This window comes from Glycomyces tenuis DSM 44171 (assembly GCF_000427885.1).
GTDB classification, from domain to species: Bacteria; Actinomycetota; Actinomycetes; order Mycobacteriales; family Micromonosporaceae; genus Glycomyces; species Glycomyces tenuis.
The window spans coordinates 1-221,794 of record NZ_ATYW01000008.1; the positions used below are offsets into that span (position 1 = coordinate 1).

Annotated in this window: 229 protein-coding genes, 3 tRNA genes and 6 pseudogenes (1 of these 238 cut by a window edge); 95 read left to right on the forward strand and 143 right to left on the reverse strand. The window is 68.0% G+C overall.

Annotation, left to right across the window (positions count from 1 at the left end):
* Both YWW_RS29525 and YWW_RS36860 read right to left on the reverse strand, forming a co-directional pair.
* The coding region (locus tag YWW_RS29525) for a cellulose binding domain-containing protein (protein WP_211228508.1) at positions 1–428 on the reverse strand (428 nt) is incomplete at its 3' end.
* 822 nt (positions 429–1,250) lie between these two features.
* Positions 1,251–2,537, reverse strand: coding sequence for a hypothetical protein (locus tag YWW_RS36860; protein ID WP_211228509.1), 1,287 nt, complete (start codon positions 2,535–2,537; stop codon positions 1,251–1,253).
* A gap of 602 nt (positions 2,538–3,139) precedes the next feature.
* On the opposite strand from YWW_RS36860, the gene YWW_RS35840 reads away from it, so the two are divergent.
* Positions 3,140–3,289 carry a hypothetical protein gene (locus tag YWW_RS35840; protein ID WP_155830095.1) on the forward strand — a complete coding sequence of 50 codons (150 nt, stop codon included), beginning with the start codon at positions 3,140–3,142 and terminating at the stop codon, positions 3,287–3,289.
* Positions 3,290–3,417: 128 nt separating this feature from the next.
* On the opposite strand, the gene YWW_RS0110250 is transcribed toward YWW_RS35840, so the two are convergent.
* Positions 3,418–3,822 (reverse strand): hypothetical protein, encoded by a 405-nt coding sequence (locus tag YWW_RS0110250; protein ID WP_026930049.1) that lies wholly within the window; start codon positions 3,820–3,822, stop codon positions 3,418–3,420.
* A gap of 318 nt (positions 3,823–4,140) precedes the next feature.
* Here YWW_RS0110250 and YWW_RS0110255 point away from each other — a divergent pair, with 318 nt between their 5' ends.
* From YWW_RS0110255 to YWW_RS0110295, 9 genes are all read left to right on the forward strand, one after another.
* The gene (locus YWW_RS0110255; RefSeq protein ID WP_026930050.1) at positions 4,141–5,130 is read left to right on the forward strand and encodes a phosphoglycerate dehydrogenase; all 990 of its coding nucleotides are present in this window, start codon (positions 4,141–4,143) and stop codon (positions 5,128–5,130) included.
* 10 nt (positions 5,131–5,140) lie between these two features.
* The gene (locus YWW_RS0110260) at positions 5,141–5,929 is read left to right on the forward strand and encodes a hydroxypyruvate isomerase family protein (RefSeq protein ID WP_026930051.1); all 789 of its coding nucleotides are present in this window, start codon (positions 5,141–5,143) and stop codon (positions 5,927–5,929) included.
* Complete coding sequence (locus tag YWW_RS0110265) at positions 5,926–6,603, forward strand: aspartate/glutamate racemase family protein (RefSeq protein WP_026930052.1); 678 nt, start codon at positions 5,926–5,928, stop codon at positions 6,601–6,603. The genes YWW_RS0110260 and YWW_RS0110265 overlap by 4 nt, the downstream gene beginning before the upstream one ends.
* A complete protein-coding gene (gene otnK / locus YWW_RS0110270; RefSeq protein ID WP_026930053.1) occupies positions 6,600–7,853 on the forward strand; it encodes a 3-oxo-tetronate kinase in 1,254 nt (417 codons plus the stop codon). Before YWW_RS0110265 ends, otnK begins: the two co-directional genes overlap by 4 nt.
* Positions 7,850–8,479, forward strand: coding sequence for a 3-oxo-tetronate 4-phosphate decarboxylase (gene otnC / locus YWW_RS0110275; protein WP_026930054.1), 630 nt, complete (start codon positions 7,850–7,852; stop codon positions 8,477–8,479). Before otnK ends, otnC begins: the two co-directional genes overlap by 4 nt.
* A gap of 30 nt (positions 8,480–8,509) precedes the next feature.
* Entirely contained in the window at positions 8,510–9,199 is a 690-nt protein-coding gene (locus YWW_RS0110280) for a molybdate ABC transporter substrate-binding protein (RefSeq protein ID WP_026930055.1), read from the forward strand.
* A gap of 126 nt (positions 9,200–9,325) precedes the next feature.
* Positions 9,326–9,988, forward strand: a complete 663-nt coding sequence (locus YWW_RS0110285) for a GntR family transcriptional regulator (RefSeq protein WP_026930056.1) — start codon at positions 9,326–9,328, stop codon at positions 9,986–9,988.
* A gap of 542 nt (positions 9,989–10,530) precedes the next feature.
* A complete protein-coding gene (locus tag YWW_RS0110290) occupies positions 10,531–11,883 on the forward strand; it encodes a TRAP transporter large permease subunit (protein ID WP_026930057.1) in 1,353 nt (450 codons plus the stop codon).
* A 25-nt stretch (positions 11,884–11,908) separates the two neighbouring features.
* Complete coding sequence (locus tag YWW_RS0110295; RefSeq protein WP_026930058.1) at positions 11,909–12,163, forward strand: hypothetical protein; 255 nt, start codon at positions 11,909–11,911, stop codon at positions 12,161–12,163.
* Positions 12,164–12,267: 104 nt separating this feature from the next.
* On the opposite strand, the pseudogene YWW_RS37970 reads toward YWW_RS0110295, so the two are convergent.
* The 12 genes and pseudogenes from YWW_RS37970 to YWW_RS35845 form a co-directional block, all read right to left on the reverse strand.
* Positions 12,268–12,438 (reverse strand): annotated as a pseudogene (locus YWW_RS37970) (KR domain-containing protein); the annotation flags it as partial.
* Positions 12,439–12,497: 59 nt separating this feature from the next.
* Complete coding sequence (locus YWW_RS29535; RefSeq protein WP_051325631.1) at positions 12,498–14,030, reverse strand: GH32 C-terminal domain-containing protein; 1,533 nt, start codon at positions 14,028–14,030, stop codon at positions 12,498–12,500.
* 234 nt (positions 14,031–14,264) lie between these two features.
* Complete coding sequence (locus YWW_RS0110305; protein WP_026930059.1) at positions 14,265–15,182, reverse strand: carbohydrate kinase family protein; 918 nt, start codon at positions 15,180–15,182, stop codon at positions 14,265–14,267.
* Positions 15,179–16,126: a glycoside hydrolase family 68 protein gene (locus YWW_RS0110310; RefSeq protein ID WP_026930060.1), complete on the reverse strand. Its 948-nt coding sequence runs from the start codon at positions 16,124–16,126 to the stop codon at positions 15,179–15,181. Before YWW_RS0110310 ends, YWW_RS0110305 begins: the two co-directional genes overlap by 4 nt.
* 37 nt (positions 16,127–16,163) lie before the next feature.
* Positions 16,164–17,051, reverse strand: coding sequence for a carbohydrate ABC transporter permease (locus tag YWW_RS0110315; protein WP_035699177.1), 888 nt, complete (start codon positions 17,049–17,051; stop codon positions 16,164–16,166).
* Positions 17,052–17,062: 11 nt separating this feature from the next.
* Positions 17,063–18,049 (reverse strand): carbohydrate ABC transporter permease, encoded by a 987-nt coding sequence (locus YWW_RS0110320; protein WP_081687344.1) that lies wholly within the window; start codon positions 18,047–18,049, stop codon positions 17,063–17,065.
* Between the two features lie 13 nt (positions 18,050–18,062).
* Positions 18,063–19,337 carry an extracellular solute-binding protein gene (locus YWW_RS0110325; protein ID WP_026930063.1) on the reverse strand — a complete coding sequence of 425 codons (1,275 nt, stop codon included), beginning with the start codon at positions 19,335–19,337 and terminating at the stop codon, positions 18,063–18,065.
* Positions 19,338–19,367: 30 nt separating this feature from the next.
* The gene (locus YWW_RS0110330) at positions 19,368–20,384 is read right to left on the reverse strand and encodes a LacI family DNA-binding transcriptional regulator (RefSeq protein WP_026930064.1); all 1,017 of its coding nucleotides are present in this window, start codon (positions 20,382–20,384) and stop codon (positions 19,368–19,370) included.
* A gap of 542 nt (positions 20,385–20,926) precedes the next feature.
* Complete coding sequence (locus YWW_RS0110335; RefSeq protein ID WP_211228510.1) at positions 20,927–22,453, reverse strand: AAA family ATPase; 1,527 nt, start codon at positions 22,451–22,453, stop codon at positions 20,927–20,929.
* Positions 22,454–22,704: 251 nt separating this feature from the next.
* Positions 22,705–25,296: an RICIN domain-containing protein gene (locus YWW_RS0110340; RefSeq protein ID WP_081687345.1), complete on the reverse strand. Its 2,592-nt coding sequence runs from the start codon at positions 25,294–25,296 to the stop codon at positions 22,705–22,707.
* Positions 25,297–25,450: 154 nt separating this feature from the next.
* A complete protein-coding gene (locus YWW_RS0110345) occupies positions 25,451–26,917 on the reverse strand; it encodes a family 43 glycosylhydrolase (RefSeq protein WP_051325632.1) in 1,467 nt (488 codons plus the stop codon).
* Between the two features lie 126 nt (positions 26,918–27,043).
* Positions 27,044–27,184, reverse strand: a complete 141-nt coding sequence (locus YWW_RS35845) for a hypothetical protein (RefSeq protein WP_155830096.1) — start codon at positions 27,182–27,184, stop codon at positions 27,044–27,046.
* A 176-nt stretch (positions 27,185–27,360) separates the two neighbouring features.
* On the opposite strand from YWW_RS35845, the gene YWW_RS29540 reads away from it, so the two are divergent.
* Entirely contained in the window at positions 27,361–28,428 is a 1,068-nt protein-coding gene (locus YWW_RS29540; RefSeq protein ID WP_051325633.1) for a LacI family DNA-binding transcriptional regulator, read from the forward strand.
* A 53-nt stretch (positions 28,429–28,481) separates the two neighbouring features.
* Here the strand turns inward: YWW_RS29540 and YWW_RS29545 are convergent, their stop codons facing one another.
* The gene (locus YWW_RS29545; protein ID WP_425402691.1) at positions 28,482–30,626 is read right to left on the reverse strand and encodes an RICIN domain-containing protein; all 2,145 of its coding nucleotides are present in this window, start codon (positions 30,624–30,626) and stop codon (positions 28,482–28,484) included.
* A gap of 531 nt (positions 30,627–31,157) precedes the next feature.
* On the opposite strand from YWW_RS29545, the gene YWW_RS0110365 reads away from it, so the two are divergent.
* Positions 31,158–31,445, forward strand: coding sequence for a hypothetical protein (locus YWW_RS0110365; RefSeq protein ID WP_155830097.1), 288 nt, complete (start codon positions 31,158–31,160; stop codon positions 31,443–31,445).
* Complete coding sequence (locus YWW_RS0110370; RefSeq protein ID WP_026930070.1) at positions 31,445–32,155, forward strand: hypothetical protein; 711 nt, start codon at positions 31,445–31,447, stop codon at positions 32,153–32,155. Before YWW_RS0110365 ends, YWW_RS0110370 begins: the two co-directional genes overlap by 1 nt.
* Before the next feature lie 159 nt (positions 32,156–32,314).
* Here YWW_RS0110370 and YWW_RS0110375 read toward each other — a convergent pair whose 3' ends face one another.
* From YWW_RS0110375 to YWW_RS36430, 10 genes are all read right to left on the reverse strand, one after another.
* Positions 32,315–32,884, reverse strand: coding sequence for a dihydrofolate reductase family protein (locus tag YWW_RS0110375; protein WP_035699125.1), 570 nt, complete (start codon positions 32,882–32,884; stop codon positions 32,315–32,317).
* Positions 32,885–33,093: 209 nt separating this feature from the next.
* Positions 33,094–33,636 (reverse strand): dihydrofolate reductase family protein, encoded by a 543-nt coding sequence (locus YWW_RS0110380; protein ID WP_026930072.1) that lies wholly within the window; start codon positions 33,634–33,636, stop codon positions 33,094–33,096.
* A gap of 95 nt (positions 33,637–33,731) precedes the next feature.
* Positions 33,732–34,415, reverse strand: coding sequence for an AraC family transcriptional regulator (locus YWW_RS29550; protein WP_162145933.1), 684 nt, complete (start codon positions 34,413–34,415; stop codon positions 33,732–33,734).
* The gene (locus YWW_RS36865; RefSeq protein ID WP_026930073.1) at positions 34,412–34,894 is read right to left on the reverse strand and encodes a hypothetical protein; all 483 of its coding nucleotides are present in this window, start codon (positions 34,892–34,894) and stop codon (positions 34,412–34,414) included. The genes YWW_RS29550 and YWW_RS36865 overlap by 4 nt, the downstream gene beginning before the upstream one ends.
* A 75-nt stretch (positions 34,895–34,969) precedes the next feature.
* On the reverse strand, positions 34,970–35,092 hold the full coding sequence (locus YWW_RS37745) for a helix-turn-helix domain-containing protein (protein ID WP_162181700.1): 123 nt from the start codon (positions 35,090–35,092) through the stop codon (positions 34,970–34,972).
* A 678-nt stretch (positions 35,093–35,770) separates the two neighbouring features.
* Entirely contained in the window at positions 35,771–36,253 is a 483-nt protein-coding gene (locus YWW_RS0110400; RefSeq protein ID WP_026930074.1) for an SMI1/KNR4 family protein, read from the reverse strand.
* Between the two features lie 56 nt (positions 36,254–36,309).
* Complete coding sequence (locus YWW_RS35860) at positions 36,310–36,855, reverse strand: HNH endonuclease (RefSeq protein WP_026930075.1); 546 nt, start codon at positions 36,853–36,855, stop codon at positions 36,310–36,312.
* A gap of 12 nt (positions 36,856–36,867) precedes the next feature.
* Positions 36,868–37,578, reverse strand: coding sequence for a hypothetical protein (locus YWW_RS35865; RefSeq protein ID WP_026930076.1), 711 nt, complete (start codon positions 37,576–37,578; stop codon positions 36,868–36,870).
* Between the two features lie 18 nt (positions 37,579–37,596).
* Entirely contained in the window at positions 37,597–37,911 is a 315-nt protein-coding gene (locus YWW_RS0110415; RefSeq protein ID WP_026930077.1) for a type VII secretion target, read from the reverse strand.
* 1 nt (position 37,912) lies between these two features.
* A complete protein-coding gene (locus YWW_RS36430; RefSeq protein WP_026930078.1) occupies positions 37,913–38,311 on the reverse strand; it encodes a YbaB/EbfC family nucleoid-associated protein in 399 nt (132 codons plus the stop codon).
* Positions 38,312–38,704: 393 nt separating this feature from the next.
* Here YWW_RS36430 and YWW_RS35000 point away from each other — a divergent pair, with 393 nt between their 5' ends.
* The 3 genes from YWW_RS35000 (at position 38,705) to YWW_RS0110425 (ending at position 40,070) form a co-directional block, all read left to right on the forward strand.
* Positions 38,705–39,265, forward strand: a complete 561-nt coding sequence (locus YWW_RS35000) for a hypothetical protein (RefSeq protein WP_211228511.1) — start codon at positions 38,705–38,707, stop codon at positions 39,263–39,265.
* Between the two features lie 183 nt (positions 39,266–39,448).
* On the forward strand, positions 39,449–39,709 hold the full coding sequence (locus YWW_RS35870) for a hypothetical protein (RefSeq protein ID WP_155830099.1): 261 nt from the start codon (positions 39,449–39,451) through the stop codon (positions 39,707–39,709).
* A gap of 115 nt (positions 39,710–39,824) precedes the next feature.
* On the forward strand, positions 39,825–40,070 hold the full coding sequence (locus YWW_RS0110425) for a hypothetical protein (protein WP_026930079.1): 246 nt from the start codon (positions 39,825–39,827) through the stop codon (positions 40,068–40,070).
* 226 nt (positions 40,071–40,296) lie between these two features.
* Here the strand turns inward: YWW_RS0110425 and YWW_RS0110430 are convergent.
* The 5 genes from YWW_RS0110430 to YWW_RS0110450 form a co-directional block, all read right to left on the reverse strand.
* Positions 40,297–40,372 (reverse strand) — tRNA-Phe (locus tag YWW_RS0110430).
* A gap of 530 nt (positions 40,373–40,902) precedes the next feature.
* Positions 40,903–42,876 (reverse strand): heavy metal translocating P-type ATPase, encoded by a 1,974-nt coding sequence (locus tag YWW_RS0110435; RefSeq protein ID WP_026930080.1) that lies wholly within the window; start codon positions 42,874–42,876, stop codon positions 40,903–40,905.
* Complete coding sequence (locus YWW_RS0110440) at positions 42,873–43,250, reverse strand: ArsR/SmtB family transcription factor (RefSeq protein ID WP_245595398.1); 378 nt, start codon at positions 43,248–43,250, stop codon at positions 42,873–42,875. The genes YWW_RS0110435 and YWW_RS0110440 overlap by 4 nt, the downstream gene beginning before the upstream one ends.
* 103 nt (positions 43,251–43,353) lie before the next feature.
* A complete protein-coding gene (locus YWW_RS0110445; protein ID WP_026930082.1) occupies positions 43,354–44,643 on the reverse strand; it encodes a flavin monoamine oxidase family protein in 1,290 nt (429 codons plus the stop codon).
* Positions 44,640–45,017 carry a hypothetical protein gene (locus tag YWW_RS0110450; RefSeq protein WP_026930083.1) on the reverse strand — a complete coding sequence of 126 codons (378 nt, stop codon included), beginning with the start codon at positions 45,015–45,017 and terminating at the stop codon, positions 44,640–44,642. Before YWW_RS0110450 ends, YWW_RS0110445 begins: the two co-directional genes overlap by 4 nt.
* A gap of 225 nt (positions 45,018–45,242) precedes the next feature.
* On the opposite strand from YWW_RS0110450, the gene YWW_RS0110455 reads away from it, so the two are divergent.
* Both YWW_RS0110455 and YWW_RS35875 read left to right on the forward strand, forming a co-directional pair.
* Positions 45,243–45,980, forward strand: a complete 738-nt coding sequence (locus tag YWW_RS0110455) for a ZIP family metal transporter (RefSeq protein ID WP_026930084.1) — start codon at positions 45,243–45,245, stop codon at positions 45,978–45,980.
* A gap of 23 nt (positions 45,981–46,003) precedes the next feature.
* Positions 46,004–46,064, forward strand: a tRNA-Gly gene (locus YWW_RS35875).
* 476 nt (positions 46,065–46,540) lie between these two features.
* On the opposite strand, the gene YWW_RS0110460 is transcribed toward YWW_RS35875, so the two are convergent.
* The 19 genes and pseudogenes from YWW_RS0110460 to YWW_RS29585 all read right to left on the reverse strand — a co-directional run bounded on the left by YWW_RS0110460 (position 46,541) and on the right by YWW_RS29585 (position 67,950).
* Positions 46,541–47,938: an MBL fold metallo-hydrolase gene (locus YWW_RS0110460; RefSeq protein WP_026930085.1), complete on the reverse strand. Its 1,398-nt coding sequence runs from the start codon at positions 47,936–47,938 to the stop codon at positions 46,541–46,543.
* A 2-nt stretch (positions 47,939–47,940) separates the two neighbouring features.
* A pseudogene (locus YWW_RS29555) lies at positions 47,941–50,000 on the reverse strand (copper-translocating P-type ATPase); the annotation flags it as partial.
* Positions 49,975–50,178 (reverse strand): annotated as a pseudogene (locus YWW_RS37975) (cation transporter); the annotation flags it as partial. The pseudogenes YWW_RS29555 and YWW_RS37975, both read right to left, overlap by 26 nt.
* 86 nt (positions 50,179–50,264) lie before the next feature.
* Positions 50,265–51,659, reverse strand: coding sequence for an NADH-quinone oxidoreductase subunit N (locus YWW_RS0110470; RefSeq protein WP_026930086.1), 1,395 nt, complete (start codon positions 51,657–51,659; stop codon positions 50,265–50,267).
* On the reverse strand, positions 51,656–53,146 hold the full coding sequence (locus tag YWW_RS0110475; RefSeq protein ID WP_026930087.1) for a complex I subunit 4 family protein: 1,491 nt from the start codon (positions 53,144–53,146) through the stop codon (positions 51,656–51,658). Before YWW_RS0110475 ends, YWW_RS0110470 begins: the two co-directional genes overlap by 4 nt.
* A 2-nt stretch (positions 53,147–53,148) precedes the next feature.
* Positions 53,149–55,038 (reverse strand): NADH-quinone oxidoreductase subunit 5 family protein, encoded by a 1,890-nt coding sequence (locus YWW_RS0110480; RefSeq protein WP_026930088.1) that lies wholly within the window; start codon positions 55,036–55,038, stop codon positions 53,149–53,151.
* Positions 55,035–55,340 (reverse strand): NADH-quinone oxidoreductase subunit NuoK, encoded by a 306-nt coding sequence (gene nuoK / locus YWW_RS0110485; protein ID WP_026930089.1) that lies wholly within the window; start codon positions 55,338–55,340, stop codon positions 55,035–55,037. The genes YWW_RS0110480 and nuoK overlap by 4 nt, the downstream gene beginning before the upstream one ends.
* Positions 55,340–55,921: an NADH-quinone oxidoreductase subunit J family protein gene (locus YWW_RS29560; RefSeq protein WP_081687356.1), complete on the reverse strand. Its 582-nt coding sequence runs from the start codon at positions 55,919–55,921 to the stop codon at positions 55,340–55,342. Before YWW_RS29560 ends, nuoK begins: the two co-directional genes overlap by 1 nt.
* Positions 55,922–55,930: 9 nt before the next feature.
* Positions 55,931–56,863 carry a complex I subunit 1 family protein gene (locus tag YWW_RS0110495; RefSeq protein WP_051325635.1) on the reverse strand — a complete coding sequence of 311 codons (933 nt, stop codon included), beginning with the start codon at positions 56,861–56,863 and terminating at the stop codon, positions 55,931–55,933.
* Positions 56,856–57,848: a hypothetical protein gene (locus YWW_RS29565; protein ID WP_051325636.1), complete on the reverse strand. Its 993-nt coding sequence runs from the start codon at positions 57,846–57,848 to the stop codon at positions 56,856–56,858. The genes YWW_RS0110495 and YWW_RS29565 overlap by 8 nt, the downstream gene beginning before the upstream one ends.
* Positions 57,839–58,189 carry an NADH-quinone oxidoreductase subunit A gene (locus tag YWW_RS0110505; protein ID WP_026930091.1) on the reverse strand — a complete coding sequence of 117 codons (351 nt, stop codon included), beginning with the start codon at positions 58,187–58,189 and terminating at the stop codon, positions 57,839–57,841. Before YWW_RS0110505 ends, YWW_RS29565 begins: the two co-directional genes overlap by 10 nt.
* A 115-nt stretch (positions 58,190–58,304) precedes the next feature.
* On the reverse strand, positions 58,305–58,943 hold the full coding sequence (locus YWW_RS0110510) for a class I SAM-dependent methyltransferase (RefSeq protein WP_026930092.1): 639 nt from the start codon (positions 58,941–58,943) through the stop codon (positions 58,305–58,307).
* 303 nt (positions 58,944–59,246) lie between these two features.
* Positions 59,247–59,720 carry a DUF2752 domain-containing protein gene (locus tag YWW_RS0110515; protein WP_035699156.1) on the reverse strand — a complete coding sequence of 158 codons (474 nt, stop codon included), beginning with the start codon at positions 59,718–59,720 and terminating at the stop codon, positions 59,247–59,249.
* A gap of 98 nt (positions 59,721–59,818) precedes the next feature.
* Complete coding sequence (locus YWW_RS33975; protein WP_026930094.1) at positions 59,819–60,607, reverse strand: alpha/beta fold hydrolase; 789 nt, start codon at positions 60,605–60,607, stop codon at positions 59,819–59,821.
* A 31-nt stretch (positions 60,608–60,638) separates the two neighbouring features.
* Positions 60,639–61,601, reverse strand: a complete 963-nt coding sequence (gene ccsB / locus YWW_RS0110525; protein ID WP_026930095.1) for a c-type cytochrome biogenesis protein CcsB — start codon at positions 61,599–61,601, stop codon at positions 60,639–60,641.
* Positions 61,598–63,163 carry a cytochrome c biogenesis protein ResB gene (gene resB, locus YWW_RS29575; protein ID WP_155830100.1) on the reverse strand — a complete coding sequence of 522 codons (1,566 nt, stop codon included), beginning with the start codon at positions 63,161–63,163 and terminating at the stop codon, positions 61,598–61,600. The genes ccsB and resB overlap by 4 nt, the downstream gene beginning before the upstream one ends.
* Positions 63,164–63,289: 126 nt before the next feature.
* On the reverse strand, positions 63,290–64,156 hold the full coding sequence (locus YWW_RS36870) for a sensor histidine kinase (RefSeq protein WP_245595403.1): 867 nt from the start codon (positions 64,154–64,156) through the stop codon (positions 63,290–63,292).
* A gap of 525 nt (positions 64,157–64,681) precedes the next feature.
* Positions 64,682–65,380: a response regulator transcription factor gene (locus YWW_RS0110540; protein WP_026930096.1), complete on the reverse strand. Its 699-nt coding sequence runs from the start codon at positions 65,378–65,380 to the stop codon at positions 64,682–64,684.
* Between the two features lie 44 nt (positions 65,381–65,424).
* Complete coding sequence (locus tag YWW_RS29585; RefSeq protein ID WP_051325638.1) at positions 65,425–67,950, reverse strand: heavy metal translocating P-type ATPase; 2,526 nt, start codon at positions 67,948–67,950, stop codon at positions 65,425–65,427.
* Positions 67,951–68,241: 291 nt separating this feature from the next.
* Here YWW_RS29585 and YWW_RS0110550 point away from each other — a divergent pair, with 291 nt between their 5' ends.
* Both YWW_RS0110550 and YWW_RS29590 read left to right on the forward strand, forming a co-directional pair.
* Positions 68,242–68,514: a hypothetical protein gene (locus tag YWW_RS0110550; RefSeq protein ID WP_026930097.1), complete on the forward strand. Its 273-nt coding sequence runs from the start codon at positions 68,242–68,244 to the stop codon at positions 68,512–68,514.
* 97 nt (positions 68,515–68,611) lie between these two features.
* The gene (locus YWW_RS29590) at positions 68,612–68,983 is read left to right on the forward strand and encodes a DUF2933 domain-containing protein (RefSeq protein ID WP_035699109.1); all 372 of its coding nucleotides are present in this window, start codon (positions 68,612–68,614) and stop codon (positions 68,981–68,983) included.
* A 65-nt stretch (positions 68,984–69,048) separates the two neighbouring features.
* On the opposite strand, the gene lgt is transcribed toward YWW_RS29590, so the two are convergent.
* From lgt to YWW_RS0110570, 3 genes and pseudogenes are all read right to left on the reverse strand, one after another.
* Positions 69,049–70,035: a prolipoprotein diacylglyceryl transferase gene (gene lgt, locus YWW_RS37315; RefSeq protein WP_051325639.1), complete on the reverse strand. Its 987-nt coding sequence runs from the start codon at positions 70,033–70,035 to the stop codon at positions 69,049–69,051.
* 197 nt (positions 70,036–70,232) lie between these two features.
* A pseudogene (locus YWW_RS37320) lies at positions 70,233–72,095 on the reverse strand (bifunctional copper resistance protein CopD/cytochrome c oxidase assembly protein); the annotation flags it as partial.
* Positions 72,096–72,099: 4 nt separating this feature from the next.
* The gene (locus YWW_RS0110570; protein ID WP_026930098.1) at positions 72,100–72,702 is read right to left on the reverse strand and encodes a copper resistance CopC family protein; all 603 of its coding nucleotides are present in this window, start codon (positions 72,700–72,702) and stop codon (positions 72,100–72,102) included.
* 181 nt (positions 72,703–72,883) lie between these two features.
* On the opposite strand from YWW_RS0110570, the gene YWW_RS33980 reads away from it, so the two are divergent.
* A complete protein-coding gene (locus YWW_RS33980) occupies positions 72,884–73,435 on the forward strand; it encodes a TlpA family protein disulfide reductase (RefSeq protein ID WP_162145934.1) in 552 nt (183 codons plus the stop codon).
* 9 nt (positions 73,436–73,444) lie between these two features.
* Here the strand turns inward: YWW_RS33980 and YWW_RS33985 are convergent, their stop codons facing one another.
* Genes YWW_RS33985 through YWW_RS29615 form a run of 3 tightly spaced genes read right to left on the reverse strand, consistent with a single transcriptional unit; the run spans position 73,445 to position 75,356 of the window.
* Complete coding sequence (locus tag YWW_RS33985; protein WP_026930099.1) at positions 73,445–73,972, reverse strand: hypothetical protein; 528 nt, start codon at positions 73,970–73,972, stop codon at positions 73,445–73,447.
* 29 nt (positions 73,973–74,001) lie between these two features.
* Positions 74,002–74,742 carry a cytochrome c biogenesis CcdA family protein gene (locus YWW_RS0110585; RefSeq protein WP_035699106.1) on the reverse strand — a complete coding sequence of 247 codons (741 nt, stop codon included), beginning with the start codon at positions 74,740–74,742 and terminating at the stop codon, positions 74,002–74,004.
* 5 nt (positions 74,743–74,747) lie between these two features.
* Positions 74,748–75,356 carry a TlpA family protein disulfide reductase gene (locus tag YWW_RS29615; protein WP_051325641.1) on the reverse strand — a complete coding sequence of 203 codons (609 nt, stop codon included), beginning with the start codon at positions 75,354–75,356 and terminating at the stop codon, positions 74,748–74,750.
* A gap of 107 nt (positions 75,357–75,463) precedes the next feature.
* On the opposite strand from YWW_RS29615, the gene YWW_RS0110595 reads away from it, so the two are divergent.
* The 9 genes from YWW_RS0110595 to YWW_RS29625 all read left to right on the forward strand — a co-directional run bounded on the left by YWW_RS0110595 (position 75,464) and on the right by YWW_RS29625 (position 80,623).
* Positions 75,464–75,829, forward strand: a complete 366-nt coding sequence (locus YWW_RS0110595; protein ID WP_026930101.1) for a BlaI/MecI/CopY family transcriptional regulator — start codon at positions 75,464–75,466, stop codon at positions 75,827–75,829.
* A complete protein-coding gene (locus YWW_RS0110600; RefSeq protein WP_026930102.1) occupies positions 75,826–76,773 on the forward strand; it encodes a M56 family metallopeptidase in 948 nt (315 codons plus the stop codon). Before YWW_RS0110595 ends, YWW_RS0110600 begins: the two co-directional genes overlap by 4 nt.
* Before the next feature lie 89 nt (positions 76,774–76,862).
* A complete protein-coding gene (locus YWW_RS29620) occupies positions 76,863–77,792 on the forward strand; it encodes a cytochrome c biogenesis CcdA family protein (protein ID WP_051325686.1) in 930 nt (309 codons plus the stop codon).
* The gene (locus tag YWW_RS0110610; RefSeq protein WP_035699104.1) at positions 77,792–78,481 is read left to right on the forward strand and encodes a peroxiredoxin family protein; all 690 of its coding nucleotides are present in this window, start codon (positions 77,792–77,794) and stop codon (positions 78,479–78,481) included. The genes YWW_RS29620 and YWW_RS0110610 overlap by 1 nt, the downstream gene beginning before the upstream one ends.
* A complete protein-coding gene (locus YWW_RS0110615; RefSeq protein WP_026930104.1) occupies positions 78,478–78,741 on the forward strand; it encodes a glutaredoxin family protein in 264 nt (87 codons plus the stop codon). Before YWW_RS0110610 ends, YWW_RS0110615 begins: the two co-directional genes overlap by 4 nt.
* A 1-nt stretch (position 78,742) precedes the next feature.
* Entirely contained in the window at positions 78,743–78,955 is a 213-nt protein-coding gene (locus YWW_RS0110620; RefSeq protein WP_026930105.1) for a hypothetical protein, read from the forward strand.
* A gap of 370 nt (positions 78,956–79,325) precedes the next feature.
* Positions 79,326–79,574 carry an SHOCT domain-containing protein gene (locus tag YWW_RS0110625; RefSeq protein WP_026930106.1) on the forward strand — a complete coding sequence of 83 codons (249 nt, stop codon included), beginning with the start codon at positions 79,326–79,328 and terminating at the stop codon, positions 79,572–79,574.
* A gap of 78 nt (positions 79,575–79,652) precedes the next feature.
* Entirely contained in the window at positions 79,653–80,291 is a 639-nt protein-coding gene (locus YWW_RS0110630) for a class I SAM-dependent methyltransferase (protein WP_026930107.1), read from the forward strand.
* A 2-nt stretch (positions 80,292–80,293) separates the two neighbouring features.
* Positions 80,294–80,623, forward strand: coding sequence for a DUF1707 SHOCT-like domain-containing protein (locus tag YWW_RS29625; protein ID WP_051325642.1), 330 nt, complete (start codon positions 80,294–80,296; stop codon positions 80,621–80,623).
* A 7-nt stretch (positions 80,624–80,630) separates the two neighbouring features.
* On the opposite strand, the gene YWW_RS0110640 is transcribed toward YWW_RS29625, so the two are convergent.
* From YWW_RS0110640 to YWW_RS0110660, 5 genes are all read right to left on the reverse strand, one after another.
* Complete coding sequence (locus tag YWW_RS0110640) at positions 80,631–81,482, reverse strand: M56 family metallopeptidase (RefSeq protein ID WP_026930108.1); 852 nt, start codon at positions 81,480–81,482, stop codon at positions 80,631–80,633.
* Positions 81,479–81,847 (reverse strand): BlaI/MecI/CopY family transcriptional regulator, encoded by a 369-nt coding sequence (locus YWW_RS0110645; RefSeq protein ID WP_026930109.1) that lies wholly within the window; start codon positions 81,845–81,847, stop codon positions 81,479–81,481. Before YWW_RS0110645 ends, YWW_RS0110640 begins: the two co-directional genes overlap by 4 nt.
* Positions 81,848–81,927: 80 nt before the next feature.
* A complete protein-coding gene (locus YWW_RS0110650; protein ID WP_155830102.1) occupies positions 81,928–82,236 on the reverse strand; it encodes a hypothetical protein in 309 nt (102 codons plus the stop codon).
* Positions 82,212–82,475: a hypothetical protein gene (locus tag YWW_RS0110655; RefSeq protein ID WP_026930111.1), complete on the reverse strand. Its 264-nt coding sequence runs from the start codon at positions 82,473–82,475 to the stop codon at positions 82,212–82,214. Before YWW_RS0110655 ends, YWW_RS0110650 begins: the two co-directional genes overlap by 25 nt.
* A complete protein-coding gene (locus YWW_RS0110660; RefSeq protein ID WP_051325643.1) occupies positions 82,472–82,861 on the reverse strand; it encodes an ArsR/SmtB family transcription factor in 390 nt (129 codons plus the stop codon). The genes YWW_RS0110655 and YWW_RS0110660 overlap by 4 nt, the downstream gene beginning before the upstream one ends.
* A gap of 122 nt (positions 82,862–82,983) precedes the next feature.
* On the opposite strand from YWW_RS0110660, the gene merA reads away from it, so the two are divergent.
* From merA to YWW_RS0110690, 6 genes and pseudogenes are all read left to right on the forward strand, one after another.
* Positions 82,984–84,417: a mercury(II) reductase gene (gene merA / locus YWW_RS0110665; protein WP_026930113.1), complete on the forward strand. Its 1,434-nt coding sequence runs from the start codon at positions 82,984–82,986 to the stop codon at positions 84,415–84,417.
* Positions 84,418–84,534: 117 nt separating this feature from the next.
* Entirely contained in the window at positions 84,535–85,257 is a 723-nt protein-coding gene (locus YWW_RS36875) for a MerR family transcriptional regulator (protein ID WP_051325644.1), read from the forward strand.
* 500 nt (positions 85,258–85,757) lie between these two features.
* Positions 85,758–87,488 (forward strand): annotated as a pseudogene (locus YWW_RS29635) (heavy metal translocating P-type ATPase); the annotation flags it as partial.
* A gap of 324 nt (positions 87,489–87,812) precedes the next feature.
* Positions 87,813–88,832, forward strand: coding sequence for a coiled-coil domain-containing protein (locus tag YWW_RS0110680; RefSeq protein ID WP_026930114.1), 1,020 nt, complete (start codon positions 87,813–87,815; stop codon positions 88,830–88,832).
* Between the two features lie 292 nt (positions 88,833–89,124).
* Positions 89,125–89,406, forward strand: coding sequence for a hypothetical protein (locus YWW_RS0110685; protein ID WP_155830104.1), 282 nt, complete (start codon positions 89,125–89,127; stop codon positions 89,404–89,406).
* A 70-nt stretch (positions 89,407–89,476) separates the two neighbouring features.
* On the forward strand, positions 89,477–90,976 hold the full coding sequence (locus YWW_RS0110690) for a multicopper oxidase family protein (protein ID WP_026930116.1): 1,500 nt from the start codon (positions 89,477–89,479) through the stop codon (positions 90,974–90,976).
* A 151-nt stretch (positions 90,977–91,127) separates the two neighbouring features.
* Here the strand turns inward: YWW_RS0110690 and YWW_RS0110695 are convergent, their stop codons facing one another.
* Positions 91,128–91,538: a four-helix bundle copper-binding protein gene (locus tag YWW_RS0110695; RefSeq protein WP_026930117.1), complete on the reverse strand. Its 411-nt coding sequence runs from the start codon at positions 91,536–91,538 to the stop codon at positions 91,128–91,130.
* A gap of 444 nt (positions 91,539–91,982) precedes the next feature.
* Complete coding sequence (locus YWW_RS0110700) at positions 91,983–92,936, reverse strand: F510_1955 family glycosylhydrolase (protein ID WP_155830105.1); 954 nt, start codon at positions 92,934–92,936, stop codon at positions 91,983–91,985.
* Between the two features lie 231 nt (positions 92,937–93,167).
* Between YWW_RS0110700 and YWW_RS0110705 the strand changes: the two genes are divergently transcribed.
* Positions 93,168–93,800: a methyltransferase domain-containing protein gene (locus YWW_RS0110705; protein WP_026930119.1), complete on the forward strand. Its 633-nt coding sequence runs from the start codon at positions 93,168–93,170 to the stop codon at positions 93,798–93,800.
* Positions 93,801–94,150: 350 nt separating this feature from the next.
* Here YWW_RS0110705 and YWW_RS35885 read toward each other — a convergent pair whose 3' ends face one another.
* A complete protein-coding gene (locus YWW_RS35885; RefSeq protein ID WP_155830106.1) occupies positions 94,151–94,645 on the reverse strand; it encodes a M48 family metalloprotease in 495 nt (164 codons plus the stop codon).
* On the reverse strand, positions 94,642–95,010 hold the full coding sequence (locus YWW_RS0110720) for a BlaI/MecI/CopY family transcriptional regulator (RefSeq protein WP_026930121.1): 369 nt from the start codon (positions 95,008–95,010) through the stop codon (positions 94,642–94,644). Before YWW_RS0110720 ends, YWW_RS35885 begins: the two co-directional genes overlap by 4 nt.
* Positions 95,011–95,577: 567 nt before the next feature.
* Here YWW_RS0110720 and YWW_RS0110725 point away from each other — a divergent pair.
* From YWW_RS0110725 to asnB, 11 genes are all read left to right on the forward strand, one after another.
* Entirely contained in the window at positions 95,578–96,765 is a 1,188-nt protein-coding gene (locus YWW_RS0110725) for a L,D-transpeptidase (protein ID WP_081687359.1), read from the forward strand.
* Between the two features lie 106 nt (positions 96,766–96,871).
* Positions 96,872–97,234: a BlaI/MecI/CopY family transcriptional regulator gene (locus tag YWW_RS0110730; RefSeq protein WP_026930123.1), complete on the forward strand. Its 363-nt coding sequence runs from the start codon at positions 96,872–96,874 to the stop codon at positions 97,232–97,234.
* A complete protein-coding gene (locus tag YWW_RS0110735; protein ID WP_026930124.1) occupies positions 97,231–98,172 on the forward strand; it encodes a M56 family metallopeptidase in 942 nt (313 codons plus the stop codon). The genes YWW_RS0110730 and YWW_RS0110735 overlap by 4 nt, the downstream gene beginning before the upstream one ends.
* Positions 98,173–98,258: 86 nt before the next feature.
* Positions 98,259–98,744, forward strand: a complete 486-nt coding sequence (locus YWW_RS0110740) for a hypothetical protein (protein ID WP_026930125.1) — start codon at positions 98,259–98,261, stop codon at positions 98,742–98,744.
* Positions 98,741–99,016 (forward strand): hypothetical protein, encoded by a 276-nt coding sequence (locus YWW_RS0110745; protein ID WP_026930126.1) that lies wholly within the window; start codon positions 98,741–98,743, stop codon positions 99,014–99,016. Before YWW_RS0110740 ends, YWW_RS0110745 begins: the two co-directional genes overlap by 4 nt.
* Complete coding sequence (locus YWW_RS0110750; protein WP_026930127.1) at positions 99,013–99,276, forward strand: glutaredoxin family protein; 264 nt, start codon at positions 99,013–99,015, stop codon at positions 99,274–99,276. Before YWW_RS0110745 ends, YWW_RS0110750 begins: the two co-directional genes overlap by 4 nt.
* Before the next feature lies 1 nt (position 99,277).
* A complete protein-coding gene (locus tag YWW_RS35890) occupies positions 99,278–99,442 on the forward strand; it encodes a hypothetical protein (protein WP_155830107.1) in 165 nt (54 codons plus the stop codon).
* 53 nt (positions 99,443–99,495) lie between these two features.
* Positions 99,496–100,026 (forward strand): TlpA family protein disulfide reductase, encoded by a 531-nt coding sequence (locus YWW_RS0110760; protein WP_051325645.1) that lies wholly within the window; start codon positions 99,496–99,498, stop codon positions 100,024–100,026.
* Between the two features lies 1 nt (position 100,027).
* The gene (locus tag YWW_RS0110765; protein ID WP_026930129.1) at positions 100,028–100,819 is read left to right on the forward strand and encodes a cytochrome c biogenesis CcdA family protein; all 792 of its coding nucleotides are present in this window, start codon (positions 100,028–100,030) and stop codon (positions 100,817–100,819) included.
* An 18-nt stretch (positions 100,820–100,837) separates the two neighbouring features.
* Positions 100,838–101,173, forward strand: coding sequence for a hypothetical protein (locus YWW_RS35895; RefSeq protein ID WP_155830108.1), 336 nt, complete (start codon positions 100,838–100,840; stop codon positions 101,171–101,173).
* Positions 101,174–101,634: 461 nt separating this feature from the next.
* A complete protein-coding gene (gene asnB, locus YWW_RS29640) occupies positions 101,635–103,527 on the forward strand; it encodes an asparagine synthase (glutamine-hydrolyzing) (RefSeq protein ID WP_051325646.1) in 1,893 nt (630 codons plus the stop codon).
* Between the two features lie 97 nt (positions 103,528–103,624).
* On the opposite strand, the gene YWW_RS29645 is transcribed toward asnB, so the two are convergent.
* Positions 103,625–104,239: a hypothetical protein gene (locus YWW_RS29645; RefSeq protein ID WP_051325647.1), complete on the reverse strand. Its 615-nt coding sequence runs from the start codon at positions 104,237–104,239 to the stop codon at positions 103,625–103,627.
* Positions 104,240–104,247: 8 nt separating this feature from the next.
* Positions 104,248–104,826, reverse strand: coding sequence for a TetR/AcrR family transcriptional regulator (locus YWW_RS0110780; protein WP_211228514.1), 579 nt, complete (start codon positions 104,824–104,826; stop codon positions 104,248–104,250).
* A gap of 105 nt (positions 104,827–104,931) precedes the next feature.
* On the opposite strand from YWW_RS0110780, the gene YWW_RS0110785 reads away from it, so the two are divergent.
* Both YWW_RS0110785 and YWW_RS0110790 read left to right on the forward strand, forming a co-directional pair.
* A complete protein-coding gene (locus YWW_RS0110785; RefSeq protein WP_026930131.1) occupies positions 104,932–105,120 on the forward strand; it encodes a hypothetical protein in 189 nt (62 codons plus the stop codon).
* 5 nt (positions 105,121–105,125) lie between these two features.
* The gene (locus tag YWW_RS0110790) at positions 105,126–105,644 is read left to right on the forward strand and encodes a hypothetical protein (protein ID WP_026930132.1); all 519 of its coding nucleotides are present in this window, start codon (positions 105,126–105,128) and stop codon (positions 105,642–105,644) included.
* A 132-nt stretch (positions 105,645–105,776) separates the two neighbouring features.
* Here the strand turns inward: YWW_RS0110790 and YWW_RS0110795 are convergent, their stop codons facing one another.
* From YWW_RS0110795 to YWW_RS0110815, 5 genes are all read right to left on the reverse strand, one after another.
* Entirely contained in the window at positions 105,777–106,376 is a 600-nt protein-coding gene (locus YWW_RS0110795) for a DUF305 domain-containing protein (protein ID WP_026930133.1), read from the reverse strand.
* A gap of 71 nt (positions 106,377–106,447) precedes the next feature.
* Complete coding sequence (locus YWW_RS0110800; protein ID WP_155830109.1) at positions 106,448–106,861, reverse strand: hypothetical protein; 414 nt, start codon at positions 106,859–106,861, stop codon at positions 106,448–106,450.
* 252 nt (positions 106,862–107,113) lie between these two features.
* Complete coding sequence (locus YWW_RS0110805) at positions 107,114–107,713, reverse strand: TetR/AcrR family transcriptional regulator (RefSeq protein WP_026930135.1); 600 nt, start codon at positions 107,711–107,713, stop codon at positions 107,114–107,116.
* A gap of 13 nt (positions 107,714–107,726) precedes the next feature.
* Positions 107,727–109,166 carry an MFS transporter gene (locus tag YWW_RS0110810; RefSeq protein ID WP_211228515.1) on the reverse strand — a complete coding sequence of 480 codons (1,440 nt, stop codon included), beginning with the start codon at positions 109,164–109,166 and terminating at the stop codon, positions 107,727–107,729.
* Between the two features lie 199 nt (positions 109,167–109,365).
* The gene (locus YWW_RS0110815) at positions 109,366–110,847 is read right to left on the reverse strand and encodes an MFS transporter (RefSeq protein ID WP_026930137.1); all 1,482 of its coding nucleotides are present in this window, start codon (positions 110,845–110,847) and stop codon (positions 109,366–109,368) included.
* 158 nt (positions 110,848–111,005) lie between these two features.
* Between YWW_RS0110815 and YWW_RS0110820 the strand changes: the two genes are divergently transcribed.
* Positions 111,006–111,800, forward strand: coding sequence for an AraC family transcriptional regulator (locus tag YWW_RS0110820; RefSeq protein WP_026930138.1), 795 nt, complete (start codon positions 111,006–111,008; stop codon positions 111,798–111,800).
* Positions 111,801–112,047: 247 nt separating this feature from the next.
* Here YWW_RS0110820 and YWW_RS33995 read toward each other — a convergent pair whose 3' ends face one another.
* Positions 112,048–113,028 (reverse strand): helix-turn-helix transcriptional regulator, encoded by a 981-nt coding sequence (locus YWW_RS33995; protein WP_051325648.1) that lies wholly within the window; start codon positions 113,026–113,028, stop codon positions 112,048–112,050.
* 162 nt (positions 113,029–113,190) lie between these two features.
* Between YWW_RS33995 and YWW_RS36880 the strand changes: the two genes are divergently transcribed.
* The 4 genes from YWW_RS36880 to YWW_RS34000 all read left to right on the forward strand — a co-directional run bounded on the left by YWW_RS36880 (position 113,191) and on the right by YWW_RS34000 (position 117,444).
* Positions 113,191–113,451, forward strand: coding sequence for a heavy-metal-associated domain-containing protein (locus YWW_RS36880; RefSeq protein ID WP_035702179.1), 261 nt, complete (start codon positions 113,191–113,193; stop codon positions 113,449–113,451).
* A gap of 131 nt (positions 113,452–113,582) precedes the next feature.
* Entirely contained in the window at positions 113,583–115,004 is a 1,422-nt protein-coding gene (locus tag YWW_RS0110835) for an MFS transporter (RefSeq protein ID WP_026930139.1), read from the forward strand.
* Between the two features lie 408 nt (positions 115,005–115,412).
* On the forward strand, positions 115,413–115,919 hold the full coding sequence (locus tag YWW_RS0110840; protein ID WP_211228516.1) for a DUF305 domain-containing protein: 507 nt from the start codon (positions 115,413–115,415) through the stop codon (positions 115,917–115,919).
* A 607-nt stretch (positions 115,920–116,526) separates the two neighbouring features.
* Positions 116,527–117,444 carry a C40 family peptidase gene (locus tag YWW_RS34000; RefSeq protein ID WP_051325649.1) on the forward strand — a complete coding sequence of 306 codons (918 nt, stop codon included), beginning with the start codon at positions 116,527–116,529 and terminating at the stop codon, positions 117,442–117,444.
* 646 nt (positions 117,445–118,090) lie between these two features.
* On the opposite strand, the gene YWW_RS0110850 is transcribed toward YWW_RS34000, so the two are convergent.
* The 4 genes from YWW_RS0110850 to YWW_RS36435 form a co-directional block, all read right to left on the reverse strand.
* Positions 118,091–119,470, reverse strand: a complete 1,380-nt coding sequence (locus tag YWW_RS0110850; protein ID WP_026930141.1) for a tyrosine-type recombinase/integrase — start codon at positions 119,468–119,470, stop codon at positions 118,091–118,093.
* Complete coding sequence (locus tag YWW_RS35020) at positions 119,467–119,640, reverse strand: helix-turn-helix transcriptional regulator (protein ID WP_081687363.1); 174 nt, start codon at positions 119,638–119,640, stop codon at positions 119,467–119,469. Before YWW_RS35020 ends, YWW_RS0110850 begins: the two co-directional genes overlap by 4 nt.
* 230 nt (positions 119,641–119,870) lie before the next feature.
* The gene (locus YWW_RS29665) at positions 119,871–120,740 is read right to left on the reverse strand and encodes a TRM11 family SAM-dependent methyltransferase (RefSeq protein WP_051325650.1); all 870 of its coding nucleotides are present in this window, start codon (positions 120,738–120,740) and stop codon (positions 119,871–119,873) included.
* Entirely contained in the window at positions 120,737–121,378 is a 642-nt protein-coding gene (locus YWW_RS36435; RefSeq protein ID WP_026930142.1) for a hypothetical protein, read from the reverse strand. The genes YWW_RS29665 and YWW_RS36435 overlap by 4 nt, the downstream gene beginning before the upstream one ends.
* Positions 121,379–121,540: 162 nt before the next feature.
* On the opposite strand from YWW_RS36435, the gene YWW_RS34005 reads away from it, so the two are divergent.
* Positions 121,541–122,299: a prepilin peptidase gene (locus YWW_RS34005; protein ID WP_051325651.1), complete on the forward strand. Its 759-nt coding sequence runs from the start codon at positions 121,541–121,543 to the stop codon at positions 122,297–122,299.
* On the opposite strand, the gene YWW_RS0110875 is transcribed toward YWW_RS34005, so the two are convergent.
* From YWW_RS0110875 to YWW_RS0111020, 29 genes are all read right to left on the reverse strand, one after another.
* Positions 122,260–122,619, reverse strand: a complete 360-nt coding sequence (locus YWW_RS0110875; RefSeq protein ID WP_026930143.1) for a hypothetical protein — start codon at positions 122,617–122,619, stop codon at positions 122,260–122,262. The two genes, YWW_RS34005 and YWW_RS0110875, sit on opposite strands and share 40 nt — an antisense overlap.
* Before the next feature lie 89 nt (positions 122,620–122,708).
* Positions 122,709–123,110, reverse strand: a complete 402-nt coding sequence (locus YWW_RS0110880; RefSeq protein WP_155830110.1) for a hypothetical protein — start codon at positions 123,108–123,110, stop codon at positions 122,709–122,711.
* A 68-nt stretch (positions 123,111–123,178) separates the two neighbouring features.
* The gene (locus YWW_RS0110885; protein ID WP_155830111.1) at positions 123,179–123,967 is read right to left on the reverse strand and encodes a hypothetical protein; all 789 of its coding nucleotides are present in this window, start codon (positions 123,965–123,967) and stop codon (positions 123,179–123,181) included.
* 109 nt (positions 123,968–124,076) lie between these two features.
* Positions 124,077–124,928 (reverse strand): hypothetical protein, encoded by an 852-nt coding sequence (locus YWW_RS0110890; protein ID WP_155830112.1) that lies wholly within the window; start codon positions 124,926–124,928, stop codon positions 124,077–124,079.
* 86 nt (positions 124,929–125,014) lie between these two features.
* Complete coding sequence (locus YWW_RS0110895; RefSeq protein ID WP_026930147.1) at positions 125,015–125,836, reverse strand: hypothetical protein; 822 nt, start codon at positions 125,834–125,836, stop codon at positions 125,015–125,017.
* Between the two features lie 85 nt (positions 125,837–125,921).
* Complete coding sequence (locus tag YWW_RS35025; protein ID WP_081687365.1) at positions 125,922–126,197, reverse strand: WhiB family transcriptional regulator; 276 nt, start codon at positions 126,195–126,197, stop codon at positions 125,922–125,924.
* Between the two features lie 30 nt (positions 126,198–126,227).
* A complete protein-coding gene (locus tag YWW_RS0110905; RefSeq protein WP_026930148.1) occupies positions 126,228–127,157 on the reverse strand; it encodes a DNA-processing protein DprA in 930 nt (309 codons plus the stop codon).
* 176 nt (positions 127,158–127,333) lie between these two features.
* Entirely contained in the window at positions 127,334–127,972 is a 639-nt protein-coding gene (locus YWW_RS0110910) for a hypothetical protein (RefSeq protein ID WP_026930149.1), read from the reverse strand.
* Between the two features lie 101 nt (positions 127,973–128,073).
* Positions 128,074–128,730, reverse strand: a complete 657-nt coding sequence (locus YWW_RS0110915) for a hypothetical protein (protein ID WP_026930150.1) — start codon at positions 128,728–128,730, stop codon at positions 128,074–128,076.
* Positions 128,731–128,817: 87 nt separating this feature from the next.
* The gene (locus YWW_RS0110920) at positions 128,818–130,011 is read right to left on the reverse strand and encodes a hypothetical protein (protein WP_155830113.1); all 1,194 of its coding nucleotides are present in this window, start codon (positions 130,009–130,011) and stop codon (positions 128,818–128,820) included.
* Positions 130,008–130,979, reverse strand: coding sequence for a hypothetical protein (locus YWW_RS0110925; RefSeq protein ID WP_155830114.1), 972 nt, complete (start codon positions 130,977–130,979; stop codon positions 130,008–130,010). The genes YWW_RS0110920 and YWW_RS0110925 overlap by 4 nt, the downstream gene beginning before the upstream one ends.
* Positions 130,980–131,115: 136 nt before the next feature.
* Entirely contained in the window at positions 131,116–131,499 is a 384-nt protein-coding gene (locus YWW_RS0110930) for a hypothetical protein (RefSeq protein WP_026930153.1), read from the reverse strand.
* An 11-nt stretch (positions 131,500–131,510) separates the two neighbouring features.
* Positions 131,511–132,284, reverse strand: a complete 774-nt coding sequence (locus YWW_RS0110935; protein ID WP_026930154.1) for an RNA ligase family protein — start codon at positions 132,282–132,284, stop codon at positions 131,511–131,513.
* A gap of 89 nt (positions 132,285–132,373) precedes the next feature.
* Positions 132,374–132,931, reverse strand: coding sequence for an antirestriction protein ArdA (locus tag YWW_RS0110940; RefSeq protein ID WP_026930155.1), 558 nt, complete (start codon positions 132,929–132,931; stop codon positions 132,374–132,376).
* Complete coding sequence (locus tag YWW_RS0110945) at positions 132,924–133,286, reverse strand: hypothetical protein (RefSeq protein WP_026930156.1); 363 nt, start codon at positions 133,284–133,286, stop codon at positions 132,924–132,926. Before YWW_RS0110945 ends, YWW_RS0110940 begins: the two co-directional genes overlap by 8 nt.
* A gap of 1,948 nt (positions 133,287–135,234) precedes the next feature.
* Complete coding sequence (locus tag YWW_RS0110955; protein WP_026930158.1) at positions 135,235–136,245, reverse strand: hypothetical protein; 1,011 nt, start codon at positions 136,243–136,245, stop codon at positions 135,235–135,237.
* Positions 136,246–136,338: 93 nt separating this feature from the next.
* Positions 136,339–136,830 (reverse strand): hypothetical protein, encoded by a 492-nt coding sequence (locus tag YWW_RS0110960; RefSeq protein WP_155830115.1) that lies wholly within the window; start codon positions 136,828–136,830, stop codon positions 136,339–136,341.
* Positions 136,824–137,303 carry a hypothetical protein gene (locus tag YWW_RS0110965; RefSeq protein ID WP_026930160.1) on the reverse strand — a complete coding sequence of 160 codons (480 nt, stop codon included), beginning with the start codon at positions 137,301–137,303 and terminating at the stop codon, positions 136,824–136,826. The genes YWW_RS0110960 and YWW_RS0110965 overlap by 7 nt, the downstream gene beginning before the upstream one ends.
* Complete coding sequence (locus YWW_RS0110970) at positions 137,300–137,761, reverse strand: hypothetical protein (RefSeq protein ID WP_155830116.1); 462 nt, start codon at positions 137,759–137,761, stop codon at positions 137,300–137,302. Before YWW_RS0110970 ends, YWW_RS0110965 begins: the two co-directional genes overlap by 4 nt.
* A 97-nt stretch (positions 137,762–137,858) precedes the next feature.
* Entirely contained in the window at positions 137,859–138,452 is a 594-nt protein-coding gene (locus YWW_RS0110975) for a hypothetical protein (RefSeq protein ID WP_026930162.1), read from the reverse strand.
* Between the two features lie 128 nt (positions 138,453–138,580).
* Complete coding sequence (locus YWW_RS0110980; protein WP_035696673.1) at positions 138,581–138,961, reverse strand: hypothetical protein; 381 nt, start codon at positions 138,959–138,961, stop codon at positions 138,581–138,583.
* Between the two features lie 11 nt (positions 138,962–138,972).
* Positions 138,973–139,755 (reverse strand): hypothetical protein, encoded by a 783-nt coding sequence (locus YWW_RS0110985; protein WP_026930164.1) that lies wholly within the window; start codon positions 139,753–139,755, stop codon positions 138,973–138,975.
* A 130-nt stretch (positions 139,756–139,885) separates the two neighbouring features.
* Positions 139,886–140,815 (reverse strand): hypothetical protein, encoded by a 930-nt coding sequence (locus YWW_RS0110990; protein WP_026930165.1) that lies wholly within the window; start codon positions 140,813–140,815, stop codon positions 139,886–139,888.
* Between the two features lie 221 nt (positions 140,816–141,036).
* Positions 141,037–141,447, reverse strand: coding sequence for a hypothetical protein (locus YWW_RS0110995; RefSeq protein WP_026930166.1), 411 nt, complete (start codon positions 141,445–141,447; stop codon positions 141,037–141,039).
* Positions 141,448–142,387: 940 nt separating this feature from the next.
* Entirely contained in the window at positions 142,388–143,011 is a 624-nt protein-coding gene (locus YWW_RS0111000; protein ID WP_035696672.1) for a cation efflux transmembrane domain-containing protein, read from the reverse strand.
* 54 nt (positions 143,012–143,065) lie between these two features.
* Positions 143,066–144,604 (reverse strand): MFS transporter, encoded by a 1,539-nt coding sequence (locus tag YWW_RS0111005; RefSeq protein ID WP_026930168.1) that lies wholly within the window; start codon positions 144,602–144,604, stop codon positions 143,066–143,068.
* Positions 144,570–145,079: a signal peptidase II gene (gene lspA / locus YWW_RS0111010; RefSeq protein ID WP_026930169.1), complete on the reverse strand. Its 510-nt coding sequence runs from the start codon at positions 145,077–145,079 to the stop codon at positions 144,570–144,572. The genes YWW_RS0111005 and lspA overlap by 35 nt, the downstream gene beginning before the upstream one ends.
* Positions 145,076–147,043, reverse strand: a complete 1,968-nt coding sequence (locus tag YWW_RS0111015) for a heavy metal translocating P-type ATPase (RefSeq protein ID WP_026930170.1) — start codon at positions 147,041–147,043, stop codon at positions 145,076–145,078. The genes lspA and YWW_RS0111015 overlap by 4 nt, the downstream gene beginning before the upstream one ends.
* Positions 147,040–147,396 (reverse strand): ArsR/SmtB family transcription factor, encoded by a 357-nt coding sequence (locus tag YWW_RS0111020; protein WP_155830117.1) that lies wholly within the window; start codon positions 147,394–147,396, stop codon positions 147,040–147,042. Before YWW_RS0111020 ends, YWW_RS0111015 begins: the two co-directional genes overlap by 4 nt.
* A 59-nt stretch (positions 147,397–147,455) precedes the next feature.
* Here YWW_RS0111020 and YWW_RS0111025 point away from each other — a divergent pair, with 59 nt between their 5' ends.
* The gene (locus tag YWW_RS0111025; protein WP_051325653.1) at positions 147,456–148,190 is read left to right on the forward strand and encodes a helix-turn-helix transcriptional regulator; all 735 of its coding nucleotides are present in this window, start codon (positions 147,456–147,458) and stop codon (positions 148,188–148,190) included.
* 57 nt (positions 148,191–148,247) lie between these two features.
* On the forward strand, positions 148,248–149,165 hold the full coding sequence (locus YWW_RS29680; protein WP_035704345.1) for a sterol desaturase family protein: 918 nt from the start codon (positions 148,248–148,250) through the stop codon (positions 149,163–149,165).
* 145 nt (positions 149,166–149,310) lie between these two features.
* Here YWW_RS29680 and YWW_RS38230 read toward each other — a convergent pair whose 3' ends face one another.
* The 9 genes from YWW_RS38230 to YWW_RS0111075 form a co-directional block, all read right to left on the reverse strand.
* Positions 149,311–149,844 carry a DUF6262 family protein gene (locus tag YWW_RS38230; RefSeq protein WP_026930173.1) on the reverse strand — a complete coding sequence of 178 codons (534 nt, stop codon included), beginning with the start codon at positions 149,842–149,844 and terminating at the stop codon, positions 149,311–149,313.
* Positions 149,845–149,851: 7 nt separating this feature from the next.
* Positions 149,852–152,305, reverse strand: a complete 2,454-nt coding sequence (locus YWW_RS35030) for a tyrosine-type recombinase/integrase (RefSeq protein ID WP_155830119.1) — start codon at positions 152,303–152,305, stop codon at positions 149,852–149,854.
* On the reverse strand, positions 152,302–153,480 hold the full coding sequence (locus YWW_RS0111045) for a tyrosine-type recombinase/integrase (protein ID WP_081687367.1): 1,179 nt from the start codon (positions 153,478–153,480) through the stop codon (positions 152,302–152,304). The genes YWW_RS35030 and YWW_RS0111045 overlap by 4 nt, the downstream gene beginning before the upstream one ends.
* A gap of 314 nt (positions 153,481–153,794) precedes the next feature.
* On the reverse strand, positions 153,795–154,622 hold the full coding sequence (locus YWW_RS0111050) for an SDR family NAD(P)-dependent oxidoreductase (RefSeq protein ID WP_026930175.1): 828 nt from the start codon (positions 154,620–154,622) through the stop codon (positions 153,795–153,797).
* A 53-nt stretch (positions 154,623–154,675) separates the two neighbouring features.
* Positions 154,676–155,008, reverse strand: coding sequence for a YnfA family protein (locus tag YWW_RS0111055; RefSeq protein WP_026930176.1), 333 nt, complete (start codon positions 155,006–155,008; stop codon positions 154,676–154,678).
* Positions 155,009–155,021: 13 nt separating this feature from the next.
* A complete protein-coding gene (locus tag YWW_RS0111060; RefSeq protein WP_026930177.1) occupies positions 155,022–155,459 on the reverse strand; it encodes a MerR family transcriptional regulator in 438 nt (145 codons plus the stop codon).
* On the reverse strand, positions 155,456–156,151 hold the full coding sequence (locus YWW_RS36885) for a thioredoxin family protein (RefSeq protein ID WP_081687398.1): 696 nt from the start codon (positions 156,149–156,151) through the stop codon (positions 155,456–155,458). The genes YWW_RS0111060 and YWW_RS36885 overlap by 4 nt, the downstream gene beginning before the upstream one ends.
* A 213-nt stretch (positions 156,152–156,364) precedes the next feature.
* Positions 156,365–157,624 (reverse strand): MFS transporter, encoded by a 1,260-nt coding sequence (locus YWW_RS29695; RefSeq protein ID WP_035696663.1) that lies wholly within the window; start codon positions 157,622–157,624, stop codon positions 156,365–156,367.
* 7 nt (positions 157,625–157,631) lie between these two features.
* Complete coding sequence (locus tag YWW_RS0111075; RefSeq protein ID WP_035704347.1) at positions 157,632–158,708, reverse strand: flavin-containing monooxygenase; 1,077 nt, start codon at positions 158,706–158,708, stop codon at positions 157,632–157,634.
* A gap of 77 nt (positions 158,709–158,785) precedes the next feature.
* Between YWW_RS0111075 and YWW_RS0111080 the strand changes: the two genes are divergently transcribed.
* From YWW_RS0111080 to YWW_RS38235, 7 genes and pseudogenes are all read left to right on the forward strand, one after another.
* Positions 158,786–159,115: an ArsR/SmtB family transcription factor gene (locus tag YWW_RS0111080; RefSeq protein WP_026930179.1), complete on the forward strand. Its 330-nt coding sequence runs from the start codon at positions 158,786–158,788 to the stop codon at positions 159,113–159,115.
* Between the two features lie 142 nt (positions 159,116–159,257).
* On the forward strand, positions 159,258–159,914 hold the full coding sequence (locus YWW_RS0111085) for an arsenate reductase ArsC (RefSeq protein WP_026930180.1): 657 nt from the start codon (positions 159,258–159,260) through the stop codon (positions 159,912–159,914).
* Positions 159,915–160,086: 172 nt separating this feature from the next.
* A complete protein-coding gene (locus YWW_RS0111090; RefSeq protein ID WP_026930181.1) occupies positions 160,087–160,458 on the forward strand; it encodes an ArsR/SmtB family transcription factor in 372 nt (123 codons plus the stop codon).
* Positions 160,455–161,558: an ACR3 family arsenite efflux transporter gene (arsB, locus tag YWW_RS29700; RefSeq protein WP_035704350.1), complete on the forward strand. Its 1,104-nt coding sequence runs from the start codon at positions 160,455–160,457 to the stop codon at positions 161,556–161,558. The genes YWW_RS0111090 and arsB overlap by 4 nt, the downstream gene beginning before the upstream one ends.
* Before the next feature lie 76 nt (positions 161,559–161,634).
* Complete coding sequence (locus tag YWW_RS0111105) at positions 161,635–162,054, forward strand: arsenate reductase ArsC (protein WP_026930182.1); 420 nt, start codon at positions 161,635–161,637, stop codon at positions 162,052–162,054.
* Entirely contained in the window at positions 162,051–162,989 is a 939-nt protein-coding gene (gene trxB / locus YWW_RS0111110) for a thioredoxin-disulfide reductase (RefSeq protein ID WP_026930183.1), read from the forward strand. The genes YWW_RS0111105 and trxB overlap by 4 nt, the downstream gene beginning before the upstream one ends.
* Positions 162,990–163,056: 67 nt before the next feature.
* Positions 163,057–163,305 (forward strand): annotated as a pseudogene (locus YWW_RS38235) (thioredoxin family protein); the annotation flags it as partial.
* Between the two features lie 11 nt (positions 163,306–163,316).
* Here YWW_RS38235 and YWW_RS37330 read toward each other — a convergent pair.
* The 7 genes from YWW_RS37330 to YWW_RS0111150 all read right to left on the reverse strand — a co-directional run bounded on the left by YWW_RS37330 (position 163,317) and on the right by YWW_RS0111150 (position 172,561).
* Entirely contained in the window at positions 163,317–164,129 is an 813-nt protein-coding gene (locus tag YWW_RS37330; RefSeq protein ID WP_162145935.1) for a replication-relaxation family protein, read from the reverse strand.
* Positions 164,126–166,630 (reverse strand): type IV secretory system conjugative DNA transfer family protein, encoded by a 2,505-nt coding sequence (locus YWW_RS29715; protein ID WP_155830120.1) that lies wholly within the window; start codon positions 166,628–166,630, stop codon positions 164,126–164,128. The genes YWW_RS37330 and YWW_RS29715 overlap by 4 nt, the downstream gene beginning before the upstream one ends.
* Positions 166,627–167,685 carry a M23 family metallopeptidase gene (locus YWW_RS0111130; RefSeq protein ID WP_026930185.1) on the reverse strand — a complete coding sequence of 353 codons (1,059 nt, stop codon included), beginning with the start codon at positions 167,683–167,685 and terminating at the stop codon, positions 166,627–166,629. Before YWW_RS0111130 ends, YWW_RS29715 begins: the two co-directional genes overlap by 4 nt.
* Positions 167,682–169,433: a VirB4 family type IV secretion system protein gene (locus YWW_RS0111135; RefSeq protein WP_081687371.1), complete on the reverse strand. Its 1,752-nt coding sequence runs from the start codon at positions 169,431–169,433 to the stop codon at positions 167,682–167,684. The genes YWW_RS0111130 and YWW_RS0111135 overlap by 4 nt, the downstream gene beginning before the upstream one ends.
* Positions 169,430–170,317, reverse strand: coding sequence for a PrgI family mobile element protein (locus YWW_RS0111140; protein WP_155830121.1), 888 nt, complete (start codon positions 170,315–170,317; stop codon positions 169,430–169,432). Before YWW_RS0111140 ends, YWW_RS0111135 begins: the two co-directional genes overlap by 4 nt.
* A 5-nt stretch (positions 170,318–170,322) precedes the next feature.
* Entirely contained in the window at positions 170,323–172,065 is a 1,743-nt protein-coding gene (locus YWW_RS0111145; RefSeq protein ID WP_026930188.1) for a TrbL/VirB6 family protein, read from the reverse strand.
* A 139-nt stretch (positions 172,066–172,204) separates the two neighbouring features.
* On the reverse strand, positions 172,205–172,561 hold the full coding sequence (locus YWW_RS0111150; RefSeq protein ID WP_035696660.1) for a pilin: 357 nt from the start codon (positions 172,559–172,561) through the stop codon (positions 172,205–172,207).
* A 535-nt stretch (positions 172,562–173,096) separates the two neighbouring features.
* Here YWW_RS0111150 and YWW_RS35915 point away from each other — a divergent pair.
* Positions 173,097–173,852, forward strand: coding sequence for a hypothetical protein (locus YWW_RS35915; protein WP_155830122.1), 756 nt, complete (start codon positions 173,097–173,099; stop codon positions 173,850–173,852).
* 246 nt (positions 173,853–174,098) lie between these two features.
* Here YWW_RS35915 and YWW_RS29720 read toward each other — a convergent pair whose 3' ends face one another.
* The 9 genes from YWW_RS29720 to YWW_RS0111195 all read right to left on the reverse strand — a co-directional run bounded on the left by YWW_RS29720 (position 174,099) and on the right by YWW_RS0111195 (position 183,393).
* The gene (locus YWW_RS29720) at positions 174,099–175,202 is read right to left on the reverse strand and encodes a hypothetical protein (RefSeq protein ID WP_155830123.1); all 1,104 of its coding nucleotides are present in this window, start codon (positions 175,200–175,202) and stop codon (positions 174,099–174,101) included.
* On the reverse strand, positions 175,195–176,085 hold the full coding sequence (locus YWW_RS29725; RefSeq protein WP_081687373.1) for a thiopeptide-type bacteriocin biosynthesis protein: 891 nt from the start codon (positions 176,083–176,085) through the stop codon (positions 175,195–175,197). The genes YWW_RS29720 and YWW_RS29725 overlap by 8 nt, the downstream gene beginning before the upstream one ends.
* On the reverse strand, positions 176,085–177,317 hold the full coding sequence (locus YWW_RS0111170; RefSeq protein ID WP_035704393.1) for a lanthionine synthetase C family protein: 1,233 nt from the start codon (positions 177,315–177,317) through the stop codon (positions 176,085–176,087). The genes YWW_RS29725 and YWW_RS0111170 overlap by 1 nt, the downstream gene beginning before the upstream one ends.
* A 2-nt stretch (positions 177,318–177,319) precedes the next feature.
* Positions 177,320–180,406: a lantibiotic dehydratase gene (locus tag YWW_RS0111175; protein ID WP_081687374.1), complete on the reverse strand. Its 3,087-nt coding sequence runs from the start codon at positions 180,404–180,406 to the stop codon at positions 177,320–177,322.
* A 72-nt stretch (positions 180,407–180,478) separates the two neighbouring features.
* On the reverse strand, positions 180,479–180,640 hold the full coding sequence (locus YWW_RS35045; RefSeq protein WP_081687375.1) for an FxLD family lanthipeptide: 162 nt from the start codon (positions 180,638–180,640) through the stop codon (positions 180,479–180,481).
* 60 nt (positions 180,641–180,700) lie between these two features.
* On the reverse strand, positions 180,701–181,945 hold the full coding sequence (gene fxlM / locus YWW_RS0111185; protein WP_162145936.1) for a methyltransferase, FxLD system: 1,245 nt from the start codon (positions 181,943–181,945) through the stop codon (positions 180,701–180,703).
* On the reverse strand, positions 181,932–182,534 hold the full coding sequence (locus YWW_RS0111190; protein WP_155830126.1) for a hypothetical protein: 603 nt from the start codon (positions 182,532–182,534) through the stop codon (positions 181,932–181,934). Before YWW_RS0111190 ends, fxlM begins: the two co-directional genes overlap by 14 nt.
* Positions 182,531–182,992 carry a hypothetical protein gene (locus YWW_RS35920; RefSeq protein WP_155830127.1) on the reverse strand — a complete coding sequence of 154 codons (462 nt, stop codon included), beginning with the start codon at positions 182,990–182,992 and terminating at the stop codon, positions 182,531–182,533. Before YWW_RS35920 ends, YWW_RS0111190 begins: the two co-directional genes overlap by 4 nt.
* Positions 182,989–183,393 (reverse strand): hypothetical protein, encoded by a 405-nt coding sequence (locus tag YWW_RS0111195; protein ID WP_026930195.1) that lies wholly within the window; start codon positions 183,391–183,393, stop codon positions 182,989–182,991. Before YWW_RS0111195 ends, YWW_RS35920 begins: the two co-directional genes overlap by 4 nt.
* A gap of 168 nt (positions 183,394–183,561) precedes the next feature.
* Between YWW_RS0111195 and YWW_RS0111200 the strand changes: the two genes are divergently transcribed.
* Positions 183,562–184,101: a class IV adenylate cyclase gene (locus YWW_RS0111200; protein WP_211228517.1), complete on the forward strand. Its 540-nt coding sequence runs from the start codon at positions 183,562–183,564 to the stop codon at positions 184,099–184,101.
* Here the strand turns inward: YWW_RS0111200 and YWW_RS29730 are convergent.
* Genes YWW_RS29730 through YWW_RS29735 form a run of 3 tightly spaced genes read right to left on the reverse strand, consistent with a single transcriptional unit; the run spans position 184,098 to position 186,735 of the window.
* Positions 184,098–184,880 (reverse strand): endonuclease/exonuclease/phosphatase family protein, encoded by a 783-nt coding sequence (locus YWW_RS29730; protein WP_051325663.1) that lies wholly within the window; start codon positions 184,878–184,880, stop codon positions 184,098–184,100. The genes YWW_RS0111200 and YWW_RS29730 overlap by 4 nt on opposite strands.
* Positions 184,877–185,491, reverse strand: a complete 615-nt coding sequence (gene tmk, locus YWW_RS0111210; protein ID WP_026930197.1) for a dTMP kinase — start codon at positions 185,489–185,491, stop codon at positions 184,877–184,879. The genes YWW_RS29730 and tmk overlap by 4 nt, the downstream gene beginning before the upstream one ends.
* Positions 185,488–186,735, reverse strand: a complete 1,248-nt coding sequence (locus YWW_RS29735) for a radical SAM protein (RefSeq protein WP_211228518.1) — start codon at positions 186,733–186,735, stop codon at positions 185,488–185,490. The genes tmk and YWW_RS29735 overlap by 4 nt, the downstream gene beginning before the upstream one ends.
* A 109-nt stretch (positions 186,736–186,844) precedes the next feature.
* On the opposite strand from YWW_RS29735, the gene YWW_RS35050 reads away from it, so the two are divergent.
* Together YWW_RS35050 and YWW_RS35055 are read left to right on the forward strand one after the other, a co-directional pair.
* Positions 186,845–188,140: a helix-turn-helix domain-containing protein gene (locus YWW_RS35050; protein ID WP_155830128.1), complete on the forward strand. Its 1,296-nt coding sequence runs from the start codon at positions 186,845–186,847 to the stop codon at positions 188,138–188,140.
* Position 188,141: 1 nt separating this feature from the next.
* On the forward strand, positions 188,142–188,567 hold the full coding sequence (locus YWW_RS35055) for a riboflavin biosynthesis intermediates N-glycosidase (protein WP_081687378.1): 426 nt from the start codon (positions 188,142–188,144) through the stop codon (positions 188,565–188,567).
* Between the two features lie 359 nt (positions 188,568–188,926).
* Here the strand turns inward: YWW_RS35055 and YWW_RS0111225 are convergent, their stop codons facing one another.
* Together YWW_RS0111225 and YWW_RS0111230 are read right to left on the reverse strand one after the other, a co-directional pair.
* A complete protein-coding gene (locus YWW_RS0111225; protein WP_026930198.1) occupies positions 188,927–189,406 on the reverse strand; it encodes a SitI3 family protein in 480 nt (159 codons plus the stop codon).
* A complete protein-coding gene (locus YWW_RS0111230; RefSeq protein WP_026930199.1) occupies positions 189,396–189,878 on the reverse strand; it encodes a CdiA C-terminal domain-containing protein in 483 nt (160 codons plus the stop codon). Before YWW_RS0111230 ends, YWW_RS0111225 begins: the two co-directional genes overlap by 11 nt.
* Before the next feature lie 1,028 nt (positions 189,879–190,906).
* Here YWW_RS0111230 and YWW_RS36440 point away from each other — a divergent pair.
* From YWW_RS36440 to YWW_RS35925, 7 genes are all read left to right on the forward strand, one after another.
* A complete protein-coding gene (locus tag YWW_RS36440; protein WP_162145937.1) occupies positions 190,907–191,518 on the forward strand; it encodes a 2'-5' RNA ligase family protein in 612 nt (203 codons plus the stop codon).
* Positions 191,515–192,240 (forward strand): GPP34 family phosphoprotein, encoded by a 726-nt coding sequence (locus tag YWW_RS0111240; protein ID WP_155830129.1) that lies wholly within the window; start codon positions 191,515–191,517, stop codon positions 192,238–192,240. The genes YWW_RS36440 and YWW_RS0111240 overlap by 4 nt, the downstream gene beginning before the upstream one ends.
* 76 nt (positions 192,241–192,316) lie before the next feature.
* On the forward strand, positions 192,317–193,771 hold the full coding sequence (locus tag YWW_RS29740; protein ID WP_211228519.1) for an APC family permease: 1,455 nt from the start codon (positions 192,317–192,319) through the stop codon (positions 193,769–193,771).
* A complete protein-coding gene (locus YWW_RS29745; protein ID WP_081687381.1) occupies positions 193,768–194,448 on the forward strand; it encodes a GNAT family N-acetyltransferase in 681 nt (226 codons plus the stop codon). Before YWW_RS29740 ends, YWW_RS29745 begins: the two co-directional genes overlap by 4 nt.
* A 396-nt stretch (positions 194,449–194,844) precedes the next feature.
* Positions 194,845–195,609 carry a hypothetical protein gene (locus YWW_RS0111260; RefSeq protein WP_026930203.1) on the forward strand — a complete coding sequence of 255 codons (765 nt, stop codon included), beginning with the start codon at positions 194,845–194,847 and terminating at the stop codon, positions 195,607–195,609.
* A complete protein-coding gene (locus tag YWW_RS0111265) occupies positions 195,606–196,184 on the forward strand; it encodes a hypothetical protein (protein WP_026930204.1) in 579 nt (192 codons plus the stop codon). Before YWW_RS0111260 ends, YWW_RS0111265 begins: the two co-directional genes overlap by 4 nt.
* On the forward strand, positions 196,181–196,330 hold the full coding sequence (locus YWW_RS35925) for a hypothetical protein (RefSeq protein WP_155830130.1): 150 nt from the start codon (positions 196,181–196,183) through the stop codon (positions 196,328–196,330). Before YWW_RS0111265 ends, YWW_RS35925 begins: the two co-directional genes overlap by 4 nt.
* Positions 196,331–196,464: 134 nt before the next feature.
* On the opposite strand, the gene YWW_RS0111275 is transcribed toward YWW_RS35925, so the two are convergent.
* Positions 196,465–197,637: an IclR family transcriptional regulator domain-containing protein gene (locus YWW_RS0111275; protein WP_035696652.1), complete on the reverse strand. Its 1,173-nt coding sequence runs from the start codon at positions 197,635–197,637 to the stop codon at positions 196,465–196,467.
* Between the two features lie 132 nt (positions 197,638–197,769).
* On the opposite strand from YWW_RS0111275, the gene YWW_RS0111280 reads away from it, so the two are divergent.
* The 16 genes from YWW_RS0111280 (at position 197,770) to YWW_RS0111350 (ending at position 212,119) form a co-directional block, all read left to right on the forward strand.
* The gene (locus YWW_RS0111280; protein WP_155830131.1) at positions 197,770–198,411 is read left to right on the forward strand and encodes a hypothetical protein; all 642 of its coding nucleotides are present in this window, start codon (positions 197,770–197,772) and stop codon (positions 198,409–198,411) included.
* A 233-nt stretch (positions 198,412–198,644) separates the two neighbouring features.
* The gene (locus tag YWW_RS35930; RefSeq protein WP_156037316.1) at positions 198,645–199,274 is read left to right on the forward strand and encodes a hypothetical protein; all 630 of its coding nucleotides are present in this window, start codon (positions 198,645–198,647) and stop codon (positions 199,272–199,274) included.
* 10 nt (positions 199,275–199,284) lie between these two features.
* Entirely contained in the window at positions 199,285–199,953 is a 669-nt protein-coding gene (locus tag YWW_RS37755) for an SAF domain-containing protein (protein ID WP_162181570.1), read from the forward strand.
* The gene (locus tag YWW_RS36445; protein ID WP_162145938.1) at positions 199,946–200,710 is read left to right on the forward strand and encodes a hypothetical protein; all 765 of its coding nucleotides are present in this window, start codon (positions 199,946–199,948) and stop codon (positions 200,708–200,710) included. The genes YWW_RS37755 and YWW_RS36445 overlap by 8 nt, the downstream gene beginning before the upstream one ends.
* Entirely contained in the window at positions 200,707–202,002 is a 1,296-nt protein-coding gene (locus YWW_RS29760; protein ID WP_162145939.1) for a TadA family conjugal transfer-associated ATPase, read from the forward strand. Before YWW_RS36445 ends, YWW_RS29760 begins: the two co-directional genes overlap by 4 nt.
* A gap of 185 nt (positions 202,003–202,187) precedes the next feature.
* Positions 202,188–202,871: a type II secretion system F family protein gene (locus YWW_RS29765; protein ID WP_162145940.1), complete on the forward strand. Its 684-nt coding sequence runs from the start codon at positions 202,188–202,190 to the stop codon at positions 202,869–202,871.
* Positions 202,868–203,740, forward strand: a complete 873-nt coding sequence (locus tag YWW_RS34030; RefSeq protein ID WP_051325670.1) for a type II secretion system F family protein — start codon at positions 202,868–202,870, stop codon at positions 203,738–203,740. Before YWW_RS29765 ends, YWW_RS34030 begins: the two co-directional genes overlap by 4 nt.
* Positions 203,741–203,773: 33 nt before the next feature.
* Positions 203,774–203,980: a hypothetical protein gene (locus YWW_RS0111315; RefSeq protein WP_035696651.1), complete on the forward strand. Its 207-nt coding sequence runs from the start codon at positions 203,774–203,776 to the stop codon at positions 203,978–203,980.
* 7 nt (positions 203,981–203,987) lie between these two features.
* On the forward strand, positions 203,988–204,392 hold the full coding sequence (locus tag YWW_RS0111320; RefSeq protein ID WP_026930208.1) for a TadE/TadG family type IV pilus assembly protein: 405 nt from the start codon (positions 203,988–203,990) through the stop codon (positions 204,390–204,392).
* Between the two features lie 2 nt (positions 204,393–204,394).
* A complete protein-coding gene (locus YWW_RS0111325) occupies positions 204,395–204,817 on the forward strand; it encodes a TadE/TadG family type IV pilus assembly protein (protein WP_051325672.1) in 423 nt (140 codons plus the stop codon).
* Positions 204,814–205,260: a pilus assembly protein TadG-related protein gene (locus tag YWW_RS0111330; RefSeq protein WP_026930210.1), complete on the forward strand. Its 447-nt coding sequence runs from the start codon at positions 204,814–204,816 to the stop codon at positions 205,258–205,260. The genes YWW_RS0111325 and YWW_RS0111330 overlap by 4 nt, the downstream gene beginning before the upstream one ends.
* The gene (locus YWW_RS0111335) at positions 205,257–207,746 is read left to right on the forward strand and encodes an AfsR/SARP family transcriptional regulator (protein WP_026930211.1); all 2,490 of its coding nucleotides are present in this window, start codon (positions 205,257–205,259) and stop codon (positions 207,744–207,746) included. Before YWW_RS0111330 ends, YWW_RS0111335 begins: the two co-directional genes overlap by 4 nt.
* A gap of 39 nt (positions 207,747–207,785) precedes the next feature.
* Positions 207,786–208,424, forward strand: a complete 639-nt coding sequence (locus YWW_RS0111340; protein WP_026930212.1) for a hypothetical protein — start codon at positions 207,786–207,788, stop codon at positions 208,422–208,424.
* A 70-nt stretch (positions 208,425–208,494) separates the two neighbouring features.
* A complete protein-coding gene (locus tag YWW_RS35935; protein ID WP_155830134.1) occupies positions 208,495–209,874 on the forward strand; it encodes a YopA family protein in 1,380 nt (459 codons plus the stop codon).
* A 62-nt stretch (positions 209,875–209,936) separates the two neighbouring features.
* Positions 209,937–211,250: a hypothetical protein gene (locus YWW_RS35940; protein WP_155830135.1), complete on the forward strand. Its 1,314-nt coding sequence runs from the start codon at positions 209,937–209,939 to the stop codon at positions 211,248–211,250.
* A gap of 119 nt (positions 211,251–211,369) precedes the next feature.
* Positions 211,370–212,119: a phosphotransferase gene (locus YWW_RS0111350; protein ID WP_026930214.1), complete on the forward strand. Its 750-nt coding sequence runs from the start codon at positions 211,370–211,372 to the stop codon at positions 212,117–212,119.
* 175 nt (positions 212,120–212,294) lie between these two features.
* Here YWW_RS0111350 and YWW_RS35065 read toward each other — a convergent pair whose 3' ends face one another.
* The 3 genes from YWW_RS35065 to YWW_RS0111375 all read right to left on the reverse strand — a co-directional run bounded on the left by YWW_RS35065 (position 212,295) and on the right by YWW_RS0111375 (position 214,551).
* A complete protein-coding gene (locus YWW_RS35065; RefSeq protein ID WP_081687385.1) occupies positions 212,295–213,116 on the reverse strand; it encodes a DnaB-like helicase C-terminal domain-containing protein in 822 nt (273 codons plus the stop codon).
* Positions 213,117–213,212: 96 nt separating this feature from the next.
* Positions 213,213–213,983 (reverse strand): PDDEXK family nuclease, encoded by a 771-nt coding sequence (locus YWW_RS35945; RefSeq protein ID WP_155830136.1) that lies wholly within the window; start codon positions 213,981–213,983, stop codon positions 213,213–213,215.
* A gap of 491 nt (positions 213,984–214,474) precedes the next feature.
* A tRNA-Phe gene (locus YWW_RS0111375) sits at positions 214,475–214,551 on the reverse strand.
* Positions 214,552–214,733: 182 nt separating this feature from the next.
* Here YWW_RS0111375 and YWW_RS0111380 point away from each other — a divergent pair.
* Positions 214,734–215,981: a glycoside hydrolase family 27 protein gene (locus YWW_RS0111380; protein ID WP_026930216.1), complete on the forward strand. Its 1,248-nt coding sequence runs from the start codon at positions 214,734–214,736 to the stop codon at positions 215,979–215,981.
* A gap of 49 nt (positions 215,982–216,030) precedes the next feature.
* Here the strand turns inward: YWW_RS0111380 and YWW_RS0111385 are convergent, their stop codons facing one another.
* Positions 216,031–216,423, reverse strand: a complete 393-nt coding sequence (locus YWW_RS0111385; RefSeq protein ID WP_026930217.1) for a VOC family protein — start codon at positions 216,421–216,423, stop codon at positions 216,031–216,033.
* A gap of 84 nt (positions 216,424–216,507) precedes the next feature.
* On the opposite strand from YWW_RS0111385, the gene YWW_RS0111390 reads away from it, so the two are divergent.
* Positions 216,508–217,263, forward strand: a complete 756-nt coding sequence (locus YWW_RS0111390) for a TetR/AcrR family transcriptional regulator C-terminal domain-containing protein (protein ID WP_026930218.1) — start codon at positions 216,508–216,510, stop codon at positions 217,261–217,263.
* 62 nt (positions 217,264–217,325) lie between these two features.
* Here YWW_RS0111390 and YWW_RS34040 read toward each other — a convergent pair whose 3' ends face one another.
* Positions 217,326–219,110, reverse strand: coding sequence for a YhgE/Pip family protein (locus tag YWW_RS34040; protein WP_026930219.1), 1,785 nt, complete (start codon positions 219,108–219,110; stop codon positions 217,326–217,328).
* A complete protein-coding gene (locus YWW_RS34045; protein ID WP_162145941.1) occupies positions 219,107–219,880 on the reverse strand; it encodes an ATP-binding cassette domain-containing protein in 774 nt (257 codons plus the stop codon). The genes YWW_RS34040 and YWW_RS34045 overlap by 4 nt, the downstream gene beginning before the upstream one ends.
* A 147-nt stretch (positions 219,881–220,027) precedes the next feature.
* On the opposite strand from YWW_RS34045, the gene YWW_RS0111405 reads away from it, so the two are divergent.
* Positions 220,028–221,794, forward strand: partial view of a S9 family peptidase gene (locus YWW_RS0111405; protein WP_026930220.1) — the 5' portion only. 318 nt of this gene lie beyond the right edge of the window; the window shows 1,767 of its 2,085 coding nt (coding positions 1–1,767); it begins with the start codon at positions 220,028–220,030; its stop codon lies beyond the right edge, outside the window.

Genomic DNA, 221,794 nt, shown 5'->3' on the forward strand with positions numbered 1-221,794 from the left:
TCGGGGTCGTCCTGGTTGTTGCAGACGTCGCCGTTGATGGTGAACTGGCCGGGCGCGGTCGAGCTGCCCGAGCCGACGAAGCCGAAGACCTCGCGGCTCTGGCCGGAGGCGATGGAGCCGTTCCATCCGACGTCGGAGCCGGTGAAGGTCGAGCCGCTCTGGCTCCAGTCGACGTTCCAGGCGCTCTGGACGGAGGTGCCGGAGGGGAAGTCCCAGGCGATCTCCCAGCCGTTGATCGGCTCGTCGGCGGTGACGACGATGTTGGCCTGGAAACCCCCGCCCCAGCTGCTGATGACGTTGTAGTCGACCTCGCATCCCGCTTCGGCGGACGCCTGGTTCGCCGAGGCGATGGTCAAGGCGCCGGCACCGAGCGCGGCGACGGCCGCGGCGGTGACCGCGAATCTCCTATTTCTTCGATGTACTTGCATGTCTCGATTTCCTTCGCTCTTCGGACTCCGCCGCTCCAGCGGCGCCCGAAAGGGTTCGCCGGGTGTCTTGGCTCGCGTTGAATCGATGTGAGGGTCGCTTGAAGAGGAAAGCGCTCCCAAGCTATATATCGATGCTCACCTATATTTGGACGGTCTGTCAATATTTCCATGGAATTTTCAGAAACTTTCCATAGGCAAGCGCTTAATACAGCGAAATCACTGCCGGACGGGAAATCCGCCACATCGCCAGAAACAAGCCTGTAACGATAAAGAGCTGCGGTAACACTCCACATCTCGACCCGGAAAACGGCGAAAGGCCGTCCGAAAATTACTACTCGGACAGCCGATGCGAATGGTTCTAATGTGATACCAGTCGACTGCTTCGCCGCGGCTCCTGGAAACTTCCGAGAACCGGCCACCCGATCTTCCGGCCGGGATTCGGGGCGCCCGCACCTGAAACAAGGGGTTCGCGCGCCGGCTTCCCGCAGGCGGTGCGAGGTTCACGCCGCATCCGTCTCGATCGCGTGAGGCGGGATCAGCAGCCGTCCCGGCGCTGCGGCGTTCTTCGCCGGCTCGACCTTGACCGCATCCCGCCACCGGCGGCGCAGCGTGTCTCCGGCCCGATCCCGTTCCGCAGCGGGGCGCGGCCGTCCGAGCCGAGACACGGCCTCACCGTTCGGGTCCCACTCGGGGCGTTGCCGCGGGCGCCGACGAAGCGGCACGGCATCGGCGTGCAGGAACGGATCGGGCGGGAAGCTCGGGCGCCGCCACGAGTCGTGGCGGCGCCCGCACGGCACCGGCGCGTCCGCGGGCGGGCCGGGATCAGAGTCCGTATCGGGATTTGAGGTGGCGCCACCAGTCGCGCAGCATCCACCGGTCGAACTCGGTGATGGTCGAGGAGGACCCGGCCTTCATGATGAAGCAGCACTGCCCGGTCGGGGTCCAGTCGTAGAAGTCGTCGAGCCCGAAGGTGTGCCCCACCTCGTGCAGGTAGATCGTGACCTGGTCCGAGCCGAGCGCGTTCACGAAGTACTCCTGGCCCATGCGCTGGCCCCAGTCGCCGCCGGCGCCTCCGCCCATGCCCTGCGTCAGCCACAGCGACTGGTCGTAGTGGTGGTCGTAGCCGCCAGGGCAGTTCGGGTAGTTACCGTCCTGGTGGAAGAACCGGCCGCAGTCCTCGGCGCACTGCGGCGCGTCCTCCCGGATGTCCCCGATGTAGATGTCGACCGAGTCGTCGCTCCACTGGAGCAGGTCGCGGTCGTAGGCGGCCCAGCCGACCACGTTCACCTCGATCCGCTGGAACGGCCACTCGTTCCAGCCGACCATCTGGTCGAACCACAACTGGTACTGCTCTTGGAGTTTGGACTCGATGTCATCGCGCAGCGAGGCCGAGACCGGGTTCTGCGAATCCCAGCGGACGCAGTAGTTGATCGCGCCGCCGGTGGCCATGACCTGGTCCCAGCCGAAGTTGCGGAAGTCGAGGTTGTAGGTGTCCTCCACATGCGCCCAGACCTCGTTCAACGGCTGCACCAGGTTCGAGGGCGGGTTCCACTCCTCCTGCTGGCCGCCGCCCTCGCCGTAGACGTTCCATTCGAGGACGCCGACGCTGGCCTCGCCGCTGTGGAGGACGGCGCGGAGGGCGGTGGTGGTGACCTGGCCGAACTCGACCGAGTTGTACTGGTCGGGCGTGGTGCCGTAGGGGCCGTCGGCGATCACCGGCTGCCATGAGTCGCCGGAGCGGTATTCGATGTGCCATGAGGCGGGGACGCGGACGCCGCCGTTGTCGTCGAAGAAGTACATGTCGGACGAGGAGACGGTGACCGGTCCGCCCCAGGTGAGCTGGACCCATTGGGTGCCCTCTTCGGGCCAGGTGCCCCAGCGGGCGTTCTGGGCGTCGTTGGACTGGGGCGGGTCGACGCCGTCGTTGACCGCGTCGACCGTCTCCCATGGGGAGGTGTACGACGCCGACGGCGTGGCGGCGTTGGCCACATTGGCCGCTTGAGCCTGCGCGGCGGTGGCGGTGAGGGCCTGGAGCGTCCAGGCCGTCGCGGCGGCGAGCACTGCGGCGAGCAGCAGTCGCAGCTTCGGACGTTGTGCGTGTCTCAGCATGGTTTCTCCTTGTGCCGGTTGGAGTTCTCTTGCATTCGGCACCGGTGGCGCCGGTTCGGGGGTCGGAGTGGGGGCGCGCCGTTCGACGACGCCGGTCCCGCCGCTCCGCATGGCGGCCCGCCTGCGGGTGCGGGGAGCCGGGACGGCCGATGCCGTTGCGCCATGGCGTGCCTCCGAAGGGCGTGGGTCGGTGCGGGGCCGGGATCGAGACCGAAAGCAAACCGAAAAGGTTTTCTGAATCGTTGTAGGCGTTATGGTACGAGCCCATGCTCCAGAGTGTCAATGCATAGATCAAGATCAATGTTAGTTGCAGTCGCCTTTATCGATACACACCACCAGGGCGGGTGCAGCGAAGCTTCGGACTCCCGCCACGGCGGCGAGCCTTTCGGCCCCGCCCGGTCGGCACCTCCGGATTGCATCGGCCCCGGTCGGTGCATTGACGCGCGAAACGGGGCCCATACGAGAGCCCGTCCAGCGATTCGAAAACCTTTTCTGAGTTTTTCCGGACGCTGGCCCGGCCTGAGCCGCCGACACTTCCGGAGGCATGCGATGGCACAACGGCGACGACCGACCCCGCCCCGCCGCACCGGAGGCGGGCCGTCGTGAACGCCCCCTTCTCACGCGGAACCGCGCTCCGCCTGGGCGCCTTGGCCGGTGCCGCACCGGCCGTGGGCGCGCTCGGCTTCGCGAACGCCGCCCCAGGCGGCCTCGCCGGCCCCGCCGCCACCGCGGCCGAGTCGTCGAGCGCCTGACAGGCGCCCGCGAGCGGCAGCGCGACGGAAGCCGAGGCCGCGGCGGCGCACCGAGCACAGTGGGAGCCGGCCGCGAAAGCGGCCGGCTCCCACTGTGCTTCCCGGGGGCTGTCCGGTCAAGGCGCCCGTCAGGCGTGCAGCGCCTCGGTGATCTTGCGGGACATCTCGGCCATCGTGGGGCTGGGCTCGCCCTTGTGGGCGCGGTTGGCGGCCTCGACGGCGACGGTGATCGTCGTGCGGAAGTTCTCCGCCTCGGCCTCGTCCTGCTCCCCGAGCAGCTTCACCGACGCGGTCAGCGCGGGCAGGACCTGGTCGGCGATGGCGGCCGCGGACTTGCCCTTGATCTTCACGCCGCCGGCCTGCTCGGCCAGGACGTGGCCGACCGCGCCGGTGGCGGCGTTCAGGGCCAGGGAGGCCTCGGTGCCGACCTTGTGGGCCGAACCGGCGATGCCCGCGAAGGACAGCAGGGTGACGGTGCCCCAAGCGGCGGTGCGGATGGTGGTCTCGTCCTGGGCGGAAAGGTTGACGGTCATGGGAGTTGCTCCTTCGTTGCGGTTCTTCCGGGGCGTTTCGCCTTGGTGAGACAACTGTCGACGGACGCCCTGACACCGTGCTGACATCGCCCTGTCGCGGCCGGGCGGCCGCGTGTCAGCCTTCCCCGCCAGGGGCTCGTGCGGCGCGGAGCGCTCGCCGAAGCCCCCGACGGGCCTCGGGGGCGGCCGATACGCCGGTCCTGGCACGAAGCGAACTCGTCATGTACGATTTCATCTAGCGCTATAGTATTTTATTCATCGGCCCCCTCGGGAGCCCGCACCGGCGGCGGATCGGCCGCTCAGAGAGGAACACCGGAGATGACCAGGGGACGCGTGCTCGTCACCACCGCGTGGCTTCGCCCGGACGACGAGGTGCACCGGTACCTGCGCGACTCGGATCTGGAGGTGGCGCACAGCTCGTTCAAGGACCGCGCGCGGACCGGCGAGCGCCTGATCGACCTCGTCGGACCCTTCGACGCGGTCATCGCGGGCACCGACCCCTTCACCGCCGAGGTGCTCGACGCGGCCCCGAAGCTGCGGGTGATCGGCCGGACCGGCGTCGGCTACGACAACATCGACGTCGAGGCCGCGACCGCCCGCGGCATCGCCGTGTGCCCGACCCCCGGCGTCAACCGCCAGTCCGTCGCCGAGCACACCATCGGCCTGCTGCTGGCCGCCGCGCGGATGATCCCGCAGAACGTCGCGAGCGTGCGCGGCGGCGGCTGGGACCAGGTCTCCGGCCGCGAACTGGGCGGCGCGGTCCTGGGCGTGGTCGGGCTGGGCGCGATCGGCAAGCTCGTCGCGACCATGGCGCAGGGGCTGGGCATGACGGTGATCGCCCACGACCCCTTCCCCGACCACGAGTTCGCCCGGGAGCACGGCATCCGCGAAGCGGGCCTGGACGAGCTCCTCGGCGAGGCGGACTTCGTCAGCCTGCACCTGTTCCTCTCCCCCGAGACCCGCCACCTCATCGACGCCGCGGCGATCGCCAAGATGAAGGACGGCGCCTTCCTGGTCAACGCCGCCCGCGGCGGCGTCGTGCACGAGGACGCCCTCGCCGACGCCCTGGCCTCGGGCAAGCTCGCCGGCGCGGCCCTGGACACGGTCGAGGTCGAGCCGCTGCCCGCCGACAGCCGCCTCCGCGGACTCGACAACCTCGTCGTCACCGCCCACATCGGAGCCGCGACCGTCGAGTCGAGGGCGCGTTCGGGCATGACGGCCGCCCGCTCCGTCGTCGACGGGCTCGAAGGCCGCATCCCGCCGCAGACCGTCAACCCGCAGTGCGTCCGAGCGCGCGCCGCGAGCTGAGGAGGAGACCATGACGACCCTTCGCTTCGACGCCAACCTCAAATGGCTGTTCACCGAGCACGAGTTCGAAGCCCGCTTCGAGGCCGCCGCGAACGCCGGGTTCACCGCCGTCGAATACGCCTCGCCCTATGCGCACACCGCCGCCCGCCTGAAGCGGCTGCTCGACGACAACGGCCTCGCGCAGATCCTCGTCAACACGCCCATGGGCCCGGCCGGATCGCCCACCCGCCAAGGCCTCGCCTGCATCCCCGACGCGGTCGGCGAATACCGCGACGGCGTCCTGCGCGGCCTCGAGTACGCCACCGCGCTGGGGGCGCCGTTCCTGCACGTCGTCGGCGGCCTGGTCCCCGAAGGCGTCAGCCGCGACCGGGCCTTCGCCCGCTACGTCGCGAACCTCGCGTGGGCCGCCGAGCAGGCCCGCGGCACCGGCGTCCGCCTGCTGCTCGAAGCGCAGAACAAACGCGACGCGCCCGGCTTCGTCCTCGAGACGCAGGCGCAGGCCGCCGCCGTCGCGGAGGCGGTCGGTCCCGAACGGGTGGGGCTGCTCCTGGACTTCTACCACGCGCAGATCGACGAAGGCGACCTGATCCGCACCTACCTGCGCTTCCACGAGCTCGTCCTCCATCTCCAGGTCGCCGACCCGCCCTCGCGCCACGAGCCCGGCACCGGCGAGATCGGATGGTCAGGGCTGTTCGAGGCCGTCGCCCGCTCCGGCTACGACGGCTGGATCGGCTGCGAGTACCGGCCCAAGGCCGGGACCGTCGCCGGGCTGGGGTGGATGCGGGAGGCCACGGCATGAGCGCCGCGCCGAGGATCGCGCTGATCAGCGCCGTCACCGCCGCCATACCGCCCGCGCGCGACGCGCTGTCCGAGGCCTTTCCCGAAGCGCAGGTGTGGAACCTGCTCGACGACCGCCTCCTGTCCGATGCGGACGCCCGCGGCGGGCTCGACGGCGGCCTGCGGTCCCGCATGGCCCGCCTGATCGGGCACGCGCTCGCCGAGGGCGCCGACGGGGTGCTGCTGACCTGCTCGCTCTACGGTCCTGTCGCGCAGGGCTTCCGCTCGGACCGACCGGTGCTCGCCCCGGACGAGGCGGCGTTCGCCGACATCGCGCGCGCCGGCTACGGCCGGGTCCTCGTCGTCGCCTCCTTCGAGGCCGCGAGAGACGACTCGGTCGCGCGCCTGAGCGAGGCGCTCGACGCGAGCGGGGCCGAGGCCGACGTCAGGGGCCTCGCCGTGCCCGCCGCGATGGCGGCGACCCGGGCGCAGGACGCCGAAGGGCTGGTCACCGCGCTGATCGACGCCTGCCGTCCACTCGCGCCGGAGGTCGAGGCCGTCTTCCTCGCCCAGTACTCGCTGGCCCCGGCCGGGGAGCGGCTGCGAGCGGCGCTCGGCGTCCCGGTCGTCTCCGGACCGGCGAGCTCGGCCGCCGCCCTGCGCCGCCTCCTCGCGGACGGCGAGGAGGCGCCGTGATCGGCACCATCGCCGACGACATGACCGGCGGCACCGACGCCGCCGTCGCGTTCCACCGGCAGGGACTGCGCACCGGCGTCTACTTCGACACGCCGCCTCCCGGCGGCGTCGACGCCGCTTTGGACGCGGCCGTGATCGCGCTGAAGACCCGCACGATCCCCGCCGCCGACGCGGTGGCCCAGAGCCTCGCCGCGGCCGAGCGGCTGCGCGAGGCGGGCGCCTCCCGGCTCTACTTCAAATACTGCTCGACCTTCGACTCCACCGCCGAGGGCAACATCGGGCCGGTCTTCGACGCGCTCGCCGCGTTCACCGGCACCGACGCCGTCGTCACCACGCCGAGCTCGCCCGAGCACGGCCGCACCGCCTACCAGGGCCACCTGTTCGTGCACGACCGGCCGCTGGCCGAGTCGCCCATGCGCGACCACCCGCTCACGCCGATGCGGGACTCGTCCCTGGTGCGCCTCATGGACGCGCAGACCGCCGCGGGCGCCGCCGCCGTCCTCCCGCACCGGATCGTGCGGGACGGCGCCGAGGCCCTCGCCGCCCGGATCGCCGAGGCGCGCACCGGCCACCGGTACCTGTTCCCCGACGCCATCACCGACGACGACCTGCTCGTCATCGCCCGGGCGATCGCCGACGAACCGCTCAGCGGCGGCGGCGCCGGGCTCGCGGGGGCGCTCGCGCGCATCGTCGCCGAACGGGGCGGGCCGCGGACGGCCGCGCCGGAGCGGCCGCCCGGCGGCACCGCCGTGGTCCTCGCGGGCAGCTGCTCGCGGCGCACCCTCGAACAGGTCGACCTGATGCGCCGGGCCGGGCGTCCCGCCCACCGCCTCGACGCCGCCGCGACGCCGGACCCCCACGCCCTGGCCGAGCACGCCCTGGCCTGGTACGACGCGCTCGACCCGGGCCGGGCGCCGCTGATCTACTCCTCGCTGCCGCCGGCCGAGCTGGCCGCGGTCCAGCGGGCCCTGGGCACCGAGCGCTCGGCCGAGATCCTCGAGGCCGCGACCGCCCGGATCGCCAGAGGGCTGCGGCGGCGGGGCGTCACCAGGTTCGTGTGCGCGGGCGGCGAGACCTCGGGCGCGATCGTGGCCGCGCTCGCCGTCGGCGGCGGCGTCATCGGCGCCGAGGCCGCCCGCGGCGTGCCGTGGATCCGCACCGGACAGGGCCTGGACCTGCTGCTCAAATCCGGGAACTTCGGCGAACCGGACCTCCTGCTCACCGCATCCGCCGCAGAGGAGCGACCATGACCGTCGACACCGCGACCGCGGCCGAGCAGATCATCGCCGCCGCCCGCTCCCTGTTCGACCGGGGCCTGACCCACGGCAGCACCGGCAACCTCTCGGTGCGCACCGCGGCGGGCGTCCTCATCACCCCCACCGGCTCCAGCCTGGGCACCGTCACCGCCGAAGCGCTCTCCCTCATCGACGACCGCGGCGCGCACCTGGCGGGCCCGCGCCCGTCGAAGGAGGCCTTCCTGCACGCCGCGGTGCTGCGCGCCCGCCCCGGCGACGACGCCGTCGTCCACACCCACTCGACCCACGCCGCCGCGGTCTCGTGCCTGGCAGGGCTCGACCCCGACGACGCGCTCGCGCCCTTGACCGCCTACTACGCCATGCGCGTCGGCCGGCTCCCGCTGCTGCCCTACCACGCGCCCGGCGACACGCGCCTCGAAGCACTGGCCGAGCGGACCGCGCGCGAGGCGCACGCGATGCTGCTGAGCAACCACGGCCCCGTCGTCGCCGGAGCCACCCTCGCCGCCGCCCTCGACGCCGTCGAGGAACTCGAGGAGACCGCGAAACTGCACCTCCTGCTGCGCGGCGCGGCCACGCGCCCCCTCACCGCCGAGCAGGCCGCCGCGCTCCGCCCGTCCTGAGCAGACTCCGTCCGACAGAGAGGAACCGCCATGGCACGCGCCATCACCCTGTTCTCCACGCTCGCCGTCCGCAAAGCGCTCGACGACGTCGTCCTCGACGCCTTCACCGCCGACACCGGCCTCGCCGTCGAGCCGGTGTTCGACCCGACGGTGCAGCTCGTGCGCCGCATCGACGCCGGTGAGACCTTCGACGTGATGATCGGGGTCACCGGCTCATTCGACCCGCTCGCCGAACGCGGCGTCGTCGACCTCTCGACCCGCAGAGCCGTCGCCCGCACCGGCATCGGCATCGCCGTGCCGCCGGGCGCCGACGCGCCCGACATCGCCACCGAGGCCGCCTTCGTGCGGACCCTCCTCGACGCCCGCAGCGTCGCCTACTCCGTCACCGGCGCCAGCGGCATCTACTTCGCGCGGCTCATCGAGGACCTGGGCATCGCCGAGCGGATCAACGAGCGGGCGACGATCATCGAGAAGGGATTCATCGCCGAGGCCGTCGTCGACGGCCGCGCCGACATCGCCGTCCAGCAGATGAGCGAGCTCCTCTTCGTCCCCGAGGCGACGATCGCCGGGCCCTTCCCCGCCGAGGTCCAGCACTACACCGAGTTCTCCGCGGCGCTGAGCACCGGCGCGGCCGACGAGGCGCGGGCCTTCGCCGACTACCTCACCGGCCCGAGCGCGGCCGAGGCCTACCGGCGGACCAATTTGGAGGTCGCCGCCTGAGCCGCGGGGGCCGCCCGGCCTGGCGGGCGGCCCCCGCCCGGTGCTCGGGTATGGGCGCTTCCGGTATCGAATCGGTTCCGATCGTGTATGGCAGAATCGATCTGCACAGCAAAAGGGAGCGATGTGATGGTCAACAGGCGGTCGACGCGCGAGCCGGTGGCGGACCGGATGTACAACGTCCTCCTCCAGCAGTTCCTCGACGGCCGGCGCACCGCGGGGGAGCCGCTCAACATCGGCGCGCTGGCCCGCGAACTGGAAGTGAGCCAGACGCCCCTGCGCGAGGCCCTCGCGCGGCTCGAGCACACCGGGCTCGTGCGCCGCGAGGCGCTCAAGGGCTATCAGGTCGCCGACGCGCTGAGCGACCGCGAGGTCGCGAAGCTCATGGAGGCGCGCATGGTGATCGAGCCCGAACTGGCCCTCCAGGCGGGCCTGCGCACCACCCCCGAGTTCCTCGACGAACTGCGCGCCACGGTCGACGACCTCGACGCCACGGTGCCGCACGCCGATGACGACACCGACGGCTTCAGGCACTACTGGACCTCGGACGACGCCTTCCACCGGCTGATCGCCGCGCAGAGCGACAACCCCTTCCTCGAGCAGGCCCTGCACTCGCTCGACGGGCAGATGCAGCGGTTCCGGCTGTTCACCAAGCGGGGGCGCACCGGGGCCGGCAACGCCGCCCGCGAGCACCGCCTCATCCTCGACGCGCTCCAGGCGCGCGACGCCGAGGGCGCGGCCGCCCTCATGCGCGGCCACCTCGAAGGGGCGAAGGCCCGCGTCCTGGCGTGAGCCTCCCGCCTCCGCCGTCCCGCCGACGCCGGTTCCCCGGCTCGGCCTGTCGACCGACTGACCGCCCGGCCCTTCCGTCGGCCCCGGCCAGGGCCGCAGTGCGCGTCTGAAGGGCGCCGCCCAGACGAGGCCGGTCGTCTCACGACACGCCTTCGCGGCCTCCCAGGCGATACGTCCGGGACGCCGCGCGGGCAGCGCCACCGAGTCGGATCGGCCTCTGCTCATCCCGTGCCGCCACGGGACGCCGCGGGAAGCGCCACCGCCGCGGACGACCCGACCCGGCGCCGTCTCCGCTGCGCCCCTTCGGCATGCCGCGCATGCTTCACCCGCGGCCGCCGCTCGCTCCCGCCCCCGCCGCCCGCCGCGCGCACGCCGCGCCGCCGATCGCTGGAATCGACCACTCAATACTGTTTGATTATTATCAAAACTATAGTATTGTTTGACGGGCAGTAGTCCATCCGGTTTCAACGAGGAGGCCAGACAGTGCCCCACCCCCCTACCCCTCGCTCTGCTGTGAGCCCGTCAGCGACGGAGGACGGCTCGTGAGCGACTACATCGCGGTCATCGCCCTGGCCGCCTTCATCGGCACGATCGTCGTCTGGAACGTGCTGTTCAAACGCAACATCGGCGAGGCCATGTTCGCCGGCTTCATCGTCAGCGCCCTCTTCGCCGGCACCGACTTCCCCTCGGCGCTGTGGATCGGGCTGATGGACGGCCTGATGAACGAGGTGACCTACGCGGCCCTCGCCTTCGTGGTCGTCGGCGAGCTGCTGGTGCGCGTCGGCATCGTGCAGCGCATCGTCGACGTCCTCAGCTCGATGATCGGGCGCTTCCGCGGCGGCTCCCTCTACGCCGCCACCTTCGGCTCGGCCCTGTTCGGCGCGGTCGCCCACAACGGCGCCGCCACCGCCGCCACCATCGGCTCGATCACGATCCCGTGGATCAAGCGCTCCAACGCGAGCGGCGAGACCGCCGCGACCGTCCTCGGCGGCAACGCCGGGATCGGCGCGGTGTTCCCCTTCAGCGGCGCGTTCTTCCTGCTGCTGGCCGCCCCGACCGTCGTGGGGGACCTCTCCTCGAACGACGTCATCCTGACCGCGTTCGTGGCCGCGTTCTGGTTCCTCGCCACCCGCGTCATCGCCGCGTTCGTCATGATCCGCGCCCGTTCGGTCGGCGCCATGGACGCCGCGGACATCCAGCCGCTCCGGCGCACCGTCAAAGCGGGCTGGTCGTCCTTCACCGTGCTCGTCGCGATCGCGATCCCGATCCTCGCCACCAACGGCGCCTCCGGCGAGGCGGTCACGGAGCGGATCGGCACCGAGGCCGCCGACACGATCCCCGTGCTGTTCTGGCTCCCCGCCGCGATGCTCATCCCCGGCCTCATCGTCGGACGGCGGCTCCTGCCGAAGTCCGGCAGGGCGTGGTGGGAGTTCCTCGGCGGTGTCAGCCCCAAGCTCGGCCTGGTCGCGGCCACCATGATCGCGGCGTTCTCCGCCTCCGAGGTCATCTCGAACCTCGGCTTGGGCGAGCAACTGGCGCCCCTGCTGGAGCAGCTCGGCGACGTCCCGGCCGTCCTGGCGGTGACCATCGTCGGGGCCCTGATCATCGTCGTCGCGGGCCCGCTGAGCACCACCGGCACCATCGCCGCCGTCGGCGGGGTCGGCTACGCCGCGCTGACCGCCGTGGGAGTCGCGCCCGCGGCGGCCTACGCGGCCGTCCTGATCTGGGGCGCGTCGGAGAGCGCATCGCCGCCGGGCGCCGCGCCGCTGTACGTCGCCGCCGGCATCGCCGAGGTCAATCCGGCCAAGACGTTCAAGCCGGTGATCATGTACTACCTCATCCCGACGTTCCTGCTCGGCGTGCTCATGGCCGTCGGCATCGCATGGGTCCCGTGAACAGGCCAGTTAGGAGAACGGAACAATGAGCGCACTGCTTTCCACCCTGTCGCGGGTCTGCATCGTCATCCTCATCGTCGGCGGCGTCGTCGTCACCTTCATCCAGGTGCTGGGCGTCATCGTCGGCGACGCCGACATGGTGGTCTTCGCGGGCACGAGCCTGTTCGAGCCGGTCTGCGTCATCGCGGGCCTGGCGGGCGTCTTCGCCTTCCTGCGGATGTACACCGAGGAGGGGAAGGCCGACGTCGCGAGCGAGGACATCGACACCGACGAAGCCTGAGCGGCCCGAGCAGGCGCGGAGAACGGGCCGCCGTCCGCCCGCCGGCAAGCGAGGAGTGAAGCGGTTCACCGGTGCCCCGGACGCGGCCGCTTCGCCGCGGCCATCGCCCGCGCCGCCACCGGCGTCAAGTTCGCGGCGTCGAGGACGGCCCGGCGCTGCGGGAGGCGCCGCCCGACCTCGCTGCCGGAGACGAACAGGATCTTGTCGCCCTCGCCGAAGGCCTCCTTCAGGGTCTCGGGCCGGCCGTAATCGGCGATGCGGAGCTCGACGCCGCGCTCGGTGCCGCGGCGCCATCCGGGTGGCGGTCACCCCGGGGAGCCGACCGGCCGAGCGATCAGATCGGGTCGAATTCGGTGATGGTGAGGCCGTGGAAGGTCGCGCCGCCGCCGTCGGTGAACAGCGCGAGGCGGTCGTCGGCCGGTTCGGGGAACACCAGGCTCGAGTGGGTGTGGCGGCCGTCGTCGATGAAGACCTCGGCGGAGGTGTTGTCGATCAGGATCCGCAGGTCCACTTCCCTCCGACCCGGGCTGAACGGCGTCCGGCTCTCCATCCACCGCCCCGACGGGTCGGGGTTGCCGGTGTATCCCCGGTTGAGGTAGGCGAAGTCGCCCAGGCGGTAGACGCCGGCGTCGATGTGCCTGGAGCCGTCTCCCGACAGCCGCAGCTGCATGCCGACGTTGTTCAACCGGTCCCAGGTGACGCGGGTCTGGACCTGGTAGGCGCGGCCGCGGTAGTCGAGGACCAGCTTGCCGTCGACTCGGACGTCGCCGAGGCCGACCGTCCTCGACGCCCGGTCGGCGAGGGTCCGGACCGGTCGCGACACGAGCGCGGATTCGGTCGTGCCGTACCAGTGCAGCGCGATCTCGCGCACGATCGAATCGGTCCCGTTGAACCCGTCCGACTCCCACGTGGGCGTGTTGTTCGGGTAGTCCCAGAAGTTCATCCACCCGATGGCGTAGCGGGTCTTCGGGTCGATCCGGCCGTCGACGCGCCGCTCCCAGGTGACGGCGCCGTACCAGTCCCAGCCGTGGTCGAGCCATTTCGGCTCGTGGTGCTCGGGGACGAAGTTCGATCCGTCGAAGTCCCCGGTCCAGTACGCGTAGTTCGCGATGCCGCCCGAGCCCTTGGTGTTGGCGCTGACGCCCAGCACCCACCGGCCGGGGCCGGTGTCGGAGTCGATCCAGAACAGGTCGGGGCACTCGAAGGTGCCCAGGCCGCCCCTGATGAAGCCGTCGACGTAGGTCCAGCTCTTGAGGTCGCTGGAGTGGTAGAAGCCGACCTTGTCGAATTCGGCGAGGGCCATGACCCACCGGTCGTACCGATCGTCCCAGATCACCTTGGGGTCGCGGAAGTCCACGACGCCGGGATTGGGCAGCACCGGCTGGTCGAGTCGGTCGAAGGTGCGACCGCCGTCGGCCGAGTGGAACAGGAACTGCGCCTGCCGGTGCGGTGCGGGCGCGAAGCGGTCCTCCTGGGTGGCGAGGGCGATGACCGCGCCCGCGCCGAAACCGGCGGTGTCGTGCTCGTCGACGACCAGGCAGCCGGACCAGATGGAGCCGTTGGGATTGGTCTCCTTGGGGATGGCGACGCCGAGGTCGTGGAATTCCACATTGTCGTCGGATTCGACCAGGCGCCACGAGGTGCCCGTTCCCGGTGTCGGGTAGTCCTTGTTGTAGAGGTAGTAGTAGCGAGTCTTCCCGTCGACGTATATCGGGCGCTGCGGGTCGTTCTTCCATCCTTCGGGGACGGAGAAGTGGTACAGCGGGCGACGCGACTGGGACTGCGCCGCCGCAGGAAGCCCCACTAGAACCGCGGCGCCGCCGAGGCCGGCGGCCTGGAGCAGTGTTCTTCTCGAGGTTCGCAGCATCGTTGCTCCAAATCCGTTGTATGTGTTCTCGAATTGGCACTACCCAAGCTAATGAGTTAAATGAAGTTAAATCTATAAATATCATTGGTTAAGTTCGGTTAATTTCCGAAGGGCTGCACCGCAATTGCGGCGCAGCCCTTGAAGCGCCTCAGGGGCCGGATCGGCGGGGGCATCGGCTCCGGGCGGTGCGCGGTATCGGAGGCGAATGCCGCCGCTTCCCGGCCCGAGTGCCGATCATGCGAGCTCCGAACGCCACGGCGGGTTCGCGCCGGCCCGCGAGCAGGTGATCGCCGCGACCCTCGAGGCGAACTCGACCGCCGAGCGGGCCTCCTCGGGGCGCAGGCGCGCCAGGCCTTCGGGTTCGAGGCGGCCGATGCGGCCCAACCGGTCGAGCAGGGCGCCGCTGAAGGCGTCCCCGGCGCCGACGGTGTCGACCACCTCGGTCCGGTGCGCGGGCACCGTGAACCGCTCGTCGCCGCAGAACACCGACGAGCCTTCGCCGCCGCGCGTGACGACCACCAGCTTGCGGCCCTCGGCGGTCCACTCTCGGGCCAGTTCCGCCGGGTCGGCGCCGGGCCAGACCCACTCCAGGTCCTCGTCCGAGATCTTGACGACGGCGGCGAACGACAGCCACCGCTCCAGCAGGCTCCGGTACGACTCCCGCTCGCCCAGGAGCGCCGGGCGCACGTTCGGGTCCAGGCTGATCGTGGTCGACCCGCTGAGCCGCTCGAGCCACTCGGCGACCACCGGGCCGCCGGGGTCGAGCGCCAGGGCGAGCGAACCGGCGTGGACGGCGTCGAACCCAGGCGAGTGAGGAAGCTCGGCGGGCGACCACTGCCAGTCGGCGGTCCGGTGGATGTGGAAGGAATAGCTCGCCGCGCCTCCGGCCGCGACCGAGACGAGGGCCAGACTCGTCGGCTCCGCCGCCTCGACGGCCCACCGCAGGTCGACCCCGGCATCGGTCAAGTGGTCCCGCAGGAGCCGACCGAAGGCGTCGGTCGGCAAGCGGCCCAGGAAGGCCGCCTTCGAACCCAGTCGCCCCAGGGCGACGGCCACGTTCATCGGGCTCCCGCCCGGATGCGCGACCGGGCGGCCCGGCTCGGTCTCGGCGACCTCCAGGTCGATCAGCGCCTCACCGATCACGCCGATCATCGGCGCACCAGCCTCGCTCCGTCCCACCGCACCGGGATCGGGTCGGTGATCTCGCCGATGAACGCGCCGTCCTCGATGTTGCGGAAGCCGATCAGGTGCGGGACGCCGTCCACGTCGTGGAGGCGGGCCGCGTACAGGCTCTCGTGTTCGAACGGGCGGGCCTTGGCGATGTCGAAGCCGCCGAGCGGATCGTCGACCGGCACCACGTAGTTGTCGCCGGTCTCGCCCAGGGAGCGGCGGGCGTCGGAGGCCTCGCCCTTGCCGCAGCAGAACAGCAGCAGCCACTGGCCGTCGACGCGGTGCAGCTGCGTCACCTCGATCTGCCCGAAGCCGAGCGCGTCGGGACGGCTCAGCGGCGGCAGCACCTCCCAGACCTCGAGGTCGGCCGAGCGGGCGTGGCCGACCACGCCGCGCTCGCGGGCGGGCTCGGGGCCGTCCGCCCTGGCGGTGAACAGCATCCGCCAGCCGTCCCCGCCGGGATCGCGGAACACCCACGGGTCGCGGCAGGCCTCGTCGAACCAGTCCGAGTCGGGGTGGTACCGCTCGTAGTGGCGGGGGTCGGCCTCGACCAGCGGCCCGGGGAGCCGCCGCCAGGTGAGCAGGTCCTCGGAGACGGCGGCGCCGATCCGCTGCACCTTGCCGCCCTCGGCCCGGGAGACGCCGGTGTAGAACAGGCGCCACGCGCCGTCGTCGCCGCGCACCACCGAGCCTGTCCAGGTCGCCTGGTCGTCCCAGGCGGGCGCGTCGTCGAAGACCAGCGCGTCGGGCAGCAGGACCCAATCGGTCAGGTCGTCGGAGACCGCGTGGCCGATGGAGGCCCGCTGGTGGCGCCGCCCCTCCTCCTGGAGGGCGCGGGAGGCGCGCAGGAAGAACATGTGGTGGCGGCCCTCCTCGTCGGTGGCGTACCAGGAGTCCCAGACCCAGTGGTCGGCGAGCTTGAGCATTCGTTTCCCTTGCTACTCGGGGTGTTCGGGCGAGGGGTCAGTCCTTCATGCCGGCGCCGGCGATGCTCCGGATGAAGGCGCGCTGGAAGGCGATGAAGACCGCGACCATCGGGATCGTGATCATCGAGATGTAGGCCATGACCTCGCCCCAGTCGGTGTCGAGCTGGAAGAAGTACTGGACGCCGACCATGACCGGCCGCAGCTCCTCGCTCTGGACGGTCATCAGCGGCCACAGGTACGCGTTCCAGGTGGCGGGCGAGGTCACGACGGTCAGGATCGTGACGGTGGCGAAGACCGGTTTGGACAGCGGCACGATGATGCGCCAGTAGGTGCGCAGCCATCCGGCGCCGTCCATGGCGGCGGCCTCTTCGAGGCCCTTGGGCAGGCTGCTGAAGTACTGGGCGAACAGGAAGATCGCGAAGGCGTTGACGATGAACGGGATGATCTGGACGTGGTAGGTGTTCAGCCAGCCGATCTCCAGCACCGGCCGGAGCCCTTCGAAGCCGATCCACGGCAGGTTCGCCACCAGGTAGACCATCGGGACGATCGTGGTGTCGAACGGGAGGATGAGCGTGGCGATGATGAAGCCGAACACCACCGCGCGGCCCTTCCAGCGCATCCGGGCCAGGGCGTAGCCGCACATGGAGTTGACCACCAGCCCGAACGCGGTGACGCATGCGGTGACGAACACCGAGTTGGCCAGGAACCGCCAGAACGGCACGCGCTCGAAGACCGCCGCGTAGTTGGCGAGGCCGATCTCGCCGACCGGCAGGAACGCCCTGAGCGAGTCCATGTCGGCGAAGATCTGGTGGTCGGTCTTGAGGCTGGCGGTGACCATGAAGACGATCGGGAACAGGAAGAAGACGGCCAGGAGGGTCATCGGCGCGTAGATCCACCACCGCCGCGCGGCCGTTCTGGGCTTCATCGTCGCTGCGGTCACGGCTGGTCCCTCTCTCGGGTCAGGCGGCGCTGGACGAGCGCCATGGCGAGCACGATGCAGAAGAAGATCAGCGACAGGGCGGCGGCGTAGCCGATCTGCTGCTGCTGAAATCCCTTCTGGACGATCTGGTAGACGATGGTGCTGGTCGACCCCAGCGGCCCGCCGTCGGTCATGATGTCGACCTGGACGAACAGGCTCATCGCGGCGATGGTGATGGTGATGAGCACGAACACGGAGGTGGGCTTGAGCAGCGGCAGGGTGATGCGCCAGAACCGCTGCCAGGGCGTGGCCCCGTCGAGCTCGCCGGCCTCGTAGACCTCCTCGGGGATGGCCTGGAGGCCGGCGAGCCAGATGACCATGTGGAAGCCGACGCCCTGCCACACGCTCATGACCACGATGGCGCCCATGGCCGTCGACGGGTTCGACAGCCACGCCTGCCCGGCGTAGGCGCCGGCGGTGAGCATCGACAGCGCCGAGTTGACCAGTCCGTCCTCCTGGTAGAGGAAGCGCCACAGCAGGCTGATGACGACCATCGAGGTGATCACCGGCAGGAAGTAGACGGTGCGGAAGAAGTTCCGGCCCGCGATCTTCTGGTTGACCAGCAGCGCCAGCACCAGTCCGAGGCCGCCCTGGATCGGGACGACCAGGGCGGCGAACAGGAAGGTGTTGCCGATCGACTCGCCGAACAGCGCGTCCTCGGTGAACGCCCGCCGGAAGTTGTCCAGTCCGATGAACTCCGGAGCCGTCGGCGAGATGAGCCTGGCGTTGGTGAAGCTCATCGCGAGCGAGACGACGGCCGGGCCGATGACGAACAGCAGCAGCAGGATGATCCCGGGGAGCGCGAAGGCCCTCGCGGCGCGCTGCTCGTTCCGTTGGAAGTCGCCGCCTCCGCGTCGCGTGCGCGCCGTCGCCGCGCTCGAGCGGCGCTCGGCGACGCGGGCGCTCCCCGGCGCGGGGATTTTCCCTGTCCTGGCGATGGCCATGGCCCAGTCCCTTCTAGAACCCGTACCCGGCGTTCGCCTCGATGTCGGCGTCGATCTCGGCGACGGCGGCGTCCAGGGTCTGCTGGACGTCGCCGCCGTGGATGATGTCGCCGGCGTACTGGGTGAAGACGCTGGCGATGACGGCGTAGGCGGGCGTCTCGGGGCGCAGGACCGCGTAGGCGCGGGAGTAGTCCATCATCATCCGCAGGTCGCCGTCGGGTCCGTAGTGCTCGGTGAGCTCGGCCGCCGCCTCGGTCGCCGGGATCAGCCCGGTCCGGTTGGCGAACTCGGCGACGAACTCATCGGCGAGCGCGGTCTCCATCCAGGCGTTCGCGCCCTCGGCGTCGGCGGCCGAGGTGGGGGCCCACTGCCAGGAGCCGCCGCCGATCCTGGGGCCGGTGCCGAGGTCGGGCGGGGGCAGGAACAGGACGTCGTCGAACTGCTCCATCGCCTGGAGTGCGCCCCAGTTGCCCATGTAGGTCATGGCGGCGTCCCCTTGCAGGAACTCCTCGGCGCCGATGGGGGATTCGGGGTTGGCGAGCCCTTCGGCGAACAGGCGCTGGAACCACTGCCCCCAGGCGAGGGCCTCGGGCCCGTTGAGGGCGCCTTCGGCGCTCAGGTAGGTGGTGCGGTCGAGCAGGTCGCCGCCGAAGCTCTGGAGGAACGGCGAGAAGGCGTACGGGTACCACTCGCCGATGTCGGCGGTGGAGAGGTCGATCGCCCACCGGTGACCGGTGTCGGCGGCGATGCGTTCGAGGGCCTCGTCGAACTCCTCGCGGCTCCAGGGCTCGTCCATGGTGGGGATGCGGACCTGCGCCGCCTCCAGCACCGATTCGCGCGCGAAGATCGAGCAGGCGGCCTCCCAGTGCCCCACGGAGTACAGCTGGTCCTGGAAGACCCCCAGCGTGGTGGGCAGGAACTTGTCGGTGGTCTCGGAAGGGACGTCGAGCGGCCGGAGGTGGCCGGCCCAGGCCCAGTTGGGGACGTTGGGGCCGTCGACGGTGAGCAGGTCCGGCAGGTCGCCGGAGAGCGCGGCGGCGTTGACGGTGTCGTTGTAGGCGTCCTGCGGGAAGGACTCGCGCTCGGCGGTGTAGGCGTCCTGTCCGGCGTTGAAGGCCTCGATGATCTGGTCGGTGACGCCGAGTTCGGCGTCGTTGCCGGCGGTGTGCGTCCACAGCAGCAGGGTGCCGTCGGACGAGCCGCCCGATGAGCAGGCGGCGAGGGCCGGTCCGGCCAGGGCGGCGCCGCCGCTCGCGGCGGCCAGTTTCATCAGTTCGCGTCGTTGCATGGTTGCGGCTCCAAAAGGGATCGGAAGGGTTCAGCGCGGGGCGACGGAGGATCGCCGGCTCACCGGGCAGGGCATGTGGTGCTGCACGGGCTCGGCGTCGGGTTCGTCGAGCCTTCTGAGCAGCTCCTTGACGGCCCACTGCCCCATCGCGTAGTGGGGCAGGGCCGCCGAGGTGAGCCCCGGCGAGAGCGCCGGGGCGATGAGGTCCTGGTCGTCGTAGGAGACGACCGAGAGGTCGGCGGGGATCGCGAGGCCGAGTTCGGCCGCGGCGCGGTAGACGCCCATGGCCATGCGGTCGTTGAAGCAGAAGATCGCGGTCGGCCGGTCGTCGCGGTCCAGCAGGCGCTTCGCGCCTTCGTACCCGAGGGGGGTGGTGGCGTGGTCGACCTCGACCAGCAGTTCGTCGGGGTCGATCCCGGAGGCGGTGACGCGTTCGCGCCAGGTCTCCAGGCGGATGGCGCGGGCCTGGACGTCCTCGCGGGTGGTGACGTGGCCGATGCGGACGTGCCCGGCGCCGGTGAGTTCGGACAGGACGCTCAGGGTGCCGCCGCGCTCGTCGGGGACGACGGCGGAGGAGGAGCCGTCGGCGGTGCGGGCGTCGAGCAGGACGTGCGGGGTCGAGCCGATCGCCTTCGGCACCTCGATGACCTGGTGGTACATGGTGGCGAGGAGGATGCCGTCGATCTGGCGCTCCTGGAGGGCGGCGATCGCCTCGCCGGTCTCGTCGTGGTCCCCGGAGGTGTCGACCATCAGCAGCAGGAACCCCGCTTCGCGGGCGGCGTCGTGGGCGCCGCGGATCATCTGGCCGGCGAAGGGGGTCGTGGCGACGTCGTCGCCGATGAAGCCGATCATCTGCGTGCGCCTGGTGCGCAGGCCGCGGGCGACGGTGTTGGGCCGGTAGCCGAGTTCGGCGGCGGCGGCGCGGACCCGGTCGCGGGTCTGCGAGCCGATGCGGGTGCCGCCGGTGTCGTTGAGCGCCATGGAGGCCGTGGCGGTCGAGACGCCGGCGGCGCGGGCGACGTCGGCGAGGCGGGGCTGTTTGGTCACCGTTGACTCCTTCCAAGGGTTAATCGATTAACCAATACGACAGGGCACGACCCTGTGAGTTAATCGATTAACCCACACGGTACACAACCGGATCACGCGAAGCAACGGCCCGTCGGTCACGATTCGACAACGCCGGGCGGCACCGGATCGGACCGAGGCCGCGGTGGCACCGAGTGCCGGGCAGGGCGAAGCGGCGCCGCGAAATGCCGAGCACAAGCCCCGACGGCGACGACGATCGGCCGCCGTGTGCCCGTCGGCAGCCGGATTCCCCGGGTTCAGGCGGGCTTCGCCGGGCACGGAAGAACTCCGCCTTCCAGCGTTGGCGCCGGCAGGCGGCCGGCCGGGGTCGAACCGGCGTCCTTCCGATTTTCAGGCGGACGCGCATTTTTTCGGAGCACGCCCTCCTACCTGCAGGCACATCCCAATGTCTGCGGCAACCGAAAGGACCGGACCGCTATACGCCTGGCGAACTGCCGATCCTTCTAAGATCGGTCCGGTTGCGTCCGGCATCATCGGCGGCTTCTCCCACATCGTTGAAGGCCTCATGTTCCGAGCTCCTCTGCTGATGTTGTGACCGGTTGGGTCCCATCGCGGTAGAGCCGCCCCAGGTCGACGAGGTGAACGCGCGGATCCGATGCGGCCGCCGCTTGGACCCCTTCAGTGAAACCGGCCGCGCCGAAGAGCATGAGATGGGCGTCGGCGACGTCGAGCTTCTTTCCATTGAGGAGCTCTTTGGCCCTGCGGAGCCTGTCGAGATGGCCGGTGCCGACAGTCTCCCCCCATTTCGCCTCGCCCAGGCCCAGGACGCGTCGTCGACCTGCGGACTCGGCGGCGGTCACCGCAATGTCGATCTCGATCTGGAGGCGGGAGACCGGGTCGTTGATGACGGCGTTTCCGACCTGGTCCGCGAACTCGCCGAAGATCTCCAAATCGCGATTTCGCACATAGGAGCGGCAGACGCCCTCGAAATGCGGGCCTAGAATCTGGGTCTTGAAAGTGTGCCGCACCGATTCCCAGACCTGGGAGGCCCGGCCGGACTCCAATGCCGCCCACCGGGCCCGCATGACGGCTTCGTAGAAGGCGACCAGCGGCTCGCTGATGCGGTACTGGACCCGCTTGGCGCCAAAGGTGTCCGGTTGACGCTCGATGAGGCCGCAGTCTTCGAGCACTCGAAGCGGGTGGGCTATCTCGGCGGACTTGCGGCCGACGTAGTTCGCGATGCCACCATTAGTGCAGTTGCCCGCGGCGATGGCGGCCAGCACTGACTGGTAGATGGCCGGATCCCGAATATCAGGTTCCTCGGAAAGCAGGTAGCGCGCCTCGCGGAACAATGGCACCTGCGGGTTGAGCACGGTCCGGACGATCCAGGCGTCGAAATCCTCCAGACCGGTCGGCACATCGCCGCGATTGAACTCATACCGGTAGGCGGGAGTGCCTCCGACGACCGAATGAACCAGCAATGCAAGGCGCGGGTCCCCGATTCCCCAGAACTCGGCGGCGTCACGATAGCCGAACGGCCTGATGATCAGCTCCAGCCCGGCACGGCCGCGCAGCGGAGCGGTTCCCGACAACAGCCTTCCCATGACGGACAGCGCCGAACCGCAGAGGATCAAGCGGGCGCTGCTGCCTGCCCCAGAACCGCCGGGCCCCAGTTCGCGCTGCAATATCGAAGGCAGCGCGGGCGAGGCCGCGGTCAGGAACGGGAACTCGTCGATCACCACCGGGCAAGGACTGCCCTGAACACTGGTGAACATATGGCGAACCGCCTCATCCCAAGTATGGACGTCGGCCTGAGGCACGCGGCCGGTCTGTTGGGAGATACTGCGCGTGAACTGCCGTATCGACTCCGCTTCGGTGGCCTCAGTCGCACCGAAGTACACGCCCTCGGCAGCTTCGGCGAGAGCACGGAGCAGGTAGCTCTTGCCCTGTCGGCGACGTCCCGAGACGACGCCGAGCGTCGCCCCTCCCGTTGCGGAGCCGGTTGCGGGCAGAAAGGCCGCGAGGCCCGCCCACTCCTGATGCCGATCGAACACCGACGCCGGTTTCTCCACGATAAGCCCCGCTTTCACTAAACCATATTTTAGTAATATACAGTTTAGTGTAATCCTGGGCCGTCAGGACGGACACCGCACCGGATCCAAGCCTCAGTCAGGCAGACCTCCTGCCGGCGACGGCCACGGGTCTGAACTCCCGCCTCCAGGACGGCAAACGGTTGGAGTCCGGGTCTCGCAGCCTGGCGAAATCATCGCGAGGAGGCGGTGCTGGACCCGCGGCGGAGGCCCGGCGGCGGGCGCCGGGCCTCCGCGGTCGTCTCCTCCGATTATGCGATCGCCCATTGCTGGGCGGCGTTGTTCAGGCACGTCCATTGGCGGACCTCGGCGCCTGGCGCCGTGCCCCAGTTGTAATTGTCGAGGCACAGGCCTGAGTGGCGGTTGACGATGTTGACGTAGCCGCCTCCGGCGTCGGCGATCTCCCATTGCTGGACTTCGAGGCCGTTGCAGGTCCACTGCACGACCTCGGCGCCCGGTTCGGTGCCCCAGTTGTAGTCGTCGAGGCACAGGTCGCTGTAGGAGTTGCGGATGGCGTGGTAGCCGTTCCCCAGATCGGTCAGCTGCCAGTCCTGGTTGGCCTGGCCGTTGCAGGTCCACTGCACGACCTCGGCGCCGGCCTCGGTGCCGAAGTCGTAGTCGTCGAGGCACAGGCCCGAGTGGCGGTTGCGGATCTGCTGCCCGGTGCCGGGTTCGGCGCCGATGTCGTCGACGTCCATGGTCCCGTAGGCGTCCTCCAGGCGCGCGAGCGGTTCGGCGTGCGCCACGGAGTTCCACGGCAGCCACAGGTTGACCCCGCCGTAGCGCAGGTCCGACAGGCCGACCGCCTCCTCCAGCAGGCCGTCGCGGGCGTAGCCGAGCGGGTTGCCCGGCCACTGGGTGGTCAGCTTGGTCTCGTTGGCGGTGTGCCGCGCGTACTCCAGGTAGTGCTCGTCGCCGGTGGCCTCGTAGAGGCGGTAGAAGTCGAACAGCGACCCCGACTGCCAGGTGTCCATCCCCGAGTGGCCGGTCGCGATGAGGCTCTGGCCGCGAACCCCGTACTGCGCGTACGCCGGGCGGCTCGAGTCCACCGGGTAGTTCCAGGCGTAGGACCAGGTCTCGCCGAAGTCGGCGGCCTGCTCGGCGGCCTCCAGCCAGCGCTGCTCACCGGTGTGGTCGTACAGCGCCAGGAAGGAGCGCAGCGCCAGCAGGGCGGCCTCCTTGTCGGTGACGTTGTCGTTGTCGGGCGTGCCGCCCACGTACGCGGCCGGAATGTGGACGTTCTGGTAGGCGTACTCCCCCGCTTCCAGCGCGGCGTCCCGGTAGCGGGCCTCGCCGGTGTACTCGGCCAGCTCCAGCAGGAACGGCACCGCGTTGTGCGTGTTGTACTTGGCCTCGTGCTCGGGGGCGGTCCCTTCGAGGTTGTAGGCCCGATAGTAGGAGCCGTCGGCGTTCTGGTGCTCGACCAGCCAGTCGCCGAAGCCGCGGGTGTAGGTCTCCCACTGGGCGATCGGTTCGCCGCGGTCGCGCATCAGCTCGGTGGCGCGGAGCATGCCCTCCATGCCGTCGGTGGCGATGCGCAGGTAGGTCGGGTAAAAGGATCGCCACTGGCCGGGATCGATGTCCCACCAGGTGCGCGGCAGGCCGGATGGAGCGGCCGAGTGCTCGGCCCAGAAGTCGAGGATCCGCCGTCCTTTGTCGATGTAGTCGGCGTTGCCGCTGTCGTAGCCCTCGCGCAGCAGCAGATAGGCCGCCGGGATCTGCTGGCCGACGAAGCCCATCTGGAAGCTGACCTCGTTGACGTTCCCGTCGGGCAGCCAGACGCTGAACGGCAGTCCGGGGACGCCGTTGTAGTCCTGCACGTAGGAGGCGAGGACCGCGATCGACGCGTCGTAGACCGACTGGATCGGCACCTTCTGGATCTGGGGGTCGGACATCTCCCAGTGGTAGCGCCAGGAGTTCCGGACCGCGTCGCCGAAGTCGCCGGCGCGGTCGACGTTGAGCCGGAACTCGTAGTGCTGGGTGTAGCCGGGGGCCACCGGGCTGGAGCGGCGGACCCAGTCGGCGCCGCGGTCGACGTAGTTCTTCTCGCCTTCCATGGCGGGGTAGACGATCGCGAGCTCGGTGGAGGGGACCTGCTGGGCGCCGAGGGCCGCGTGGGTGATGTCGCCGTCGACCAGCCAGGCGCCCGACCCCTCGTCGACGTCGGAGGCGGCCTCGGGGTTCTCGTGGGCGAGGCTGACGTCCAATCCCGTGGCCGGGTCGTGCATCATCACGAACGGCAGCGGCATCCGCGTCTCGCGGAAGTAGAGGTAGTCGTCGCCGTAGTCGCTCGCCAGAGCGCCGGGCGGCACGTGCTCGTTGCGGTCGTACCACACGCCGGGGGCGAGGAACCGGTAGTCGTCGATCGGGCGCGGGTCGACCGAGCCGATGGTGAACCGGGAGTTGAAGCCCTCGTCGTCGGCGTCGGCACTGGCGACGGACACCGACCGGTCCACGGAGAATCCGCCGGAGGCGGCGACCTCGTAGCGGTCCTCGAAGGCGAAGACGCTGCCGGCCGGGCTGCGGACTTCCCCGGTGGCGACCAGCTGATCGCCTTCGAGGACGACCGAATCGTACGTCCCGTCGGCGTCGGTGGGGGTGTTGCCGTTCTTGAGGATCAGTTGCAGTGGCTGCTCCTCGACGAGCACCGTCGCGCCGCTCCCGACCTCCCGCACCGTGACAGGGTGGGGCACATCGCCGTCGGCGATGACGAGCTCGTAGTCGCCGGAGCGCAGGGTGACTTCAGCTGCCTGCGCTCCGGCCATGTGGACTGTCGACACGGTCGCCGCGGTCGCGATGGCCAGACCGGCGGCGAGCATCCCTTTCCTTCTTCGTACCCGCATGTCCGGGCTCCTTTGCCGGGTCGAGGTGCAGTTGCCGTGCGGTGGGAATCGGAGACGGTGCGGCGGCGCGATCGGCTCACCGAGGCACCCGGTCCGGGTGTCGGTGCTCGCGGCCGCGCCGCCGCTTTGAGGGTTATGCGGTGGGTGCCCGCCCTCAGGCCAGCTGCCACTGCTGGGCGGCGTTGTTCAGGCAGGTCCACTGCCGGATCTCGGCGCCCGGTTCGGTGCCGAAGTTGTAGTTGTCCAGGCACAGGCCCGAGTGTCGGTTGACCAGGTTGACGTAGCCGCCTCCGGCGTCGACGACCCGCCACTGCTGGACGGTCTGGCCGTTGCAGGTCCACTGCCGCACTTCCGCACCGGGTTCGGTCCCGAACTCGAAGTCGTCGAGGCACAGGTTGCTGTAGATGTTGCTGATGGCGTGGTAGCCGTTGCCGAGGTCGTTGAGGTACCAGTCCTGCACCGGCAGGCCGTTGCAGGTCCACTGCCGGACCTCGGCTCCTGGTTCGGTGCCGAAGTTGTAGTCGTCCAGGCACAGGCCCGAGTGCCGGTTGGCGATCCGCTGCGCGGCGGGCCCGGACTCGCCCGAGGGTCCGTCCAGGACCGTCCCGGTCGAGACCGGCACGCCGAGGTTCGGGGTGCCGTCGGCGTTCCAGTCGATCTTCTGCACCCGCGTGGTGCGCGTGGTGCCGCACCCGTCGGAGGCCGAGTCGTTGGCGTGGTAGGCGATCCACGTCTCGGTCCCGTCCGGTGAGGTGAAGAACGAGTGGTGCGCCGGCCCGTACACCCCGGCGGCGTCGTTGCGCTCGAAGATCGGGTCGGCGAACTTGTGCCAGGAGCCCATCTGGAGCGGGTCGCCGCCGGTGTACTCGAGCATGCCGATCTTGTAGTTCGGCCCGTTGCAGTGGCTGGCCGAGTACGTCAGGAACGTGCGCCCGTTCCGCTGGATGGCGAACGAGCCCTCGTTGACCGCCCCGTCCTGGGTCTCCCACGACAGCTGCGGGGCCGAGATCCGGGTGCCGTGCGCGGCGGCGGTCCACGGGTCGGCCATCGGGGCGATGTAGAGCGACTGGAGGCCGTCCTCGGGGGCGAAGGCCGAGAAGGTCATGTACAGCTCGCCGTTCAGGTGCAGCGGGGCCGCGTCGATCGCCCAGCCCTGGTTCGGCATCAGGTCGAGGATGCCGAGCTTGGTGTACGGGCCCATGGGGTCGGAGCCGGCGCTCTGGGCGACGTGGGTGCGGCGGGCCGCGCAGCACTGCTCGACCGAGTAGTACAGGTACCAGCGGCCGTCGATCATCTCCAGGTGCGGGGCCCACATGGTGTCGCCGCCGGTGTCGACCACGACGTGCTCGGGGGCGCTGACCAGGCCCGCGATGGTGGGTGATCGGCGCATGACCACCTGGGAGTTCCAGGTGGTGGCGACGTAGTAGTAGAAGCCCTCGTGCTGGACGAGGGTCGGGTCGGCGCTGTTGGGCATGTCCACCACGGGATTGGTGAACGAGGTGCCGGGGGCGGCTTCGGCGCGGTCGGCGCTGGCGACGACATAGGTCGCCGCGACGAGGATCGCGGCGGCGATGAGCGCCAGCGCTCGTCGCATGGCGGTCGGCGGATGGGTGAACTGCATGGCTGCTCCCAGTGAGGGTGGGCCGCCGCCCGTGCACGGGCAGCGGCGTGAGCATGGTGGCCACCAGGTGATGTTCACGGTAACAAAGAAGAAGATCCGAAGTCAACGAATTGAAGGAAATAAATGTCAATCACGGCGCGGAGGCCGCCCGGCCGCCTCCATGGGGCCGAGGTCCGCTTCGAGGCGGCCGGCCCGGTGGCACTCGGCGCGGGAGGCCGCGCCGAAGAGGACGCCGCACGGCAGGGGCGCGGCGGGTGGTGCTCGCACCGCATGGCCGCTCCGTTGTCGACGGGGGTGATGAGAACGCCAATCTGAAATGTTTTCGAAAACAAGACGAGTCTAGCAGGATGTTTTCGATAAACTCACGCTCGTGGGCCACACTGGGCTCAGCAGCCCTCGGCGCGCACGTCAGCGGCGCCGGAACCCGGCTTCGGAGGTACTGGATGGACGTGGACGTGGACGCGGTCGGCGACGGCCCCGGGAGCGGCGGCGAGCGGGAGGCCGCGGCCAAGCCGGCCACGATCTACGACGTCGCCCGCGCCGCCGGCGTGTCCCATCAGACCGTGAGCCGCTTCCTCAAGGGCTACCAGGGGATCCGGCCGCACACCCGCGAGAAGGTCGTCGCGGCCCTCGCCGAGCTGCGGTACCGGCCGAACCTGACCGCCCGCTCGCTCAAGAGCGGCCGCTCCCACCGCCTGGCGGCGCTCACCCACGAGCTCGACCAGGTGGGCCCCAGCCGGATCGTCCAGGGCGCGAGCACCGCCGCGAAGGAGGCCGGGTACCTGCTCGACATCATCACGTTCGACATGAGCGACGCCGACGCCGTCGACGAGGCCGTACGCCTCGCCACCAGGCAGGACATCGCCGGGATCCTCGCCCTCGCCTCCACCGACGCGATGACCGAGGTGTTCGAGCGCGCCGACTTCCGCGTGCCGGCGTACATCGCCGCGGAGGAGGACGACGCGCGCACCGGGCACCGCACCGAACTCAGCGACGTCGGCTTCCCCTCGCTCATCGCCTACCTCGCCGGCCTCGGCCACGAGTCGTTCCTGCACCTGGCCGGGCCAGTCACGTACTCGGCCGCACGCAACCGCGCCCGCGCCTACGAGCGGGCGATCGCCGAGCGCGGCCTGCGGTCGGTCGGCACGCTGCACGGCGACTGGTCCGCGAAGGCCGGGTACGACGCGGTCATGCGCCTCGGCGGCCGCATCGAGGCCACCGCGATCGTGGCCGCGAACGACCAGACCGCGCTGGGCGCGATGCTCGCCCTGCGCCAGCTCGGCCTGCGGATCCCCGAGGACGTCAGCGTCACCGGCGTCGACGACATCCCCGAGGCCGCCTACTTCGCGCCGCCGCTGACGACCCTCCGCGTCGACTTCGCGGCGCAGGGGCGCACCGCGGTGCGGGAGCTGCTCAGCCGCCTCGACGGCACCCCGCCGCCGCGGGTGCCCGCGCTGCCGACCGAACTCGTCATCCGCTCGTCCACGGCCTGGGCGCCCGCCCGGGGCTGAACCGCGCGCGGCGGGGCCGGGCCCGGATCTCCGGGCCCGGCCCCGCCGCGCCGCTAGACTCGCCCGAACTGCTGGTTCCAGCCGCCGTTGCAGGTGTACTGCGCCAGGAGGGCGCCGTCGGCGGTCGAGTGCTGCGGCACGTCGAGGCATTTGCCGCTGTGGCGCGCCACGAGCCGCACGAAGCCGCCGCCCGCGTCCTGCACGGACCACTGCTGGTTCTGGCCGCCGGTGCACGACCACTGCACGACGCGCGCGTCGTCCGCGGTCGAGGCGCCGTACACGTCAAGGCACTTGCCCGAGTGCGCGGCGGTCACCTCGACGTAGCCGTTGCCGAGGTCCCGGAAGTTCCAGTCCTGGTTGGACTTGCCGTGGCAGGCGTACTGGGCGGTCTCGGCGCCGTCGGCGGTGGAGGCGCCGACCACGTCGACGCACTTGCCGGAGTGGCGCGCCACCAGGCTCACCGAGGCGCCGGAACCGGTTCCCTCCTCGAGCGACCACTCCTGCGAGCCGTCGTCGACCGAGTACTCCAATGTGGCCGCCGCGTCCTGGGCGCCCGTGAGGTACAGGCCCGGGTCCGCGGTCGACTGGAGCCTGTAGTGCCCGTCCGAGGTCGGCACGAGGTTCCACGTGCCCGTGGCGGTGTCGTCCACCCACTGGCCGATCCGCTGCCCGGCTGCGGCGCTGCCCGTCCAGATGCCGGCCGCGCGGCCGCCGGACTTGTTCAGCAGCGTCACCGACTCCTCGCCCTTGGTCGCCAGGTGCCAGTACTGCGTGTCGAGGTCCGAGGTCGCGCCCGCGTCCTCGAGCACCACGTCGGGCACGTCGCCGTTGCCGATGTTCGCGTCCGTCGTGTTGCCGCCGGTGCCGAGCACCTGGCCGGTCCTGCGGTTGACGAGCCGGTAGTACGCGCCCGCGGAGTCGCCGAGGTCGACCTCGCCGAAGCGGATGACCGCCGGGGTCGTCGGGCCGCCCCAGACGCCCTGCAGGATCACGACGCGGCCGGTCTCCTCGACGTACTGGAGGGTGCGGCTGTATCCGGCACCGATGTTCGTCTGGTGCTCGGTCCACACGCCGGTGCTCGAACCGGTCTCGTTGACCCACACGCTGGCGCTGCCCGAGGCGTTGTACACGATGCGGCCGTCGGGCAGGTTGATCAGGACCGGGCTGCCGCCCGTCGCCAGTGGGCCGGAGCCCCCGGCGACCGGCAGGCTCCCGATCTCCCAGCCCGCTTCGCCGCCCACGGAACGGAACTCGAGCGGACTGTCGGCGACCTTGTAGCGCACGTTCGCGCCGCCGCCCCAGTACTCGTAGGTCATGATCCACTTGCCGTCGGTCGTGGGCGCGACGGTGGTCATGCCCGGCCGCCCGCCGCCGATCTCGGTCTTGCCGCCGCCCATGTCCTGCCGCAGGCCGCTGACGTCGACCACCGGCCCGCTCCAGTCGTTCCCGGTGCCGTCCCAGGTGCGGTGGGCGAGGATCTGCCCGTGCGAATCGGGCGCGGTGTCGTTGGCGGGGTCGAGGATCGCGACGCCGGAGGCGTCCACCCCGATGTAGTCGTTCTCGTCCGAGTAGAACGCGACCAGCCGGCCTTCGTAGACCATCAGGAACGGCTCCCAGATCGGGTCGACCTGCCGGTACTCGTTCGCCTCGGCCACGTTCTGGCCGATCGCCCCGGCGCTGCCGCCCTGCCAGCCGCCCTCGGCGATGATGTTGACGACCCGCCAGTTCGCGCCGTCGTCGTCACTGGCGTACAGGGCGAGCGCCATGTCGCTGCGGTCGCCGTCGTTGGTGGGGACCCAGTTCGGGTCGGCGGCCTTGCGCTCGAGGTAGTAGTGGTCGTCTCCGGTGACGATGCTCGCGAGGAGCAGGGTCCCGGCGGCGAGGTCGCCCACGCGCTCGGGGAGGGCGTACAGGTACGGGCTGCCCCAGTGGCTGATGTACCGGTCGTACGCGGGATCGCTCGAGAGGTACGCGGGGGCGGGCACTTCGGTGAGGTGCTGCCAGCTGGTGCCGTGGTCGTCGCTCTTGTGCACCGGGAGGGTCTCCCCGTCCGCGCTGCCGGACGGCGCGACGACCGCGTTCTCGAACGCGGCCACCAGGCGTCCGCTCGGCAGCTGCGCCGACTTGGGGTAGACCGCGCAGTTCCCCAGGCCCTTCAGGCACTCCTGATCGCCCAGGTCGTACAGGACGCCGCCCATCGGGGCGTACGCCTGCGCCGGGGCGGCGGGCGCGACCAGCAGCGCGGCCGCGGCGAGGGCGATCAGCAGGGCCCTCCACCGCGCTTGTCTCTTCGGCTTCATCGCCACTCCTCCAGAGGTATCGCTCGTCGTCGAGAGCCGCAGCGGCCGCCGAACGGCACCGGCTCGTCGCGGGTACGAGCCAATCTAACAGAAATGTTGTCGAAAACATAGACGTGTATCGACATGATTTTCGACTGGAAGCCCGCCATAGGGCCGCTGCACGCCTACACCGTCCATCGGCGCGAAAGCTGTCCGGCCGAATCCGGGAGAGACCGTTTCGCGGCCGGTACGACGTTTCGCGCCCACCCGAATGCCGCTCTTGAACGGGTCTCATAGACTCTCGGCGGCGCCGCGGAGCGCCGAGTCCGCGGACGGCGCGGGTGAGAACGGGGACATGCCGATCACAGGCCATACGGCCGAGGATCGCGGTCCCAGGCAGGAGCAGCGATGGGGACGCCGGGGCCGGTGGGCCATGAGCGCGTAGGACCGATGCGGCGGAAGCCGCCACGCCGCGGGCCGCGCTGCTGCGACAAGCGGACCCGGGCGTTGAAGGCCCGGCACCGCCTGCTGGAGGTCGTGGTCCACCACGGGCTGGTCGACCTCGGCGAGGCCGACCGGATCCGGGTCGCCGAGATGCCCTCCCCCGGCCACTGGAACGAGCTCGACGGCCTCGATGAGCGCGAGTGGCGGCGGGTGCTGGAGCGGCGCCACGTCGGCTGGCGCGAGTCCGTCGCGAAGGGCAGAACATCCATGCCGATCGAGATTGAGGAATTCTGATGCCCAAGGCCGCCGCGATACAGCCCAACGAGTGGGCGACGATCCACGACAACTTCGTACCGTTCGACATCGGGGCGCTGAACCGGGTCGTGCTCGACTACGCGCACATCGAATTGACGCTGGCCAAACGCTGGCACCGGCGCACGGTCCTGGGCCGGACGGTCGCCGTCGCGGGCTACAGCCTCCAGATCATCGGGCTGATGGCGGCGGTGACACTGGCGTTGATCCTGCTCACCGGCGCGATCGACAACGAGGCGCTGCTGCCGGTGGTGTGGGCGGGCGCGGCCCTGTCGGCCTATGCGGTGGTCGGCAGGCTCGTGCCGTGGCTGCTGACGCCCTACCGGCAGTGGGACCGGACCCTGTTCGGCCTCGCGGTGATGGTCTCGGTGATCGCGGTGGTCTCGCTGGGAGCGGCGCTGTTCCGCAGCTGGGAGGCGGCCCCGGGCTGGGCGGTGGCGGTGCCGTGCGCGGTGCTGCTGGCGGTGATGGCCGCGGTGATGGTCGTCCACGGCCGGTACCGGGTCGCCGAGAAGCCTCCGGCGGTCGACCTCGCGACCTTGTCGCCGGCCGAGATCGAGCTGCTGCGCAAGGTGAGGCGCCGGGCGCTGGTGGTCCTGCGGTCGCGCAACGTCGTCTCGTACAAGGACTTCAACGGGTACGACAACGCCCCGCTCAACGCCCCGCCCGCCGCGACGGAAGCGCGGGCCTGATGCCGCGACCGGTCGCGGTCCAGCCATCTCGACCAGTGCCGGGCCAGGACCTGACGGGCCTGGCACGCACACGTCACGTTCGCGATGATCGCCCACGCCCTCCTCGCCGCCACCCGCGCCGCCGGGGCCGAAAAACGGGGCGGCGGGATGGCTGAACCATCACTCGGCTTCGGCTCCGCTGTGGATCGGTCCGTCGAGCAGTCTCGGCACGTAGTCGAGCAGTTGGGTGCCTCCGTCGAAGGTCCGGGCCTCGGTGAGGTCGAGACCGACGTCGGGCCATCCGTTGTAGACGGGCTCCCTGCCTGTCGCTCCGGTGACGACGGGGAACACGACCACGCGGTACCGGTCCACGAGGCCGGCGGCGAGCAGCGATCGGCAGAGGGAGAGGCTGCCCAGGGTGGACAGCGGACGGTCGCTTTCCTCCTTCAGGGTGCGCACCGCCTCGACGGCGTCTCCTCGGACCAGACGGCTGTTCGCCCATTCCAGGGGCTCTTCGAGGGTCTTTGAGAAGACGATCTTCGGGACCGCGCCGAGCGGGTCGGGTGCGTCCGGCCGCGACGTGGCGGCTCCGTGCATGAGCCGGTAGGTGGTGGCCCCCATGAGCAGGGTGCGCTCGATCTTGGAGTCCTCCTCGAGCCAGGCGAGGTACTCCGGTCCCTCGAGCCCCCAGAACGCGGGCCATCCTTCGGCGGCTCCGTATCCGTCGAGCGAGGTGATGAAGTCGATCATGAGTTCTTGTGACACGGTGTTTCTCCTTCGGGTCGAGCGGTGGTGTTCGGGTCGACGCGAGATCGTCATGTGGCATGAGCCTTCCGTGACGGTCGGCTGGTTGCGCCGACGGACGAGGTCGAACTCCGGCCGGTCCGCGGGCGAGAGCGCTTCGAGGGCGCCGTTGACGGCGGCCTGCTTCTTGACCCCATGCCCGACGGGCTCCCCTCCTACCGGCTCGGCGTGTAGGCCAGTACCACGGTGCCGTTGCCGATCTCGGTCACATCGGTCAGGTTCATGGGGGTCGTGCTGAGGCTCGACAGCAGTGACGCACCGGACCCCGCGACGAACGGGGAGATCATCACGTGCAGCTCGTCGAGCAGACCCGCCTCGATGAGTACCCGGCTCAAAGGGCCGTTGCCGTACTTCACCAGCGTGCCGTCGCCGGCCTCTTTGAGCCGGGCCACGGCGTCGACGGGGTCTCCGGCGAGCACTTCGGCGTTCCAGGCGGTGTCGGTCAGGGTAGTGGAGGCGACGTACTTGGGCAGGGAGTTCATCTTGTCGGCGAGGTCGCCGCTCATGGTCGGCCACGTCGCGGCGAAGCCTTCGTAGGTCACCCTTCCGAGCACGATGCCGGCCGCGTGCTCCAGCAGCCGGAGCTGGTACTCGAACTGGTTGTCGTTGGGTACGACCTCCATCTGCGCGGCCCAGAAGTCATCGCCGTCGAACCTCCCGTCGATCGAGATGTGGTCGAATTCGATCAGTTTCCGCATGCCTAAAGACCACCATCCCGGTGGTGGGTGCGTCTTGTATCGAACCGAAACCCACCGGCTTCGAGGATCGAGCGACACGAAGGTCAGTCCAGGCGTCAGAACGCCAGGAACAGGGTGCCGGACCGCAACTCGCCCGGGGTGTGGCCGGCCGCCCATCGCATCGCCCGCGTGAGCTGCGGCTGGTCGTAGTACCCGCCGACGGCGACCGCATCGGCGATCGATCCTCCCGAGGCGAGGAACCGCGCGGCCCGCCGTGCCTGCTCGATGCTGACGAGCTTGCGGTGCGATATCCCGACGGCCCGCCGGAATCGCATCTGCGCCGTCCGTTCCGACATGCCTCGTGGCAGATCGCCGTGGCGGATCTCGTCGACGAGTGGATCGACGATCAACAGGTCTGCTCGCACGAGCCTGTCGAGGAAGACGTCGATGTTCTGCTCGGTGGGCATCTCCCATTCCCGGTTGTCCAGCACGATCCGGTCGCTCGACGGGGTCGGCAGCTGAAGATCATGCAGGTCGGCCAAGCCGAGAGGCGGGTGCAACGGCAGATAGGCACCGGGCCGCAACTCGACGCCGAAGAACTCCCAGCCCTCCGGGCAAGTCATTGTCGTGGCCCTCGTCTCAGGCCCGTGCACGTGCACCTCCACCATGTCGCCGCTTCGCGCGAACGCGATGATGGTGGAGCGTTTGGCCACCGAGGTGAAACTGGCCGTCGCCTCACAGCGCGCCGACCACACCCGCTGCACCAGTGGAAGTTCACCGGCGACGGCGTCGAAGATCAACCCCATGCGCCCACCGCCATGAGTGCCCGGACGACGGCGGGCTCATCCGCGTCCGCCTGCCGGAACTCCGGCAGGTCCGGAGCTCCCACGGGCACCGCACGACCGACGAGAGCGGAGGGCTCCGCCTCGAGGAGGGGTCCGGCGCCGGTCGCGCCGAGCGACGTCCTGGAATCGATCATGAGCTCTGCCATGTCCCCCATCACCCGCCTGTCGTCGCCGCGTCGACGACCGCACCTGATGTTAGAGCCACCATAATTTTCCTGCAACCGACGTCGGTGCTCGAAGCGTTCCGCAGCCACCTCCTCGAACCGCGGGGCGCCCTCGCCCATGACGCCCCGGCCGAGATCGGGCCGGTCTGGGAGCAGCAACGCATCGACAGCCTGGTCTCCCGGCCGCGGAGCCGAGCCGTCGGTGCCGGGGCGAAGTACCGCTTGGTCTTCCTCGACCGGCTCCTGGCCACCCTGGTGAGCCTGCGGCACGCGGTCAACCTGCGACTGCGGACGCCGCGAACGGTTGGCCAGGGCATCGCGGCCGCCCTCGCGGTAACGGCGCAGTCAGTTGTGCACCGACTGCCGCGAGGTGCCGTAACGCTGGGCCACATCGACGACGCGAACCCCGTCGAGGACCTCCGTCACCGCCCGGAACCGGTGCTCGACCATCCAGTCCTCGTCCGGCATCGCTTCAGAATCCGAGGACGTCTCGTTCATGTACTGGACAACGAGCCTGCGGAGTCAAGGATGTGGGCGGACCTTCAACACTGCCGAGCGACCGTCAACCCCCTTCGGAGACAACCACGTCAACCATGCCCAAAGACTTCACACTCAGACAGCGACCGTGGTCTTCGCTGAATCGACCCACCGTCCCACGACGCACATTGTTGACTGGCGCATCAACGAACGTCATGTCGGCGATCTGGAGGGGGCACGACGTGCAGATCTGGCTGCAGCACCGTGCGGACAGAGTGGCGTTGGGGCGATGAGCGTCCTCCGCTCATCGATGTCGACGACCCGCGCCGGGCCATGCATCGGTCACGCCACCCCGGGCTCGGCATGTTGATTCCCCGCGGTGAGTCGCTCTCCGATGTCATGAAGCGGGTGCGGCCATGGCTTGCCGAAGCGCAGGAAGCAGTGCGGCATCGGTGAACGTTGTGGCATTCACCCACGGCACAACATTTCGTGCCATCCGTGCGCTCGTCGAGGGTGTCGCGCCCGAAGACGCGCATCAGATGCGACCGGCTAATGGAAGCCTGGCCATGTACCAAATAACCAACAGCCGACTGATTCCAGCGGAGATGGTATATTCGTGCGCGCATCACGCTCTTGCCACAAGAGTCTTGTGCTTCGGGCTTGGCCGTATCAGTCGGCATTTTCGAGATGTTCGAGGAAGCCGTTGAAACTGTCGGCGACGGTCCGGGGGACGCGGTCTTCGTCGATGTACGCCACTGTGGGTTCTCCGGTGGCGTTTCGTTTGGTGTAGTCGAGCATGACAGTGTCGTGCCCGCCAGATGGACACTCCGCGAAGACCACGCCGATGCTCGGGTACTCCCATTCCTCGATGAGATGGCGGCTTCCTCCGTCAGGGGAGTCGATTCCGGTCGCACCTCCGACGCCCAGGATGGCGCGAACCTCAAAGTGGTCGTCAGCCCAGGAGGTCGGGAACCGCGTCGGGAACTTCCGCCGCAACAGCGATCCGCCGTTCTTGTATCGCAGGACCTCTACGTACGCGATGGGCAGCGTCACGCCGAGCAGCCGCTCGGCGTTCGCTACCAGCGCTTCACTGAGTGCGGGCCCGGTGTAGTAGGTCTCCTCGTCGAAGAGCCCGTCAAGATCGGTCGCCACTTGTAATTCCTCCTGTACGAGCGGGCTTCGGTCGCAGGATCGCGAAATCTGACGCATCAGTTCGAGAAGCCGCCGGTGTGCCCGGTCTTCCGGTGCACGCCGGTCTCGATAAGTTGCATCAGACCTTTGTCCTGATGATGGTGCCAGGTGTAGCCTGCCGGTGTCGAAGTGAGCCCCGCTTTCTGGTTTGCGAGCGTGAAGTCCTTGCTTCGGCTCCCGGTCAGGGTGATTCGGACATCGCTGACGGTCGGGTGCCGCCACTGCGAGAAGTCCGGGTATCCGTTGCTGTCGAACGGCACGTTGGTCGTGGGGTGGTTCGAACCCGCGAGGTGGGAGTTGCGCGGCTTCTTCTTTGCCGCTGGCGCGGTGGCCTTCGCCGCCTTCTTCGCCGCCGCCTTCTTCGCCGCCGCTTTCTTCGCCGCCGCCTTCTTGGCGGGGCGTGCCTTCTTGGCGCGTTTTTTGCCGTTGTTGATGTTGGTGTTCTGGCCGGTGTTTCCAGGGGGATTGGATCCGAGCTTCTTCCTCGGTTTGCCGGGTTTGAACAGGCCGGTCAGCGAGAACAGGATCGGGACGAGGGCGGCTTTCAGGAGGAGTTTGCGCATCGGTGGCCTCTGTCATCCGTTGAGGAGGTCATTAAGTGCGGAAATTGAATCGATGAGGCCGGTGATCCAGCCGAAGATCTTGCCCGCCCACTCGGTGATCTTGATGACCGCCTTGGGAATCACCCAAGCCGCACCGACACCGACGGTGAAGGCGACCTCGGCCGCCCACGCGATGAGCGACCCGATGCACTCGGCCACGAACTCGCGCACGAACTCGCGGACCATGGAGACCAGCTGGCCCGCACCTCGAGTCGCCGTGGCCATCGAGAGGGCGGTTCCGCCGACGCATGCCACCACGTCCGCGTTCGCATCGCCCATATCGCGGTAGGCGTCGGAGGCCTCACCGTCCCAGGAGTCGATGTCCGCATCGATGAAAGCGGACATCTCCTCGGCCATCGCGAAGCATTCGTTCGCGATGTTGTCCCACGTCATCGCATGCGCTTCAACGAGGTCGGGGTTGCCGGCGAGCATGTCGAGCGCTTCGGTCAGCGGCTCGACATGCTCGATGAGCCAGCCGACTCCCGCCGAGGCGAGCGTGCCGATCGGGTCGAGGACCGCCCCGACGGTCTCCAGCGCGACGCCGATGCCGGCGACTGACGCGTCGATCCAGGAACCGGAGTCGATCGCCGTCGCCAGACCGGCGTAGGACTCGACGATCCCGGCCCCGGCGACAGACTTTCCTTCCTGGCTGACATCGGATTCAGTGGCAACGAGATCACTCATGCGAACACACCTTCGTCCCTACAGCTCGTTCAGGAGCCGGGTCTGCTCCTCGGCCGCCTCTTCATCCGCGGCCGTGTAGGCGTCGGCGGTGTCGCGCAGCGCCTGCGCGAGGAGTTCGAGGTTCTCCTGCGCCATGGCCGTGAATTCCTTCTGGTCCCCCTGCCGAGCGGCGAGGACCGGCGGCAGGAACTGGCAGATGATGCCGTAAGCCTCGTTGTCCTGCTCGATTGAGTCTATTGCGGACAATATGGCGCCGAAGCGGTCGCGGATCTCGTCGAGGTGCCCGGCGTGCGCAATCAGGGCTTCGGGCTCGACGTCGATATGGTCTCCCATGTCAGCCCTCAGCTTCTCGTTCAGGGAACCGCATCTCGATGCTGTCGACCAGGGCCTTGGCTGTCGGCGAGTCAGGTGAGAGACGTTGCGCGACTGCGGCTTTGGCGGCCTCCAAGAGTGCCTGGCCGGCATTGCCATAGGCCTGCATGAACTGGCGTTCCAGGTGGTTCGGCTGCATTCGCCGCACCTCGGGGGAGAACGCGACCTGGAGAATGGCGCCGCTGGAGTCGAGTTTGACGTTGACGATTCCGTTGCCGTCGGCGCCGACCGCGGTGACCGCCTGCACCGCTTCGGAAGCGGCGATGGCGTCGGATGCCCGGCGGTCGGCCCGTTCCTTCCAGTCGGCCAGCGCCGCCCGGGCGTCCTCTGGCCCGCGGATGTCCGCGAAGGGGTTGTCCATCGTCGCTCCGTTCCGATTGAGGGCTAAGGGGAAACGCTGGCCCGTCGGTAGGTTCAACCGGACTATATAAAAGGAACGCTCACTTTTGGGTACGGTGATGTGACGCCTGGTGACCGAATCGGCCTGGCGTTACTGGCGAGCCGGGATTGGTGAATGCATTGGCGCGAAGCAGGGAACAGCGGTCCGCCAACCCTTCGTGCTCTCCAACTGCGTGAGGGCGACGGACCGCCAGGACTCGCGGTCGGCGAAGGCCTGCGAGTTGATGGCGTTCAGATTGGCACGCAAGGCCTTGGCGCGCTGGGCGCGGCCCGCGCCGCAGATGCCCGCGGCAGGATCACCAGCCACCGGGCCCGCTCAACCATCGCCACCCAGCTCGACAACGCCAAGGAGCCGATGACGCTGTTCCAGCTCCAAGCCTGGCTCGGGCACCGCTCACCGCAGTCGCCCCAGTTCTACGCCAAGCTCACTCCAGCGCCCCTCACTCAGGCCTATGAGGACGCCGGCTACTTCGAGCGGAACCTGCGGACCATCGAGGTCCTCATCGACCGCGAAGCCGCAGACGGGGAGCCGTGGCAGCACTACGACCTCGGCCACGGCTACTGCCGCTACGCCTTCTTCGAGCAGTGCCCGCACCGGACGGCCTGCGCCCGCTGCGATTTCCACATCCCGAAGGACGCTGCGAAGACCCATCTGCGGGAGGCCAAGGACCACCTCCAGCAGATGCGGACCGCCATTCCCTTGACCCGACGACGAGCAGGCCGCCGTCGAAGACGGACAGCAAGCCCTCGACCGGCTCCTCGAACGCCTCGCCGATACTCCAACCCCACCCGGGCCCACGCCACGCGAACTCGAGACCAGGGCGTCAAAGACGACACTGCCAATCGTCGCCATCAGGTCGACCGGTATCCAACCGACGGCAGCGGTCCCCGCGCTGGACAAGGAAACCAAAACTAGATAAGCTCGCCTGGACGGAATGAAAAGTAGGTATATGGGGAGTATCCCGGGGTAACCTTCGCGTCGTCGTCAAGGACAGTAAAGCTGCAGGAGAGCTGCAGTCGGTGGCGCGGTTCCCAGACAGGGAACGGGAGAGACCATGTGACCAGTGACTGAAGGCAATCGCCTTCTGTGAGGCTGCACATGGAATCCCGAGACGATCACCGCCCCGATCCTCAGATCATCGTGATAGTCGTCAATATCTACGCAAACTTGTCTTCCCCGCAGCGCAGACTGCCATCGCCGACCTTGGGGTTGCAACGATGGGCCAGGCGACTCAGCAAGCTTCCATCGCGGTTTGGGCTCATCGCCCAGCGTCTCTGGAACTTCAAGGGACTTCCTCAACTAGCCGCCTGGAGCAGCGTGCTCGCCGTGCTCGTCAGCATCATTGCCCTGCTCAAGTAGGGTACCGGGGCACCCAGCCGGATCAGCCCGTCCTCCTGCGCCTCTCAGATTCCACATAATGACGCGGTTGACGTGTCCTTCGACAACGCCGGAGCTGTAGGGCAAGGTGAGTCCGTTGACGACCGCGCCCCAGTCCTTGCAGGGTCCGGTCGCGAAGCTCGCCAAGGGCGCGATGCCGCTGGCCTGGGCCGCCTTGATCCAGGTCTCCAGTTCCCAATCGCCCGACCGGCCCCTGGCACAGGAGTCGTTGTCGCAGAAGAACCGCTTGACCTGCCGCACCACGGCCGAAGCACGGGAGGCCGTGGTGCGGCAGGGGACCGGCTCCATTCTGCAGAGGCGCGGGGCATGGATCCCGATCTGACGATGCTTCAGCACAGGCTGAAAAATCATCCTTCAGGAGGTGGCATCCTCACGTTTGAAATGACTGATTTGACTGTTTGGCACTATTTGAGAGAAATACCTGGGCCGCTGCAGGGCCGGAAACGGGCCGGAAAACGCCGGATCCAGTCGGCCAGGGCCGGACATGAAGCATCCCCGCCTTCCAGCGTTCGTGCTGGTGGACGGGGATTTTTTGCAGGTGATGGAGGTGGCCAGGGCCGGGGTCGAACCGGCGACCTTCCGCTTTTCAGGCGGACGCGCACCAGGAAATTCACCACCTAGGCCATCGCCGTGACCAGCAAAAAGGTCCGCCTACCAGCGGCAATACAAATAGGCGGGCCACTCTCATGTCCATCGGCGTCCGGCAGATTCCGGTGAAATCCGGCTCTCTACGGACGGATAACGGACGGATTTTCGGCGGGAATCATCCAGATACTGACGCATCGGCACGGGCTCATAGCGGGTTATGGGTGACGGGACGTCGCTACCATCCCGACTTTTGCCTTCAGGCCAGATTGATTTCCTGTCGATCTCAGGTATGCAGCAACCGTGCTGCATGAGCAAAGTAGTGAGCCTGTTTCACCAGCCGACCTCGCGACGCCCATGAACAGCCGCGCCGCCCACTGGCGCCGGTCGCCGGTCCCGGACGGGAAACGCCATCCCACATCCCCGGTCCGACGGCGCTGCCGCACGCTGCGGTGGACGAACAGGAGGCCGAACGCAGCGGCGAACACGGCCAGGGCAACTGTCGAAATCATGGCCCCATGCCTCTCGGTATTGCCGGTCGCGGTGCGGCCGCACCGTGACCGGTGCGATCATGCTCGGACGGCTTCGGCCGGTTGCGGAGCGGCCTGGGCGTCGGCGAGTTTCGGAGTGGTGCCGGCGCGGACGCCGTTGGCGATCACGACGATCTCGGCCAGTTCATGGACGGCCACGACTGCGGCCAACCCCAGGGCGCCGACCAGTGACAACGGGATGAGTACGGCGATCAATCCCAGGGAGAGCGCGATGTTCTGGACCATGATGGACCTGGCGCGTCGGGCGTGGTCGAGGGTCTGGGGTAGGTGGCGCAGGTCCTCACCCATGAGCGCGACATCGGCGGTCTCGATGGCCACGTCGGTGCCCATCGCGCCCATGGCGATCCCGACATCGGCGGTGGCTAGCGCGGGGGCGTCGTTGACGCCGTCGCCGACCATCGCGGTGGGGGCGTTGTCGCGTTCGGTGGCGATGAGGCGGGCCTTGTCCTCCGGTCGCAGGTCGGCGTGGACGGCCTCGATCCCGGCCTCTGCGGCCAGCGCCTTGGCGGTGCGGGCGTTGTCGCCGGTGAGCATCGCGACCCGCAGACCGGAAGCCCGTAGGCGGGCGACGACGTCGGCGGCCTCGGGCCGTAGCTCGTCGCGCACGGCGATCGCGCCGACGAGCCGCCGGTCGTTTTCGACCAGGACGGCGGTCGCGCCGGAGGCCTGCATGGTCGCCACCCGCTCGGCCAAAGCTCCCGCATCGATCCACCCGGGACGTCCCAGTCGGATCGTGCGGCCCTCGACCGTGCCGGACAGTCCGGCGCCGGTGTGCGCCTCGACTTCCTCGGCGGGTTTGACGGGGGCCGAGTTGGCTTCCAGGATCGCCTGGGCCAGCGGGTGCTCGCTGCGCGATTCCAATGCCGCAGCCAGTGCGAGCACCTCAGCCTCGGTGGCACCCTGGGCGGCTGCGACGTCGACGACGGCGGGCCGGTTGCGCGTCAGCGTCCCGGTCTTGTCGAGCGCGACCGTACGGATCTTGCCCAGCGCTTCGAGCGCGGCTCCGCCCTTGATGAGCGCGCCCGCCTTGGAGGCGGCCCCGACAGCGGCCACGACCGTGACCGGCACTGAGATCGCCAATGCGCACGGTGAGGCGGCTACGAGCACCACCAGTGCCCGTTCGATCCAGGTGAGCGGATCGCCGGTCAGGGCACCGATGCCGGCGATCAGCACGGCGGCGATCATGATGCCCGGGACCAGCGGTTTCGCGATGCGGTCGGCCAGGCGCTGGCTTGCTCCCTTGCGGGACTGCTCGGCCTCGACGATCCGCACGATCCGCGCCAGCGAGTTGTCCTCCGCGGTGGCGGTGACTTCGACTTCCAGGACGCCGGTGCCGTTGATCGAGCCGGCGAAGACGGCAGTGGCGGGTTCGACCTCGACCGGGACGGATTCGCCGGTGATGGCCGAGACGTCCAGGGCGGTGCGTCCGCTCAGCACGGTGCCGTCGGTCGCCAGGCGCTCCCCGGGCCGCAGGATCAGCGTGTCGCCGGGCCGCAACTGGTCGGGGGCGACGGTGGTCTCAGTGTCGTCGCGGCGCACGGTGGCTTGAGCTGGTACCAGGTTCAGTAGTGCGCGCAGGCCGCGGCGGGTCCGCGCGACCGAATACTCCTCCAGGCCTTCGCTGACCGAGAACAAGAACGCGAGCATGGCGGCTTCGCCGAGCTCGCCGAGCAGCACGGCACCGACGGCGGCGATCGTCATCAACGTGCCAACGCCGATCTTTCCCTTGACCAGACGCCGGAGCGTGGCGGGCACGAACGTCCACGCCCCCACCATCAGTGCCGCAGCGTTCAGCACCGTCGCCACCCAAGCGGGAGCGGTGCTGAATCCGAGTGCGAAGGCGGCCAAGAGGAGGACACCGGAGACGGCGGCGGCCTGCAACTCGCGCACCTGCCACCACGAACCGGCTTCGTCTTCGGTCTCGTGCTCGCCGTCGCCTTCGTTCGCGGCGTTGGTGTCCGGCTCGTCGTCGTCGCAGCACGCAGCGCTCATCGAGTCGCCTCCTGCTCAGCCTCGGGGCCGTAGACGGGGCACACGGTCACCGCGTGCCCCGTGGCTTCCAAGAGCGCCTCGGCCGACTCCAGCAGATCCAGCAATTCAGGACGGGTCAGTGAGTAGAACGACTGGCGCCCCTCGGTCCGGTAGTCGACCAGCCCGCAGTCGCGCAGGCAGGCCAGATGCTTCGAGACGGTGGACTGCGCCAAACCCAGCCGGTCGACCAGATCGGTCACGCGGGCCTCCCCGCATGCCAGATGCTGCACAATCCGCAGCCGGGTCTCGTCCGAGAGGGAGTGGAACAGCGCAGCGGCCGGAGCCACTCCCGCCTCGATCTCAGCGGTCATACACCGCACAGGTTCAATCGCCATACGGCGATGATAGCGCGATTTTGGAATTTGTATAGTGGCTGTACCGGTCACCGACGCTGCTGCGTGGTGACGGCCGCTGTCGGTCGCCGCGTGCAGGTGTACGTCACGCCAGGGTGCGCGGGGCGGCCAGCAGGTCGGCCGCGGCGGCCTGCCCGGATTGCACGGCGCCTTCCATCGAGTTGAGCCAGCTGCTGAAGTCGGCTCCGGCGTAACGGATCCGAGTAGGGCGGCTGTGGTGCAGGGCCGGGGCGTGTCCGGTGAGCTGGCCCGGTGCGTACACGAGGTAGCTGCCACCAATGCCCGGTTCGTGGGTCCAGTCAGTGACAGCTGTACCGGTGAGGTCGTCGGGGGCCAAGCCGAATGCGGTGGCGAGATCGTTGGACAAGGCGTCACCAGTGGCCTCGGTGGTGGCGATCCCGGCCAGGGTGCGGCCGTGGCGCCAGGCGATGGCCAGGGGCTGGCCGCCGACCACGGCCCGGTGCGCCACGGGCGGGGTGCGGCGGGCCGTGGCGGCGATCTTGACGGCGTGTCCATAGGACAGCTGCTCGATCGCCTCGCGTAGGCCTGGAGCGGGTGGCGGGTCGATGGCCATGTGGCGCAGAGCGGGCAGCGGTATGGCGAGAATCGCTGCGTCAGCGGCCCATTGCCGCTCGCCGGTGCCGAGCACGACACCGTCCCGGTGTTCGGTAATGGTGGTGACGGGCGTGCCGGTCATGATGCGGTCACCGAGGCGGTCGGCGAGGCGGTGCGGGATCTGGTGGGCGCCCCCGTCCACGACGTATTGCTGTCCGGAGCGCCAGGCGGCGAGCAGCCCGTCGGCGGCGGTGATCCACCAGGCGGCGTGTGCCGCTGAGACCTGACCGATCGGGCGAGTGGCGAACCCGCCGACCAGTGCCTCGGTCACCTCCAGGCCGCGTTCGGTCGCGCCGTGGGAGGCGAGCCAGTCGGCGAGACTGGCCTCGTCCAGTCCGGTGGCGGCCGGGCAGTCCCATGGCCGGTCCGGATCCAGCTTCAGTGCGTGGCGTCGTAGCTGCCACCACGCGCGCCCCAAGTGCCACAGCTCCGGCAGCGGCAACGGCGGAAGCCGTGTGACTCGGTGCCGTTCGGGCAGTCGCCACAGGACCGGGGCCCGCTCTAGTTCCGCCGGTTGGATCCGGAGTCCGAGCGCGGTAATCAGCGCACGTATTCGCCGGTGCGGGCCTCCGAAGAACTCGGCCCCGACATCGACCAGGCGCTGGCCGGACCACTCACCGCGCACCCGGCCGCCGACCCCGGAACTGGCTTCCAGCACTCGCACCTGGACACCGGCGCGGACCAACCGGTCGGCAGCGCTGAGCCCGGCCAGCCCGGCGCCGACGACGAGCACCTCGCTGCGATGGTCGCCGCGACTCACGGCGCGGTCACATTCCCCGGAGCGGCGCCGGTCTCGACGCGGCATTTGAGGTAGCGCAGTTCGATGCGGGCGTGCTCACGGTCCTTCGCAACGCCGCGCAACAGATGGACGAAAACCCACCCGAGCAGGCGCCCCAGCTTTCCGGCCGGGCGCGTGGCCCACACATGCACGCCCAGGAGCGTGGCTCCGTCCCCTGAGGGGTCGAGACTCCAGGTGACGCCTTCGCCGACCGTGACCGTGACGCCGCACCAGCGGTAGTGGGCCTGGGGCGCCTCCCACGTCACCGAGGACTGCGGGAACACCTGAGTGATCTCCCCGGTCTCTTCCCCCGGAATGCCGCCGACCGTCTCACGGATACGCAGGCGCGTGCCCACCTGGACGCCGGTGCCGCCGTCGAGGCGCTCCAGGTCGCGGTGTGCGGGGTTCGACGCAGGCCACCATTGCTCGATGTCGATGAGGGTCTACCAGACTACGCCCAGCGGCGCTTCGATCAGGATGGTCTCGGTGAACGCGAACATCGGATCACTTCCCACCCGACCGGGCGCTCTGCCTTGCCGGGATCGTCGATTGGCACGACCTGTTCAGGGTAACCGCGCCGAATGACCGGATTCGGCGTGGTGCTGCTCTTGGCCGCCTTGCCCGCGGTGGCCAATTTCGCGGGCGGCCTGGTCGCCGAGATACGGCCGGTGTCAGGACGGACGCTGGGGTTCGCGCTGCACGCTGCGGCCGGAATTGTGATCGCCGTGGTGGGGCTCGAGGTCATGCCTCGCGCGGTGGAGACGGATCCGGCGTGGGTGCCGATGCTGGCCTTCGTCGCCGGCGCCGGCCTGTTCCTCGGCTTGGACGCGGCAGCCGGGTACTTGCAGGCGAGAGCAACAAGGCAGCCCAACGGAGGCGGATCGGGGTGGGCCATCTACGGCGGGGTGGCGCTGGACCTGTTCAGCGACGGCGTCCTCATCGGCACTGGTTCGGTCGTCGATCCGGCCCTGGGCGCGCTGCTGGCGATCGGCCAGGCGCCCGCCGACGTACCCGAAGGCTTCGCCGCGGCCGCCACGCTCCGCCGTGCGGGGGTGCCGCGGCGACGACGGCTGCTGGCCGGTGCCGGGTTCGGCGTCCCGATCCTGGTAGGCGCGGCCCTGGGCTATCTCGCGCTGCGCGAGGCCCCAGACATAGTGTCGCTGTCGGTCCTCGCCTTCACCGGTGGTGCGCTGCTCAGCGTGGTGATCGAGGAGATGGTCCCCCAAGCCCACGACGCCAACGAATCCCGCTGGGACAGCCTCTTCCTCGTCGCCGGATTCGCCCTGTTCGCCGCGATCTCGGTCTATGTCCCGGTCTGATCGCCGACCCACACGGCATATCCGGCTGCGTCCAGCTCAAAGCATGGGTCTTCCAAATCAATGACGCGAGTTCGATTCTCGTCGCCCACTCAAGCTCCTAAACAGGGAAAACGACCCTCGTTTCGATCGTATGATCGAGCCAGGACTTTTGGGTAGTCAGAGTAACCGCCCGGGTAATCAGACAGTAGTGACCACCGCAGTAGCGAATTCTGTGGCTGGTTTGTGGTGGAAATTTTGAGCCTGTCCATGTGGACAGACCATGACTCCGCCCTACGACCGGCTGCCTGACGCCCCACCGACTCCCACACCCGGCTATTGGCTTCAAAACCAACGCCTTCGAGTGGACCTTGGTCCTCCAAAGCATGTGCACCGCCAAGCTGCGCGAGTCCCGATGACGCCCCTCTGAGCGCCTACTGCCAGAAATCGAGGTCTGACCGACCACCAAGAAAGCTCCCAACCATGTAACACCGACCTCCCCCTTTTCAAGCGAACGCTCTCGCAGCCTCTACCTCCAAGCCTCCTTGGTCAGCCGGACAGTCCGCCATGTGCCCGGGTTGGTGTCAGGTGGTGGTCGGATATCCCGCGTGTTGCCAGGCGGTCATGCCGCCCGCGACGTTGAGGACGGGGAGGTCGCGTTCGCGGGCGAGCAGGCTGGCGGCCACAGACGAGCGGTAGCCGCTGCTGCAGGTCACGGCGACGGGCTTGTCCGCGGGCACGTCGTCGAGTCGCTCGGGGAGTTCGGCGCCGGTGATGAAGGTGGCGCCCTCGGCGTGGCCGGCGGTCCATTCGGCTGGCTGGCGCACGTCGAGCAGGGTGACCGCGTCCTCGTCGAGCCTGCGGGCCAGCTCGTCTACCGTGATCTGCGGCGTGCGGTCGATCGGTCGGGCCGAGGTGCGCCAGGCGGTCATGCCGCCGGCCAGCCAGCCTGCCGGCATCGGGTAGCCGATGCGCAGCAGCTGCCAGATCACCTCCCACAGGTCGGCGGGCCGGTCGAGCACGAGCAGGATCTCCGCGTCGACGGGCAGTACGGTGCCGGCCCAGGTGGTGAAGGACGAGCCGAGTCCGACGTTGACGGCGCCGGGGAGGTGCCCGCCGCCGAATGCCTCGGCCTGTCGGGTGTCCAGCACCAGAGCGCCCCGGTCGGTGGCGGCCTCGACGTCGTCGGGTCGCAGCGCGGGCGGTTCGGTGAGTACCCCGAGCGGGTCGACACCGGCCAGGTTCTGGTCGCGCATGCGCTGCCAGTACGGGGGCACGGCGGGCAGGTTGTCCAGTCGCAGGCACTGCCGGACGAACTCGTCGGTCGCCGCCGCTTCGGCCAGGATCGGGTTGGTGTGCTTCTCGTAGCCGATCGTCGTCGACAGGCGGGAGCCGATGTTGCCGCCGCACAGCGATCCGGCCACGTGGGTGGGGAACACCTGGAGGTGATCGGGCAGGGCGAGCAGGGTGGTCTGGATCGTGTCGCAGAACTGCTCGGCGTGGCGGCGGGTCTGCTCGGGACCGCCGAGCAGGTCGGGGCGTGCCAGGTCGCCGACTAGCAGTGCCCCGCCGGAGAGCAGCAGTGCGGGGATGTCGGCGCTGGCCGCGCGGTCGTAGACGAGCAGGCTGATGTGCTCGGGTGTGTGGCCCGGGGTGTGCAGCACCTCGATGCCGACGTTGCCGAATTCGAACTGCTCGCCGTGGGCCAGCGGGCGGTGCGCGTAGCCCAGGTCGCCGGCGGCCGATCCCCACACCTGCGGAGGGTGCGCACCGGCGGCCAGCTCCGCCACCCCGGAGAGGTAGTCGTTGTGGCCGTGCGAGTCGCACGCGTAGCTGAGGTGGAGCCCTTGCTCCCGTGCCGCCTGCCGGTAGACCTCCACGTCCCGACGCGGGTCGAACACCAGGGCCTGCCCGGTCTTCTCGTCCCCCACCAGATAGGAGGCGTGCCCGAGGCTGGTGAGGGCGAACTGCTGGAACCACACGGCTACGCCGCCTTTCCGGGTCGGCCGAAGCGGCGCAGCCGCAGGGAGTTGGTCACGACGCTGACCGAGGAGAAGCCCATGGCCGCCCCGGCAATGATCGGGTTGAGCAGCCCGAACGCGGCCAGCGGGAGCGCCGCGGTGTTGTAGCCGAAGGCCCAGGCGAGGTTCTGGTAGATGGTGCGCAGCGTGCGCCGCGACAGCTCGATGGCCTGCACGACGCCGTCGAGCCGGTCGGACATCAAGGTGATGTCGGAGGATTCGATCGCGACGTCGGTCCCGGTGCCGATCGCGATGCCGAGGTCGGCCTGCACCAAAGCAGGGGCGTCGTTGACGCCGTCGCCGACCATGGCCACGACGTGGCCCTGGTCTTGGAGCCGTCGCACCTCGCCGACCTTGTCCTCGGGCAGGACCTCGGCCAGCACGCGGTCGATGCCGACCTGCTCGGCGATGGCCGCCGCGGTGCGGGCGTTGTCCCCGGTGATCATCGCGACTTCCAGGCCCATGTCGTGCAGCTTCTCGATGACGGGGGCGGCGTCGTCCTTGACCGTGTCGGCCACCCCGAGCACGCCGCGGACCTCGCCGTCCCACCCGGCGTAGACCGCGGTGCGGCCGCGTTCCTCGAGCTCGCCGGCCCGGCGGGCGACCTCGTCGGGCAGGTGCAGGTGCTGCTCGTCGACGAGCTTGCGCCGGCCGACCAGGACGGCGTGCCCCTCGACCTCGGCGCGGACGCCGTGCCCGGCGACATTGGCGAAGCCGCCGGCGCCGGGCAGGTCGAGGTGGCGCTCGCGGGCGCCGGTGACGATGGCGGCGCCGATGGGATGTTCGGAACCGGACTCGACCGCGGCCGATCGGCCCAGCAGCTCGTCGCTGTCCTGCCCGGCGGCGGGGACGACGTCGGTGAGTCGCATCCGGCCGCGAGTGAGGGTGCCGGTCTTGTCGAACACGACCGTGTTGATCTGCTTGGAGCCTTCCAGCACCTCGGCGCCCTTGACCAGGATGCCCAGGTCCGCGCCACGCCCGGTGCCGACCATGATCGCGGTCGGCGTGGCCAGGCCGAGCGCGCACGGGCAGGCGATGATGAGCACCGCGACCGCGGCCACCATCCCGCCGGTCGCATCGCCGGCGAGCAGCGCCCAGCCGGCAAAAGCGAGCAGGGCGATGCCGATGACGATCGGCACGAACACCGCCGAGACGCGATCGGCCAGCCGCTGCACCGGGGCCTTGCCGCCCTGTGCCTGCTCGACCATCCGCACGATCTGCGCCAGCGCGGTGTCGGCGCCGATCGCCGTGGCCCACACGGTCAACACCCCGTCGGTGTTGACCGTCGCCCCGGCGACGCGGTCCCCGGCGGCCTTCTCGGCCGGGACGGACTCGCCGGTGAGCATCGATTCATCCACCGCGGCCCGGCCGTCGACGACCTCGCCGTCGACCGGAATCTTCTCGCCCGGCCGCACCCGGATCAGATCCCCGGTCCGCACGCGCTCGACCGGCACACGCTGCTCCTGGCCGTCGACGAGCAGCGTGGCTTCTTTGGCGCCCATCTCCAGCAGCTTGCCGATCGCCTCCGACGCCCGACCTCGGGCTCGGGCCTCGAAGTAGCGGCCCAGCAGCAGGAACGCCATGATCAGCGCCGCGGTGTCGAAGTACAGGTGCCCGCCGCCGAACAGCTCGTAGGTGGAGTAGGTGAACGCGGTCAGCGTGCCCATTGCGATCAGCGTGTCCATGTTCGCGCTCAACGTCCGCGCTCGCTGGGCGGCCACCTTCAGAAACGGCCAGCCGGCGATGAACTGGACGGGCACGGTCGCGGCGAACGCGCTCCACCGTGCCCAGGGCTGGTCGCCGAAGAACATGGTCAGCGCGAACACCAGCACGCCCAGCGGCCAGGCCAGCCACACCCGCCACAGCCACTTTCGCCGCTCACGTTCTGGCTCCTCGCCCGCCGGGGACGGCTGACTGGGAGTGGCCGGCTCGAGCCGGTAGCCGGCCCGGTCCACCGCCTGCTGCAGCGCGTCGACATCGGCCTCGCCGGGCCGAGTGTCCACGTACGCGGTGGCGGTCGCGAAGTTCACCTCCGCTTCGGTCACCCCGTCCTGTTTGGCCAGGGTCTTCTCCACCCGCCTGGCGCACGAGGCGCACGTCATGCCCTCGATGGCGAACACCACCCGCTGCGCCTCGCTCGGGCCCGCGTACTGGGTGCTGCGCACCGCCTCGGTCACCGCTCTCGCCTCCTCGCCGTCCATGAACGGCCGGACATGGCCCCATGCTGCCGCTCATACCGGGAGTGCCCACCAGGCCGAACTCCATTCGGCGAATGGCACCGGCATCGTCAGGCTGACAGGGCCTCGAGGATGAGGCCGCCGCCGACGCCCAGCAGCAGGGTCAGCGCCCCGGCCGTGTAAGCGGTGGCGGGCGCCCAGCCGACGGGGACGCCGGCGGTGTGCTCGTCGGTTGGCTCCTTGAACAGTGGAGCGATCCAGCGCAGGTAGTAGAAGACGCTGGCGACGGTGTTGGCGACCGCCAGGACGACGAGCCAGGTCATCGGGCTGTCGAGGCCGGCGGCGAAGATGGTGAGCTTGCCGACGAAGACGGCGGTGGGCGGGGTGCCGACCAGGCCGAGCAGGCACACCACCAGGGTCAGTGCGAGCAGTGGCATGCGGCGGAACAGGCCCGTGTAGTCGTCCAGGTTCTCGCCTCGGTGGTGCGCGGCGACGACGGCGAACGCCCCGAGGTTGGTGACCGCGTAAGCCGCCAGGTAGAACAGCAGTGCCGGCCGGGCGAGCTCGGCGCCGGCGGCGGCCGGGGCGATCAGCAGGTAGCCGACCTGGCTGATGGTCGAGTACGCGAGCAGGCGGCGGGCGTTGTCCTGCCAGAACGCGGCCAGGTTGCCCAGCGTCATGGACGCTGCGGCCAGCACCGCGAGGACCAGTGCGAGACCGGCCGGTGCCGGGACGGCCTCGGTGCTCAGACGGTAGATGGCGGCCAATCCGCCGATCTTGGGCACCGTGGTGAGGAATGCGGCGACGCCGACACCGGCGCCTTCGGTGGCGTCGGGCACCCAGAAGTGCCCTGGCACTGCGCCGGCTTTGAACAGCAGACCCGCCAAGACGGCCACGGCGGCGGCCGTCACCGCCGATGGCGGGACCTCGGTCAGCCCGCCGCGCAGTGTCGCATAGGCGGTGCCGCCCCCCAGACCGTAGAGCGCGGTGATGCCGGCCAGCATGGTGATGCCCAGGAACGCGCCGAACAGGGCGAGTTTGAGTGCGGCCTCGGTGCCGGGGGCGTCCTTGGCGAAGCCGGCGAGCGGGTAGAGCGCGATGCTGGCCAGCAGGTAGGCGCCGGCCAGCACGAGCAGGTCACTGGCGCCGGCGAGCAGCACCGCGCCGAGCGCGGCGAGGAGCAGCAGTACGGCGTATTCAGTCTCGCGGACGTGGCCGCGCACGGCGCCTCGGGACAATGCGAGCACCAGCAGCGTCGCGGCGGGCACGACCACCCGCACGGTGTGCAGGGTGGGGTCGAGCGTGTAGGTGCCGTCGAACACCGTACGGGAGGCGCCGGTCGCGTCGGCGAGGGCCAGCGCGATGGCCGCCAGGAGCGCGGCCGCGGCGAGTGCGTGCACAATCCACTGCCGCTCGCGGGGCAGCCAGAGCCCGACCAGGAGGCCGCCGACCGCGCCCAGCAGCAGGCACAGTTCGGGCAGCAGCGCCAGCACGTCTTGCCTCACCGTGCCACCAGCTCCACCACCGTGCTCGCGCCGGATTCGATGACGTCGAGCAGGAACCGGGGCAGCACGCCGATCACCAGGGCGAGCGCCAGCAATGGGGCGACGGCGACGAGTTCGTTGGGCCTGGCGTCGGCGAACTCGGGCACGGATTGGGGCAGCCGCCGCTGCCCCAGGAACATTCGCTGCAGTGCGAGCAGGAACAGTGCGGCGGTGATCAGGATGCCGAGCAATGCCAGGGCGGTGGCGACCGGTCGGGCGCCGAGGCTGCCGGTGAAGATCTGGAACTCCGCGATGAAGCCGGAGAACCCTGGCAGGCCCAGTGAGGCGAAAGCGCCCACCGCGACGAGTCCGGCGAATCGGGGCGCCGGGCCCGCGAGCCCTCCGTAGGAGCCCATGTCGTAGCTGCGCGCCCGGTCGTAGAACACCCCTGAGAGCAGGAACAGCGCTCCGGTGATGAGGCCGTGGCTGACCATCTGGGTGACCGCCCCGGTGACCGCGAGCTGGCGGGCCTGCTCGGTGTTGCCCGCGATGGTGCCGGCGGTGCCGATCGCGAGGGCGATGTAGCCCATGTGGTTGACCGAGGTGTAGGCGATCATGCGTTTGAAATCGGTCTGGGCCAGCGCGACCAATGCCCCGTAGAGCACGCTGATCACGCCGACGATGACGAATACCAGCGCGTATCGGCGCCACTGTTCGGGGAGGGCCGGCATCGCGATCCGCACGAAGCCGTAGGTGCCCATCTTGAGGAGCACCCCCGCCAGAATGGCCGAGCCGACGGCGGGGGCCTCGGTGTGCGCCGGCGGCAGCCAGGTGTGGAAGGGCACGAGCGGGGTCTTGATCGCCAGGCCGAGGCAGATCGCCAGCAGCACCAGCCCGCCCGCCACGGGCGAGCCGTCCAGCGGATGCTGCTCGACCAGTGTGGGTATGTCGAAGGTGGACGGGTCGGCGGCCAGATACAGGCCGATGAAGCCGAGTAGCAGGACCAGCGACCCGATGAAGGTGTACAGGAAGAACATCAGGGCCGCGCGTCGATTGTCGCGGTGTCCCCAGACGGCGATCACGAAGTACATGCCGACGATCGACAGGTCGAAGAACAGGAAGAACAGGATCAAGTCGAGCGAGGCGAACACGCCGAGCGACGCCGTCTCCAAGAACAGCAGCAGGGCCACGAAGCCGCGTGGCCGATCGGTGTGGCGCAGCGAGTACACCGCGCCGGCCAGGAACAGTCCGGCGGTCATCGCCAGCAACGGCAGTGAGATCCCGTCCACGCCCACGTGGTAGGACACGCCGATGCTCGGCATCCACGGCAGCTGCGTCTCATGGTCGAAGCCGGTCCCGTCGAAACGCGACCACAACACCACCACGAGCGCGAAGTCGATCGCGGCGACCGCCACGAAGACCCACCGCACCACGGCATCGGGAATCCTGGGCACGCCCAGCAGCACCAGGGCCGCCGCGACGGGCAGGAATATCACGGCCGTCAGCATGTTCACCTCACCACCAATACGAATACGAGCACGAGCACCGCGAGCGCGACCGCGGCTTGGGCGTAGTACTGGTGCAGCTGGCCGGTCTGGGGTCTGCGCGCCAACGCGCCCAGCCGGCTCCCGCCGGCCGCCACAGCACCGACCAGGGCCCTGATCGCCCGTTCACCGATACCCTCGACGAACGAGGACACGACGCGCCCGCCCCGAGCCAGACTCGACACACCGGCGGCCAAGTACCGCTCGGACCGTTCATCGGCAGCCGCCGCGACCGCGCGCCCGAACCGTGCGACGCCGCGGGCCCCTGCGGCCGGCACTCGGTCGTCGAATCGCGCCAGGGCCCGCGCCAGCGACCACACGGGCCGGACGACAACCAGGCGCGCCAGGGCCTCCAGGCCCAGCCACCGCTCCCCCGCCGTGGCCACCGCGTCGGGCAGCGGTGCCCCGCGCCGGACCCACACGGCCGACGCCGCCAGACCTGCCACCGCGACGATCGCCGACACTGCGGCGCCGACCGGCTCGAGAGGCGAGGCGGCGAGCCCCGGCCACCACAGTGCCGCCGCGCCGAAGGCCGCTGCGGGCAGCGACAGCCCCACCAGCGCCACCGCCATGGCGGCCGGTGCCGGCCGCCGCGATCGGTGCCGCCCAGTGGGCGGGGCCAGCACCGTGAACAGCGCCCGGCCCGCGTACACCGCGCTGAGCGCCGAGGCGACCAACGCCGCCGACCACAGCGCCGTGGGGGCACCGGACAGGACCAGGTCCTTGGTCACCCACAGCGTCAACGGCGGCACCCCCGCCAAAGCGAGCGCGCCCATCGTGAATGCCGCGCCGATCAACCGATGGCGGCGCCCGGCGCCGCGCAACCGATCCAGGTCCTTGCTGCCGAGCACGGTCAGCCACGCCCCGGCGGTGAGGAACAGCAGGCTCTTGACCGCCGCATGGCCCGCCAGATGCGCCGCCCCGCCGACCATTGAGCCCGCGCCCGCGGCGAGCACCATGAACCCGACCTGCGCGCAGGTCGAGGCGGCCAGCAGCTGTTTCAGGTCTCGTTGCGCGCACGCGACCGCGCCGAGCGCCACCGCGGTCGCCGCCCCCAGCCAGACCGCCGTCTCCGCTCCCCAACCGGATTCGTGCAGCAGCGGCGAGAGCCGAAGTAGCAGATACCCGCCCGCCGCGACCATCGTGGCCGAGTGCAGCAGCGCGCTCACCGGACTGGGGCCCGCCATGGCGCCCGAGAGCCAGAACGAGAACGGCAGCTGCGCCGACTTGCCGGCGGCGGCCAGCAGCACCCCGGCCGTGACGGCGTCCAGCCACGGGCCGGGGAGCGCGGCGAGCCGGTCCAGGTCCAGCGACCCCGAGGCCGCGAAGGCCGCACCCGCCGCTAGATACAAGCCCAAATCGCCTGCCCTGGTGGTGATGAACGCCGTCGTCGCCCCGCGAACCCGCCACGCCTCGCGCCACCAGAAGCCGATCAGCGCGTACGAGGCCGCGCCCATGACCTCCCAAGCCATCAGCAACCCCAGCAGCGTCGTGGCCGTGACCGTGGCCAGCATCGCCCCGGCGAAGATCAGCATCAGCCCGAAGAACCGCGAGGCGGCTTCATCCCTGCCGAACTCGGCGACCGAGTAGACCAGCACCGCAAGGGTGACCACCGTGACCGTCACCGCCATCAGGGCCGACAGGCCATCGACCGCCAGCTCCACCGGCAGGCCGGCCAGCATCGGCGCCTGCACCGACGGGCGCGTAATCGCCGCCAGGACGGCGATCGGCACCAGCAGGGCCGCTACCACCACGCCGATGACCGGGGCACGGCGATCCGCCCGGCGGCCCGCCACCAGCAGCGCCGCGCCGGTGATCAGTGGAAGGCCGGGCAATGCCCACAGCAGGACGCTCATTCTTTGAGATCCGCGGCCATGTCGGTCATGTCCACGTCCCTGGCGCGGAAGATCGCGATCGCCGCGGCGAAGCCCATCGCCATCTCGATAGCCATCACCGCCATCGCCACCAGCACGAGCACCTGGCCGTCGGCGTTCTGCGGCCAGGCGAAATACCAGAAGGCGGCCGCGCCGACCAGTACCGCGTTGACCATGAGCTCCAGGCCCATCATGATCATCACGATCGACTGCTGGGTCAGCGCGCCGTACAGGCCGACGGCGAACAGCGCGGCCCCCAGCAGCAGGAACATCTGGAGCGTCATCAGTGTCCGCCTCCCATCGAGTGGTGGCCACCGTGATGGTGGTCGTGGGACTCGCTCTCGGGCGGCCGCGGGACCGCGTGCTCGCCGTTGCGGCCGCGGGCCGTGGCCAGGACGGTCGCGGCGATCATGGTGGTGAACAGGGCGGCGCCGACGATCATCATCACCAGCATCTTCGGGCCCATGATGGACTCGCCGAGCTGGCGGGNCGGGTCCGCCGGTCGGCCGCCGCTCTCCTGCGGCCAGGGGACGAGCAGCGCCGCCGCGGCCAGGCCGAGGAACACGGCGATCGATATGGCCAGTGCGGCGCGCCGGTTGTGGACCATCGTCATCGGCTGCAACCCGGCGGGGTTCATCATGAGCATGATCATGAAGACGACCATGATCGCCATCTCAATCGTCATCATGAGGATGGTCAGCGCGCCCAGGTAGTGCAGGTCCAGCAGGAGGATCGTCCCCGCTACGAACAGGAACGAGGCCAGCAGTAGAAACGTCGCTCTCGCCATGGAGTCGACGCGGAACACCAGTGCCCCGCTGCCCACGGCGAGCACCGCCAGGACCCCGAACGCAACCGCCTCCCACATCAGGCCTCCTCACCCGCGCGCCAACGCGAGCACACCGACTATGAGGACCTGCACCAGCACCGCGGGGAGCAGCACCAGCCAGGCCGGGGTCATCAGCCGCTCCGGGCGCACCCGCGGCCACCGCCACCCCAGCCACACCAGCAGACCCAGGACGGCCAGCGTCTTCAGCACCGACCACAGCCACGGCGGCAGCAGCGGCCCGTGCCCGCCGCCGAGGAACATCGGAACCGCGAACGCGGCCCCCGCCGCCAGCATCAGGTACCGTCCGGCGAGGACCATCAGGCGGTCGATGCCGGACAGTTCGGCGAGCGCCCCGCCCGCGACATCGCTCGATGCAGGCGAGGACAATGGACCCCAGAACGTCACGCCCGCCAGACCGATCAGGTAGACGGCGAAGGCGACCGGCATCCACACCACGAACCACAGCGACTCCTGGGCCTGCGCGATCTCCCCGACCCGCAGCGAGCCGGCCGCCAGCGGCGGCGCCGTGAGCGCGAACATCAACGGCAGCTCGTAGGCCAGCCCCTGCGCCAAGAAGCGGTAACCGCCGACCAGCGAATAGGCCGAGTTGCCGCCCCACCCGACCATCCACACCAGCACCCACAGCAGCACTTCCATGGCGTTGAACCACACCACGCCCACCGGCATGTCGGACACCGCGAACCCGCCGAACGGGATCACCGCCGAGGCCAGCAGTGCCGCGACCACGATGCCGCCCGCTCCCAGCCGCCACAACAGCACGTCCGCCCGCGCCGTTCGGCGCCGCTGCCGAACCAGCAACCGAGTACCCTCCCGGAGCGGACCGGCGAGTTCCGCCGCCACGACGGGCCGCCCGGCGGCCGCGGCGGCGAATCCGGCGTTCAGCGACGCGGCGAACAGCGCCAAAGCGCCGAGCGCGACTGGCAGCAGCAGGACACTCCACAGAGGAGACTGCTCAACCATGGTGTACTCCGGTGGTCGACCGCTGTTCGGCTTCGGCGGTGTCCAGATCGACGCTGGCCACGATCAGACGGGCGGCGGTCAACTCCGCGCCGACCACGGTGTCCGGGAGCATGTCGAGCCATTCGGCCGCCGACGGGTGTGATCCCGCAAGCTCGCCCCCGGGTGCCCGCAAGTCATGCACCACCTCGGTCAGCCACTGGTGCAGACGGTCCGCGGCGTCACCGGTGCCGGCCACCGCGCCGAGCCCGGTCAGCTCCGAGCGGAGCAGGCGGCTGCGGCGGATCCTGGCGGCCGCGGCCTTCAGATCACCGACCAGGCGATCGCGGGGCTCATCGGCCAGTGCACGATCGCGCAGCGCCTGACAGCGCCACTGCATGGCGGTCCAACCGGCCACCCCGAGCAGTCGGGCGATCGCATCCAGGCGCCGCGCCGCCCTCCGGTCTTCCACAGCCCAGAACGAGCGGGTGTCCGGGCCCAGCCCGAGCACCTCGGCTTCGGCATGCTGGATCACGTCGCCCTGCAGCCGCGTCACCAGACGCAGACCCTCCGGCCAGTGCGGCAGCAGCGGCCCCAGCGGCACGTGGAGCACATCGAGCTTCAGCCCGTCACGGTCCTCGGCGCGATCGGCCATCGACAGCTCGGGAGCCGCCTCGGGCTCCTCCCCCGTTTCCGGCCGCCACGACGCGAGCCGGGCCGGCAGGTCGGCGAGGCCCGGCTCGACTTCGGCCGGAACCGCCAGCGGCATCCGAATCGACGGCGCCGGCAACTGCCTCCAGACCGTCTCGGCGACCTCGGCCATCTCGCCATGAAGGACACCGGCCTCGACGAGCGCGTCGGCGTCGGCCGGCGAGTCGGCCAGCGGCCAGCCCCGTCGCCGCGCGAAACGCTCCACCGCGATACGCACCTCGGCCGCACCGGGAGCCGTGAGCAGCAGCAGGTGCGGCCTGGTGAAGGCCGCCCGACGCACCGAGCCGATCAGACCCATCGCAGCCCGCCCTCACGCCACACGTACAGCACCCCGACCAGCAGCATGGCGAGGAAGGCGAACATCTCCACCACGGCCTCGGCTCCGATATCGGCTGCCACGACCGCCCACGGGTACATGAACACCATCTCCATGTCGAACGCCAGGAACAGCAGCGTCACCGGATACCACCGCACATGGAACCGGGACACCGCGTGCTCGGTCGCCAGACCACCCGACAGGAACGGCCCGGCCACCAGCGCCCGGCGCCGGACCGTAAGCAGCACGCTCAACCCATACGCGGCGCCGAGCAGCCCCACGGCGAGCGCCAGCATGGCCAGCAGCGGCACCAGTGAACTCATCACACCTCCCGACCACGCACCGACAGTGCTGCCTCCGATTACCCGACACGCCTGCGACTACGCATCGGACCATTCACCTGGTTCAACATCCCTTGTCCGGGGCGATCCAGCCCGTTCACGAGTCCAACGCCGCGGGCTTGCGGGCCCTGATCCGCTCGATCATCCCGCGGTGGAAACGGCTGTGGCGCTCGATCTCCAGCCCGGCCGCCATGACGTGGGCGAGGGGGCGGCGCCGGAAGTGCTCATTGCCGACACGGATGGTGACGACCTCCAGCAGCGCCTGCGCCGCGCGGAGCACCGCCGAAGTACTGACCACGTGGTCGGCAAGGAGCAGGAGCCCTCCGGGCCGGAGCACTCTCACCATCTCGGTCACCGCTCGGCGCTCGTCGGGCACGGCGCACAGGCTGAAAGTACACACGACAGTGTCGAAGGAAGCATCAGGAAAGTCGAGCTCTTCGGCATCGCCGAGCCGCAGCCGGGCCCGCCGGTGGCCGGTAGCGGCGCGGGTACGGGCACGCTCCAGCATGGCGGGGCTGAAGTCGATGCCGGTCAGGCGGACGCCGGCCGGGTACCACGGGAGGTTCAGTCCGGTGCCGACTGCGATCTCCAGCGTTCGGCCCCGTGCCTGGCTGCAGACCCACTCGCGCGTGTCGTCGAAGAGCATGCGCTCCGCTAGACCCATCTGCCTGTCGTAGGACTCCGCTTGCTTATCCCAGTGGCGGCGCAGCCGCTCGATATTCGGCTTCCGGACCATATGTGCCTTCTCCATCGACTCGACGGTGGTGCCCGAGGGCCCACCGGCTCCGTTGAGGTGACTTACGGGACGGCGGCCGAAGACCCTTCTACTACTAAGCTAAATAGTATATTGCTGGCATGCCGCATCCATCTGGAAGCCGACCGCCTCGCCATGAAGCAAAATCACCGCCCCGATACGTGCGCCGGCCTGCGTCATCACGATCTTGTCGGCAGGCGCGAGAGTTCGGACAGCATTCCTCCATCGTTTGTCACCTCCTTCGGCGTCCTTGGGATTGCCGACATCGCAGGGACGGGAGGGGCCTTATCCAAGGTAGGGAATGTTGAACCAGGTGAAGGGACCTTCAGAGAGGTTGCGCAGTACGAGGGCGAAGACGACCCAAGCGGTGGCGTAGCCGATGTAGACGGACCGCGGCAGACGCGGAGCGGGGAATATGCGCCCCAACCAGGTTCGGGCGGTCCACCAGGCCAGCGCGTAGAGCGCGAAGGGAACGCCGATGAGTGCGATCGGGTGGTGCTGGAAGGCGTGGACCAGGTCACCGTGGACGAGGTACCACCACATCCGGGTGCCCCCGCAGAACGGCCCATTGATCCCGAAGGCGAGGTGGAACAGGCACGGGCCCGAGAGATCGGGGTTGGTGTCGGTGGGGTTGAAGGCGAGGACGTAGGCGGTGGCGGCGACCAGTCCGGCCCACACTGCGGCTGGACCCAGGCGCTGGCGCCACGGACTCGGCGGTCGGGTGTCCGGAACCGCTGTCGGGGCCGGCGGATGCGTCATGATCTCCCTCATTGGATCGACTAAGCGCCATTATACTAACTATCATAGTAGTTCGGGGTTCTTCATGGTGATCGTGTTCGACCGGGAGCGGAGGAGGTTCAGAACCGCACGGCGGGCCACAGGTGCCGGACCAAGACGCGCGAGAGCCGGTCCGGGTGATGCAGCGGCAGCTGGTGATCGCCGGGAAGGACCTCCAAGTCGGCGGTCACGCCGTTGGCGAGCAGCGCGCGGACGTGGTCGAGCGGAGCGGCGCGGTCGTCCCGGCCATGGATCAGCACGGTCGAAATACCGCCGTGCGCGAGGCCGTCGGCGACGCGGTGCTCGACGACGAGGTGGCGCAGGCTGTGAGTGTAGGAGCGCCAGGTGTGGTCGACCAGGTCGGCGGCCACCGACGCGGGCAGGTCCGGCCGCATCCTCGGTGCGAGCCATCGGGCGAGCGGTCGGAAGGCACACATGGCGGCGCAGGCTGCGCGGGCGCCGATCCGCCCCTCGACGGTGCCTCGCGCCAATGGGCCGAGTCCCGCGATGGATTCGAGCGCATTGTCGGCCGCGGGAAAGGCGGGCAGTCCGAGCAGGGCGATCACACGCGGCTGGGAGTCCAGCCGCTGAGCGAGGGCGGCGGTGAGCACCGCGCCGACCGAATGACCCACCAGCGGAGCCCCCGCCGGAACGAGCGGAGCGAGGGCGTCGAGGTGGTCCTCGAGCCGGTAGGCGTTGCGCCAGGGTTTAGGCGAGCGGCCGAAGCCGAGCAGGTCCGGGGCAATGATCCGGTGCGGCGGCAGTTGTGCCCACAGGCGCTCGAAGTAGCGGGATGAGGCGCCGAGGCCGTGCAGATACACCACGGGATCACCCGAGCCGGACCGGCGGACGAACAACTCGGAATTCACCGGTCACGCTCCTTCCGCGACGTCACGCCGGTCAGACTCCAGAGTAAGAGTGGAGACCGTCGAAGACCAGGTTTACCGCGGTGAGGTTGAAGATCATGACCGCGTAGCCGAGGACGGCGATCCAGGGTGCCCAGGCGCGGGCGGCGCGGCCGGAGACGCGGGCGTGGAGGTAGGCGGCGTAGACGACCCAGGCGATGAAGGCCCAGACCTCCTTGGGGTCCCAGGCCCAGTACCGGCCCCACGCGAAGTGGGCCCAGACCGCGCCGGCGAAGATGCCGAAGGTCAGGATCGGGAACGCGAAGACGTGGAGCTTGAAGGTGAGCCGTTCCAACGCGTCAGCCTGGGGGAGCCGGTGGGCGACGCTCAGCGGGAAGAACTCGACGGACCTCCCGCGCGCCGCGCGGCGGTCGTGGGCGCGTTTGAGCAGGTGCAGCAGGGCGAACACGCAGCCGATGAGGAGGATCCCGGCGGCGATGATCGCGGCGGTCACATGAATGACGATCCAGTAGGAGTCCAGGGCGGGCACCAGGGCGGCGGCCTCGGTGTAGACGCGGACCGAGCCGCCGAGGACCATGGTGGCCGCGAAGGTGGCGAACAGGCCGAGGCGGCGGGGCGCTGCGCCGCGGGCGACCAGCACCAGCCAGGTGATCATGCCGACCAGGGCCACGCCGGTGATGTACTCGAACATGTTGCCCCACGGCCACCGGCCGGTGTAGACGATCCTGGTGACAATCGAGACGGTCAACGCCGCGGTGCCGACGTAGGTGAGGATCAGACCGAGGCGTCCGGCACCTTGGGCCGCGGACGATGTCAGCGGTGCCCGGTCGGTGGGCCGACTATGGTCGTCGACCGGTTCGCCGCCGGGGGCCACCAGGATTCGCTGTTCGGCGGAGCGCTGCGCGAAGGCGTATTCGAGGGCGTAGGCGAACATCGCGGCCGCATAGGCGAGGATGGTGACTACGAACAGGGCGTTGGAGATCTCGGCGCCGTTCATGTGCTGCTCCTGATCGGTGACTCGGTTGCTGTGACGGGTTCGGCCTCGGGTGCGACGGTGCGGGTGAGAGCTTCGCATTCGGTTTCGAGGCCGTCGTAGTCGTTGCGGTTGAGCCCGGCGGCCTCAACTGTGCCGTCGAGGTTCCAGCGGATCCAGTAGCGCCGGCGCCGCACCGCCAGGGCGGGCAGCAGCGCCGCGAGGAGGATGAGCACGCCGGCCAGCACAATGGGCGCGCCGGGGGTGTAGCGGACCTGGATAACGGCGTACTGCTCGACGTCGTCGAAGGCGAGGGTGGAGCCGTCGGGCAGCTCCATGACATCGCCGAGGCCGATGACCTCGACCTCATCGTTGACCTGTTCGAGTGCGCCGGAGGCGATCTGGTCCTCGTTGATGCTGTAGACCGACTCGGGCAGGCCGTCGCCCAGGCCGAGGTCGCCCTGGTAGGCGGTGAGGGCCAGGGTGGGGTTGTTCAGCTCGGGCTCGGTGCCGAAGAGCTGGGCGGTCGAGGGGTCGAAGGTCGGCACCAGGTAGGCGTCGAAGCCGGTCTCATTGTTCTGGTCGACTTCGCCGGTTTCGGGGTTGAAGTTGACGTTGGGGAGTTTGAAGGCGCCCTCTGAGTTGAGGAAGGAATCCTGGGGCAGGAACGGGGCCCGAGTCGTGGTGGTCTGGCCGTAGCGGTCGGTGTAGGTGACCACCGGCACGTAGCCGTGTCCGATGAGGAAGACGTTGGTGCCGTCGAAGTTCAGCGGGTGGTTTACGCGCAGGTCGTAGGTGCCGGTCTGGTCGCCGTAGGCCCAGGTGACGTCGGCGTCGAAGGCGGTCGGGCCGTTGTCTTGGAACTCAGCGGTGAAGTCGTCGAGTGTGAGGCAGAACGGGGGCAGTTCGGTCTCTTCGACCCAGGGGCCAAGCCCGTATTCATCGTACTGCTGGAGGTTGTTGCAGAAGCCGTAGTCGGCGCCCTCGGCGAGGATGCGGCTGCCGAACCAGGACAACTGCCGGTCGGCGGCGACACCGATCAGAACGACGATGATGCTGAGGTGGAACAGCAGGTTCCCGGTCTCGCGCAAGTACCCCTTCTCGGCGGCGACGGTGACGGCGCCGTCCGCGCCTTCCCGCCGGACGGTGCGCCAGCGGCGCCGCCGGAGGGCCGCTTCGGCGCTGCCTTGGTCGACCCGGCCTTCGAGGCGGCGGTGCCAGGGCAGGATGTCCATCCGCTTGGGAGCATCGGGCGGCGCGGTCCGCAGCGCTTTGAGGTGCGCGACCGCGCGGGGCAGGACGCAGCCGACGAGGCTGATCATGAGCAGCAGATAGATCGCGGAGAACCATGGCGAGGCGTAGACGTCGAAGGCCCACAGCCGGTCCAGGATCGGCGCGAGGTCGGGGTATTCCGAGTAGAAGCCGGCGACGTCGTTGGAGTTGATGGACCGCTGCGGGAAGGTCGACCCGGGGATCGCGGCCAGGGCGAGCGCGAGCAGAAGTAGCAGCGCGGTGCGCATGGAGGTGAGCTGGTGCCACCAGCGGCGGCCAAAGGAGCGAAGGGCCCGTACGGGGGTGTGCCTCACGGTCGGCCCTCCCCGATCACGGCACGGGGGTCGGTGGTCATCGCTGGAGCGCCTGTTCGGTGCGGTCGTCGGTTTGCCACGACCGCAATCTACTATTCGCGATAGGAGATAGTCTCGGCCGGGTGGTCATCGCCGTGGCGGCCCACTCGCGTCAGATGGCGATGGCAGGACCGGGAGCCTGGTGGTGAAGGTGGTGCCGTGGCCGGGGGTGCTGTCGGCGGTGATGGTCCCGCCGTGCGCGGCGGCCAGTTCGGCGGCCACGGCCAGGCCGATGCCGGAGCCGTCGGTGCGGGTGGTGCGGCTGCGGAAGAAGCGGTCGAAGACGCGCGGCAGGTCCTCGGCCGGGATGCCGGGACCGGTGTCGGCCACGCGGAGGACGGCCCAGTCGTCTTCTGCGTCCAGGCGGACGGTGACGGTGCCGCCGGCGGGGACGAACTTGAGGGCGTTGGTGAGCTGGTTGGTGACGATCTGGCGCAGGCGAACCGCATCGCCGTTCACATGCACTTCAGCCAGGTCGGTACGGAGATCGATTCCGGCTTCGGTGAACTGCCCGGCGAAGCCGTCGATGGTGTCGCGGATGAGTGCGGTCAGTGACAGCGGGGCGCGCTCGAGGGTGAAGGCGGCGGCATCGGCCGAGGCGAGCGCCTCCAGGTCGGCGGTGAGCCGTCCCAGGCGCAGGGTCTCCTCGTGCAGTGAGGCCATGATTTCCGGGGTGGGTTCGTGGACGCCGTCTTGAAGGGCTTCGAGTTCGCTGCGCACGATGGCCAGGGGGGTGCGCAGTTCGTGGGCGACGTCGGCGGCGAACAGTCGGCGCAATTCATCCTCCTTCTCGATGCGGTCGGCCATGGTGTTGAAGGCGGTGGCCAGTTGGCCGATCTCGTTGTCGGGGGCTCCTTCCACGCGCCGGTCGCGCCTGCCGGCGGCCAGGTCTCGCGCGGCACCGGTGAGTTCGGCGATGGGCGCGGTGGCCCGGCGCGCGGTATACAGGCCCACCAAGAGTGCGACCAGGCCCGCAGCGACGGCCCCGGCGATGAGCAGGCGGTTGACCGAGGCCTGGAACTCCCTGTCGGCCGCGGGTATCGCGCCTTGGGGACGCGGACCTCGAGCGTGCCGACGTGCCGTCCGTCCACGGTGATCGGCAGGCTGGTGGGCTCGCCGAGCGGGCCGGTACCCATCATCTGGCGGTGCATGGCGAGCATGGTCGCGTCCACATCGGCGTCCGCGAGCGACCAGAGCGGGTCCCCCGAGGGGTCGAGCAGTGCGACTTCGGAGCCGGTCATGGTCACGGTGGGCGCGAGCTCGTCGAGCGCATCGGGATTCCACCCGCCGTCGCGGGTGTACTCGGCGGCGAAGAGCGCGACCAGTTGCCGCTGGCTGGCCTCCTGCTGCTCGGCCAGGTAGTCCTCGAAGCGGGCGTTGAAGGCGGTGTTGACGATGACGGCGGTCAGGGCCGCGGTGCCGATGCCCAAGGCGGCGAAGGCCAAGGCGAGGCCGCGGGCGAAGCGGCCGCGCAGCGGGTTACGCATCGGAGTCGATCCCGAGCTTGTATCCGATGCCCGGTACGGCGACCACCAAACGGAACGGCGGGGTGTCGCCGAGTTTATGGCGGAGGTTCTTCACGTGCACGTCGATGGTGCGCTCGTAGGCGCCGAAGGCGTGGCCCTGGACCCTGCCGACCAGCTCCATGCGGCTCCAGGCCCGCCCGGGACGGGAGGCGAGGGCCGCCAGCAGGTCGAACTCGGTACGGGTGAGCTCGACCGGCCGCCCGTCGGCGTGCACCTCGCGGCGCTCGGCGTCGATGTGCAGCCGACCGTCCCCGTAGGAGACGGCCTCGGAGGTCTCGGCGTGCCCGCGGCGGGTGCGGCGCAGCACCGCCTCGACGCGGGCGACCAGTTCCCTGGGACTGAACGGTTTGACCACGTAGTCGTCGGCCCCGATACGCAGCCCCATCACCCGATCGTTCTCCGCCGCCTTGGCCGTGAGCATCACGATCGGCACGTCGCCGTCCCTGCGCAGTGACCGGGCCACCTCCTCCCCCGGCAGACCGGGCAGGCCGAGGTCGAGGATGATCAGGTCGGGGTGGATGTCGGCGGTGATTTCGAGCGCCCGGAGGCCGTCGGCGGCCTCCAGCACGGTGTGCCCGTCGCGCTCCAGGTAGTCGCGCACCAGCGAGCGCAGTTTCGGTTCGTCATCGACGACCAGCACGGTCGCGGTCACGGATACACCTCCCTTCTCGAATGCCGATGGGCGCGCGTCCGGGTTCACGATCGGCCCGCGTCGACCGGTTCCCTGGTCCGCTTAGTCGGCGACGGCGTGGAGGGCAGTTCCTTGGGTGTGAACCGGCGCAGTCGGTTGGCGTTGCCGACCACGGACAGCGACGACAGCGCCATCGCCGCCGCGGCGATCATGGGGCTGAGCAGCCAGCCGGTGACCGGGTAGAGCACACCGGCTGCCAGCGGGATGCCGACGGTGTTGTAGACGAAGGCCAGAAACAGATTCTGGCGGATGTTGCGCATGGTGGCCCGGCTCAGCGTCACCGCGGTCACCACCGGGCCCAAGGCTCCGGAGATCAGGGTGACGTCGGCGGCCTCGATGGCGACGTCAGTGCCGGTGCCGATCGCGAAGCCGACGTCGGCCTGGGCGAGCGCCGGGGCGTCGTTGATGCCGTCCCCCACCATGCCGACTCGCCTGCCCTCGTCCTGCAGCCGCTTGATCTCCTGCGCCTTGTGTTCGGGCAGCACTTCGGCGAGGACGCGGTCAATGCCGACCTGGCGGGCGATGGCCTCGGCGGTGCGTTCGTTGTCGCCGGTGATCATCACGGTCTCCAGGCCGATGCGCTGGAGTTCGGCGACCGCGGCGGGCGAGCCCTCTTTGACGGTGTCGGCCACCGCGATCACCGCGGCGAGCCGCCCGTCGACTGCGGCGTAGACCGGGGTCTTGCCTTCGGCGGCGAGCCGGTCCGCGTCAGCTCGCAGGGCGGCGGGATCGATGCCCGCCTCGGTGAGCAGGGCGGCCTTCCCGACGAGCACGCGGTGTCCGTCCACGCTTGCGGTGATGCCCTTGCCGGTGACCGAGTCGAACTCGGCGGCCTCGACCGATCGAATGCCGCGCTCGGCCGCGCCGCGGACGATCGCCTGGCCCAAGGGGTGCTCGGAGGAGTGCTCCGCCGAGGCGATCAGGCGCACGACGTCGTCCTCGTCGAACCCTGCAGCGGTGACGACGTTGGTCAGCACCGGCTGTCCGTTGGTGATGGTGCCGGTCTTGTCGAGCACGATGGTGTCGAGCCGGTGAGCGGTCTCCAGCGCTTCGGCCGAGCGGATCAGGATGCCGGCCTGTGCCCCCTTCCCGGTGCCGACCATGATGGACAGCGGGGTGGCCAGGCCGAGGGCGCAGGGGCAGGCGATGATCAAAACGGCGACGGCGGTGACCAGCGCCAGGGTCAGCGACGGCTCGGGGCCGAGGATGAACCAGGCCGCGAACGCGGTGATGGCGATGAACACCACCGCGGGCACGAAGTAGCTCGAGACCAGGTCGGCGATGCGTTGGATGGGCGCCTTGGACGCCTGTGCCTGCTGGACCAGCCGGACGATCTGGGCGAGCACCGTGTCGGCGCCGACACGGGTCGCCTCCAGGCGGAAAGCTCCGGTCTGGTTGACGGTCGCGCCCACGACCTCGTCGCCGGCGCCCTTGGCCACCGGCATCGACTCGCCGGTCACCATCGACTCGTCCACGCTGGAGCGGCCGTCGGTGATCACCCCGTCCACGGGCACCTTCTCGCCGGGGCGCACCACGATGACCTCGCCGAGGACGACTTCTTCGACCGGCACCTCCACCTCATCGCCGTCCCGGACCACACGGGCGGTCTTGGCCCGCAGGCCGAGCAGTTCGCGGATCGCCTGGCCGGTGCCGGCCTTGGCCTTCACCTCGAACAGGCGACCGAGCAGGATGAGCGTGAGGATCACCCCCGCCACCTCGTAGTAGACCTCGCGCACCGACTCGGGCAGCAGGCCGGGGGCAACGGTGACCACCAGGCTGTATCCGTAGGCCGCGGAGGTGCCGAGTGTGATCAGTGCGTTCATCTCGGCGCTGCGGTGCCGCAGGGCGAGCCAGCCGGTCCGGTGGATGGGCCAGCCGGTGTAGAACATCACCGGGGTGATCAGCGCGAACTGGACCCAGGGGTCGAGCAGCAGCTCCGGCACGGCGACGCCGAACAGTTCGTGGAGCATCACGGCCAGCACGACCGGCACGGTCAAGACCGTCCCCAGCAGTACCCGCCGGGACAGATCCTTGATCTCGGCCTGCCGGTCGGCCGCCTCGGCGTCTCCGCGGTCGGCATCACCTGGCGGGGCTGTGGGTTCGGGCTTGGACGCCGCTTCGGGATCGACCGGTGCGGCGGCCTCGCCGTCCCCGGAGCCGGGCTCGACGATCAGCGTCCCGTGCACCATGTTCATGCCGCAGGCGAACCCGAACCGGCCGGTCTTGTCGGGAACGAACTCGACGGCGGCCTTACCGAAGGCGGGCAGCGACTTGGACACGCCGAAATCGGGCAAGACCACCTTTGAGGTGCACTCGCCGCTCTCCCGGCGGTCGAAGAGCAGCCGCACCGGCACCCCCTGCCGCACCCGGATGACGTCCGGGGAGTACCCGCCCTTCACCACGATCTCGACCTCCTGGGCATCGCCCCGGAGGTCGGCCAGCTTCGACCTCTTGGATCCGAAGAAATACCAGGCGAGCAGCGCGATCAGCGCGACTGCTCCAAGCAGTACCACGATTTCGCCAGTACTCATGTCGACTTCCTCTCCGCCCGAACGCGGGCTCGGTCTGCGCGGGCCCCGAATCGGCCGCACTCACCACACTACGATTACCCACCCGGGGTATCAAATGCGATATCTATCGTGATACGGGCGATCTGTCAGGGCAAACGGAGCTCCGTTTAGGCAGGTCAGCGCGAAAATCATCGTCGCAGCGCCAGCGTCTTGACGGGTGCGAACGCGCCGAATACCCACATCGGGACTTCACGACTCCTTCACAACACCGGCTTAGCGTCGAAAGCACGGAACGAGACAAGGAGAGCGACCATGAAGAAGCATCAGAAGGCGGGCCTGGCGGTGGCCGCGGCCGCACTGGTCGGACTCGGCGCGTCCGGCACCGCTTACGCCGCCTCCTCGCCAGACGAGGATCCGAACAGCGCCGAGATGATCGAGCACTGCACGGATCAGCTGCCGGCCGGCGATCGCGCGGACATGCGTGAGCAGATGGAACGCATGATGTCCGAGGGCACGATGCCCGAAGGCATGGAGCACATGATGTCGGGCGGCATGGGGTCGATGATGGGCGATTCCGAGGACTGATCCCGGACCGCACCACGGCTTCGCGGTACCCATCCGGTCTGGACCGAGAACCCCGTCATCGCCGACGGTCCGACGTAGAGCAAACAGGAGGAATCCGATGCGCATGATGAACATGTGCCTGAACAAGAAGGTCATCATCGGCCTCGGTGCCGTCGCCGTCGGCGTGCTGGCCCTCAAACCCGCCTGGTTCCTGACGGCACTGCCGCTGCTGATCCTCGCGGTGTGCCCGCTGAGCATGATCTTCATGATGCGGAGCCACGCCAAGATGAACGACCAATGCTCCACCGGCACCGCCGACAGCACCGAGATCGACCAGCGCGTCAAGACGCTGCAAGCCGAACTGCGCCAACTCAAGGCAGAACAGGCCGCACTGACCGAGCAAGAGGCCGCCACCGCCGCCAAGCGTCCCGACGCTGCCGCCGACGGTGCCGCGAACCACACGCCGAGCACGACTCGACTGGACGGATAAGCCGACGTCGCCCCCAGGGCCTCGCGTCGAGACGCGAGGCCCTGGGCATTCCCCGTCCCCGGCACCTATGTCCCGTCCGGCCCGCCGGCCTTGGAATCCTCTGCCACTTCGTCGGGCTCGGCCTTCACTGGCTCGGAGACTTCAGGTTCAGTGAGTTCGCTGCCCTTGGGGAGCCGCCCGCCTGCGTAGCCGGCGGCTTTCGCACGACCGGAGTCCCAGGCCACGGGCACGCGAGTCTCGCCATCGAGCACGAAGACCTGGCGGGTGCCACGGACGCGCAGCAGGTAGATGACCGCGGCGACGATGACGACCACGCTCATCCACTGGTTGAGGCGCAGCCCGGCGAAGGTTTGGGCCGGATCGATGCGCAGGCCCTCGATCCAGAACCGGCCGATGCCGTAGAGGGCCACGTAGACCGCGAAGGCGCGTCCGGCGCCGAACTTGGCCTTGCGATCGGCGCCCCACACGAGCAGAGCGACGCCGAGGTTCCACAGCGCCTCGTACAGGAACGTCGGGTGAAATGCCGCGTATTCGCTGTATCCGGCGACGCGGTGCGCGGGGTCGATCTGGACGGCCCAGAACGCCTCCAATGGTTTGCCGTAGAGCTCCTGGTTGAACCAGTTGCCGAGCCGCCCGATCGCCTGGGCGACCGGCAGGCCGGGGGCGAGGGCGTCGGCGACCATCGTGAACGGCAGCTTCAGTTGGCGGCAGGCGAACCAGACGCCGACGCCGCCGAGCAGGATCGCACCGGGGATGCCAAGGCCGCCTTCCCAGACCGCGATGATCTTCCACGGGTCGCCGTCGGCGCCAAAGTACGCGTCGGGGCTGGTGAAGACGTGGTAGAGGCGGCCGCCGGCAATGCCGAAGGGAACGGCCCAGGTGGCGATGTCGAGCACGGCCCACTTGGGCGCGCCGCGCGAGCGCAGCCGCACCTCGGTGATCCAGCAGGCGGCGACGATCCCGGCGATGAGGGCCAGCGCGTAGGCGCGGATGGGGATGGGCCCGAGGTGCCAGACGGATCCGCTCGGACTGGGTATGAAGGCAAGGTCCATGCCAACAATCTACTATCTAACATAGTAGAAGTGGTCGAGTCCTCGGCTGTCGACTGCGTCACCGGCGATGATGCCCGGGTGCGCGCTGCGGGCCTCGGGTTATCGGGACCCGACACGCTCTTCACCCGGAGGCCGGGGGCGCGGTCGCCACCGGTGGGCCGCTGCCCCGGAGCGGAGCGGTGTCGCCGCCATCGTCGTACCGTCAGCGCGGCTGTGGCCAGGGCAATGCTGGTCGTGCCCATGGCCAGCGTCAGCACGCCTCCGGTTCGCAGGTCGGTGGGCAGGTCGGGTCCCCAGTCACGGCCGAGGTCGCCGAACCATTCGGGGGTGATGGCCGGTTGGCCTTGCAGGAGCAGCAAGCCGAAGGCGAGGTGGCCGGCCAGGGCTATCCCCAGCAGGGCGACTCGGCTCCAGAGGGCGGGCCGGGCGCCGCGGCGGAGTATGCGGCCGAAGAAAGCGCATCCGGCCGTCAGGTAGAGGGCGACGGCGGCCAGGTGGGTGGCGTGGGATCGCAGGGAGGCTTCGTACAGCGGCGGGAGGTACATCGCATACAGCGCCGCCAGGTAGAGGACCACGACCACCGCCGGGTTCGTCAGTGCCCGGGCTGGGCCCGAAGCGGTCGCGATGTCCAGCCATTCCCGGGGGCCGCGGAGTCCGTCGTCGGTGGAGAGTTCGAGCGCGGTGCGGGCAAGCTGGACCGGCGCGGCGAGCACCAGAGCGATGGGTGCGATCGCGGCGAGGATCAGGTGGACGGTCACGTGGCCGGAGAACAGGACCGGTCCGTAGCGGGCGAGGCTGGAGCTGGTGGCGACGACGACCAGCGCCCAGCCGGCCAGCCAGGCGACAAGACGCGATGTCGGCCACGGCTCACCGCGGCGTCGGAGCCTGCGCCCCCCTGCCGCATAGAGGACAACGGCGACTGCTGCGGCGGTGATGCCCAGCGGGTCGGGGTACCAGTCGAGCAAGGCCGTACGCAGTGTCAGCGGGTCAGGCATGGCGAATCCGAGCGCTGATTCGACGAAGGACTCGCTCGGCTGGTCGCCGGGCGGTGGCGGGGTTCGGGTCAAGGTGGCCGAGAGGCCGACGACGGTGGCGAAGACGATGACCTCGACCGCCGCGAGGCGCCGGAAGGGCCGGCGGTCTCCCGATCGCAGCATTGGGAGGGTGCGGCGGCGGTGCAGCCAGCCCAGCCACGCCAGGACCACGATGAACGCGGTCTTGACGAGCATGACGCGCCCGTAGTTGTCGCCGAAGATCTCGGTGGGGGTGTTGAAGCGGACGGCGGTGTTGAACAGTCCGGTGGCGGCGACCGCGGTCAGGCAGATGGCGGCGAGGCGGCTGTAGCGGGAGGCGGCCCGCGCCAGCTGCGGTGTGGGGAGGGTGCGGGCCAGCAGGAGCGCGAGCAGACCGCCGGCCCAGAAGGCCGCCCCGTAGACGTGGAAGAGCTGGTTGTTGACCGCCTGCTGGTGGTCGCCGGCCGAGGCGGCGTGCGAGGTGAAGAGAGTCGGCAGCAGCGCGGCGGCGGCCAGGCCGGTGAGGATCGCGGCGCCGGTGACGGTGATGACTGAGCGGGCGGCGACGGCCAGGACGGCGGTCATGGCCGCGATGAGCAGCAGGGCCCGGCCCTGGTCGACGGTGGTGGTGAAGTTGACGATCGCGGGCAGTCCTGCGCCGCCGGCGAGGTCGACGGCCAGGACGTCGGCGAGGGTGATCGGGATGGCGGCCAGGGTGGTCAGGCTCCACAGGGTGGCGGTGACCCCGGCGGCGCGCAGCCAACGGTAGCCGTGGGCCGACACGATCCGGCCGCCCGAGGAGTCGCCGCCGGGGACGAGGAACGCCGCGGCCGTGAGCAGGCCGATGGTGGCGACGGCCAGGCCGTCGGTGACCACGCGGATGAGGCCGACCAGCCACACCACGGTCTGGTCGCGGGCCGGGATGCCGGTCACGGGCTGAATGTCGGCGCCGCCGCCGAGCCACAAGACCAGCCACGCTGCGGCCCCGGCGGCGGCGAGGCCGCCGAGCAGGACCGGCCAGCGCCGAGAGGAGTCTGCTGCGGGCATCGGTTCACTCCTCCTTGGGGCCGTGTGAGCGGTGTCGACTGGGGCGAATCAGGGCGGCAGCGGCGACGGCGGCGAGCACGGCCAGGATGGCGGCGGTCGGCACCCATGAGGCGGTCCCGGATTCGTCCGACTCGGCGCCTGGCTCGGTGGCGGCGGGCGCGGGCGACGGTGTGGCGGGTACGTCTGACGGCGTCGTGGCCTCGGGGACGACGATGACGGTGAAGGCGATCTCGCCTTCGACCGGGTGTCCGTCGGTGGACACGATCCGGTAGCCGATCGTGTAGTCGCCGGGCGCGGTGATGTCGGCGGTGAAGGCCACCGCACCTGCCTCCACGGTGGTTTCACCGATGTCGACAGGCTGCCCATCGGGGCCGGTGAGCGCGGTCTCGACGAAGCGTTCGTCGACGGTCTCGTTGAACTCCAGGCGGATCTGATCGGGCGGGCTCGCGAGTGACTCGCCGTCGCTCGGGGTGCTGCCGGTGAAGGCGGCGTGGGCGAAAGTGGGCGTGGCGGGCAACCAGATCGTGATGGCGGCGACCAGCGCGAGCGCCAGCGCTGCTCTCGAACCCCGTGGTGCGGCGGTTCGCAGTCGGATCAGTGCGAGCATGCCGACAATCTACTATCTGTCTTAGTATTTCTGGGAGAGCGCTCGGCCGTCGTCTGCTGCGTCACCCCGATGGGTCGGCGCGACTCCGGACGCCGCTGTCGAGGCCGAAGAGAGGACGGACATGGCCGGAACACTGGGTGCCGAGCGGCCCCGCCGCCATTGGGATGTGCGCGGAGGCGCGATGAGGCGTATGTGCGCGGGTGCGGCGGCGATGCTGCTGGTCGCGGCCGGATGCTCGGGCGGCGATCGGCCGGGGGCGGCGGCGGAGCCGACCTGGTCGGTCGCGTGCGAACAGGGTGAGGTGCCGGTGGAGCCGCTCGGCGAGCTGTCGCTGCCGTGCCTGGGCGACGGCACCGCCACCGAGGTGGGCGTCCACGAGGGCCGGCCGCTGGTGATCGTGCTGTGGGCCAGCTGGTGCCGGGTGTGCGCCGAGGAGGCGCCCGAGATCGAGGCGTTCTACCAGGCGCACGGCGACCGGATCGACGTGCTCGGCGTCGACACGGCCGATACCAGGGACCGGGGCCGGTGGTTCGCCGAGGACTACGCCCTGACCTACCCGTCGGTCTTCGACGCCGACGAGACCGTCCGCATCGCTCTCGGCGTCCCGGGCGTGCCGGCCGTCGCGTTCGTCGCCCCCGACGGGACGGTCGCCGAGCTCGTCGCCGAGCCCGGCCTCACCGCCGACAGCCTGGCCGAGACCGCTTCCGCGGCGTTCGGCATGGAGCTGCCGTGACCACTGTGGTCACTCAAGTTCGAGGTCACCGCACAGGATCCGGTCGGAGGTCATGGCGTCGGTATGCTCGCCCTCGGCGTCGAGGTGGACGACGATGGCCTTGACCCGCTCGTCGGCGATCAGGTCGCTTTGAACGGACACGGTGCCGGCCCCGTCGGTGTCAGTGGTCAGGTGCAGGTGGATCTCGTTGTCCTCGGACATGTCGGCCTCGGGGTCGGCCAGCCAGTGCTCGCCGCCGGGCGGGTCGGCCTCGCAGGAGGCGTCGTGCAGGTGGGAGGTGTAGTCGGTCTCGGGCTCCAGGCCGGTCACGGTGAACCCGACGCTGGTGGTCTCGGCGACGGTGACGATCGCCCGCCCGGCGGCGTCGGGATAGGCCTCGGCAGCGGTGGCGACGACGCCGAGCGTGGTCTCGGCGGTCTGTGCCGAGGCTACGGTCTCGACCGTCTCATCGGACGCTTCATCGTTCTCGCCGTTTGAGCAAGCAGCGGCTGTGGCCAGGACGAGGCCGGCGGCGGCCAGGATCGCTGCGGTCTTCACGGTCAGTCGTTCCCCTTACTTCTTGTGCATCAGATGGGGCTGACGCCGACGCCGACGGTGGCGCGGAGCCAATTGAGGAAGTCGCCCCAGGCGCCGGTGACGAGCATGAGGCCGACGATGATGAGCATGATCCCGCCGGCGATCGAGATGGCACGGCCGTGGCGGCGCAGGAACCCGACCGCCCGGTTGAGCTTGTGCATGCCCAGGGCGATGGCGATGAACGGGATGCCCAGGCCGAGGCAGTAGGCGATGATGAGCGCGATGCCGCGGGCGGCGCCGTCCTGGATGTAGGCGAAGCCGGTGACGGCGGCCAGGACCGGTGAGACGCAAGGGATCCAGGAGATGGCGAAGACCGCGCCGAAGACCGGCGCACCGGCCAGGCCCATCGCCGGTCGCCAACGCAGTTGGAAGCCCCGGCCCATCGGGATCGCGCCGGTGAACATGACGCCCATGGCGATCATGAGGACGCCGACGACGGTCTCGATCACCGTGCCGTTGGTCAGCAGGGACCGTCCGATGGTCTGGAGGGCGAACACGGTGAGGGTGTAGACGGCGGTGAACCCGGCGACGAACAGCAGTGCCCCGGTCAGCACCCGGCCTCTGCGGCCTCCGGCGGCGATCTCGGAGCCGGACAGTCCGGTCACGTATGAGACATACCCGGGCATCAGCGGCAGGCAGCACGGAGAGGCGAACGAGACGACCCCGGCCAGGACGGCGATGGCGATCCCCAGCGCCAGGGGCCCGGAGGTGACGATGTCGGCGAGGTTCACGTCAGTCAGGGCTCCAGGAGCTGGTTGACGTCGGCGTAGACGGTCTCGGCGTCGATCTCGCCGCGCCAGATGCTGAACACCCGGCCCTCGGGGTCGATGACGAGGGTGACCGGGAAGGTGTTGGGGGAGACGTCGTATTCGATGAACTGCATGGCGATCTCCCCGGGCGGGTCGAAGATCGACGGGTAGGGGATCCGGTGGCGCTCCTCGAAGGCTTTGGCGGCGTCCTTCTCGTCGCGGGAGTTGATGCCGAGGAAGCGGACGTCGACGTCATCGTCCGATCGCGCGTTCTGCTCTTCGTAGTGCTCGGCGGCGGCCCGCAGCTCGGGGGCTTCGGCAACGCACGGCGGGCACCACGAACCCCAGAAATTGACCACCATGATGTCCCCGGCCCATTTGGCGGTGTCGATGAAGTCGCCGTCGAGGCTTTCCCCGGTCAGGACCGGGGCCCCGGGGCGTTCTGCCGGGTCGTCCCAGCGGAGGTTGGTGCCGTCGCCGGAGGTGTAGCGGGACCGGTTGAGCTCGTTGACCCGGTTCGAATTCTCGCCGCCGTTCGAGCAGGCGGCGAGCGCGAGCAGCGGGGCGGCCGCGAGGAGGGTGCGGCGGTGCGGCATGGCGGACCACTCCTTATCTACTAAGTTGATTAGTACTATAAGGGTCCATAACGCGGGTATCGTGGCGGGAGCGCCACCTGTGACCGGCGCGATCAAGGGAGGTCGACATGCGGCAGTTCGGAGAGCTGGAGGCGGTGGTCATGGACCGCCTGTGGGCGCTGGGTCGCCCTGCCACGGTCCGCGAGGTGCTGACCGGGCTCGACCGCGACCCGGTCCCGGCCTACACCACCGTCATGACCATCATGGACAACCTGCACCGCAAGGGCGTCCTCGAGCGCCACAGCGAGGGCCGCGCCTGGGCCTACCGGCCGATCCACTCCCGCGCCGAGCACGACGCCGCGCTCATGACCGGCGTCCTCGACGCCTCGACCGACCGCGCCGCCGCCCTGCTGAAATTCGCCGATGCCATCGGCCCGGCAGAGCTGGCCCGGCTCCGCGAGCTCATGGACTCGGACGGGGCCGAGCGGTCATGACCATCGCCGCGATCCTCCTCACCTACGCCGCCGTCCTCGCCGTCTTCGGCCCTCGGCTGCTACGCGGTGCGCGCCTGCTCGAACGCGCACCCCGCCTGGGCTTGGTCGCCTGGTTCGCGATGATGGCGAGCGCGCTGCTGTCCGTCCCGGTCGCGGGCCTGGCGATGCTGATGCCCATGGGCTCGTTCGGCTCGACGGTGGCCGGCTTCCTCCACACCTGCGTGGCCGCGCTCCAGTCCCAGTACGGCCCCAGCGGCGGCCTAGCCGCCGCGGTCGCATCGGCGGCGCTGGTGGCCGTGGTCCCGGTCCTGATTACGCGCAGCGGCGTCGCGGTCGCGGTCCGGACCCGGCGAGAGCGCCGCGAGCACCGCGGCCTCCTGGCCCGCCGGGGGCGCTGGGACGAGGGCCTCGGCGCCTGGATCGTCGACCGTCCTGAAGCGGCGGCCTACTGCCTGGCCGGGCGCGGCGGCACGGTCGTCGTCACCGCCGGAGCCGTCGCGGCCACCGACGAGACCCAGCTCGCCGCCGTGCTCGCGCACGAGCGCGCCCACCTCGCCGGGCGCCACCACCTCCTGATCGCCACGGCACTGGCCCTGCACCGGGTCGCCCCGCGGCTGCCGCTGTTCGCCGACGCACCCGGCCGCATCGCGCACCTGATCGAGCGGTGCGCCGACGAGGCCGCCAGCCGAGCCCAGCCCCGACGCGCCATCGCCGCCGGCCTGCTGGCCTTCGCCGAGGCCGGTGCGGCGCCGCAGACAGCGCTGGCCGTCTCCGGGGGCGACACGGTCGAGCGCATGGAGCGGCTGCTGAGCGCACCGCCGAGAGTCGGGCGGCTCTGCGCCGGGGGCATCGTCGGCGGCTCGGCGCTGGTGGTCGTGATGCCGATCATCGTATCGGCGCTGCCGGTCCTGGCGCTGATCCAGATGGCCTGCTACCCCGCCTGACGACACGCCCGAACCTGGTTCGGTGGCATTGACCGCACCAATCTACTATGATTCTTAGTACTTAAGTTCCTAGTAGAGAGTTGGTGGTCGTGAGCGAGCTGCTGTTCTCCACCACGCTGCTCGCCGCCTTCCTCGGCGGCGTCCTGGCCTTGGCCGCACCGTGCTGCGTCTCAGTGATGCTGCCGGCCTATTTCGCCTCCACCTTCCGCCACCGGCGATCCATCCTCGGCATGACCATGGTCTTCGCCGCCGGCCTGGCCACGGTCATCCTGCCCATCGCGCTCGGCGCGACCGCCCTGTCGCGGCTGTTCATCTCCCAGCATGTGTGGGTGTACTCCATCGGCGGGGCGGCCATGATCGCCTTCGGCGCGGCGATGCTCATGGGCTGGAAGATGACGATGCCGATGCCCGGCCTGCGCTCCACCTCCGGGGGCGGGATCGGCGCGACCTACCTGCTCGGGGCGTTCTCCGGGATCGCCTCGGCCTGCTGCGCCCCCGTCCTGGCCGGGGTCGTCGCCGTCTCCGGAGCCGTCGCCTCCTTCCCGGCCGCACTCAGCGTCGGAGCCGCCTACGTCTTCGGCATGGTCGCCCCATTGACCATCCTCGCCCTGGCGTGGGACCGCCGCGACTGGGGCTCGGCCAAATGGCTGAACGAGCGCGGCCTACGCGTGGGCGGACGCAAGATCCCCCTGTGGTCGCTCCTGTCGGGGGGTCTCATGGTCGCCATGGGCATCCTGACCGTCGTCCTGGCCCTGACCGAGCGCGGCATGGCCCCCGACGGCTGGCAGGCCCGCATCGCAGCCCAACTGCGCTTCGCCGCCGCCCACGTACAACACGCGCTGAGCTCCACACTGCCGGGCATCGTCATCAGCATCGCCATCCTCGGCGCCCTCGCCTGGCTGCTGTTCAAAGCGATCCGCGGCACTCGCACCAAGACCGACATCCCTGAACCGAGCCCGACCGAACCGCATGCATGCTGCGAGGACACTCCCGCAGCGCAGAAGACGGAGCAGCCCTGATGGCCACCAAGACCACCGTCAAGTCGAAGAAGCAGGCCAAAGCCGCACAGCGCAAGGGCTGGCGGCCCTCGGCGACGCAGATCGCCGTCGCCGTCGCCGTGGCGATCGGCCTCGGCCTCCTCTTCGCCGTCTACACCGTCACCCAGAACGAGAAGCAGACCACGGCGAGCGCCGAGGGCAGCTCCGGTTACAACTTCGCCGTCGGCGACCCCGGACCCGGAGAGACCGCCCCACCGTTCACCCTCCCGGCCACCAACGGCGAGCAGGTCAGCCTGGCCGACTACGGCGGCCAGAACGTGCTGCTGTACTTCCACGAAGGCGGCGGCTGCCAGCCCTGCTGGGACCAGATCGCCGACGTCGAGGACGCCTGGGCCGACTTCGAAGCCGCCGGGATCGACGCCTTCCTGCCGGTCACCACCGACCCGATCGACCTCCACACCCAGAAGATGGCCGCCGACGGCCTGTCCACCGTCGCCGTGTCCGACACTGATCTCGCTGTTTCGGAGCAGTACGACACCAATGCCTACGGGATGATGCGAGGGACCACCAACGGCCACAGCTTCATCCTGGTCGACGGCGAGGGCACCATCGTCTGGCGCGCCGACTACGGCGGCGAACCGGACTACACCATGTACCTGCCGGTCGACGCGATCCTGACCGACCTCGAGGCCGACAGGATCGACCAGTGACCCGCATAACGCTGCTGACCCAGAGCGACTGCGGTTTCTGCGACCGGGCCAAGGAGATCCTGCACTACCTCTCGTCCGAGTTCGACTTCACCGTCACCGAGATCGACACGACCAGCGATGAGGGCCGCGAACTCGCGATCAAGCACGCCGTCTTGTTCGCGCCCGGCCTGCTCATCGACGACGAGCTGTTCAGCTACGGCCGACCGAGCGAACGGAAACTCCGCAAGACACTCGCCCAGGCCACGGCCGGAAAGGACTGACATGGAGAACCTGTTCTACCTGCTGCCCGTCGTCGGATGCGTCGCCATGATGGTCATGATGATGAAGATGATGGGCGGCGGCCACGCCAAACACGAAGGCCACCAGGGGCACGGCGAGCATTCGCAGGCCGAGATCGCCCGCCTCACCGCCGAGACCGACCAGATGCGGGCCGAACTCGACGAACTCCGCGCCCAGCGCGGGGCCCGCGACTGACCCCCGCCCCTCAACCCTTCCCACCCCTCGCTGGCGACCACCCCAGCGAGGAAACAGAGGAGGTGACCGGCGATGGACGAATGCTGCACGAACTGCGGCACCCTCAGAGAGGAGTGCTGCTGCCCATGCGGACAGGAGTAATCCTGACGTAGGTCTGCGGCTCGCGGCCTGCCGCGAGCCGCAGACCTACAAGTCGAGTCAGCGACGGCCGAGACCACCACGCGCACGGTTCACCGCCTCGGAAAACTCCCATCGCGACCTGATACGGCACGGCCTGACACCGGCCGACTTTGTTACTACAATCAGGTAGTAGGGCCGAAATCAGAGAAGCGCGCCCGGCGATCGAGCGCCACTCGACGAGGGGACCGAAATGATGATGTGGGGATGGAACGGCGCCGGCTGGGGCCTGGTGATGATGCTGTTCATGTTCGCCGTCTGGGGTGCGGTGATCTGGTTGATCGTCACCCTCGCCAGGGGAGGCCTGCGTACCTGGAGCCAGAAAGGTGCGCGCGAGGCCGAGCAGGTGCTGGCCTCCCGCTATGCCGCCGGGGAGATCGACGAGGACGAGTACCGCCAGCGCCTGAACGTGCTGCGCCAGGCGGACCGGGATACCGGCTGACAAGCGAGACACCTTTTCTACTACTGGTTTGTAGTAGTAAGGTGGCGGGTAGGAACGCCACCAGAAGGGACCTCGCCCATGGCTCGGATCAAGAACCTCGACGACCTGCGTCGGCGCTGGGACAAGCACTCGGCCGGCTACGACCGGACCATGGCCCGCTCGGAACGCCTGTTCGGCGACACCCGGCCTTGGATCGCCTCCCGAGCGCAGGGGCGGACCCTGGAGGTCGCGATCGGAACCGGCCTGAACCTCCCCCACTACCCTGAGGGCATCGAACTGGTCGGCCTCGAATTGAGCCCGGCCATGCTCGACGGCACCAAGCGGCGCGCCGCCGAACTCGGCGTCGAGGCCGACCTGCGCCTCGGCGACGCCCAGCGGCTCGGTCTTCCCGACGCCTCCTTCAACACCGTCGTGTGCACCTTCTCGCTGTGCGCCATCCCTGACGAGGCCAAAGCCGTCGACGAGATGGTGCGAGTGCTGCGTCCCGGCGGGCTGCTCCTGCTGGCCGACCATGTGGTGTCGACCTCGGCGTGGATTCGCGGACTCCAGCGCGCCGTCGATTGGTTCACCGTCCCGCTCGAAGGAGAGCACTTCCGGCGCCGCCCCATCCGGCATGTGCGCGCGGCCGGGCTCCCGATCGAGGCGCACGACCGATTCAAGAAGGGCCTGATCGAGCGCCTCGCCGCCCGCAAACCCGCAGCATCTGAGGAGGAGTGACGATGAACCCGCAGCTTCGCGTCTCCGACGCCGAACGCCGGGCGACCGTTCAGGCGCTTGAGCGGCACGCCCGTGATGGACGGCTGACCCTCGCCGAGTTCGACGAGCGCAGCGAACAAGCCTGGGCCGCACGGACCGGTGCCGATCTGGCCCGACTCACCGCCGACCTGCCCGCGCTCCACGACAATGACGACCGGTCCCGTGGACTCACCCGTCCGGCGTGGCGGCGAGTGGTGACGATCGTCCTGGCCGCCGCCGCTGGCGTCGGCCTCATCGGCGGCCTCGCGCAGGCAGCGAGCGCGATGCCGACCGGCGGCATGATGTGCCATTGAACGACGGTCACATCGGGCAGGGGCAGGCGGCGATCATCAGGCTCCAGGAGGCGGCGACCGCCGAGGCGAAGCCCAGTACCGCGATGCCGCTGAGGGTCGAACGCGGCACCGACCTCAGACCCGGCAGCAGCACCCGACCGGACTCCAACTGCCGCACCCGCGCCTCCAGCAGGCCTGTCGCGGCGAAGCCGCTGACCGCGACTTCAGCGGCTCCCGGCCCGGGGGCGGCGCGCAGCAGCGCCGACGCCAACGCGGCCCGCCCGCACCGGTCCACCGCGTAACGGTCGGCCGCCAGCTCGTGCTCGGACACGGCCCGAGACCGCAGATCCTTCGCCAGCGGCGCGAACCACAGGTGAGCGGCGGCGACCTGTACCGCCAACGCCCGCAGCGGGTCCCATCGCCGCACGTGCGACGCCTCATGAGCGAGCACAGCTCGCATTTCGGCATCCGGCAAGGCCGCGGCCATCCCGGAGCTCACCACAACACGGGGCCGCAGTGCCCCGACCGTGAACGCGAACTCCTCGGCGCGGTCGACCACCATCAGCCGAGCGATGTCCAGGTTCGTCGCCTCCGTGGCCAATCGGCCCGGCGGCTGGATCCGCCGCGACTCCAGCTCCCGGACCAGGCCATGGGTCGCCGAGGCGACTCGCGCCAACGTCCGCACCGCCAGCGCGACCGAGACGGCACCCACCACCGCCAAGGCGAGATAGGCCGCGACCTGGGACAGACGATCGGACGCGATGGAACGCGAGGAGCCGTGCATGCCCAACAGCGTCGACACGCACCACACCAGCCACAGCCCCGGGTACGTCGCGACGGTGCCGACGACCAGGATCCACAGGGGCCGGTCGCCGGTCATGACCCGTCCACCAGCTTCCGCAGCCGCTCGGCCAGCGCCTCGTCGTCGCCGACCTGGTCGACGAACGAGACCAGCGCCGCCTCCCCGTAGTCATCGAGGAGCCGACGCACGGCGATCCCGGCCTCGTCACGAGCGACCGGGCGGTACACATAGCCACGCCCGACCTTCGAACGGGCAACCACACCCCGCTCGGCCAGCCGTGAGAGCACCGTCATCACCGTCGTATACGCCAGCGCCTGCTCTCGGTCGCGGTTGAGCACCTCCAGCACCCGCCGCACTGGCAGCGGCTCCGAAGCGTCCCAGAGCACCTCCAGGACCACCGACTCCAACGGCCCGAACCGCCCGACACGATCTCCGCTTCCCATACCCTCAATCTACTACGAACCGGTCGTAGTCAGGATCGCCGGTGCGTGGCACTTGGCCGAAACCGGACGCCACGGCGGCGCTATTCGAAGTCGCCGCACGGAACCCGGTCGGAGGCCATGTGGTCGTGGGCTTCGCTCTCGGGGTCGTCGACGTGGACGACGATCGCCTTCACCCGATCGTCGGCGACCAGGTCGCTGTCGATGACCGCTGTGCCGTTGCCGTCGGCGTCGGTGGTGAAGTGCAGGTGGACCTCGTTGGACTCCGACATGCCCGCCTCAGGGTCGGCAAGCCGGTGGTCGCCGCCGGGCGGGTCGGACTCACAGGTCGCATCATGCAGGTGCGAGGTGTAGTCAGTCTCGGGCATCAGGCCCACGACTTCCGGTTCCACGATCGTCCCCTCATCGACGGCGAGGACGCCGAACCGGCGGCGTCCGGGTACATCGACTCGGCCCCGGCGATGACGGTCAGCGCGGCCTGCCGGGTCGGCGCCTCGGCGGCGGCCGTGGTCTCGGTCCCCTCGTCGGGGGAATCGCCGTCGCCGGCCGAACAGCCGGAAGCGATGAGCGCGACCGTGCTACCGGCGATGAGCGCAAAGCCCGAGGGTTCCTGTCGGTCTCGGCCGCTCATGACCGCTCACCTCCGCCGGGTGCGGCGGCGTCGATGACCAGGCACGCGGCCAGTGCTTCGGTGTTCGAGGCGGCCAGGGCGTGGGCGGCGACCACCAGGTCGGCTACGCGGGGGTCTTCGACCCTGTAGCGCAGTTTCCGCCCGTCCCGGCGGGCGACCACGTAACCGCAGTCGACCAGGCAGGACAGGTGCACTGAGACCCGCGGCTGCGAGATCCCGGCGTGGGCGACGCACTCGGCGACGGTGCGCTCGGCGCCCAGGATGAAGACCAGCAGCCCCAGCCGCGTGGGGTCGCCCAGGGCTCGGAAGAACTTCGCCACCGTGTCCAGGTGTCCGCACTCGAGCGTTCCGGTGCGGCCGGACGGGTTCGCCGTAATGCTGGTCATGGTCACTCCAAATCAATACTATTCGCCTATGCGGATAGTACGCTCGCATATTTCTATTCGCTGAAGCGAATAGTCGGGGTCCGGTTCGCGGACCCGGCCCACGAGCAGGAAGAGAAGCGACCATGAGCAGTGACATCACGGCCGACCTGGCGATCATCGGCTCCGGCAGTGCGGCGTTCGCCGCCGCCATCGCCGCCCGCAGGAAGGACCTGACGGTGGTGATGATCGAGTCCGGCACCGTCGGCGGGACCTGCGTCAATGTCGGCTGCGTGCCCTCCAAGGCCCTGCTGGCCACCGCGAGCGCCCGCCAGAGCGCGGCCGACTCCCGGTTCCCCGGCGCGGCCACCGACGCCGCGCCCGTCGACTGGGCCGCCGTCCGCGCCGCCAAGGACGACCTGGTCGCGACCATGCGCGAGGAGAAGTACACCGACCTGGCCGCCGAATACGACTGGGAAATCCTGCACGGGACAGCCCGGTTCACCGGAACACATGAGGCCCCGGCGGTCGAGGTCGACCTCGCAGGCGGCGGGACGCAGACGGTCGAGGCTGCGCACTACCTGGTCGCCACTGGGGCGAGTCCTTGGGCCCCACCGATCCCCGGCCTGGCCGAGACCCCGTACCTGACCTCCACCACCGCGATGGACCTCGAGGCGCTGCCGGAGTCGATGATCGTCATCGGCGGCAACGCCATCGGCCTCGAGCAGGGCCAGATGTTCGCCCGCCTCGGCGTCCAGGTCACCGTCATCGAAGCGCTCGACCGCCTCGCCCCCTTCGAAGAGCCCGAACTATCCGAGGTCATCACGGAGGCGTTCGCGGCCGAGGGCATAGGCGTGGTCACCGGTGCCTCGATCACCTGCGCCAAGTTCGAAGGCGACGCCTTCGCCGTGGCCTTCACCGACGTTGACGGCACCGATCGCAAGCTCGACACCGGGCAGCTGCTCGTGGCGACCGGCCGCCGACCCAACACCGACGGGCTCGGCTTGGACAAGGTCGGCGTCGCACTCGCCGAACGCGGCGCGGTGGCCGTCGATGCTTCTTTGCGCACTGAGAACCCGCGGGTCTGGGCGGCCGGGGATGTGACCGGGTACCCCCAGTTCGTCTACAACGCCGCCAGCGGCGGCACCATGGTCGTCGCCAACGCCTTCGACGAGGCGGGCAAGGAGGTCGACTACACCCGTTTGCCGCGGGTCACCTTCACCTCCCCGGCCCTCGCCTCGGTCGGACTCACCGACGCCCAAGCAGTCGAAGCAGGGTTCGAGTGCGACTGCCGGACCCTGCCGATGTCGGCCGTGCCCCGTGCGATCGTCAACCGCGACACCACCGGGGCGGTGAAGCTCGTCGCCGACGGCGAGACCGGTCGGCTGCTCGGTGTCCACATTGCCGCCGAGGCCGCCGGGGACATGATCCTCGCAGGAATCTACGCCCTCCGAGCGGGCATGACCATTGAGGACATGACCGACGAATGGAACCCCTACCTCACCGAGGCCGAGGCGATCAAGCTCGCCGCCCAGACCTTTACCACCGACGTCGCCAAGCTCTCCTGCTGTGCCGCCTGATTGGAGAGGATTGCACTATGTCCGGGTGATTCAGGCTCAGCGCCCCACGTCCCGACCGCACCGAGGGCCGGACCGCCGGGGCGATGACCGTCGGCGAACTCTCCCAGCGGCACCGGTGTGCCGATCAAGTCCTTGCGCCACTACGCCGGCACCGGGCTCGTCTACACCCTCGGCCGCAGCACTGGCGGCTACCGACTGTTCGACGAGGATGCACTGTGGTGCCTGCGCTGGATCGCGACCCGGCGCGGGCTCGGGTTGACGATCGCGGAGATCCGCGAGATCGCCCGGACTCACGAACGCGGCCCGATCAGCCCGCGCCTGGCCGAGCGCCTGGCCGCCGTCCGCGAGCGCACCGCCGAGCGCATCGCTCTCATCGATCACGGCCGCCTGATCGCCGAGGGCACCCCCACCGAGGAGGATACCCGAACGGTGACCGCCGATACGCCAGACGACGAATCAGACGACCGCGAGCCGCTCGCCCCAGAGGAACTCACGGCGAAACCAGCCGGGGCGAACATTCGGGCCCCGCTGACGCGCAAGAGCGGGCATGCCGCAGCGGCCTCTCTGGTCCTCACCGGCCGCAATTTGCGGCGCCTGGTTCGCGTTCCGACCCTGGTCGCCTTCACCACGATTCAGCCGGTGCTGTTCGTCGTGTTGTTCACCTCGGTCTTCGACGGCGCGACCGACCGTGACACACAGGCACAACTCCCCGCTCCTGCTCGGCTGCGCCATCATAGTGCTCGCAATTGTCTCGTTCATCGACGACAGGTGGGGTCAGCCGAGGGATCTGGCTCAGGTTTGATTTGCGCCGTGAGGCGCTGTTGGTTCGTGTGGAGGTGAGAGACCACCACCTCTGGCCTGTCGTAGCAGGTCAGTGAAGCTGGGGGCAGCCTGACCCGGGTGATGCCGGGAAGGGTGGGAGCAGCCCTGACAAAGCCGGGACGTGCCCAGTACTGCCAGATGGAGCGGTTCCGGCAAGCGAGATGGAAAGGAGTACGTGAGGAACCGACGTTGTACGTCTCTCAATGGGACACCGGCTCGAACCTGGTAGATCAGGGTCGGAAGCGGCGCGCAGCCACCGCCAGGCGGTGGTGAACTCCTTGACCGGTTTATCGAAGCTGGTCGGGAGGCTGTGGGAAAGGGCTACGGCGCACCCGCAGCGAGGCCGCAGGGACACAGTCGGGCTCCTCCTCCATCGAGCGAACCACAGTGAACACGGGAACCGCCTCAGATCTCGCCCTCCCGGTCCCCCCAGGACTGGGCTCGGGCCAGGCGCATCGACCGCCGATGATCTGGGGCGGGGCGGAGCCGCCGTAGTTCTCCGAGGCCGGGAAAGCCGGTCACATCTCGCCTCGCTCGCCACCGCCTTCGGACTGTTCGACCTCGACTTCTGGTGGGAACTGGGCGCGCTGGTCTCGATCATGCTGCTCGGCCACTGGCAGGAGATGAAGGCCATCGGACAAGCGCAGGGCGCGCTCGCGGCCCTGGCCGCCATGCTGCCCGACGAAGCCGAGCGCATCGGTGCCGACGGCCGGGCCACCCCCGTCCCCGTCGCCGAGCTGACCGTCGGCGACCTCGTCCTGGTCCGCTCCGGCTCGCGCGTCCCCGCCGACGGCGCGATCGTCGAAGGCGAGGCCGAAGTCGACGAATCCATGATCACCGGCGAATCCCGCCCCGTCGCCAAAGGCCCCGGCGAGCGCGTCGTGGCCGGGACCGTCGCCACCGACTCGGCCATCCGGGTGCGCATCGACGCGGTCGGCGACGACACCGCGCTGGCCGGCATCCAGCGCCTGGTGTCGCAGGCACAGGCGTCCCGCGGGCGCGGCCAGGTCCTGGCCGACCGGTTCGCGGCCGCCCTGTTCTACGTGGCGATGGGCGTCGCCGCCGTCACCTTCGCCGTCTGGTCGCTCGTCGGCGACGTCTCCTCGGGCGTGGTCAGGACCGTCACGGTCCTCGTCATCGCCTGCCCGCACGCCCTCGGCCTGGCGATCCCGCTGGTCATCGCGATCACCACGGCCGTCTCGGCCAAATCCGGGATCCTCATCAAGGACCGGCTCGCGATCGAGCGGATGCGCACCGTCGACGCCGTCCTGTTCGACAAGACCGGCACCCTCACCAAGGGCGAGCACACCGTCAACGGCGTGGCAGGAGCAGGCGGCGTCGACGCCGACGAGGTCCTGCACCTGGCCGCCGCGGTCGAGTCCGACTCCGAGCACCCGCTCGCGCGGGCGATCGTCGCCCACCACGGCCACGTCCACGGCGGCGGCGCCTCGGCGAGCGACTTCCGGTCGCGCACCGGCAAAGGCGTCGAGGCCACCGTGGACGGCCGCCGCCTGGCCGTCGGCGGTCCCGCGCTGCTGCGGGAGATCGGCATCGAAGCGCCATCGGCACTGGCCGGCGACATCGACCGGTGGTCGCGGCGCGGCGCGACCGTCCTGTACCTGGTCGAGACCGGCGCGGCTTCGAGAACGCTCGGGGCCCTCGCCCTGGAGGACGAGGTCCGTCCGGAGGCGAAGCAGGCCATCGCCGATCTTCGCGCTCAAGGCATCGGCACGATCGCGATGATCACCGGCGACGCGCGCGCCGTCGCCGAGGCCGTCGCCGCCGACCTCGGCTTCGTGGAGGGCCGCGACGAGGTGTTCGCGGAGGTGCTGCCCGCCGACAAGGACCAGGCGGTGGCCGACCTCCAGGCGCGGGGCCTGACCGTGGCGATGATCGGCGACGGCGTCAACGACGCGCCGGCGCTCGCCAGGGCCGACGTGGGCATCGCGATCGGTGCGGGCACCGACGTGGCGATCGAGTCGGCTGGCGTGGTGCTGGCCTCCTCGGACCCGCGCGGGGTGACCGGCGTGATCCGGCTGTCGAAGGCGAGCTACCGCAAGATGGTCGAGAACCTCGCCTGGGCCGCGGGCTACAACGTCGTCGCGATTCCGCTCGCGGCGGGCGTGCTGGCCTGGGCCGGGTTCACGTTGAGTCCGGCCGTGGGCGCGGTGCTCATGTCGGCGTCGACGATCGTCGTGGCGCTCAACGCGCAGCTGCTGCGCCGGGTCAAGCTGACACCGGAGTCATGAAAGAAGAAGGGTCGCGGACCGCAATGGTCTGCGGCCCTTGTCGAGGCGAAGGCTCTGGCTTGATTTTCATGCGTCTACGCTGGTGGGCAGGTGCGTTCATCAGCAGCGGAGTTAAAGATCGTAGCCTGCTATGGGCGTCACGCTCCTCGCGCGACTGCGCCAGCAGGTAGGTACAGAAAGAACCGGCCAGCCGCATGGCGCCGTACACCGTTAATCGATCTGTGCCATATGCCTTCCCCGGTGGATCAGAACTACTATCTATGATAGTAAATTACGGGCGTGAAAAATCCTCGATCGAATCGAGCACCCGTGAGGACCCCCACCTTGACGTACACCGCGAACACCGTTGAGCTGCGCCGTTCCAAACGGCTCCTTTCTTTCCCCGTCATCGCCACCGCCGTCGTGCTGTTCCTGGTCGCTCCTGCTTCACAGCGTGCGTCGCTCGCGCAGGAGGAGGGTGCCTCCGCAGGCCTGAGTCAGGCGATCGAGGACTACCTGAACGCCCAGGACGAGTTGGCTGCGCTGGAGCAGGAGCAGCAGGACCTGGAAGCTGAACTGGCCGACTCCGAAGCCGAGGTCGCGCAGCTCAACGCAGATCTCGACGAATACGCCTACATCGCGTACACCACCTCCGACTTCCAATCGACCGCCGCGCTCATGGCCTCGGGCAACCCCTCGGACGCGCTCAACGCGATGACCATGCTCGAGTTTCTCGGCGAATCGCGTGCCGTCAGGCTCAATGAGCTCACCACACGCCTGGCCGAAATCGAGGCGACGCAGCAGACCCTCGATGACAACATCATCGAGCAGGAGGATCTCGCCGAGGAGATGGAGGCCGCCCGTGACGAGGCCGCTCGCGAACTGGCCGGCGCCGGCGGCGATAGTGCCACCGGCCCCTCCCCCGGCGACTTCCCCGACCCCGAGGACGCGCCGCGCAACGGCGACGGGTCGCTCCCTTACGAGGGCTGCACCGAGAACGACCCCACCACCGGCGGCTGCCTCACCCCGCGCACCCTCCACGCTTTGGAACAGACCCAGCTCGCCGGTTTCACCCGCTACACCAAGTGCTACCGCAACGGCACCTGGGGTGAGCATCCCAAGGGCCGTGCCTGCGACCTCTCCTCCGAGCCCGGCGGTTTCGGCGGCGATGCCTACGGCGAGGACAAGGCCTACGGCGACAACCTGGCCGCCTGGTACGTCGAGAACGCCGGCGAACTGGGGGTGCAGTACGTCATCTGGTACCGCCAAATCTGGATGCCTTCCACAGGTTGGAAGTCCTACAACCTCGGAGGAGGCGATCCCTCGTCCGACCACACCAACCACGTGCATCTCAGCATCCGTTGACCGAATCGAGACTGCCTGAATGGACCGCACCGCCTCCGAGGCCACGAACCCTGTGCTGCCACAGCACGGTCCTCAAGAACACAGTAGTACCGGCGTGAACGGCGTCGTCGTGGCCACTGTGGGTGGTCCGGGAGTTCGAGGACGGAAGTCTCGTATCCGGCGGGCGATTCGAGCGATGGCGCGAATCGCTCTTGTTGCGACGCTGACAGTGGGCGTCGTCGCGATGCACAGCTTTGGACACACCGGTCACGGCGATCAAGGGCATATCCAGGTCCTTGAAATGACACACGCCATGGCCGACCACGGAGCAGGCGCCGCCATGGCTCCGGTCGCCGATGAGGACGAGCCCTTCTCGGCTCTCGCGCTCCTGGGCTTCACGGTCTGCATCGCGGTCCTGGCCCGCCTCGCCTTCGAGTTCCTCCGCTCCCGAGCCTGGTCACATTTGCGCGGTCGGCTCCTAGAACGCACAAGTCCGTCGCCCCGCAGCCCCTGCCCCCAGCAGCTCAGGCATCCACCTCCCCGGCTCACGCTCACCGGTCTCCTGCTCAATCGGATCGCGGTACTGCGGATCTAAATTCGGCCCCCACGGGGCTAAGTGCCGATCTCATTTCCACAGTTCAACGCCATCCGAAAGGCAATCAATCATGCATGCATTGACACGTCGTTCCGTGTTGCGCGGCGGAGCCGTCGCGCTCCCCTTCGCCGGGCTCGCCGCCTGCTCCGCCGAGGACGAGCAGCCGACCCAGTCCTTCGTCGAGACCGATTCCGAACGGGTCGCCGCCGCCGAGGAGGCCCGCTCCCCCGGTGCTATCCGGGAGTTCCAGCTCAACGCGGTCGAATCCGAGGTCGACCTCGGCGGCCTCATCGTCCCCACCTGGTCCTACGGCGGCCGGGTCCCCGGGGAGCCGATCCGGCTCACCAAGGGCGAGCAGGTCAAAGCAGTCCTCACCAACGACCTGCCTGAGGAAACCACGATCCACTGGCACGGCGTGCAGCTCCGCTGCGACGCCGACGGCGTCCCGGACGTCACCCAGCCCGCGATCGCGCCCGGAGAGGCCTACACCTACCAGTTCACCGTTCCCGACCCGGGAACCTACTGGTTCCACCCGCACGTCGGCGTCCAGCTCGACCGGGGTCTGTATGCCCCGCTCATCGTCGAGGACCCCGACGAGGCCGCCGACTGGGACCTGGAGTGGACCGTGGTGCTCGACGACTGGATGGACGGCGTCACCGGCACCCCCGGCGACGTCCTCGACCAGCTGACCTCGGGCATGGGCATGATGGACCATGGCGGCATGGACATGGGCTTGATGGCCGACGGCCACATGCTCATGGGCGCTTCCTCCGACATCCTCGGGCCCGATGCCGGCGATGTCTTCTACCCGCACCACCTCGTCAACGGCCGCATCGCCGCCGATCCCGAGGTGTTCGAGGCCGAGCCGGGCGCACGCGTGCGCATCCGGTTCATCAACGCAGGCGGCGACACCGCCTACCGGATCGCCCTCGCGGGTCATCGGATGACCGTCACCCACACTGACGGCTTCCCGTGCGTCCCGGTCGAGGCCGACGCGATCCTCGTCGGCATGGGCGAGCGCTACGACGTTGTCGTGACCCTCGAGGACGGCGTCTTCGCACTGGTCGCCGAGGCCGAAGGCAAGCAGGCACGGGGCCGAGCGCTGCTCCGCACCGGCTCGGGCGAGGCCCCGGCGGCCGATTTCGCTCCCGACGAGCTGACCGGGCACGTCTTGGCCTACGAGGAGCTGGAGCCCGCCGAGGAGGTGGCTCTGGAGGGGCGCGAGCCCGACCGGGTCATCGACTTGGAACTCACCGGTGGGATGGAGGACTTCGACTGGTCCATCAACGGCAAGCCGCACGACCTCGACAACCCCTACGCGATCGAGGAGGGCGAGCGGGTCCGGCTGCGGTTCGTCAACGGCGAGGACATGTGGCACCCGATGCACCTGCACGGGCACACCTTCGCCCTGGCCGATTCGGGGCTGCGCAAGGACACCGCGATCGTACTGCCGGGCCAGACGTTGGAGGTCGACTTCGATGCGGTCAATCCAGGCCGCTGGATGGTCCACTGCCACAACCTCTACCACGGTGAAGCCGGCATGATGGCCGTCCTTGGCTACCTGATGTAGGCAGACACAGGCTCCTGACTCGCCCGCGTGGCGGCCCGTTGCTGCGGGCCGCCACGCGGATCGTCTATTGTGTCTTGTCAAGCCCAGGACGAGTTGATGGCGTCCAACGGTTCACGCCGGGCACCGTGGTGGTTCCGTTCTCGGCGGCGGCTCAGCCCAGTGAGTCCAGCAGCTCGCGGCACGCCTGCTCACACTTGCGGCACTCGCGGGCGCAGTGCTCGCAGTGCGCCATGTGGGAGGCGTGCTCGGCGCAGATGTCACCGCAGGCCTTGCAGGCCATCTCACATGCCTCGAGCATCGCGCGGGTGAGGTTGGCGTCGTACCCGGTGTGGCGCGAGAGCATCTGCCCGGTGGCGAAACAGATGTCGGCGCAGTCGAGGTTCGAGCGGATGCACTTGGTCAGCGAGGCGACGTCGTCTTCACTGAGGCACGCGTCGGCGCAAGCGGTGCACGCCTGTGCGCAGGCGTAGCACTCCCTGATGCAGTCGGCCAGTTTCTGGCGATCGACGCCGCCCAGATCAGCCGGGTACGTCTCGAGCATTTGGTCTACGAGCGTTGTCATGAAGGTCTCCATTCCGGTTGCGATGCATCGCCGTCCGTCGGACTGAAGAGGCCGGGTTGACCGGAGGCGGGTTCAAGCTGGGTGGTGCATCCGGCCCAGGGACGTCCAGCGGGTGCGACATTGGCGGTTGTGCTGGGGAAAGCCCTCTGAGCGCCTCCCACGGCCTCACGATAGTGACCGAAGACTCCGAATGTCGAAGAACCGGCAAATAGGGCAGAGACGTTTGGCAGTCCCATCGATATCCGCTTAAGCCCGCTACTTCGTGCCCTTGGCGAATCTGCGTCAATTTGGTTCGAACGACCGAGCCGACGACCCGCGCTCCCGCTTGAAAGCGGTTGAACGAGCATACTGACGAGCCAACTCGGCCACAATCCGAAACGGCTACAGGGCGGCGAGGGAGCTGCTACGAACGCGGCCATGACAGGGCATTCCGGATCCCGGCGTTCATGAGGCCGGGGGATGGACTTCTCGCCAGGTTCGACCGAAGTCGTCTCCTTCCAGGATCCGACCGTCGTCGGTAGCGAGGAACATCGTTTCACCGACGACGGTGAACGCCGTCGGAGTCGCCTCCGCCGACCCGACCGCGGGTCTCCAGGTGACGCCTTCGTCGTAATTGTCGAATATGTCGCCGCCCGGTCCGACGCCCCAAAGCGCGCCGCTGTTCGTCCAGTCGAGGAAGACCATCGACTCGGTCGCGATCGGCTCCCAGGTCCGTCCGCCATCGTTGGAGCCAAGTGTCCCGGACGGTCCCGTGGCCACGATGGCATCGGGGTCAATGGGATGGACGGCCAGGTCAAAGAGCTGCTGCGAGCCACGGGGCTCCCAGTTGACCAGATCCTCGCTGACGAGCAGCTGCCCGGAGACGGAGTCGACGCCGTATGCCTTGCCGTGCGAGTACCGCAGGACGTGGAAGTCGGCCTCGCCGCCCAGCGACACCGGTTCCCAAGTGCGGCCCGCGTCCGTCGACTCGATGAGACCGAGATGGGAGGGGCCGTCATCGGCGGGGGCCGGGTGTCCGGATGCCAGGAAATGGTCCGGGCCGACGAGAGTGAAGCCCATCAGGTCCTGGCGTCCCTGGCCGACCCTGGTAGGAGTCCCGTCCTCACCGAGGACGAAAAGGCCTTCATGGGTCGCCACGTACAGCAGCTCGTCGGAGGGATTGACCGCCATGCCGTGAATGTGCGACAGCACGCCTGATGGTTCGGCCTCGGACTCCTCGTGGTTGACGAGCCAGACCATGATCAAGGCGGCCGCGAGCAGCGACACCCCGGAGATGGCCAGGAACACCCGCGGTGTCCAGCGCGAGCCTCCTGTGTCTGCACCACTTTCACGGGCACTGGATTGAAGCGGCTGTGCGGACATCTGCTCCTCCTGCAGCAATACCGATGGCTCACCCACAGTACTACTATTCAAATTAGGAGACACGGCACCGCCCAGTGAGAACGAACGCATCAGCCGGGCGCAGCCAGCGGTCTTCCAGTCGGCGCCGACCCGTCGACCCGAGCACACCGGTCCCATCCAGCGACGGGCCGTGCTACGACGACACTGCCCATCGTGTTCGACTGAACCTTTCTACTACTGTAATGTAGTAATTCATTGGGCGAACGCCCGACCTTGAATGGGGGTATCATGTCGAAACCACTCAGTCTCGAACGGCTGCGCCGGCGCTGGGACAAGCAGTCGGCGACCTACGACAAGAAGATGGGTTTCTCCGAGCGGAAGTTCTTCGGCGATACCCGGCCGTGGATCTGCGGCCAGGCACGCGACGAGACCCTCGAGGTGGCCGTCGGGACCGGCCTCAACCTCGGCCTGTACCCCGCCGAGACCGCCTTGACCGGCATGGATCTGAGTCCGGCCATGCTCGATCTGGCTCGCTCCCGCGCGGCCGAGATCGGCCGCGGCGTCGATCTGCGGATCGGCGACGCCCAGCAGCTCGAGTTCGACGACGCCTCCTTCGACACCGTGGTGTGCACCTTCGGCCTGTGTGCGGTGCCCGACGATCGCGGTGCTGTCGCCGAGATGGTGCGGGTCCTTCGGCCCGGCGGCCTGCTGCTGCTGGCTGACCACGTGGTCAGCACATCGGCACCGTTGCGGGCGCTGCAGTCGGTGATCGAGCTGTACAGCGTCAGGGTCGAGAACGAACACTTTCGGCGTCGCCCGATCGAGCATGTGCGCGCGGCCGGGTTGGTCATCGAGCGGCACGAGCGGTTCAAGAAGGGAATCATCGAGCGCGTGGCGGCCCGCAAACCCGATCTCAGGTGATCATCGAAGACGGGCATGCCAAGAGCATGAACGTCCAGATCCCGGCGATGATCGTCGTGAATGAGAGGACGACCGCAGCGCTCACCGCGGAACGGGGCAGGGTCCGCCGCAGTCGGGGCGCCCGTCCGGTCTCCAACTGCGCCACCCGTGTCTCCAGCATTTCGGCGTCGGCGAACGGCGAGGCGAATGCCCTTCAAGGACAACGGCGGTCCCCGCGCCGAGCAGCGTCCCGGCCATCGCCGATGTACCGGTACCGCGCACGGCATGTCGGTCAGCGGCCAGTTCGTAACCGCACCGGGCCAGCATCCGCAGTTCGGGCGCGACGGGCAGAAACCACAGGTGAGCAGCCATCACCGAACCGGCCAGGATTCGCAGCGGGTCGCGCCTGCGCAGGTGGCGCACTCATGCGTCAGCACCGCCCGCAGCTGATCACCGGTGAGCGTCTTCACCAGTCCGGTGCTGATCCAGATCGTCGGGTGCACCGACCCCACGGTGACCGCGACCGATTCGTGAGCCTCTACGAGCCCGAACCGCCCGATTCCCAGTCGATCGGCCAGGAGAGGCAGGTCGTCGGGCACCGCGACTCGTCGTTCCGAGACCCACGTTTCGAGCCGGCGAGTCTGCCGCAGTCCTTGCACCAGTGTCCAAGCGGCCCTGCAGACGGACACGGCCCCCACGGCGAGCAGGATCGCCGCAGCCAGCGCGGCGTGGCGCCCGGCCTGTCCGAATGCCTGTGCTCCCGGCTCACTCACCACCAGCACTGACACACACCAACCCAGGACGAGCGCGGGACAGGTGGCCGCAACACCGACCGCCAAAGCCCACAGCGGATAGTCGCGTCTCACGATTCCCCGACCAATCGACGCAGTCGGTCGCGCAACCGCTCGTCGACGCTAACCTGGTCGACGAACGATGCCAGCGTGGCATGGCCGTGCTCTTCGAGTACCCGTCGCACCGCGGCCTCGGCGAGGGAATCGGCCTCAGCCCAGTAGAGGTAGCCGCGCCCGGCATTGTCCCGCCTCGCGAGGCCCCGCTCGCTCAACCGCGACAGGACCGTCATCACCGTGGTGTAGGCCAATGGGGCGGATCGATTGTCGTTGAGAATGTCGAGTACCTGCCGCACCGACTGCGGCGCCTGGGCTTGCCACAGCGCTTCCATGACCGCCGACTCCAGCGGCCCCAGCGGTGCCGCACGTTCACGACGACCCATGGCACCAGCCTACTTCCGAAACGTTGCGGCCGACGCCGTCAAAGGTCCGGCTTTGCCGGTGGCCGCTTTCGGTGGCTCGTCGACAGCAGACGCGGCGATGTGATTTCTACTTGCGCGGGACGCCTCTGCGGGGTTCGGGGGCTGCCCAGCGGCGAGATCGCCTCGAAGCGTGGTCGTCACCGACCGACCCAATGTACTATCATAAATAGTAGTTACTCTGCGATGAAGCCGACCGATCTAGGTCGAGACCAGGCGACGGGCACGATGCGACACTTCGGCGCCTCCAGACACGACTTCGGCCGCATCCGTCCCTCTTCGCCGTCTGTACGTCGATGACACCGGCGAGCCTGGTCTGCAGTACATCATCTGATACCGCCTAATCCGGGTGCTCTCCTCGGTGTGGAAGTCCTACAGCCTCGCACGTGGGGCCTCCCCCGACTGCACCGACCACTTCCGCCTCAGCATTCGCTGAGCCAGTCGAAGAAAGTGAGACTGATCGTGTCAAATCACACTGCTCACGGCAACGCTCCGAGGATCGGAGGGTCTTCCCTTACGCGCCGCAGCGCCTTGACCGCCGGAATCGCCGGGTTCGGATTGGCCGCCTGTTCGTCCGAGTCCGGCACCGTGGACGTCGCCGAAGACGACGATGGCCAGACCAAGGAGGCCGTCAGCCCCGTTACGGTCACCGTCGTCCCCGCAGACGGGGCGACCGACGCAACCGCCGCGACGGAGATCGGCTGGACGGTCGAAGCGGGTGAGGTGACCAAGGTGAAGCTCAGCGATGCCGCCGGCAAGCCGGTGGAGGGTGCCATGCACCCCGACGGCGCCACTTGGGTCCCGGTCGCCCCGCTCGAATGGGAAGGCACCTACACCGCCTCGGTCACCGCCGAGGACGACGCCGGCACCCCGGTCACAGTCGAATCGACCTTCACCACGATCGTCTCCCCACCCGAGCGGGTGACCATCGAGAACTACCTGCCCGGCAATGACTCCGTGGTCGGTCAGGCCACAGTCCTGGCCTTCCGCTTCGAAGCCGGGTTCGAGGTCCCCGAGGAGAACCGCGCCGCCGTCGAACGCCGCCTGTTCGTCTCCTCCGAGCCCGCTCAAGAGGCCTCGTGGCACTGGATCACCGGGCGCGCTCTCGAATACCGGCCCAAGGAGTACTGGCAGCCGAACACGACCGTGTCAGTGCGTCTCGGCCTGGGCGGGCTGCCGCTCGGAGGCGGCCGCTACGGCGAATTCGACCAGGAGACCGTCTTCAACACGGACACCGAGCTGCGGTTGCTGGAGGCCGACGACGAGACCAAGCAACTGACCGCCTATCGCGACGGCAGTGAGGTCAAGACCATGCCCATCTCCTTGGGAGCCCGCGAGATCGAGGGTATCGACACCCGGTCCTATTCGGGCCGTCTGACCATCATGAGCCGCGAGGAGACCTCGAACTTCTTTTCTGCGGAGTTCGGCTACGACATCGACGTCAAGTGGGCGATGCGGCTGACCTTCTCGGGCCAGTACATCCACGGCGCCCCGTGGGCCGAGGCTCGTCTGGGCAAGGAGAACGGATCCCATGGCTGCATCAACGTCACCAACGAGATGGGCGAGTGGATCTACAACTTCGTGCGCTGGGGCGACCCGGTCATCGTCAAGAACACCGGACTGGGACTTCCACAGGGCGACGGCTTCACGACCTGGGATCTCACCTGGGACGAGCATCTCGCCGGCTCCTACCTCGACAAGGCCTACGCCCCGGCGTAGGAGTGGAGGCCCGGGAAGACCGGGTTCACCGCTGTGAGGTTGAACAGCGGTAGAAATTTCAAGATGGTCCGACCGGGTATGGTTCAGGTCAAAGAAGGAGGTAACGATGCGCAGGCTGGGCGAACTGGAGGCAGCGGTCATGGACGTGTTGTGGTCCACATCCGGTCCCGTCACGGTCCGCGAGGCGCTCGGAGCCCTCGACCGCGATCCAGAGCCGGCCTACACCACGATCATGACCGTCCTGGACAACCTGCACCGCAAGAGCATGGTGACCCGCGAACGGACTGGTCGCGCCTGGGCCTACCGGCCCGCGCAATCACGCGAGGAGTTCGACGCCGAAGCCATGGCCGCCGTGCTCGAGTCCGCCGCCGACCGAGGAACCACGCTGCTGCGCTTCATCGGCAAGATCAGCCCCGACGAACTGGCCCGGCTGCGCGCGCTCATGGACGCCGCTGAGGAGCGCCGATGACCACGGCGCTGGCGCTGTTGGGCTACGCCGGGCTGCTCGGGCTGTTCGGCCCGCAGCTGGTGGACCGGGCCCGCTGGGCCATGGCGGCGCCGCGCCTGGCGATCGCGACCTGGTTTGCTCTGGCCGCCTCCTTCGTCTTGGCGTTGGCCTTGGCCGGGATGGCGATCGTGATGCCGATGGAGATCTTCACCGGCGGTCCCGTAGGGCTCGTCCAAGAATGCATCGCGGTGTTGCGAGAGCAGTATGGGGAAATCGGCGGGTTCGCCTTGGTGGTGCTCGCGGCAGTGCTGACGTGGGCGGTTCCGATACGGTTGCTGTTCGCTGCGATCGCGGCATTGCGTTCAGCCGCCGTCGACCGATCCAAGCTGCGCCGCGAGCTTGCGGTGGCCCGTCGCAACGGCGATCTCGGGGCGGTCGTAGTCGGCTGTTCGCGACCCGCCGCTTACTGCATCCCCGGCAAAGGCGGCCTGATCGTCATCACCTCTGGCGCGCTCGAACTGCTTGACGGACCCCAGATCGAGGCGGTCCTGGCACACGAGCGCGCCCACCTCGCCGGCCACCACCACCTGCTGGTCGCATTCGCCCAGGCCGGACGCCGTGCCTTCGGCTGGCTGCCGCTGTTCGCGCACCTACCCGAGCGAATCGGGCAGCTGGTGGAGCTGACCGCCGATGACGCGGCCGCGCGGAGCGCCACCCGCAACACCCTCGCCCGCAGTCTGCTCAATGTCGCCGCCGCCCAGGTACCGGTCGAGGCCTTGGCCGCCAGTGGCGGTGACACCGTCGCCCGCGTCGAGCGGCTCCTCGACGCTCCTGCCGCTCCCGGCCCGGCAGGCATCGGCACGATCCTCGGCGGCAACGCCGCCGCGGTGGCCGCACCGGTCCTGATCGTGGCCATCCCCATCATCACCGCCTTCGGCATGGCCTGCTGCCCAGTCTGAGGCCCCTTTCAGGAGGCCATGTTGGCAAGATCCGCACTTATCTACTATCCTCCTTAGTAATTTGGTGTTTAGCAGAGAAGGGCGCGATGATCGACCTGCTGTTGTCGATGACGTTGCTGACCGCATTCCTGGGCGGTGTGACGGCGTCACTGGCGCCGTCCTACCTGTCGGCGATGCTGCCGACCTGTTCGACCTGGGCCTCTCACCACCGCACCCGGAACCCAGCAATGGCGCTGCCTTTCGTCGGAGCGGCAACGGTGACCGTGTCGATCGCGCTCAGTGCGAGCGTGCTGGGTCGTCCGCTCAGTATCCGGTACTCGCCACTCTTCGCAATCGGCGGCGCGGTCATGGTGGCCATGGGCACGGCGATGCCGCTCGACTGGCGGATGAAACTTCCCATGCCGGGCCTGTCACCCCAGAGCGACAAAGGCGCAACCTCCAGGTATCCGTCGGCCGTCGTCTCGGGTGTCGCCATGGTCTCGGGGACGGCTGCTTCCTTCCCGGCCGCCCCTGCCTCAATCCATTGTCTCCAAGGGCCTTTCCCAGAGCACTCGACCAAGGAGCGACTGTGACCGTCAAGAACCGTGCCAGAACGACTGCGACACGGCCGAACCGGTTGCTATCGCTTCCAGCGATCCTCAGTGCGATCGCCATCACAGTCGGGATCGTCATCCTCTGCATTGCGTGGTCGATTTCGGCGCAGCAGAACGTCGCAGCGTCCGAGGGCGGCGGCTACGAATTCGCCATCGGGACCCCCGGTCCAAGCCAGACCCTCCCCGAGCGCATCCTTCCGACCACCGACGACATTCTCGCCGACCTCAACGCAGACAGGCTCGACCAGTGACTCACATAATCCTGCTCACCGAACCCCGCTGCGACCTCTGCGACCGAGCCAAGGAGATCCTGCACTACCTCTCAGCCGAGTTCGAGTTCCTCCTCACCGAGATCGACCTGGCCAGCGACGAGGGCCGCGAGCTCGCGATGAGACATATCGTTCTGTTCGCCCCCAGCCTGATCATCGACGGAGAGCTCTTCGGCTACGGCCGTATCAGCGAACACAAACTCCGCCAGACCCTGGCCTCGATCCGGTCGACAGGAGCCTGACATGGAATCACTGCTGTATGCCCTGCCGGTCATCGGCTGCGCCGCCATGGTGCTGATAATGATGAAGGCGGTACGAGGTCATAAACAGCGCAGCGAGCCAGAGCGCGACATCGAGATCACCGGCCTGCGCGCCCGCACCGCCGAACTCGAACGCGAGACCCGATGACTCCGCAGACGCAGACGGCTCGCCGGGCGATACTGGTAGCGACCGGAATCACGATGCTCTCAGCCGCCTGCGCCCGCTCTGATCCCCGCAACGACACCCAGCGCTCCTCCGAAGCCGTAGGCGATGGCACCTGGGAGTTCATCGAACCGGCTGACCGTGGCGAGCCGGTCGAGCTGTCCGGGGAGCTGCTCGACGGCGCCTCGTTCGACCTGGCCGCCTGGGTCGGGAGCGTCGTGGTGGTCAACTTCTGGGGTTCTTGGTGTGCTCCCTGCCGCGAGGAGGCTCTTGCTCTGGGCGCGGCACACCAGTCGCGGAAGGACGAAGGCGTGGAGTTCCTCGGCGTCGACCTGCGCGACGAACGCGACTCCGCCAAGGCCTTCATGCAGCGCTACGAACAGGAATACCCCAGCCTGTTCGACCCTGCCGGCGAAACCATCCTGGCTTTCGAGGAGATCCCATCCAACGTCGTCCCGGCCACGCTCATCCTCGACAGCGAGCTGCGTGTGGCAACGGTGTTCCGCAAGACCGTCACCCAGCGCGAGCTCGAGTCCTTCATCGACGAAGTCCTCGGCGAGGAGACCTGACGTGGTCGAAACCTTCGTCGACATCGCCCAGACCGGGCCGATGCTCGCCGTGATCGGCGTCGCAGCGCTCGCAGGTCTGGTGAGCTTCTTCGCACCCTGCATGCTCCCACTGGTGCCGGGCTACATCTCGTACGTGACCGGACTGGCGGGGGCAGACCTCGACGCGGTCCGAGAGCGCACTTCGGGAACCACTGCCGTTATGGTGCGCGGCCGGGTACGAATGCGAATCCTGGCCGGCTCCGGTCTGTTCGTGCTCGGATTCAGCGCCGTTTTCACCACTGTCGCCTATGCGGTGGGCGAACTCGGCCGAGCCCTGCTGGTCCACTCGCGCGCGATCGAAATCGTCGTCGGCTTCGTCATCATCGGCCTCGGACTTGCTTTTCTCGGCCTATTCCCCGGCCTGGACCGTACGGTGCGAGTCCAGAGACTTCCCGCTGTCGGCCTGGCCGGAGCCCCGATCCTCGGCGCAACCTTCGCTCTGTCCTGGACCCCCTGCTTGTCGCCGACGCTGACCGCCGTGCTCGGTCTGGCCGCCGTTGAGGGCTCGGCGAACCGCGGCGCGATCCTGGCCGCGGCCTACTCGCTCGGCATGGGTCTGCCGTTCATCGCCTTCGCACTGGGCCTGCGCTGGATGATCGGCGCGGTCGACTTCATCCGCCGCCACGGACGTTGGATCACCTGGATCGGCGGCCTCCTCCTCATCATCGTCGGCTTCGCGCTGGCCACCGGCGCCTGGACCTACTTCATCAACTGGCTGCGCGCCACCGTCGGCCCCGGCCAGATCGGCATATAGCGAGGTGAGGATGCTGTGTTGAACCGACGACAAGTGGCGCTCTGGCTGGTCGCACTCACCGCGATGCTCACCATGGGCCACCTTCTCGGATCAACCGGCGATCCCCACATGGTCATCTCCCCTGACCACATCGTTGAGCTGGGTGACATGGACCCACCTTCGCACGATGACGACTCGCCGGTGTGCGGAGAAGTGTCACTCCCTGTCTCCTGTGCTTACACACCAGTCGGCACGGAAGCGGCCGCGGCGCCTCCCGAAACCTCCGCCCTGGCCAGCGCTGCCGGTCACACCGTCAGCATGGATGATCGCTCTCCACCAGATCTGGTGGCCGTCCTTCAGGTCAACAGGGTCTAGATGTGATCTCCAGGGACGTTGTTCTGCCTGCCAGCAGTGCTGCGCGCTGCCGATCGACCTGGAGAAAGAGCTTTTGACCATCTCGGGCACGGCTGCTCTGGTGTGCTGCCGCCGACTCAATTTTGCATGAGCGCTCGTACTCGGCCACTCAGCTCAAAGCCGCATCACCGACACCTGGACCAGTAACCCGGCCGACCAGTGCGATCAGTTCCCTCTCGCCGTTGCACAACCGCTGCGACAACAGCCGCTGACCGTCCTACTCGACCATCACATGGCGCCGATGTTCTTTGCCGGCGTTGACCTCTATACGAGCTCGGTGCACTGCGTCACCGTTGTCGCTCTGTTGCGGGCTCCTCCCGCAGGCGATCTCACTGACGTTCCGTACTGGCTCACCCACTGCAGCCATACCGGGGCCTGTGACTCACAGGCCCAGACCACCCTGAAAGAAAGGTAAAACTCCTATGTGCGGTTTTGTCGTCCGAGCCGGTGCCGACCCCAGCGGCCCGGACCTCGCCGATCTGCTCGAACTGCTCGACCACCGCGGCCCCGACGAGACCGCGGCCGATCCGCCCGAATCGCCGGTCCGCATGGGCTTCAAACGCCTCTCGATCATCGACGTCGCCGGCTCGCACCAGCCGATGCACTCGAGCGACGGCCGCCTGAGCATCGTCTTCAACGGGGAGATCTACAACTACCTGGAGCTGCGCGACGAACTCGTCCGCGAGCACGGCGAGGTCTTCGCGACCCTCGGCGACACCGAGGTCATCCTGGCCGGCTACCGCCACTGGGGGCCCGACGTCGTCCACCGCCTGCGCGGCATGTTCGCCTTCGTCGTCCACGACCACGGCGCCGGCCTCGTCTTCGCCGCACGCGACCCGTTCGGCATCAAGCCGCTGTACTGGACCCGACACGGCGGCGCGGTGTGGCTCGCCAGCGAGAAGAAGGCCCTGCCGGGCGCCGGCGGCCACGACCCGGTCGACACCGACTCGCTCGGCCACTACGTCACCTTCCAGTACCCGCCCGAACCCGCGACGCTCCACAAGGGCATCCAGCGGTTCGAGGCCGGCCACCACGCGCTGTTCCGGCCCGGGACCGACCCGCGGCCGCAACGCTACTTCCAGCCGATGTTCCACCCCAGGAAGATCGACGACGCCGAGCGCCTCTACAGCGAGATCGCCGACGCCCTGCGCGAGTCGGTGCGGCTCCACATGCGCTCGGACGTGCCGGTCGGCGCGCTGCTGTCCAGCGGCATCGACTCGACCGCACTGGTGGCCCTCGCCCGTGAGGTCAACCCGAGCATCCTCACCTTCACCGCGCAGTTCATCGGCTCGGGACTGACCGACGAACTCGGCGTCGCGGCAGCCTCGGCCGCCGAACTCGGCGTCGCGAACATCCCCGCACCGGTCAACGTGGACGACGTCATCGCCCACCTGCCGCACATCGTGTGGCACCTCGACGACCCCGTGGCCGACCCGTCACTGGTCCCGCTCTACTTCGTGGCCAAAAAGGCCGCCGAGCACGTCACCGTCGCGCTCGGCGGCGAAGGCGCCGACGAGCTGTTCGGCGGGTACACCATCTACCGGGAGCCGCATTCGCTGCGGTCGGTCACCGCGCTGCCCGACTCCGCCAAGCACCTGCTGCGCCGCGCCTCCCGCGCACTGCCCGACGGGGTGAAGGGCAAGAGCTTCCTCGAACGTGGCACCGCCGAACTCGAAGAGCGGTTCGTCGGCAACGCCAAGATCTTCACCGGTGAAGCCAAGGACGCGCTGCTGCGCCACCCCTCCGCGGACATCGGCGAGGTCACCGCCGGCATCTGGGCCGAATCGGCGCATCTCGACCCCGCGACCCGGATGCAATACCTCGACCTGCACACCTGGATGCGTGGCGACATCCTCGTCAAGGCCGACCGGATGTCCATGGCCCACAGCCTGGAGATGCGCGTCCCGTTCCTCGACCGGGGCGTGTGGGAGGCCGCCTCGCGGATCCCGGTCGAGCACCGGCTCGTCGGGACGCAGACCAAGGTGGCGTTGCGCCGCGCGGTCGAGAAGCTCGTGCCCGCGGCGATCGTGGAACGGCCCAAGATGGGCTTCCCCACCCCGTACCGGCAGTGGCTGGCCGGGCCCATGTTCGACTGGGTCGACAACCTGCTCGCCGAGTCGCAATGCGGCCACCTGCTCGACCTCGAATACGCGCGGCGGCTGCTGCGCGAGCACCGCGACGGCACCGACCACGCCCGCAAGGTCTGGACGGTCATGGTCTTCTGCCTCTGGTACGCCCGGCTCGGCGGACCGCCGCCGAACCGAGGCCGGCAGGCCGCCCCCCGCCAGCGCGAGGAGCGGCAACCCTGTCCCTAACGCTCATCCGCGCTCCCACGGACACGGGGAAACCAGACGATTCTGGTCGCACCCACACCGAAGCCGGCTCCCTGTGCTAACACGGTAGCCGCCAGCACTATTCGTGCTCCTCACCGGGAGCGTGAGTGTGGCCCTCTTCCTCGTCGGGACCCGCAGTCGACGTCGGCTCGGAGAGTTCCACGGTCACCTCGTCCATGTCGGGTACGGTCTCGGTGTCGTGATCGTGTCCGTCGCCGGTCTCCTCATGACTATGGCCGTCACCGCCGTGATTGAGGGCACTGCTCACTCCGGGCATCACGGTGACACCCAGTGTCAGCGCGGCAAGGGACGCCGCGAAACGGTATCCGGCGGCGGAGGGAACTCCATGGTGCTCACGTGGCAAAAATGTCCACAGTGTACCGATTATCACCGCCAATTCCAAGGCGGCGGTGAGTGCGTCGGCTGCCTCAACGGCTTCGGGAACGTTCGTGTGTGGTCCGAACGACACCCCACGGCTTCGACTGAGTCCCCACAGCCCAAGGAAGCCGAGGTTGGCCCAGACACCGGCCACCGACAAGAACGCGTTGCCGAACGGGACGGTCAACGCCGCCCAGTAGAGCTGAAAGCACGCCACGGCCAGGAAGAACATCCCGGCCGGTGTCCATTCGGACCAGTGCGATTCGATGGCGGCGACGTGGATGGCCCCGGCCGCTGCGCTGGCCAGCGCAGCCATGCCGCTGTTCAGCGCGGTGGGCGCAGTCCGTCCAGAGTGACCGTCACGAGGCGGCCCACGGCGTCTTCGGAGCCGAGATCTCCGGCGGCGGCAAGGGCGTGCAGACAGTAGGCAGCAAGCTCGTCGGCGGCGGCGTCATTGCGGAGCTTCCCGGCAGCGGCCGCTCGCGCGATGAGATCACTGAAAAGTTCGGTGAGCTGCTGCTGGACGGGCCTCACGTGCTCGGACCGATGGACCAGCGCCGAATAGTCCGCGCCATGGCGAGCGCGCCAGTAGCAAATGCGCGCGTAGGCGTCGAGCACCGCCGCAAGGCCCTCATCGGGGCTCGCGGCCTGATCGCGCAGCGCCGTGAGGTGATCGAAATGGTCGGCGACATGGCCTTGGTGCCAGGCGACCAGGATCGATGCAACGTCCGGGAAGTACTTGTACAGCGTGGCTCGGCCGATACCGGCCCGCTCGGCGACGGCGGACATGGTCACCGCGGTCACGCCTCGCTCATCGGCCAGCGACACGGTGGCGCCCAGGATCGCCTCGCGCACCGCGCGGCGGTGTTCGTCGATCGTCTCGTCCCACAGTTTCGGCACCATTCGACGATACGCCTTGACTGGATCAGAACATTTTGATTTGACAGAGACACTATGTCTCGATAAATTCTATGGTGTTCCGTCACCTCATTGCGAAGGAAACCGTCGATGACCTCGCCGCATGACAATCCAGAACCCGTCCAGACCACAGGCCCACCCCGATGGGTCAAAATCGCGGCGGTCGTCACCGTTGCGGTCATCGCGCTCGTCGTCGTCGCGCTGCTCGTGGGCGGCGGTGATCACGGCCCGTCGCGGCACGGGATCGGGTCCACCGCCGAGAACGTCGCGACCCATTGAGCGCCATGGCGCCACCGCTGCGCAAGACCGTGCTGGTCTTTCACGTGGCCAGCTCGGTCGGATGGATGGGCGCGGTCGCCGTCTTCGTCGCGCTCGACCTCGCCGCACGCCTCAACGCCGATGCCGAACTCAACCGGGTCATCTGGCTGGCACTCGACGCCACCGGCTGGACCCTCCTGGTTCCCCTGGCGATCGCCTCGCTGACCAGTGGTCTGATCGCCGCGCTCGGCTCCAGGTGGGGCCTACTCCGGCACTACTGGGTCCTGTTCAAGCTCCTCATCACCGCGTTCGCCACCTTGGTCCTCGTGGTGCAGACGCCGGGCTTCGCCACCCAGGCCACCCGCGCCGTCGATCCGACCGTCGATCCCGGTGCACTGGGCAGCGAACTGCTCCACACCGGTGGCGGTCTGCTGGTGCTCTCGCTCGCCTTGATCCTGTCCGTCTACAAACCGCGCGGCATGACCCGATACGGCCAGCGCAAGCAGCGGTCGCCCGCCTCAATGCCCGCCCGGGGCACGGTATGACGCTCTGAGGCGCAGGCGCACCGGCGATATCGGGACCAGGTTCGGCCACAGCCCTGGCGTGTGAGAGGGACGTCCTGTCGAGCAGGCTTGGGGCGCGGCGACCGCTTGGCCTCCGCGCCCCGAGCCGTGCGATTACAGCTGCGCCTGGATTTCCTCGAGCGTGGTGATCTCAGCGGTCTGGGCCTCGACGATCTCCTCGGCCAGCGCCAGCGCCTCGGGGTTCTGGCCTTCGGCCAGCTCTGTTTCGGCCATGTCGATGGCGCCTTGGTGGTGGGCGATCATCAGCTCCACGAACAGCCGGTCGAATTCGGCGCCGCGGGCGGCTTCGAGTTCGGCCATCTGGTCTTCGGTGGCCATGCCGCCCATGTTCATGTCGCCGTGGCCCTCCATCTCGACCGGTGCTCCCCATTCGTCGAGCATGGCGGTCATCGTCGCGATCTCCTCGCCCTGTGAGCTGATGATCTGGTCGGCCAGCGACTTGATCTCGGGATCGGCGGCGTGCTGTTGGGCCAGCTCCGCCATCTCGACGGCCTGTTCGTGGTGGGGGATCATCATCTGCGCGAAGGCCACGTCGGCGTCGTTGAACTCGACGTCCGTTGCCGTCGAGGTCTCGGCGTCGGTGGCGTTGTCGGAATTCCCGGTGTCCTCGCCGCAGCCGGCCGCAAAAGCGAGCGCGGCGAACGTGGCGATGCCCGCGAAGAGCGCACGGCGCATGGTGAAGGTCGTGGTCATGATTGGTCTCTCCTGTCGAATGAATGCCTGCGAATGTAGGTCGAAACGGTCTCTGGGACCGTGACTTCGGCCTAAATCCGCAACACCGACAGGTCCATGAATGACAGTCTGCCGCCAGGCGGCAGCGAGGCCGACCATGCTGCCAACGCACAGGAGCGCCGTATCGCCCACTGGCACACTGCCGTCCGTTGGCTGAGGCGCCAGGCTGCGAGCAGCAGCACGGCCAAGGCGAGTGCGGTCAGGATCGCCATGCAGACCTGCATGGGGTTCATGCCCGACTCGAACGGGAGTGCCGGTGCTCCATGCGCGTCAGTCATTGCCGCATCGGCGTGGAGGGCCACGGTCAGTGCGACGACTTCGGACGTCGAGGCGCCCGAATCACCATCGTGATGGCAGCTGAAATGGCCGGTGGAATGCATCCACGCCACTCCGATGGCCACGATGATCAACGTGACCCGCCAGAGAACGCGGTACCAGGCCACCAAGTCCACCCTCCTGCAGCTCGCACGACGAGTCGCATGCCCATGAACAGCCGATACGGTACGGGGGGTACGCCCTGCGGCTCATGCTAGCCGACGCGCGGCAATGCGCACGCCGACCCGCCGTGGCAACTGAAACCGCGTCGAAATCGGGGCGCCGAGCCGTCTGTTCGACGCCGACCCGGCCAAGTACGCGGCCGCGGCATAAGCGAGAACCGGGGCCTGCGGCACGTCGTCGACGTGCCGCGGGACCTCCTGTCATGGCCGGTACATGGACTGCAGACTGGCCGACAGGACGCCTGGGGCCTCGTCGGCGGTCAGGCGCCCTTCGGAGATCTCGTCGGCGGCGGCATGGACCAGGCTGTACAGCGCGGTGACCATCCACGACAGGGGCAGATCGGCACGGAACGCCCCGTCTTCCCTGCCCCGGGAGATCAGCTCCTCGACCCGGCGCAGAATCGGGTCGTGGCGTTGCCGGAGCCATTGCGGAGAGAGGTCGCCGACCACGTTGTCGCGCAGGTTGCGGTTGCGTTCCATCAGATACCACTGCTCGCGCAGGAGCCGGTCGAGCGCTTCGTCGGCCGGTCCGTCGGTCTCGACGGAGGCCCATGCGGCTTCGGTCTCCTCGAAGGCCCGCGTCATCAGGGCCTTGGCCAGCTCGGTGCGGGAGGGGAAGTGCCCGTAGAGCGTGACGCGGCCGACTCCGGCGGCCTGGGCGACCTCGGCGACGCTGACGCCGGGCCGCGAGCTGTAGAGCTTGAGCCCGGCGGTGAGGATCTTGTCGATGTTGCGTTGCGCGTCGGCACGGCGTGGCCCGGCGGGCTGCCGTGCCGACGCGGTGGTCTTGCCCTCGGCCATGCCTGAAGGGTAACTAGTGGCCGTGCGGCCCACCGCCGGTCTCGACCTTCCCGCCCGGGACCAGGAACAACGCGACGAACCCGGCGGCACCGGAGGCGACGGCGCAGACGATGAACGCGTCCGTGAACCCCGACAGGACGGGTGCGCTCACCGCGATGCTTGCGGCGGCCAGCGTCGAGACCACTGCCACGCCGATCGACCCGCCCAGCTCGTGGAAGGTGGTCACCATCCCCGACGCCACGCCCGCCTCATGCGGTTCCACGTCGGACAAGGCGGTGGCGTTCGCGGTGATGAACAGCGTCCCGAGCGCGAACGCGCCCAAGGCGAGAGCGGGCACTGCTCCGGTGGCCGCCTGACTGTCGGCGTCCAGCGAGGCCAGCCACGCCGAGGCCGCAGCCGCCAGCAGCAACCCCGTGACGGCGATCGGCCGGGGACCGAGTTTGCCGATGAGGCGCCCGGCCAGGTGCGCGCCGACGATCGTGGCGACGGCGACGGGCAGGAACAGCAGACCCGTGCGCAGCGGCGAGTACCCCGAGAAGTCCTGGAGGTACAGCGAACCGAGGAAGAAGAACGAGATCAGCAGCGCGGTGGCCATCAGCATGAGGAATGCCCCGGTGACGACGGTGCGGCGGGCCAGCAGGCCCACGCGCATGAGCGGCTCGGCGGTGCGCCGCTCGACCACTGCGAAGACCGCATACAGCACGGCCGCCGCCGCGAGCGCGCCGATGGTGTCCGCCGAGGTCCATCCGCGGTCGCCTGCGCGGACGAGGCCGAAGATCAAGGCGGCGGTGGCGGCGGTAACGGTCAAGGCGCCGGGCACGTCGACGCGGGCACGCTGTCCAGCCGCCGCATCAGCGGGCATCACGACGGGCAGCGACGCGAGGATCACCGCTCCTACCGGGATGTTGATGTAGAAGATCCATTGCCAGCCGGGGCCGTCGGTGAGCACGCCGCCGATGAGGACGCCGACAGCGGCGCCGCTTCCGGCGATCGCCGACAGCAGCGCCAGCGCCCGGTGGCGATCGGCGCCGTGGAACAACGTGGTGACCGTGGACAGGATTGCGGGCGCCATGAGCGCCGCGCCCACACCCTGCGCGAGCCGCCCGCCCAGCAGGACCGGACCGGTCTGGGCCAGCCCGGCGACAAATGAGGCCGCAGTGAACAGGGCCAGACCTGCCAGCAGCATCCGGCGCCGGCCGTAGAGGTCGGCCATCCGCCCGCCCAGCAGCATCAGGCCGCCGAAGCAGAGGGTGTAGCCGGTGACGATCCAGGTGAGCGCCTCCCGGTCGAGACCGAGGTCTGTGCCGATGGAGGGCAGCGCGATATTGACGACGGTGATGTCGATGATGAGCATCGCCTGCGCGGTGCACAGCAGCGCCAGCATCAGGCGGCGCCGGGGGGTCGGTGGCGCGGCCGGGGCCGCAGCGGGATCGGGGTGATGGATCGCGGACACGATCACTCCTTAACTCGAACATTAATGTACGAGTTACAGCCTAGCCCGAGTTCCACGTAACACGTACATCAGTGTTCGATTTAACTGATTCGCGACAGCGCTTCGGCAGCTCAACCAGGTCAGTCGAGGGGCGGGCCCGTTGCGACTTGGAGGCCACCGGGCGCTAGCCGGAGCGCGGCTCGCGTGCATCGGCGTTGGTCTAGCGGACGAGCTCGGTCGCCGAGCCTGCTCTCTGGTCTGTCGGGGGCTTGCGGGCGTCGGTCGGCGATGCCGAGCGGCGATTGCCGAGCAGTGTGGCGACGAGGACGGCGCCGAGTGCGAGGAGGGTGGCGGCCACCGTGAGCGCGAACGAGAAGCCGGCGGTTTCGGCGAGCAGCGGCTCGGTGGCGGCGGCCAGGTCGTCACTGCGGCGTGTGGCCAGGCTGACCAGCACCGCCACGCCCACGGCGCCGCCGACTTGCTGCACGGAGCTGAAGACGGCCGAACCGAGACCGGCGTTCTCCTCGGTGGTGTCCGTGACCGCTGCGACCGAGAGGGCGGGCAGACTCAGGCCGCATCCGAGGCTCGTGACGAGCATGCCGGGCAGCACCCCGGAGACATAGCCGTCGCTCGGGGACACGCCGGAGAGCAACAGCAGCCCGGCGGCGCTGATCAGGAACGACGCGACCAGTGTCCAGCGCATCCCGAGCCTGATCACCGCTCGGTAGGAGAGCCACATGCCCGTGAGAATGCCGCCGCCGTACGGCAGATAGGCGATGCCCGCCTGGAGCGGTCCGTAGCCGAGGACGGTCTGGAGATGGATCATGAGCAGGAACGCCATCGCGTAGAAGGCGGCGGAGAACAGCAGGGTCGCGCTGTTGGCGACGGCACGGATCCGGAAGGCCAGGAACGACAGCGGCACCAACGGCTCGGCGATGCGCGACTCGGCCGTGAGGAACGCGGCGGTCAAGGCGACGGCAAGGAGCAGGGGGCCGACGACGGCCGCATCACCCCAACCGGTCTCCCCGGCTTGAAGCAGACCGTAGACCAAGCACACGACGGCACCGGTGCCCAATATCGCACCGGGTACGTCTATGCGCGCCTCGCGTGCAGTCCGGCTCTCGGCGACCAAGCGCGGGAGTAGGACGAGGGCGAGGGCGGCCACGGGCAGATTGATGAGGAAGATCCAACGCCAACTGGTGAGGTCGGTCAACGCGCCCGAGATCACCAGGCCCATCGTGCCGCCCAGCGCCGCGATGCCACCCCAAATGCTGAGCGCCTTGACGCGTTCCTCCCTGCCGGGGAACAGCAGTGTGATCAGCGACAGTGCGGCCGGACTGGCCATGGCCGCACCCGCGCCCTGAACGAAGCGCCCGGTCACGAGCTGCCATGGCTCCTGTGCGAGCCCACAGAGCAGGCTCGCCGCGCCGAACAGCGCCACGCCGGTGAGGAAGACGCGTCGGCGGCCCCATAGGTCGGCCGCGCGGCCGAACAGCAAGAGCAGCCCGCCGAAGGCGAGGAAGTAGGCGTTGACGACCCAGGTCAGGCCCGTGGCGCTGAATCCGAGGTCGTCCCGGATGCTGGGGAGCGCCACGCTCACCACGGTGTCGTCCAGGACGAGCATGAACTGCACGAAGCACAACACCATCAGCGCCGGTCGGCGGCGGCCGGCGGTCGTGGCGAGGGTCGATGTCGCGCTCATGGCCGGCGCCCCTGAGGAAATCCGGCCGAGTCCCTGCTGCGGTCGCGCCGGTGGCGCGGGCGAATGATCGGCATGGGACGACGCTATGCGCGCACCGTGCTGGCCGCAATGCGCTACGGGGTCGATTCATGTCGCGTTGAGGACATAAGATGGGTTCCATGACCGAGGCCATCGTCGGCGCCGTCCCGCCCGGGGTGGGGGCGATCGTCGTCGGCAACTTCCCGTTGACGTCGGGGCAGTGGATACTCCCCCACCGGCATCCGCAGCACCAGCTGGCCTGGACCCGCAGCGGCGTGCTCAGCATCGCCGTCGACGACACCTACTGGGTCCTGCCGCCCACCCGGGCGCTGTGGCTGCCCGCAGGAGTCGTCCACCGGACCGGTGCGACCCGCGACGCGGTGCTGTGCAGCCTCTACCTCGAACCGGACCGGTGCGGCCTGGACTGGACCGAGCCGACGCCGGTCGGCGTGAACGGGCTGCTGGCGCACCTGATCGCCTACCTCAACCGGGACGACCTCGCCGACGCGATGCGGCTGCGGGCCGAAGCGGTCGTCCTGGACCTGTTGCAGCCGTTGCCGACCATGCCCATCGACGTGCCGTACCCAGTGGACGAACGCGCCTGTGCCGTGGCCGATGCGCTGCTGGCCGACCCCGCGGACCAACGGGGCCTCGAAGCCCACGCGCGAGCCGTGGGTGCGAGCCGACGCACCCTGACACGCCTGTTCGTCCGCGACACGGGCATGAGCTTCGACCGCTGGCGCACCCAGGTGCGGCTCCGGGCTTCGCTGGCCCTGCTCGCCGAGGGGCAGCCGGTGTCAAAAGTCGCCCGCGACGTGGGGTACTCGACGCCGAGCGCGTTCCTCGCGGCGTTCCGCCGGACCGTCGGCACCACCCCGAAGCGCTACCTGCACGGCGAGGACGTGTTCGAGACGCCCGGTACGACAGGGCGCTAGCGCAGTTCGCCATCCGGGTGCGGGCGAGACTTCAGGACGAGGCGACACGCGCAGGTGTTCAGCAGGCCCAGGCTGGGCATCGCCCGCAGCCGGACTATTCCGAGTCTCGGTCTATCCAACATGGTCATACTGTTGCGGCGCGGTCAGCTGTTGGGGGACCCACTATCCGAACGGTGAGATCTCCGCACCTGAGGCCTCGCCACTGCTGAAGTTCGATATGGAGGCACTCGCCGCCATGAACGAGATGTCAGTCCAGCCAGCCGAGACGGGCCGCCTGCACGCCCGCCTGGAAGCGGCTGGTGGCCCCGAGCTGGCCGGTCAGCTCGGCCACGACGCGGGTCACGGTGCGGACCGACACGCCGAGACTGCGGGCGATGGCCTCGTCCTTGGCCCCCGTGGCCAAGAGTCGCAGCACGGCGCGCTGCTGCTCGGACAGGCCTGAGTCGTCGGAACCGCGCAGGACGTCGTCGATCTCGGTGGCGGTCAGCCAGCAGTAGTCGAAGAAGTCCACCAGCGGCCCTACGAGCAGGCGGTTGCGCAGCACGATGGCGCGAATATCGGGATCGTTCGGAGCATCGACGACGGCCACCTCCCGGTCGTAGACGACCATGCGGATCGGCACGATCGGCGTGGCCTTGACCTGTACCCCCAGCTCAAGTCTTTTCGGTAGGTTGTCGCGCAAGGGACCGTGGCGCAACCCTCTCTGGGAGTAAAGGAGTCGAATCTGAGCGCCGCGTTCGTGTAGTTCGCGGTCGCGTCGCAGCCCGGCATCCAAGTGCCGGGGATCCCATGCGGTGTAGGGATGGGTCTCGATCAATTCATGACGGCCGGCCGAGGCGAACTCGTCGAGCAGCGCCTCGATGCGCGGCCGGAACGTGTCGTCGTCGCGTAGGATCTCGACGTCGGCACCGGCTCGCTCGTCGCCGGCCGGCCGCAGGTAGTCGTTGGCCAGCGCCAACGTGTTGTCCTGCTGTTCCGTGAGCGTCGCAAGGGCTTCGGTGAGGCGCTCGCGACCGTCACCGAGGATGCGGGTGAGCGCGGCGACGGCATCGACGGCGATCTCAGCAGTGCCGTGCAGGAGTCCGAGTTCACTGAGGCGCCGCCGGACGAGCGGTGTCTCCGTGTTGGACAGACCCACACTCGCCACCGCTTGGGCGAACGTCTCGCCGTTGCGACGCATCCTCGCATACACCTCTTGCACGGCCTGGTCTTCGGCGTGGTCGACCATGGGCTTCCTCTCGCGTCGGTGTCCGGTTCCAGCCATGGCGACCACCGGACACGCCGATGCGTGGACAAGCGCGTTCGGCACGACCATGCTTTGAACAGACGTCCGAGAGCGTACCCGCCCCGGGTATGAGGTTCCACGGACAGCTGTCCTGAAGGAGATGCCTTGATCACCGTTGACTACAGCCTCGTCGCATTCCGCGTCACGGGTCTCACCGCCGACACCTGCGACCACTGCATCGACAGCCTCAAAGCTGAGCTGGTCGCCCTGGTCGGGGTCCTCGGGGTCGACATTCTGCCCGCACAGGGGACGATAAGTGTCCTCGTCGACGATCTGTCCGCCGTGGAGTGTGCCGCGGACGCGCTCTGGGAAGCCGGCTGGGACGCCGTCGGCGACCGCCCTGGCCGTCTGGCAGAGCACTATTGATATACCCCCTAGGGGTATGCTATAACTGACCGGCGGCCTTCGGGTCGCCGGTCTTCTGGCTTCAGGAGATCGAAGCTCAGCGGAGTAGTGCCTCCACGGCATACCCCCTACCGGTATAAGGAGTGAGTGTCATGTCGCAATCGACGACACCACCGGCCTCACGGCGCTGGCTCGCCCTTGCGCTCATCGCCCTGGCCCAGTTCATGGTCATCATGGACACCTCGATCATCGGCGTCGCTCTACCGAAGATGCAAGCATCGCTCGGATTCACCCAGGAGAACCTGTCGTGGGTGTTCAACGCCTACGTCGTCGTCTTCGGCGGCCTGCTGCTGCTCGGCGGGCGACTGTCCGACCTGGTCGGCGCGCGCCGCATCTTCAGCCTCGGCTGGGTCATCCTGGCCGCCGGATCGCTCGTCGCCGGCCTTGCCCCGAACGTCGCCGTAGAACTGACCGGCCGTGGCGTCCAAGGCATCGGTGCGGCGCTGATCGCCCCCTCGGCCCTGACGCTGCTCATGATGCTGTTCGGCGGCAATCCCAAAGAGCTGACCAAAGCGTTCGCGTTCTATGGGGCCGCCGCGCCCGCAGGCGGCACCGCCGGAGTGTTCCTCGGTGGGCTGATCACCGAGTACGCCTCCTGGCCATGGGTGTTCTACATCAACATCCCCGTCGCCGTCCTCGCTCTCGCCGCCGCCCGGTCGCTGCTGCCCGGCGGGCGGGCCCAACGCGGCTCGATCGACCTGCTCGGCGCGGCCATGGCGACCCTCGGACTGGCCGGCGCGGTCTTCGCGATCGTCCGGGCCCCCGAGGTCGGCTGGGCCGACCCCGCCACCTGGGGTGTCCTGGTCGGCGCCGCTGCGCTGCTCGTCGGCTTCGTCGCCGTGCAGGGCAAGCGCCGCCAGCCGCTGATGCCGCTGTCGATCTTCCGCGCGCCGAACCTCGGCGCGGCCAACCTGGCGCAGCTGTTGCTGGGTGCGGCGTGGGTGCCGATGTGGTTCTTCCTGAACCTCTACCTGCAGCAGGTGCTCGGCTTCTCGGCGTTCCCCTCGGGGGCGGCGCTGGTGCCGATGACACTGCTCATCATGGTGGGAATGGTGGCTCTCGCGCCCAGGCTCATGGCGCGCTTCGGCGCCAAGGCGATGACCGTGACCGGCCTGGTCCTGCTGGCCGGCGGCCTGTACTGGCTCTCGTTCATCCGAGCCGACGGCACGTTCTGGGCCGATGTCCTCCCTGCCTCGCTGCTGGCGGCGCTGGGCATGTCCCTGGCGTTCATCCCGTCGCTCCAGACGGCGATCTCCAGCGCCAAACCGGAGGAAGGCGGTCTGGCCTCGGGCATCGTCAACACCGGCTACCAGATCGGCTCCGCGCTCGGCCTGGCCGTGGTGACCGCCGTGGCGGTCCCCTACGGCGCAGGTCAGATCGGAGACACAGCCGCACTGACCGACGGGTTCTCCACCGCCTTCATCACGGCGGCCGTCATCGCACTCGCAGCGGCCGCCTTGACCACTGCGGTCATGCGACCGGCCAAGGCCGCCCAACTGACCAAAGCGGCCTGAAGCGGAGGTGAGCGAACACCCTGCAAATCACGGCGGGTCCGGGACATGTCCCGGACCCGCCGACTCGTCTGAAGTGCTACCGAGCCATTCGGGGCTCGCCCGCTGAGCTTCCTCAGAGCACGTCGTCGTAGTGCAGCACCCAGCGTAGGGCGTCGTTCGCACCGGAGAACCAGGCCTGAAGTCTAGATCTCGCACCAGTGAGCGAAGACAGTTGTTTATTCCAATCAATTTGTGGATATAGCATATCAATACCAGACAGAACCGTGCATAGACTCAGGATTCAAACCCGGGAACGGAGGCTTTTCAGTGAGAGATAAGCGTGATTCAGACGGTGCCGGCCAGGATATGGGGCAGTCACAAGATATGCACCGGTCACCTGACACGAAAATGTACCTGCGGTTCGGGGCGATGATCCTGACCGCCATGGTCGTCATGTACGCCGTGATGTTCGTCAGCACTTGGGAATGGTGGCATATCCGCTGGAGCGAGAGCCGCATGTTCATGGCACTCACCATGGGCGGGGCCATGGGCCTGGTGATGCTCGGATGGATGCTGAACATGTTCCGCAATATGAAGGTGAACCTGGGCATCGTCCTGGCAAGCCTGCTGTTGCTCGGTGGCGGCGCGTTCCTCGACCGCAGCCAAGTCACCGTGGGCGACCTCGGGTGGATGAACTCCATGATCCCTCACCACTCGATGGCCATCACCCGGTCCGAGCACGCCCAGATCGAGGACGTGCGAGTCTGCGAGCTCGCCGTGCAGATCAGCGAGGCACAGCGCCGGGAAATCCTCGAGATGCAGTGGCTCATCGAGGACATCGAGCGCAACGGCGTGGCCGATACCGCCAAGGAGGCACAAGACCGACCGGTTCCCGACTTCTCCGCGTCCGCCGGCCGTCAATGTCCTACGGATTGATGTCGCTTCGGATCCGTTCCGCCCGCAATCAAAGCATGGGAGGAAACGGCTGATGTCCGGTTCTCCTGGGTAGAACCGGCTAAGACGCTGACCGCGAGCGGTGGCACCATCGGCCGCATTGAACCCCTCCTCGACGCTCCCGGACGGGCGGGAGTGAGCACGACCCTCGGTAGCAACGCCGCCGCAGTGACCGCGCCAGTGCTGATCCTCGCCGCACCGATCCTCACCACTGCGGGCTTCGCCTGCTGCTAGGTGTGACACCGCGTCCTCTGCAAGGGCAGCAATCGACTTGGGAGCGACCATGCCCGGAAGACGTAGGCGGTCATGGCCTTCTGGCTCTGGTATGCACGGACTGAGAACGGCACACCATGCTGGGGAGACAGGCAACGCGGGACCCACTCGCGAATGACTGCTATCGCTGATAGTAGTTTGTGGGTATGTTCGACTCCCGCCTCTTGTCGACGGGGCACCGCGAGTTTGATGACTGCCGTGATGTCCCCATTCCCGCGGCTGCGTTCTCCGCGGCCGCGTTGCATCCCGACCTCCCCGAAGGAGCACCATGCTCGTGAAGCCGTCATCTATTCGTCGTAAATGGACTTCTATCGCTGTGGTAGGCGGTCTCCTCGTCTCCGCGGTGGGCTCGGCCCCAGCCTGGGCCCAGCGGGACACCTCGGAGATCAACGACGAGATCGAGGAAACCGAAGGGGATCTGACCGCAGCGGTCGAGGCGTACAACCAACTGGCGGAAGAAGCGCAGGACAACCGTGACATGATCGCGCAGACCCAGGAGTCCCTGGACACGGCCGAGGCGGAGCTGGGCACCCTGCGCGAGCAGCTCGCCGACTACATCACCGCGACGTACGTGGATCAGGGTATCGGCGATGTCGCGCTGCTGCTGGAGTCGGGTTCCCCCGACGCGTTCGTCGAACGCCTCGACCGGCTCAACTCGGCGAACCTCTACAAATTCGACCTCATAGACGAGCTGAAAACCGCCTCCGAGGAGTACACGATTCAGCTCAATCTCCTGGGCGACCTCCAGGACGACCTCGACGAGCAGGAGGCCGAGCTGGAGCAGCAGCAGGACGAGCTCAACGAGCGGATGGACGGCCTCGAGGAGGAGTGGCAGGCCGCCGCGGGCGACGCGATCACCGACTACGACCTGCCGCAGATGACCGACGATGAGTACGCGGTCATCTCGTTCGCGCTCGACCAGGTCGGCAAGCCATATGTGTGGGGATCCGCCGGTCCGGACTCCTATGACTGCTCGGGCCTCATTCTGCGCTCCTACGCGCAGATCGGGATCGACCTGCCGCACAATGCCGCCGCCCAGTACAACTCGACCCCGAAGATCAGCCGCGACGATCTGCAACCAGGTGACCTGGTGTTCTACAACGATCTCTCCCACATGGGCATGTACATCGGCAACGGCCTGATCGTGCACGCCCCGAACTCCCGGACCGTCGTGAAGGTCGTCGAGCTCGACCACGGCAACGTCTACTACGGCACGACTACCGTCCTCCATTAGGACACTGAATCGGCGAGCCGTCACTGGTGCTGGGCGTAGCAAGACACGAGTTGTCCACGGTTGTCAGAATCTCAACGGATTGCACCTGATGCCTTCCCCGCAAACCGGCAAGAGTGCGTAACGCGCATAGGCCTGGTGGACAGGCACCACCGGACCTCAGTTCCTGGCAGTCTGTCTAATACCAACCTCGCGATGAAATCCAATCAAGGTGCAACAAGCTCAATGAGCTGTACAGGTCCGACTTTTTGAAGGCCACTATCGCGCCACCTCCTTGCCTGTTTCGTGGCCCGATCCCCCAATGAAATGCGTGTGTGACCTGTTCATCCTGCGACATCCAACCTTCGCGTGCCCTTGCGTGACAAACCGAGTGTCTTAACGATAGCGGCGAGCGCCGACAGGGCGTGCCGTCGACGCGCTTCCACAGCGTTGCGGGCAGCAACCAGCAAGTAGGGTCACCACGGACTCCCCCGCTGGCGGCAGCGCGTGGGACTCACCCGAGCGCTGGAGCGCCAAGCCGTTGAAGCTTGCCGCTGCTACCGCGTGATTTCTCAAGGCTGTCGGAGGAGCCTCCCAAGTGCGAGAAGCCCGTCTACCAACGGAAGGTTGATAGACGGGCGACCTCAGATCTGATGTCGTGCTGTTTGGCTCACTTTTCGGTCAGAGTGTCTTCAATTCGGCGTCGGACAGCCTCATCCTGTCCCGCGAGGCACTTGGCGTAGACCCTGAGCAGGACGGCCACGCTGTGCCCGGCCCATTCGGCGACCTGCGTGGCCGGAACCCCGGCGTGGAGCCAGGTGGAGACGCACGTGTGCCGCAGGTCGTATTGACGTTTCAGCAGCGGTGTCTTCAATTCTTCGCCGCTGAAGGTCTTCGCCCGAGCACCATGGAAGATGCGCCTGATGGTGCACTCCGCCAGTAGCTTTCCGTCCGCACGAGTGAACAGTTGACCTTCGGAGCCCGGCTTGAAGTCCGATTGGCTCATGTAGTCGAGCAGGATGACGGTGAGCTGCGGTGGACATGGAGCTGTGCGGATGAAATCGCGGTCGCGCATCTTGAGCCCTCGATCGTCGCGGGCATCCCCGGTGTCGGTCCACGCGCTGCCGACATGGGAGGCCGATTTGTGGAGATGCAGCCATCCCCACCCACCTTCGTCCGGAAGATCGAGGTCTTCCACGTGCAGCGCAATCGCCTCCTCGGGTCGGAGTGCACCGTAGACCTGAGTGGCGAAGTAGGGACGGTATCGCCACCCGTTCGGCTTGCGTTGGTGAACCTGCCTCAGAAAACGGGAGACCTGCTGCGGGCCGGCGGCTCGGCGCACGTCAATCGCCTCGCCAGACTTGGCCCGCGCCGGCTTGATCGCCTTGACATGGTTCATTTCGAGTAGTCCCTCCTTGACGGCGTATTCGCAGATCGCGCTGAAAATGGTGCGGGCTCGCCTACGGCAGTGACTCGAACGCGCCGTGCCGTCGAACTTCTGCAGCATCGATGAGAGTGTCTTCTCGACGGTGTGTTCCTTGTCGAGCACGCCGATCGCAGGAGCATGGCGTTCAGCCCACCCGAGGATGCGTGCTGTGTCCTCGGGGGCGTCCTGGCGTTGCTTGGAGTTGAACGCCCAGCGCCGAAGCGACCGCCGCAACGCGACCGCATCAACGCTCTCCAGCGTGGCAGGTAGGAGGGCGATCGAGGCCCACATGCAGACCTCGGCGATGTTCGCGCGGTGATGCGCCGAAGACTGGTCCCACTTGGAGTCCACGAAGCGCTTCATTGCCTCGATGACGGAGATCTGCTGGCTCTGCCGCGCGAGCTCGCGAAGCTCGGAGACCGGCAGACCGGTTTCGATGTCGAACGCTTCTCCCCTGTTCAAGGCGGTCTGGAAGTCCGACTTGCGTCCGTTGGCGGCGGCTTTGGTCGCGAACTGCTTGGTCTGCTCTCGCCCCGCCACCGCCCAGCGGAAGCGCCACGGACGTCGCTTGATGTCTTTCCGCTTCGTCGGGTCCCACAGCTGCACGTCATACGAGGTGTTCATGCGGCACCTCCGTCCTCGTGAGCGGCCAGGAACGCCTCGATATCGGTGAAGCGATAGCGGCGCTGGCCGCCGGGGAGTTTGATGCTGCGCGGGGCCCGCCCTTTGGCGTGCCAGTCGTACAGGGTGCTGCGCGCGACCCCTAGGTACGCGCACACGTCGTCCACGGTCATGATGGAACTGCGTCCTTTCTGGGATGCGCGGTCCCGGCCGGGTTGACTGGAATCGTTCTGGCCGGGGCCGCTTCCGTCCGGCCTTTCCGGACGGACGGTCGTTTCCGGCGACGCTAGCTCGCACTCGTTGCAGGTACGAGCTTCGAAGGAAATACTTTTTGGACGATCAATGACGACTCGATCGCCAGCTTCTCGTGGCGATTCGTCCTCATTGCGGTGGTGCTCTCGGTTCACGGCGCACCGCCCTTGACCAGCACGAGGATGTCCTCGTGGCTGCGCAGGAGCGCCGGGCGGCCCTGTTCGATCGCGACGCGGGTGTTGTGGAGTCCGAAGAAGGAATGGATGGGCCGAAGACGGTGCTCCTCGGCCTCCCATTCGCCCAGCAGCGCGACGCATCGGCGCTCCAAGCAGAACCCGAGGTTTTCGCATAGCTCAGTGAGCAGCAGCGGGAAGTCGATGAGCCGCCGCCGATCGGTGAACGGACGGCAGGTGATGACCATCCTCCCGCCAGGTGCGAGCACCCGATAGCAGCCGGTGAAGATCTGGCCGAGCCCGGCGAGAAGTTCGTCGATCGGTTTGCGGGCGAGCTGCGATGGTCGGGCCCGGCCGGTGCTGTACTCATACCCGGTCTTGCGGACCTTCCCGCCGGTCTCCTTGGCCGTCCACGCGCGGCCATGGGTTGCCCGGCCGTAGGGCGGGCTGGTGACAATCAGATCGACGTGACCGTGCAGTCGCCTGGGCAGGAGCCGGGTGAGGCGCCGGGCGTCTCCGCGGACCACACTCGCGCTTGCACTCGGCCAGCGCTGGCGGGCCAGGTGCAGGTTCCCCGCAGCGGCCGCGACCCATTCAGGTTCGATGTCGGCGCCCCAGGCCGCCCGGCCGAGTTCGATGGCTTCGACCAGGACCGTGCCGATCCCGGCCATTGGATCGATCACCAGGTCCCCCGGCCGGGAGTAGGCGGCGATCGCGTGTCGTGCCGTCATCGGCCACATCTTCGCCGGATGCGGTCCCGACACCGAGGCGTAGCGGTCGGCGCGTTGCACGCGCGGGATCGCTTGTCCCGTCGCCCACAGGTCCGAGAGCGATGCTTCGCTGTTCACAGGCCGCTCCTGGGGTACTTCGACCACAGCCCGATGTGTTCGACGATCCGGCCGTGGACCCCCGGTCCGGTCTGTTCGAGCGATTCGGCGGTGACTACGGCGCGGTCGAACGAGGAGACGCGCGCGGTGATGAGGTGGCCGACGTAGTGCAGCTCGGCGGCCTCGCAGGCGATGCGTGACTTGAGCGTGGGCCGGTCCTCGTCCCAGATCACGGCCAGCAGTCCGAACGGGCGCACCGTGGCCGCGAGCGCCGCCCAGGCGACACTGTCGCGTTCGGGATCGTCGGTGCAGATGGTCAAGGCCGCAGTGTGCTCGGCTGCCTGAAGCAGTTCGGATGCGGTGCGGTCGCAGACCGGTTCGATGAAACCGAACACGGCGGTCGCCGGTCCGGTCGCCTGCAGCTTTGCGTGTTCGGTCTCGGCGGCCTCAGCGTCGCAGAATGCGACTGCTGAGCGCCGGGCCTCGACGACGCGGTTGGCGCCGGCCAGGCCGACGAGGACGACCTTCTCGTACTTGACGGTGAACTGGTTCACCAGCAGCTCGATCAGGTGTTCGTCGTCCCAGACCGACCACACGCTCAGCGGCACGTCGACCCGGCCGAGGCCGGATCCTCGGGTGTTGTTGTTGATGAATTGCATGGTTGGCGTCTCGCGCCGTCCTGCGGAACCAAGGCGATAAGAAACCACCGCCTGTGACAGCCTGTGACCGCCGCTGTGACAGGCCGAGCAGTCACAGCCTCGTCCCAGCGCCTTGAGAGCGAAAAGCTCACGCTTGCCCGGCCCGCCTCCTAGATTGGCGCCATGAGCGTCGTCGCCGCAGCCGTGATCGCCTTGGGCGGAGCCTTGTGCGGTGCGACGCTGGCTCGGACCGCGTTCGCACTCGAATCCTCCGACGAGCGCGCGGACTGGCGCGGGGTCGAGCCCGGTGTCCGTGCCGCCTGGACGCTCACGCTGGTGGCGGCTTCCACGATTGCAGCGATTGCCGCTTGGACGATCGCCCCCGGTGCTGCGGTAGGCGTGGCGGTCACCGCGTTCGCGGCGGCCAGCCCTGGAATCGCAGTGGTCGATATGGCGGCGCGCCGTATTCCCTTCGTCATCACTGGCGCGGTGGCCGCCGTAGCACTGCTGGCATTGGCCTTCACGCCCTACCTGGCCCGCAGTCTCATCACCGCAGCAGCGGTGGCAGTCGTGATGATCGTGCTCGCGCTGGCCTCTCGCGGTGGTGTCGGTGGCGGGGATGTCGCGGCGGCGTCGGTGGTGGCCATGACCCTGGCTTGGGCTGGACTGGAGGCGGTCGTACTCGCTTTGGCGGCAGGAATGCTGCTCAGTGGCATCACCGGATTGGGGTTGCGTCTGGCTCACCGGGATGTGGCACTGGTGCCGTTCGGTCCTTTCCTGTTCGTTGGGTGGTGGCTCGCCATTATATACTCCATTATGGACTTAATGGGTAAAAGAAAAGCCCCGCAAAGCGATGGCGTTGAGGCGTGTGGGCCCCGCTGCCGGGGCCCACACGGATGGCGTCAGCGACGCATCAGGCCGATGAGGCGGACGCGCTCGTGATGCTGGCTGAGGACCGTGGGTGTGGCGCGGTGGCCGTGTTCGACGCACCGGTGCCGATCGAAGGCGTCGATCCCACCGACGCCGAACACGGCGGGACCGGGGTGCCGTACAAGCGCATCGATGTCCGGAGCGCTGGGATCGGCGAGCGCGGCTCGCAGGTTCTCGGCAAGTACGCCCAGGTGCGTCAGGCTGGTGTAGAACGGCCTGTCGATCTTGCGGTTGATCTGTTCGAACAGGTCCTTGGAATCGATACCGAGTTCGATGAGTCGTCCGATGTTGAATTCACGGGACAGATCTGCCCGGAGCCGGTAGGTGTCCATGTGATGCCTTTCAACGTTGTTTGGGTAACGAGAACGGTCGGGCCCGCGTGGCGGACCCGACCGTCGGTAGTGCGATGTGGCGTACCTGCTCAGCCGAGGCGGCGCCGTTTTCCTCGCTTTTGCAGGAAGAACGCGGCATGCAGGGCTTGCAGGCCAGGACGGAGCGCCGGGTCGCCGAACGCCGCTACGGCGCGATCGAGCAGTCGGCGGCGCATGCCGCGCTCGATCAGGTGGGCGCAGGTGCGGCACGCCGCCCAGTCATCGCCGAAGTCATCTTCGTGGACAACCTGGTCGTCACCGTCGAAGGCGAGGCTGCCGATTCCCGGCGCGCGGTAACTCCAGACCGGATCGGTGGCGTTGCAGAAGTCGCACGCCAAGTCCAGGTCGGCGGCGAAGTGCTCGGCGGCGGGTTGCGGGACTGGTTCGTGGTCGGTCTCGTCGGAACGGTGCCGGTATTCGACCTCGCCGGTGAAGGCGCCGTCGGCGTCCATGGGCAGGAATCGGTTCAACGGCTGCGAGCAGGTCCCGCAGACCATCGATGCCTGTTTCGACAGGTCGCTCATGCCTGGCCTCCTGCAGCGGTGAAGCCGACCCGGCCAGGGCAGTCGGGGACAGGGCAGTCGACGGTGCCGGTGATGAATCCGAGGTTGGCCGCCTGGCCAAGGTCCCATTCGATCCCGTCAGGATCGGCGGGGTCGAAGATGGGACGACCGTCGCGAGCGGTCCACTGCCGGTGGCAGCGTCCGCAGGCAGCGGTGATCCGATCAGCGGCGAAGCCGTCGATCGCGGCCAGGGCCTCGGTGGTGGGGATCTGTTCGACCCTGGCCACCGCTTGTACTGTCGGCACGCCGAGCCCGACCGAGAAGACCAGGTAGCTGCCCTGTGGGACGTCGCCTCTGGAGACGATGGCGCCGGTGCCCAAGTGTGCGGGGGCTGCACGCTCGTAGGTGAAGCCGGTACCGACGTCCATCGCCTCGATCAAGCGCGGTCGGTTGGCGAAGGTGGCACCGATCCGATCGGCCCACACCAGCCGGCATCCGGTCTCATATCCGGCAGCGGTCGCGGCGGCTGCGACTGCACTGGGCACCAGGCTCTCCAAGCGCACCTTGTCACCAGTGTGAGCGTTGGAGGCGCTGTCGGTCGCGGAGCGGCGTTTCGCCGGCCGCTCGATGGAGCAGCGCATGTCGGGGCCGCTGGCGAACAACGCGGCCAGGGCGAGCGATCCGCTGATGGCGAGGGTGCTGTAGGCGGCCATGATGGTGGTGGTCGCGTCGATGGCCAACCCGTGCTCGGTGAGCGTGACCTGTGGCGTGTTGCAGCGTGCTGCGTGGTTTGGTTGACTGGTCAAGGCATTCTTTCCTTTCGGTGGAGTGCCGGGCGCAGCCAGAGCCAGGTTGTGGAAGACGGGCTTCTGGCTGCGCCACAGCGAGTGAGATAGACGAGTGCCGCGCGGCTGGTCAGTAGCAGGCTTCGGACCGGTCGCGGTTGCGGCGGGTGTACTCGAGCCGCAGTCCCTCGGGGGCGATCAGGTGCTGGTAGATCCCGGTGACGGCCCCGCTCCGCTCGGCCTCGGCGCGTTGAGCCGCCAAGTCGGCGGGCGTGTCGGCGAATGCGATCCGCTCGGGCTCGCGTCCGGCGGCCGGGTCGGCGGTCCATAGTTCGAATTCGTCGCCGAAGGACTCGACCCAGGCCACCGGTGCCAGATGGACCTCACGGTCCCATTCGGTGTCGAGGTCTCGGCGGCGCTGCCAGGGCCCGGTTCGGCGGTAGCAGTGGTATCGCAGCCCTTCGTCGGCCTCGGCGAACACGTCGGTCAGATCGATGTCATAGACCCGCTTGAGGAACGAGACGTGGTATTGGACGTCGATGGACTCGTAGAACCGGTCCGAGTCGGTGCCGTGGCGGCCGATCGAGCAGGCCCACAGCCGGTTCGTGCAGATCTTCGCCGTCAGCGGCTCGGGGACGGGCATCGTGGGGTCCCTGGTGTCGATCGGGCGCGGGTTGTCACCGTCGGTGCCGAACACGGGTGCGGCGAAGCGGTATGGGTCGGCGATGATGCCCAGGGCACGTGCGAGCGTGATCGCGTCGCCTTGATACCAGGGCTTGACGGTGCGGCCGTGCTGCCGCAGGCTGAACCGGGTGTGCTCGTCGCCGATACCTCCGGCAACGGGGCGGCGCGCTTCGAAGCCGTAGCCGAACCGGTCGGACACGCGCCGCCATATGCCGGTGTCGAGTCCGCGTTTGATGGCGTTGACGACCTTCGCGGCCTTCGGAGTCAGGCCCACCGAGGACCGTTGTACTGCTGTCATTGCAGATGCCTTCCTGTTGTTGTTCGTTGATCGGGCGAGGCGAAGCGCCGCACCGGGATCCCGGTGCGGCGCTTCGTAGATAGTGGTCAGTTGGTCAGGCGGACGCGTCCGCCCTCACATTCGTGGCTCGGGCAGTCGACCTCGGTGCCGGTGCGACCGGTGGCCTCCGGGTAGTTCCAGCCGCCGCCGGAGGGGCAACAGAAGCGCAGCACGAAGCGTGTCTCTCCTCTGAATGCCATCCATTCGCTTCCGCATCCGTCGCAGACGGCGGTCAGACGGCGGGCCTGGAAGCCCGGCAAGTTGGCGATGGCCTCACCGGTCGGCTCCTGTTCGGTACGGGCGGCGGCGACCAGCGCTGGACGCCGCCAAGGGAAGCGCCAGCACAGCAGGTAGCTGCCAGGCCGCAACACCCAGGTGCTGAGGGCTCGCGTGGCTGGTACCGGTTTGGTCAAGCCGAGGTTGGCGGTCGGGCAGTGGGGCCAGGCGACCTCGGTGAGCGCTGCGGGCTCATACAGGCGCAGGACCTGCACGGCACGGTCGGCGTCGAGGAACCGCTTCTCGGCGTCATCGAAGCAGACCGTGTTCAGGTCGGCCTCGATATCGGCCGCGTTCAGGTCGGCGACGAAGTGGACCGGGAAGTCCCGCCGGACCACCTGTCGGCCCTCGGGCGGGAAGGGCCCCGCCAAGTCGGCCGTCTCGGGGATTTGGTCAAGGCGGCTCGCGAGCAGCCAAGCCCGGGAGTGCCAGGCGCGGGTGAACGCGGCCCCGGTTCCGGCGTCGAGGCCGAGCGCGGCGAACAGGTGTCGGGCCGCCGCATCGGTGTCGACGACCAGCTGACCGCCGAGGTAGGTGATGGACGCGGATGTCGGTTGCGGATGGTGGTGCTCGTGCGATGCAATCTGAGGCACGGCGCTTTCCTTTCTTCTCTGGGTTGGTGCCGGTGCGGCCGGGATCCGGGTTCCAAGCGGGGTCCTGGCCGCACGTCGGCTTCGGTTACGGATTGGCTGTTGTGGACTTTCGAGGCGTCGCCGCTCGTCGGGTTTTGGCGCGGAGGCGTTTGCGCTGCATCTCGCTGCTCCCGCCCCAAATCCCGCACAAGCTCGGATGGTCGAGCGCGTAGGTGCGGCATTCGGGCTGGACCGGGCAGGCGGCGCAGATCCGCCGGGCTGAGTCGGCGGACTGGCCCTTGCCGGGGAAGAACACCTCCGGATCGGTCTGAGCGCAGATCGCCTCGCGGTACCACCGCGGCGGCAGCAGGTAGCCGGACATGTCACGGCCTTTCGGGATGAGTCGGGGCGGTCATGCGGTGGTGATGGTGACCAGTTCGCAGATCCCAGCCGGGCTCGCGGCCGGCACCGCGCCGGCCTCCTCGAGGCCGTAGTTGCCCACCCGCTTGTGGATCAGGTGCGGATGAGCGGCCGACAAGACCGTCCGGTCCAGGGCCTGCGCGGTGGTGAAGAACGACCGGTCGGTGCTGCGCGAAGGGACTTCGACCGCCACCAGCGTCGCTGCGCTCGCGGCCAGAAGCGCGTCGCGGTAGCCGGTCGCCCAAGCGGATCGGGCGCGGCCAGGCGGCTGCGCGGTGTAGACGGTCCCGCGTTCAGCCACGGCCTCCAGCAGGCGGCCACTGTTGCCTAGGTGGGTCCGGTTGAACCCGCCGGCGACGATGGCGAGCGCCCGCCCGAGGCGCATCGCACTCTCGGTGGCCTTCTGGGCGATACCGGTCTCGCCGTTGCCGATCACGTGGTAACCGGACTGCGCGAGGCCGACGGCTGCCTCGGCGGCCAGCGAGGCGCCGTGCTCGGAGGGGAACCGGTCGCCCCAGAACGCGACAGCGCGGACGGGATCGATGGCCAGGTCCCACTTGCCCTGCACCCACAGGCACCACGGCGCGCCCCACCGGGCGCCGTGCGGACGGTAGGCGGTCAGGTCGTCGAGGCCGACCGGCCAGGCGTCCTCACCTGGTGCGATGATTCGTGCTCCAGCCGCCCTCGTGTTCTCGTCAATGTCGCGTGCCAGCTGCGCCAGGTCGGCGTCGGTGACGATGTCATGGTCGGCCAGCGCGCGAGTGACAAGCCGATCGAGTTCGGCCGGCCGAGATTCGGTCAGCAGATAGTCGAGTGCGAGCTGGGGGCCGTGGAAGTCGATCAGGTCACCGATGACGGCGAGGCCGGGATTGAACAGCGCGGCCAGGACAGCGCGAGAGAGTCGTTCATTGAGTTCGTGCATGGGTTATGCCTTTCGTTGCGCGGATACGGAAGCGGCCGAGACCCTGATGGGTCTCGGCCGCGTTGTCGGTGTCGGGCATGCGATTCGGGCCGCGGAGGCACGAGGGCCACCGGACCGCGCTGATCACATGGCCCCATGTGTCAGAAGGTGTTGTATTGATCGGGAGCGTTGCCGTGTTACTTGCTGCCGGGTTCGTTGGTTCCGGGGAGGCTCTGGGCGGCCATCTCGGCGTCGAATAGCAGCGGTGTGCCGCATCCGGTGTCGCGACAGTCGTGAGCGGCGTGGAAGGCGGCACTGTTGGCCGAGTCCGCGGCTCCTGAGCGCATCTCGCTGGCGATGCGGAAGGTGCAGCAGGCCAGGTCGAGATCGTAGTCCTCGATGCGTCCGGGGCCCCATCCCCGCAGTGAGCGCCGGTAGATGTTGCCTCGCAGGTCGGCCCGCCAGTGCAAAGCGGCGCGGTAGAGGTCGAGCCGGCCGGCCCCTTCGTGCTCGACTCGCCATTTGCGCGGCCCGACCTGTCCGAAGGTACGGCTGCTGTAACGGAAGACGACCTGCCCATTCCGATCGAACTCGTAGCGGTAGTGGTGCTCGACGTCGCCGTGGACCTTGCCGGTGAACACCTCGGTCGGCAATCCTGTCCTGGCCTGGTCGGCGTATTCGCGGTAGCCCGCGAGCCGCCATCCCAGGTCGTGGGTCCAGGTCTCGAACACGTACTCGGCCATGTTCGGGAACTGGTACTGCGGTGATCCCCAGTGCAGGGAGAAGCGGCTGGTGCCGTCGGGGAAGGCGAGTTCGGTGATCGACTGTGCTCCCATCAGGGACACTCCTTTCTTTCTGGATGTACTGGTGATGTGTGGGCAGACGGCAGCGGCCGAGACTCTGGTGAGTCTCGGCCGCTTGGTCGCCAGGATGGGAGTCAGTCGTGCCGGAGCGCCGACTCGGGCTGTTCGCACCCGCAGTGGCACTGGCACGGACGGGTTTCGCGGTCTTCGGTGATGTAGCGGCCCCGGCAGATCTGGTGCAGGCCGGCTCCGCAGCCGATGGAACGCCCGGGGGCGGTGTCCATGTCGCGGATGTCGAGCGCTACCGGACGCGCCTGGATGCCTTCGTCGAGGTAGTACATGAGGAAGACGGCGTTGCTCTCCCGGAAGGCCAGAGCGACGACCGAGGTCGTCTGGATCAGGTCGGAATCGAGCAGGGCCGGGTCGCGCAGGTAGAGCGCGCGGTCGCACTCCGACAGGCCGGATTCAGGGAGCGTGATGGGCGGTTCGCTGATACCGGCCGCTATTGGCGGGGAGGTGAGCTGGCGGATGATCTCGTTCAGCGACGCGCCCGCCGAAAACGGGACGCTGGCCTTGTGGCGGTACCAGGTGATGGCGTCGAGCGCGGCGGCCACGGTGGCGCGGTCCTCGTCGCGTTCGGTGCAGTGCCGGGCGAGCGTGGACCAGTAGCGCTCGGTGCCGTCTGGGAGGTACTCGCTGCGCCAATATCCGGCGCGCTCGGTGGGCCGGTTCCGGTCGTCCGCCGACGGGGTTCGGGTGCCGGGTTCGGGCTCGTGTGGTGTGCTGTCCACGGTGCTTTCCTTTCGCTTGTTGCTGCATGTGGAGTCGAAGTGCCGGGGTCGGTGCCCGCGTGCCAGCGCGGGCACCGACCGTTGCGCCTATGCGGCCGGTTTGGCCCGGCGGCGCGGGTTGTGGACGAAGGCGATCCAGTCCTGGCCGTAGTTGATCTCGCTGACTGCGCTGTTGAACCAGTCGCGGGTGCGCACCCGGACGCGGTCCGGTTCGACCGGTGTCGGGTCCGACAGGGCAATGCCGCGACGGATGTGTGGCATCGCGAAGTCGTCGCCGCGCACGAGGTAGCGGACGGTCGTCGCCCGCTGGTTGGCGGTACACCCGCATCCGCAGGGGCACCAGCTCCAGTCGCGGTTCCGGTCGTAGAAGCCGCGGCACTGGCCGTGTCGGCCTCGGTGACAGGGCGTCGTATGGCCCGCTGCCTCGGCCGCGGCGGGCATCGGCCGGGTCAGGATCAAGACCGGAGCGGCCTGTGCCGGTCCGATCAGGCTGTAGACCTCGACGACGCTGTGGGCCTCGAGTGCGCGCAGGCCGATCACGTGGACCGCCGTGTAATCGGCGGTCTGGTCGGGCCCGACCAGACCGGCCTCGGTCAGGGCCCGCGTCGGCCAAGTCGGCGTGCCTGCGGGCATGGTGACCGCAGCGAACAGCCGTCCGAGGGTGTACTCGAGCGCCTGCGGCAGGCCGGATCGGCGCACGAGATCCCAGTTGGTGTCGATGTCCCGCCACCGGCAGGTCCCTGCCAGGGCCAGCAGGCGTTCGCGGTCGGCCGGCTCGGTGTTGCATGCTCCGGCTCGGCTCGGCCATTCACGTATGGTGCCGTCTGGCAGGACTCCGGTCGCCGGATCGGCCAGCACCGCGGCCAGCGCCCGCACCTCGAGTCGCTGTGCCCGGTCGGCGCGGCCTTGGGCGCTGAGGCGGATGCCGACGCGTTCGAGCTGACCGGTGCGCTCGGGTCGGGACAGTCCTGCGTAGGCCGTGCCAGGACGGAAACAGCCAGTGATGGAAAGGACACGCTCGTGCCCAGCCGGGCAGGTGGCGTCCACGAATGCGGTGATGGTCTCGGCGGGCTGATCGACCAGGGCGGTGAGATCGCTGCCGGTAGTCCATGTCCCGTGAGGCAGGGCAGCGAGGACGGCGACGATGTCCTCGTGCCAGTCATCGGTGCCGATGTGAGCGTCGATCGGGTGATGCATGATGATTCCTTCCGTTGGCGAATACAGCAATGCGGCGACGCAAGGCGCCGCCGCTGGATATGACCGGTGATTCTGCGTGTTCACTCTTCGGCTGCACTGTCGTGCGGGGCCGAGGTGACCGTGACGCCGCGGCCGGGCCGCCAGGTGTCGATGAGGTCGCCCAAGTGCTCATAGCCCCACAGCTCCAACCCGGTGGCCGACAGGACGGCGGTGTCGAGGTCGGCGAGGTGAAGGCGGGTCCAGGCGTGCTCGACGGCCCACTGCGCCAGAGAGCTTCGCCCGACCGGGTGGCCCAGCAGGGTCCCGTCTGCACCGAGCTGGGCGGACAGGAGTGCGTCCTCGCAGATCGCCGGGTCGATCAGACCGGCGTCGACCAGTAGCGCCACGACTATCGCCAAGTCGGCCGGGTGTGCCTGGACTCCTTCGTGCTCGTAGTTGGGCGCCGTGCCGTGTTCGAACTTGATGGCGCGGTCTGTCGAGGTGAGGTCGATGCCGCAGGCGTGGATCGCGGTCTGCAGGCGGGACCACGCAGTCTGCCCGATCGCCTCGGATGGGCAAGCGCCCGGTATGTGCTCGATGCGGACGGCGCAGGCACCGCGTCCGGCGTCGCCGACCCAGGTCGCCGCTGCGGCGGGGGCGAGGGCCCGACCCCGGTGTCCATGGCGTCCGGCCGGGCCACGTCGGTCGATGAACAAGTCGAGGCCGTCGTGGACGTTGAAGTAGAACGCGTCGAAGTCGTCGGAGTTCTCGGCCAGGTCGATCAGCCGCTGACCGTAGCGGCGGAAGTGCGCCGATGGCCAGAGCATGAACGCCGATGCTTCGCCGGCGGCTTCGATTTCGACGACGACCACGGCGAGGTCGAGGCTGTAGGACGACGGGGACGGGTTGGCCGATGTCCAGGATCGCTGGCGCTGGACGATCAGGCGGGCGAGCGCCGCTTCGTCGCTGAGCGGCTTGTCGGGGTCGGCGGCGACGGTGGCGCGGTGCAATTCGAGGTCACCGGTACACCCGATGCACAGCCGCTGCGGCTGGTCGGATGGTTGGCCGCACATGCGACAGGGTCGACCGGGAATGTAGATTGTGGACATTGATTGGAGCCTTTCTAGATGGTGTTCTGTGAATACGAGAGACTCGGCACCCTGAGGGGNGNCGAGCCGTGATCGGACAGCGGTGCCGGCGCTTGCGCCCTTATCGGTTCACTCTGATGCGCATGGCGATCGAGCGGAGCCACGCTCGCTCGTCCGGGTCGGTGGAGTGCTTGAAGATCGGCAGCATCACCTCGTCACGGACGATCGGTCCGAGCCTTGAGGCAGCGACAAGTGCGACCAGCCAGGTGTCGGCCCACCCCTGGCCGGTTCCGGCGAGCCCGTCGTAGGGCTCGCCTTGGACGTCGTCGACGCAGGCGCCGCTCAGGCCGATGCGTTCGAGTGCGTCGACGCACTCCTGCTGGAAGCAGTGGTACATCGCCCAGAACCGGTCGTTGTCCTTCTTGGCTTCGCGGGCGATCAGGTCGTCACGGAAGGCCAGCGCGGTCTCCCAGACCAGTCGGGCCTGTTCGACATGTTCGGTCATGTTGGCCCCACTCATCGACGCTGCTGGCGCAGTGTCGCGGCGTAATCGGCGAAGCGAAGCTTGACGATCTTGGAGCGGTCAGCGCCTCGCGCCACGATCCCTTCGGGCCTGGCGGCCCCGCCCTCGTCGAGGACCGCGCGCGATTGCCGCAGCCGTGCTCGGAGCCACTGGGCGGTGGGTTCGATGGCGGCCGGCAGGTCGGCGCCGTCGATACCGCCGAGGTCGGGGACCGGTTCGATTCCGGCGTCCCGGATCGCCTCGGCGCTGTCGGGGCCGAAGTCCTGGCCACCGCCGTCGCGCCACGCGGCGATCCGGGCGGTGTCCCATTCGAACACGGCCGGGTCGATCTGGGCGGCGTCGAAGACACGGACTCCTGCGTGGTGCCGGTTTGCGGTGTAGTTCCGCCAGGCTCGGCCGATCCCGGCGCCGTAGACCTCGCAGTACACGGCCAAGACCCCCGGGCCGTTCCAACCGGCGGCGATGGTCTCGGCGGCCGTGGCGAGCGCGGCGATGACAACCTGGGCTTCGCTGCCCTGGTTCGGAACGCGGTCGCCGCGGGCGGCCAGCAGCTGTTTCCTCGATCCGAGCAGCCAGTCACCGTCTGGCAGGGCGATGATCCGCGCGTTCGTGCCATCGATTTTCTCGGTGAGGTAAATCGGCTCGCCGGGCTCGAAGGCGACCGTGGTCGTCTCGGTCAGGATCCCCTTGTCGCCCATTTGGTGCCAGGTAGGGATCGACGGGTATTTGGTCGCGGTGTCGATCGCTTCCAGTCGTAGTGTGTTCACCGTTTTGTTCTCCTTCTTGTCGGATATGGAAAAGGCGAGCACCCTCTGGGTGCTCGCCGCCTGCCGCAGCGCCTTCAGGGCTGCGGGGTCTATTGGAGGTGCCAGACGTGGAGCGCCTGGCCGATCCAGGTCGAGTCGTAGTCGGCGTCCAGGTAGCCCTGTCCGACCTGGGCCCAGTCGATGTAGTCGCCCAGGGACTGCCGGACGCCCTCGGGCAGGCTGTCCCAGCCGGTGAGTTCCATGCAGTGGTCGATGCCGAAGTCACGCACGGACTCGAACGCCCCGACATAGGCAGCCTTGAACTGCTCGACCAGCGCGGCATCGACCGGTGCAGTGTCAGAGGCGGCAAAGGCTGCGAACGGGGCAAGGTGATCGGCCTCGATACCGCCTATGACCTGGGTGACGCGCGCGGCCGTTGCCAGCGATTCACCGATCGTGTCGGTGAACAAGGCCAGATCGCCGTCGAGGTCGAACGCGCCGAGCTCCTCGTGCTCCGCGACGTCGATGCTGTGGTCGGCCGGGTCGAGACCGCGACGGTGGACCTGCTCGACGGTCGGGACGGCCTCGGTCAGGTCGAACCAGTCCCCGACCAGCCGTCCTTCGCTGTAGCAAGCCCAACAGCCGACCCACGCCCGAAGATCAGTCATGCCGTGCTCCCTCGCGGTCCGAGTCGGTCTCCGGTGCGGATTGAGCGGGGTCGAAGAGGTCCCGTCCGTCGTAAACGGTGACTTCGAGGTGCGGTGAGGCCATGGCCTCCTGCAGCGCCCGTTGGCGGTGCGGCATTTCGAATGCGGAGGCGCAGATGACGAGACACCACCTGCGGCCGGTCGCGGTGCCGACCATCTCGACAGCCACGGTCTCGTCCAGGACGAGCATCTGGTTGTGCGTAGGGCACGAGGTCTTTTCGGCGACCACGCGCCGCAGGAACTGTCGGTTTGCGCCGAACTCGGCCCCTTTCCCGGAGGCGAGCGCGGTGATCATGTCCCGTTCGTAGGCGTCCATGGGCAGTGTTGTCCTTCCTTAGTGATCGAGTGGAGCGAGGACGCGAATGGGGCCGCACCGGCTTGGTGCGACCCCAGAGGCGTCCTTATAGGATTGGTGCCTGATGGTCAGGCGTTCTCGGCCTTGGCGGTCGACCGGTAGGTCTCGTACTGGGCGCCTTGGACTCGCGCAACCGCTTCACCGGCGAGAGCGAGCCGGGCCAGGGTGTTCTTCACCGCGCCCGGGCTGCGGGGCCGCTGCCCCTCCTTGAGTGCGCTCGACAGCAACGAGACCGCCTCCGCCCAGTCCGCGTGGGTCTCAGCCCAGGNGGCGAGCCATTCCTCCATCGCGCCGTTCTGACAGGCGGTGGCGATGTCCTTGAACACCCCGCTCGGCGTCCGCACAGTCGGGTCGTCGCCCTGGCCGGCGGGTTCCAGGCCCGGTGCGGCCAGAGCCCAGGCCGAGACCATGAGCGCCAGGGCGCCGTTCGGCAGCGGCGGGAGCCCGTCGTGCGTGGCTGCCCGGGAAACGCCTTTGGTCTTGCCGCCGCCTCCCGCGCTGCGGGTTGCGATGCCCTGGCCGCAGGTGGGGCAGCCGATCGCCTCGGGTGCGTCGTCGAGGCGGACCAGGTGGGCTGAGTCCAGGGTGTGGTCGGTCGAGCGCCACCGTCCCCCGTCTGGGCGGTGGACGTCGGTGCATTCGATCAGGCGGCATGCCCGGAGCGCCCACAGCGCCCGCAACACGGTCGCCTCCGGGTGCCCGGTGAACGCGGCCAGCTGCACGGCGGTGAGCTGTTCGCCTTCGGCGTCGAGGACCATGGCGGCGAACATGATCTCGGGACGGCGCTGTTGCGCCGCCTCGGAGCGGTACTCGAAGTTCTCCGGTGCTGGCGCTTCGGGGTCGAAGGGCTTGACGTCCGCGCCTCGAGCGTCTGGTCGATAGGTCAGCGCCGCATCGTGTCCGCAGTCAGGGCAGACCACTCGGGTGGGCGCATCGGACATGCGCAACGCCCCAAGGTTTGGGAGTGCCGCCCCAGCGGTCAGCTGCCACCGGCCCCGGTCCGGAGCGAACGGCGCGGTCGAGGAGGCCAGCCCCAGCATTCGCATGCCCCACAGGGCCTTGAGGACCCGGATCGGCTTGAGTCCGGTCATGCGGACGATCTCACCGACGGTGATCCCCGAATCGGCAGAGTCGACCGGGACCATGTTGAACACGAACCCGGCCTCGGGATCGATCGGCCCGGACGGCCGGACCGGAGCCGAGGCGACCTCGGCCGTATCGTCCGTCTGCGCAACCGGCGATTCGGGGTCGGTACCGGATTCGTCGTCCGAGTCGGGTTCGGGCTCGGTGGCCGACGACGTGTTTTGGTCTTTTACCTCTTCTCCGTCGTCGGTGGCATTCGCTTCGGTGCTGCCGGGGTCGGGCTCGTTCAGCGCAGCGGAGGTCTCGGCCGGTTCCCCGTCCTCGCGAGTCTGTCCAATGTCGCCCTCACCATCGACGCCGGTCTGGGCCTCCTTGTCGGTCGATTCCGGTTCGGTGGACTCGTCAGAGTCAGCATCGCTGTTGACTGTTTCGGTCGCGGAGCCGTTCGCTGCCGTGGTCGTGGCCTTGGTGAGGTCGAGCCGCCAGCGTTCGGTCGCGCCTTTGCCTTCGGAGGTGGCCAGCCCGTCTCGCTGCAGCGCGGTGAGCACGTCACGGACGACCTCGCGCTTCAGGCCGGTGCCCTTGGCGATCTGGGCGACTACGCGGCCGTTGCCTTTGGTGTCTTCCTTGTCGAGCCATTCGATGATCTTCGCGGTGGACTCTGGTGCGATCGACATGATCGGCACGCTCCTTTTCTTTCGTGTGATTTGAGTGCGCCCTGGTCGGGGCATGGAAAAGCGGCGGGACCATCTGGTCCCGCCGCTAATGTGGATGGATTGAGGAAGGCGCGAACGCTGAGCGTTCGCGCCTTCATTTGAAGTGGGTGTCAGGTGCGCTGGCGCGGCACGATCGATGTCCCCGCCTGCGATGGCAGGGCGGCCCGGAGCCCGATCGTGTCGAAGCTGTCGGCGCTGATGCCGGTCTCCAGCAACCCCCAGACCGTCCAGGCCAGCGCGCAGTCCTCATCGGCCTCGAGCGCGGCTTCGGCGGCGACCATCGCGACGTCCTCGCCGCAGGTCCAGGCGGTCAAAGCCGCCAACGCGCCGGCGATGGCCCGCTCGGTGCCTTCGGAGTAGGAGGCGACTTGGCACCACATGCGGCTGTTGCCCTCTGCGGTGTAGAGGATGCGCCCGACGATCCAGGAGCGCAGGTCGCTGTTGGCGGCTGCGGCGATGCCCAAAGCGATCGCCTCGTCCTCGGACAGTTGGTCGGCTGAGGCGCACGCCTGATAGTGCAGCATGTCGATGACGGTCTGGCCGTGGTGATCGTCGATCTCCGCGCGTTCGCGTTGGATCTGCTGGGCGCGGGAGCGGACCCGTCGCATCGCTTCGGCCTCGAGCGGGCGGAGGCGCCGGAGCTCGCCCCACCGGCGCACCGCGGCCCGGACCGAGAGCGCCTCGATCGCAGCGGTCACGTCGTCGTGGAAGGCGACCGGTCGCAGCCGCTCGCAGCCGTCGAGCAGGTCGTGGGCATAAGCCCATCGTCCGGAGCCGGTGACCAGGTACCGGTAGGTGTCGATCAGGTCCGGTCGGACGGCGGTCAGCGCCGCTGTCGCGTGGCCGATCACCGCCGCGCCATGCGGGCAGTCGACGGTGACGGCGACCAGGTAAAGCGCCTGGGCCTCCGATCGGGTCCAGTAGTCGCCGAACTGGGCGCATCCGCCGGGCATGGCGAGGGCGGCCAGCGGCCAACTGGCGGCGTCGACCGGTTGGCCGTGACGGGTGCCAACGGCAACCAGACTGGTGTCGTGGGTTCGCGTGCGCAGGTAAGGCGCGAATCCGGCCAGCACCGCCGGGTCGAGTTCATCGAAATCGGTGCCGAATGAGTAGGATCGCATTGAATCCTTCCTTTCTTTTCTTTGCAGGTTTGGATCGGGTTCGGGGTGCGGCCAAGCGAGTTCGCGTTCGGCTTGGCCGCACCGTCTTTTGTGTCAGCGGCCGGTGCCCGAAGCGGGCAGCGCGGCCGATCGCGAGCAGCACGGGATCGCGTGCAGCTCGACGATGTGGTTGTGGACGCGGTAGAGCCCGGCCCGGTCGAGCCAGTCGCCCGCATCGGCGGCCGGGTCAGCGGGCATGGTGCCGACGCCGGTGCCAGTGGCCCCGAACGGGTTCATGCGGAACAGCCGTCCGGCACCGAGTTGGACCGATTCGCCGACATAGGGCGTGCGCGGCCCAATGCCCCGTACCGGGTCCCAGCGCAAGACCGGTCCGCGCAGTGCGGTGATGGTGGCACACAAGGCCACCGGCCGCCCTTCAAGCGCTGGATCGAAAACGACCCACCGGTTCCCCTCGGCCATGAGCCCGACCGTCTGTGCCAAGTCGGTTCCGACCTTGTCGAGGTCATCCGGATCGGCGTCGGGAGGCCAGCGCAGCACGCCTTCCCCTAGGAGCACCGAACGGCGCGAAAATCTTCCGATCACCACGACCGGTCCCCTTTCGTGATCGGTCCGGTCCCCTCGGGCAACCCCCGCACATCAGCCGGGCGGTGGAGTTCGAGCCGCACCCGCACGCCTTGGCAGCGCACGAGTCCTCCGGGATCGATCCAAGGCCCGGTGTGGCCAGGCCGGTCGGGTTCAACTCCGATCCCGAAGACGGCACCATGCCCGCCGGTGCTGACGGTCCAGACGTTGCCCGCGCCCAGGCGCACCGGCACTTCGACGGTCGTGGTCCGGATGACCTTTCCCGGTCCAAATCGGCGGGCACGCTCACGGCGCCTGGCGATCTCCAGGCGGACGGCGACAAGCACGGCGAAGGTGCACACCGGGATGTTCACCAGCGGCACCGGCCGCGCTTCGGCATCGTGCAGCGCGACCGCACCGAAGCGGCGCGACTCGGCCTCACCGGGAGCCAGGCGCAGGAACCCGATACCGATGGGATGGGTGACGTTCGCGCTCATACCGACTCGCCCCCGCCCGAGAACCAGGACTGGCGCCAGTCATCGGCGCACGGGCACGGCCATGTCGGATGCGCCTCCAGCAGGACCTCACTCTCGGTCAGGTCCTGCCGGGTCGGCAGATGGAGCCACAGTGGGCTGCTCTCGGCGACCGGATCAATGCCGACGGCGATGCCCGGCCTACCACCGAACATGGTGTTGATGGCGAGGGCGCGGCCCGCGCCGAGCAGGTGCCAGCGCGTCACTTCCGGATCGATCAGCGCCGCGCCGGGAGGCAGCGAGACGGTCAAGCAGACGAACCGACCGCGCGGAGTCTGCCAGGGCCGGACCGGCGCCCCGGCCGCATCGAGCAGGCCCACGGCCCCCGTCTGGCCGGTTTCAGCCGCGGTGTCGGGGAGGGCGAGACGCCCGTGGCCCACCGCATGCGGCATGGCCTTGAATCGTGATGACGATGTGGTCATCGTTTTCCTTTCGTCGTGCGGAAACGGAAAACGGCCGAGACCCGGATGGGTCTCGGCCGTTTGGAATCGGGCTTCGAGGTGTTCGGTACTGGGCCGGTCAGATTCGGCTCGTTCCGACTTGCGCGGCGCAGCCGCAGGGGCATGCGCATCGGCGATCGTCGAGGGCGCCTCGGCACAGCTCGTGCAATCCGGCGGCGCAGCCGCGCGTCATCGGCACCTCGGGGCGGGGGCGGTCGTCGGTGTCGAAGACGACCTGTCCGGCCTCATCGCCCAGGACCAGGAAGTAGGCGCTGAATATCGTGCGGCCGGCGAGTTGGCGCAACGCGACCAGATACCCTGCTTCGAAGAAGTCCGGGCCGAGTTCGTCGCGCGGCTGGTCGAGCAGGTGCGGCTCGGGGTAGTCGAGCGGATCGGTCCCGACGCCCATCGCCAGCGGTGCCAGCCCGGCCTGCCGGGCGGCGGGGATGAGCTCCCGCAGGATCAGGCCCGGGCTGAACGGCACCTGGTCGCTCAGGCGGTGCCAGCGGACGCCCTTGATCGCCGCGGCGATGCGTGACCGGTCGTCAGCTTCGGATGTGTATGGTCGACGGACTTGTGACCAGGAGCGTTCGAGGCCCGGCTCGGGATACTCGGTCAGCCAGTAGGGCTGCGGTTCGTGCTCTTGGGCGTGGTCGCCTGTGGTTTCGGACATGGATCTTCTCTCCTTCTTGGATTCGTGGTGCCCGCAGTGGGCATGAAAAGACGGCGCGCCCAGGGCGCGCCGTTGGCTTCGGTCCAGGCGTGGGATGCGGCTCGTGCGGCGCCGCTGGCTGGACGGGACTATGGCAGTGGTGCGAGGACCATGCGGTGGATCTGGCGTGCTTCGGCGTCGGTGAAGCCGTTCAGGTGCGCGGTCTGCTCTTCGATTTCGCCGCTGTACGGGTTGGTGTAGGGCTCGTCGGCGTACCAGACGCCGTGGTCGATGACGACGCCCGGGCCGGAGACCGAAGCTTCGACGGCGGCAAACCAGACGGTGCAGGTGTGCCGCTTACCTGACAGGAACGCCGCCGCGGCCTGCACGCTGACCTCCTCGTCATCGATGAGGTCGTCCAAGTCGATGCGGTGCTCGTGTTCGGCTTTCAGCTCGGGTTCGTCGGCGTCGGCCTCCCAGGGATGGAAGATCCGTCGCCACACTGTGATCGAACGTCGCTCGATACTCATAACGACGTCTCCTAGATGGTGAAGGCGACGCGTCCGGAACACCGGATGGCCGGGCAGTCGACGGTGTTGTCCTCGTGTCCGGTGGCGTCCCGGTAGTGCCATTCGAGGGCGGGGACGCCAGGTTGGGGGACGAATCGGTCCGATCCGTAGAAAGCGCTCCAAGACCGATGGCAGGTCGAACAGTCCGCCTCCACGGTCCAGGCGTCGAATCCCTCGATGTCGGCCAGGGCTTCGAGCGTGACTTCGGTTGGAACAGCCCAGAACCCGTGCAGAGCGACACGGGTGCCGGCGCGGCCGATGGTCTCGGCCACCAGGTAGTGGCCTGGACGAATGCGATACCGGCCCACGATGTCCGGCTCGTCATCGTCGGTCCCGTCGGTGGAGCCGAAGGCCGTGACCAGTTCGATCGGGACACCCAGCTCGAGGTGCGAGACGCGGCGCGGGTCGTCGAGGAATCCCGGGCCGCTCACCTCGTCCCAGATCGTCTCAGTCCCTGAGGCCCGGGCCTGGTCGGCGAGATCGGCGGCGAAGGCGGCCGGGCTGGTCCGGTCGAGAATCCAATAGCCGCTCGGCCAAGCACCAGTGCTGGGGAGACCGATCGCCGAAGGTGCTCGGGCCGAGCCCGCGATGAGCAGATACGCCGGGTCTTCCCAGGCTTCGGTGAGAGTATCGGCCGGATCGGCACCGAGTTGGGCCACGGCCCAGTCGAGCGTCGCCGTCGCGGCGACACTCAGACCGTGTGCGTCGGCATGGACCTCGGGTCGAGCGGTGGGGTCGGTGTTTTCGGTGGACATGGCAGGTTGCTTTCCTATCCGCCCTTGTGCGGGCAAGTGAAAATGCGGCGCACCCGGTTGGGTGCGCCGCGAATCGGTCGGTCTGGTGGGTGACCCGGCGGCGTCGATGGCCTCCGGGCCGGTGCGGCTGTTACCGCTGGGAGGCAGCGGCAGCGGGTGCGGTCGTGTCGGTTCTGTGGGGGTCGAGTTCGTCAAGGATTTGCTGGTGGCGGAACGGCCAGGCCAGTTGGTGCGCGCGCTTGGCGGCCTCGTTCACGGTTTGCGCGTTCGCCTGGTCGAGCTCGGTGCTGCAGGCGGTGAACTGCCTGGCGTTTCGGGCCATGCTCAGCAGCAGGTCGACGGCCCGGACGATCGACGGCGTGGACAGCGTCGAGTCCGCCATGGCGTCCAGGTGCGGGCGGAGTTGGTAGACCATTTGTTCGAGCAGTTCCACCGCGTTCTGGGCGGGGCGCGTCGGGTTCGGGTCGTGGGCGCTAATCACGCCCCACATTGCCGCTTTGCTGTCGAGCGAGGCGATCAGCGTGTCCAGCTCGGTCGGCTCGGTCGGTTCGGGCTCCTCGATGTAGGGGTGCGGCTGGGCGCCGGTGGCGCGCTCGAGCAGGCAGCGGGGGAGGTTGAGCGCGGTCGTATCGGCGAGGGTGATCGGTTCGCCGGGCTTGAGGTGGATCCGGGCCTCGGCGCCGCCGGAGTGGCGCTGATATTTCAGGGCCGTGCCGTCGGTCAGAGCGATCCACGTCTGGAAGACGGGTTCGATGGTGCAGTCGGCAGCCAGGCCGATCCCGGCCAGGCCGTAGCCGTCGGGGTGGCACAGCTCGGTCAGCGACTCGGCGAGCACGGCGAGGAACGGCTGCTCAAGCGGGCCCCGGACGGGTCGGTCGATGCGGTCGGTGAGGGCGGCGGTGACCGTCGGCAGGAGGCGGCAGTCGAACGTGCCGTCCAGGCGCTGCCAGCAGGCGAACAGCCGCAGCTGCGGCCACTCGATCTCGCCGAGCAGGTCGGTCGTTTCCATCCTCTCGATGGCGTCGATCAGGTTGGTGTGGTTCAGGTGCAGCTCGTGCATGGCGATTGCTTCCTTTCACGTGGCCCGCGAGGCGGGCATCAAAAAAGCGGCGGTGCCAGGTGGCACCACCGCTCGTGGGGCAATTCGGGTCAGGCGCGGCGTCCCGGATCGTCCCCGGACGCGTTCGCGGTCAGGTGAGGAAGCGGTGCCGCTCGATACCGCTTCTGCATTCGTAGGAGGAAGCGAGTCCACCCCGGTCGGGGTGGCTCGCTTGCACGGAGCTACTTGCCCCGTGTGGGTGCTGAGGGCCCCGGGGCCCAGATGCACCGCAAGCACCAGATGGCGCCTCGTTTTGCGCCGTGAAGCGCAGCGAGCGCCGAGCGGCGCGCGCGAGTCGGCCAGGCTTCAGCCTGCCGATTGTGCGGAGCCATGCGGCACCGACGGCACCGGCACGCCTCGGCGTGGAGCGAGAACAAGCTCGCGGTTTGGAGGTGCTGCCCCTCGATGGAGAGCTCCTCGTGGTCGTCGAGATCGACGATGACCAGCGTGCGGGTCGGCAGGTGATGCAGTGCCTTAACCGTGCCGGGGTAGGTGTAGCGCGAACGGATGCGCCAGGTCGAGCGAGTCGAAGCAGGCAGCTCGAAGATGGGACGGACCTTGCACCGGTCGCCGGGTTGCCAGTCGTAGGGCATGATTTCTTTCCTTTCTCTCAAGGCGGAGCCGTGTTTCGGACACGACGAAGCCGCGCACCAGCAGGTGCGCGGATGGGGACAACGAGATTGATTGGAGCGCCGCAGCGCTGGGCGCGGTTGGAGACGCGAGACTTTCCGAGACCGATACCAGTCACGGGCAGACGTGCTGGATGCAGCACGAGTAGGCCGCATGGTGCGGCGTGTGATCCACCGTTGCGGTGGGGTTCAGTCCGGTCAGGTCAGGTGCCGAGTCGGTGGCGCTGCCGGTTCCAAGACCACGGTGTGGTGGGAGCCGGTCAGCTCATGCCCCGTCTCGGGCAGTCGCCGGAGCGGACTGGAGTAAACACAAGGTTCGTAATATGACCTCGACATTAACCCTGGTAGAGACGCGAATCCAGAGCTTGTGACCGCTTGTGACAGGGCCGAGGTGTCACAACCGGTGGCATGCAGGACCGATGAGCGGTCGCAGATCTTGTCCAGTTCGGCGGCTTGGGCGGGGGTCAGGCTCGCGGGGTGGCAGGTGATCCAGGTGGTTGCCTCCCGGACCGACGGGCCGGGTGCGGCGCGCTGTTTGGGTTTGCCCAGGCGCAGTTCGGCGATGAAACGCCGGACTGAACGCGCGACGCCCCGGTAGCCGCGCCACGACCTCGATATGGAGCTTCGCGGCGTTGTGGCAATCCTCATCGCTTCTGTCGGGGCCGCGAGTCTTGATACTGGCACCATTGGTGTTATCGCAGGTCCTTGAGCCCTTTCTCGCCCGACGCCGTGTGCAACAGATGTCACGCATAGGTGGCGGGAAGGCTGGCGCTGTCGCGATGTGCTCGGGGCCCTCGACTGCGACCCGGAGGCAGCCTGCACCACCTTGATGACAGTCCTGCACAGCCTCCAACTCAACACCGTGCTCCGCGCGCGTCGGACGCACCTGTGTCTACCGGCCCGCTCAGCTCCGCGAACGTGCTTCGGTTTCGGTCTCGGCGGCCTCGCGCCAGGCGTCGCGGCCGGAGTGGGCGGCGAGTGCGGCAATGACGAGGGCGGCGGCGGGGTCGGCCCACCACCAGCCGAGGGCGGCGTTGAGGCCGAGGCCGGCCAGGACGGTGAGGGACAGGGCGTTGGACATCCATGTCTCGGTGGACTGGGCGACCAGAACCGGGTTGTGCAGGGCTTGTCCGGTGCGCCGCTGGGCGATCGCGACCGGCACCATGACCGCTAGGGCGACCAGGTTGAGGACGATGCCGATCAGGGATTCGTCGGCCTGTTCCTGGGCGATCAGGTCGCGGATCGATTCGAAGGCGACGTAGGCGGCCAGGGCGTAGAAGGTGACGGCGATGGCGCGGAGCGCGGGTCGCTGCCGGGCGTGGGCGCCGGCGCGTAGTTGCCAGATCACGACGCTGGCGGCGAAGACCTCAATGGCCGAGTCGATGCCGAAGCCGACCAGGGCGATGGAGCCCGCGGCGAGTCCGGCGGTAACGGCGATGACGCCTTCGATGACGTCCCAGACCACGATGAACCATGCGAGTGCGAGTCCGCGGCGGATCAGGGCCGGTTCGTCGGTGCGGTCGGTCATTTGGTGCTCCCCCGGTCGGGTGGTTCTTGCGAAGGCGGTGTGCGGTGGTCGCCGTTAGCGGTGGGCGTCGGGTGGGGTTGGGGGGAGTCGGATGGCGATGAGGATCGCCAGGATCGCCGAGATCGCGGCGCTGGTGGCGAAGACGGCGGTCATGGCCTGGGTGAAGGCGTTGGCGGCGGATACGGCCAGGTCGGTGCCCGGTGTGCTGGCGAGGCGCTCGGCGACGGCGTAGGCGCCGGCGATGTTGTCGCGGGCGGCGTCGGCGGCGGCTGCGGGCAGGTCGTCGAGGTGGGGTTCGAGGTCGCGGACGTAGACGGCGTTGAGGATGGTGCCCAGGATCGCGACGCTGAAGGCCGCGCCGACTTGGCGGATGGCCATCAGCAGCCCGGACCCTGCGGCGGCCCGGTGGTCGGGGAGGGTGGCCATGACCGCGTCGACGGCCGGGGCTAGGGCCAGGCCGGCGCCGAGGCCGATGACGGCCAGGCTGGTGGCGGTGAACGCGTAGGTCGAGTCGGGGGTGATGGTGGCGTAGAGGGCGAATCCGGCGGCGGCGATGAGGAGTCCGGCCACGATCGGGATCTTGGCGCCGATGCGGGAGACGATCTTGTCGACCGTGGCGGCGGCGACCAGGATCGCCAGCACCAGTGGCACCAGGCGGACGCCGGTGCCGAAGGCGCTGTGGCCGCCGATGATCTGCAGGTACTGCGGCACTACGAACAGGGCGCCGACCAGGGTGAAGGTGCCTGCGGTGGCGGCGAGGGTGGGCCAGGTGAAGGAGGGGTTGGCGAACAGGCGCAGGTCGATGAGCGGATGGGTGGTGCGGCGTTCCCAGTACAGGAAGGCCGCCAGGGCGAGGGCGCCCGTGCCGATGGCGGTGAGCACGCCTGGGTCGGTCCAGCCGTCCTCGGGGCCTTGGATGATGCCGTACACCAGTGCCGCGGTGCCCAGCACTGAGGTGGCGATGCCGGGCCAGTCGAGCCGGGGCGGGGCGGGGTCGCGGGATTCGGGCAGCAGGAGGGCGGCGGCTCCGAGCGCGAGGGCTCCGACGGGGAGGTTGATGAGGAAGACCGAGCCCCACCAGAACTGCTCGAGGAGCCACCCGCCGACGATGGGTCCCAGCGGCAGGCCGACGCCGAGGGCGCCGACCCACACCGCGATCGCGCGGCGCCGCTGTTCGGGTGGGAACAGCGAGGGCAGGACGCCGAGGGAGAGCGGGACGATGACGGCGGCGCCGATGCCCATCGCGGCCCGGGCGGCGATCAGTGACTCGGCGGTGCCGCTGTAGGCGGCCCAGGCCGAGGCGGCGACGAAGACCGCCAGGCCGGCCAGCAGGATCCGGCGGCGGCCGTACCGGTCGCCGAAGCCCCCTGCCGGGAGCATCAGGGAGGCGAAGACGACGGTGTAGGCGTTGACGATCCACTGCAGCTGGGAGGTGTCGGCCTGCAGGTCGCCGGCGAGGGTGGGCAGGGCGACGTTGAGGACCATCAGGTCCAGGCCGACGGTGAGCAGGGCGAGCACCACCGCGGCCAGGCCCGCCCATCGGCGCGCCGGGGACAGCTCAGTCGTCGCGGGCTGGTTGCTGGACGCGGTCATGGTCGCTCCCGAAGACGTTGAGGACGGCGAAGGCGAGGACGCCGACGGTGATGTAGACGTCGGCGAGGTTGAAGGTGGGGAACCAGCCGGTGTGCAGGTAATCGGTCACGACCCCGTCGGCGGCGCGGTCGACGAGGTTGGCGACCGCGCCGGCCAGTGCGACCGACAGCGCCACCGCGGGCAGCGGTGCGGTGCGGGCGGACCGCCAGACGACGACCGCGAGTCCGGCGGTGATCATCGCGGTGACGGCGATGACGACCCAGCCCGGCAGGTCGTCGCCGAGGCTGAAGGCCACCCCGGAGTTGAATGCGAGCCGCAACTGGATCAGTCCCAGGTCCACCGAGGCGCCGTCGGCCAAGCCGCGACCGGCCCAGGCCTTCAAGACCAGGTCGGTCGCGGCCAGCAGCGCGGCGGTGGCGGCCAGGGCGAGCCGGGTGCGGCCCACCCTGGCCGGGGGGACTTCGCGGGCGGTCACGACGGCGTCCCGACTGTGGCGGGCACCGGTGCCGGCCGGTTGTCGCCGGTCGTGAGCTGCAGGCCCTTGGTGCGGCCGGCGCGGACGCCGTTGGCGATCACCACGACCTCGGCGACCTCGTGGACCAGCACCACCGCTGCCAGGCCGAGCACCCCGAACAGGGCCAGGGGCATCAGCACGGTGATGAGCGCGATGGACAGGCCGACGTTCTGCAGCATGATGCGGCGGGACCGGCGGGCGTGGTCGAGTGCCTGCGGGAGGTGGCGCAGGTCTTCGCCCATGAGGGCCACGTCGGCGGTCTCGATGGCGACGTCGGTTCCCATGGCGCCCATGGCGATGCCGAGGTCGGCGGTGGCCAGGGCCGGGGCGTCGTTGACGCCGTCGCCGACCATCGCCGTCGACCGGTGGGTGCGCAGCTCGGCGACGATGCGTGCCTTGTCCTCGGGGCGCAGGTCGGCGTGCACCGTTTCGATCCCGACCTCCTTGGCGAGGGCGGCGGCGGTGATCTGGTTGTCGCCGGTGAGCATCGCCACGTCGTAGCCGCTCCGCCGCAGCCGGGCGACGACCTCGGCGGCTTCGGGGCGCAGCTCGTCGCGGACGGCGATCGCGCCGATCACGGTCCCGTCGTCCTCGACCAGCACCGCGGTGGCCCCGGCGGCCTGCATCCGCGCCACCTCGTCGGCCAGCGGGCCGGCGTCGAGCCAGCCGGGACGGCCGAGCCGGATGGTGCGCCCCTCGCGCCGGCCGGTGAGCCCGGCGCCAGTCACCGCCTCCACCTCGGCGGCGGGGACGACCTCGTCGACGGCGTCCAGGATCGCGCGGGCGAGCGGATGCTCGCTGCGGGCCTCCAGGGCCGCCGCCAGGTCGAGGACCTGCTCGCGGGTGGCGCCGCCGGTGGTGGCGACGTCGACCACGGCGGGCCGGTTCGCGGTGAGGGTCCCGGTCTTGTCCAGTGCGATCGCGCGCACCGCGCCGAGCGCCTCCAGCGCGGCACCGCCCTTGACGAGCACACCGAACTTGCTGGCCTTGCCGATCGCGGCGACCACGGACACCGGCACCGAGATCGCCAGCGCGCACGGGGAGGCCGCGACGAGTACGACCAGGGCGCGTTCGATCCAGGTGACCGGGTCGCCGAAGAGGCTCCCGATGGCCGCGATCAGGACCGCGGCGATCATGACGCCGGGCACCAGGGGCTTGGCGATGCGGTCGGCCAGGCGCTGGGAGGCGCCCTTGCGGGACTGCTCGGCCTCGACGATCCGCACGATCCGGGCCAGCGAGTTGTTCTCGGCGGTGGTGGTGACCTCGACCTCGAGGACGCCGGTGCCGTTGATCGCCCCGGCGAACACCTCGGTGTCGGGTCCGGCCTCGACCGGCACCGACTCCCCGGTGATGGCCGAGAGGTCCAGGGCGGTACGCCCGGAGCGGATGATCCCGTCGGTGGCGATCCGCTCACCGGGCTTGACCAGCATCAGGTCCCCGACGCGCAGTTCGGCCGGTGCGAGGACGGTCTCGGTGCCCTCGCGCAGGACGGTGGCCTCCTCGGGCACCAGGTTCAGCAGGGCGCGCAGGCCCCGGCGGGTGCGGGCGAGGGAGTACTCCTCCAGGCCTTCGGCGATGGAGAACAGGAAGGCCAGCATCGCGGCCTCGCCGACCTCGCCGAGGATCACCGCGCCGACCGCGGCGATCGTCATCAGCGTGCCGACCCCGATCTTGCCCTTGAACAGGCGCTTGATGGTGGAGGGCACGAACGTGTAGGCGCCGGCGAGCAGCGCCAGGGCCTCCAGCACCCGCTCGACCTGCCAAGGCGAGCCGGTCTGGCCGGCGATGAACGCGGCGAGCAGGAAGGCGCCGGAGACTGCGGCGAACCGCAGTTCGGAGACCTCCCACAGGCGTTCGGGCTCGTGCTCCTCGGCCTCGGCGCCGGTGTCGGGCTCGTCGTGGCCGCAGCCGCATGCGTCGCTCATCGCCCGACCTCCTGCGCCACAGGGACGGTGCCGTAGTTGGGGCACAGCGCCACCGCGTCACCGGTGGCGGCCAGCACGCCCTCGGCGGCGGCCAGCAGGTCCATCAGCTCAGGACGGGTCAGGGAGTAGAACGACTGGCGGCCCTGGGTCCGGTAGTCGACCAGGCCGCAGTCGCGCAGGCACGCCAGGTGCTTGGAGATCGTCGACTGCGCCAGGCCCAACTGCTCGGTCAGATCGACCACGCGGGCCTCGCCGCAGGCCAGGCGCTGCACGATCCGCAACCGCGTCGCATCGGACAGGGAGTGGAACAGGGCCGCGGCCGGCGCCACGCCCGCTTCGATCTCAGCGGTCATACACCGCATAGAATCAATCGTCATATGACGATGATAGCGCAAGACTTGAATGGATAACAGTGAAGTCGCGAACACCGACGGAGACGCACGTCGACTGGGCCGGCTCGGTGCACCTGGCGCCGGGGCTGCTGGCGTTCACCGGCCGCATCGGCGACGCCGAGGCCCACACCCACGCCTGCCTGCAACTGCTCATCGTGACATCCGGCCGCATCGTCCTGGCCGATGCCCGCGGCGCCCGGCGTCCGGTGGAGGGGATCGCGATCATCCCGGCGGGAGTGCCCCATCAGGTCACCGCCGGCCCCGAGACGGCAGGCCTGGCCGCCTACCTCGACGCCGACTCGGCCGCCGGACGGGCCGCGGCCGCCCGGCTGCGCCGCACCGGGGCCGACCCGCGCCAGGTCGAGACCTGGACCGGCACCGCCGCGCAGCCCGCTCAGGCCCCGGCGACCACGCCGCCCCGACCGGCGCCCCACCCGACCCTGGCCGCCGCGATCGACCTCGCCACCACCGACCCCGGCGGGCCGCCCGACCTGGCCGCCCTCGCCTCCCGGGTACCGGTCTCGGCCAGCCGACTGGGCCACCTGTTCGCCGAACACCTAGGGCTGTCCTACCCGGCATGGCGGCGCTGGATTCGGCTGCAGCGCGCGCTCGAGGCGGTCCGCGCCGGCGCCGACTTGACCGCCGCGGCCCACACGGCCGGGTTCGCCGACTCGGCCCACCTCTCACGCACCACCCGCGCCATGTTCGGGCTCACCCCCACCCGCGCCGCCCGCGCCGCCGGCTGGCGGCCCTAACACAGGTCAGCGGATGCGTTCAAGCCCCACGCCCCGCCCGAGGCCAGGCTTGTCCACATGAAACGCCTCCTGCGACCACTGATCCGCTACGGCTACGCCCCGCTGATGCTCATCGGCGTCAACGGCACCGGCATCGCCCTCGCCGCCTCCGGCGCCCCCAAACCCTGGCTGCTCGCGCTCCTGGCACTCGCAGTCGGCCTCTCCTTCACCGCCGAACGCCTTCTGCCCTACCAGGAGACGTGGAACCACTCAGCCGGCGACGCCGGCCGCGACACCGCCCACACCTTCGTCAACGAGACCCTGCTCCTGGTCAGCGTCGCCGCCATCCCCGCCCTCGCCGCGCTCATCCCCGCAGGCGGCATCTGGCCCCACCACTGGCCCTTCGTCCTCCAAGTCCTGGCCGCCGTCCTCGTGGCCGACGCCGGACTCACCCTCGTCCACTTCGCCAGCCACAAGATCGGCGCGCTCTGGCGCTTCCACGCCGTCCACCACTCCGTAACCCGCTTCTACGGCCTCAACGGCCTGATGAAACACCCGCTCCACCAGACCCTGGAAATGACCGCCGGAGTCGTGCCCCTGGTCCTGGCCGGCATGCCCGTCACCGTCGCCGCCGCCCTCGCCCTGGCCGTCGCCGTCCAACTCCTGCTCCAGCACTCCAACGCCGACTACCGCGTCGGCCCCCTCAAACACATCCTGGCCCTCAACGAAGGCCACCGCTTCCACCACCTCAAATGGGCCGGCATCGGCGACGTCAACTTCGGACTGTTCACCCTCACCTGGGACTACCTGCTCGGCACCAAGACCTACGACCCGCACCGCCGCTTCACCTCCGACATGCTCGGCATGGCCGCCCACCCCGACTACCCCACCGCCTACCTGCCCCAACTCGCCGAACCCTTCCGCCCCAGCGGCGCCTGCACCCACCCGTCTGAGGACCCGGCACCGGACCGACACACCACAGCGGACACCGCCTGAACCGGCCGGCCCAGCTCTCGATACGTGCCGCCCAAGCCGTCACGCGGACGGCTCCGGGAGCGGCACGCGCATTTCACAATGCACCCCTTCACGCGGCACCCGGCCCGCCAGGCCGGTCAGCGGCCGAACAACCCGCAACGGACATTCAGTAGGTGACTCGGTTGGCATCCTTCATCAGGCTCCGATGGGCGTCCCTGACCGCGTCGAGTTCTTCTTCGCGCTCATCCAGTTGCTGCTTGAGGTCAAGGATCTCCTGCTGCTGGCGTTCAACGGCGAGCTCGAGTTGGCGGGTGCCGGTGGCCGCGCCGAGGCCGCTGCGTTCGAAGGTCTCGGCGCCGAGGAGTTCGCCGAGTCGGTCTTCGAGGTCGCGAACCTGGGAGGCGAGGCGGTGGTTGCGGTCGCGGAGGTTGGCGTTGTCGGCCAGGAGCGATTTGCGGCTGACCGTAGTCGACGCACGGGCCCCGGCTGCGGGCTCGTCAGCGGCGGCGAGTACCGCTGCGCGAAGGTCTGCGTGGCGGTGGATGAACGACCGGTGGACTCCGGCGTGCCGGGCGACGGCCGAGATCGTGAGATCGGCGCCCTCGGCGCGCATGGTCTGCAGGGCCGCCTCGACACGTGCGCGTCGCTGCTCGACATCTCGGCGTCGGGACTGAACCAGAGGAGCTGCCGTTCCAGTCATAGCACCCTCACTTTCTTTGTCCGGCAGCAGGTTTGATTGACGGCATGCCGAGGCTGACCGTCTGGCGGGTCTTGCGAATGACGCTGATCGCGTCGGCGATCGCCTCGCGCTCGGTCTCGGTCAGGTTCTCCAGGTCCTCTTCGACACGGCGGATCAGGTGCCGCAGCTGGTCGATTTCGGCGTCTCGGGGCATGAGCTGGTCGCGGGCCCAGTCGTCGATATCGCCGGCCGCGCGCAGCCGTTCCCGGTCGGCTAGGAGCTGCTGCAGGTACGACTTGAGTTCGGGCAGGTAGGAGGCGTCGGAGCGGAAGTGGCCGCAGCCGAGGCAGGTGAACTTGTAGGGGCAGGCCTGGCCGCTGGCCTTGACGTTCGACGGTTCGGTGCAGATCCCGAACGGGACGGCGACCTGGCCGACGCGCAGTCGTGCGTGCTCGTCTGCCAGCAGGCCCGCAGCACCCTGCAGGAGGCGCTTGCCGTGTCCGTCGAACTGATGGCGGGCCACCTTGTCGACGGCGCCGCGCACGCGCTTCTCGGTGACTCGGTAGTAGGTTAGGGTGGTCTGCATCGTCTTGTGCCCCATCAGGTCCCGCAAGACGTCAGGTGCTACGCCGTTGTCGGCGTGGCGCTGTGCGTAGCTGTGGCGATAGCCGTAGGGGACGATCTGGGCGGCGTCGAACGGCTGCCCGTCCTCGTCGAGGAGTTTGTCGGCGATCGTATCGACCCAGGCGCGGTGGGCACCGCTGAGCACGTCCTGGCGCATCGGTCTCGTGCCCTGCTGGTTGAGTTTCGGGCGCGGAAAGAGCGCCAAGTCCCCGAGAGGCGTATCGGGGAACTGTTCTCGCACCAGGTCTTTCTGTTTGCCGATGAGCGCTGCGGTGTCCTCGCTGATCGGCAGGCGGCGCCCCGGCCGGTTGCGCTTGAAGTCGGTGTAGACCAGCACCGGCCTGCCCTCGGCGTCGCGATCCAGGCAGTCCCAGGGGAGCCGGCCGACCTCATCAGGGCGACGGCCGGTGTCCATGAGCAGTTCGATCGCGTGGCGCACGCTCACCCCCGCACGCTCTTCCAGCAAGTGCAGGTGCTCGGTGAGGGTGCGAAAGACCGAGTCGGGGATGTTCCGGCCCCGTCGCTCGATCTGGGAGTCGTCGGGGATGTCGGTGTGCCGCATGGCGAAGTCGGCCGGCAGGCCGTCCAGTGCGTTCCCCGGCCGGGTCAGGCCAAGGGCACGGATGTCGTCAAGGAACACCCGCAGCTTGCGCGTGGTGTGAACCCTGACGTTCGTGGTGAGCTCGCCGGTGTGCTCCTGATACGCCAGGCGGTTCAGGAACACGACAATGTCCCCTCGCCCCACGGCCGAAGCGATCGCCCCCTCGTCTTCACGGGAGAGCCGCAGCACCTCAGAGAACCTGCCCAAGGCCTTCACCAGGCTGCGCGTGTTGGAGGCAGGATTGCGGCCGCGATGGCGGGGAAGGTCTTCGGCGGCCCAGTGCTTGGCGGCCTCGCGCAGCCAGCTCTGGCTGATCGCGGTGAAATCCAACGACCCGCCCATCCCGAACACGGCCAGATCCCAGACGTCCTTGACCTGTTCGGTCTCCGGGCTCGAAGTCAAGCGCCGCAGATCGCGGCACAGGATCTTGATCATCGTGCCGACATCACGGCCCCCACGCCGGAGAGGCGCATCGAGGAGGTCGAGCACGGTCGCGGCGCCGCGCTCACGCGCCAGGGCGATGACGGAGCGAACGATGGTTAGCCGGGTGCGCATCCCCGCATCCGTCCGAGCCTGCAGGCCCAGCAGCAGTTCGGTCTGAAGCCGTCCAGGCAGACCTTTCAGCACCACGACGTAGTCGGTGATGGCCGACGACTCCGTCGCCACCCATTCGGACTCGACCGCGCCCGGGGAATGTCGGCGGTGCTTCATCCACCGGGCGCGATGCGCGATGCACAACCCCGTCCGGCTGGCGGCGGTGCGAATGCAGGGAGGGACCACGCATTCGCCGAAGCTCGCGAAGGGCGCCGCGTCAGGACTGGTCGCGAGCCAAACCGACAAGGGCAGTTCTCGCTGCTTGTTGCGGCGAGCGACATGGGCGATGCAAAGCCCCTCCCGACCGGCTTTCGGCCGCTCGCAACCGAGTGCGACGCAGATCTGCTCCCCGACGTCGCGTTTACTCGCCGGCGTCGCGGAGAACTGCTCAAGTGGTGGCTGTCCCGAGGCGAAGTACCGCTGCTCGCAGGTCGAGCAGAACTCGGTCTCGCGGCTGCGGGTCTTTGCCCTGCAATCGAAGACGACGCATTCGCGGACACCCAAATGAGGATGATCGCGTGCCGGCGCCAAGAACTCGTGTTGCGGATTCCAACCGGCTTCGACAAGGAACTCGGGACGGATGAGGCTTCGCAACGACTCCAGTTCATCATCGACTTCGCGACTCCGGTGCAGCGGTGTCACGGTCGCGCGGCGCGCGCTCACCGGTCTCCCCGGGGCAGTCGCGGCAGGTCCACCCGGTCGACCGCCTCGCGCAACCGGTCAGGCGCGGGATGCAGGTAGACCTCGGACGAGGTGATCGCAGCATGCCCGAGCAGGTCCTTGATCTCGTCGAGCGTGGCGCCCGACTCGGAAACGGCATTGGCAAAACTGTGCCGTAGCTGATGCGGATGGACGACCCGGCCAAGACCGGCCCGGCGCGATAGCCGCTCCAGCAGCTCATTGAGCGCCTGCGGCCGCATCGGACGCCCCAGCGGCCGCTGGTAGAGATTAACCAGCAGGAAATCGCAGCCGGCCGCCTCAGGGCAGGCGTCGCGGGCCATGCAGTACTGGTCATAGGCCTGGACCACCAGCCAGTCCGCCGGAATCGCCCTGGGCCGGCGCGACTTCGCGACGGCTCCGTTCGGGTTCATCCTGCGGACAACGTGCAGGTGCGGTCCCTTCACCCCGCAGCCGAGCATCATCCCGTCCGGGACGAAATGCACGTCCTCTCTGCGGGCACCGGTGAGCTCGCCTCGCCGCGGCCCCATCCGCCCCAGCGCGATGACGATGAACCGGTCGCGCGAGTTGCGGCAGGCGCGCAGCAGCGCCAGGATCTCCTCACCGGTGGCGTCGTCGACGGGTTCATCGGGCACGGAGAGCCGATGGCGGGGTCGTTCGCGATAGGCGACATCCCGCTCACCGCGAACTTCAGTCGGCAGATCCCAGTCCCTCACGACGTCATACAGGGCGTTTAGGATCGTGTTCGGCACGGCGCCAACCGAGACCGCGTGCCTGATGAACTCCCGAACCGCCGCCAAGATCGCGTTCACCCGGCGGGGACCGCGGATTGGCGTCTCATCGCCCGGCGAGCGTCTTCGTTGAGGGTCATAGTGCTGCAACCAGAACACGAACCGACTCAAATGCGGAGCCGATTCGGTCCAATCGGTCCCAGAGTCCTTGCACCACTGCAAGAACAAGCCGATCGCCGTCGCGTACGCCTGCGTGGTCCCCTCCGCACGATCCCGTCCGAGCCGGCAGGCCAGCAGGAAATCATCAACCTCGACCACCGGTCGATACGACTGGTCAATCACGGTCCAGTACCGATCACCAGAGGGAAGGGTCACCCGGAACGACCGGAACTCCACCGCCACGCCATTGTCCCTCCGCTGGAAGAACATTGACCCTACGGAAGGACCGTCATGGGCGACGTGAGCGACACACCGATAGAAACTGTCGCACTTCGGACTCAGGGGATCTGGCTACGACAGTGCACGACATGCAATGGCCCCTATAAATCGACGGTTTTGTCGGTTTTATGACCCCTAATAGACATAATGGTCTCGCAGTTCATTCTGGCCATAGCGAGACGGCAGTGTGTCCGACAGGTGTCGCGCATGGACGCCGATGGGCCGAGCACCTGGTTCGTATCGGCAGCACCGGTTTTCCTGCGATGAGAAGGCCACGGGTCCCCGGCCCGCAGCAACGCGGATGCTCAGTTTCCGTTCCGGGTCGGCAGGCGGTAGGCCCGCAAGAGCAGGGCGAAGAACCAGCGTTGCGGCAGTAGGACTTTGAGCATCGGGATCGACCGGCCGCCCTGGCCGATGCCGTAGCGCGGCCGCGGCCGCTTGGCGCGGACCGCCTTGAGCACCAGATCGGCGACCCGGCCCGGGTCGCCGCCTCGCTCCAGGTTGCGCTGCAATGTGTCTTCGGCGGCCTCTCGGATGCCGTCATACGCGGCGATCCTGCCCTCGGTAGCCGCGGCGGCCTCCACAACGGGAGTGACGAACGCGCCAGGCTCGATCAGCGACACTCGAATGCCCAGCGACCTGGTCTCGTAGCCGAGTGCCTCGGTGTAGCGGGCCAGCGCGGCTTTCGAGGCGGCGTAGAAGCCCTCGCCGGGCTCGCCGATCCAGGCCGCGAGGGAACCGATATTGACGACCCGGCCTGATCGGCGCTGGCGCATGAGCGGCAAGACGGCGTCGGTGAGGCGGACGACGCCGAAGAAGTTGGTCTCGAATGCGGCCCGGGCCTCGTCGAGGGAGGCCTCCTCGGCCAGGCCCTGGTGCATGGTGCCGGCGTTGTTGACCAGGACGTCGATGCGTCCGGCTTCTGACAGGACGCGGTCGACGCACTGCCGCACCGAATCGGCCGAGCGCACGTCGAGCCGGAGCATGTCGACGCCGTCGGTGTCGGGGCGTTCGCGGCGGCTGGTGCCGAAGGTTCGGAAGCCGTGGGCGGCAAGCCGCTTGGCGGCCACGTCGCCTATGCCCGAGGAGGCGCCGGTGACCAACGCGACGGGGGTGGTACTGGTCGGTGTCATCGACCTCCATGCTGCCACTGGGGGCTTGCCGGGGATCGGGAGGTGCGGTGGGTTCAGCTGCGCGGGGCGTACATGATGACGGTGACGCCGACCAGGCAGATGGCGGCGCCGATGAGGTCCCACCGGTCGGGGCGGAAGCCGTCGACGACCATGCCCCAGGCCAGGGACCCGGCGACGAAGATGCCGCCGTAGGCGGCCAGGATGCGCCCGAAGTTCGGGTCGGGTTGGAAGGCGGCGACGAACCCGTACGCGCCCAGGGCGACGACGCCTGCGGCGATCCACAGGATGCCCTTGTGCTCGCGCAGGCCCTGCCAGATCAGCCAGGCCCCGCCGATCTCGGCGAGGGCGGCGAGCAGGAACAGGGCGATCGATCGGGCGGTGTCCATGGGCGAGAACCTATCAGTCCTGGCCACGCCCGGCCGGGTGCGCGACCTCGGGGAAGGGCAGCGGGCACTGGGGCGTGTGCGCGCAGGCATCCAGGTCGTCGCATCCGGCCGACAACGCCCCTTGCAACAGGGCGGCGACCTGCTCGAGTTCGGCGATGCGCGCTTGGACCTGGGCCAACTTGGCGCGGGCACTGGCCTGGAGGCCGCCGTCGGGGCCGCGCCGGTGCCTGCGCGGGTCGGTGAGGTCGGCGATCTCCTCCAGGGTGAACCCGAGCCGCTGCGCGGCCTTGATGACGCGCAGACGGGTGACGGTCTCGGTCGGATAGAGCCGGTGCCCGCCGATGGTGCGGTCGGTCGGGGCGATGAGGCCGCGCCGCTCGTAGTACCGCAAGGTCTCGCGTCCGACCCCGGCCGCTCGGGCGACCTGGCCGGGCCGCAGCCCCGCGCTCATGACGTCGTCCGGGCGGCCTCGGCCTGGGTGGCGATGCCGTCCAGGACGCCGGCGCGCACGGCGGGAACGGTGATGTCGAGGTCGAGGCTCCCTGCGGCGGCGGTGAGGTTGAAGGTGAAGAAGCCGCAGCAGTCGGCTTCGCGCGCGGCCAGGTCGGCGGCTTGGGCCGCCACGCCCGAATCCGGGGTCAAGGCCAGGCGCAGCCGCGTGGGTTCGAGGCGTTCGACCGACTGGACGGCGGCGGTGAACAGGTCTTCGAAGGCGGCCAGGCGGGCGGCTTGGCCCTCGGCGGGCAGGGCGCACGCATCGGCCGGCACCCACGCCAGGAGCGTTCGCGACTCGGTGCCGGTGGAGGTTTGCGGCGGGCTGATCAGGTCGCGGACGGCCTGCTCGCTTTGCGCGCCGACCAGGGAGGCGACCGTCTCGCCGCCTTCGAAGCGGATCAGCGTCGGCGTCCCGGTCACCGCATAGCGGGCCGTCAACTCGGGGGCCTGTTCGGCGTCGATCTTGACGATGCGGATACGACCGGCGGCCTCGGCGGCGAGACGGTCCAGGACCGGGGCCAGGCGGCGGCAGTTGCCGCACCAGGGCGCGTAGAACTCGACCAGGACCGGGCCCGCGGCCTCCAAGACGTCGGATGCGAACCGGTCGGCGGTGATCTCTGCAATGACGGTGGTCGGCGGTGTGGCCATGATGGCCTCCTTCGGAGCGGTGAACTGGGCTGTCATTAACCGTAAACCCGTACCCAGGTACCGGATGCAACTCGAATACGGCCCACGCCACAGAGCAGTGAGTGGGTGCCTGCGCGTTCTTCAGCGGCTGCCACCACACCCGCCGGTGCTTTGCAAACGCCGAACCTGGTACCGGGGGGACTGATACTGGTCGCCGCGCTGAGGCCGGAGCCGTTACCGATGCTGAGAGGGGCTGGTTTCTCGTGGTCGGGCCCGTGTGAGCGGGCTGAGGAGGGCGGCGATGAGCGTGAGGCCGATGAATACGGTGAAGGTAGGGGTATAGCCACCGATTCGTTCGGCGAGGGCTGCTCCGGCGGCGGGTGCGGTGGCAAGGGCGATGGTGGCCGGGGCGCTGCAGATGCCGTAGAGGAGGCCGAAGTCGCGGGTGCCCCAGCGGTCGGCGACGGCGGTGGCCTCCAGGAGTGTGAAGGCGCCACGAGCCGCACCGAGAGCGATCACGGCGGCGAAGACGACCACGGCCGGGCCGCTGATGACGGTAGTGGCGGCGATGGTGAGGGCGCCGAGAGCGAGGATGACTGCGGTCCGTGTGGTGGTGCTGGTGTGCTTGGCGAAGGTGCTGTAGCCGATGCGGCCGAGCAGCTGTCCGGCGCCGCTCAGGCCGAGTGCCCATGCGGCGGTGGTGGTGTCCATGCCGCGGCCGGTGAGCAGTGGCACGAGGAAGAAGGTGGCGGCGAACAGCGCGAAGGTCGCCAGCGCCATCACCGTGGCGAGGACGATGAACGGGACCGATCGCAGCACGGTCTTCATCGGGGGTGCGCCTGGCGCCGGCCCGGCCGTCTCGGATGATCGGGACTCGATGGTGGTGGCGCGGCCGGGCCATGGCCGGTTGAGGCCGATGGTGTGGGCGGGGATGGTGATCGCGGCCAGGATGAGACCGAGGACGAGGTACGTCTCGCGCCAGGTCAGGTGTTCGGACAGGCTGGCGGTGAGCGGCGCGAAGATGGTGCTCGACAGGCCCGCCACGAGCGTCAGGGCCGTGAGGGCCCGCACCCGCCGCTCGCCATACCAGACGGTGAGAGCGGCGAAGGCGGGCTTGTAGAACACACACGCCTGCGCCACCCCGGCGAGCGCCCAGGCGGCCAGGAACCACACCGGGTTCGGCGCCCACGCGATCGCGGCGACGGCGGCGACGGCCAGGACCGATCCGACGGTCATGACCGGGCGGGGGCCGTGCCGGTCGAGCAGTCGTCCGACCGGCACGCCCGCGGCGGCCGAGACCGCCAGCCCCACTGAGAACGCGCCGGTGATCGCCGCGGTCGACCAGCCGGTGTCGGCGCCGATAGTGCCGGCGAGGACGGGGAAGGCGTAGAACAGCACACCCCAGCTGGTGATCTGGGTGAGGCACAGGGTGATCAGCGCGCGCCGGGGTGACTTGGTGCGACGCTCCGGGGTTTCGGCGACAGTCTGGGTCATCGACGGTTCAGCGGAAACTGGTGTGCAGTCCGGCGGCGAACGCGGCCAGGGGACCCATGACGTGTTCGGCGTCGCGGGCGGCGCCGCGCAGCGTGTTCGAGGCGAAGGACCGCTGGAACTCCAGCCCGACGTAGGCCAGACCGGGGTGGGTGGTGGAGACGCCGCCGATGTGCCGGGGCATGCCCGCCTCGTCAAGGACCCCGAGCCCGGCCAGGTAACCCAGGTTCGGGCGGTAGCCGGTGGCGAACAGGACGACGTCCACGCGCTCGCGGGTGCCGTCGGTCCAGACCAGGCCGTCTTCGTCGAAGGCGGTGAACATCGGACGCCGGTCCAGCAGTCCTGTTTCGAATGCCTTGCGGTAGCCGCCGATGTCCAATGTCAGGCCCCCGGACACGAACGGGGCGAACCACTCCACCGGCAGGTGGTCGTACCCGGCGGTGAGCAGGTGGTGGAGGTCGCGCCCGTCCCGCCGCTGGTCGACCAGGTTGATCGGGGCCCGGGTGGCGAGGGTGACCGAGGCGATCTGGGCCAGTTCGTAACCGACCTGAACGGCCGAGTTCCCGCCGCCGACGACGACCACGCGCCGACCCGCGTACGGGTCGGGGCGGCGGTAGTCGGCCACGTGCAGCACCTCGCCTTTGAAGGTGTCATGGCCAGGCAGTCGGGGCAGGTGTGGGTTGCCGAACGAGCCGGTGGCGGCGACCACACCTGCGGTTTCGATCGTCTCGCCGGTCGCGGTGCGCACCAGGTAGCCGCCGTCGACGGTGGACACGTCCGCGACTTTGGTGTCGGTGCGGATATCGAGGCCGAGGCTGGCGGCGAACCCTTCGAGGTAGGCGGCGATCTCGTCGCGGCCGGGGTAGTCGTCGGGGTCGGCGGACAGGGGCCGGTAGCCGGGGATGGCGCTGAAGCGAGCCGGGGAGAAGACGCGCAGGCTGTCGTAGTAGTGCGGCCAGGAGCCTGCCGCGCGGGGCCCGGCCTCGAGCACGAGAGGGCTGAGGCCGGCGGTGCGGGCGGCGCGAGCGGCGGCCAGGCCGGACTGGCCGGCGCCGATGATCACGAGGGGTTTGCTCTGTGCGGTCATGCCAGCCATCATATCGTCACATCAAGAAATGACGAGATGAAAAGGCGGTGACCTGGACCACCGGGCATACTGGGTTCATGACCACCGGAACCGGGCCGCTCGACGCCGACGTCCAGGACTTCCTCAAAGCGCTGGCCAGTACCACTCGGCAAGAGGTCATGTTCCTGTTCAACGGCGACACCGAACTGACCGTCGGCGAGGTCGCCAAGCGGCTCTCGCTCGCCCCGTCGGCGGCCTCGGCCCATCTGGCGACGTTGCGCGAGGCGGGCATCCTGATCTCCCGGCGCGAGTGGAAGACCGTCTACTACCGGGCCAACCCCGACGGCATCCTCAAGGGGCTCGACGGCCTGCGCGACTACCTCCTCGCCTGCTGCCCACCGGTCGACTACGACCGGTCGTGTGGCTGAACGGCGTTCATCGGCAATTCAGCCACAGTTCACGCATTCGCGCTGGCAGTCTGATTCGATAATTATCAAACTAGACACGGATCGAAACAGCTCGGCTCGACCAGCTACATCCGCCACCCCGAATCCGATGCCACAGAAGGTGATCCCGTTGACCGAGCCTAATGCTCCCGTCCTCCCCGCCGAGGTCGACACCATCCTCGGCCACGCCGCCGAACGCCTCGCCGGCCGCTTCGCCGAGCACTTCTCGCCCGAGACCGTCCGCGAATGCCTCGACGATTCCTACCTCGTCCTGGCCGCCACCGCGAAAGTCCGCGACCACCTGTATGTCCTGGCCGAGCGGTTCGCCACCGAACGGCTCGACGCGATCACCACCGCGGACGGCTTGCGGGCGAGGATCAGGCCCGAGGTGCTGTTCGTGTGCGTCCACAACGCCGGGCGCAGCCAGATGGCCGCCGCGCTGCTCGCCCACCGAGCCGAGGGCCGCATCGTCGTCCGCTCCGCTGGGTCGGCCCCAACCGACCAGATCAACCCCGCCGTGGCCGCCGCGCTCGAGGAGATCGGGCTCGATGTCACCAAGGAGTTCCCTAAGCCGCTCACCGACGAAGCGGTCCGGGCCTCCGACGTGGTCGTCACCATGGGCTGCGGCGACGCCTGCCCGGTCTACCTCGGCAAGCGATACCTCAACTGGGAACTCGACGACCCGGCAGGGCAGTCGATCGAGACGGTCCGTGCCATCCGCGACGACCTCGACCGGCGGGTGAGCGACCTCCTCGCCGAACTCGTCACCACCGACGCCTGAGCACGACTGCTCCACCAGAGGGCAGGGCACCACCGGTTCGAGCCATGACAAGGGGCTACCGTGGTGGTCGTTTGCGCCGTGATGCCCGTGACCGGCGCCGTTCGGGCTATTGGTGAGCGAGGCAACTCGCTGTCTTCTTGCAAGCTGATTAGATATCAGTCAAACTAGACGCATGTCGAAGCAACCTGTTGATCTCGCGCGTCCGGCCGAGCTGGACGACTGTCGCGTCCCGCTGGTCGCCGAGCCACTCACGGCCTCCCAGGCCGAGCGGCTCGCCCCCTCCTACAAAGCCCTCGGCGATCCCGTGCGCCTGCGGCTGCTCTCCCTCATCGCCTCCCACGAGGGCGGCGAGGTCTGCGTCTGCGACCTGACCGACGCGTTCGACCTGACCGCACCCACCATCTCCCACCATCTCAAGGTCCTCAAAGAGATCGGCCTGGTCACCGCCGAACGCCGCGGCACCTGGGTGTACTACCAGGCCTGCCCTGCGGCCTTGGATCTGCTCTCGACCGTGCTCTCGGTCCCCCAGGAGGCCGGCGTATGAGCACCGACACCACTGCGACGACCGTGGCCGCCGAGGCCGCGGCCCGGGGCAAGCTCTCCACCCTCGACAAGTACCTGCCGGTGTGGATCGGCGCGGCCATGCTCGCCGGCATCGGACTCGGCCAATGGGTGCCCGGTGTTGCCGACCTCCTCAACGCTGTCGAGATCGGCGGCGTCTCCCTGCCGATCGCGGCCGGGCTGCTGCTCATGATGTACCCGGTCCTGGCCAAGGTCCGCTACGACCGGCTCGATTCGGTGACCGCCGACAAGCGCCTCCTGGTCTCCTCGCTCGTCCTCAACTGGCTCGTCGGCCCGGCGCTCATGTTCGCCCTGGCCTGGATCTTCCTTCCGGACCTGCCCGCCTTCCGCACGGGACTGATCATCGTCGGCCTCGCCCGCTGCATCGCCATGGTCATCATCTGGAACGACCTGGCCTGCGGCGACAGGGAGGCCGCCGCGGTCCTGGTCGCCCTCAACTCGGTCTTCCAGGTGATCGCCTTCGGCGCGCTCGGCTGGTTTTACCTCGACGCCCTGCCGCGCTGGCTCGGCCTGGACTCGACCGGCCTGGAGGTCTCGGGCTGGGAGATCGCCCTCAACGTCGCGGTCTTCCTCGGCATCCCGCTCGCCGCCGGATACCTCACCCGCACCCTCGGCGAACGACGCAAAGGCCGCCAGTGGTACGAGGAGCGGTTCCTGCCTAAGATCGGACCGTTCGCGCTCTACGGCCTGCTGTTCACCATCGTCGTGCTCTTCTCCCTCCAAGGCGAGGCGATCATCGCCCAGCCCTTCGACGTCATCCGCATCGCCGTCCCGCTCCTGGTCTACTTCGCCCTCATGTGGGCCGGGTCCTTCGCCCTCGGCAAAGCCATCGGCCTGCAATACGAGCGCACCACCACGCTCGCGTTCACCGCCGCGGGCAACAACTTCGAACTCGCGATCGCCGTCGCGATCGCCACCTTCGGCGCCGCCTCCGGCCAGGCCCTCGCCGGCGTGGTCGGACCGCTCATCGAGGTCCCAGTCCTGGTCGGACTCGTCTACGTCAGCCTGTGGGCGCGCCGCTTCTTCCGCGCACCCGCAACGGTGCCCGAGACCCGGCCATGAGCACGCGCGGCCACCACAGACCAGCCGCCCGCCTGGCACCCATGACAGCTACTCGAGAGCAAAGGAATTGACCATCATGTCCGCAAAACCGTCCGTCCTGTTCGTGTGCGTCCACAACGCCGGACGCTCCCAGATGGCCGCCGCCTGGCTCGCCCACTTCGCCGCAGGCCGCGTCGAGGTCCGCTCCGCCGGATCGGCCCCGGCCGACCAGGTCAACCCCGCCGCCGTCGAGGCCATGAAGGAGGTCGGCATCGACATCGCGAGCGCGACGCCGAAGATCCTCAGCTACGACGCCGTCGAGGCCTCGGACGTGTGCGTCACCATGGGCTGCGGCGACGCCTGCCCCGTCTTCCCCGGGAAGCGCTACCTCGACTGGAAGCTCGACGACCCGGCCGGACAGGGCCTCGAAGCCGTCCGCGCCATCCGCGACGACATCAAAACCCGCGTCGAAGCCCTGCTCGCCGAACTCCTCCCCGAAGACGAGGCCAAGGCATGAGCACCGAAGACGTCCGCAACGTCATCATCATCGGCTCGGGGCCGGCCGGATACACGGCCGCGCTGTACACCGCCCGCGCCGACATGCGCCCACTGGTCTTCGAGGGCTCCCAGTTCGGCGGCGCGCTCATGCAGACCACCGACGTCGAGAACTACCCCGGCTTCCCCGACGGCATCATGGGCCCCGACCTCATGGACTCCTGGCGCAAGCAGGCCGAGCGCTTCGGCGCCGAACTCGTCTCCGACGACGTCACCAAGGTCGAACTGGACGGCGAGATCAAGAAGGTGTGGGTCGGCGACGCCGAATACCGCGCCCGCGCGGTCATCCTCGCCACCGGTTCGGCATTCCGGCCCCTGAACGTCCCCGGCGAGAACGAGCTGATGGGCCGCGGCGTCTCCGCGTGCGCCACCTGCGACGGATTCTTCTTCCGCGAGCAGCACATCGCCGTCGTCGGCGGCGGCGACTCCGCGATGGAAGAGGCCACGTTCCTGACCAAGTTCGCCTCCAAGGTGACGATCCTGCACCGCAGGGACGCCTTCCGCGCCTCCAAGATCATGTCCGAACGGGCCCTGACCAACCCGAAGATCGCCGTCGAGTGGAACACCGTCGTCGACCGGATCATCGGCGAAGGCGGCAAGGTCGCCGGCGTCGAAGTGTCCGACGCGCACACCGGCGAGAAGCGAGAGCTGCCCGTCACCGGCCTGTTCATCGCGATCGGCCACGACCCGCGCTCGGAGCTGTTCAAGGGCCAGGTCACCCTGGACTCCTCCGGCTACGTCAAGGTCGACGCGCCCTCCACCCGGACCAACCTCGAAGGCGTGTTCGCCGCGGGCGACCTGGTGGACCACACCTACCAGCAGGCGGTCACCGCCGCCGGCACCGGTTGCACGGCCGCGCTCGACGCCGAACGGTACCTCTCCAGCCTCGACGACTAGACGCGCCATCGGCGATCACCCGTCCAGAGCCCACCCGCCCCACAACCCGATCAACAGGAGGATGCCCATGGGCGCCATCAAAGCAGTCAACGACGCCGACTTCCAGACCGAGGTGCTCGAATCCAGCAAGCCGGTCCTGGTCGACTTCTGGGCCGAATGGTGCGGTCCGTGCAAGAAGGTCGCCCCGGTGCTCGAAGAGCTCGCCTCCGAGTCCGACGCCGTCGAGATCCGCAAGCTCGACATCGACGCGAACCCGGAGATCACCCGGCAGTTCCAGCCAAGCTTCCTGCCGAAATCAGGCCCAGGAGTGCGGAGTCCGAATTTGCGTTACCGGTCGGCCGCGAGGTCGGTGAGCCGCCAGAGACCCGGTTTCCCGAGGCGGCGCCAGACCGGCCCGGTGGGGTCGGCCGCGCGGACGGACACGATGGTGGCGATCGGGAGCGGGCGTCGCTGTCCGCCGAGGGCGGCGTGGACGTTCGCCTCCCTCGCCGCGCTCGGCAGTTCGAAGCAGACCGCGCGGCCGCTTCCGGCGAGATGGTCGCAGTAGCGATCGACTTTCGTGACCAGACGAGCGAGAGTCTCGGTGCCGGTGTCGTGCTCGAGCCAGAACGCGCATGCGCCCTCGCTGGTGTTGACGGTGGCGGCGGCGTCAGGACGGATTATGCCGCCGGTGATCTCGCCGGTCTCGGCTTCAGAACGCCACTCGGTCAGGTCGACGTCGCCTGAGGCGCGAGCGGTGGCGAGGATGCGGCAGAAGAAGTCGTTGACGCCGAGCAGATGGGGCAGTTTGGGGGAGGCGGCCAGTCGGGTGAGGCGCTCATTCCAGGCAGGGAGGCGCGGGAGCGGCTGGTCGGTCGCAGCGGCGTGGAGGACGGCACCGGCAAAGCCGAGGGTGTAGCGGAACGCTTGCGAGCCGGGTCGTACGAGCGCGCGGAACCTGCAGAGCACGCCGTAGTCGAGGAGGGTGGCGATGCGGTAACGGGTAGCGCGGAGCGAAGGGAAGTAGAGGCGGTGGATTTGGTCGATGGTGAGTACGGAATGCCGACCGAGGAGATCGATGAGGAGTCGATCGCGAGGCGTCAGGCGGGCCAGAAGGCCGGGAATATCCTCAAGTGCGGAATACACATGTCGGGCGGTCACAACGCCTCCCCGGATTCGTGACCTGAACTGGGCTTTCGCTTGTCATCTCGCGGGGCGTCTCTTCCTGCGTCTCGTTGCTGGGCGAGAAGCAGGGTCAGACGCTGGGTGAAAGGTCCGGGGTGAACGGCAGTTGTCACAGCGCCTGAAGCTGGGTCTGGTCCGTCCGCTTTGGTGATGCGTCTGAGCGCTTCGGTCCGGATCTGGTCGGCCCTGCCGATCTCCTCGGCCGGGGGCAGTCCGTTCAGGGTGAAGGCGGGGGCTTCTCGCCGGTCGAGGTAGAGGCGCGCGGCCATGGTGTAGTCGTCCAGATGGGCCAGGTCGTGCTCGCTCAAGGGCGCGGTGTGGCGGGCTAGGACGCGGGCGTCTTCGGGGCTGGTGTTGAAGTACAGCTTCGATCGGGCTTGGCCGGAGACGGCGAAACCCATCTCCTTGGGCAGCTGGGCGAGGTATTGGTGGGCGATGGTCACCGACAGGTGCAGTTTGCGGGCCTCGGCGAGCATGTCGTCCAGTGCGTTGGGCAGGTTCAGGAAGTTCTGTGCCTCGTCGAGGATGAGTGAGCAGTCGCGGCGCCTGCGTTCCGGCGTGGCGGTGCGGGCGGTGGCGGCCTGCCAGACCTTGGCGACCAGGATTGACCCGACCAGGCGCGCGGTGTCCTCGCCGACTTCGCCTTTGCTCAAGCGGGCGAGGACGATACCGCCGTTGTCGAGGATGTCGGCCATGTCGAAGTCCGCGGTCGGGGTGTCGAACATGGTGCGGATGAACGGGCGCCCCAGCAGTGCGCGCATGCGCGAGAGGACTGGGCCGGCGGCCTGGTTCTGGGTGGTGGGGTTCATCTCGCCGTACCAGGCCCAGTAGCCGGGGATGCCGGTCATGTCGCCGTCTTCGAGCAGGCCCGAGGGCGGGAGTTCGGCGGGTGCGACTTTCTGGATCTCGGCGACCATGCGGCGGCGGAACTTCTTGCTCAGCAGCAGGTTCGGCAGCATGGTCAAAGGCTGTCCGTTCTCCCGCAGGGTCAGCAGCCCGTACCTGAGGACGTCGTCCGCCCTGGGGCCCCAGAACCGGGGCCAGATGTTGCGGCAGATCGCGACGAGGTTTTCGACCACGAGGTGTTCATCGGCTCCGGCCAGCGGCGCGAGCCCCGGCTGGGCATCGAGTCGGGGGTCGATGAGGTAGAGCCGACCGGCCACGGTCTCGGGGTCGAGCCTGGCCAGGATGTCGTCGACCAGGTCTCCGGCGGGATCGATGAGGACCAGGCCCCTCCGGTCGCGAATGTCGGCCAGTGCGAGGTGTTGGAGCAGCGTGGATTTGCCCGAGCCGGTCTTGCCGATCACGTGCAGGTGATAGCGGGCGTCGGAGGCCGACAAGGCGACCTTGCGCCCGCCGATAGCCGCCGTGCCGAGCGTCTTGGTGTTCCTGCCGCCGGATCCGAGGCCGCGCGGTGGGGCGACCGGGCGTGCTCCGGCCCGCTCCAAAGCGGGCACCACCGCATCGGTGGGGAGGTGGGCCAGGCCCGCGAGTTCCGCGCCATTGAGGACGGTCGTCCGCGCGGCCTTGGCCCATCGATTGCAGATCGCCCGAGCGTGCAGCAGCCGGCGGCGCTCGTGACCCCAGCCGAGCATGCCCGCCACCGCCGCATCCAAGCGCTTGCTGTGCGTGATGACCCGCTCGGCGGACTGGGCCGGGCCGCCGACGACCCACCGGAGTCCGACATTCCACATCTGGCTGTTGAGTCGCCCGGCCAACGCCGTGCGCTGCTGGCGCTCCCATGGGGTCTCATAGGTCTGCTGCCGGGTGCTGGTGCCGAATCTCGGAAGGACGAATGACAGCAGCTCGTCGACCAGGCCGGAGCGCCGCGACGGCCCCTGGGCGCTGCGGCGCATGGCGCTCACCTGGCGGCGACTGACCGGCGAGGCCACAACCTGAAGTACCGCATGCCCCCGCGTCCCTGCGGGTCCGGCTTCCAATAGTCCGCGCAGCAAGTCGGCCGGTTCCTCCACTTCCACTGGAGTCAGCGACTGGCGGTTCCACACCACATGAGCGCCCCGCGCCGCGCCCTTCTCGGGAAGCGGGGAACGCGCTGGCTCAGTCAATGCCGTCGTGCCGGGCCAGGCCGACGTGACCGCTTGCACGATCATCTGCGGGTCGAACAGGGACGGCACCCAGATCCTGACCGCCAGTTCGGGCCCGTCCCACGAGTACTCCCAGATCAGGTGCGGTTGGCCGCGCCAGAAGCGGCTCCAGCGGCGCTGTTGGATCGCCCTGAGTTGCCGCCACGCGGCCTGCGCCCCGGCAGGATCGACCTCCGGCGGCGCGGCCAGGCGCACATAATGGCTACCCTCCCTCCCGCGCGTCACCGACCGCCGGGCCAGGACCGCTCGGATGGTCAGGATGCAGGCAAGACCGGCTACCAGCGCGCCTAGCGGCAGGCGTATGGTTTCGATCCAGGCGATGAGTTCGGTGGGGATGCGAAGCCCCGTAAGGGCATCCAGGATCTCGGTCATAGCGAAATATCCTTCGTTCCGAAAAACCACTCAGGGTTGACCGCTGTGTCGAACACCGGCTTATGTGATCGGTGAATCTCCATATGCAAGTGCGGGCCGGATGACCGTCCGGACGAGCCGACGTAGCCGAGTACGGTGCCAGCGGCGACGGTGTCGCCGACCTCCACCGCTGGCCGCTGCATCATGTGGCAGTAGCGGCTCAGCACGTTCTCGGCATGGGCGACTTCGACGTACCAGCCGCAGCCCATGATCTGGGGAGACCCGTCGACATCGCACGAGAGCTGGCGACCCGCGGGCGTGTGGGCGTTGCAGACGACGGTGACGACCCGACCGGCTGAGGCGGCGTGGATCTCGGCGCCACGCTCCGCACCGAGGTCCACGCCGTTGTGCGACGGTCGCGAGGCCGAACGCCAAGCGGAGACGATCCCGGCTCCGGGGACCGGATGCACCCACTCCCCACCGCACTCGGCTTCGCCGCCGATCGCATCGGCGGCAGCCCGCGCACCGGCTTCATGCTTGGCGTAGGCGTCGGGGTAGGCAGAGACCTGTACTTTTTGGGCGGCCACGGTGACCGGAAGGTCTTCCCAGCCGTCGATCTTCTCCAGGGCGTCGTAGAACAGGCCCGCCGACGCCGACGGGTTCATCAAGTCCTTCACTTCGCCCCAGTGAGGGCGCTGCTGGAACAGTCCCACGCTGTCATGGTCGTGGCCTTCGCCGTCGTGGTCGTAGTTGTACGAGGCGGGCACGTTCGGGTTGGCGAGGACCCGGAGCGCTGACTCCTGCATGGCGGTGGCAATCGCGACGACCGCGGCCCGCTCGCCCAGACCGCGGTCGGCCGCCACGGCCCAGATGGTGATCGCGTGCCGGGCTTGCCCAGCGTCGTAGCCGGCGCCGAGGGCGTCGGCGACGGCCTTCGGGTCGGCGTTGACGGCCGAGCATCCGGCGCCGACACCGATCGCCAAGTTCCGGTTGCCGGTCGATGCCACGATCGAGACGACCGCGCAGGAGGCCAATGCGACGAGCGCGCACATGCCGATCAAGAACAGCCGGATCATGATCGGTCACTGCCCTGCGCGAGTCCCGTTCGGCAGAGCCGGTGCTCTTCGGGTGGAGCGACGGCTCTGAACAACACGTGCGCTTCCCCGGCCACGAGCAGGGCCTCACCGGTCCTGGCAGTGGCGACCAGTTCGTGTTCGGCTCCGGTGAGCCGGAATGCCTCGGACACCGCCTCGACCGCTTGTGGTGCCTGACGAAGCAGGATCTGAGTGTGCGAGTTGTTGATGACTACGCGACCCAGCTCGGTCGAGGTGACATCGTCGGCGTCCTGGGTGACCACGGCCAGCCCCGCGTTGCGCTTGCGGGTGCTCTTGGCCATGCGCGCTAGCCACGCGGCGGCGCGGCCTCCCCGCAGTAGCAGCCACGCCTCGTCGACCACGGTCAGCGTCCTGGGCCCGTCCGACCGCAGCGACCGCCAGATCTCGTCGAGGACGACCAGGGTCACCACGGGCGCCAGCTCGGCCGGGACCGCCGACAGGTCGTAGACCCGCAGCGGATGCCGTTCGGAGTCAGACGAATCGGCCTGAGAGTCGTCGGTGGCGAAGATGGAATCGGGCCCGGTGTATGGAGCGAGCCGAGCGGCCAGATCAGCTCCGTCAGCCTCGGTCTCGAGGCGTGCGGTAACGGCGTCGAGGCCCGGTGCGCCTTGGCTCCAGGTGGACATGTCGTCGCTGATGCCCGCGGCCGCGTATGCGGCCGCTGTCGCGCGTTGCAGCGCGGCCGCCTCCGTGCTGGGCAGACGCTCGCCCAGGAGTGTTTCGACCACGGTGGTGCAGAACAGTTTCCTGCGGCCGAGCTCATCGGGGGCCGGGTCGGCCGGTAGCGCAAGCGGGTTGAGCCGTACCCCTGGTGTGCCGGGTCTGACCGGCCTCGCTCCGACATGTTTGGCAAGCGCAAGGTATTCGGCCTCGGGGTCGACCACGACCACCCGCACCCCTTGATAGAGCTGCCTGAGGATCTCGCACTTGGTGAGGTAGCTCTTGCCGGCTCCGGAGGTGGCGATCGTGATCGAGTTGTGGTTCGGGCACGACCATCGGTCCCACAGCACTGGTGAACCGGTGTACAGGTTCAGGCCCAGCAAGACCGCGTCGTCACTGACCGGTCCGGGCACGTCGGCCGAGCAGAAGGGGAACGATGCCGCGGCGGTGTCGGTGTCGACGGTGCGTTTCGCGCCTACCGGGTCGACTCCGAGTGGGAGGGTCGCGAACAGGCCAGGCAACTGTCGGGCCGTGGCTGGGCGCACATCGAGCATTGCCGCAGCGGTCGCGGCTCGCAGCCGGGCGCACGCAAGGTCGAGTTCGTCGGTGGTCGGCGCGTGTACGGTCACGTAGACGGCTTGGGCGTGCAGCTGGGACTCCCCGCGCGCGATGCGTCCGGCGAAAGCGGCCGCATCGGCAGCGGCGGCCTCCACGCTCGGGTCGTCCAGTTTCCCGCGACCGGCCGCGTACATCCGCTGCGACTCCAACCGAGCTCGGCGGCGCTGCAGCGTCGAAGCCGCCACCGCCGGGTTGAGCCCTTGGACGTGGAGCGCCGTCTCGACGCGGGCCCGGTCGCCGACGAAATATTCCAGCCAGCCGACCGGCAGCATCGACGGATACCCGACCAGCAGCAGCACCGCTGCCCAGCCGTCCCCGACCCGCATCCGCCGCAAACCGACTACGGCCGTATCGGGCCATAGGTCCGCCTCGAGCGCAAAGCCGCGCTTCGCAATGAGCTTGCCGGTCAGGGCACGTAGAAGCGGTTTCATGTCGTCCTCCCAGTAGTTGCAGGGGTGCCGTGGGGGTCGATGCCGTACCGGACTCGGGCGGTCAACTCGGCACGGTCCAGGCGGTGTGCGACCACACCGATCTGTGCGGCGAACGCCTCTACCTGCCCGGCCGCCCAGGCTGCGCCGTCGGCGTCGGGACAGCGGGCGATCACGGTGATCTCCCGCCGCAGCAGCGACTTCGCGCCCACCAGGCCGGCCAGCCACGCCTGATGCGCCGCCGCTGCCTTGGCCAGCGGCCCTGCTGGGAGTGCGGTACGCCGAGCCTCGAGCCCGGCCAAGTAGCGGGAGAGGTCGACCGGGCGGGTGGAGACGCACACCTGCAGGTGCGCATCGAGCGAATGCAGCAGGCGGGCGAACGCGCCGGTCAGCGCGGCCCGCTCAGTGCCCGAGCGGAGTCCGAAGTTCACAAACCCCACATCGACACCGGCCGCCCAACCCGCAGACCCCAAATCGACCAGGCCGTTGTCCCGGATGGCACGGACCGGGCCATGCACCGCCGCCGTCCCAGCGGATCCCGAACGCTTTGCCCGGCCGGTCAGGCGCGCGAGAGTCCGACGGACCTCTTCTGGCGCCTGTCCTGCCGCGATCGGGCGCCTCGGGGTTGCGGTGGCGCACCAGATCAGGCGGTCCAGGCTTGCCCCGTCCTTGCGGACGGTCGCCAAAGCGAACGCCACTGCCGCGACCGGCGCGGTCACGGCCGCTAGGACCGGAATCGGTGCGGTCTCGACCAGACCCCGCCACAGTGCCAACAGCACCAGCGCGACCGGCGCCAAGAGTGCGACCTGACGGGCGGTCAGACCGAACAGCACCTTGTCGGGCAGGTCCAAATCAGCTGGGACCCATGCTGCATTGCTGGTATTCATCCAGATCACTCCTCTTTCCTGGGCTCAGTCGGCTTTGGCGTGCTCGAACGAGGCAAAGGCTCTGCGTCTAGTTGCTTTTCGGGGCTCGCGGGTGCAGGAGCACTACTCGGGGCAGGACCGGCAGCCTCGGGCAGCCGCGCCGGAGCCGATTCAGCTTCGGGCGGTGTCGCCGGCGGCAGGATGCCGTCAGCGCGAGGCCGAGTAGCCTCGGGCCGCCGCGGGGGTACCGCGTTCGAAGTGGAACCCGCCGAGCCCGAGGCGGGCTTCGGGGCAGCCCCGCCAGGACCAGCCTCCGGCCTGCGTGGCGCAGGATTCGGTTTGCCAGGTACCGGCTTCGAGGCTGGCGTACCGGGCTTCGCTGAATCGATGCCATCGCTGCCCGGGTGGCCGTGTAGCGAGGTGGCAGCGATGTCAGGATCGAACCCGCCATCGGTGACCTTCGGGAGCGGCCGCTTCCACGGCGGCGCATCCCGGTCCCGACCTGGCTCGGGCGCGGCATCGGGCGCATCCCCGCCAAGCGTGGTCACCGGCTCGGCGTCGGCGCGCTGGTCGTGCGGGCTCGCGGGTTTCTCGGGGGCCGCCGGACGGCCGGACCCGCCCCCGCTTCCGCCGCCGTTCGGTCCCTTGTCGAGGCTGCCCTTGCCTGAGCCCGAGGTCGCACCCCCGCCCTGCCCGCCGCTGGGCGCCTGCTTCGCGGTCCCGTCGTCGCTGTCGGTTTTTTCGCGGCGCCAGGGCGGGCGGCGCATGTCGGTGCCCCAGATCGTCCCCGGCGTGCTGAACTTGCGCTTCGGCTTGTGGCCGCGGCCGGCAAACTTCGACATGACGAATGCGGCCAGCAACCGCGAACCGGGGACCTTTACCGGGCGGCCCCGTGCGATTCGGAACGCCTCGGCATGGACTTTCCACATCATCCACACCAGCACCATCAAATGGACGTGCCACGTGATGGACGAATAACCGAGCAGGTCATCATCCTCGTCAGGGAGATAGGTGCGCATCTCGTGCCACATCCAGATCAGCGCTGCTTGGCCGATCGAAGAGGCCATGCACGCACCCAGCATCCGCCACCACAGGTGCGCGAACTGCTCGGTGATCGGCAATCCGTGGCAGGCCACGGCGATCGGGGCGAGCGTCGCGACGAAGAACAGCACGATATATCGCAAGATCGATGTCACCAGCAGCACCAGTAGACACACGATGCTAATGATGATCATGATGATGTGAAACAGCTCGATCTCCTGATCGGCTCGCGGTGAGAACGACACCCAATACGCGAACTGTGAATGCTCGGCGCCTTCTTGCCAATCGCATTCAGCGATATCGTCTGTGCGCCAGTCGTATGCGGGGTCGGTGCAGATCGCGCCTTCATCACTGATATCGATCGATACCAACGCGTTCACCACATCGTTATTGGCAACGACCGCCTGATGCACGATCGTCCAGATTATGCCGGTCAGCAGCATGCCGATCACCAAGCGTGGCGCGATCTCGCGCAGTGAATATCGCGTCTGCAAGGTCTCGTGGCTCATCACCAGAAACCCGCCGACAACGATCACGATCGCATAAGAGGCGAATACCAGCACTTTAAAGCCGCTACCGAGCAAAATTCCGTACTGCATGGCATCGGTCGAGAGCAACGTGAAGTCCGCCGACAGCATATGCAGAATCACGCGAGCCAGATACGCCAGCAGATCATACAGCCAAGTGATGACCGCATCCATCATGTCGTTGACAGTGTCCTCGATCATGGCTGCCTCCTTGCCGGTAGCGAGAAGCTATGCGGGATGACATCATTCGAAAACGAGCAGCTGGGTACATACGAAGATGCCGTATGCAGCGCCGAGTAATCGATGTGAGAGGTAAAGATGGAGAATGGCGTGTGCATGACTACTCCAGAATCGCCGCGAGAATGGCGACGAACGCCGGAGCGAGAATGACTATCGCGAAACCGATCGCCGCCGCGCGCAGTGCCATCTTTGCCTTCTCGGTCTCACCCGGATCAGACGCCAACAGATACCGGAGCCCGGCGATGGTGAGCATGACTGCCACCAGTGTCCCGGCGATTCCCACAATCCAATTCCGCAGATTGTTGAGCACTCCGACCAACTGCTCGGTACTGGCCAGTGCCACTCCCGGCACCAACAACACCAGCGTGCAAACGCCGCCGATGACAGCAGCGAATCCAGATGCGATCCGAACACGACGTTCGTGCCGTCTTGACCGCATGACCTCTGTTCCGTTCATCCCCCGCACCCCCTTGATGCCTTCGGAGGAAGGGGCCGACCGGCGGAATTTTGAACGGACCGGTCGGCCCGCTCCGGGGACGATGCGGAGGACTGCGGAGACTCACCCCCTCCATCGGTCGGATGTAGTACGGACACCTTGGTCCATCTCGCATCCGACCCCGGAACAGCCGCCGCATCCGGCGACGGCATGCCCTAAAACCACCGGCTGTGACAACTTGTGACCATTCGCATTGCCGTCACCACCGGTCACACAGCCCCAATACACCGGTCATGCCGAAATTCCGGACCGACCACTCGAATGTGTGACAGCACCGCCCATGGCCTGCGAATACGCAAGTATGTGATCGCTCGTGACCGCGACGATTGCAGTCACAACCAGTCACTACCGGTGGTTGCAGCTCAGAGAGAAATACATTCGAACCAACAGATCCCCATGAGCGAGGCACATCAGTTCCGTGACTCCGCTCCAAATCACAGATGGTCACAGTCTCTTGACATGTGACTGTGTGACCGGCCGTACTGGAAGGAGCGACATGAAGAAGTCGTGTTCCGTACTGGAGGTCAGCATCATGAACGGTTACGCACTCGCGCAGATAGAAAATATCTGCCGATCCTTCACTCGGCAGAATGGCTACTATCTCGGTGATATCATCGATGATCCTCTGCCGGATAACCGTCTGGACATCGATGCCGTTGCTTCCTATCTCAATCGCCGCAGCACACCGACTGCTTCCCGCGATGCCGCCTGGCGGCGCCTCATCGAGCTCACCCGACAATCCGACCAGGATTGGACGCTGATCGCCATTCGGCTCGCGCTACCAGGGATCCGACGCGCTATCACACGTGCTCAGCCCATTCTTCCGGAATTCGATAGAAGTGAACTCGAGACCGAAGCCGTGTGCAGGTTCTCTGAGGTGCTTCAGATCATCGATATCGCGCAGTCAAATATCTGCTCGAAACTTTGTCAACGAGTCTCTTCTGCCCTCCGCACGCTTCTCCGAGCGGAGTTGCGAGATATCAAGACAGCGGAGCAGATGGAATTCGAGTCTCGTATTCCACCTAAGCAGTACGGTCACATGGACTTGGTCCTGGCTGAGGCGGTCGCTGAAGGTATCGTCACTCTATACGAGGCACAAATAATCGGGGCGACCCGCATCGACGAGGTCGGGCTCAAACAGATCGCAAAGGACCAAGGGATACCGAGGATCGAGTTGAGCCTTGCGATCAAGATTGCCGAAGGCAGGCTGGTAACTTGGATCTGCAGTAAGAACCAAGTTCAAGGCTGCTAAGAACGACGTTGGATTTCCTTTTAGACCAGGTATGAATCCAGGCGTCGATTGATTTCCAGGGTACGCATTGAAGTTGTATATGGCCGTCCCCATATTCCCTCACACTTGTGGCATCGACCGGCCCAAATCGTGACAGAGTGCTACATGCCCTTTGGTTCATTCCCGCTGACCAGTCGACCGAAATAACACGGGCTGCCATGAGGTTCACTTGACGGGATTGTCTTCTGAAATTGGTGTGGTTGTGGTTCAGGTGACTCCAACCTCACCAATTACACTATGCAGGCGAGCAAGGCCGACATCGAATGCGATGTTGAGTCGCTGCCACGGTAGGTTTGAGACCACTTCGAGGCTAAGCCCAGATTTCGATTCCAGTTTACGGAGAGCTGGGAGGATCTCGCTTTGCCCGAGAAGCATGAAATTCCGGTCGTTCACCAGATCCCGCGCGGCATAGGCGTCTCCAGTTTGCAAGGCGACGTTTCCAAACTCTTTGACGAGTAGCTCGGTGTCAGCATCGATGAGATGCGCAAGTTCCAGTATGCTCAGGCCCAGCCGAATCTGGAATAGCCGCTGTTCGGACGGCAGTTCCAGCTGTAGAACTTGCCGCACGAGAACGCTGCAACTCCTCACGTTCGCGGTACCGCTGGCGATAGCGCAGCAGGTCTCCAGGTACAAGGCGAGGACTTGTTCCCATGAGTCGATCACGGCGGTGTCGGCGATCATGGTGATCGCGGAGGTCAGGTCGCCTGTGGTGTAGTGGGTGATGATGGCGGTTTGACGTCCGTCCAGGAGTCGTTCGCCGATGCCTTTGTATTGCTTCACTGTTTGCAGTGCTTCGGTCCATCGACCTGCGCGGGTGAGGGCTCTGGTGCCGTCGGAGAGCATCGCGATCCACAGCCGTTCGCGGGCGGCATGACGGCTCTCTGCCTTGGGGGTGAGATCGGCGAAGTCGAGGGTGTTGCCGTTGACTGCGACGGAGCCGGCATTGTTGGCGGCGATGAGTGCCTGGTCCAGGATCTTGAAGGCGCGGTCGCCGTCGCCTTCGCGGATGGCGAGGCGGGCCAGATTGACGATCGGCTCCATCGCGAGACCTGCGTCCACGCTGCCCAACGGGGCACGCTCGGCGAAGGCGTGGAACTGCCGCCAGCACATTTCGACTGCGAGGTCTCCGGCGCCGATATCGCTTGCGATGAGCGCTGTCAGGTTGAGTGCGGCGGCAGCCTCAGCCTGGTTCTGGGCACAGTGAGCCATGTTGGTGACGTTGTCGATCCGCTGGTCCAGCGGCGCGCAAGTCGGTCGAGCTCTAGGCACGAGCGGGAACCAGCGTGTGAGGGCCTTCGGTGTTTCATTCATGGCGGCTGGGTCCTTCCTGCCTGATCGCATTGCCGGGGTTGACCGGGTGATGGTCGGTGAAGACGGCGGTTTGAGCGGCGCGAGCGAGGTGTTGTTGATCGGGCAGGGGCAAGCCGAGGCGGTTCCAGTGGAACAGGATGTGGTGAGCCAGGACGGCGCGGAGTCCGCGTTCGAGCTGGCCCTGGTCGGCAATCGATCGGAGCTCGGTTCCTGCGGCGCGAAAGGCTGCGATCCACTTCAAGGCGAGTCCGGCTTGGTTACCGTTGAGGCGGCCCGCAGTGGTTTCGGGGTCGGCGACGAGGAAGCGGCGGACGGTCTCGGCTGACTTGTCAGGATGTGTGGGAATGACTGTGGAGGTCCCGCCACGAAGTGCGGCCAGGCGGGACCAGATGTCGCCTTGTTCAAACCATTCCTGGCCGGCGGCCCGAGCCAGCGCGGTGCACAGCAGGAGGGAGAGTTCACGGCGTCGATCGCTGCCCGGAGCTGGGGCGGTGAGGGCGAGATAGTCGGCAACGGCAGCGGTGTCGCGGGAAAAGAGCCGGTGGGCGATGTCCATAGCGGTGGCGCCGCCGAATGCGGTCGTCTCAGGCTCGTAGACCTGGTGGACGTATTCACTGATGCGCGACTCGCTTTCCAGACCGGTCAAGAAGGCGCTGATGCGCCGACGAACCCTCTCAAGGCTGACGCCTTGAGCCGGGCTATAGCGGAGCCGCCACCATGGGCTCTTGCGGATGAAGAACCAGCAGTCCAGGATCCCGTCGTCGACCGCCGATTGCATCTGCGGGCCCAAGTGCTTCGCGCACATCCACTCGGCGTCGGTGCGATCGCTCCAGCGGACACTACTTTGGAGCCAGCGCGTTACCTCAGTTACTGGTGGTGCCATCAGATCGACCTGGCCGGTGCGGTGAGCAGCAAGGCGGCATCCCAGATTGATCCGTCGGCAACCTGTGGGCCTGCTGCTTGCAGAGCGAGCCCGGCACCAGCGCTGCCGTCGAGGAAGCCGTTCTCGACCGCGCGGCACTCCAGCAGTCGGTGCAGCAGGCCCGGGAGGGCCTCGCCGAGCCGGGGGTCCTGAGCATCGGCGGCGGCGCGCTGGACGATTCGGTACAGCCCCGCGATCCCGTGGCACAGGCCGGCGTCGACGAGCGATGCCTGCTGCGTCTGGTCGGTCAGGCAGCGCAAGAGCGCTTCTTCGGCGGCGCGTTGCCGGTCGGGGTCGGCGAGCGCAACCGCGGCGAGCTGAAGGCAGCGGGCAATGCCGGGGGTGCCGTAGCACCAGCTCGGGCGGCCGGGTGCCGGTTGACTGCTGGAGTGCTGTGCGAGTTCGGGGCGGGTGAGCCATTGCGGCCACCAGCCGTCCTCGTGCTGCCAGATGTCGTAGTGGGCGTAGATCCGCTCGATGGCCTCGAGTTGACCGGGGACGGTGATGCCGGCCCGGTGGGCTATGGCGAGGCAGGCCAGGGGTCCGGCGATGCCGTGGGCGGCGCCGAGGTTGGCGTGGCCGCCGGGGAACTCCTGGGAGTCCTTGAGGTAGGGGTCGTGGGCGACCCACCAGCCGGGCAGGCGCGTTCGGTCGATGCGGATGGGTTTGGTCAGTTCGACCAGATATCGCAGCACCTGCTCGGTCAGCTCATGGCCGGGTTCGGTACCGAGGAGATAGACACCGAGACCGGTCAGGCCCGAGAGCTGGCTGTATTCGGCGAAGCTGGCAGGCCGCTGCTGTTTGATGCGCTCTTCGGCGGCTTCGAGCCGCTTGGCGATGATGGTCTTGACCGTGTGGTGAAGTCTCGCGCGGGTGGTGGCGTGCTGGTCTGGCTGGGTGCTGGTGTGCAGGATGAAGGCGAGGGCCGGGGCGCCGTTGTACAGGTTGGTATCGGCTGCGCCGTTCACGTGAGGGCGGATGGCGGTCGCCAGCCAGTTGCGGCAGGTACCGGGGTCGCCGCTGCTGGTTCGTGTGCGTTCGAGGTGCAGCAGGGCGATCCCGAGTTGGCCGGCCCCCAGCGACTGCGGGGCGGCATCGACTCGGACAGCGATGGCTCCCGGCTCGGTCAGGGCAGCGGCGATGCGGTCGGCCCGCTTGGCGGCGGCGAGGCGTTGTTCGACGATGGTGGTCATGGTCAGCGAGGGCTCCTTCGGGTTCTGGCGGTCCATGTCTGCGCAGCGGCGCGGGCGACCCGGAGAACGGTCTCCTCCTGCTGCTTGTCGACGTCAATGAACCGGGCGTGGTGCAGATGGAGGACCGAGGCCAGGGTCGAATCGACGTTCGGCCGGTCGGTTCCGAACAGCTGAATGCGGTAGGCCGTCAACGCGTTGCCGCGGCGTCGCCAGGAGTCGAGGACGGCTGTGCCGGTGGGGTAGGAGGCGAGGCTCCCTCGGTCGGCTTCGGCATCGAGGAGCCGGGCGAGTTCGCCGGTGAGTGCTCGGTCCAAAGGTGGGCCGTGGCGGTCGACATGGTCGTTGAGCCAGCGCATGCCTTCGTCGACGCTGCCGGTGAAGCCGATGCACAGGTCGATCAGGCTGGCCGCGCACAGTGCCACCTGTGAGTCGGCCTTGCGGGCGGCGAGGTGGCGGAGTTGGGCGCGGGCGGCCGCAGAGTCGGCGATGAAGAAGTCTTCGGCGGAGGCCATGGTCGGGCCGGGCCCGAAGCGACCGGTCTCTGGGCGGTAGGTGTCGAGCTGGAGGTCGCTGATCAGATGGCATCGGCGTAGTTCGGCAGCCCAGTTGCCGAGGTGTTCGGCGGCGTTGCCGTAGCCGGTGGTCTCGCTCAGTCGGATGCGGAGACGCAGGTGGGGTCTGGGGTCGCGGTAGCGCAGATACCACCATGCTGGTTCGTCCGGCCAGTCGTCGAAGAGGCGTGGCAGCCGATCGGCAAGGAGGTGGGTGAGGCGGTCGGGATGGCCGTAGAGCTTGGCAGAAAGCCAGGCGCCGTGCCCGGGGAGGTGCTCGGGGGTGGGATCGGTCAGTGCAGGGGGCGGCGATTGGGTGATCGCGATGGGTGGTTCATTCGCGGCGAGGGGGAGGGTGATTTCGTGGGCGCGGCCGTCGATCCATCCGAGGTCGGTATCGGTGGGCGCTTCGCGGAGTATCGCAATGCCGGAGCGATCGAGTTCGGATCGCACCAGCCGAAGGTGGGCGGTGTTCTCGAGGTCGACGCGGTGGCGGATATTAGACTCGCCCAGGAACACGATGCTCGGGATGCGGTACCGCTGGCGCACCCGATCCCAGGCGTCGGACCATTCGGGCCACGAGCTGTCTCGTCCCGGTAGCCGGTCGGTGGTGATCGTCCATCGGGCGATCGAGATGATGCTGCGGCCGGATCGGATCCGGGGGACGAAGGGCAGGGCTGCAGCGGCTCCCCAATCGAACGGGGCATAGACGGCGGCGCGGGCTCGGGGCAGTTCGCTCAGGAACCGCTGGAGCGGATGCAGCCGGGTCGTTTGCTCGATCGCATTGGGGACCAGTGGCTCGATAACTCGTCCATCCTGGAGCGATACCAGACGAAGTCCACTGAGGTCGGCGGTGACGGCGAGGTCGTCGATGTCCAAGTACAGGAGGCGGCCTGCAGGGTATTCGCCCAATGCGAACGTTCGGGCCAGGAGGACGGGAACGCGGCCGACGTTCGCGGTGCGGGTGTACAGCGGCGGACCGGACAGTTGCACCAGAGCCGCTTCCGCGGTGGTCGTTGGCAGGCCACTCATGGCCCGTGCGATCTCCTCGTGCTCGGGTCCGTCCAGCATGTGGAGGAATCGCCCGGTGATGGTTCCCGCCGCTCGACCCGCGCGCTCGATCACGAGGGCGAACCGGCCGCCATCGATGGCCGTCGGGTCGGCAGCGCGCAGGTGGAAGCTGATCTCCGCGTGTGGTGGAACCCCGGACGTATCGGCTGGTTCGGCGGCGAGGTCGCGGAGCGTCCGATCGTCCAGATCGATTGTCGTGCAACCGTCGGCTGTGGCGCGTTGGGCCAGGGCCATCAGGCTCCTGTCACGGTCGGTCAGCGCCTGGGACGGTCCTGACAGAAGCGAGTCGCGATAGCCGGCGGGGAACCCGAGTCCTGATCCGGGGTCGACCAGGTCGCGGACGCGGATGCAGGCGCCAAGTCCGTATCGTTCGAGGAACTGGTGGTGGTAGTCGATCCAGGAGGGAAAGCCCCCGGGATATCTGGTCAAGCGCCGCAACAGGGTGGCCGCGTGTTCGGCCTCGGCTATGACGCGGCGCGGAAGTTCGACCCGATCGGCAATACGCACATCGACGGCGATTGGCTGCTCAGCTCGGTCGGTGATGGCTCGCATCTGTTCGGCCGCACGGGTGAGCGCCGTACGGCGTTCCTTCCCTCCGGTGGTGCGTTCGGCTTCGGCGAGCGCGCGGTGCGCTCTCCGTAGAGCGGGAAGGTCGGCAACCGTATGCTCGCCCGGACCGCGGTCGATCGTGACCAGTTCGGCGATCACGCGGCCCAACGGGTCGGTGTCGGTCATCGGGGGTCTGAGGGAGGTCAGGAGTAGTCGCTGGGCAACTAGTGACCGCAGCATCGACTCGATGACCTCGGGTGCGGTGTCCGGGAACTCGGCTCCGAGTTTCGCGGCCAGGTCGCTATAGGCGATGGGGTCTCCAGCGATCCGCATGACGGTGGCAACGGCCTCGGTATACCGGATCGAGACCTGGATCGGCCCGCTCGAGTCCCGGCTGCTCGCCGCTGTGGTCAACACCAGCCTCCCGCTGGTGACGAAGGCGAGGTTGTTGGCCACGACGTGCAGGTGTCTCAGCAGTTCCGGGTCCGATTCGAGACGGTCGACCACCGCGCCCAGCCATACGGCGTCGGGGCGCGCTGCGATGCGATAGGCCGGGTCGTGGTGCACCGTGAGCTTCTGGCCGATGCTGATGGGCGCGATTCCGGCGAACAGGCCGAAGGGAGTGGCGCGGGTCGTCATCCGCAGCCGGTAGCGCAGCAGGGCCGCTGCCGCCCGCCGGATCTGGCGGGCGTTTCCGCCCTTTCCGGAACTGATCGCCTCGATCCGCCGCGCCAGTACCGGACTCGCGATCTCGATGGCTGCGGCCACCTCCTCATCAGCCCAGACCGCCACGATCCACGCGCGCGCTCGTTCAGTGGAGGCTGCGTCAACGTCGGCCAACTCCACCGGAGGATCGGGCACCGCCGCAGCGAAGCAGGTCGTCGCGCGCAATTGCCCGGGGCCGGCAATTCGGTACATGGTGATGCGTCCTCTCGTGGCCTGCAGGGCGACCGCCGGCCCCGCGAAGGCGGGGCCGGCGGTCTGGGGGGATCAGGGGCAGCTGCTGCAAGCGCTCTCGCAGGTGTGCCCGCAGTTGTCGCTGGTGTCGTAGAGGACCGACCCCAGGTCGGGACTGGCCTCGATGATGCTGATGTCCAGGTCGAAGGCCGTCTCGTCGGTCTTGTCGACCTCAGCGGCGGTCTGGCTGGCCATGTTTTCTCCTTCGTTGTTCGAGTTTGGTTCTGGACGACCTGGCCGGATCGGCGGGAGCGCCTAGGGCCAGGAGACGGAGACGCGGCTGTGCCGCTTTTCGATGACCAGCCCGCGCGGCAGGTCACCATCCAGTGCGTGCTTGGGATGGACCTCGAAGTGCGGTCCAGCTCCATGGCGCTGGCCGCGGTCCCAGCTGCGGACGTGCCCCACGAGCCGGTCGGCGAGGTCGGCGGCGTGTGGTCCATGGGCGAAGGCACCGAACTCTCGGGATTGACCGTCAGCGACGGTCGGGCGCCAGGCGAGGTAGGCGAAGGAGTCGCAGTCCCAGATGGCCGACATGCCCCACCGCTTGGCCAGATCGATCAGATCCGACTGGTACCCGGCATCCGTTGTGACCAGGTAGCCGTAGCTCTGCGAGGCGGTCGCGATCCACATGTCCAGGTCGTCCCATGCCTCCATGCCACCGATGACCACCCCTGACCACGCCTCGTGGCGGTCAGTGGTGAGCGCTTCGCACAGAGGCTCGGCTTCGATCGGCTGCCGATCATCGATTCTGAGTGCGATGTCGTCCCCGGCCAGGCCGACCAGGCGCTGGCGGAACTCGCCGACGCCCTGGATGGGGACGAAGCCGCACAGTTCGAATTCGCGGCTGCTCAGGTGGTTGCCGGTGCGTTCGAAGACGAACGAGCGTGCCAGGCCTCGCATCCGCAGCGGCACGACCAGGAGGCCGCCGTCAGTGAGTTGGTTGATCCAGGCCGGGGGGATGTCAGGGGCGGAGACGGTGACGATGATGCGGTCGAACGGTGCATGCTGTTCGGCGCCGAATTCGCCGTCTGCGCGCACGACGGTGACCAGGTCGTCATAACCGGCATCGGCCAGGCCCCGCTCGGCGCGGGCGCAGACGTCAGGGTCGATGTCGAGTGTGACCACCGCACCGTTGGGACCGACCAGCTCGGCCATGAGCGCGGCGTTGTATCCTCCCGATCCGATCTCGAGCAGCCGCATGCCCGGTTCGATCTGAGCCTGTTGCAGCATCATCGCCTGCAACCACGGCGCAGAGACCGAGCTGATCGCCACCCCCTGCTTATCGCGCTTCATGATCGGCGAGTCGTCTGCATATGCCTCATCGAGGCCGACGTCCGGTACGAACAAGTGCCTGGGCACGGTCCTCACGGCCTCCAGGATCAGCTCGTCGACAGACCTGCCAATGGCGGCACGGTTCTTGATGATCGACTCGGCGAGTGCCTGCCGGAGATGCGCGGCAGTGGCATCCTCGTCGGTCATGATCGATTCAGCGTTGGTCACGTGTTCCTCCTTGTTCGTGATGTGCATCTGTGAGCCCCGCTCCTGGCGGCGCGGTGAGGCCGGTCCCGTACCGAGGGAAGTTCATGCTGGGTCGGCTGTTCCTGGACCAGTAGACAACGAAGGTCTTGAAGTCCCGGTGGATCGCCACCGGTAGCAACGGGTCGAGCGGCTGGGTGTCGGTCACGCACCACCACACCACCATGGCCAGGTCGACCATGCTGACGACCTCGTCGCCGTGCGGGTGGTCGAATCGCCTGTCGCTCGGGTCGAGGATCAATTGCGGGCTCTTGCCGATGTCCCAGCGGATGATGCCGACTGTGGACCGGAAGTCCGAGTTGCGGCACAGCCACATAGCCCGCTCGTCGTGGTAGTGGACACTCAGCCACTCATCACCGGTCAGGACGCGCCCCAGTTCCTTGCCAGGGAGAATCTGCGGCCGCTGTTCCTTCGTGTGCTTCATTGAGGTCGGCCCCTTCCGGTCGAAGTGTCGAATCAGATCGACGGAAGTCTCGGATTGGGCCGACCGCGCCAGATCAGGACGGTGCGCGGTCGGCCCTGCCGGTTGGAGGCAGCCCTGCAAGGTCGTCATCGTGCTGCACTCCCGGCATACTTCTGGCACTGTGGACACCAGGCTCGGTCACGGTCATGACGGGCCGGTTGATAGCGCCAGCCTGCCGCCTCTACCCGGCGCACCATGTCTCCGTAACCGAGGTAGGAGACCGTCAGCCGCGCCGGGCAGTGGCAGCACGACACCGAGCCGGCCCGGGGCACGCCCACCCGTTCCCCGGCCTGCTCAGCGCCCGAATTGTGGTCATGGAACTCGACATCGTGGTGGCTGCGTTCGATGTTGATGAGGGCGGCTGCGGCGGTCTCGGGAGGAACAAAGGTGACCGCCGCAGCCGCCGGATTGGAAGCCGCCGTCTCGCAGCGCCGCGGAGGGTCGGCTTCCCGCTCGCCGCCTGTCCCCGCAGCTGGTGCGGTCGGGATGGTGAACGGCAGGTTCGAGTCGATGGAGGTCCGCGCGGCGGGGCTTGAGACTCCGTTCATGGCCGGGCTCCATCGCTGTGAACAGACACTGACGCTTCGCATTCGACGTCAAGGTGTTCGGCCAGTACGATTCCGGAATCGTCAGGCAAGGGCTCGCCCAAGTGAATCCTGTGGTGCAGGAGGCGGGCCGCCTTGACCAGGCCGATTGCCAGGAGGGAGTCGGATTCGACGCGCGGGTAGGCGTCGGGATGCCACTTGGCGGTAAACGTGTCCCTCGCCGCGTCCCACGTCAGCAGGCCGGTGCGGTGGGGCTTGCCTTGGCCATTGGCCTTGGCAAGGACCAGGCCATCCGTTCCTTCGGCGATGACCGTGAAGTCGTGTCCGAAGCGGGTGATCGTGCCCAAGGAGGTGCCCGGCCACAAGGATCGCGTCGGTGTCGTCATCAGGTATTGCACCTCCATGGAATCGTGTTCTGGCTGTGTGTAACTCCATTCCAGCGGTGTCGGTTGGTGTCGGCAAGGCGCTGGCCTGGCGATTGACAATCCATTGACAACTGCGCGCTCCACCGGAACGGTTCTGGTCACCGGTAGGCTCAGCTCTCGGTGGTTCGTGCCCAACGAGGGGAGACGGTGGTGCAGCGCGAGGTCGAGGTGAAGTTCCGCATTAGCGATGTTGAAGCGGTTATGGCGGTGTTCAAGGATCTGGGTGTGGACTGGTCAGACCCGCAGGCCCAGGACGACCAGGCGTATGCGCCGCGCTCCTGGTCGTATGGCATGGACAAGATCGGCGTTCCGTTTGCCCGGCTCCGCACCGAGTGCGGGGCGCACTTGTTCACCGTGAAGACGCCGCAAGCCAATGCGATGGATTGCCTCGAGCATGAGACCCAGATCTTGGACAGGGAAGCCATGCATGCGGCACTGATAGCGATGGGGTTTGCTCCGACCGTCCGTATTGTCAAGACCCGCCGGGGTGCGAAATGGGGGCCGGTGGCCCTCTGTCTTGACGAGGTGGAGCATGCCGGGGCCTTCCTCGAACTCGAGTTGTTCACGGAGGCCGATCCGGCAGTGACGCAGCAGCGGCTCGCTGATCGGGTTCACCGGCTCGGTATCGCGGGGAGCCGGGTCACCGATACGTACGACACGCTGGTGCGCGACGCGCTCGCGGTTTAGAACAAGGTCGGCGCGGATTCCGGTACCGGGCCGGCGACGGCGAGCCGGTCGGCCTCGCATTTGAAGCGGACCCGCACGGCACTGTGGTCAGTCAGGCCGAGCGTGCGGGTCTCGTGCAGGAACTCCACGCCGGCCACACACTCGGCAATCGCAGTGCCGGCGAAAACGTAGTCGTAGCGGTAGCGGTCACCGGTGCGGCCGACCCAGGTGGGCTCGTCGGCGAAGTCCGCCGCCGCGGCCAGGTCCACCAATCCGGTTTCAGCCAGGCGCGGCAGAACTTCCAATTCGAACGGCATCATTGTCCGCGCCTGCGGGCTGTCGGCGGCGACAACGTTGAAGTCCCCGGCCAGGAGCAGCCGCTCGCGGACCTCTAGATCATATGACTCGATCGCGGTCAGCAGCGCTTCAAGGAACGCCTGTTTGCGCTCGACCTTGGCCTGGCTGCGGTCACGGCTGGGCACATACACCCCGAGCACGATCGCGCTCGGCTCGGTGCCGATCGTGTGCGATGCCAGCCGGTGCGGCAGCGTCACCGACATCGGCGGCGGGATGGCCTCGCCTGGGACAAGCCGCGAGATGATCGCCGCGCCTCGATCGCCGACGGGTCCGGTGATGTTGGTGCAGTTCCATCCGGCGCGGCGGTGGCGATCGAGGAGCATGGCGGTGCCCGGTCCGGCGCTGGTCTCGGTCAAAACCGCCACATCGTCATCGGCCTCGGCCAGCCACTGGCCGATCCGCACCGCACGTTCGGATGCGGCGGCACCGATGTTGACCGTCACAAGGGAGAACATGCCACCTCCGGGGCGTTGAACTCGGCCAAGACTGAAGCGGCGACCTCTACTGGTGTCCGATTACGACAGTCGACGACTATTTGCCGCCAGCCTTCGGTCTCAAGGAATTCGCGGGCCTCACCGTACAGCGCGAGTTCCTCGACCGGGCCGCCCGCGTTCTCCAGCCGCGAACGGGATTGGCGCTCGGTCAGCCGCTCGGCGATGACCTCGGTGTCGTGTTCAAGGTAGACGGTCAGCGCCGGTGGGATGACGTACTGGTTGTAGGTCCAGATCTCATCGAGCGCGAGCCCGTCCAGGCGCTGGAGGACTAGGGAGGAGGGCACGTAGCGGTCGCACACGACAGTGAAGCCCGCGTTCAGGTGCGGGATGATCTCTTCTTCGACCTGGTGGGCACGGTCGGCAGCGATCGCCAAGGCCAGCGCTCGGCCAGTGAGGGTCGCCTCGGCGGTGCGCACCAGTCTCCCCAGCGGGCTTTGGCTCGGCTGCGTGGTCGCGTGGATACGCGGATCGACGTCCCGCAATTCGGCGGCCAGGTGGGCGCACACGGTGGTCTTACCGACGCCGTTAGGTCCTTCAACGACCAGGAGACGGCCGCTCATCGCCGCACCACCTCCAATGGCAGGGCGCGTCGGGAGGGCTGTACGACCGGGCACTGCTCGCTGTCAACCGCGCCGATGTGCTCCCCGGCGGCGATCACCGCCGCCGGGCACCCCTTGCCGCACTGGGCGTTCATCGCGCATGAGCCGCAGGTCGGGTTGTCGCCGACCCGGTAGCGGTCGTGGAAACGATAGGCATCGAGTGCCGCTGGCACATCGGCTGCATCGGAAAAGATGTTGCCGACCAGAAACTCGCTCACCTCGTGGCGCGAGAGGGGGTTGCGCGCGGCGAACACCAGGTAAGGGCAGACGCCCACCTGGCCGTCGGCGAAGACGTAGACGATCTTGCCCGCATCGCAGCCGCCGAGCGGCTTGTCGTCGTTGGGGAAGCGGATGCGGACGGTCTGCATGCCGGGCGAGTCGAACCGTGCGGTCACCGCCGCGATGGCGCGCATCCTCTCGTCGTCGGCCGCCAACCGTGCCTTGGTGGCGATACCGCGTCCGAATGCCGAGAGCGGATTCATCAGCACGTACCGCGCGCCGACATCGGCCGCGAACGCGCACAGTTCGGCAAACTCCTCGGAGGCGGCCAGCGCGTTCGGCGTCGACAGCAGCCCTTGAAGCAGGCCAGCAGAGGCGAACTTCCTCGTTGTCTCCACCGTGGTCTCGAAGCTGCTCTGGCTGCCGCGGAATTTGCCGTGGGATTCGGGCCGGAAGCCGTCGAAGGAGACGTTGATGTGGACGCCGCCGAGGGCCACCAGCTCAGCGATCTGCTCGTCGGTCGTCGAGGTCGCATTGGTGCAGATGGCCAGCGGCAGTCCAGCAGCGCGGACAGCACGACAGATGACCATGATCTCGGGATGGACGAACGGCTCCCCGCCGGTCAAGGTCAACCTCTCCACGCCCGCAGCCTTCAACCGGGGGATCACCCGGCTGATGATCGCCTCGGCAGGCATGTGCTCACCCCAGTCCCCCGACGAGACGAAACAATGGCCGCAGTGGAGGTTGCACCGCTCGGTGATCTGCACCAGCGCTTTGCGCCCCTCCCCAGCGATCGAGGTTCGGAAAAAGCAGCTCGACGCATGGGTATCGACGATCAACGACCGCTTCATGTGCCCTCCTGACAGGTGATGGCGTGCCCGGTGCGGGCCGCGATACAGTTGACGACCACTGACAGTGACCACCACCACGACCCGCTGAATCGATTGCACCTGTCGGCGCTGATGTCGGCAAGCGATCGGCAGCAAGATTGACAATCCATTGACAGCGTTTCCGTAGCCCTCATAAGCCATGCTGTTCAACGATTGAGGGCCGGACCTGTGGAGGACCACCTTGGAGCCCAGAGCGATCGCCCAGATGAAGACCGACCTCGGCCTCATGCTGGCCGGTCTCCGCGAGGCCAAGGGCTGGACCCAACAGCAGCTCATCACCGAAGGCCAGGTCCGCACCTCACGGTCGTCTGTCGCGAACACCGAGACCGGCCGCCAGTTCCCCGACGAACGCTTCTGGACCGAATGCGACCGAGCACTCGATGCCGAAGAGACGCTTCTTGTGGCATATCGTCAAGTATTCGACGCGCTCCAGGAGCAGAAGCGAGCGGAGGCGGTCGCGGCTCGGCAACGACTCGAGGATCAGCGGAAATTGTGGAGCGGCTCAACCCAACCCGCAGCCGAACCTGACTGGGATCGCAGTCTCTTTGCAACGACCACCTCAACCGCTGCAAGCCCGATTGGCATGAGGGTTGCTCAGGGATCCCAGTTGGACGCGGCCATTGAGCACCTAAAAGAAACTTGGCATACCCTGGTCAGAACAGACAATCTGTTCGGGCCCCGCCATGCTCTTGCATCGGTCCAGCAGCAGCTCGCTATTCTGGAATCCTTGTTGGGATATGTCCGAGGCGAGCAACGGTATGAGGCATTGACGCTCGCCTCAAAATATGCTGAATCAGCGGCTTGGTTGTATGAGGATACTGCCGATATGGGAAGTGCAGAGAACTGGACACGGCAGGCATTGGAATGGGCTACCGAGGCAGGAGACCAAACAATGGTGTCCTGGACGATGTTCCGCAGAAGCCAGCAGGCAACGACGCGACAGAATGCCGTTCAAACCATTAGCCTGGCTCAGGCCGCCCAGAGGAATGAATCCCTCCTTATGGGTCCTGCGCGCGCGGCCGCGCGGCAACAGGAGGCACATGGGTTTGCGCTCGAAGGGGACGAACGTGAATGTCAGAAGCGGCTAGACGAAGCTCACGAATTCGCCGCGTCGCCGGATACGAGCAGAGATGGTCGTACAGGGCATGGGGATTTCTGCACGCTAAGTTACATTGAAGTTCAACGGGCAAATTGCTGGCTCACCCTGGGGCGACCAGATCTGGCGGTTCCGGTGCTCGAACGCGCGATGACCCAAATTCCTAAGGTTTACCATCGTGACCGCGGCCAAGCGCAAGTACGGCTATCCAAAGCGTATGCAGAAGTTGGGCATTATGACGCTGCTGCCGCTCAGGTTGCCTCCGTGTTTCATATTGCGCGGGATTCTGGATCCACCAGAATGCTCGTTGAAGCGGTATCTGTTGCAAGAGTGATAGCTGCCGAATGCGATTCTCCTGTCGTTAGTGATCTCCTCGCCGCTGTTAGAGGTGCGAAGGAAGCATAATATGCCGATAAATTTTTATACGCCTGAGTACTATGTCTTCAATAACTTCTCAGCCCATGCCATCGAATTTCGAGGAAAGCTCTACCCAACTTCGGAGCACGCCTACCAGGCTGCGAAATGCACCGATCCGGTTGGCCAGGAGGCAATTCGCAATTCGCGCAGTCCAGGCCAGGCCAAGACGCTGGCCAACGAAACGTATAAAGCTGCAAAAGACCTAGACTGGGACCGTAAAAAGGTGATTGTTCTGGAGGAGATCTTGCGAACCAAGCTCGCACAGCACCCCGAAGCTCAAGAAGCCTTGAAGAAAAGCGGCGACGAAGAAATTGTTGAGGATTCGCCGACCGATTACTTCTGGGGTGAAGGAGCAGACGGATCAGGGCAAAACATGCTTGGCAAACTCTGGATGAAGCTACGCGACGACCGTTAGATCCGTATGCCGCTCTTGCCCAAGCCACACATCGCCCTGCAGCGTGAGAGGCAAATTGGAACCGCGAGCGATCGCCCATATGAAGACCGACCTCCGCCTCATGCTTGCTGATCCCCGTGACGCGAAGGGCTGGACTCAGCAGCAGCTCATCGCCAGGGGCGAGTTCCGCACCTCCCGCTCAACGACCACCAACGCGCCTACATCGTCTGGATGGCTCTGTGGAGAATAAGGCCATCGAAGCCGGGAAGCCAGGTGGGAGCTGCGGTCCCTACTGAGAATGGGCTGCTGACGGCGGTCTCATCGATGTCGACAGCACCCCGTCGATCGCGAGAGTCACTCAGTGGGCAACGGAGCTCGGGTTAAAGGAGCACCTGGTCGATCGCGCGGACCGGGTACTTATCGCGCAGTTCGTCGAGGGTGCCGTGCCGGTTGTCCCCCTCTGGAGCGAAGAGCCCTTGGTCGAGGATGATGCCGTCGTCGCCGAGCCGTTGCACCAGGATGGTCTCGAAGTTGAAGGCGAAGACGCCCTTGGCGTCGGGGAAGTCCTCGAAGAACTGGGTGACCGCGACCAGCATGTCGCGAACAGCGTGGGCGTCGCCCAAGTCGCCGAGGTTCTTGGACTGGCGGAAGGTGACCGAGAGGACCTGCGCGACGTCGAGCAATGCCGCCGTGTCTGGGAACTCCTCGGCGGTGTCGATGTCGGTATCGACCTGGAGTGCGGCACCAGCGGCGAAGGTGGCGGTGTGGCGCTGTTCGCAGCCGAGTTTGGCGGCGAAGTAGTCAAGCGCCTCGGTATCGCTCATGACCGGTGAGGCGTCGAGGTGGTATTCAATCGCCATGTGGGTCGACCTCCGAATCCCAGGGGTAAAACTGTGTCACCGTGCCGTGCTTGACGATCTTGATCTCCTTGAGCCTTCGGATCGGGAAGCGCTCCAGGTGGGCTCGGATCATCGTGTGGTCGAGATCGAAATTGTCCAGGTTCAAGATTATCCGGTCGGCCTGGCATTTGGCTTCGGTCTTGCCGACCTTGCGGCGTATAGCGGTCTCGACTGTGCGGAGGTTGTCCCCGCCTGGTGCGTAGCAGTCCCAGTATTCTCCCTGCATGCGGTAATCGGGTTCCCTGCCGTTGTGCCTGGCCGGCGGGTTCTGCTCGATGTCGTACCCGGCCGTCGCCAAGACCGCCGCCGATTCGTTCTCTTTCCGCAGATCCTCCTGCTTGCCCGCCGACCCCTCGATGACCGCCGGCTCCCCACTGGGACGGCGGGCGGGATCGGGCGCGAACCGGGGTCTGGTGGCTATCGAAGCAAGCACCGTCTCGCTGCCGGATCTCTCTGCGGGATCAGGTTCGGGCGGTGGAGCTGGCGTCGGCGGTCTGCCGGGGGGAATGCCACCCCGCCTCCGCCGCCAGCGCCGCGGAGTGCTTCGACAGAGCCCTGGATCTGCTCGGCGGCCGCATCGAGGCCGACAGCTGTCGCCTGCTGGTGCTCAAGCGCCTCGACAACGGACCTGGTGCTTCGCGCGCGCCCGTCTGCTCCGAGCTGCTCGAATGCCCCGGCGAGGTCCTCTCCGGTCTGGTGTGTGGTGGCAAGCGAGGCCGATACCGAGCGCAGATGCTCACGCACCGCGGCGACCGCGGCGGCGAGGGCGTCGATCGAGGGCACACAAGCTCCGTGGGGTATCGACCGGAAAGAGGGTTCGCGTAAGCCTAACCGGCCGAAACGAACCGGTGTGTCCGAACCGAAGTCGAGTGTTCGCTCCGTACGGCTTCAGTCTTGGCCGCCGTCTGTTCCAGCGAGTCGTGGTGCCGGTCCCGTTCGGGCAGCATCTGCCGGTGCGGGTACGGCTCGATACGTCCGGACCCGCGTGGTGTCCGAAGCCCGCGTCGGCTGCGGTGTTCGGTCTTCGCTGCGAGAGAACTCTGTGCGCCGCCTTGTCGGGTGACTGGCGTGGTCGGGATTCGTCTGCCCGGGTGTGCCAGCTGTGGCGTGAGGACGCTACCCGGCGGCCGCACCATTCCTTCGTCGCTCGCAAGGGCGAAGGCGCACTTTCTTCTCCGCTCTCGACCGTTTGGACTTCTCGGTCTTCTGCAGCTCCGTAGCCGAGCTCACCGCTGTTCTGTGTCAGCGGATTGTCGGTTCGCGATTTGGAACCTTGCCGACACTGCCCAACACGGTTGGACTGACGGTTCACCTTTGGATTCATCCGACCACGAGGGGCGACTGCACGTGCGAATCGATCTGGCGACGCGCCGGCCACCTGGCCTACACGACCTTGGGAGCGATCTCTGTAGCGGGCAGCGCCTTGACGGTTGGACCGGTGCGCCAGAGCTGACGATCGGTGTGACCATCGAGATCGCCGATCCTTGGCGCGACCTGCTGCAACAGGCACGCCGGGCCTGCTGCGATCCGCTTGCCGACCGCATTCCTCCGCACCTAACCCTGCTCGCACCTGCCTCGATACCGCAAGGCCGGTTGGAGGTGATGTCGGACCACCTCGAATCGCTGGCGAGGACAAGCCGCCCATTTTCGATCACGCTGCACGGCATCGCATCGTTCCTGCCACTCGCTTCGGTGGTCTACGTACCCGTCGTCGACGGCGGCCGGACTTGCACGGCCCTGGCATCTGCCATTCGGAACGGCCCGATTCCCGTCATCCAGCGATATCCGTTCCATCCGCACATCACCATCGCCCAGCAAGCAGACCCTGCCGCGCTCGAGCGAGTATGCAGGTCGCTGATGGATTTCGAAGCGACCATCACCGTCGACCGCATGCTTCTCTCGGTCTCGAGCGATGCTCCGAGCAACCCAGATGCTTCCTGGCGTCCGGTCGGCGAATTCCACTTCGCTGGTCACGAATCGAGTCTCGTCCGAATGCAGCGCGGCCGCGAGCAACCTGACGCGAGTCGACACCGTTCAGTTCATGGACCACGGCTTCGGTGGGGGCGGCGATGAGCAGTTCCAATTCGATCATCCCGTCGAGAATCGCGTTGGTTTCCGATGCTCCGACACGTCTGGTCTACGACACGGTTTGGCTGACCACCGTCGGCAATCCATGGAAGCCAGTCGTGGCGCCACCGGCCGATTCTCTGGGCATCGCCGCAGCGCTCATCGCCGAGTTGCTCCAGTCCGCGCACGCCACCATCGTCACCGATCGAACCGGTGACCACCTGCTCATGCCGCTGCAGGTTCCGACACCGCCAACCGACTCACTCGGTCTGGCCTTGATAGATCAAGTTTGGGCCGAGCCGGGACCCCAACCAATCCGCCAGTGGCTGCAGTACCTCGCCAGCGACGACATCGACATCTACTCCCGCGTGGCAGAGCACATGGTCATCGCCGGGCTGATGCGCCGCCATGAGCATACGGTTCGCAAACGGCTCCGGCAGCGCAACGAAGTGATCTACCGACCGGTGGAGTCCCTCGTGGCCGACGCTCCGATGCACCGGCTGCGCCGATGGCTGGAGCAACTCGAGGAACCGATCGCCGCTAGCGACACCTTCCTCATGGGTCTGTGTGAAGCAGTTGGTCTCGAGACGGCGCTGTACCGGCATCGCAGTGACGCCGCCAGAGAACGGGCCGAACAACACCAGCGTGCTCTCCCAGAAGCACAGAGAGTGCTGCTGGGGCGCCTAGCCGAAACGGTCAGCACCGCTGCCACCAGCACCATCATCTAAACCGCACACCGCAACCGCATGAAAAGGAACCCCGCCAATGTCCGCACCCCCCACCAGTACGCCGAGGCCAAGCCCCATGGCCGCCAGCCTAGCCAAGGGCCGACTCGGTACTTCTCGGCTGCTCCACTTCTCGCTGACCGCTGCTACCCCGCTGACCGTCATCGCTGGCGGCGTCGTCGTCATGTACGCCATCGCCGGCCAGAGCGGCATCCCGATCGCCTATATCACCATCGCTGCCATCCTCGCTGTGTTCGCCGTCGGTTACACGGCCATGGCCCGGCACATCACGAACGCGGGCGCCATGTACGCCTTCGTCGCTCGTGGCCTTGGCCGACCGGCCGGAGTCGGAGCCGCTTGGGTGGCGGCCTGCTCCTACAGCGCCCTCCAAGTCTCGCTGTACGGCCTGCTCGGACTGCAAGGCGCCGCCTTGATCGAGCGGTTCACCGGAGCGGTCGTTTCCTGGTCAGTCCCGGCCCTGGCCGCCTGGGCTTTGATCACCGTGCTCGGTACCCGCGCGGTCGATCTCAACGCGGCCGTGCTGGCGGTCCTGCTGGCCGTCGAGATCGCTGTCGTGGCTGTCTTCAGCGTCTCGAACCTCCTCCATCCGGCTGGAGGGTCGCTCTCCTTCGGTGCGCTCTCTCCGGCCGCCCTCACCGGTCCGGGCGCTGGAGCGCTCCTCGCGCTGGCCTTTGTGGGTTTTGTGGGTTTCGAGGCTCCTACGGTGTATGCCGAGGAGGCCCGTGACCCACGGCGGACGGTCGCCCGCGCGACCTTCGCAACCATCGGCGTCCTGACACTGATCTATGTCATCGCGTCCTGGTCGATGCCGGTCGCCGTCGGTGACGACCAGATCGGTCAGGCCGCGAGCGCCGATCCGGATCTGATGTTCACACTGGCCGGCAGCCAACTCGGTGCCGCCTGGTTTACCATCGGGCAACTGCTGCTGTTCACCTCGGTCACCGCCGCGGGATTGAGTTTCCACAACACCGTCGCCAGGTATCTGTTCGCGCTCGGCCGTGAGCGGGTGCTTCCGGCCCGACTCGGTAGAACTTCGCCGCGCACCTGCGCCCCCGCCATTGCCTCGCTGGCTCAAAGCGGCATTGCCGGTGCGGTCATCGTCCTGTGGGTACTGCTCGATCTCGACCCACTGGTCGATCTGTTCTACTCGGTGGGCACTTCCGCCGGGATCGGTCTGATCGCCTTGGTGACCGCCTGCGCGGTCGCGGTGCTCGCGTTCTTCTGGCGTCACCGCAGCGGGGAGAGCGCCTGGACGGCCCGCATCGCACCGCTCCTGGCCTGCGCCGCCCTGGCCTGGGTGCTCTATCTGTCGGTCGCTCACTTCCACACTCTGCTCGGGGTCGACCAGGATGCGCTGCTGCCGCGCCTGGTGCCGATCCTCGTCGGATTCCTCGCTGCTGCTGGAATCGTGTGGGGTCTGGTGCTGCGCCGCCTGCTTCCCGAGACTTATCACGGGATCGGTCACGGCTCGAAAGCCGCCTTGGCTCCTATCCAGGAAACGGGCCTGCGATGACCGAGACGCAACCCCGCAGCCGGGACATAGCGCGAATGCTCGGGCTCGCCTTCACCGAACTGGCCACCGCGGCATGGGTCGTACCGGATCCGGCCGCTCGCGAGCAGGCCGTGGCCGGCCAATTCGAGATCCTGGTCGACCACGCCAGGACCGTTGGCGGTCTGCTTACCACTGGACTGTCCGGTGGGGTCACCGGAGCGCTGGTCTGGTTCGACCACACCACCGAACCGGCGCCCATCCCCGACTACGAGCGGCGCCTGCGGGCGGCGGTCGGTCGCTCCTACAACCGGTTCGCCGAGCTCGACGCCCTCATGGACGACCACCACCCGATCGACCCGCACTGCTATGTCGCGTTGGTCGGCGTCCACCCCGACGCCCGCGGCCGGGGCATCGCCTCCGGGCTACTCGACCAGCTCCATCGCGAACTCGACCGCGACGGCACGCCCGCCTACCTCGAAGCCGTCTCCGAACCGACCGTCGAACTGTATCGGCGGCACGGCTACCACCAGCACGGAGCACCGTTCCGGCTCGGCGGCGACGGCCCGGCCTTGCATCCAATGTGGCGGGAACCGGGGGACCCCGGCAACCTCATCCAGTCCGATACCGGAGACAGGACGGCTACCCACGATGACGCGGCTGCCCCGGCTCCGGCCGACCGCATTGGAGGTAATCGATGACGCGCCGACGACTCAAGACCAGACGAGTCAAAGGTTCGCACCATTACGCCACCACCTCTTGGGGGCAGCAGCCCATGGGAGTCGGCACGGTCACCTTGAACGATGACGTCGGCGAGCCGATCGGCCTCAGGGCTATCGCACTGATCGGGGCACAGAGGGTTTCCTTCTACCAGCTGCACCAACAGCTTTCGGAAAGGCCGTGCGCAGTCGTCCAGCTCGCTGAGGGAGCGACCGTATTTCACCTGGCGGAGGGCTATGAAGACCGCCTGTCGCGTTCCAAGACGTTCCTAGCGGGGTTCGCGGCAGGCCTATACCAGGCGTTCGAGCATCTCGCGGACGTCAAGCAAGGAGGACAGCACGAACGATCGCCAAGGCACTCCGACCTCTGATGACAGGGTGCTGTACGAACAAGACTTTCTCGATGACTTCTTCGTCAAGAGCCTCGGGGTTGTCTTCAGCGTCTTCGAGCTGCCGCAGCACGTCCGCGGCCAGTCGGGCTGGTTCCGCGTCACCGCCTATGAAGGCCGCACCCAAACCGCGCACGACAAGGTGTGCGACTTCCACCTGGTTGCGCCGAGGGTCGACTGGGAGACCGGTCTGCCGCGCCGATGGGACATGGAACTGATCCTGGCACTGGCCCGACGGATCACCGAGCAGCAGCGCCCGACGACGTTACTTCCGGATGTCATACCTGGCAGTCGTCCAAGTCGGGGACCCATACCGCAATGGTCGGGTCCCCGACTGAACTTTCAAATCCAATTCGATGAAGGACCACCCCCGTTGAGCACAACAGACACCGACGAACGTATGCGGCTCGGGACGCTGCGCCGCTTCGGACACACGCTGGCGATCGACTGCGAACCTGACGACGATGGCGCGATCCATTTCGACCTGGCCGCCATCGCTCCGGACCAAGACGGTGAGCCGCTCGGTACCGTCACCTTGACCAGCGAGCGCCGTCTGGTGGACGGATGGAATGCCGCAGCCGTTCACATCGGCATCGTCGAAGGCAGCCAGTTCAGAACAGGTGTACACAAGACCCTCCAAGCGCTCACTGCCGCCCTCACCGATTCGGTACCACTCGATCCAGGCCACGGCATCCGACCGCATCGGAACTGGGAATACCGCATCCCGGTCGCCGAACCGAAGGCATCGGCGTGAAGACAGGCGCGAAACCGAAGCAGAAGAAACTGTTGACCCTGGCCGGGGCCGTGTTCGCCGTCTTCGTACTCAAGGCTCTCGTCGACAACAATCCAGGTGGGTCCGAGCTGAGCGTCGACCTTTCCCCGACTCGCGGCCCGATCGAGTCCTTGGCCGAGACCGGCGCGATCTGGGGTGTCGCGATCCCCACCGGCCTGTACCTGGTGTACCTGGCGCTCATGAAGGTAGCGCCGGCGCAGATGCGGCAAGACCATGCTGAGCGGGCCTCGAAACGCATTCGGAAGTGGGTCTTGGTCGGCGCGGCGGCGTTCACGTTGCTCGCCTATGCGCTGCACTATGTGCCGGTCCTCTTCGGGCAGATGACTTCCGGAATTGGCAGCGCCGGGGGTGCTGTGGGCGCCAATTTGACGCCGGTTCTGGTGATCCTGGCCCTGGGGGCGTACCTGCTGGTCGGCTACCTGTGGGCCGTGCGGGCCGAGACCAAGACAGGGCAACTCGCGCGTGGCGGCGTGGTATATGGGCCGCTTTTGGTCATAGTGCTCGTCCTTCAGTGGGCTGGGGTGATCGGACCATGATCGGACGCCAAAAGGCACGCGAGATCCTCGACGCTCTGGCTGGGCATCACCGCCTGCCCTGGTGGCTGGAGATCCCCAGGGTCATCCTCATCGCCGCACTGATCGGGACCGCGATCACGTTGTTGGTATCGGCAAGCCATCGATGACAGTCCTGAAGCGACCTTGCTTATCCCTGCTGCGTGTGGACGCGCCGATATCGTGACTGGTGCACTCCGGGTCTCGCAAGAGGCCCGTGGCCATCAGATTGGTGTGGTGAGGGCGAGGATAATGCTCTCGTCTTTCAGCCACTGGCACTGGTCGGTCTCGAAGGCTCCGCCCGCGTGAGCGCGTGGCCCGCAGGCGCCGGCTTGAGCGTGCGAGACGGTAGGCAGCTAACGGTATCCTCATACGCCGACGCTGTACCGCCCTGAGACATCGTGGGAGGAGGTCGCTGCGCCATGAGGACCGGCGCGAGGTCAGCGACGCATGCTTTCAGCGCATTGACCACATGGACTTCCTGGGCCTCAGTCGGTGCGTCGCGGAGCGCTACCGCGAGGGCGAACCGGTCGCCGCGCAGGACACCGTTGCGGGCGAGAACCGCCGTGCAGTGAATGTCGGGTATCGTCTCGCCGTGCTCGACGTAGATTCGCTTGCGGGCGGCCTCGGACAGAGCCTGCTCAAGGTCATCGAATGCGCGAACTGTCTCCCGGGTGAAGCGCTTCATGCCTCGTTCTTTGAAGTACCGGGCACGTTCGGTCAGTGTGAAAGTCGAGGTCAGGGCCCTACCAAGCGCTGAAGAGTGCGCGCTGGTACTGAGGCCGTCTGCAATATCGTCCATGTAGAGCACGCCTGGAGCCTCACCGTGAGCAACTATCTGCATCGAGTCCTCATCATCGAATGAGGCAAGGAAGACGCTTGCTTTGAGGTCCCGCAGCTGGTAGGAGCACTCCTGCACCAGGAGTTCGGAAGCGGTGATGTCGAACGGCACGGTCCCGGTCAGGGCCTTCAGATCGAGGCGGAAGCGGCCGGACGCGTCGCGATACGCCCATTCAGCGTCCATGACGGACGAGATGAGGTTCAGCAGCGTCTCCTTCGGCACGCCGACCTCGACCGCCAGCTCCGTTGCCGTCGCGCCCATCGGGTACCGGGAGAGCCGGTCGATCAATGTCAATACGAGCGATTCTCGGTCGTGCGAGCCCGGACTCCCGCCCAGCGGAGAATTCGGGTCCAGGTAGTACCGCCACTTGCGGCGGGTGACGAATCCGTCCCCCATCATGGTCTTGAGGTGATCGCGGACGGTGTCTTCGGTGGCGGAGCGTCTGAGACGGCTCGCGATCTCCGATACGGTGAGCCCGGGCTGGCGGACTAGATTTCCGAGGATGTCGAGGGTCAGGCTGCTGGCCCGGACCCAGTGTCGGTCCTGCTTGAGCCGAGTCCGAGGAACTTCTGGCGGTTGTGGGTCGGGCGTTGCCATCGCATCCCCCTTCGCTGCCGTGTGAGATATCGTCCGCACGGTTGCCAGTTGCCCGATATTCCGGGGCCATGCCCCAGATTCGCGTTCCGGATTGATCTGGCTCCTGTCGGTTATTTGTCTCACAATCAAGTGATGTACTCACATCGTATTAGTGAACACTCGATCGCACAACGTCATCTCGTCTTCCTCCTCGCCCTCGGCGCTCTTGCCTTGACCTCCGCGTGCACCGACACCTCGTCCGAACCCGGGAACGACGCGGGAGCCGACACGACAGTGGACATCACCTCCGAAGCCCTGCCCGTACCCGAGGAGATCGAAGAGCCGCGGGAGGCCGCGGTAGCCGCCTACGAGCGGTACTGGCGCACCGTTGCCGAATCGGGAGAAGTTCCCGATCCGAATTACGGTTCGCTTGTTCAAGTGGCCTCCGGTGCCGCGCTCGAGACGGCGCGGAGTTTGGCGCAGGACGCCCTGGACGCGGGTGAGCGCGCAACTGGCGCACCCTCGCACACGGCCGAAGTTACCGAGGCCTATCCCGAATCGAACCCGTATCACTTCGTGATCGAGGACTGCATGGACTCCACCGAATGGATCGTGGTCGACGCCGAGACCGGTGAACCGGTCGAAGGCGAGGAATACGGCACGCGGGAGGTCGAAGCACTTGTTGAGCACATTGACGACCGCTGGATTGTCAGCGAGGTGGTCCTCAGGGAGCTGGGGACATGTTTAGGCGGGCCGCGCTCCGATCGCCGATTGCCGTTGGGGCGGGGCTCCTGATCGGCGTCCTTTTGGCTGATCCGGGAGCTACAGATTACGGTGACAACGCGGTATGCGATGACAGCGCCGACTCATGTGAGGTCACTTCTGGCCTCGAAGGGAGCGAGTCGGATTCGTCTGCAGGCGCCCCTGTCGATACCGGAGAAGGTGGCGACAGCGCCTCCGGGGGTGCGGGTTCCGCCGATGGCGGCTCGGGTGAGGCCGGGGTGTGCCCGAACTGGGTCTACGAACTGGTGGATTCCGATGAGGGCTATTACATGGGGGCGTCCGCCGGTGAGCGTCCGTCTGAAGAGCACCAGTTGATGGGGCGTTCTTGCACAACGCCGGGTTCGGGTACCACCGTGGCTGGTGCCGAGTGGGTGCTAGTCGACGGCGACGGGACACCGGTAGTCGATCCGGCGGTGCTCGCACAGGATGCTGTCGACCGGCTGAACCTTCCCAAGCCGAAGATCACTTCGTCCCCCGCTGACTACCAGTTGGTGCGTCTACCGACATGGCTTCACTTGGGCGGCGATTCATGGTCGACGCACTCCGCGGCGGCGTCGGTGCCGGGGTTGACGGTCACGGCGACTGCGCGTCCGGTGAAGGCCACCTGGGATATGGGGGATGGCTCGACGGCGGTGTGCGAGGGCGCGGGAACGAAATGGACGCCGGATTACCGCGCCGAGGATTCCTCTCCAGACTGCGGTCACACCTACACCCGCTCCTCAGCGCATCAGCCGAGCGGGAAGTACACGGTGTCGGTGACAGTGGACTGGGCTGTGTCCTGGTCCGGCGGCGGACAGTCGGGGACGGTGCCGGGGATGACGACGACTGCGCAGGCATTGTGGCCGGTGGCGGAGTCGCAGGCGACGGTGAAGTAGGAGGATGACGATGTTCACGGTGACTGAACAAGACCGGGCCGAGTCAAAGGCACCAAGGCGGAAGCGGCCTCGGTTGCGTGGCCGAGGATGGCCGGTAGCGGCGATTGGTATCGCAGCGGTTGTCGTCTTCTCCTTGGGTGCCTTCGTATGGGCGTCATCGGCCGCTGATGGTTCGCCACGCCAGGTTCTCGTCGCAGCAGTAACGATGGAAGCCGGCCATGTCATCGCGCCTGGTGATCTAGGCGAGGCTGCGGTCGAATCGGAAATTCTCGACTTGATCGGATCAGACCGCGCCGACGAGCTGGTGGGGCAGACGCTCGCCATGCCGGTAGCGGCGGGGACTCCGCTGTCGCCGAGCCTGATCGGTCCGGCGGCATCCCCTGTGCCGGGGCGGGCGGTGACCTCCCTGGCATTGCCAGAGGGATCATTCCCCTCGGGCCTGGAGGCGGGGCAGTCGGTGGTACTGGTGGCCGGGCCGGGCGGGGAACCTCCTGCGGTCGACGCGGCGGTGTGGCAGATGGGCGCGATCGTCCGGTCGGTCTCAGCGTTCGACGGCGGCGCACTCATCTCATTGGAGTTCGACGCAGCCGACCGGGCCGGGCTGTCGGCAGCACGCGGCACGAACCCGTTCCTGGTGGCGATGATCGCGAGCCTCCCAAACACGGAGGCCGGTGAGTGAGATGCCGCTGCTGGAGATCGTGAGAGTCAACGGCTCATCCGGAGCGACCCGTTGCGCAACGCATCTGGCCGCAACCTGGCCGGAGGTCGACCGGGTTCTGGTCGAGGCCGACCCCGCGGGTGGAGTGCTGGCGGCCGAGTGGCGGCTGCAATCGCGCCCCAGCATGGTCGATGTCAGTGCGTCCCTGGTCACTGGGCGGGGCGAGGACGCGGTGCTCGATGCCGGCGTGCAGGAAACCAAGTTTCTCGGCGAGCGGCTCAAGGTGGTGTGCGCTCCGATCGGGCAGCCGACCGCGCACGCCGCGCTTGCGAAAGTGCTGGCGCAGAACCCGAATGTCTTCACCCCATCTGATCGGTGGGTGATCGCCGACCTCGGCCGGATCGCGCCGGAGTCGATTACGTGGCCCCTGCTGGCCCGGGCAGACGCGATCGTGGTCGTGGCCGCCGGGACGGTGGCCGGTGTCCTGGCGCTGCGGGCCATGGCCGGATTGATCAGTGCCGAATGCGGTCCGCGCTGGGCGGTAGCGGTCGTCCCCGACGTCTACGGGGCCGACGAGATCAACGGCGCGCTGGTCGACCAGGAGGTGCATGTGCCGGTCTTCGGCGATCTCCCGCCCGCCGAACCCTCCGGAAGAACAGAACGCCGCCGAGCCAGGCTCGCGTGGAGCGAACTGGCCAGCGCATGCGTCGAGCTGTCTGCTCGCGCGCCGTTGGCCATCGAGAGTGGCGGCTCGGTCAGTGCGGAGGTGGAACGGTGAGCAAGCTGAACGGACAACGACCGGAAGTATTGACCGATCTGCTGGCGCGTGCGCGCCGCCGCCTGAGCTCGGTCCGCCCAGTACCGGTCGATGCGGCGTCAAGGGCGGATCTGGTGGCTGGGACTGCCGCGCAGATCGTGGCGGAGTTCCAAGCCGAACGGCTCGAATCGCATTTGGAGACGGTGGATGAGACCGAGGAGCGTGAACTCGTCACTGAGGTGATCGCCCGTTTGCAGGGCAACGCGGGACTGGCGACGCTGTTGGCGGATGAGTCGATAGAGGACATCTGGTGCCAGGGCGCCGACGTGGTGTGGGTGCGCCGGACCGGAGGCGAGCGGGAACCAGCCGCGCCGATCGCTGATTCTGACGAGGCGCTGATCGAGTTGGTTCGCACTCTCGCGGCTCAGGCCGGGATCAATGAGCAAGAGCGCCGGTTCGACTCCGGCAGCCCGATCCTGGATATGCGGCTGCCGGGCGGGGAGCGGCTGCACGCGGTCATGGAGGTCAGCCCGCGCCCGAGTCTGGCGATCCGCCGCCACCGGCTGCTGCGCGTCGGCTTCGCCGAACTCTGCGCCCGGGGCATGTTCTCACCGGTCGTCGGCAAGCTGCTGGAGGCGATCGTGCGTTCGGAAGCGAATGCGGTGATCAGCGGGCGGACCGGCGCGGGCAAGACCACTCTGTTGCGGGCTCTGGCCTCGCTCCTTGACCCTGAGGTCCGGTTGATCACGATCGAGGACACGTACGAACTCGGCCTGGACTCCGACCCGGCACACCCGAACACGCTCGCGCTCCAAGGCAGACAGCCGAACGTTGAGGGCGCCGGAGAGATCACCCTAGCCGCGCTGTTCCGTTCGGCGCTGCGAATGAACCCCGATCAGGTATGCGTCGGCGAGGTCCGGGGGCACGAGTTGACGGTCATGCTGCACGCGATGAACCAGGGCAACGACGGATCCCTGTCGACCATCCACGCGTCCTCATCGCGAGCGGTGTTCTCGAAGATGATGGCGTTCGGGGCCGCCAGCCCCGAGCAGTTGGACCGGTCGGCAATGGCGCAGCTGATCGCCGACGGCCTCGACTTCGTCATCCACCTCGACCAGACTCCTGACGGGGAACGGGCGGTGTCCTCGATTCGCGAGGTCGTCGCTTCCGATGGCGAGACCGTGGTGTCCAACGAGATCGCCCGCCCCGGAGCCGATCGTCGGGCCGAGCCGTACGTGCGCCCCAGTGAGGCACAGCAGCAGCGACTGATCGAACACGGTTGGGATGCGAGCGATTGGGGGCGGTGGCAGTGAACCCGTACATCGCGGCTGCACTCGGAGCAGCGATAGGAGCCGGTATCTGGATGGTCCTATACGGACTTACCGCTAGGCGACTTGACGACTACGGCGAGTCGCCAAAACCTACTGGCATGGAGAGTCCGATCAAGTTGCGGCTGAAGTGGCTACGGCCGTACGCACTTCGCCTGTGCGGTGCGGTGGTGGCCGCTGTGCTGGTGTGGTGGTGGACGACGTGGCCGGTCGCGGGTGTCGTCGCCGGGCTCCTGGTGTGGTGGGGCCAGGCTCTGTTCGGGCCTGACACCGCCGGGCGTGCGGCGGTGGAGAAGGCCGAGGCGGTCGCGGCCTGGTCAGAATCGCTCTCGGGCACCGTCGCGGCCGGCCTCGGGCTCTCGCAGGCCCTGGCCGCCGTCGCTCAGGCAGCACCACCAGAGATCGAGAACGAATGTCGCAGCCTCGCCCGCGACCTCGATGGCGGCATGAGCCTTGACCGCGCACTGCGGACCTTCGCGGGGACGGTCGACGATGAGACCTGTACCGAGGCCGTTCACGCCCTCATCCGGGCACACCAACGCTCTGGCGACCTGGCCGCGCTCTTGGACCGCCTCGCGGCCACCGCGCGGGAGAACGCCGCGCTGCGCATGGACGTCATCGCCTCCCGTGCCCGCGTGCGCACTGCCTCCCGCCTGATCAGCGTCACGGCCCTCGCCCTGATCGCCCTGACCGTCGCCTCGGGCCCGGACTTCCTGGCCAACTACGACGGCCTGTCCGGACAGATACTCCTGGCGCTGGTACTCGGCCTGTTCGGACTCAGCCTGGCCTGGTTGGAGCGCATGGGCCGCTGGCAGCAACCGGCAAGCCTGATCGACCTCGGGGAGGCTCCATGAACCCGCTCATCGCCGCATGTCTCGGCGCCCTGACCGGCGCCGGAATCTGGGTAATCGTTGCAGCGCTTTGGCCCTGGCGTCCGGCACTGGCCGACGAGATCGCCGTACTCGCCCCCGCCGCCCGAATCGCTGCACCCGGTCCGGCTCTGAGCGGCAAGATCAGCACGCTCATCCCTCGGACAGGTTTCCCGTCTGAGAAGACGCTCGCCGACCTGGCCTGCCTCGATGAGGACGTGTCATGGTTCTGGCGGGTCCTGTTCCGCCACACGATCGTCGCCGCTGCCGTGGGCCTGATCGCGGGTCTGGGCTTCACCGCGCTCGACGAAGGCGGCCCGGCCGCAGCGATGCTCTTCTCCTTGGTCGCCGCAGCCCTGGCCGTCCCGGTTACCGTCGCCGACCTGCGCCAACGGGCCGAAAACGAGCGTCGCGACTACCAGCGGGCGTTGACCGTCCTGCTCGACCAGATCGCCGTAGGCCTGTCCGGCGGCGCGGGTATCGACACGGCCCTGACCGAAGCCCTCGAGTCCGGTACCGGGGCTCAGTTCGATCGAATCCGCGAAGCGATCGGCCACGCCGAACTCGTGCGTCAAAGCCCATGGGAGGCGATTGGTCTCCTCGGCGAGGAAATCGGCTCGGCTGACTACCGGCAATTGGCCGCCAGCCTGGCTCTGGCCGGGAGCGAAGGCGCACGGATCAAGGCTGCGCTCATCGCCCGTTCCAAGACCATGCGCACGAAACGCCGCGCTCAAGAGAAGGCCGACCAAGCCGCTCGGACCGAGCGGATGAGCTTGCCGGTTGTGGCGACCGCGATTTGCGTGCTGCTGTTCGTCACCGTTCCCGCATCGATGGTGATGCTTACCGGCACCTGACATACGACAAGAAACACCAACGGGGGAAACACTATGAACGTCTGGCTAGCCGTGAGGCTCAAACTTCTCGCTGAGACTGTTCGCGGGCGTGCGATTGCCGTCTGGCAAACCCGCGACCGGGGTTCGATAGCGACCGAGTTCGCCATCGTCGCCACCGCGGTCATCGGCGTCGCGCTCCTGGTCGTCTACCTGTACAAGACGTTCGCCGAGGAACAGGCGAACAAGATCGGGACCCAGTAGGTGCGCCATGCAACAACTTCAACGCCGGTCCCGCCGTGACCGGGGATCAGTCTCGGTAGAACTGGCGATCCTTGCACCGGTCACCATGCTGGTCCTGATGCTGATCGTCCAGGTCGTGCTGTGGGCCAACGCGACACACACCGCTCAGGCCGCCGCAGGGGTCGCCCTCGACGCCGCACGGGCCGAGACCGGCAGCGCCGCGGCTGGCCAGGGAGCCGCCGAGGACGCACTCGCCCACTATGCGGACGGCCCGCTCACCGAATCAGCCGTCAACGTCAATCGGGACAACGAGACGGTCACCGTCACAGTCACCGGCAGCGCCCAGTCCGTGCTGCCGTTCCTCGACTTCCCCGTCTCATCCAGCGTCACCGGCCCGGTCGAAGCATTCCGACCCGACACCGGAGCGCCGTAATTATGAAGGCCCGCCGCACCGACACCGCCATTCGACTGCCCTGGGCCGACCGGGGCAGCCTGAGCGTGGAGATGGCCCTGTTCGCTCCTGTCATCGTGCTGCTGGTGATGCTCGGCCTGCTCGCCCACAGCGTCGCCAGCGCCCAGATCGGTTTGCAGACCGCCACGCATGCCGCCGCCCGCGCCGCCACCGTCGAAACCACACCTCAGGCGGCCACCGCTGCCGCGAGTGCCACGGCCGAGGCCATGGTGCCCGACTCCTGCACCGGCCTGGACTTGCAAGCCGAAGTAGGCGACCTGACTCCCGGCGGCACGGTCACCGTCACCCTCACCTGCACGGTCTCTGTCGACCCGTTCGGGTCACGCACCGTCACCGCGACGGCATCCTCCCCCGTTGACCAATGGCGCTCGGGGGGCACGTCATGAACCCGCAACCACGCAAGCGCTCCTGGTGCGACGACCGGGGCTCGATCAGCATGTTCTTCATCATCATCGCCTTCGGCATGTTCGCCTTGATCGGCCTGGTCTACGACGGCGGTCTCGCCCAGGCCGCGCGATCCGAAGCGACCGCTGTCGCCGCCGAAGCGGCCCGGGCCGGCGCAGCCCAGATCGATCTCGCCCGCTTGCGCACCACCGGCATTACCCAGCTCGATGTGCCCGATGCACAGGCCGCCGCGGCTGACTGGATCGCCGCCGCCGGACTCAACGGCACCGCCAGCGCGACCACCACCGAGGTCACCGTCACCGTCACCATCGATCACCCGACCGAGCTGCTCGGCCTGATCGGCATCTCGACCATCACCGTCACCGCCGAGCAGGTCGCCAGGCCCCGCACCGGCGTGACCGAACCGTTCGGAGGCGCACCATGACAGCTCTCGCACCTTCCCGCGCCAGCAAAGCCGCGGGAGGCATCGTCGCCACGCTCATGACCGCCGTGATCGTCATCGGGCTGCCCGCACTGCTCATCGCCATCGCCGGGCCGCCGTGGGCCTGGCAGATGCCGAGCATTACCCGCCTGGACATCGCCCTGTCATGGCCGGTCCCTGAAAACACCGTCAAATGGGGTCTGGTCATTATCGCCTGGGCCCTCTGGATCTGGCTCGTAGCCCGCCTCACCTGGGAAATAATCGCTCAGGTCGCAGGGCACCGAGCCGCCTCGCAGATCCGTGGCCCCATCCGGCTGCTCGCAGCGACCCTCACCGGCACCATCGCCGCCACTGCGCCGGCCATCGCCGCCGCAGCCGAACCGGCCACCGTCATCACCGCCACTGCTACCGAATGCGAGGCCACCGCAGTAGAAACACGCGAATCGGATGCCGACGCATCCCAGTCCGGGCAGACCGAGGCAGGACCGAAACGCGACAGCGACGGCAACGTTGTCCACACCGTGCGGCAAGGCGACACCTTGTGGGGCCTTGCCGACCACTACTACAGCGACCCCACGGCCTACCCGAAGATCTTCCGCGCCAACCAGGGCATCGTGCAATCCAACGGGGCACACCTGACCGATCCCAACCTCATCATCAACGGCACGGAACTCACGATCCCCGACACCGCGCCCGCGATAGAAACAGTTCCAGAGGACCCGCCTGCGATCGACGACTCCGCCCAGGACGACGGCGTGTCGACACCCAAGTCACCAGAACCTGAACCGGCAGACACAACAACCCCAGAACCGACCAAGAGCGATGACGGAGAGCCCGACGATGCCACCGATGCTCGAGCCGAGTCCGCACCGGCCCTCGACCGCGGCACCTGGATCAGCGCGGGCTCCTTCATCGCGCTCAGCACCATCGCCATCGCACTTGCCGCAAGGAAGCGGCGCAGCCGTGAACGAAGCCGCAACGAAGGCGACAAGTCGCACCTCGCGGAAGTGGACAACTTGGACACAGCAGTTCCCCATGACGACGAAGACCAGATGACCGGGCGACTCGAGGACCTTCAGTCGCTTCTCGAAGAGCACGATGGCGGAGCCGACGATCCAGACACCGCCCTCCCGCTGGCCACCGGCACTACCTCGGCCGCTGAAGTATCCGTACTCGACCACGCCCGAGACGGCCTCGGACTCATCGGTCCCGGAGCGCGCAGTGTCGCGCGCGGCGCACTATGGGCGACGCTGGGCGCTGGTTCGGCCGTTGTCATCGACCAACTCACCGCAGATGACCTCGGCATCGACACCGATCTGCTACAGGCGATACCCGGAGCTCATCTCGTCGAAGCGCGCACTGATCTGGCCGGGGAAGTGCGCCGAACCCAAGCCAGTGTCGAGTATGACCCGGAGACTGATGAACTCCACCGTCACGTGACCGTCCTCATCACCGGCCACGCGGAAGCCGCTGCCCTGCCTGAACCCGGCGACGAAAGCTACGCGCTCATCCTCGGCCGATGGGACCGAGCCTGGATCGAACTCGCCGCCGACGGCACCCCTACCGGCGGCCACCTCCCTCAACTGGAACTTGAAGCGCTCGGCCACTGCTACGGCCTGGACAAGGTTGAATGCAGGCGACGACTCGCCGACCTTGCCGACACGACCGCATTCGCACCGGACCCCGAACTTCCGCACGTCGTTGAAGAATCCGAACCGGAAACAGACGACCTCGACACACGGGCGCCCGACTCCATGCCCGAGGCACTTGCGCCAGAGCGTCGCTTCGAACTTCAGCTGTTCGGCAGCCACCACCTCACCTGGAACAGCGAGAACGTGCACTTCAGACGACGAGCCTGCCTCGACCTCGTCGCCGTCATGGCCCTGACCGAATGGGCCCTCACACGGGACGAGCTGACCGAAGTCGTCGCGGCCGACGCGACCCTCAAACAAGCGAGTAGCCGCCGCACCACCACCGTCGCCGAAGCCCGCAAAGCCCTGGGCGCGATAGCCGAGACCGACGATGTCCTCGTGTACGACCGCGGCCGTGAAACCTACCGGCTCGACCGGTCCTGGTTCCAAACGGACACTGCCACATTCGACCGCAACATCGCCCTCGCCGAGCAGGCCGACGACCCAAAGACGCGCACCAGGCACCTCACCGAGGCCCTGCGCACCTACGCCGGGCCGCTCGGCGCCGATCTCGACGACGTCTGGGACTTCACCGACCTCCGCAGCCACTACCGCGAACAGGCATACCGAGCCGCACTCGACCTCGCCGCCCTCCACGACGACGCCGGACGCGACACCGAAGCCGTATCCGCGCTCGAACGCACCAGAGCCATCGATCCTAACCGGACCCAAGCCTGGGAACGCCTGGCCGAACACCATCGCAGACGAGGAGACGAAGACAAAGCCGCGGAGATCGAAGCCCGAGCCCAGCACCACCACGAGATCGCAAGGCGAGCTCGGATGCAACCGAGAGTCTGACCACGAAACAGCCAGGGCAGAAGGTAAAGGAGCGCCACGATGGACTCGCCCCGAACAGACCCTACCGAGACAACCAACCACGGCGACCGCATCGCGGACATGTACTGGATCGCCTGGGCGCCCTGGCTGTGCGACATCGACGCGCAGCGAGCGCCGGAACTGTCGGCACACCGCGACGGGCATGCCTGGTGGAAGCACGAACGCATCGGATTCACAGTCGAGCACGTCGACATCCCCGACCTCGCCTGGTCCCTCGCCGACCTGTGTTGCTCCCTGTGGCCGCATCGGCCGTTCGAGCAGCTCTTCCCCCACCCGCCACCGTTCCCCGACCTGCAACGCTTGCTCACCGCGACCCACGGACTGTCCGGTGCTGGACTGAGGGAAGAGGGGATCGAGGATTTCTCCGACCTCGCCACTCGCGACGTTCCTGACCTCTTCAACGCCCAAGGTTGGGGTGAATGGCGTGTCCGCCGATTGATCGCCGCCGTGATCGAAATGAGTCTGCACGATCCCCGTGCGGTCCCCGTTGGATGGCCAGGTACCAGTCCAAGTGAACCCATGGCCGTCGCCGAACCGGCGTCGGGTCCACGACCGGCACTTCGTCAAACCGTGCTGGACGGTCCCGCGAGCGTCACCAACCGGATCGCGATCATCCTGGACTGGAAATCGAGTTCGTAAACACGACCTAACCTCTACGCTCCAGCTGGAGTACCGTTTTTCATGGAAGAACCTGAGAGAGGCAGATCCAATGAATACACCATCCGAAATTCCGTTGACCCCATTTTATGAATATAACGAACCAAATGAGCCAATCATTCTTTTCGATGGAACCATCGGAGGGTTGGAGGAAGCTGAGGTTACCGGATCGGTTGAGCTAAGTTTTCAACGACGGCCAGGCATCGAATGGCACGCCGATCCGGGCAAGCGACGTCGCCTGTCACCCAATCGCGAAGTGTCGCTTGCGATGCACCGTCCTGACGGCGTCGTTACCATGGACGCAATAGCGAGCAGTTTTGACGACGGTTGGTCCAATGGAGCAGAGTTCGGCACAAAGGAAACACCAGTTAGTTCAATCGTTGCGCACTGGTTCAACTTGCCCGACTGGAATGGAACAATTCCTCTCGTTATGACTAGCGAAGACGGGATGTCATATGATTGGTCCAATCGGTGGCGACTGGAGGCAAGTGGGTGGCAGATCACTTTCGATGCTAGACCTGATTATAAAGATGCCATTAAAGACATCAGGAGACGACGCCTCTACGTTATGACACATGTAATGGAATTGCATCGGACCAACGGAGCAGAGTTTACGGTTAGCGAAGCCAAGGCCGTTCTGGAATCCCTACATGTTGGAATTTCATTTGCGCTTGGTCGCTGGGCCGCCCCAATGCTTCCAGTCGCATTCGATTCCGAAGGAAAGGTCGTTTGGGAAGATTGGCGAACCTTGCATTGCGACCCCTTGGACTCGATAAGTCCAGGCTGGTGGTACACGAAGACAATGGAACCACTTGGCGAGCTCCTGGGTGCGGTCATTGCACGGTGTAGCGATCAGAACAAACTTTCTTATCTGAGATTCCAAATGATGTTTGCAATCGTATCCATCAATGCACCCGGATTGGTCGAGACAAGAATAATCAACGGCACTGCCGGTCTCGAACATATCGGATGGGAAAAATTGTTTCTAAGTGGCATGATGAACGAGAAACAATACAACGGTTGGCAACCGTACCAGGGTAAGACATATAAGGCAGCCGGACGACTACGACTACTTCTTGAAGCAGCTGGGGTCCCTGTCAATCTAGACCCGGCTCTTTCGCCTTCGGCACATCAATTCGCCACACGCAATGGCGATAAGTTTGACGGGGCTGACGTTGTCACGCAGGTGAGAAACCGCCTGGTTCATCCAGAGGGCGGCCAAGAAGCGGTCTACAATGACTCCGGCCTGCTTACCGAAGTCTGGGGCCTCACCCGACATTATCTAGTGCTGCTGATATTGCATTCGCTGGGTTATACAGGGGCCTATAGGGATCTACGTCAATTCAGTGGATTCGCTTGGGATGTGATTTCGGTTCCCTGGATAGATGATGACAAACCGCCTTCAAACGACATTAAAGGTGATGATGCGTAGTTGATCAATGTCCGAGATCCTTCCGGACTCCTTGCAGATCTAAGCCAGGTCCGAGCCTGCTCATGTCGTACGCGGCTGTTAAGTTTGAGAATGAGAGAACTGCGACGGTTGTTGGAGGCTCAGTGATGTCCCCTCGAAAGAAGGACCCCGTGCCCTCGGTTATCAAGGGGCAGAACGGTCTCCAAATGGCGGTACTTACGGCGCCCAAGTCAGGGCCGGCTGGGATGACGCTCGAGAACGACGTCAAGTTGATCAGGTCCGGAATCCTTTACGCCGACCGGATCAAGCTGGTTAGTCCCAGCGCTGCCCTCTTCACCGAGCTTGAGGGTGTATCGGCATCCGGCGAAGACGCGCTGATTGACCTTGTAAGCCAGCTCGACAACGACGTCTACAGGGCTGTCGGGACCCGAGGGTTCACCCCCGAGGAACGGGAAATTCTTCCTTGGGCCCTCGACCTAGCCCGGATGCCTCCCTCGCAGGTTCGCCGAAAATGGGGCAATAAGCTCGCTCCACCTCATGTGCTTACCTGGGCGATGCGGTTTAAGAAAGTTCTCTCTTCATCCACGGCGAGATTCAACGAGACGTCAAAAACTATCACCGAGGGCGCTGACGTCTCACAATTGAAACCGGCGATTGATGCAGGTGTGCTTGATATTTCAGGGTCGGCAGACTTGAAGGACCTTCTATCAGCCACCGCAACTAGGTCAGGACGCCGACAAGACTCCCTGATGCGTGAATGGATATTGACCATAAGAACCCATCTTCGGGATCCAAGCGTGCACGTCTTGTGCGATGAAACGATCCGGAAGATCGTAAAGGATCTCATAGACCGAGGCATAGAAAGCCCAGGTCGACTATCCATGAAGAATGCGGGTGAGGCCGCACTTGGCGGTGGACTCATTGCACGACTACCTGCACTTCCAAACGCACCTCTCGATGAACTTTTGGATCTTCGAGATGATCTTTCGGGCCCCCGCATGCGATTTCGAGCAGCAGTATCACGCCTGGAAGAGAAGTTTGAGAGCCAAGCTTTTGACGACGAGTTTGCAGCAGAGATTCAGGCGACCTGGACTACTGATGTCGCCCCTGCCTTGGCGGAAATTGAGGAGGAATTCAAGGACCATACTCTGGTCCGTGAGGTCGGCCGTCATCTTCGGCAAGATGTGCAAAAGCTTGTGGCAAAAGGAGCCGGGATCTACTTTGCGCTCGGTCCAATGGCTTCACTAGAGAACTGGCTCGCACTTACTGCTTCCATTGCGGGTCCAACATCCCAGATGTTTTCAGACGCAGCCAACGACAAGAAGGCAGGTCTTCAACAAGCGAAAGGGCAGGAGTTTTTCTTCCTTTTCGAAGCAAACAGGTCGCTCACGAAATAAATCCAGGTTCGGCAGGTGCCGCCAGACGCCTCCCCTGGCACCTGACATTCACGACCAACGGGTAAAGACCGTCCCATATCCCAATTGCGTGTCCGTTGGCGGCAAGGGAAACTCGCTGGATGGTCGATGAGATTCCGCTTGCTGGTGGGTTTATCAACGAGGTCGTGCTGAAGGACGGCAGTGTGCGTCGACCAGTCGGCCCGCACTCGCCGTTCACCCACCGCCTGCTCGAACACTTCAAGCGCTGTGGATGGCAGGGAGCGCCACGTCTGCTGGGGTTCGATGAGCGTGGCCGGGAGATGCTGACCTTCGTCGACGGCCACGTCCCCTTCAAGCTGGACCGCTCCCCGTACGCCGAAACCGACGCCAGCCTGATTCGGTTGGCCACGATGGTTCGCCAATTCCATGACCTCACCGCCGGCACGGACCTCTGCGGCGACGCCGAAACGGTCTGCCACAACGACCTGGCCCCGCGAAACACCGTCTACACCGACGAGGCCCAGGGCGCGCTGCCGGTGGCGTTCATCGACTGGGACGCGGCCGCACCCGGCGAGCGCATTCACGATGTCGCCCATCTTTGCTGGCAGTACCTACGACTCGGCACGTTGGTCACCGATCTTCCTGAGACCGCTCGGCGCATGCGCCTGGTCGCAGACGCCTATGGCCTGGACGGCCACGAGCGCACCCGCCTGGTGGATACCGTGCTGTGGCGGCAGGGCCGCTGCTGGAGAGAGGTCGAAGCCGAAGCTGCGGCGGGTGATGCGGCCAAGATCAAGCTCGTCGAGATGGACGTCCCCGGGTGGATCCGCACGACCTGGCGATGGGTTCGCAATCATCGCTCCGATCTCGACGCGGCCCTCGCCGAATAGCGCTCCGTGCCGGATAGGACTCCGGAACGTTCACGACCGGCTCGTCATTGCCTGCACTCCAATACTTTAGGATGTCCAGGTGGGCATTGTGACGGCTGTGTAGACGTATTGGATCGAGCCGTTCTCGGGGCTCTGGCCGCGCCAGCACAATTGCCTCGAGCCCAGGCACCAGCGCTCAAGAACGCGTGCGTCGGGACCCAAGGCTCAGAGTGGAATCGAAAACTCTACTTGTGGATTCTTCTATTGTCATCAGGATCGAGTGCTTGTCCGGTCCCCAACGGTTCTTACGGATATGGACCATTCGCCGCGAGTCGGGGTTCGGATGGACCTCAAGCACCACATCCGCGTGTTTGAGCAGGGCATCGTAGGCATCGAGATTGTGGGCCACGGGACCTCGCTGTGACTGTCCCCCGCGCTGGCCAATGGCGTTGATGCGAGCCAGCGCGATGACGGTCGTGCCTTCACGGCTTGCAAGTAGCTTGAGCGTACGCGACGCTTCGGCGACCTGGTCTGCTCTGGAGTACAGGTTGGCGGTCTCACCATACTCGTTGAACGCGGGTTGCGGAAACTCCAAATCTTGGATGGAGTCGATGACGATAAGATCAGGGGAACCATGAGGCAAGATTTCCTCATCGAGTTTGTCGTGATGGACCGATGAGGGAGTCAGGATGGTTAGAGGAGCATGGCGCATTCGCTCATCATGCTTTTCAAGCAGAACGCTCTCTGCAGCTGATAGGTCTCGCCCCGTGATCCTGTGAACCGGTATTCCAGTCGAAGCGCAGCGTAGGCGAGCCCGGAACTCTTGAGGAGATTTCCCGGGGAGCAGGACGAGTGCCTCGGCGCCTTGGCTAAATATCATGTGCCGCAAGATGTTGATGACCAAAGTGACGGAGTCCGCTCGATCGGGGGACGCAACCGTAATGAGGTTCTCTTCGGCAAAGTGGCCAATGGCACTGTCAAGACCTGGTAGGCCAGTTGTGAAACCACGGTCTGTCATGCAGCCTTCTTCATGTCGGACGATGAGTCTTGCGTGGGTGTAGCTCACAGGCAACTTAAGTTCTGGTCAGCTAGGGCCAATTGAGCCTGGTACGAGTTAGCCATGCTCTTCATCCGATTGGTCGCGGACGTCGAGGCGGTTCTTTGTGGCAGCTACCGCGGGTTTGATCTGCTGGGGTAGACGCTTTCTGCGATGCCTGTGGAGATCCTCCATGGCAATTCTTGAGGAGCCCATCGGCATTTGGGGTTCCTCACCGTGCTCGAATCTCGCACCTAGCGCCATGTCATAGGCATCACAAACATCGGCTTGGAACGAGACAAGCATGTTGGGGTATCCGTGAACGAGCCGTTCGACAGTCTCCTCCGAGGCTTCCTGGACGAGGAAATGACTGAGAGGCTGGTAACTGCCCATCTGTGCAAGTCCGGTGCCGTCGGAGTATTTGACAAAGGCGGTGCCAGTCGCGCAAATCATGTCGGCGCCGACAAGGTCGAGCCTCGTATGCAGCCAGTTATTGCGGGGAAGATCGCCGAGTATGAGAAGGCGAGGAAGCCCGAGATACTCGCGGTCGAGCGCGGGAAGTTTCGCGCCTTCAGGCGCGACGGGTAGACCAACATGAGAAGCAGCGACAATCAGCCGGCGTAGTCCGTCAAGCTCGAGCTCTCCTTTAACTTCGCACCACAGGCGTAGGTCAGGAAGCCAAAAGTCGGGAAGATACTTTTCGAACCTTTCCTCCAGGGACACGAATTCATAGCCTTGCGGTTCGTAGATCCACCGGATTCTAAGGCGATCGAAGAAGACGGCCCAGCGTGCCTCGAGGCGCGAGCGAAAGCGGCAACCGGCATAGTGTGTTTCGATGGCGGTGGTCACGATTTGCACTCCAGATCTACTAGGTGACGTCGAGTCCACTCGAGGGAGCCGCGTGATTGTTAACTGCACTGCTGTGAGGGTATCGGGCATCGCTCAAGCGCGCGCGTGTGGGCACTTCACTTTCGGGCCAGTCGGACAGCCTTTAGGGTCCGTTCTCCATCGTCTGTGGCAATCCACCGCCACGATCGGTCGAAGACGACACCTCGGCCGATACGGCTCGGGACATGAGAGCTTTCGAAGAGCACGTTGAGCGCTTCTAGCGTCCCCCGACCGCGACCGGATGCCTTGGATTACGTCGACACCCATGATTCGGGCTCAAACCGGTTGATCGCTGCACCATGCCCGAAGCTGCGGCCACGGGACGACACCGCGCTCCCGGAGGACGCACCGACAGGTGGCAGCCAACGGACGTATAGCGGACGGGTCGCCCACTGATGAACCAAGAAAACCCTGCCAACTCTGCATTAGTGCAGGTCAACAGGGTTTTCCTCTGGTGGCCAGGGCCGGGGTCGAACCGGCGACCTTCCGCTTTTCAGGCGGACGCTCGTACCAACTGAGCTACCTGGCCGAATATCGTGCGAACCGACGGTCTCGACCGTCGGCCTCAGCTACTTTACATCACGCGGTCCTGAGTATCGACACGGTATCGGGCGGGTGGTGACCTGCACCCGCAAGCGCTTCCCAACCGGCGGAGGCGCCCGTCGGGAGTTCCGAGTACCGTACAGGGACGCCATCCCCGAGGAGGTTTCCGTGACCCGACTCGCCGCCACGCCCCCGATGGGCTGGAACTCATGGGACGTGTTCGGCACCTCGGTCACCGAGGCCGAGACGCGGGCCAACGCGGAGTTCATCGCCGAGCACATGGCCGAGCACGGCTGGGAATACGTCGTCGTCGACATCCAGTGGTACGACCCGGCCGCCCGCGGCGGCGGCTACAACTCCGGCGCCAAGCTCTGCCTCGACGAGTACGGGCGCCCCCAGCCGGCGCCGAACCGCTTCCCGTCATCGGCGGGCGGCGCGGGATTCAAGCCGCTGGCCGACTACGTCCACGCCCTGGGCCTGAAGTTCGGCGTCCACATTCTGCGCGGCGTCCCCCGCCAGGCCGCCGCGGCCGACACCCCCGTCAAGGGCAGCGAGTACTCCGCGGCGCAGATCCCCGATCGCGAGCACGTCGCATCGTGGATCGACGACAACTGGGGCATCGACCATTCGCACCCCGGCGGCCAGGCCTACTACGACTCGCTGGTGCGCCAGTTCGCCGACTGGGGAGTGGACTACATCAAGGCCGACGACATGATCGCGCCCTACCACGCCGAGGAGGTGGAGGCGTTCTGGAAGGCCGTCGAGCGCAGCGGCCGCGACATCGTGCTGAGCCTCTCCCCCGGCGTGAACCTGTCGGTGGGGCACGCCGAGCACCTCAAGGCGCACTCGCACCTGTGGCGGATCTCGGCGGACCTGTGGGACCGGTGGCGCGACGTCGACGCCCAGTTCGACCTGCTGCGCGACTGGGCGCCGCACGCGGGCCCGGGGCACTGGCCGGACGCCGACATGCTGCCGTTGGGGCGCATGGGACTGCGCGCCGAGGTGGGCGAGCCGAGGGATTCGCTCCTGACGCCCGAGGAGCAGCGGACCATGCTGACGCTGTGGTGCATCGCCCGCTCGCCGCTCATGGTCGGCGCCGACCTGCCCGCCTCCGGTGAGGAGACGATCGAGCTGCTCACCAACCCCGAAGTGCTCGCCGCCCATCGCAGCGAGGCGGCCTCGAGGGAGGTGTGGCGCGACGGCAGGCACGTCGCGTGGGCCTCGGCCGACGGCTCGTACGCGGCGGTGTTCAACCGCGGGAGCGAACCGGCCGAGCTGAACGTGTCGTGGGGCGATCTCGGCCTGCCCGCACCGCACGGGCTCCGGGACTGCTGGTCCCGCACCGACGTGGCGGGCGGCGAGCAGCTGCGCGTGAAGCTTCCCGCCCACGGCGCGGCCCTCTACCGCCTCGTCTGATCGTTCGCACGGGTCTGGCCCGCCGCTTCGCGGCGGGCCAGACCCGTGCTCACCCCGCGGCCGGCTGCCCCACCCACTGGACGAGCTGGATGACGACGCCGTTCGGGTCGGTCACCTGGAAGTAGCGCTCGCCCCACTCCTCGGTCTCGATCGGCGTGGTGATCGCCACGCCCTCACGTTGGAGGCGTTCGTACTCGGCGTCGATGTCCTCGACGACGAAGGCCACCAGCAGCCCGTCCGCGGCGCCCTTGGCGCTCTCGGGCTTGAACGTCGACAGGCCGATGCGCAGGTAGATGACATGGAAGTCCGCCTCGGGGCGCGAGAGCGAGACGAAGCCGTCGGCGGACATGTCCTCACTGAAGCCGTAGTGGCGCTTGAGGAACTCGGCCGAGACGACCGGGTCGGCGACGTTGAGCGAGATGGCGTATGCGGTGATCTGCATGAGCGGCTCCTTCATTTCATCGTACGCTGTATATTGTACAAAGTACGTTGTACGTTGTACAAATTTTTCGGCTAGGATCGTGCGGTGACTTCCACGACAGCCGACGCGCCGAAGCCGACCCTGCTCGAACTGCTCTGGAGAGCGGAGCCCGCCGCCGCCCGGCGAGGGCCGCGCAAAGGGCTCACCGTCGACGCCGTCGTCGAGGCGGCGATCGCGGTCGCCGACGCCGAGGGCCTCGAAGCGGTCACCATGCGCCGCGTCGCACAGTCCCTCGGCGTCGCCCCGATGACGCTCTACACGTACGTGCCGGGGAAGGCCGAGCTCATCGTGCTCATGCTCGACGCCCTCTACGCGGCGATGCCCCGCACCGAGACCGCCGGGCGCGACTGGCGCGCCCGCCTCGCGTCCGTCGCCCGCGACAACTACGCGATGTACCGGGCCCACCCGTGGGCGGCCGCGGCCTCGCAGACCAGGCCGCCGCTGGGACCGGGCCAGTGCGCCAAATACGAGCACGAGTTGCGATCGCTCGACAGGCTCGGCCTCGGCGACATCGAGATGGACGACGCGCTGGCCTACCTGCTCGCGTTCGTGCGCACCGCCGCCGCCGACGCGGCGCGGGCCGAGGCCGAACGCGAGGCGAGCCAGGTGAGCGACCAGGAGTGGTGGGAGGCCAATGGGCCGCTGCTCGCCGAGGTCCTCGACGTCGAGCGGTTCCCGACCGCGGTGCGGGTCGGCCGGGCGGCCGGGGAGGCGCACGGCGCGGCCTCCGATCCGCGGCACGCCTTCGAGTTCGGGCTGGAGCGCACGCTCGACGGACTCACGGCCCTCATCGACCGCTGACAGGGCTTCGGTGTTCACCGCGGGGCTTGCGGTACATGAGTGACAAGACTTGTGTTATGAATTCACTGCCGCAGCGGCGGGTGCAGGCGGCCGATCGTCCACTTGCGCCGCATCGCCACCACCGCGCTCGCCACCGCCAACGACGCCGCCAGGTAGGCGGCCAGTACCGCGAGCGCCCACACCAGCTCCCTCGTCTCGCCGCCGCTGATCGCCACCCGCAGCGCGTCCACTGCGTACGTCATCGGCAGCCATGGGTGGATCGCCTGGAAGAACGCCGGCGTCGTCTCCACCGGGTACAGCCCGCCCGAGGCGACCGCCTGGAGCACCAGCAGCACCACGAGCAGCACGACCCCCACCGCGCCGGCGACGAGCCGGAACATGTGCGCCACGGCCGTGAACGTCAGGACCGCCAAGAGGCACAGCGCGATCGCCATGGGCGCCTGCCTCGGGTCGAGCCCGAGGCCGACGTCGAGCACGAGGTACAGCACCAGCGCGCTGACCACGCCGAGGGCCGCGCCGGAGAGCCAGCCGCCGATCGCCACGGCCGGTGAGCGCAGCGGCCCGGCGACGGCCCGCGGATTCACCGGGCGCAGCAGCAGATACGCCGCGATCCCGAACGCCCACAGCGCGGCCGGGATGACGAGCGGCGCCAGGCCGCGCCCCAGGCTCCCGGCCGCGTGGTGCGTCTCCTCGTCGATCACGACGGGGCTGCCGGGCGCCCCGGTGCTCCCGGCGCCGTCCGCCTGCGCGCGGGCGTCGGCCAGTCCGGAGACGACGGCGTCGGCGCCGTCGTCGAGCTCGCCGAGGCCGCCGGCGAGCTCGGCGGCCGTCGCCTCGGCTTCCGCGGCGGCGGTGGCGGCCTGCCCGGCGGCCTCGGCGGCCGCCGCGGCGTCGGTCTGGAGGGCCCCGAGGTCCTCAGCGGCCGCGTCGAGCGTCTCGGCGGACGTGGCCTGCACGGCGGCGTCGGCGCTCTCGACGTCGGTGCTGGCGCTCTCGGCCCGGTGCACGTGCTCCCACAGCGTCTCGCAGGCGTAGCTGTCGCCGCCGTCCCGCCCGCACAGGGCGCTGTAGGCGCCGTCGAGCTCGGCGGCGTCGGCGACGAGGTCCGAACCGGCCTCCGAGCCGGCCTGGATCCGCTCCCAGTCCTCGGCGAGGGCGTCGACGGCGGGCACGGTCTCGCCGACGGCCTCGTCGAGCCCGCCGGCGACCGCTTCGGCGCCCGCGGCCGCGTCGGCGGCCGTCTCGGCGAGCCCGGACAGTCCGGTATGGAGCGAGGAGGCGCCTTCGGCGGCGCCGCCGAGGCCGCCTGCGAGATCGTCGAAGAGGGTCTCGGCGACGGCGGTGTAGACGGCGGCGCTGATCCGGTGCTGGAGTTCGCGCTCGGCCGTGGCGGTCATGACGCCCGCCAGGTACCCGTTCGCGTCGTCGCGCTCGAATGCGACGCCCGCCCGGGCCGGTTCGCCGCCGACGAGCCCGGCGATGCGGGTGGAGAAGTCCTCGGGGACCGTGACGACCATGTAGTAGTCGCCGTCCGCGAGGCCGGAGCGGGCCCGCTCGGCGCCGGTGAAATGCCAGTCGAAGACCGGCTCGCTCCGCAGTTGCTCGACCAGGTGCTCGCCGCCGTCGATCTCGACGACCTCGCCGCCCCGCTCCAGCGCCGCCCCGGCGTCCTCGTTGACCACGGCCACGGGGAGCTCGTCGACCGAGCCGTACGGGTCCCAGAAGGACCACAGGTACAGGCCGGCGCAGACGGCCGGGAGAAGCACGATCGCGGCCACCACCGCGACGCGGACGGGGTGGCCGCGATGGCGGCGCAGTTCCAGGCGGGCGAGGCTGAACGGGCTCACGGCGGTCCTCCGTTCCGGTCGAGGTCCGCTTCGAGGCGGGGCGGGCGGGCCATGGATCTGGTCCTGAGGTCGACGACGACGTCGGCGGGCGGGTCGTGGCGCGCGCACGAGACGAGGACGAGCTGGCCGGCGTCGGCGACGGCGCGGAGGTTCTCGAAGACGCGCTCGCCGCCGGCGCCGTTGAGGCCCGCGTCGACGTCGTCGACGACGACGGCGGGGGTGCGGGAGGCGGCGGCGCAGGCGATCGCGAAGCGGACCCGCTCGAAGCGCGGCAGCAGCGCGAGGGTGTCGCCGGTGTCGACGTCGACGGCGAGGCGGTCGAGCCACGCGCGGATGTTGGCCTCGGTGGCGGCCCCGCCCGAGACCGTGACCGTCTCGGCGATGCAGTCGGCGACGGTCAGGCGCCCGTCGAGGCCGATCGCGGGCGCGGCCTGGGCGACGGTGAAGCGGCGGCGGATCTCGGCGGGCCTGGACTGGCCTTCGACGACGAGGGTGCCGTCGGAGAGGGCGAAGCGCCCGGCGAGCGCGAGCAGGAGCGAGGTGCGCCCGTCGCCGCCGTCGCCGGAGACGGCGACGAGCTGGCCGAGTTCGGCGCTGAAGGAGACGTCAGTGAAGACCGGGCCCCGGCGGCCCTTCGCGGCGAGCCGCTCGGCGGCGAGGAACGGCGGACCGAGACGGCGGGGCCGGTCGAAGACGACGGTCCGATCGAGGACGACGGTGACGGTCTCGTCAGCGGACGTCGGCGTCGCTTCGTCTCGCTTGTCGCTCATGTCGACCATCCTCACAGCTCGGTGCGCCGCGGATGGAGGGATTCGGCTACATTCGAACCGCCGGGGGACGGTACTCGCGAGTAACATGGCGGGCTCGCCTCGCGTGCGGCGACCGGCGGCGCGCCCGACAGGCCCTAGAGTTGAGACATGTCAGAAGAGCATGTTGTGTCCCAGCCGGTCGCGGCCCGCCGCGACCACCCGCGAACCCACCACGGCGACACCGTCAACGACGCCTACGCCTGGCTCAAGGACCCGGAGGACCCCGAGGTCCTCGACTACCTGCGGGCCGAGAACGCCTACACCGAGTCGCGCACCGCCCACCTCGACGGGCTGCGCAAGGCCGTCTTCGGCGAGATCAAGGACCGCACCCAGGAGACCGACCTGTCGGTCCCGGTCCGCAAGCGCGGCTGGTGGTACTACGGGCGCACCGAGGAGGGCAAGCAGTACGGCATCGAGTGCCGCGTCGCGGCCGAAGGCGACACGCCGCCGAGCGTCGAACCGGGCGTGCCGGTCGAGGGCGAGCAGGTCATGGTCGACGGCAACGAGCTCGCCGAAGGCCACGACTTCTTCTCCCTGGGCACCTGCGAGGTCTCCCCCGACGGGAACCTCCTGGCGTTCGGCGTGAACTACACCGGCGACGAGCGGCTCACCCTCCAGTTCAAGGACCTGCGCACCGGCGAGGTCTTCGACGACCGGATCGAGGGCGTCTTCTACGGCGGCGCGTGGTCGGCCGACGGCTCGGTGTTCTTCTACACCAAGGTCGACGACGCGTGGCGGCCCCACCAGGTGTGGCGCCACGTCCTCGGCGAGGACGAGGACACGCTCGTCTACCAGGAGGACGACGAGCGGTTCTGGACCGGGATCGTCCTGACCCGCTCCGAGCGGTACCTCATGATCGTGTGCGGCTCGAAGATCACCAGCGAGATCCGCTACCTCGACGCCGCCGACCCGACCGGCGAGTTCACCGTCTTCGGGAACGGCCGCGAGCAGGGCGTCGAGATGCACGTCGACCACCAGGGCGACCGCTTCCTGGTACTGCACAACAAGGGCGCCGAGAACTTCACGCTCGGGTGGGCGCCGGTCGAGGACACGACGCGGTTCAACGAGATCCTCGCGCACGACCCGGCCGTCCGGCTCGAATCGGTGGACGCCTTCGCGGGCCACGCCGTCGTCTCGATGCGACGCGACGGGCTCTCGCGGATCGCCGTCCTCGATCAAGCGGGGACGCTCACCGAGGTCGCCTTCGACGAGCCGATCTACTCGGTCGGCCTCGGCGAGAACCCCGACTACGACTCCAGGATCCTGCGCCTGGGCTACACGTCGATGGTGACGCCCTCCTCGGTGTACGACTACGACATCGACGCCGCCCGGCTCCACCTGCGCAAGCGCACCCCGGTGCTCGGCGACTTCGATCCGGGCGCCTACAAGCAGTACCGGGAGTGGGCCACGGCCGCGGACGGCACGAAGATCCCGCTCTCGATCGTCGCGCGCGCCGACGTCGCGGCCGACGGGACCGCGCCGTGCCTGCTGTACGGCTACGGCTCCTATGAGCACTCCATCGACCCGTACTTCTCGATCGCGCGGCTGAGCCTGCTCGACCGGGGGGTGGTCTTCGCGATCGCGCACGTCCGCGGCGGCGGCGAGATGGGCCGCCAGTGGTACGAGCAGGGCAAGCTCCTGCACAAGAAGCACACCTTCACCGACTTCGTCGACGCCGCCGAGCACGTGGTGCGGTCCGGCTGGGCCGCGCCGGAGCGGATCGTCGCGCGCGGCGGCTCGGCGGGCGGCCTGCTCATGGGGGCCGTGGCGAACCTCGCGCCCGAGCGTTTCGCCGGGATCCTCGCCGACGTGCCGTTCGTGGACGCGCTCAACACGATCCTCGACCCGACGATGCCGCTGACGGTCATCGAGTGG

What these genes read in the sequence shown, in the direction of transcription:
- YWW_RS0110760 (WP_051325645.1), top strand. Translation starts at nt 99,496, where the DNA reads ATGCTCTCAGCCGCCTGCGCCCGCTCTGATCCCCGCAACGACACCCAG.
- YWW_RS0110785 (WP_026930131.1), top strand. Translation starts at nt 104,932, where the DNA reads ATGACCTCGCCGCATGACAATCCAGAACCCGTCCAGACCACAGGCCCA.
- YWW_RS38230 (WP_026930173.1), bottom strand. Translation starts at nt 149,844, where the DNA reads ATGACTGGAACGGCAGCTCCTCTGGTTCAGTCCCGACGCCGAGATGTC.
- asnB (WP_051325646.1), top strand. Translation starts at nt 101,635, where the DNA reads ATGTGCGGTTTTGTCGTCCGAGCCGGTGCCGACCCCAGCGGCCCGGAC.
- YWW_RS0110995 (WP_026930166.1), bottom strand. Translation starts at nt 141,447, where the DNA reads ATGCCCTACGACTGGCAACCCGGCGACCGGTGCAAGGTCCGTCCCATC.
- YWW_RS29680 (WP_035704345.1), top strand. Translation starts at nt 148,248, where the DNA reads ATGAAACGCCTCCTGCGACCACTGATCCGCTACGGCTACGCCCCGCTG.
- YWW_RS0111015 (WP_026930170.1), bottom strand. Translation starts at nt 147,043, where the DNA reads ATGAGCGACGCATGCGGCTGCGGCCACGACGAGCCCGACACCGGCGCC.
- YWW_RS29565 (WP_051325636.1), bottom strand. Translation starts at nt 57,848, where the DNA reads ATGGGTCTGATCGGCTCGGTGCGTCGGGCGGCCTTCACCAGGCCGCAC.
- YWW_RS0111140 (WP_155830121.1), bottom strand. Translation starts at nt 170,317, where the DNA reads ATGAATACCAGCAATGCAGCATGGGTCCCAGCTGATTTGGACCTGCCC.
- YWW_RS0110510 (WP_026930092.1), bottom strand. Translation starts at nt 58,943, where the DNA reads ATGGTCCGGAAGCCGAATATCGAGCGGCTGCGCCGCCACTGGGATAAG.
- YWW_RS29540 (WP_051325633.1), top strand. Translation starts at nt 27,361, where the DNA reads ATGGACGTGGACGTGGACGCGGTCGGCGACGGCCCCGGGAGCGGCGGC.
- YWW_RS35055 (WP_081687378.1), top strand. Translation starts at nt 188,142, where the DNA reads ATGCCGATAAATTTTTATACGCCTGAGTACTATGTCTTCAATAACTTC.
- YWW_RS0111325 (WP_051325672.1), top strand. Translation starts at nt 204,395, where the DNA reads ATGAAGGCCCGCCGCACCGACACCGCCATTCGACTGCCCTGGGCCGAC.
- YWW_RS0110370 (WP_026930070.1), top strand. Translation starts at nt 31,445, where the DNA reads ATGCCCAAGGCCGCCGCGATACAGCCCAACGAGTGGGCGACGATCCAC.
- YWW_RS0110740 (WP_026930125.1), top strand. Translation starts at nt 98,259, where the DNA reads ATGATCGACCTGCTGTTGTCGATGACGTTGCTGACCGCATTCCTGGGC.
- YWW_RS0110660 (WP_051325643.1), bottom strand. Translation starts at nt 82,861, where the DNA reads ATGACCAGCATTACGGCGAACCCGTCCGGCCGCACCGGAACGCTCGAG.
- YWW_RS0110505 (WP_026930091.1), bottom strand. Translation starts at nt 58,189, where the DNA reads ATGAGTTCACTGGTGCCGCTGCTGGCCATGCTGGCGCTCGCCGTGGGG.
- YWW_RS0110975 (WP_026930162.1), bottom strand. Translation starts at nt 138,452, where the DNA reads ATGTCCGAAACCACAGGCGACCACGCCCAAGAGCACGAACCGCAGCCC.
- YWW_RS0110790 (WP_026930132.1), top strand. Translation starts at nt 105,126, where the DNA reads ATGGCGCCACCGCTGCGCAAGACCGTGCTGGTCTTTCACGTGGCCAGC.
- YWW_RS0111000 (WP_035696672.1), bottom strand. Translation starts at nt 143,011, where the DNA reads ATGACCGACCGCACCGACGAACCGGCCCTGATCCGCCGCGGACTCGCA.
- YWW_RS29645 (WP_051325647.1), bottom strand. Translation starts at nt 104,239, where the DNA reads ATGGCTGCGCTGGCCAGCGCAGCGGCCGGGGCCATCCACGTCGCCGCC.
- trxB (WP_026930183.1), top strand. Translation starts at nt 162,051, where the DNA reads ATGAGCACCGAAGACGTCCGCAACGTCATCATCATCGGCTCGGGGCCG.
- arsB (WP_035704350.1), top strand. Translation starts at nt 160,455, where the DNA reads ATGAGCACCGACACCACTGCGACGACCGTGGCCGCCGAGGCCGCGGCC.
- YWW_RS29715 (WP_155830120.1), bottom strand. Translation starts at nt 166,630, where the DNA reads ATGACCGAGATCCTGGATGCCCTTACGGGGCTTCGCATCCCCACCGAA.
- YWW_RS0110645 (WP_026930109.1), bottom strand. Translation starts at nt 81,847, where the DNA reads ATGGGAAGCGGAGATCGTGTCGGGCGGTTCGGGCCGTTGGAGTCGGTG.
- YWW_RS0110480 (WP_026930088.1), bottom strand. Translation starts at nt 55,038, where the DNA reads ATGAGCGTCCTGCTGTGGGCATTGCCCGGCCTTCCACTGATCACCGGC.
- YWW_RS37745 (WP_162181700.1), bottom strand. Translation starts at nt 35,092, where the DNA reads ATGCCGGACGAGGACTGGATGGTCGAGCACCGGTTCCGGGCGGTGACG.
- YWW_RS0110380 (WP_026930072.1), bottom strand. Translation starts at nt 33,636, where the DNA reads ATGCGGAAACTGATCGAATTCGACCACATCTCGATCGACGGGAGGTTC.
- YWW_RS0110940 (WP_026930155.1), bottom strand. Translation starts at nt 132,931, where the DNA reads ATGACTGATCTTCGGGCGTGGGTCGGCTGTTGGGCTTGCTACAGCGAA.
- YWW_RS0110620 (WP_026930105.1), top strand. Translation starts at nt 78,743, where the DNA reads ATGGAGAACCTGTTCTACCTGCTGCCCGTCGTCGGATGCGTCGCCATG.
- YWW_RS0111225 (WP_026930198.1), bottom strand. Translation starts at nt 189,406, where the DNA reads ATGGCGATTGAATACCACCTCGACGCCTCACCGGTCATGAGCGATACC.
- YWW_RS35045 (WP_081687375.1), bottom strand. Translation starts at nt 180,640, where the DNA reads ATGGCCAGCCAGACCGCCGCTGAGGTCGACAAGACCGACGAGACGGCC.
- YWW_RS0110930 (WP_026930153.1), bottom strand. Translation starts at nt 131,499, where the DNA reads ATGACCGAACATGTCGAACAGGCCCGACTGGTCTGGGAGACCGCGCTG.
- YWW_RS0110945 (WP_026930156.1), bottom strand. Translation starts at nt 133,286, where the DNA reads ATGGACGCCTACGAACGGGACATGATCACCGCGCTCGCCTCCGGGAAA.
- YWW_RS0110610 (WP_035699104.1), top strand. Translation starts at nt 77,792, where the DNA reads ATGGCCACCAAGACCACCGTCAAGTCGAAGAAGCAGGCCAAAGCCGCA.
- YWW_RS0110655 (WP_026930111.1), bottom strand. Translation starts at nt 82,475, where the DNA reads ATGAGCGGCCGAGACCGACAGGAACCCTCGGGCTTTGCGCTCATCGCC.
- YWW_RS0111090 (WP_026930181.1), top strand. Translation starts at nt 160,087, where the DNA reads ATGTCGAAGCAACCTGTTGATCTCGCGCGTCCGGCCGAGCTGGACGAC.
- YWW_RS0111020 (WP_155830117.1), bottom strand. Translation starts at nt 147,396, where the DNA reads ATGACCGCTGAGATCGAAGCGGGCGTGGCGCCGGCCGCGGCCCTGTTC.
- merA (WP_026930113.1), top strand. Translation starts at nt 82,984, where the DNA reads ATGAGCAGTGACATCACGGCCGACCTGGCGATCATCGGCTCCGGCAGT.
- YWW_RS0111045 (WP_081687367.1), bottom strand. Translation starts at nt 153,480, where the DNA reads ATGTTCTTCCAGCGGAGGGACAATGGCGTGGCGGTGGAGTTCCGGTCG.
- YWW_RS0110455 (WP_026930084.1), top strand. Translation starts at nt 45,243, where the DNA reads ATGACCGGATTCGGCGTGGTGCTGCTCTTGGCCGCCTTGCCCGCGGTG.
- YWW_RS0111275 (WP_035696652.1), bottom strand. Translation starts at nt 197,637, where the DNA reads ATGGCAACGCCCGACCCACAACCGCCAGAAGTTCCTCGGACTCGGCTC.
- YWW_RS0110265 (WP_026930052.1), top strand. Translation starts at nt 5,926, where the DNA reads ATGAGCGCCGCGCCGAGGATCGCGCTGATCAGCGCCGTCACCGCCGCC.
- YWW_RS36885 (WP_081687398.1), bottom strand. Translation starts at nt 156,151, where the DNA reads ATGGCCACACCGCCGACCACCGTCATTGCAGAGATCACCGCCGACCGG.
- YWW_RS29585 (WP_051325638.1), bottom strand. Translation starts at nt 67,950, where the DNA reads ATGAGTACTGGCGAAATCGTGGTACTGCTTGGAGCAGTCGCGCTGATC.
- YWW_RS0110440 (WP_245595398.1), bottom strand. Translation starts at nt 43,250, where the DNA reads ATGGCGATTGAACCTGTGCGGTGTATGACCGCTGAGATCGAGGCGGGA.
- YWW_RS35890 (WP_155830107.1), top strand. Translation starts at nt 99,278, where the DNA reads ATGGAATCACTGCTGTATGCCCTGCCGGTCATCGGCTGCGCCGCCATG.
- YWW_RS29615 (WP_051325641.1), bottom strand. Translation starts at nt 75,356, where the DNA reads ATGCCGCACCGCCGCACCCTCCTCGCGGCCGCCCCGCTGCTCGCGCTC.
- YWW_RS35940 (WP_155830135.1), top strand. Translation starts at nt 209,937, where the DNA reads ATGTCGTACGCGGCTGTTAAGTTTGAGAATGAGAGAACTGCGACGGTT.
- YWW_RS0110685 (WP_155830104.1), top strand. Translation starts at nt 89,125, where the DNA reads ATGGCCGACCACGGAGCAGGCGCCGCCATGGCTCCGGTCGCCGATGAG.
- YWW_RS35050 (WP_155830128.1), top strand. Translation starts at nt 186,845, where the DNA reads ATGAAGACCGACCTCGGCCTCATGCTGGCCGGTCTCCGCGAGGCCAAG.
- YWW_RS0110495 (WP_051325635.1), bottom strand. Translation starts at nt 56,863, where the DNA reads ATGGTTGAGCAGTCTCCTCTGTGGAGTGTCCTGCTGCTGCCAGTCGCG.
- YWW_RS0111320 (WP_026930208.1), top strand. Translation starts at nt 203,988, where the DNA reads ATGCAACAACTTCAACGCCGGTCCCGCCGTGACCGGGGATCAGTCTCG.
- YWW_RS0110435 (WP_026930080.1), bottom strand. Translation starts at nt 42,876, where the DNA reads ATGAGCGCTGCGTGCTGCGACGACGACGAGCCGGACACCAACGCCGCG.
- YWW_RS0111060 (WP_026930177.1), bottom strand. Translation starts at nt 155,459, where the DNA reads ATGAGCGCGGGGCTGCGGCCCGGCCAGGTCGCCCGAGCGGCCGGGGTC.
- nuoK (WP_026930089.1), bottom strand. Translation starts at nt 55,340, where the DNA reads ATGACGCTCCAGATGTTCCTGCTGCTGGGGGCCGCGCTGTTCGCCGTC.
- YWW_RS0110910 (WP_026930149.1), bottom strand. Translation starts at nt 127,972, where the DNA reads ATGGGAGCACAGTCGATCACCGAACTCGCCTTCCCCGACGGCACCAGC.
- YWW_RS0111280 (WP_155830131.1), top strand. Translation starts at nt 197,770, where the DNA reads ATGTACTCACATCGTATTAGTGAACACTCGATCGCACAACGTCATCTC.
- YWW_RS0110295 (WP_026930058.1), top strand. Translation starts at nt 11,909, where the DNA reads ATGAGCGCACTGCTTTCCACCCTGTCGCGGGTCTGCATCGTCATCCTC.
- YWW_RS0110820 (WP_026930138.1), top strand. Translation starts at nt 111,006, where the DNA reads ATGACCGAGGCCATCGTCGGCGCCGTCCCGCCCGGGGTGGGGGCGATC.
- YWW_RS35000 (WP_211228511.1), top strand. Translation starts at nt 38,705, where the DNA reads ATGACGCTGTTCCAGCTCCAAGCCTGGCTCGGGCACCGCTCACCGCAG.
- YWW_RS0110980 (WP_035696673.1), bottom strand. Translation starts at nt 138,961, where the DNA reads ATGAGTATCGAGCGACGTTCGATCACAGTGTGGCGACGGATCTTCCAT.
- YWW_RS0110705 (WP_026930119.1), top strand. Translation starts at nt 93,168, where the DNA reads ATGTCGAAACCACTCAGTCTCGAACGGCTGCGCCGGCGCTGGGACAAG.
- YWW_RS35935 (WP_155830134.1), top strand. Translation starts at nt 208,495, where the DNA reads ATGAATACACCATCCGAAATTCCGTTGACCCCATTTTATGAATATAAC.
- YWW_RS0110415 (WP_026930077.1), bottom strand. Translation starts at nt 37,911, where the DNA reads ATGGGAGACCATATCGACGTCGAGCCCGAAGCCCTGATTGCGCACGCC.
- YWW_RS0110730 (WP_026930123.1), top strand. Translation starts at nt 96,872, where the DNA reads ATGCGCAGGCTGGGCGAACTGGAGGCAGCGGTCATGGACGTGTTGTGG.
- YWW_RS0111335 (WP_026930211.1), top strand. Translation starts at nt 205,257, where the DNA reads ATGACAGCTCTCGCACCTTCCCGCGCCAGCAAAGCCGCGGGAGGCATC.
- YWW_RS0110780 (WP_211228514.1), bottom strand. Translation starts at nt 104,826, where the DNA reads ATGGTGCCGAAACTGTGGGACGAGACGATCGACGAACACCGCCGCGCG.
- YWW_RS0110365 (WP_155830097.1), top strand. Translation starts at nt 31,158, where the DNA reads ATGCGGCGGAAGCCGCCACGCCGCGGGCCGCGCTGCTGCGACAAGCGG.
- YWW_RS0111150 (WP_035696660.1), bottom strand. Translation starts at nt 172,561, where the DNA reads ATGAACGGAACAGAGGTCATGCGGTCAAGACGGCACGAACGTCGTGTT.
- YWW_RS0110325 (WP_026930063.1), bottom strand. Translation starts at nt 19,337, where the DNA reads ATGCAACGACGCGAACTGATGAAACTGGCCGCCGCGAGCGGCGGCGCC.
- YWW_RS0111190 (WP_155830126.1), bottom strand. Translation starts at nt 182,534, where the DNA reads ATGACGACCTTGCAGGGCTGCCTCCAACCGGCAGGGCCGACCGCGCAC.
- YWW_RS29535 (WP_051325631.1), bottom strand. Translation starts at nt 14,030, where the DNA reads ATGCTGCGAACCTCGAGAAGAACACTGCTCCAGGCCGCCGGCCTCGGC.
- YWW_RS0111050 (WP_026930175.1), bottom strand. Translation starts at nt 154,622, where the DNA reads ATGACACCGACCAGTACCACCCCCGTCGCGTTGGTCACCGGCGCCTCC.
- YWW_RS29740 (WP_211228519.1), top strand. Translation starts at nt 192,317, where the DNA reads ATGGCCGCCAGCCTAGCCAAGGGCCGACTCGGTACTTCTCGGCTGCTC.
- YWW_RS0111315 (WP_035696651.1), top strand. Translation starts at nt 203,774, where the DNA reads ATGAACGTCTGGCTAGCCGTGAGGCTCAAACTTCTCGCTGAGACTGTT.
- YWW_RS0110925 (WP_155830114.1), bottom strand. Translation starts at nt 130,979, where the DNA reads ATGTGCGGCCAACCATCCGACCAGCCGCAGCGGCTGTGCATCGGGTGT.
- YWW_RS0110345 (WP_051325632.1), bottom strand. Translation starts at nt 26,917, where the DNA reads ATGCAGTTCACCCATCCGCCGACCGCCATGCGACGAGCGCTGGCGCTC.
- tmk (WP_026930197.1), bottom strand. Translation starts at nt 185,491, where the DNA reads ATGAGCGGCCGTCTCCTGGTCGTTGAAGGACCTAACGGCGTCGGTAAG.
- YWW_RS0110595 (WP_026930101.1), top strand. Translation starts at nt 75,464, where the DNA reads ATGCGGCAGTTCGGAGAGCTGGAGGCGGTGGTCATGGACCGCCTGTGG.
- YWW_RS0111130 (WP_026930185.1), bottom strand. Translation starts at nt 167,685, where the DNA reads ATGATCCGGCTGTTCTTGATCGGCATGTGCGCGCTCGTCGCATTGGCC.
- YWW_RS0110570 (WP_026930098.1), bottom strand. Translation starts at nt 72,702, where the DNA reads ATGCTCGCACTGATCCGACTGCGAACCGCCGCACCACGGGGTTCGAGA.
- YWW_RS0110955 (WP_026930158.1), bottom strand. Translation starts at nt 136,245, where the DNA reads ATGCGATCCTACTCATTCGGCACCGATTTCGATGAACTCGACCCGGCG.
- YWW_RS0111385 (WP_026930217.1), bottom strand. Translation starts at nt 216,423, where the DNA reads ATGCAGATCACCGCATACGCCATCTCGCTCAACGTCGCCGACCCGGTC.
- YWW_RS0110735 (WP_026930124.1), top strand. Translation starts at nt 97,231, where the DNA reads ATGACCACGGCGCTGGCGCTGTTGGGCTACGCCGGGCTGCTCGGGCTG.
- YWW_RS29695 (WP_035696663.1), bottom strand. Translation starts at nt 157,624, where the DNA reads ATGACCCAGACTGTCGCCGAAACCCCGGAGCGTCGCACCAAGTCACCC.
- YWW_RS0110315 (WP_035699177.1), bottom strand. Translation starts at nt 17,051, where the DNA reads ATGAAGCCCAGAACGGCCGCGCGGCGGTGGTGGATCTACGCGCCGATG.
- YWW_RS0110815 (WP_026930137.1), bottom strand. Translation starts at nt 110,847, where the DNA reads ATGAGCGCGACATCGACCCTCGCCACGACCGCCGGCCGCCGCCGACCG.
- YWW_RS35925 (WP_155830130.1), top strand. Translation starts at nt 196,181, where the DNA reads ATGATCGGACGCCAAAAGGCACGCGAGATCCTCGACGCTCTGGCTGGG.
- YWW_RS35865 (WP_026930076.1), bottom strand. Translation starts at nt 37,578, where the DNA reads ATGAGTGATCTCGTTGCCACTGAATCCGATGTCAGCCAGGAAGGAAAG.
- YWW_RS0110840 (WP_211228516.1), top strand. Translation starts at nt 115,413, where the DNA reads ATGATCCTGACCGCCATGGTCGTCATGTACGCCGTGATGTTCGTCAGC.
- YWW_RS0110850 (WP_026930141.1), bottom strand. Translation starts at nt 119,470, where the DNA reads ATGAACACCTCGTATGACGTGCAGCTGTGGGACCCGACGAAGCGGAAA.
- YWW_RS35915 (WP_155830122.1), top strand. Translation starts at nt 173,097, where the DNA reads ATGAAGAAGTCGTGTTCCGTACTGGAGGTCAGCATCATGAACGGTTAC.
- YWW_RS33995 (WP_051325648.1), bottom strand. Translation starts at nt 113,028, where the DNA reads ATGGTCGACCACGCCGAAGACCAGGCCGTGCAAGAGGTGTATGCGAGG.
- YWW_RS0111240 (WP_155830129.1), top strand. Translation starts at nt 191,515, where the DNA reads ATGAGCAGTTCCAATTCGATCATCCCGTCGAGAATCGCGTTGGTTTCC.
- YWW_RS0110795 (WP_026930133.1), bottom strand. Translation starts at nt 106,376, where the DNA reads ATGACCACGACCTTCACCATGCGCCGTGCGCTCTTCGCGGGCATCGCC.
- YWW_RS34030 (WP_051325670.1), top strand. Translation starts at nt 202,868, where the DNA reads ATGAACCCGCTCATCGCCGCATGTCTCGGCGCCCTGACCGGCGCCGGA.
- YWW_RS0110600 (WP_026930102.1), top strand. Translation starts at nt 75,826, where the DNA reads ATGACCATCGCCGCGATCCTCCTCACCTACGCCGCCGTCCTCGCCGTC.
- YWW_RS0110805 (WP_026930135.1), bottom strand. Translation starts at nt 107,713, where the DNA reads ATGGCCGAGGGCAAGACCACCGCGTCGGCACGGCAGCCCGCCGGGCCA.
- YWW_RS0111175 (WP_081687374.1), bottom strand. Translation starts at nt 180,406, where the DNA reads ATGTACCGAATTGCCGGCCCCGGGCAATTGCGCGCGACGACCTGCTTC.
- YWW_RS29625 (WP_051325642.1), top strand. Translation starts at nt 80,294, where the DNA reads ATGAACCCGCAGCTTCGCGTCTCCGACGCCGAACGCCGGGCGACCGTT.
- YWW_RS29725 (WP_081687373.1), bottom strand. Translation starts at nt 176,085, where the DNA reads ATGGCACCACCAGTAACTGAGGTAACGCGCTGGCTCCAAAGTAGTGTC.
- YWW_RS0110985 (WP_026930164.1), bottom strand. Translation starts at nt 139,755, where the DNA reads ATGTCCACCGAAAACACCGACCCCACCGCTCGACCCGAGGTCCATGCC.
- YWW_RS29720 (WP_155830123.1), bottom strand. Translation starts at nt 175,202, where the DNA reads ATGAATGAAACACCGAAGGCCCTCACACGCTGGTTCCCGCTCGTGCCT.
- YWW_RS34045 (WP_162145941.1), bottom strand. Translation starts at nt 219,880, where the DNA reads ATGAGCGACAAGCGAGACGAAGCGACGCCGACGTCCGCTGACGAGACC.
- otnC (WP_026930054.1), top strand. Translation starts at nt 7,850, where the DNA reads ATGACCGTCGACACCGCGACCGCGGCCGAGCAGATCATCGCCGCCGCC.
- YWW_RS0110970 (WP_155830116.1), bottom strand. Translation starts at nt 137,761, where the DNA reads ATGACCACATCGTCATCACGATTCAAGGCCATGCCGCATGCGGTGGGC.
- YWW_RS0110835 (WP_026930139.1), top strand. Translation starts at nt 113,583, where the DNA reads ATGTCGCAATCGACGACACCACCGGCCTCACGGCGCTGGCTCGCCCTT.
- YWW_RS29745 (WP_081687381.1), top strand. Translation starts at nt 193,768, where the DNA reads ATGACCGAGACGCAACCCCGCAGCCGGGACATAGCGCGAATGCTCGGG.
- YWW_RS0110310 (WP_026930060.1), bottom strand. Translation starts at nt 16,126, where the DNA reads ATGCTCAAGCTCGCCGACCACTGGGTCTGGGACTCCTGGTACGCCACC.
- YWW_RS0111135 (WP_081687371.1), bottom strand. Translation starts at nt 169,433, where the DNA reads ATGAAACCGCTTCTACGTGCCCTGACCGGCAAGCTCATTGCGAAGCGC.
- YWW_RS0110695 (WP_026930117.1), bottom strand. Translation starts at nt 91,538, where the DNA reads ATGACAACGCTCGTAGACCAAATGCTCGAGACGTACCCGGCTGATCTG.
- YWW_RS37755 (WP_162181570.1), top strand. Translation starts at nt 199,285, where the DNA reads ATGTTCACGGTGACTGAACAAGACCGGGCCGAGTCAAAGGCACCAAGG.
- YWW_RS0110640 (WP_026930108.1), bottom strand. Translation starts at nt 81,482, where the DNA reads ATGACCGGCGACCGGCCCCTGTGGATCCTGGTCGTCGGCACCGTCGCG.
- YWW_RS36435 (WP_026930142.1), bottom strand. Translation starts at nt 121,378, where the DNA reads ATGCAATTCATCAACAACAACACCCGAGGATCCGGCCTCGGCCGGGTC.
- YWW_RS0110630 (WP_026930107.1), top strand. Translation starts at nt 79,653, where the DNA reads ATGGCTCGGATCAAGAACCTCGACGACCTGCGTCGGCGCTGGGACAAG.
- YWW_RS0111055 (WP_026930176.1), bottom strand. Translation starts at nt 155,008, where the DNA reads ATGGACACCGCCCGATCGATCGCCCTGTTCCTGCTCGCCGCCCTCGCC.
- YWW_RS0110990 (WP_026930165.1), bottom strand. Translation starts at nt 140,815, where the DNA reads ATGCACGAGCTGCACCTGAACCACACCAACCTGATCGACGCCATCGAG.
- YWW_RS29590 (WP_035699109.1), top strand. Translation starts at nt 68,612, where the DNA reads ATGCGCATGATGAACATGTGCCTGAACAAGAAGGTCATCATCGGCCTC.
- YWW_RS35020 (WP_081687363.1), bottom strand. Translation starts at nt 119,640, where the DNA reads ATGACCGTGGACGACGTGTGCGCGTACCTAGGGGTCGCGCGCAGCACC.
- ccsB (WP_026930095.1), bottom strand. Translation starts at nt 61,601, where the DNA reads ATGAACGGCGCCGAGATCTCCAACGCCCTGTTCGTAGTCACCATCCTC.
- YWW_RS34005 (WP_051325651.1), top strand. Translation starts at nt 121,541, where the DNA reads ATGAGCGTCGTCGCCGCAGCCGTGATCGCCTTGGGCGGAGCCTTGTGC.
- YWW_RS0110375 (WP_035699125.1), bottom strand. Translation starts at nt 32,884, where the DNA reads ATGATCGACTTCATCACCTCGCTCGACGGATACGGAGCCGCCGAAGGA.
- YWW_RS36860 (WP_211228509.1), bottom strand. Translation starts at nt 2,537, where the DNA reads ATGCTGAGACACGCACAACGTCCGAAGCTGCGACTGCTGCTCGCCGCA.
- YWW_RS0110905 (WP_026930148.1), bottom strand. Translation starts at nt 127,157, where the DNA reads ATGCACGAACTCAATGAACGACTCTCTCGCGCTGTCCTGGCCGCGCTG.
- YWW_RS0110515 (WP_035699156.1), bottom strand. Translation starts at nt 59,720, where the DNA reads ATGACGCATCCGCCGGCCCCGACAGCGGTTCCGGACACCCGACCGCCG.
- YWW_RS35065 (WP_081687385.1), bottom strand. Translation starts at nt 213,116, where the DNA reads ATGACAGACCGTGGTTTCACAACTGGCCTACCAGGTCTTGACAGTGCC.
- YWW_RS0111105 (WP_026930182.1), top strand. Translation starts at nt 161,635, where the DNA reads ATGTCCGCAAAACCGTCCGTCCTGTTCGTGTGCGTCCACAACGCCGGA.
- YWW_RS33980 (WP_162145934.1), top strand. Translation starts at nt 72,884, where the DNA reads ATGAGGCGTATGTGCGCGGGTGCGGCGGCGATGCTGCTGGTCGCGGCC.
- YWW_RS0110690 (WP_026930116.1), top strand. Translation starts at nt 89,477, where the DNA reads ATGCATGCATTGACACGTCGTTCCGTGTTGCGCGGCGGAGCCGTCGCG.
- YWW_RS0110285 (WP_026930056.1), top strand. Translation starts at nt 9,326, where the DNA reads ATGGTCAACAGGCGGTCGACGCGCGAGCCGGTGGCGGACCGGATGTAC.
- YWW_RS0110250 (WP_026930049.1), bottom strand. Translation starts at nt 3,822, where the DNA reads ATGACCGTCAACCTTTCCGCCCAGGACGAGACCACCATCCGCACCGCC.
- YWW_RS0110875 (WP_026930143.1), bottom strand. Translation starts at nt 122,619, where the DNA reads ATGGACACCTACCGGCTCCGGGCAGATCTGTCCCGTGAATTCAACATC.
- YWW_RS0111075 (WP_035704347.1), bottom strand. Translation starts at nt 158,708, where the DNA reads ATGACCGCACAGAGCAAACCCCTCGTGATCATCGGCGCCGGCCAGTCC.
- YWW_RS35870 (WP_155830099.1), top strand. Translation starts at nt 39,449, where the DNA reads ATGGAATCCCGAGACGATCACCGCCCCGATCCTCAGATCATCGTGATA.
- YWW_RS29545 (WP_425402691.1), bottom strand. Translation starts at nt 30,626, where the DNA reads ATGGGCGGCGTCCTGTACGACCTGGGCGATCAGGAGTGCCTGAAGGGC.
- YWW_RS35025 (WP_081687365.1), bottom strand. Translation starts at nt 126,197, where the DNA reads ATGTCCGGCTACCTGCTGCCGCCGCGGTGGTACCGCGAGGCGATCTGC.
- YWW_RS0110550 (WP_026930097.1), top strand. Translation starts at nt 68,242, where the DNA reads ATGAAGAAGCATCAGAAGGCGGGCCTGGCGGTGGCCGCGGCCGCACTG.
- YWW_RS0110320 (WP_081687344.1), bottom strand. Translation starts at nt 18,049, where the DNA reads ATGGCCATCGCCAGGACAGGGAAAATCCCCGCGCCGGGGAGCGCCCGC.
- YWW_RS0110720 (WP_026930121.1), bottom strand. Translation starts at nt 95,010, where the DNA reads ATGGGTCGTCGTGAACGTGCGGCACCGCTGGGGCCGCTGGAGTCGGCG.
- YWW_RS0111145 (WP_026930188.1), bottom strand. Translation starts at nt 172,065, where the DNA reads ATGATCGAGGACACTGTCAACGACATGATGGATGCGGTCATCACTTGG.
- YWW_RS0110280 (WP_026930055.1), top strand. Translation starts at nt 8,510, where the DNA reads ATGGCACGCGCCATCACCCTGTTCTCCACGCTCGCCGTCCGCAAAGCG.
- YWW_RS0111350 (WP_026930214.1), top strand. Translation starts at nt 211,370, where the DNA reads ATGGTCGATGAGATTCCGCTTGCTGGTGGGTTTATCAACGAGGTCGTG.
- YWW_RS0111330 (WP_026930210.1), top strand. Translation starts at nt 204,814, where the DNA reads ATGAACCCGCAACCACGCAAGCGCTCCTGGTGCGACGACCGGGGCTCG.
- YWW_RS0110475 (WP_026930087.1), bottom strand. Translation starts at nt 53,146, where the DNA reads ATGCTGACGGCCGTGATATTCCTGCCCGTCGCGGCGGCCCTGGTGCTG.
- YWW_RS35860 (WP_026930075.1), bottom strand. Translation starts at nt 36,855, where the DNA reads ATGCGCAAACTCCTCCTGAAAGCCGCCCTCGTCCCGATCCTGTTCTCG.
- YWW_RS0110625 (WP_026930106.1), top strand. Translation starts at nt 79,326, where the DNA reads ATGATGATGTGGGGATGGAACGGCGCCGGCTGGGGCCTGGTGATGATG.
- YWW_RS0110255 (WP_026930050.1), top strand. Translation starts at nt 4,141, where the DNA reads ATGACCAGGGGACGCGTGCTCGTCACCACCGCGTGGCTTCGCCCGGAC.
- YWW_RS35920 (WP_155830127.1), bottom strand. Translation starts at nt 182,992, where the DNA reads ATGAACGGAGTCTCAAGCCCCGCCGCGCGGACCTCCATCGACTCGAAC.
- YWW_RS0111080 (WP_026930179.1), top strand. Translation starts at nt 158,786, where the DNA reads ATGACCACCGGAACCGGGCCGCTCGACGCCGACGTCCAGGACTTCCTC.
- YWW_RS0110305 (WP_026930059.1), bottom strand. Translation starts at nt 15,182, where the DNA reads ATGATCGGCGTGATCGGTGAGGCGCTGATCGACCTGGAGGTCGCCGAG.
- YWW_RS0111005 (WP_026930168.1), bottom strand. Translation starts at nt 144,604, where the DNA reads ATGACCGCGTCCAGCAACCAGCCCGCGACGACTGAGCTGTCCCCGGCG.
- YWW_RS0111170 (WP_035704393.1), bottom strand. Translation starts at nt 177,317, where the DNA reads ATGACCACCATCGTCGAACAACGCCTCGCCGCCGCCAAGCGGGCCGAC.
- YWW_RS0111340 (WP_026930212.1), top strand. Translation starts at nt 207,786, where the DNA reads ATGGACTCGCCCCGAACAGACCCTACCGAGACAACCAACCACGGCGAC.
- YWW_RS0111195 (WP_026930195.1), bottom strand. Translation starts at nt 183,393, where the DNA reads ATGGAGGTGCAATACCTGATGACGACACCGACGCGATCCTTGTGGCCG.
- YWW_RS0110890 (WP_155830112.1), bottom strand. Translation starts at nt 124,928, where the DNA reads ATGACAGCAGTACAACGGTCCTCGGTGGGCCTGACTCCGAAGGCCGCG.
- YWW_RS0110880 (WP_155830110.1), bottom strand. Translation starts at nt 123,110, where the DNA reads ATGGACGCCGACGGCGCCTTCACCGGCGAGGTCGAATACCGGCACCGT.
- lgt (WP_051325639.1), bottom strand. Translation starts at nt 70,035, where the DNA reads ATGGACCTTGCCTTCATACCCAGTCCGAGCGGATCCGTCTGGCACCTC.
- YWW_RS0110965 (WP_026930160.1), bottom strand. Translation starts at nt 137,303, where the DNA reads ATGAGCGCGAACGTCACCCATCCCATCGGTATCGGGTTCCTGCGCCTG.
- YWW_RS36430 (WP_026930078.1), bottom strand. Translation starts at nt 38,311, where the DNA reads ATGGACAACCCCTTCGCGGACATCCGCGGGCCAGAGGACGCCCGGGCG.
- YWW_RS0110260 (WP_026930051.1), top strand. Translation starts at nt 5,141, where the DNA reads ATGACGACCCTTCGCTTCGACGCCAACCTCAAATGGCTGTTCACCGAG.
- YWW_RS0110340 (WP_081687345.1), bottom strand. Translation starts at nt 25,296, where the DNA reads ATGCGGGTACGAAGAAGGAAAGGGATGCTCGCCGCCGGTCTGGCCATC.